The organism is Arthrobacter sp. C2, from assembly GCA_024207135.1.
GTDB lineage: Bacteria > Actinomycetota > Actinomycetes > Actinomycetales > Micrococcaceae > Paeniglutamicibacter.
This window is the reverse complement of record CP042428.1, coordinates 3,293,202-3,523,887: the sequence shown is the minus strand read 5'-3', so window position 1 is coordinate 3,523,887 and position 230,686 is coordinate 3,293,202. Positions and strand designations below refer to the sequence as shown.

Below are 230,686 nucleotides of genomic sequence, written 5' to 3'. Positions count from 1 at the left end.
CCTTGAAGCGCGGCGTCGATCTTGACGTCTTGTTCTTTCCGGCCATCGGCGAATCGTGCATCGTACTGGATGCTCCTGTACCGGGTCCTGGGCCAGTGGCGCCGGCGCTTCCAGGTGGCACTGGCTCGAACGGCGACGGGCAGCTCGGCGTTTTCATCCCGTTCCTGCTGTGGTTTCATGCGGGGAGGTCCTCGTGTCGATGGCCGGTGTTACCAGGTGCGGCGCTTTTCGTTCCCGGGCTTGCCGCAGCACCGGCGGTTCCTGCATAAAGATGCTGTTCCGGAGTTTACACATGGTGCAGGCAGCGGGTGACGACGCCCCAGATGGTGGTTTCCTCGGTGATCGCCTCGGCCCGCTCCACCGGTTGCTCGTCGCTGGACAGGACCATGGCGCCCCGGCGGGACACAAGCCGTCGGATGACCAGTTCCCCGTCCTGAACGGCGATAACCACCGACCCGTCGCGCGGGGCCACTGCGCGGTCCACGATGACCTCGTCGCCGTGGCTGATCCCGGATGATGCCATCGAGTTGCCCGAAACCCGCATGAGGAAGGTCGAGGTCCGGTCCCTGATCAGCAGGCGGTTCAAGTCGATTCCGCCGCCGTAGTAGTCCCGCGCCGGGGAAGGGAAGCCCATGGCTTCCACCGCGCCGACCGGCCCCTGGGATTCCGGCATCGGGGCGGGTGGCTGCGGCAGGTCCATACCAAACATGAGCCCCCGACTTTCATAGAACATAGATTCGATGCCAAGCCTACCAGCGGAGACCGCGGGTGCGGGGTCCGGCTACCGTTTTTCGGAGACGTTCGCTTCCCGCGGAGCCTCGCCGGCCGCGGGGGTTCTCGACGTTTCCGAAGGCGCGTTGCCGCCGGTGCGGCGCACGGCCGCGCGGAGCCACCAGGCCAGAAGCAAGGTGCCGAACAGGGCGGTCCAGGCCCATGATGGAACCACCGCCTCCAGTTGCCGTCCCAGGTTTTCGACCGCAGCAACCACACGCGGGGGCAACAGCTCGGGGACGGCCGCCATGCCGTTGGTGAAGATCATCAGCCACCCAACGGCCGCGGTGATCGCTCCCATCAGCAGCGAGGTCGTGTGCAGGCGCAACCTGCCGAGCGTCAACTGCCGTCCGCGCAGCCAGCGCACCGAGCGGTGGCCAAGCCTGCGGATCGCCATCGCGATGAGCATGATCGGCAGGACCATCCCCACCCCGTAGAGCCCCAGCAGCGCCCCGCCGCGGGCCGGGCTCGCGGAGGTCAGCGCCAGCGTGAGGATCGCGCCCAACACCGGGCCGGTGCAGAAGCCCGCCACCCCTGATACCGCGCCGAGGGCAAAGGTGCCGGCCAGCGAGCCGGCCACGGGCCGGGGCTTGCCCGGGAGGAACCGGGCGAAATCGATGCCGCCGCCAAGTGCCGTCAACACGCCCAGGGCAATGAGCACCCACCCGGCACTGCTGAGCAGGAGCCCGCGGTCCAGGACGTTGGTTCCACCCAGCCACCCCAGTCCCAGGCCGAGCGGGACCAGGGTGAGGAGCAACCCGGCCAGGAAGACGGAGCCCAGGCTCAGCAACCTGGCACGGGAGGTGGAGATGGTGGCAAAGAGCGCAGGCAGCAGCAAGGCGTTGCAGGGGCTGAAGACCCCCAGCATTCCGCCGACCAGTGCGTATCCGAGCCCGATGTCCACCGGTTTCCCCTCCGGCCCTAGCGGGCCAGTTCCTCGTCAATGGTTTGCACGAAGACTTCCAGCGGCTGGGCGCCGATCAGCGGGCGTCCGTTGACGATGAAGGTCGGGGTTCCGGTGACTCCCAGGGCGCCGGCCTCGTCGTGGTTCTTCTGCACCAGGGCCGCGGTGTCGGCGTGCGCCGCGTCCGCGGTGAACTGCTTGGCGTCGACCCCGATGCGTTCGGCCAGTGCCGCGATGCCCTTGGCGGAGTAGTCGGCATCCTTGGCGGTGGCACCCTTGGCGAAGATCGCGTCGTGGAATTCCTGGTACTTGCCCTGCTTGCCGGCCGCAACGGCCAGCTCGGCGCTTTGCCGCGAGTTTTCGCCGAAGAACATGATGTCGCGGTACTCGATGCGCAGCTGTCCCCCGGCGACATAGCTGTCCAGGATGGTCGGCAACGATTCGGAGGCCCACTTGGCGCAGTAACCGCATTGGTAGTCGGAATAGGTGACCATGACAACCGGTGCGTCGAGTTCGCCGACCGCCGTGGGGTCGTTGGCATCGCGCCGCTCCACGTTGATCCGCTGCTGGGATTCCGAGGGTGCTGGCTGGCTCGGGCCCGGGCTTTCCTGCGTCGCCGCGGCCGCCGGGGACGGGGCTGCCTCCCCGGGTGCGGCAATCTGCAGGCCAATCACGATGCCCAATCCGAGGGCCACCGGAATCGGGAGAATCCAGAACCACGGCAGTTTCGCCTTGGTTGGTGCTGCAGGGGATTCCGTCATGTCCGAGACACCGGTTCCTTCCCGGTTGGGCCCTCGTGCCCCCGTGGCGCTTCGGCGTCCCCACGGGGAGGGGAAGGCCGGTTGGCGCTGAGGCTGGGCGGGGGTGTTTTCCTCCCTTGAACGTATCGAAGTGAAGTGCAGTTGGCGAATTGGCGTCGGGGCACCGCCGCGGAGGCCGGTATATCTGCATGCGCCCCGCCGCGGCGGCTCCCCCTGCATCGAGCGGCCTTGGCCTGCTCCTACGCGTAGGGCCAGGCCACCGTCATATCCGCCGGTTCGTCGGCCCACGGCAGCACATGCCAGATTTCGTGCGGTGGTCCCACCGCGGTGGCACCGGCCTCCTCGACCCAGCTGCAGGTCTGGTCATAGGCCGCCAGGATTGCGGGGAAGGCCGTCTCGGCACCGGAGACACGGATGCTGGCGTAGCGGCCTCCGGCCAGCCGGTAGCTGCGCACCGGTGCGTCGTTGGTGCCGGGGGCGAGCCTGTCCACCGGAAGGCACACTTCCAGCGGCCCGTCGGAGTCCGGGGTGATTTCCTGGTGGAAGATGCCAAACGGGTCGCCGGTGACGGCCAGCCCTTCGGCATCGGCGAAGGCCCGCAGTTGTTCCAGGCTTTGCTTCATCCCGGTGTCAAGGCCGTCGACGAAGGTGTGCAGCATGATGGAGACCAGGTGTCGCTCTGGTTCCAACACGGTATTGACGTTATCCATGTCCTGTCCTTTGAGGTGCGCCCGCACGGCGGCGAGCAGGGTGGAAGTCGATTCGGTGTTGTTCCGGAGTGCGGATTCGTAGGCGGCAAGCTGCTCCAACGCGCCTTCAGGGTCAGCCGAGCCAAGATTCAGCAACCTCGAGATGCCCTCGAGCGGCATGGACGCCGCGCGCAACATCGCGATCATGCGGCCCCGGCTGCGTTGGTCCGGATCGTAATAGCGGTATCCGGTGAATCGGTCCACGGACACCGGCACCAAAAGCCCACGGTCGCCATAGAGCCGCAGGGCCTTGGGTGAGAGCATGGTCGCCTGGGCAAAGGCGCCGATGCCTAAGAGCTTTTCGTGGTTCATGGCTTCAGTCTTTTCCTTGGCCCTGGGTCAAGGTCAACCGCCATGGGCCATGGTTATTTGTTGGCCCGGGCAGACGAGATTTCCGCGTGGATGTGGTCCATGTGCAAGGTGGTCGCGTTCCATCCGCGCGAGGATTCCAGGTGCTTTCCCCAGCCGCCGGTCGAGTACGGTCCCCACTGGCCGTCCTCGGCAAGCCAGAGCTTGTCCCGCCAGATCAGGTAGCTGATCCGCAGCCGTTCGTGGTTTTCCACCAGGTACTCGGCGATCCGGTCCCCGGCCTTGATGCCGGCGGCCGAGGAATAGTCCTTGATCATGAAGTCCGCGGCCAGCCCCGAGCTGTGCCCGATGGATCCGGCGCGCGAGCCGCCGACGCTGCTGATGCCGGCACCGAATCGCTCCTGCACGTCCTGGATCATGGCCCGGGTCATGGGCTGCAGCGCCTTGGGCGCCCGGTATTCGACGCTGGTCAGCAGGGTGTTCTTGATCCAGCCCGTGCCCTTGGTGGTCTTGACCCGCGACCATCCGTCGGAGGTCTTCAGGTAGGCCATCTTTTCGTTTGCGGGCAGGATCCCCAGGGAGCTGAAGGAGGTCGAGGGGCCGGTTCGGACGTTTGCGGCGTAGGCGGTCCAGCGATACGAGGTGGAGTTGTTGTTCGGTTCGCTGGTGGCCAGCGACGAGCTCGGGATCCAGCCTTGGCCGGCCGGCGTATCGATATATGACCAGTTTCCTGCGGTCTTGACCAGCCGGACCTTGGTGCCGTCTGTTTGCACGGCCAGGCGGCTGGAGGACAGCGAGGCCTTCGCGTACATCGGTTGCGTGCCGTCCACCCAACGGTTGGCGCCGGCGACCGGATTGGAATCGGGTGCCTGTCCGGAGGCCTTCACCAGGTAGTGGGAGCTCACCCAGCCGGTCCGGGACCCGGCCTTCACCTCCCACCAGGCGCCACTGGCCTTGCCCGTGCGGGCGACAGCGGTGCCCTTCGCCAGCACCACCAGCGACTTGAAGTGGGTGCCGGGGTGTTGGCGCAGGTTCAGGTTCGCACTGGTCCGATGGGTTGCGGTGGGCGCGGGCGCCGGTGCGGGTGCCGTGCCACCGGACTTCACCAGGTAGTTGGAGCTCACCCACCCGGTCCGCGACCCGGCCTTCACTTCCCACCAGACGCCGCTGGCCTTTCCGGTCCTAGCGACGGCGGTGCCCTTTGCCAGGACCACCAGCGACTTGTGGTGGGTGCCGGGATTCTGCCGCAGGTTCAGGTTCGCATTGGTTCGATAGCCACTTGTGACCTGGGGCGCGGGAGCGGCAACGGTGCTCTTGGCCAGGTAGTGCGAGCTTACCCACCCGGTACGCGAACCGGCCCGCACCTCCCACCAGGCCCCGCTGGACTTGCCCGTCCGGGTCACCGCGGTGCCCTTTTTGAGCACGGCCAGCGAGTCGAAATGGGCGCCGGGGTTTTGCCGCAGGTTCAGGTTCGCGGTCGTTCGAATGATCGTGGTGGTTTGTGCACGCGGCGCCACCGGCTTCTTCGCGACAACCAGGTGCATCTGGGGCGACGTCGCGGGTGCCGGCGCTGCCATCACCGCGGGGGCCAGTGCTCCGACCGCCATCGTGGCACCGAACGTTGCAGCCGCAAGACGCAGGGATAGAAGTGGTTGTGTGCCCATGGTGCAGACTCCTTCAAAAGGGAATTGACCGTGAGGCATCAATCCCTGTGGATCGGTTCGCGCTTGGGTACACCTTATGTGGCCAGAGTTGCAATTGTCACGGTTGGGACACGAGTGAATACATGTTGGACGGTCTTTCAGGGACGATTTCCCGGGAAGACCGACCATGGAAACACACCAAGGCGCTGCGGCGCTAGGCCTGTTGCCGCAGCACGTTCTTTTGCACCTTTCCGGTGGAGGTCCGGGGCAGGTCCTGCGGGAAGTGGATGGTCTTGGGAACCTTGAAGCCCGCCAGTTGCGTGCGGGCGTGGGCCTGCAGCGCCAACGCGTCGACCTGCGAGCCGCTGGCCCGGATCACGTAGGCCACCGGGGTTTCGCCCCACTTCTCGTCCGGCACGCCGACCACGGCCACGTCAAGGACCTCCGGGTGGCTGGCGAACGCCTGCTCGACCTCGATGGTCGAGATGTTCTCCCCGCCGGAAATGATGATGTCCTTGGCGCGGTCCTTGAGCTGGATGTAGCCGTCGGGGTGCATCACGCCCAGGTCCCCGGTGTGGAACCAGCCTCCGGCGAACGCCGCGGCGGTGGCTTCCTCGTCCCGGTAGTAGCCGATCATCACGTTGTTGCCGCGCAGCACGATTTCGCCCATGGTTTCCCCGTCGGCGGGCACGTCGTTCATCTCCGCATCCACGATGCGCGCCGATTCCGCCTGGACCATGCCCACGCCCTGCCGCGAGACCCTTTCGGCCTTGGCCTCGTCGTCCAGATCGTCCCAGGCGTCCTGGTATTCGCAGATCGTGTATGGCCCGTAGACCTCGGTGAGGCCGTAGACGTGGACGACCTCGATGCCCAGCCTTTGCAGTTTCCGGATGATCGCCGGCGAGGGAGGGGCCCCGGCGGTGGTGATCCTGATGCCGCGCTCCAGCTCGTGGGCCCGGGGCGAGTCGGCGATGATCGAGCAGACCGTCGGGGCGCCGCACAGGTGGGTGACCCCGAGTTTGTCAATCGCGTCCCAGACCGGCTCCTCGCGGACCGCCCGCAGGCACAGGTGCGTGCCGCCGGCCGCGGTGACGGCCCAAGGCGTGCACCAGCCGTTGCAATGGAACATCGGCAGGGTCCACAGGTAACGGGTGTGCGCGTCGAAGCCCTGGTGGAAGGCCTCCCCCATCGAGTTCAGGTAGCTCCCGCGGTGCGAATACAGCACGCCCTTGGGCTTGCCGGTGGTCCCCGAGGTGTAGTTCAACGTAATCGGCGCCCGTTCGTCGGGGATCGCGAAGCCAAGATCCGCCCCGGCGCCGGTGGCCATGAACTCCGCGTAGGTGCCATCCACCCGGATATCTGGCCTCTCTCCGGTGAATTCGGCGTCCTGGATCTCGATGAGCGCCTCGAGGGTCGGGACCTCGGCGCGCAGCGCCGCGGCGGCGCCGAGGAGCTCCGAGTCGGCAAAGAGCAGCTTCGTGGCCGAGTGCTCCATGATGTAGCCGAGCTCGCGGGCCGCAAGCCGGGTGTTCAGGGCCACGAGCACGCCCCCGGCCAGCGGGACGGCATAGTGGGCAATCAGCATTTCGGGGATGTTCGGCGCCAGCACCGCAACCCGGTCCCCGGGCTCGATGCGCGCGGCCAGGGCCTTGGCGAATTGCTGCACCTCCGCCCCGAACTGGGCATAGGTGTAGGTTCGCGCCCCGTGCACGATGGCTTCCTTAGTCGGATACACCTCCACGGAGCGCTGCAGGAATCGCAGTGGTGTCAGCTCCGAGTGGTTGGCCAGTGGTTGCGCACCCATGTGCTCCTCATTCCGGTCGTCAGCTATGTGTCCGGCCACGGTCGCCAAGGCGACATGTGACGCGGGCTACCTTTACCCCGCACCAGACTAAGGCCTTGGAATCAAGTTTCACAATCCGGCATCGAGTTCCAATTTCCGTATTGGCACTCAGGCCCCCGCGGCAGAAGCCGTTCCGCGCTGGGATTCCTGGAACGACTGGAAATGCAGGTAGCGCAACCGCGGCACCAGTTCGTCGGCCGGCCCGTCCACCCGGATGCCGGGCACCACCAGGTTGATGGGCAGGGCTGCCACCGCCCCGGGAGCGGCACCCCACTCCCGGCGCCAGGAATCCAGCATGGCCGCCGAGGCGGCAAAGACGATGCGCCCCAGCCCGGCCCAACCATGGGCGCCGGCGCACATCGGGCAATGCTCCCCGGAGGTGTACACCGTGGACGCCGCCCGGCGCTCCGGCTCCAGGTTGCCCAGCGCCCACTGCGCAATGGCCAGCTCGGGATGCGCGGTGGAATCCCCTCCGGCCACGTGGTTGCGGCCCTCGTAAAGAACGACCCCGTCCGCATCGACGAGTATCGAGCCGAAAGGCTCGTCGCCGGCTTCCAGGCCCTCTTCGGCCAGTTCAACACAGCGGGTCAAATGGTCAATGTCCAAGCGAGTCAGTTCCATGGCCCCATCATGCGACATGGGCGTCGTTTTGCCCACAGGGGCATGCCGCGTGGGCGCGGAATGCACCAAAGCCATATTCGGCGTAGGCTCAACGGGAGGGCGAAAGGTGAATAATGAGCCAATCCGAGTACTTTGAAGAACAGCTGAGCAAGGTGGAGGACGATTCCGTCGCCGAGCTCACGGCATTATGTCGCAAGCTGCAAGACCAACAGCCCGGTTCCCGGGTTCCGCTCATCGATCCGGTGCACGATGTCGATGAGGCTCGGGTCATTTCCTTGCAAATCGCGCCGGGCCCCGGAACATCTTCGGGCTTCCTGTCCTTGCGCAACGACGATCCCACCGCGGCACGGCTTGCTGCAGTCTATGAGGCTGCCGGGCTGGAGCCGCGTTTTGGCATCCCGTGGAACGTCTTTCCCTGGGAGCTGCCCGACGGCGGCACCAAGCTGACCCCGGACCAGGTCAAGGCCGGCATCCGCCCGCTGAAGGAGCTCATGCGCATCGCGTACCGCACCTCGGCGATCGTGGCCCACGGAACCGAGGCCAAGCGCCTGGTGCAGGCCTGGATCAAGGCCGGCGGCCAGCAGGTCATCAACCAGCGCGGCATCAAGATCTATGAGGTGCGTTCCACCGCGGACCGCGCCTTCCTGGGATCGGCCGAAAAGCAGCAGGCCTGGTTCGATGAAATGGTTGCCGCCTACACCGACGCCATGGCGCGGGCCGGATTGCGGCCAGCGGGCAAGTGAAGATCCTCGTTATCGGTGCCGGGGATCTCGGCACCGAGGCGGGGCTCCGCTTCATTGCGGCCGGCCACCGGGTCACCGCGTGGCGCCGCCGCCCCGAGCTCCTGCCTGCCTCCTTCGGCACCCGCCGGGTCGACCTCGGCGATGCCGGCACCGAGTTGCCGACCATCGATGCCGACACGGACATCGTGGTTTTCACTCCCGCCGCGCCCGAGCGTAGCGAAGACGCCTACCGGCGCACCTATCTTTCGGCCGCGCGTCGCGTGTTCGACGCGCTGGCACGCGACGGCGTTGACCCGCAACGCTTCCTGCTGGTCTCCTCCACCGCGGTCTACGGCGACGCGGCCGGCGGCTGGGTCGACGAGGACACCCCGATCACCCCGCGCACCGCAACCGCGCGGATCCTGGCCGACACCGAGGCGCTGGTGTGCAAGCGCGCCTCAGCGCCCATCGTCCTGCGCCTGGCCGGCATCTACGGGCCCGGCCGCAACCACCTGATCACCCAGGTGCGCGACGGGGCAGCCCGTGTCTCGGGAAAAACCGTGTGGACCAACCGGATCCACCGCGATGATGCAGCCTCGGCCATCGTGCACCTGTGCAGCGCGGTGCCGGCACCGGATCCGCTGTACCTGGGTGTCGATCTCGAACCGGTGGACCTGGCCGAGGTGCAGCGCTTCATTGCCGCCTCGCTGGACGTGCCGGCACCCGGGCCCGGGGACGCCCCGGTGAACCGCGGAGGCGACAGGCGCCTGTCCAATGCGCGGCTGCTGGCCACGGGGTTCCGTTTCGCGTTCCCGACCTACCGCGAGGGCTATGCAAGCGTGCTGTCCGGCGAGGGTGCCAGGCACCCCTGAGGGTCACCGCCGCCCTGCCTCGGCCCAGTGTCCCGACGGCAAAGACCAGCATCATCACGATGCAGGCGCCGAGTTGCAGCCCCCGGCAGTCGGCAGCGCTCTATTTCAGCGTCTTGCACTGGGCGGCGGTCATCTCGCCGCGATCGTCACCCATTCCCGCATGGTTTCACGATTGGAGTGGCCTCCCTCCCGTGAAAAAGCCCCGGGGGCCGGCACGGAACCACTGGTCCGTGCCGGCCCCCGGGGCCTGAAAGCAAGCCGGCTTGCCCGTTGCGGGCCTAGAAGCCCTTGCGCAGCGGATCGAAGTGGCGCGCCACGGACGGCTTTTCCTTGCCGAGGATGCCGGCGGCGATCATCTTGCCGGTCAGCGGGCCAAGGGCCACGCCCCACATGCCGTGTCCGCCGCCAACGTGCACGCGCGGGGAACGGGTGGCGCCGACCAGCGGCATGCCGTCGGCGGTGCAAGGGCGTCCGCCGACCCATTCCTCCTTGCGATTCTCCCAGTTGATGCCCTTGTAGACCGGGGCCGCTGCGGCGACGATGGCCTCGATGCGCTTGGGCTCCAACGGGTGGTTGGCGTCGCGGAACTCCATGGTTCCGGCGATGCGGAAGCGGTCCCCGAGCGGGGTGCAGGCCACGCGCTGGGACGGGAAGTAGATCGGGTGGGTCGGCATGACCTCGGGCTGGACGGTGAAGGAGTAGCCGCGGCCCGCCTGGACGACGACGTTCACGCCGAACTTCTTGGTCATGTCGTTGAGCCAGGCGCCGGTGGCCATGACCACGTGGTCGGCGGTGATCGAACGCCCCTCGGAGCCGATGACGGTGACCGAGCTGCCGTTGTCCCGGATGTCGGTGACGTTGTAGGAACCCACGATGTCGCCGCCGCGGGCGATGACGGACTCGGCAAGGGACTCCATGTACTTCGGCGGGTTCAGGAAGCGCTGGTTCTTGATGGCCACGCCGGCAGCCACGGAATCGGAGAGGGTCGGCTCGATAGCGCGCAGCTCGTCTCCGGTGAGCAGGTCGAACTCGACGTTTCCCCCGGTCTTGCGGATCATGTCGAACTCGTGGAGCAGTCCGTCTCGGTCCTTGAGCGACTTGAAGCCGGTCAGGAACGGGTTGGCCGGCTTGGTCTTCTCGATCACGCCCGGGCCCGCGTTGGTGCCCTCGGCGATCTCGTCGAAGGCGTCGAGCCCGGTGGTGCCGAGCTCGGAGTAGATGCGCATGGCCTCCTGCCACTTCTTCGGAGTGCTGTGCCAGGTGAACCCGATCAGGAAGCGAAGCAGCTTGGCGTTGGCCTTGAGTGGAATGTACAGCGGCGATGCCGGGTCCATCATCATCTTCAGGCCGTTGGAGAAGATGGAGGGTTCTGCGATCGGCAGGGTGAGCGCGGGGGTCAGCCAGCCGGCATTGCCCCACGAAGCGCCGGAGGCCACGCCGCCGCGGTCAACGACCGTGACCTTGACACCTTCTTCCTGCAGGTACCAGGCGGTGGACAGGCCGACGAACCCGGCGCCGACGATGACAACATGCTCAGGCGTCGTTACGCTGGCCATGGTTCACACTCCATTCAAGATTTTTCCAACACTTGGGCTCAACTTTGGCGCGGAATGCGGCGCGAAGCAACGGGACTTCGTTTTTCATCGGTGACGCAGACCACAACACCTTCTTGCTTGCATTAAATGCGGTAAAGGCGATCATTATTCATTTTTTCTGCGTCGAGTCGTTCGGAGGACGGGTTTCTGACCCGTCATGCGGTGTCTGGCCTCCCTTCATCCTCGATCGAATCGATCACTTGCGCCAGCGCCTGGGCACCGACCGGGGCGAAGCCGTGCACATCGACCCCGACGTTGATGCCGCGGCCCGAGACCAGGAAGGCATTGTGGACGTGTCCGTGCAGCAACCAGGCCCCCTCGTCACGCAACCGGAACTGCGCATAGCGGTCACCACCATGGGAGTCCCCCGCGTACGGGAAATGGCTGAGCAACACCTTGCGCCCCGGAGCATTGTTCACCGTGGCGGGCAGCTTGACCCGTGCAAAATCCTGCACGGAGGCGAAGCCCGCATCGAGGAACTGCCGGAGGTGGCGCTGCGCTCCGATGCGCCCGGGCCAGCAGGCGTCGTGGTTGCCTGCCACCAGGTGCTTGGTGCCGTGCAGCTCGGAGACGATCTCGAGCCCGCGGGCCTTGTCACCCAGGGCCCAGTCCCCCAGCACCCAGACGATGTCCGCGGCGCCCACCACTTGGTTCCACCTCCGGATGATCTCGGCATCCATTTCGGCGGCGTCGGCAAAGGGCCTGTGGCAGGACTCGATGATGCGGGCATGTCCGAAGTGGGTATCCGAGGTAAACCAGGTGCTTCCCATTGTTTCCGCCTCTTTCCCCGCCACCCGGACGTTTCCGGCGGGTTTCAGCCCGCAGGCCCACTGCGGCCATTTTGGCTCCGTGGCGTGGGTGCCCGCCTTTAGACTATTGACATGTCTTCCGTTGCACCACTGCTCAACTCCACCACACTGATCCGTGAGCTTGTCGGCCCGCTCAGCCTGGATCGCGGGGCGGCCTACGCAAGCCAGGGCAGGGTGCTGGACGTCAACTGGGTCGAGCCCATGGGCATCGTGCGCGCTTCGGTGTTGGGCTCCGGCGGCATGGTCTACCGCACCGCTGTCCACTCCCAGGTGCGCCACGGGCTGCTCATGCCCCAGCTGGGGATCTGCACCTGCCCGGTGGGCTCGAACTGCAAGCACGCGGCGGCCGCGCTTTTCGCCTATATGTGGGACGAGACAAACTACGAGGATCCCGATCCGCGTGCCCCGTGGGAGCGCACGCTGGACTCCCTTATCGGGGACGGCGGTGACGCCGGGCAGGAAACCGAGCAGCGCACCCTGGGCATCCAGTTCGAGCTGCGTCCGAAGACCCTGCAGCGCTACCAGGCCTCGGCCATGGCGAAGATCAAGGACGGGAACATCCCGCACACCTCCAAGCTGGAGCTGCTGCTGCGCCCGGTCCAGCTCAACGACAAGGGCCGCTGGGTCTCGGGCAACCTGGCCTGGCAGCATTTCCGCTACACCCGCACCGGCGGCATCCCGACCCTGCCCTTCGACTACTCCTACGACCCGGAGCAGGTCGAGTGGTTCTGCACGCTGCTGCAGCTGAACTCCTTTGTCGCGTGGAACGGGACCCACCTGTCGGCCAGCGATTTCCTGACCCCTATGGTGTGGAACCACCTGAGCCGGGCCGCGGCGCTGGGCATCGAACTGCGCGGCCAGTCGGCAAAATCCTCGGTCCGGGTGCACGATCCGGTCGCGGTCCGCACCGACATCGCCTCCGAGGGCAAGAAGCTGCGGATCCGTCCCTCGGTCGATGTGCTGCCGCCGGGCTTCGACAGCGACTTCCTCGGCGCCGTGGCCGACCACGGGGTCTTCTGGTGGGACGCAACCGAGGGCATGAAGAACGTGGACCTGCACCTGGCGCCTTCCCGCTCCAAGCTCCCCTCATTGGTCACGGGCTTGCTGGCCACCGACAAGAAGGTCACCGTCCCGGCCAACGGGCGGGAAAGCTTTGAGCAGCAATACCTGCCCAAGCTCGCCAAGGCCTTCGAGCTCTCCTCCGTCGACCACTCCGTCGAGGTGCCGACCTCGCTTGAACCGGTCATGCTGCTGCGCGTCGAGCACTTCGCCGGCCAGCAGAACCCGGTCCGCAAGCAAAAAAAGGACGAAACCTCGGTCCCGGGCATCAACCTGCATTGGGGCTATTCCTACGGCAACCACCAGGTGCCCCTGGAACTGGTGGCGGGAACCGAACGCAACCCCAAGGCCGAGCTGGCCATGCAACGCGAAGTCGCCGCGGCGATCGCATCCTTCCCCCAGGCCTATGCCGATGCCTTCGCCAATCCGCAACGCAACGTTGCCGCCACCAGGGTCGCGCCGCGCCTGCATGGCGTCGCGGCGGCACGATTCATCACCGATGCGCTGCCGGCATTGCAGGCCGTGGAAAACCTGCGGGTGCACATCGATGGCGAACAGCCGGAGTTCGAGGAACTCACCGCCAACCCGCTGATCACCATCTCGACCGAGAACACCGAAACGAACGATTGGTTCGACCTGGGCGTCGAAGTCGCGATCGACGGCAACAAGGTCCCGTTCACCGAGCTCTTCCAGGCACTGGCGCACGGCGATGAATACCTGATGCTGCCCGACGGCAAGTACTTTGCCCTGGACCGCCCGGAATACGAGCAGCTGCGCCGGCTCATCGAGGAGGCCCGGGCACTGTCGGATGCCACAAGCGACGGCACCATCCGAATTTCCAAGCACCAGGCCTCGCTCTGGGAAGACCTCAAGGACATCGCCACCAACGTCGAGGCGTCGGCCGCGTGGAAACACTCCACCGAGGGACTGAGCAACATCCTCGAGGTCGACCACGCCCCGCTGCCGGCCGGTATCGATGCGACATTGCGCCCCTACCAGCTCGAGGGCTTCGAGTGGCTCTCCTTCCTCTACGACAACGGGCTGGGCGGGGTGCTCGCCGACGACATGGGACTGGGCAAGACGCTGCAGACCCTGGCGCTGATCCAGCACGCCAAGGACAACCACGACGAGTCGACCGGAAAGATGCCGCCGTTCCTGGTGGTGGCCCCGACCTCCGTGGTCTCCAACTGGACCGCCGAGGCGGCACGCTTCGCCCCGAACCTGCGCAGCGTCTACATGACCGAGACCGTGCGCCGCGGCGGGGTCCCCGCCCACGAGATCGCCGCGGAGGTCGACATCATGATCACCTCCTACGGCCTGTTCCGCATCGACCAGGACGAATACGCAGCCACCAGGTTCTCCGGGCTGATCCTGGACGAGGCGCAATTCGTGAAGAATCCCGCCACGCAGGCCTCCAAGCAGGCCCGCGACTTCCCGACGCCCTTCAAGCTCGCGATCACCGGCACCCCCATGGAGAACAACCTCTCCGAGCTCTGGTCGATGTTCGCCATTGCCGCCCCGGGGCTCTTCCCCGCACTCAAGCGCTTTGACGAGACCTACCGCAAGCCCATCGAGAAGGACGGCGACAACGAGGCGCTGGGACGCCTGCGTCGCCGGATCCGCCCGCTGATGCTGCGCCGCACCAAGGAACTGGTGGCCACGGACCTGCCCGAGAAGCAGGAGCAGGTCCTGGAACTCGACCTGGCGCCCAAGCACCGGGTCATCTACCAGCGCCACCTGCAGCGCGAACGCCAGAAGGTGCTGGGCATGCTCGAGGACATGGACAAGAACCGCTTCGCGGTGTTCTCCTCACTGACCAAGCTGCGCCAGCTGGCCCTGGACGCCTCGCTCATCGACGAGGAGTACGCCTCGGTGCCCAGCAGCAAGCTCGACGCGCTGCTCGAACAGCTCGAGGACCTCACCGCCGAGGGCCACAACGCCCTGGTCTTCAGCCAGTTCACCTCGTTCCTGTCCAAGGCCAGCGACCGGCTGACCGAGGCCGGGATCGAGCACGCCTACCTGGACGGCTCGACCACCAAGCGCGCCAAGGTCATCGAATCCTTCACCTCCGGCAAGGTCAAGGTGTTCCTGATTTCGCTCAAGGCCGGCGGGTTCGGCCTGAACCTCACCCAGGCCGACTACTGCTTCCTCATGGATCCATGGTGGAACCCGGCCTCGGAGAACCAGGCCGTCGACCGTGCGCACCGCATCGGGCAGAAGCGCAACGTCATGGTCTACCGGATGGTTTCCAAGAACACCATCGAGGAAAAGGTCATGGCGCTGAAGGACAAGAAGGCCAAGCTCTTCACCGCTGTCCTCGATGACGATGCGGCCTTTGCCTCGGCGATCAGCGCCGACGACGTTCGCTCGCTCTTCGCGGATTAGCACGGCGCCGGAAGGCACCACCCAAGCAGCACCCAAGATTTTCCAAGCCCAGAGGGGGACGACACCAACATGTCGAAATCGAAATCCGCCGGCAAGCCACGCAGCGGGCACCCGGGACGCAATCCAAGCGCCGGCGCCTCCAAGTTCGAGGACCAGGTCCGCACGGCCATGCGGCCCTACGCCGCGCAATTGCGGGCCTTCTTCAACCAGCGCCACACCCCGGACGACTCGGAGGCCGGCATCGAGGGCCTGGTGACCCTGCTGACGGTCCATGCCCGGCTGCGCGGGAAGGTGGCGGTGTCCGAGCTCGACCATGACGCGCTGGCCATCCAGTTCACGGACCTGCGCGAGCTTGGCGACGAGGTCGCCGTCGCGTGCGCCGCCATGCTGCGCGAGTTCATGCTCTTTTTGGCCGAAACCGGCCGTTGGAGCGGAGAGGTGGAGGAATTCAAGGCCGTCTTCGACCTGCTGTCGGCCCAGGGTGGCCAATCCCCCGTTGTGGTCCCCGAGCTTGACGAGGCCAGCGCGGACGAACGCTGGGCCAAGCTGCCGATGGTGGCCACGGCCCGGGCCTTGCTGGCCTGGGTGGGCGAAGGCCGCGAGGTGGCAGAGGACGGATTGCTGCTGCCCACCGACCTGGTTTCGGCCGCCGCGGCCGTCGGGCTCGAGGTCCGCCTGGACCCGGAATCCGAGGTTGCACGGCCGGGTTGGGCGCCCGAGACCGGATCCTCGATTGCCACATTGGCTCAGCTTCCGAAACTGGGCACCTATTGGGATGCGCTGTTGCGTGCCGGGGTGCTGAGCTTCCAAGAGGGAAGGGCACTTCCCAACCCCGTGGTGGCCGAGGCTTTGAACGCCGATTCGGGATTCAGCGCCCGCGGGGCGAAGGACCTGGTGGCCGAGGGAATCTACGCCCACATCCTGCTCAATGCCGTGGGTCCGGATGCGGACCACACCGTCACGCAGATGACCGCCGCGTTGCTGGCCAAGGCCGGATCGGCGAATCCCCCGCGCACCGAGGCAGCCTTTTCGATTCCCGCGCCCGGGGAGCTGGAGCCGGAACAGGCCCACCTGCAGCCGCTCTTCGCAAAGACCGTGCCGGCCGCCGAGGCCCTGCTGCGTGCCGCCGAGGCCGAGGGACTCGTGCGCATCGGCAAGCACATCCGCGTGCCGCGCGTGCTTCGTGCCCCGCTGGAACGTGCGCTGACCCGGGTGGCCGAAGAGGTCTTGTCCTAGGTTCCAATGCTTAACTCCGTGGGGCGGCGAAGATGCCAGGCATCTTCGCCGCCCCACGGCGTTCTTGCTTCGGGCTTGGCCGGACGTCTAGATGCTGGTGGTTGCCACGTCGATGTCGAGGCGCGGCAAGCGATCGAACCACGGGTTCTCTCCCGGGGCGCCCACGTTGACGATCAGGAACGCGTGGTTGGACGAATCCGCGTTGATGACCGAATCCACTCCGGCAGCGTCGAAGCCGCCCATCGGGCCGGCGTGCAGCCCGGCGGCGCGAACGGCCATGATGAAGTAGCCGGCCTGCATCCAAGCGTTGTTCTTGGCGATTTCGGCGCGCGAGGCGGCGTCCTGGTCGAACATGGCCTTGCGCTCGGGAGCGTGGGGGAAGAACACCGGGAACTGTTCGTGCCAGTCGGCGTCGTAGCTAAGCACCGCAAGCGCCGGGGCGGCCAGGGACTTGGCCCGGTTCCCTTCCATCATCTTGGCGACGACTGCCTCGCGGGCCTCGGCGCTCTTGACCCAGGTGATGCGCAGCGGCTGGTTGTTCATCATCGTCGGGCCCATTTTGGTGAGCTCGTAGATGGCATCGAGAGCCTCGTCGGCGACGGCTTCCTCGGAGAAGGTGTTGGCGGTGCGGGCTTCAAGGAAAAGCTTGTCTGCGGTGTCGGCATCGATCGACAGCTGGTCGTACACGGTTGCGGCGGTTTCAACGCTCATCTGGGGTGTTCTCCTTGCGGTTCTTCGGCGGTTTCCTACCAGAGAGAACCGCCACGGCCACGGGGAGCATTCCCCCGGGGCCTGTGAAGCGCGTCACCCGCCGGGCCAAATCACCGGTAAATCGGGGCAACCAAGCGCTTAAACATCAGCACGCCCGACGACGCCGATGGTGGCTTCTCTTGGGGTAGAAGCGACCGAGGAACCTACAATGCCAAATGCTCCTTGGGGGAAAGCATTTGACGCGATTCCTGTGGTGCGAACCAACTTGGGGGCTCGGTTCGCGGGGCTGGCGTCGTCTGGCGTGCTGGAAATGGGATCTGGAAACGCCACTCGCAAAACGTTCCTAGTTCCCATCAATCGGCTATTCCGCCGATGTAGTACCTACTCTATCCACTCGGGCGAGCGCTGCACATTAGACCTTTGACCATACTTGGTGAGGTAACCTCACAATTGGTCCGAGGCTTCGGAGGTGTCCTCGGGAGCCTTGAGGTCTTGGTCGATGGTGGTGGCCGGAAGTTCGGCACGCACCACCCAATCGTCGCGGACTCGCTTGGCGGAGAGGGTGCCGCCGAAGGCCGCCATCCGGTCGGACATGCCGACGATGCCGGAGCTGTGCCCGCCAATGTCGAAGCCTTGGTCCATGACGTGGCGGGGTAGCGAGTTGGCGATTTCCAGCCATACCCGGTCCCCGACCACGAGTGCCTCAATGCGGCATGCGGCATGCGGCTCCGCATGCTTGACGATATTCGTCGTGGATTCCTGCAGAACCCTATACAGCGCGGCCTGCGCGGACTGCGGCAAGCCGGCAAGCCTCGGATCGGCCATGGTCTTCGTCGGATGGCCGAGGTCAATCAGCCTCTCGGCAAACACCTCGACACCGATGAGGATCTCCAGGCTGCTGGCTGCATTTCCCGCGGAGTCAACGAGCGATCCGTCCACGCGGGTCGCTGGCCCGTCCGATCGCAGGACGTTGAGCATGACGCGGAGGTCCTGCAGCGCTTCCTTCGAGGTGTTTCCGATGACCTTGAGTGCGGCCTGGGCGACGGCGGGGTCCCCCGAAAAACCTGCGGCCTTGGCCTGCATGGAAATCACGGTGATGTCATGGGCGACGATGTCATGCAGGTCCCTGGCGATGGCCTTGCGCTCGGCCTCCACGGCTTCTTGCTGCTTGCGGCGCAGATCCTCTATGCGCTTCCTGTCCGATTCACGCTGTTCTTGGTACTTCCGTGCAAACAGTGCCACGAAGTATGCGATTGCAACCAGTGGTACGAAGATGATGATGAAACCTACGTCGTACGACCGCACGACGACGATCGAGATTGCCCACAGGAGCGTGACACACAGATAACGGAATGAAAACCTGCGTGTCTGGGTCAACGTGACCAACCCAAGTAGCAGTGGCACGACAAGAAGAGACAAAAGATACGTGCCCACCATCAGGGCCAAAACCATGGCTAGGACGGAGACAACGACGGAGAGTTGCGCTCGGACCCACATCATCCCGAGAGCTAGAGCGAAAGCAACGCTTACAACGGACTCCGTTGCACGAACTCGAAACCGTGCAGGATCAGCTTCACTGAGCAGACTTATGATGTCTGTAACCAGCAACAATGCGACAATCCCGCTGGCAATGAGAAGAATCGTCCGCCCCAAAGGGGCGGACGATGGCTTACTCGCGGCGGGTGGAAGATTCTCTTGATTCACCATCCCATTCTTGCCGAAAGCAGGGCTCATATCAGTGAGCTCGGCTTTTCAACGGAATTAGCGACACAACGCACCGAGATTACGGCACATCCAATCGTTGAATGCGTCGGTTGCACCGGCAGGCGATGCCACCGGGTATGAGATGCTTTTGGATATGGGCCCTGAGACAACGGCAGCCTGAGCAGGGATGGCGGCCGGCAGCAAGAGGGCCGCGGACATGGTTACAGCAGCGAAGATACGAGTTTTACGAGTCATGTTGCTCATTGTTGCACTTATTCCCATAAGTCAACAGGTGTTTTCCCAAAAGTTCATGTTGTTATCCATCAAAGACGCTGAATACCCAAAAGATCACTAGACTCAAGACTGTGACCGACATCCAAGTTCTTGTGGTTGATAATGAACCACTCATGCGCCAAGCCCTCAAGATCATCCTTGAAGCCGCCCCGGGATTTCAGTGGCTTGGAGAAGCGACTAACGGCATTGAAGCCGTCGACTTCTGCGTGGGCAACAATCCAGATGTAATCCTCATGGACATGCAAATGCCCCGCATGGACGGCGTTGAAGCAACCAGCATCATCACCACAAATTACCCGGGCATTGGCGTACTTGCCATCACCGCTTTTTCCTCGGAGGAATACCTGGTCCCGGCTCTTCGCGCAGGAGCCGCTGGTTACTTGGTCAAGGACGCCGAGCCCACGGAAATTCTCGCAGCCATTCAGGCAGTACAAGACGGAAGCGCGGCGATCTCCGCGTCGGTGTCGCAGGACCTTATTCGCGCAATTCGCGAGGCCCACGATGTGAAGCCCAGTAGTTCCATCGGGACGAACCCCATGGCATTGTCCGAGCGGGAGCAGGAAGTTCTCCAACTACTCGCACGGGGCAGAAACAATCCGGAGATGGCCGCAGAATTGCACATTTCCGAGGCAACCGTGAAAGCCCACCTGAGCCGGGTCATGGCAAAATTCGGTGTCCGCGACAGGGTCCAGGCCCTGATTCGGGCCGCGCAGTACGGTCTGGTCGAGCTTCATATGGACTAACCATTCGGCGAACGGCCCTGGGGTGCTCCGAGCGCTTCACCACCAACGCCTTGTGCGGTTCCGAATCCGACGCTTGAACCGTACGCAGGGGGCTTACCTTTATCTGGAAAACCTTGTAGTTTTTCCTCAGGTGAACCCCAATCCATAGATTCTCAAAGTTTCGCAAATTTGGTGGTGAATACCACCTTTCTTGTTGGTCGCCCCCTGCTACCCCTTAGGCTCGGAAAATGACAACCGAACAGACAAAGACGAGTACATCGCCGCGTGTACACCGGTGGGTCTTCTGGCCCGCGGCCATCATCACCATTGTTTTTGCCACGTTCGCCATGACCATGCCCGGTACGGCAGAGTCCTTCTTCTCATCCATCCAGACGAAAATCATCGGATACTTCAACTGGTACTACGTCCTGATAGCAACGGGCTTTGTGGTGTTCAGCCTCTGGCTGGGATTCGGGAAATTCGGCGAGATCAAGCTCGGCAAGGACGATGACGAACCGGAGTTCTCCCTCGGTTCCTGGTTCTCGCTTCTCTTTGCCGCTGGGATGGGCATCGGCCTGGTTTTCTACGGCGTCTCCGAGCCGCTGAGCCATTTTGCCTCGCCCAAACCCGGTGCTTCGGGGTCCCCGGCAGATCTTGCCCAACAGGCCCAGGCCCAAACGTTCCTGCACTGGGGCGTCCATGCGTGGTCGATCTACGTTGTCATCGGGCTGGCCTTGGCCTATGCGATCCACAGGCGAGGCCGACCCATTTCGATCCGCTGGACCCTCGAACCATTGCTGGGTCGCAAGGTCCATGGCGGCCTCGGCAACCTCATTGACGTTGTAGCCCTGGTTGGCACGATCTTCGGTGTGGCCACCTCGCTGGGCTTGGGCGTCCTGCAGATCAGTGCCGGGCTGGAAAGCGCCGGCATGTTCAAGGCCTCCCAGTTCGTCGACCTCGTCATCATTGCCGTCGTCACCTGCATGGTGCTCTTCTCCGTGCTTTCGGGCGTTGGCAAGGGCATGAAGTGGCTCTCGAACACCAACCTGATCTTGGCCGGGGTGTTCGTCGCCTTCCTGCTGATTGTTGGTCCCACGCAATTCCTTCTGCGCAACTTCGTGCAGTCGATCGGCAACTACCTGCAAAACTTCCTTGCCATGTCCTTCAACGTCAGTGCCTTCACCGGTGCCGAAGGCGAAGCCTGGCAGGGCATGTGGACCACGTTCTACTGGGGCTGGTGGATTTCCTGGGCCCCGTTCGTGGGCATCTTCATCGCCAGGATCTCCCGCGGCCGCACGGTGCGCCAGTTCGTTGGCGGAGTCATTTTGGTCCCGACGGTTGTCACCATGCTGTGGTTCGCCGTCCTGGGCGGAACCGCGATCTACGGCCAGCTGCAAGGCACCGGGAACCTCGTGGCTGAGGACCGTTCGATCGACACCGAAGGCGCCTTGTTCGCCATGCTGGACACCTTGCCGGCCGGTTCCGTGCTGACGATCGGGGCAATCATCATGATTGTCATCTTCTTCGTCACCTCTGCCGACTCGGGGGCACTGGTCATGGGCATGATCGCCACCGGCGGAGACGTGGAACCAAAGAACTGGATCCGCATCTTCTTCACACTGGCCACCTCCCTGCTGGCCGCTTCGCTGCTCCTGTCCGGAGGCCTCGAAGCGCTCAAGACCGCAGCCATCGTTATCGCGTTGCCCTTCAGCATTGTCTTGATCATGATCTGCTGGGCGACGTACCGGGCATTCTCCCGCGAAGTGAAGGTCTACGAGAAGGCCCGTCGGATGGCGTTCGTGGACCACATCGGTGACTTCTACGGGTTGGAAGTTGAAGGCCCTAACCGGGATTCGCAGCTGCTCAATCTCCAGAACCTAACGGCAAGGCTGCGCCGGGCCGTTCCCCAGGGTCGTCGAGCCGATGCCACGGTTCCGGCTCTCTCGGTTGGCGCGGCAGCTGTCCATGGCGCAGACGCACCCAAGACCGATGGCGGACAGCCCGGAGTGCAACCCAAGTCCACCGACTAACACGCACGGCAAACGAACGTGGGGTGGTGGTTCCCGTCCAAGGACGGGAACCACCACCCCACGTTCGTTTAGACCCGCATTCCTGTCGCTGCGGGAAACCGGAATCAGCCCGATTCGTCGGTGTCCTTCTGCTGCGCCGGGCCAAAGACCTTGGCCACGGGGCCCCGCGGGGTTGTCCGTGCGCCGAGCTCCGGATGGTGGAGGTCAAGGGCCGGGCGCTCGGAACGGATGCGCGGGATCGAGCTGAAGTTGTGGCGCGGCGGCGGGCAGGAGGTTGCCCATTCCAGCGACCCGCCGAAGCCCCACGGATCGTCCACGACCACTTTCTTCCCGTTCCGGTGCGTGGTCCACACGTTCCAGAAGAACGGGATCATCGAGGCTCCCAGGATGAAGGAGAACACCGAGGAGAATTGGTTCATCGTTGTGAACCCGTCTTCCGGAAGGTAATCCGCATAGCGACGCGGCATCCCCATGACGCCCAGCCAATGCTGGATCAGGAACGTTCCGTGGAAGCCCACGAACAGCATCCAGAAGTGGATCTTGCCCAATCGCTCGTTGAGCATCTTGCCGGTCCACTTCGCCCACCAGAAGTAGAAGCCCGCGAACATCGCGAACACCACGGTTCCGAAGACGACGTAGTGGAAATGGGCGACGACGAAGTAGGTGTCTGTCACATGGAAGTCCAGGCCCGGTGCCGACAGGACGATGCCGGTCAGGCCGCCGAAGAGGAAGGTCACCAGGAATCCGATGCTCCAGAGCATCGGGGTTTCGAAGGTGACAGAGCCTCGCCAGAGGGTGCCGATCCAGTTGAAGAACTTCACGCCCGTGGGCACCGCGATCAGCATGGTCATGAAGGCGAAGAACGGCAGCATGACCTGGCCGGTGGCGTACATGTGGTGGGCCCAGACGGAAATCGAAAGCGCAGCGATCGAGATGGTGGCAAAGATCAGGCCCTTGTAGCCGAAGATCGGCTTGCGGGAGAACACCGGGAAGATCTCCGTGACGATGCCAAAGAACGGCAACGCAATGATGTAGACCTCGGGGTGCCCGAAGAACCAGAATAGGTGCTGCCACAGCATCGGGCCGCCCGCTTCCGGATCATACACATGCGCACCGAACCGCCTGTCCGCACCCAGGGCGAACAGCGCCGCCGCCAGCGGCGGGAACGCCATCAGGATCATGATCGCGGTGATCAGCGTGTTCCACGTGAAAATGGGCATGCGCCACATGGTCATGCCAGGTGCACGTAGGCAGATGATCGTGGTGATGAAGTTGACCGCGCCCAGGATGGTGCCGAAGCCCGACAGCGCCAGGCCGAAGACCCAGAGGTCACCGCCGATGCCGGGGCTGAAGGTGGTGTTCGACAACGGTGCATACCCGGTCCAGCCAAACGCCGCCGCGCCCTGCGGGGCCAGGAAGCCCGAGATCGCGATGGTCGAGCCAAAGAGGAAGAACCAGAAGGCCAGCGCGTTGAGCCTGGGAAACGCGACGTCGGGCGCCCCGATCTGCAGCGGCATCATCACGTTGGCGAAACCGGCAAAAAGCGGCGTCGCGAACATCAGCAACATCAACGTGCCATGCATGGTGAACAGCTGGTTGTATTGTTCCTTGGTCTGCACGATCTGCAGGCCGGGGTCGAACAATTCGGCCCTCATCAGCATTGCCATCACGCCGGCCAGGCAGAAGAAGGTGAACGAGGCAATCAGGTACATGTACCCGATCTTCTTGTGGTCGGTGGTCGTGAGCCAGCCGACGATCATCCGCCCCTTGCTCAGCGGGACTGCCCGTGGCTGGTCGCGGGTCAGTTCATCCGTTGCGTATTCATAGGTTGCCATTTTTCATCTCACGGTTTCCCCAAACGACGCGGCAGGCACCCGACGTTCCCCGGCCGGGCATCCGATCCACGAAGTTTCTGTGGTTCGAAATGTGTGGTTCTTCCCCAGCATGCTCTTCTTTGGGCCAAGTTGCTAGGGCTGGCCGACGGCTGGCACCGGTGCCGGCAGCCACGTCCGGGGCAGGACTCAGCCGCCGAACCGAAGCCTTGTCGCGCGGTATCCCAGTCCCACGGCGAACATGACCAGTCCGCCGATGACGGCGGAGGCCGGAAGCGTGGCGACGAGCACCGCGCAGCCCGCGGTCCCGGCGACACCCAGCCACACGGGCGCCAACCGCTCGTTCTTTGGTTGCTTCGCGGCCGAGATGTTGGCGATCAGGTAGTAGACCAGGACCCCGAACGACGAGAAGCCAATGGCCGTGCCCAGGTCGAAGAACGCGATGAGCGCCAGGATCGCGGCACCGACGACGAGTTCGGCCCTCAGGGGTGTGGAAAACCGCGGGTGCACGGCTGAAAGGGCCCGAGGCAGGTCGTTCTCCCTGGCCATGGCCATGGCGGTGCGTCCGATCCCTGCCACCAGGGCCAGCAAGGCACCCAGGGAGGCCAGCGCCGCCGCAACCTGGACCAGCGGAAGCGCCCAGGAGTCCCCCACCGCGGTCGCCAGCGGCTTGGGGCTTTGGGCAATGCCGGCCGTCCCCAGGACATTGATCAGCACCAGAGCCACCGCGGCATAGAGGACCACCACGATGCCGAGCCCGATTCCGATGGCCCTCGGAATGCTCTTGGACGGGTTCCGCACTTCTTCCCCCAGGGTCGCGATGCGCGCATAACCGGCAAACGCGAAGAACAACAACCCCGCTCCCTGCAAGACGCCAAAAACCCCGTGGTCGGTACCGGCAACGTATTCCGGCGGAGCATGTCCTCCCGCCAGGATCACCATCAGGACCACGGCCAGAAGCGCCAGGACCGCGGTGACGATGATTCTGGCCGCGGCCGCCGTGCGGGTAACGCCCAGGCAGTTGACGCCCACGAGCACCGCCACAGCCACAGCGGCCACCGGTTTCACCCAGGGTCCGGGGACCGTGTAGGTGGCAAAGGTCAATGCCATGGCTGCCGCGGATGCAGTCTTGCCGACCACGAACCCCCACCCGGCAATGAAACCGGGCCACGGCCCCAGCACCTCCCGCCCATAGGCGTAGGTGCCGCCGGAAGTCGGGTAGCGTGCCGCGAGCTGCGCGCTGGAACGAGCATTGGCATAGGCAATCGCGGAGGCAAGAACGAGGGAGACCAAGAGCGCGGAGCCGGCCGCGGAGGCCGCGGGCGTGAAGGCCGAAAACAGGCCCGCCCCGATCATCGCCCCCAGCCCGATCATGACCGCGTCAAAGGTGCCCAACCGTCGCTGAAGACCTGGTACCACTTTTTCCCCATCCTGAGTTCGCATGCACAAGATCTACTACACGAAAGTTAACACCCGGTGGGCCCCAAACACCGGACCCGAGTCCCACGGCCCTGCCGGTTGGCCTAGGATCAAAACACATCGTCGGATACGGGCAGGGAGCGGGGCCTCCATGGCACAAGGATATTTTGCCGTGATTGACACGGAAACCACGGGACTTTTCCCGGGAAACCACGACCGCATTGCGGAAATTGCCGTCATCACACTCGACCGCTCGGGCACCGTCCTGGATCGGTGGGAAACGCTGGTCAACCCCGAACGGGACCTGGGCAAGCAATCGATCCACGGGATCCGTGCCAAGGACATCCTCGAGGCACCGCGCTTCGTCGACATCGCCCAGGAGCTTGACTGGCGGCTGTCCGGAACCATCGTCGTCGCGCACAACCTCGGCTTCGACGCCCGCTTCCTCGGCGCCGAATTCCAGCGCGCGGGGCTGGCCCTGCCGGACTTCTACCTGCCCCGAGGCCTGTGCACCATGCAAATGGCCCACGAATACCTGCCCGGCGCCGGGCGTTCCCTGCAGGACTGCTGCGATTCGTTCAGCATCGAGCTGCGCCATGCGCACAGCGCCGGGGACGACGCGGAGGCCACCGCCGTGCTCTTGTCCCGGTACATGGAGCTTGACCCGGACCTGGACGACTGGGACTACCTGCTGGAGCAGGCAGCGGCCACCAGCTGGAACGTAGATACTCCTCCCGCGCTGTTTGCACCCGTGCACCGCTCCACGGAGGGAACCAGGGAAACCCACTTCGTCGACCGGATCGTGGTTCGCCTGCCCGAAATCACCGGGCCCGCCCAGCACCAGGAATACCTGGCGTTGCTCGACCGCGCACTGCTTGACAGGTATCTCTCGGCCCACGAGCAATCCGCCCTGGTGGCGATGGCCGACGAGCTCGAATTGAGCAGGGCCACCGTCATCGAACTGCACCGCCAATATTTCTCCTCGATCGCCGACACCGCTTGGGCCGACGGTGTCCTCACCCACGACGAGCTGCACGACCTGGCAACCATCGCCCAGCTGCTTGGCATCCCTTCCGCACAACTCGATGCCGCCACGCTGGCCAGGCCGGCCGGCCCGCCGCAGGCCCCCTTGCCGCAGCGGACGGCATCCTCGTTCCTGGAACCCGGGGACCTCGTCGTGCTCACCGGGGACATGACCCGGCCCCGGAGCGCCATCGAGGCCGAACTGGCATCCGCCGGGTTCAAGTCGCACCCGGCGGTGACGAAAAAGGTGAAGCTGTTGGTGGCCGCCGACCCGGACAGCCTCTCGGGCAAGGCCCGCAAGGCCAGGTCATACGGCATCCCGGTCGTTGGCGAAGATTACCTGTGGAACCAGGTCCTCCACCCGGCCGGGCGCTGAGGCGGCCGAGAAAACCTTCGTTCGCAGTACTAACGGCCCCGGCTCGCTAGTATGCTCAAATCGAAAGCGGCCCTGCCGTCATCATGAGGCATTGCCACGAATCCCGACACGTGTGGAATGAAGATGTCTCACAAGGACCCGGAAACAGCCAAGAACGCCGAACCGGCGCCACGGGAATCCCGCGGGCCGGCCATCGTCAGCATCGGTGAATATCGCATACGGCGCGAGATTCCACGTGTGCTCCCGGCGTTCGAAGCTTGGTGCCGCGAGAAGAATTTTGACGTCCGCGGAGACGCGCTCAAGGCACGAATCACCGCCTTTCTCGGACACTACGCACGCCTCAACAGGGACAGCGACATCACCTTCCTGAATGTCCAGGCCTTCGCGGCAACACTGGATGAGCTGATGTTCTTCGGGAAAACCAACGATTTCCTGGACATGACCCACGTCTTTGGCGCCTACCTCGAGTTCCTGCACGCCACCGGCACCTGGGGCGGAACCCACGAGCAATTCGTGCAGCTCGACACCTACTTCAAGTGCTTCAGCTTTCCCGGCTTCGAGCCGTCCTACTCCCCGATCCCCGAGCTTCAAGCCGCCATCATCACCGTCCCCAAGCTCTCCGAGGACGAGCTCGCCGAAGCCATCGGAAGGCTGCCGGTGGCCAGGCGGGTGCTCTCGTTCCTGCAATGGCTCGGGCCAAGGCGCGAGATCACCAGCTTGAAGGTGCTCAACAAGAAGCACGTCCAAGAGGCCGCCGCGGCCCTGGACGTCGACGCCGTGCCCGTCTCCGGCGCCCTTCCGGTCGGAGGGCAACCCACGAACGGTCCGGTCTTGTTCAAGAGCGCTACAGGCGTCGGCCGGCTTGAACTTTATTGGGGCGCGCTGGTCGGTGCCGGATTGATCGAGCTCAGTGCCAGCCGGGCCTACCCGAGCCCCGAGGCAATCGGCTTCCTCGAGGATCCCTCCGCGAACCTTGTCGAGGTCGTTCGCACCGTCGCCCGGAACATGTATGGGGCGTTCTCCAAGGAGGTCAGCGACCGCTACCAGGAGATGGAAATGGGGTACCTGACCCGGTATTTCCTGTTGGAGGCGGCCGTGGAACCGATCAACACCGAGGTGCTCAAGCACCCGGTCCGCGGCCTACCCGACCTTGATCCGCGGGGAGACGCCGACATCATTGCGATTGCCTGGCGACGGCTGGAACGACTGTGCGACGAGGGGCTGGTCGAGATTGGTTCAACCCTTTCCATCCCGCCCGCCTTGCTCAAGCCCTTGGTCCTTGAACTCGCGAAGGCCTCCGAGGTTGCGGTCCGTTTCAAGGACCCGGCCGACGAGGCCCCGGCCGTCGACGGATACCCTCCGGCTTGAACCCGGCGAACCGCGGCGGAGCTAGGTCCGGATTCCCAGGTGGTTCGCCAGGATGTGTTCGGCAATGGCCATGGCCGAGGTTGCCGCCGGCGAGGGCGCGTTGCGCAGCAGCGTGACCGGCCCGACCTGGTCCACGGCAAAGTCATCAAGCAGGGAACCGTCCCTGGACCATGCCTGGGCGCGAACTCCCGCGGTGGTCTTGTGCCGCAGGTCAGAGGGCAGCAGCTCCGGGATGAAGGCCTGGGCAGCCTTGAAATACAGCGGCTTGAAGAGCGACGCGGCAATTTCCTTTCCACCCATTTTCCAGTGGGCCTTGGCCAGGGCTCCGGCCCCGGGCCACCGCAGGGATTCGACGGTGTCGCGGACCGAGATCCTGCCCCACGAATACCCCTCCCGGGCCAGTGCCGGTACGGCGTTGGGCCCCACATGCGTTTCGCCATAGACCCCGCGGGTGAAGTGGACCCCGAGGAACGGGAATGCGGGGTCCGGAACCGGGTAGATCATGCCCTTGACCAGGTCGTTGCGCTCGGGGGCCAGGGACCAGTACTCGCCGCGGAACGGCAGTATCCGTGGCGAGTCCGAGGCCCCGACCAGCTTGGCGACGACATCCGAATGCAGGCCGGCGCAGACCACCATCCGGTCGAAGACGTGGGTGGTGCCGGAGGTTGAAACGCGGCAGCTGCCGGGCGAGGATTCAACGGCCTGGACCTTTTGGTTAAGCAGCACCCTGCCGCCGGCCCGCCGCACCTGGTGGGCCATGGTTTCGGCAATCACCGCATAGTCGACGACCGCGGTATGCGGGGAATGCAACGCGGCGACCCCCGCCGCATGCGGCTCGATCTCGCGCAGCCGCGCCATGGAAACGCGAGCCAGACCGGGGACCGCGTTCAGGGCGGAGCGCCGCTGGATCTCCTCGAGCCGCGGGACCTCTTCGGCATTCAGGGCCACCACGAGTTTCCCGGCCTCGCGGTACGGAAGGGAATGCTCCTGGCAGTATTCGCGGGTCATCGCCCGCCCCTTGGCGCAGAGTTCGGCCTTGAGCGAGCCGGGTTGGTAGTACAGCCCGGCGTGCACGACCCCGGAGTTGTGGCCGGTTTGGTGCATGGCCACACGGGATTCCTTCTCCAGCACCGTCACGTCGAAGTCCCCCGTGCGGGACAGCGCCTGGGCGATGGCCAGGCCCACGATCCCGGCGCCAACGATCCCGATGCGTTCGACCATGATTTTCCGCCCTCCCTGCGCACAAATGGTGGTGTCCCCAAAAACCCCAGGGGACCTTCGCATCGTCTCACGACACCGCCGGGATGGGTATGGCTCCTCGGGGACGACGCCATCCACCCGGCTACCGGATGAGCGGGGTGTCCACGGCCTGCCCGTTGACGCTGCGCACCTTCCAGGGTCCCTCGTCGTTGTCCAGCAGCGAGACCGAGCCGTTGAGGATGCTGTCGAACGTGCATCCGGCGAGCGCGGAGAGCGTGTAGCGGATGATCGTCCCGTGGCACACCACCGCGACGTTCCTGCCCGGGAGGTCCGCGGCGATCTTCTCGATCGCCGCTCTTCCGCGGGCGACCACTGAGTCCAGGGCCTCGATGCCGCCGCCGACCTTGTTGGGCCAGAGCTTTTCCCATTCCTCGTCCGTCATGCCCTCGGCCTGGCTGTAGTCGCGCTCGATGAGTTCGTCATAGCTGCGGCCAAGTTCGATGCCCAGGCCGGCGGCGATGATTTCGGCCGTTTCACGCGCCCGGGAGAGCGGGGAGCTGACGATGGCGTCCCACGTTCCGGCGCCAAGCACCGCCACGGCGTCACGGGCCTGCTGGCGTCCGACGTCGTTGAGCGGGATGTCGCTGGAGCCCTGCAGGCGGCCTTCGGCGTTCCAGTTGGTCTGTCCATGGCGAATGAATCCAAGTTTCATGCTTTCATTCTCCCGGTTCCCGCTCTCCGCCGCCCACCTTGTGACGAAGCAGGGCAGCCGTCCCCCGGGTGCGACACGGAGGGCAGGGGCATGCACCCGCCCCTTCCGCGGATTGAGCTTCCGTGCGATCCTCTAATGGGCGAGAGGCGGGAGACATGAAGGTGCAACGGCTGGAAGCCGCACTGGCCGCATTCGAGGACCCGGCGGCCAAGGCACGCTCGCTGGTGCCCCTGTACCGGGCGTGGGCCAGCACCGAGGCCATCCCCGCACCGGTGCGCCCCGTGGTGGCCAGGTCCTGGCAGCGGCAGTCGCTGAAGAACCCTGCCGTCCGGCCGCTGGGTTCGGCGGGGATCGGGGACCGCAGGGAACGCGCGGCGGTGCTTTCCGGCCTGGTGCCGATGCTCGAGGACCGCCTGCTGCCCCTGGCGGCGGATGCCGGCAACGAGCTGGTCATCAGCGACGACGAGGGCTACGTCCTGTGGGTTGCCGGGCCCTCCCCCATCCGCCGGCGCAGCGAGGACATCGGATTCGTCGCCGGCGCGCGCTGGCGGGAAACCGACGTCGGCACCAACGGGCTGGGCGCCGCCATGGCCGAACGCACCCCGGTGCAGATCTTTGGCCCGGAGCACGCCCGCGAGGAACAGCACACCTGGGTGTGCACCAGCGCCCCGATCATCGAGGAACGCTCCGGCCAGGTGCTTGGCGCCATCACGCTCTCCGGCTCCTACCGCACCGCCCACCCGCACACCCTGGCGCTGGTCAGCGCGACGGCGCGGGAGGCCACCGGCCTGCTGGCGGCGCGGCACGAGGGCGCGCTGCACCTGCTGGCCGGCTCGGTTCCCGTCCCTTCCGGCCGGCACGTGCTGGTCGATGCGCAGGGCTGGGTGGCGCATGCGGCGGGCTTCGGGGTGGGGAACCGCCTGCGGCTTCCGGGCGGCCTGTGCGCCGGCGGGGCGTGGGTGCCCGAGCTCGGTGCGGTGGTGGCCGAAGAGGTCCCCGGGGGCTGGCTGCTGCACGGTGGCGACCGTGCGTCCGACGCCCGGCTGGAATTCTCCCCGGCCCCCGTGCCGGTGGCCGCCATCATCCAGGACGGGCAGCGGACCGAGATCCGGCTCAGCGAGCGGCACGGGCAGATCCTGGCGCTGCTGGTGGCCAACCCCGAGGGACTTGACGCCCACGCACTCATGGAACGGCTGCCCGGGACCACCACCACCGTCACGGTGCGCGCCGAGCTGTCGAGGCTGCGCGCCCGGCTCGGCGGGCTGGTCGAGTCCCGGCCCTACCGCCTGGGCCTGCCGGCGGACTTCCGCCCCTGAACCGCGGCGGGCATTGCAACCTTCTGCAACCCTCGCGGCACTGTGACCCAGCTCATAGCATCGTCTCCATCGCAACACGCTTTCGAAGGAGAAGGACATGACTGAAGTGAACGCCGGCGCCGCGGCGGAACAATGGCTCGGGGAACTGGAACGCGCCCTGGGAGCGGGCAACACCGAAGCGGCCGCGGCCCTCTTCGGCGAGGAATCCTACTGGCGGGACCTGTCCGCGCTGACCTGGAACCTGCACACCTCCGAGGGCCGCGGGGAAATCAAGGACATGCTGGACGGGGTCGGGCCCGACGCCTGGCCGCGGAACCTCGCCCTGGCCTCCGCCACCGAGGGCGACGGCGTGGTCGAGGCCTGGTACACCTTCACCAACAAGTCCATCGACGGCAAGGGGCTGTTGCGGCTGCGCGAGGGAAAATGCTGGACGCTGCTCTCCACCGCCCAGGGACTGCGCGACTTCCCGGAACCCGCGGGGGCGCTGCGCGAACGCGGGGCCGAGCACGGCAGCGAAATGTCCTCGGAGAACTGGCTGGACAAGCGCACCCGCCGCGAGGCCGAATTCGGCATCACCGAACAGCCCTACGTGCTGGTCATCGGCGGCGGGCAGGGAGGCATCGGGCTGGCGGCGCGCCTCAAGCGCCTGGGCGTCCCGGCGCTGGTCATCGACAAGCACCCGCGCCCGGGCGACCAGTGGCGCTCGCGCTACCACTCGCTGTGCCTGCACGACCCCGTCTGGTATGACCACATGCCCTACATCCCGTTCCCCGACCACTGGCCGGTGTTCACCCCCAAGGACAAGATGGGCGACTGGCTGGAGCACTACACCCGGCTGATGGAACTGGACTATTGGTCCAACACCGAGGCCACCTCCGCCACCCACGACCCGGACACCGGCAGCTGGACGGTGCAGCTGACCCGCGAGGGGAAGGCGCACACGCTCCACCCCGCGCACGTGGTCATCGCCACCGGCATGTCCGGGATCCCCAACATCCCCTCCTTCGAGGGCCGGGATGTCTTCGCCGGGGAACAGAATCATTCCTCGACCCACCTGGGCGGCGAGGCGTACCGCGGCAAGGACGTGGTGGTCATCGGCGCCAACAACTCCGCCCACGACATCTGTGCGGACCTGGTGCAGAACGGTGCCAGGCCCGTGATGGTGCAACGCTCCAGCACCCACATCGTGCGCTCCGAGTCCCTGATGAACACCGTGCTCGGCCCGCTGTACTCGGAGGAGGCGCTGGCCAACGGCATCGACCACGAGACCGCGGACCTGATCTTCGCCTCCATCCCGTACAAGGTGCTGCCCGAATTCCACCGCCCGGCCTTCGAGAAGATCCGCGCCGACGACGCGGACTTCTACCAGGGGCTCGCCGACGCCGGGTTCGACCTGGACTTCGGCGACGACGACTCCGGGTTGTTCCTCAAATACCTGCGCCGCGGCTCGGGCTACTACATCAACATCGGCGCCTCGGAGCTGGTCGCCGACGGGTCCATCGCCCTGGCACACGGCGACGTGGCGCAGCTGACCGAGGACTCGGTGGTGCTCGACGACGGCACGGTGCTCCCTGCGGACGCGGTCATCTACGCGACCGGCTACGGGTCCATGAACGGCTGGGCCGCCAAGCTCATCTCCCAGGACGTCGCCGACGCCGTGGGCAAGTGCTGGGGCCTGGGCTCTGACACCACCAAGGACCCCGGTCCGTGGCAGGGCGAGCTGCGGAACATGTGGAAGCCGACCCAGCAGGAGAACCTGTGGTTCCACGGAGGGAACCTGCACCAGTCCCGGCACTATTCCAAGTACCTGGCGCTGCAGCTCAAGGCCCGCTTCGAGGGCATCGACACCCCGGTCTACGCGCTGGCCGAAACCCACCACGCCTCCTGACGGCGGCCGCCGTGCCCCGAATTCCGGCGTATTGTCGGGGCTTCGGGGCACAATGGTGGTGTGAGTCCCGCACGCCACGATCCTGCCCAGACGCAGCTTCCCCTGGATGACGAAGCGATCGCCGCGATGGCGCCCGCCCACCCGGAGGTCGAAGACGTGGCCAGCGCCGAGGCGGTTGCCAGCGCCGTGCAGCGCGAGCTCGAGGCGCTGCGCATCGACAACAAACGGCTGCGCAAGCTGCTTGACTTGGGCGCCTCCGAGGCCCGGGCCGCCGCCCCGGACCAGGGGCAGCTTGCGCTGGCGGCGCCCGGCCCGGTGACCGCCGCCTCCCCGGAGGCCGAGAAGATCGCCTTCTATATGGACCTGTTCCGCACCCGGACCGACGTCTTTGCGCTGCGCTGGGAGAATGCCGCGGAGGGAAAGGCCGGCTGGGTGCCGGCGGTTCCCGGCGGCTGGCGCAAGTGGATGGACCGGGACAACACGAACTACACCCGGCTCACCCCCGCCGAGGTCGAGGCCCACCTCCGGGGCCGGCAGCACATCGGGCTCTACCCACTCACCGAGGCCGACAGCTGCGCCTTCGTGGCCGCCGACTTCGACGGTGCGGCCGCGATGCTCGATGCCCTGGCCTATCTCAAGGCCGCCCGCTTCCGGGGCATCCCCGCCGCACTGGAAGTCTCGCAATCCGGGCGCGGGGCCCACGTGTGGATCTTCTTCACCCACTTCGTCCCGGCCGAGGCGGCCCGGGCCCTGGCCACGTCGCTGCTGCACGAGGCCATGGGCATCCGCGGCTCGATGTCGCTGCGCAGCTACGACCGGCTCTTCCCCTCCCAGGACCGGCACACCGGCAAGGGCATGGGAAACCTGATCGCCGCCCCGCTTTCGGGGCGGCGCCGGATGCACGGCACCACGCTCTTCCTGGATCCCGCGACCCTCGAACCCTTCGGAGACCAGTGGGCCTACCTCTCGGGGCTGGGCCGGGTGAGCCCCGGGGAACTGAAGAAACTGCTGCGCTCCCTGCCGCCGCCGGCCACCGGGCGCAAGACCCGTTTGGAGGTCCCGGCCTCCTCCAAGATCTCCCCGCGCCCGGCGCCCATTGTCCAAGCGGTCATCGGTGCACGCATCACCCTGCGCTCCACCGACCTGGGCCCGGCCATGGTCACCGCACTGAAGCACGCCGCGGCCCTGCCCAACCCCGACTTCTACGAGCGCCAGCGCCAGCGCCGCTCCACCTGGGGCATCCCGCGCTTCCTGGCCAGCTACGACGAGAGCCTCGAGGGCGACCTCATCCTGCCACGCGGGCTGCTGCCGATGCTCGAGAAGCTGGTGGAAACCGCCGGCAGCCGCCTGGCGCTCACCGACGAGCGCGTGGGCGGCCAGCCCCAGGACTTCGCGTTCACCGCAACCCTGCACCCCGAGCAGGAGCGGGCCTTCAAGGCGCTGGCGAATCGCACCCACGGCGTGCTGGTGGCGGCCCCCGGCAGCGGCAAGACCGTCATGGCCTGCGCCCTGATCGCGGCCAAGTCCGTCTCCACGCTGGTGCTGGTGGACCGCAAGACGCTGGCGGACCAGTGGCGCGGGGAGATCCTGAGGTTCCTGGGCGAGAAGTCCGGGCAGATCGGCGGCGGGAAATCCAAGACCACCGGGCGGATCGACGTGGCGCTGCTGCCCACGCTGGCGCGGCGCAAGAACGTCGCCGAGCTGGCCGCCGGGTATGGGTTCGTGGTCGTCGACGAGTGCCACCACGTCCCCGCCGCCGCGTTCAGCCAGGTCATGAACCAGATCCCTGCCCGCTGCTGGCTCGGGCTCACCGCCACCCCGTACCGGCGCGACGGGCTGGAAGAGCTGATCTTCCACCAGCTCGGCAGCTTCACCCACGAGTTCACCGCACCACGCCACGGGGAATTGCCGCAAAGCGCCGCCGAGTATCCGGCCCCGGCACTGCAACTACGGCTGCACGAGACCGCCTTCGAGTACGACGGGGACATCGATCCGAGCTCGCCGGGCGGCATCACGCAAATCCACAAGATCCTCATCGAGGATCCGGCCCGCGTGGCCCAGGTCGCCGGCGACATCATCGAGGCGCACGCACAGGGCAGGCAGGTCCTGGTGCTTTCGACCTGGAAACGGCACCTGCAGCTGATTTCCGAATCGCTGCGCGCCGCTGGCCTGGATCCGGTCGAGCTCACCGGCTCGCTCAAGGCCGGGGCACGCCGCGCAGCCATGGAGCGGATCAATTCCGCGCCGGCGGACGAACCGCTGCTGGTGCTGGGCACCGGGTCGCTGATCGGCGAGGGCTTCGACTGCCCGCGCCTGGACACGCTCTTTCTGGCGGCCCCGATTTCCTTCCGCGGCAGGCTCCTGCAGTACGCCGGACGCGTCACCCGCCCGTACCCGGGCAAGGCCGATGCCGTGGTGCACGACTATGTCGATGTCCGCACCCCGGTGATCGCCAGGGCCTACGACAAGCGTTCGGCCGGGTACCGGGAGCTGGGGTTCGAGCCGGTGACGGCCGCTACCCCGCGTCCAGCTCCCTGACGGCGCCGGTGGCGGTGTCAGCCCGGAAACCACGTTCCCAGGTTTGCCCGCCGGCATGCACGGCGCAGCGCACCGTTGCGTGCCCGCGGGCCACGTCGGCATCGGTGACGGTGTAGGCGGGGGTGAAATACAGGGCCGATTCCCCGGGCCCCACCGCCGCGGCCGGGAAGGCTGCGGCCACGTCCCCGTCGAAGTTTCCCTCCAGCACCGCTTCGACGGTGTGGCCGGACGGGTTACGGAAGCGCCCGGTGAAAGCCAGGATGTCCCCGGCCCGCAACCCAGGTGCGCCGGGCCCGTAGTTCACGTCCTGGGCCTCGCGGGTGCCCAGGACCTGGTCCCCGTCCCCGTAGCCCTGCCCGATCTCCTTCCAGGTGTGCACGCCCCACTGCGCGGGCGCCGCGGAGATGGTGTGGGATTCCCCGACGCTGCGCCAGGAGGCGGGGCGTCCCGGGGTGATCGAGCGCAGCACCAGGCAGAAGTCCCCGCCGTCGTCATCGAGGTACGCCTCGGCTGCCGCGTCCAGGGCGGCAGGAGCCAGGTGCTCCGCGGCCAGCCGGGCAAAGACGATCTCGCTGTACCCGTTGTCCTCGTAGAGAACCCCGAGCGACCCGTCGGGCAGCAGCGCCGCGGTGGAGTAGGCACTGGATCCGCGGCGGATCGCAGCGACCGGGCGCCAGCTGGCGCCCTCGTCCCGGGACATGCTCAGCACGGTGTTGCGGCGCAGGTCTGCGTCCCGGTTGTTGGTGGCCAGCAGCAGCCCCGGGCCCGCTCCCGGTTCCGGAAGCCGCAGGATGCTGCCGTTGTCGCTGGGATCCGGCAGGCTTGGCACTTCCTCCAGCGGCCCGTAGCTGTGCCCGCCGTCGGTGGAGATGGCCTGCATCCGGGCGCCGCGGGCCCGGGAATTCAGCAGCACCCGCCCGCCGGGCAGCTCGACGACCTTGTTCTCGTTGGCCTCGGTGGCGGTGGCCTGCCCGAGAGTCCAGGTCTCGCCGTGGTCATCCGAGTAGGCGGAGGCGGCGCGGATGTTCCCGTGCAGCAGGATGACCATTTGCTGGACCAGGCGCCCGGCCCACGGCCCGTGTTCGAGCTGGATCCCGGCCCCGGCCGCGGCGAAGATCCCGGTGATGCCCTCGCGCTTGAGCGCCCCGGTCAGCCGCCGGTGGCTCCAGGATTCCCCGTCGTCATCCGAGAAGGACACATCCACGTGCTGCACCGCGTCCTCGGGCTCCAGGCCCTCAACGGCCTCAAAGAACCCGGCATGGGTGCCGGCGGCGTGGAAGCAGAAGATCCTCCCGGTGGCCTTGTCCACCAGCAGGCTGGGATCCCCGAAGCCCTGCAGCCCGCTGCCGGTGCGGATTTCGCGCTGGGCCTCCCAGCTCGTCCCGTTGTCGAAGCTGCGGCGCAGCAGCAGGTCGATGGTGTTGGGCAGGTCATCGAGGTTGGGGCGCCCGTCGTAGGCGGCCAGCACCGTTCCGCGCGTGGACACCGCCAGCGCGGGGATCCGGTATTGGCGGTGGCCGCCGGCGCCGCGGGCTGCCAGGACCTGGTGGGAGAACGGGGAATCGTCATGGGGCATCCCCCATCTCTACCGCCGTCCCGCCGTCCGCACCAAGTCGGCGCATGCTGCGTTACGGGGCAGAACATGAGCCGGGGCGTGGCGCGGACCTTTCCGGGTTCCGCACCACGCCCCCGGTGTCGTTGCGCCGGGCGGCGACTCAGCGCAACGGGTTGAAGTGCCGCATGATCGCCGGGGTCGACTCCCCGGTGATCGAGGCGGCGAGCATCTTGCCGGTCAGCGGGCCCAGCGCCACGCCCCACATGCCGTGGCCGCCGGCCACATGCACGCGGTTCGAGCGGGTGGCCCCGATCAGCGGCAGCCCGTCGGTGGTGCAGGGCCGGGAGCCGACCCATTCCTCCTGGCGGTCCTCCCAATTGATGCCGGTGAACAGCGGGGAGGCCGCGGCGACGATGGCCTCGATGCGCTTGGGCTCCAGCGGGTGGTCGGCATCGCGGAACTCCATGGTGCCTGCCACCCGGAACCTGTCGCCCAGCGGGGTGCAGGCCACGCGCTGGGCGGGGAAATAGATCGGGTGGGTCGGCATGACCTCGGGAACCACGGTGAAGGAGTAGCCGCGTCCGGCCTGGACCACGCGCTTGACGCCGAATTTCCGCGCGAGCTTGCCCAGCCAGGCGCCGGTGGCGATGACCACCGCATCGGCTCCCTGGGTGCGTCCGTGGACGTCGACGACCTCCACGCCGTGGGCGTGTTCGCGGATGTCGGCGACCTCGAAGTCGGTGGTGATCCGTCCGCCGCGGGCGATGACCGAGTCGGCAAGGGAGTCCATGAACTTGGGCGGGTTGATGAAGCGCTGGTGGTGGATCGCGACACCGGCCTTGACGCCGTCGCCGAGGGTGGGTTCCATGGCACGGATGTCCGCGGCGTCCAGCAGGTCGAATTCGACCTGGCCGCCGGAGGCGCGGATGCCCTCGAACTCGTGCAGCAGCCCGTCGCGGTCCTTGAGGCTCTTGAAGCCGGTCAGGAAGGGTTCGGCCGGCTTGGTGGGTTCGGAAACGCCGGTGCCCAGGGTCGTGGTTCCGCCGCCGCTTCCGGAGGCTCCGCCGCCGACGGCGGCCTGGTCCCGGCCGATCCGGGTGACGGCGTTGGCCTCGGAGATCTCGTCGAAGGCGTCCAGGCCGGTGGCGCCGATCTCGCTGAACACGGCCATGGCCTCGCGCCATTTCCCCGGGGTGCAGTGCCGGGCGAAGCCGAGCAGGAAGCGGATCAGCGAGGGCTTGGCCGAGAGCGGGATGTACAGCGGGGAGGCGGGATCGAACATGGTCTTGAGCCCGTAGGTGAGCACCGAGGGTTCGCTCAGCGGCAGCGTGAGGGCGGGGGTCAGCCAGCCGGCGTTGCCCCATGAGGACCCGGCGGCGACGCCGTCGCGGTCCACCACGGTGACGTTGACACCGCGTTCCTGGAGGTACCAGGCGGTGGCGAGTCCCACCATGCCCGCACCGATGACGACCACGTTTTCCGGCGTCTGCGTATTGCTCATTGTTCGCTCCAATCCTTGTGCACTCTCGCGTCGCTGCGGCACCTCGTGGTGCGGCGGCGGAAGTAGATGTTTGTGGGATGCAATGGGGGGAAGGCCGGGCCAGCGGGCACCGCGGTGCCGCCTGCCTTGCCCTCCCCCCACTCATTGCTGCCCGGGGATGCGTTCCGGGTTTAGACGTAGTCCTTGTACTTCTCCAGGTGGCGGACCGGGGTGGACAGGGCGTCGCGGCGGAACGGGTCGCCCAGCTCGCGGGTGCACATGACCTCGATGACGGTGGTCTTGCCGTCGACCATCTGGGCGTTCAGGGCTTCCTTGAGGGCGGCACCGACGTTCTCCAGCTTGTCCACGACGATGCCCTCGGCACCCATGGAACGGGCCATCTCGGCGAAGGACTCGCCGTTGTCCAGCTCGCCGGCGATGAAGCGGCGGTTGTAGAACTCGACCTGGTTCTTCTTCTCGGCGCCCCATTGGCGGTTGCGGAAGACGACCGCGGTGACCGGCAGGTCGTGGCGCACAGCGGTGAGGACCTCGCCCATGCTCATGGCCCAGGCGCCGTCGCCGGCGTAGGCGATGGCCGGGCGGTGCGGGGCCGCGGCCTTGGCGCCGATGATGGTCGGCAGCGCGTAGCCGCAGTTGCCGAAGGACATGGGGGCGAAGAAGCTGCGCGGCTTTTCGAAGCGCAGGTAGCTGTGGGCCACGGAGTTGATGTTGCCGATGTCGGTGGAGATCATGACGTCTTCCGGCATGGCGTTTTCCAGTTCGCGCAGCACCTGGCGCGGGTGCAGCCAGTTGCCTTCCTCGCCCTTGGCCTCCTCGATGACGTCGAGGGAGTACTCGTCCTTCTCGTGGGTCCACCCGGAGAGCTCCTGCTCCCAGGCGTCCTTCTCGGCCTTGATGTTCGCGGCGCGCTCGGCCTTGGTGGCGTCCGAGGCGAGCTCGGTGCCCTCGAGTCGCTTGACCAGTTCGATGGCCACGGCCTTGGCGTCGCCGGTGATGCCCACGGAGATCTTCTTGACCAGTCCGAGCTTGGTGTGGTCCGCGTCGATCTGGATGATCTTGGCCTCGGTGGGCCAGTAGGCCTGGCCGTACTGCGGCAGGGTGCCGAACGGGCCAAGCCGGGTGCCCAGGGCGATGACGACGTCGGCCTCGGAGATCAGCTTCATGCCGGCCTTGGAGCCCTGGTAGCCCAGCGGGCCGGCCCAGAGCGGGTGGCTGGCGGGGAAGGAGTCGTTGTGCTGGTAGCTGTTGACCACCGGTGCGCCGAGGCGCTCGGCCAGGGCCTTGGCTTCCTCGACGCCATCGGCCATGACCACGCCGCCGCCGGAAACGATGACCGGGTTCTTGGCGATCTTGAGCAGCTCGATGGCCTCGTCGAGGGACTTGGTGCCGCCGGCGCCGCGGTCCACGCGGCGCGGGGCCGGGATCTCGGTGATGGATTCGCCGTAGAAGTAGTCGCGCGGGATGTTCAGCTGGGTCGGGCCGTTTTCGCTCATCGCGCGGTCGAAGCAGCGGGCGGTGAATTCGGCCATGCGGTTCGGGTGGGTCACGTGGCCCTGGTACTTGGTGAACTCCTGGAACATCGGCAGCTGGTTGGCTTCCTGGAATCCGCCCAGGCCGATGGTGTTGGTTCCGGCTTCCGGGGTGATGATCACGACCGGGCTGTGGGCCCAGTAGGCGGCGGCGATGCCGGTGACGCAGTTGGAGATGCCCGGGCCGTTCTGGCCGATGACCACGCCGTGGCGGCCGGAGGCACGTGCATAGCCGTCGGCCATGTGGGCGGCGCCCTGTTCGTGGACGACCGGAACCAGGCGGATGCCGGCCGGGGCGAAGATGTCCATGGCGTCCATGAAGGCAGAGCCCATGATGCCGAAGATATCGGTGACGTCGTTGGACACCAGCGTCTCAACGAAGGCTTCCGACGACGTCATCTTCTGCGCGCCCTTGACGACCTCGCGGGATGTGGCCTTTTCAGTCATTACAAGTCTCCTTCGTGGATCAAGACGTCGCAATCACGCAAAGTCTCAAAAAATGATTCGAACTGCTCCCATAAACGGGATTGCTCACAAAGCTATGCGATCCAGCTCACATCCGTCAAGCCCCTATTCCATTTATTCTTCGTACTGATACGATTTAATGAAACTTCGCACAACGGATGATTGGATCGATCATGGAAAATCTCACGGAACCGGATCTCGGGCCCGCGGGTGCCGTCCAGGGCGAAACACCGGCCCTGCGCCTCTTCGCACTGCTGGAGCTGATCACCACCCGCGACCAGCTCTTCACCCTGCAATCCCTGGTGGACCAGACGGGGCTTCCCAAACCGACCCTGCACCGCATGCTGCAACAGCTCGAGGGCGCCAACCTGCTGACCCGCCAGTCCGACGGCCGGCATTACGGCACCGGTTCGCGCATGCGCCGCATGGCCGAGGACGTGCTGCTCAACGACACCCGGCACGGCACCCGGCACGCCATCCTGCGCGGACTGGTCGACGAGATCGGCGAAAGCTGCAACATCACGGCACTGTCCGGCAACGAGGTCATCTACCTGGACCGCGTCGAGACCAACGAGCCCCTGCGCGTGCACCTGGGGCCCGGCTCCCGGGTGCCGGTGCACTGCTCCGCCAGTGGAAAGCTGATCCTTTCCCAGTTCGGTCCCACGCAGCGCGAACGCGTGCTGGCCACCGGGAAGCTGCAGCGCTTCACCGCGCACACGCTCACCGACAAGGCCCAGATCGAGGCCGAACTGACCCAGATCCGGCGCAACGGCTACGCCGAGGACCGCCAGGAATTCCTGGACGGGCTGGTCTGCCTGGCCGTGCTGGTTCCCAACCCCGCCGGCCGTTCCAACCTCTGCGTCGCGGTGCAGGCACCGATGATGCGCAAGAGCTCCGCGGACCTGCTCACCTTGCTGCCGGCCCTGCGCCAGGCCGCCGAGAGCATCGCCCGCATCGAGGACCACGCGGATCTGGGCTCCCCCGAGTCCGAGCCGCTCGCGGCAGGGTGGTGACCCGGATGAACCACCAAACACCCGAGCTCGCGGCCCAGGAGCTGGTTTCGGTCCGTGAGATATTCGGCATCGACAGCGAGCTGCGCGTGCCGCGGTTCCTCGAGGCCACCGAGCACGTCCCGCCCATCGACCCGGCCTACAGGTTCAACGCCGACGTCACCCTGGCGATCCTGGCCGGGTTCACCCACAACAGCCGGGTGATGGTCCAGGGGTTGCACGGCACCGGAAAATCCACCCACATCGAGCAGGTCGCCGCCCGGCTGAACTGGCCGCTGATGCGCGTGAACCTGGATGGCCACATCAGCCGCCTGGATTTGGTCGGCAAGGACACCGTCGTGGTCCGGGACGGGGCACCGGCCACCCGGTTCCAGGAGGGAGTGGTGCCCTGGGCGATGGTCCAGCCGATGGCCCTGGTCTTCGACGAATACGATGCCGGGCGCCCCGATGTCATGTTCGTCATCCAGCGGCTGCTGGAGCGCGACGGCGGCTTCACGCTGCCGGACCAAAACCGCGTCATCCGCCCGCACCCGCATTTCCGGCTCTTCGCCACCGCCAACACCGTCGGGCTGGGCAACCTCAACGGGCTGTACCACGGGGTGCAGCGGTTGAACCACGCCCAACTGGACCGCTGGAACATCGTTGCGGCCCTGGACTACCTGCCGGTGGCCGACGAGGTGGACATCGTTGCCGCCCGCGTCCCGGACCTGGCACAGCAGCCCTCCGGAACGGACCTGATCCGCTCCATGGTGCAGGTCGCCAACCTCACCCGCGACGGCTTTGCCGCCGGGGACATCTCCACCCTGATGTCCCCGCGCACCGTGATCACCTGGGCGGAGAACATCTCCATCTTCCGCGATCCCGCGCTGGCCTTCCGGCTCTCCTTCATCAACAAGTGCGACGAGGCCGAGCGCTTCATCATCTCCGAGTACTACCAGCGCGTCATGGCCACCGAGCTCGACGAGTCCTACGCGCTCGTTCCGGCCGGGGCCTAGCGGAGGCCGGCCGCAACGCCATGGACAGCACGGGAATCGCCGAACGCCGCGCCCAGGAAATCCGCCAGCTGTGCGCCGCGTCCCTGCGCGCGCTGGGCGCCGACCGGCATCTGGAGCTGCTTGGCTCCCGGCCCTACCGCGGCACCGCGGTGCTGCCGTTCAACGCGCCGCACCTCTACCCGCCCTCCCCCGGCGCGGCGTTCGAGTCCTTCCGCGGCGCCAGCGACGGGATGGCGCTGCGCACCCTGCATTCGGACACCGCCGCGCATCTGGCCCTGCTGCCCGAGAATCCCAGCGCCCGACTGGTCTTCGAGGTGCTCGAGCAATTCCGCTGCGAATCCCTGGCCACCCTGCCCGGGGTGGTTTCCAACCTGCGGGCCCGGCACGAGGCATGGTCCAAGGAATACCTGGCCTCGGGCCTGGCCGAAACGTCGCTGGGCATGCTGCTGTACACGATCCTGCAGGTCACCCGCTCGCGGATCACCGCCGAGCCGGTCGTCGAGGAATCCGAGGACATGATCGAGGCGACCCGCGCGAACCTGTCCCCGGTGCTGGGCCCGCTGCTTCCCGCCCTGCGCCGGAACAAGCTCAGCCAGGCCGATTTCGCCCCGCCGGCGCTGGAGATTGCACGTCTTGTCGCCGACGCCGTCCAGGCCCTGGAATCCCGTGCACCTACCCGCAAGGCGCCGAAGGAGTCCAAGGCGGCGGCGTTTTCGCTGCTCGTGGACGTCGAGCGGGAGGCCGCGCTGATCGGGAGAACCGGCACCGGAACCAGCGGCACGCTGGAGGCCGCGGCCGGCGGCTACACGGTCTTCACCCGTGCCTATGACAAGGAATCGGCGGCCCGGGATCTGGTCCGGGAGGACCTGTTGCGCGGCTACCGCGAACGCATTGCCGCCCGGGTGCACACGGAGGCGGTGAACACGGCACTGCTGGCCAAGAAGCTCCAGGGGCTGCTCTGCGTCCCGGAGCGCTCCGGGCACGATTCCGGCGCGGAGGAAGGCCTGCTCGATGCTTCCCGGCTGGGCCAGTTGATTGCATCCCCCACCGAGTCCAGGCTGTTCAAGACCGAACGCTTCGAGCCGGTGGCCGCCGCAACCATCACCTTCCTGGTTGACTGCTCCGGGTCGATGAAGCAGCACGCCGAGGGGCTTGCCGCCTTCCTGGACGTGCTGGTCCGGGCGCTGGAACGCATCGAGGTGCCCTGCGAGGTCCTGGGCTACACCACCGGCGCGTGGAACGGCGGGCGGGCGTTGAAGGACTGGCGCCGCTCCGGCACCCCGGAAAATCCCGGGCGGCTCAACGAGCTCAGCCACCTGGTCTTCAAGGACGCCGCGACCCCGTGGCGCACCGGGCGCCCGGGCCTGGCGGCGATGCTCAAGTCCACGCTGTATCGCGAGGGCATCGACGGGGAAGCTGTGCGCTGGGCACTGAGCCGGCTCGAAACCCAAGGCCAGGAACGCCGGATCCTGGTGGTCATTTCCGACGGCAGCCCGGCGGACGGCGCCACGGCAAACGCCAACGACGAAAACTACCTGCAGCACGATTTGGCCGCAGTGCTTCGCGGGGCCGAGGCCGCCGGCTCCACGACCATCCTGGGCCTGGGCCTGGGGCTGGACATGAGCGAGTACTTCCGCCGCAGCACCATCCTGGATGCCGGGCGGCTCGGCGGCTCCGAGTCCGTGCGCGACCTGCTGGGCCTGCTCGAGCGCTCGCTGCGTCCCGGGCGCTGATCCGGGCTGCGCTGCAACGTGTGATTGCCTGTCCCTGCCGCACGGTGCCCCGCGGGGGCTTCACCTGACCGGGGGTACGCTGGGTTCCCCAGCACCATCGCAAGGAGAACCATGGCCGCGAAACCGCCCGCAATGTCGCCGTCCGACCTGCCGGTCGCCCAGGTGCTGGACCGGGCCACGGGGCCGCGGCGCGCCGAAGCCGAGGAACTGCTCGCGATGCTCGGCGGGATCAGCGGCGAGACGCCGGTCGTGTGGGCCGGTCGCATCATCGGCTTCGGAGAGTACGAGTACCGCTACGCGAGCGGGCACTCGGGACGCTCCCCCCTGCTCGCCTTCGCGCCGGGACCGACGAAGCACACGATCTACCTCGTCGACGACTTCTCCCAACGCTGGCCGGAGCTGCTGGACAGGCTCGGGCCGCACCGCTCGTCCAAGGCCTGCCTGTACCTCACCCGCTTGAGCGGGGTGGACCGCAGCGCGCTGCGCGAATTGCTGGAGCACTCGCTCGCCGAGACGATGTCGCCGGGGTCCTGAACACCGCACGTTCTCGAACGGCCGCGATGGTGGCACGATCGAAACAACACGGGGACGGCAGCTTGGCCCGGGACATTCGGACGTCGTTAAGGGGAACGCCATGTTGGCCGCGTCGTTCGGTACCGGAACTGTTCACGGGCCGCCGGTGCGTGGTCCTGCCATGAGCGTGGACCCATCCTCAACCGCGGGTGCATGCGTCCTCGTTGCCTTAGTTGTTCCCGTCCAAGCCGGTGTGGCCTACCCCGTCCGGCTGGCCGCTGCACATTGCCTTGGTCCGCTTCGACACCCGGGAAACCGCCAGGTTTGCAAGCGCCCGGCTCGACGGCGTGCCGCCGGCGCGATTGGGCTTTGGCGTGCACACAGGCGCGGACGCGCGGTGCGGCCACGGCGCGTCCGCGCCGGTCTCGCTGGTGGAACCGGCGTAGAACAGGATCCGCCGCGGAATGCCTGACGCCACGGCATTGAGTCGTGGCGGGGGGGCAGGATCTGCATGGCCCGCCTTCGGGCTCAGGTTCCGCAGAAGGTCCGGTAGGGGCCGAAGCCTTCCGGGGCCGCGACGGCGAACCGCTCGAGGCCGGGGCGCTCCTGGAAGGGTGCGGTCAGCGCAACCAAGAGCTGCGAGAGCGGCTCCTGGTCGCCGTCGACGGCGGCGGCGAGCGCCTCCTCGACGAGGTGGTTCCGCGGGATGTAGATGGGGTTGGTCCGGTCCATCAGGTCAGCGTCCGGTTCCAGGGCCCGCCAGCGCTCCGTCCAGGCGTCGAGCGCGGCCGGATCGGGGAACATGGAGCGCGCGAACTCTGCCTCACCCCGCGCGGCCGTGCCCAGGTTCCGGAAGAAGGACGTGTAGTCCACGCGGGTCTCCTGCAGGAGGGTGAACAATTCCCCGGTGAGTGACGTGGCCGAGTCGTCGTCCAGGCCCTCGGCCAGGCCGAGCTTGGTTTTCATTCCGGCCAGCCACGCGGCGCTGTACCGGGTGTGGAAGGCGCCCAGGGATTCCTGGGCCATGGCAACGGCGTGGTCCTGGTCCTCGTGGAAGAGCGGCAGGAGGGCCTCCGCGAGCCGGGCGAGGTTCCACTGGGCCACGAGGGGCTGGTTGCCGTAGGCATAGCGCCCGGCTTCGTCGATCGAGCTGTAGACCGTGGCCGGATCGAAAACGTCCATGAAGGCGCACGGCCCGTAGTCGATGCCCTCCCCCGAAATGGTCATGTTGTCGGTGTTCATGACCCCGTGGATGAAACCCGCCAGCATCCATTGGGCCACCAGCGACGCCTGGGCCGCGACCACCGCTTCGAACAGGGCGAGATAGGGGTTCTGCGCCTGCGCCGCCCCGGGATGGTGGCGTGTCATCGCATGGTCGGCCAGTCGGCGCAGCAGGTCCTCGTCGTCCATGGCCCGGGCATATTGGAAGCTTCCCACCCGCAAGTGGCTGCTTGCCACCCTGGTCAGCACCGCTCCGGGCAGCATGGTCTCGCGGCTCACCGGCCGTCCCGTCGCCACCACGGCCAGGGAGCGCGTGGTGGGAATGCCCAGGGCGTGCATCGCCTCGCTGATGACGTATTCACGGAGCATCGGGCCGAGGGTGGCCAGGCCGTCACCACGGCGGGCAAACGGCGTGCGCCCCGAGCCCTTGAGGTGGAGGTCCCGCAGGCGGCCCTCGGCATCGGCGATCTCGCCGAGCAGCAGCGCCCGGCCATCGCCCAGGCGCGGCGAGTAGGAGCCGAACTGGTGGCCGGCATAGCCCTGCGCCACCGGAGTGGCGCCATGGGGCAGCGCGGTGCCGATCAGCAGCCCCAGTCCTTCGGCATTGCCCAGGGACTCGGGGTCGAGGCCCAGCTCGGCGGCCAGCGGCTCGTTGAGCACGACCAATTGCGGATCCGGAGCTTGTTCCGCCTGCCAGGGAACGGCCAGTTCGGGAAACTCACGGGCAAATTGGCCGTCCAGGAAAACGGTGGATTGTGCGTCGACACTCATCTTTCAAGCGTACCTTCGATATGGTGCGGTCCGCGGGGAAAGACGGAAGCAGGCAACTGCCACGGCACCGAAGACGCCCCCTGGCCTCCGGCGCATCACCACACCGAAAAACAGGGAAGGGCTCGTCCGCCGGTGACCGTGCCGGCAGAGGAGCCCTACTGTTCTTGCGGCCCCTGCCCTACAGCTGCAGCAGCAGGACCCCCGCGTAGCCCAGGCCGGCGATCAGCGCCCAGGCGCACAGCGCCATGAGGATCGAGGCACCCTTGGAGGCGAAGAGCTGGCGGACCCGCACCGCGGAACCCAGACCGAAGAGCGCCGCGGCCAGCACGATGTCCTGCACGATCGTGGCGGCGTCCAGCAGCTCGGCCGGAACGTCGAAGATCGAGCGCACTGCAACCAGGGCCACGAACCCGATGATGAACCCGGGAATGATCGGGGGCAGCTTCAACCCCTCGTGCGCGGAGCCGGTCCCCTGGGAGCGGCGGCTGATGATGCCCGCGGCGGCAACCATCGGGGCCAGGGTCAGCACGCGGGTGAGCTTGATGACGATGGCGATGGCCAGCGCGGAGGCGCCGGCGGTCTGCGCGGTGGCCACGACCTGGCCCACGTCATGGACCGAGGCGCCGACCCACTGCCCGAAGGCCTCCGGGCCCAGCCCCAGCGGAACCATCAGCAGCGGCAGCACGGCAATGGCAAGGGTGCCGCACAGGGTCACCAGCGCCACCGGGATCACGGTGTCCTCGTCCTTGGAGCGGCGCACCGCGCTCATCGCGCCGATGGCCGAGGCACCGCAGATGGAAAAGCCCGTGGCGACCAGCAACGGCTGGTCCCCGGGCAGCTTGAACGCCTTGCCCAGCAGGTAGGTCCCGGCAAACGCCAGCAGCACGATCGCCACGACCACCACGAAGGTCAACCACCCCAGGTCCAGCACATCCACGATGCTCAGTTTCAGGCCCAGCAGCACGATGCCGACGCGCATGAGCTTCTTCCCGGCGAATCCCAGGCCCTTCTGCAGCGGGCCGGCCACCAGGGTGGACAGGCCCGGGATGTTGGCCGACAGCACGCCGAGCACCACCGCGGTGGTCATCACGGGGATGGAGGGGAACAGCAGGTGCACCGCGAAGGACAGCGGAACGGCCACGGCACAGGCGGCCAGTCCGGCCCAGTGCGCCACGACCCAGGAGCGGGTCTTGCCCGAGGGAGGGGACCCCGGGCCCTTGGACTGCACCACCGGTTCGTGTGTTTGGTTGGCCATGAGGGGAAAGCTCCTTGGAAAAGAGTCGCGCTCGTGGTGCGGCCTGCGGCCGCACCACGAACCACGCGCTGGATATGTTTACTATTGTGCCCCGTCTCGCTCCGGGCGTCAGTTTGCCGCCGAGGCACCGCTGGCGGACTGGGCCTTGAGTTTGGTACCCTCCGGCCGCGGGGCGCCGAGGACCAGGATGTCGACCTGTTCGTCGGACAGGGTCTTGTTGTGCTTGCGGCGCATCATGAAGAACGCCACGCCCAGCAGGGTCCAGACGGCCAGTGCGGACATGGACTCCTTGCCCAGCACGCCCGGCGAGCCCGGGACCAGCAGCAGGGCCATGAACACCAGCGCCGTGACCGCGCCCAGCGCGCTGAGCACCTTCTTGGAGGTCGAGCGGGTGCCTTCCAGCTCGCCCGCCCGCTCGACGGAGTTGGTCGGACGGAAGATCTTGAACGCGCACAGGCAGGTGTAGAGGTAGGCGACGGTGACTCCGACCGCGGACATGTCCACCACCCAGGTCAGTGCTGCGCGGCCGAACCAGGGGCTGACCAGGCATACGGCGCCAACAAAGATGACTCCGACGTACGGGGTCTTGTACTTGGGGTGCAGCCGGGCGAACACCTTCGGGACCATCTGGGCCCGGCCCATGCCCAACAGGATGCGGCTGGCCGAGACGTAGAAGCCGTTCAGGCCGGTGCTCACGCCCATGGTGATTCCGATGGTCAGCAGCAGCAGGCCCGAGCCGCCCAGCACCCCGGTCAACGCATCCGCGGTGCCCCACGCCGAATCCCCGGCAACCAGGGCCTCCCAGGGTGCGGCCATCGCCACCGCGGCAATCATGGCCGCGTAGAGCAAGGCGGCTGCCAGCAGGGCCAGCACAATCAACTTCATGGCCTTGGCCGGAGGAAAGTCGAACTCCTCCGCGGCCTGCGGGACGTTGTCGAATCCGATGAAGGCCCAGGGCGCAATCGCAACGATCGCAGCTATCGCGGCGATAGGATTAACATTCTCCGGGAATGCCGGAAGCGCGTTGGAAAAGACGACCTGCGGGCTGGCGATGACGGCCACCAGGATGCAGGCGACCGCGACGAGCATGATCACGCAGGCAATGAACTGGATGCGGCCCGACAGTGCGGTGCCGCGGATGTTCAGGTAGGCGAAGACCGCCAGGGCCACCATCGAGATGATGACTTCCACCAGGTAGACGTCCCATCCGGCCACGGTGTAGAGGTAGCCCTGCTGCACCACGTCTGGCATGAGCTTGCGGAAGAGCAGGGCCAGCGCCGAGGCGTTCAGCGCCACGATGCAGGTGTACCCCAGGGTCAGGAACCAGCCGCAGAAGAAGGCATGGGTGCGGCCGAAGCCGACCAGCGCGAAGGCCAGTTCGCCGCCGGAGACGGGGAACGACTTGATCAGGAACCCGTAGCTGACGGCGATGAGCACCATCAATGCGCCACCGATCAGGAAGCCGGAGACCGCCCCGAGCGGTCCACCCATGGCCAGCCAGTCGGTGGGCAGGATGAAGGCTCCCCATCCCACCGCGGAGCCCAGGGCAATGGCCCAGACCCAGTGGGCCTTGAGCGTCTTTTCCATGCGCTCGGGCTGGCCGCCGTCGAAACCTGGCGAAGCCGATGCCATGGGACTAGTCACCGTCTTATCTGTTGTGGCTTTCATTTGAACCTCGTTCTTGCACGGCGACGCTTGCGTCACCATGGATGGGGGTTTGTCGGTTCGCCCTGGCGGGCGGACCTGTCGGGGTCAAGATTTCTGGGATTGCATCATGCTGATCAGTGAAACGTTCACGATGTCCGCCACGGTTGCGCCGCGGGACAAATCGTTGATCGGTGCGGCCAGTCCCTGCAGGATCGGCCCGTAGGCCTGGGCGCCGGCGAGGCGTTGGGTGATCTTGTACCCGATGTTTCCGGCGGCCAGGTTGGGGAAGATGAAGACGTTGGCGTGCCCGGCCACCGTGGATCCCGGGGCCTTGGAGACGGCCACCGATTCGAGCAGCGCCGCATCGAATTGCAGTTCCCCGTCGATCTGCAGCGCCGGCTCGGCTTCCCGCGCCAGCGCCGTGGCAGTGCGGACCGTGGAGATGGTCTCGTGCTCGGCGGATCCGGCGGTGGAGAAGGAGAGCATCGCGACCGCCGGTTCCTGCCCGGTGAGCGTGGCGAAGGTGCGCGCGGTGGCGGTGGCGATGTGCGCCAATTGGGTGGAATCCGGGGTGGGGATCACCGCGCAGTCTCCGTAGCCCACGTAGCGTCCGTCGTTCAGCCGCATCAGGAACGAGGAGGAGACGGTGCCGCCGGCCTCGCGGGTTCCCACGACCCGAAGGGCCGCACGCAAGACCTCGGAGGTGGGCCGGGTGGCACCGGCGACGGCTGCCGCCGCCATACCCGCCGGGACCGCCGCGACGGCCAGGAACAGCGGGTCATCCATCCATCCGGCGGTCTTCTCCGGCCCGAGCCTGGCGACGATGCCGGCGAGGTGGTCGCCGGCGGCGCTGTTCCTCAGCTCGGCGATGTCCATGACGGTGGTGGCATCGGTGAGTGTGACGCCCTCGGTGAGCGCGCGGGCGTTGATGCCCTCGCGCCCGCCGACCAGGATGACCTCCAGGCCGATCTCGTTGAGCACGCCGGCGGCGGTGACGGCCCGCGCGTCGTGCCCGTCGGCCAGGATGATGCGGCCCGCAGGGCCGGCCCAGTGGCCCGCGGTGAAGCGGGCCAGCATGTTTTCGTCGACCCCCTGGGGCCGCACCGGTGCAATGGTCATCTGCCGTGCTTCCTGTTTCCGGGTTCCTAGACCGAGGCCAGTGCGGCGGGGGCCTTGAGGTAGTTGTCCACCGCGCCCATGACGTGGTCGACCTTGTTCAGCAGGTCGTCGAGCACGTCCTGGTCGGCGACCAGCGGCGGGGAGAGCACCAGCATCGTCGCGCCGCGGTTGTCCGGGCGGGTGATGAGGTTGACCTCGCGCATGGCCTGCGGCATGACCCGGGTGAGCAGCGCCTTGGACTCGTCCGCGGTCAGTTCGCGGCCCTCGCTGCGGCTGCCCATGAGCTCGATGGAGTAGAAGAATCCGGTGCCGCGGTATTCCTTGATGCCGTCGTGCGCCGAGAGGATCCGGTCCAGCCCGTTCTGGAAGTACGGTTCGAGGCTGCGCACGTTGCCCACGACGTTTTCTTCCTTCAGCGCGGTCAGGTTGGCGACGGCGGTGGCAGTGGCCACCGGGTGCCCGCCCCAGGTGGCGCCGTGGGTGAAGACCCCGGCCAGCGGGGAGGCGAGCATGGAATCGGCCAGCGGCTTGCGGATGATGACCCCGCCCAGCGGTGCGTAGCCGGAGGTCGAGCCCTTGGCGAAGGTGATCATGTCAGGGACGACGCCGTACTTGATGCTGCCGAACCACTCGCCGAGGCGGCCGAAGCCGGTGATGACCTCGTCGGCGACCAGCAGGATGCCGTGCTCGTCGCAGATGGAGCGCAGTTCCTGCCAGTAGCCCGCCGGCGGGACCAGGGCGCCGCGGGAGTTCTGCACCGGCTCGGCGAAGAGCGCGGCGATGGTGTGGGCTCCTTCGCGGGCAATGACCTCGCGGATGGCCTGCACGGAGGGCAGGTCCGCTGCGCTGCCGCCTTCCGGGACGACCTCGCCCAGGGTGTTCGGGACGTGGAAGACCCCGGGCATCAGCGTGCCGAAGGCTTCCTTGTAGGCCGGGATGCCGGTGACGGCCAGGGCGCCGAGGGTGGTGCCGTGGTAGGCCATGTCGCGGGCGATGATCTTGGTGCGCTCGGGCTGCCCCTGGCTGCGGTGGTACTGGCGGGCGAACTTGATGGCCGACTCGACGGCCTCGGAGCCGGAGTTCACGAAGAACACGACGTCCAGGTCGCCGGGGGCGAGGTCGGCGATGGCGGTGGCGGCGTCGACGGCGGCCGGGTGGGCCGAGCCCCAGTTGGTCCAGTAGGCCAGCTTGGACATCTGCTCGTACGCGGCCTTCGGGATGTCCTGGCGTCCGTGGCCGATGTTGGCGCAGAAGAGTCCGGCCAATCCGTCCAGGAACTTGTTGCCGTCTTCGTCGAAGAGGTAGCTTCCCTCGCCCCTGGTGATGATCGGCAGGTTCGGGTCGTTCCACACCTGGCCGGTGGTGAAGTGCGGGTAGAGATGCCGCTGTGCACGATTGCGGATATCTGAGTTGGTCACGAGACCCCTCCATTCAAAGTTTTCCTGACAGGACCCGAAGCAACCTCGCTGCGGTCCTCGCCACCAATGACTTGCTGTGGTGTGTATCACTCTGCCCGCTGTCTGGGTCCTTTCCCAGACCCAAATTGGCGTCCCTTTTTAGGTACCAGTTACCTACCTACAGGTAGATTCGCGGCACCCTGGACCCGATGCGGGTCAGCACCTCGTAGGGAATGGTCCCGGCGGCCGCGGCCCACGCCTCCACGTGCGGTTCCCCGGAGTCCCCGGGGCCAAAAAGCAGCGCGACATCCCCGGCCGCGACAGCGTCATCGCCCACGTCGACCACGAACTGGTCCATGCAGACCCGGCCCAGCACCCGGTAGGTGCCGCTCCCGATCAGCACCGGGCCCGCGGAGCTGGCGGCGCGGAAGACCCCATCGGCGTAGCCCAGCGGCACCACCGCCAGCGTGGTCTGCCGTGCGGTGGATTCGGTGTGCCCGTAGGAAACCCCGGCGCCGGCCGGTGCGCGCTTGGTTTGCACGACCGCCGCGCCCAGGCTCATGGCCGGGCGCAACGCCGGACCGTTCCCGCGGTCCGCCTCGGCCAGCGGGTTCACCCCGTAGACGGCCAGGCCGGGGCGGACCATGTCGAAATGCGCCTCGGGGCTTGCGAGGGTCGCGGCGGAGTTGGCTATGTGGCAGAGCTCCGGCTCCAGCCCCAGGGCGCGGGCCGTGGCGATCGCCTGCCTGAAGACCTCCAGCTGCGCGGGAAGCGATGGGTGCCCCGGCTCGTCCGCGCAGGCCAGGTGGGACCAGATGCCCAGCACCCGGATCCTGCCTTCGGCCTCGAGCTCCCGGGCCGCGGCACAGAGCCCGGGCCAGTCCTCGGGCGTGGCCCCGCCGCGCCACATCCCGGTGTCGATCTTCAGGTGGATCCGCGGCACGGCGCCGACCCGGTCGCCGGCACCCGCGATTTCCCGCAGCTGCCCCAGCGAGTATGCGGCCAGTTCGACGTCCTCGGTGATGGCCCGGCCGTAGGGCGCACCGGGTGCCGACAGCCAGGAGAAGAGCGGGGCGGTGATCCCGGCGGCGCGCACCGCAAAGGCCTCCTCGAGCACCGCGGTGCCCAGGTAGTCGGCGCCGCCCTCCAACGCCGCCCGGGCCGCGGGTACGATGCCGTGCCCGTAGCCGTCGGCCTTGAGCACGGCCAGGACCTTGGCGCCGTTGGCGACCTCGCGCAGGGCCCGCACGTTGGCGGTGATCGCGGCGGTCTCGATGTAGGCCGCGCGTTGCGGGACGAACCCGTCGGCGTTCCGGTAGGTGGATGCGGCGGCGTTTTCGAGCGTGCTGAGGTGTTCCATCGGAGGCTCCCTTGTCTCTGAGGCGAATTGCCGTGGCTGCTGGTTCCGGGCGTTGGAAAGCTCGCCCGGCGCTACTGACTACTGTTGACCACCTGCGGCGCCCGGCCCAGATCCAGATCGGGGGCGCTTCCTTGGGTCCACCGCGGTGCGGCGTGCTACCGCCCGTCCTGGGCGGCGATGACCCGGCCCAGTTCCTTGATGCCGGGGCGGATGGCCTCGAGGGAAATCGCGGCGAAGCCCAGGCGGAAGTGGTTGCGGTTGGCTTCCGGGTCGTCGAAGAACACGTCCCCGCGCTCGATCACGATCCCGGCCTCCAGGGCCGCGGCCGCCAGCGCGACGCAGTCCAGGCCTTCGGGTCCGCGGATCCAGATGCTCACCCCGCCCGGGGGCGCGGTGATCTTCCACGGCACGAACTCCTCCAGTGCCTCGACGAGCACCTGCCACTTGCGCGCCAGCTGGGTTCGGCGCCGGGAAATCGTGCGGTGGTACTGCCCGGATTCGATCAGCAGGGCCATGGCCCGCTGCGGGTGGCCCGGGATGTGGCGGATCTTGTAGCGGCGCTGGTTGCGCAGCTCGGTGACCAGCTCGGCCTCGGCCACCAGGTAGCCCATGCGCAGCCCCGGGGCCAGGAACTTGGTGAAGGAGCCCAGGTAGATGACGTGTTCGGAGTCCGGCAGCGCCTTGAGCGCCGGGGTGGGCTTGCCGCGGTAGCGGAACTCGGAGTCGTAGTCGTCCTCGATGACCAGCGCCCCGGTTTCCCGGGTGCCGTCGAGGATCTGCCGGCGCCGGGATCCCGAGAGCGTGACGTTGGTGGGGCTGTGGTGGCTGGGGGTCAGGTAGAGCAAATCCAGTTCGCCCAGGGATGCGGGCGGGAGAAGCCCGTGCTCGTCCACCTTCAGCGGGCGCAGCGTCGCCCCGGTGCGGGCAAAGGTGTGCCGCGCATCGACGTACCCGGGGTTTTCGACGCCCACCAGGGTGTTGGTGCCCATCATGGTTTGGGCCAGCAGGTCCAGGCCCTGCTGGGAGCCGGCGGTGATGAGGATGTTCTCGGGCCGGGCCAGGATGCCGCGGGCCGGAAGCACCTGCTTGCACAGGACCTCGACCAGGAACGGGTCGTCCTCGTCGACCGAGTCGCGCAGCGAGTAGAACAGGTGCGGCGGGTCCAAGGCGTCACGCAGTGCCCGGGACCAGCCCAGCCGCGGGAAGTCCCGCTCGTCGACCTGCCCGGCCACGAACGGGTAGGGGTAGCTGGACCAGTCGCGGACCTTGGTGATCTCCGGCATCCCGGCGTCCTGGCGGGGACGGATGTGCCGGGACCAGTCCACCGTCGAGCCCGCGGCGGGGGCCAGGGCGGACTCCGGGGCCACCTTGCGCAGCATCTGGGTGTTGATGAAGTAGCCGCGCCGCGAGTGGGACTCGATGATGCCCGAGGCGAGCATTTCCTGGTAGGCGGCATTCACGGTGTTGCGCGAGAGTCCCAGTTCCCGGGCCAGTTCCCGGGAGGAGGGCAGCGGCAGGTTGGGCACCAGCGAGCCGGAGAGGATCTGGTGCTCCAGGGCCTGGCGCAGCTGCCGGTAGAGCGGCTCCCCGGAATCCGAGCTGACCGCGATCGGGGCGCGGACCAGCGCGTGGCGCGGCGGGGGCAGGTGCGGGTTCGGTGGCGTCATGGGTGGTGCGGGCGCGGCCCTAGATGCGTCCCGGCCGGCCGGCCGCCGGGACCGGGACGTGGAAGCGCGGAACCACGACCATGGGCACCGGCAGCGCGCGCAGCATCTTGTTGGCGGTGGATCCCAGGAAGATCCGGCTGCGTTCGGCCAGGCGGGAGGAACCGATCATCACGATTTCCGACTCGTCCCAGTCCAGGGAGTCGATGGCCGCCTCCGTGGACTTCCCCTGCGCCACGTCGGCGGTGACGATGGTGCGGGCCCGCACCCCTTCGATGGCGCGTTCCAGCGTCGCGGCGGCATGCGCGCGGGCCCACTGCCCGGCGTCGGCGTGGCTTGACTCCCCGTCCAGTGCCACCAGGGAGATCAGCCGCAGCGGCACGTGGCGGATCGCGGCGGAATCCACGGCGACCTCCAGCACCGAGTCGGCGCCCGTGCGGGTGCCCAGGGCGCAGGTGATCCGGGTGATTTCCCGCGGCGGCAGGTACCCGGAGGGTGCCAGGGCCACGGGCACCGGGGAGGAATGCAGCAGCGCGTTGGCCACGGATCCGACGGTGAAGCGGCGGAACGGCCCGTGGCTGGCGGCGCCCACCACCACCAGGTCCGCCTTGAACGCGGAGACGGCCTCGAGCAGGCCCTCGGCCATCGAGTCGGCAAAACGGATGTGGGTGCGCGCGGCCATGCTCGAGGGGACCAGGGCCAGCGCGCGGTCCATCCACTTCTGCGCGGACTGCTGCAGGAACTGCTGGTAGACGCGTTCGCTGTGCGATCCCGCGTCCTCGGGCGCGGCCCCGCGGATGATGTGGACCAGCTCGAGTTCGGCATGCGTCGGCGCGGCCAGCGATTTGGACAGGGCCAGGGCCAGCGAGATCGCCTCGCGGCCGCGCTTGTCCGCAAGGCATCCGACGACATACTTCATTTCAGTGGCCCCTTCGGTGGGAGTTCGGCAGGCGGTGCTGCGTGCTCCCTATACCTACCAGCAATGCCCGGCGGGCGGAAAGCATGACGATTGTGTGACGCGGGGCACTACTTGTCGCCGGAGTGCTGGGCCAGGAAGGAATACACCTCGGTCTCGTCCACGCCGGGGAAGGCCCCCTGCGGCATGGCCGCCAGCAGGTGGGTCTGGGCGCGGGCGCTGGGCCAGGCCTGCCCGGCCCATTGCTTCTGGAGTTCCAGCGGCGGGCGCCGGCAGCACGATTCGTCCGGGCAGGTGGAGATGGAGCGCTCGGTGGTGTCGCGCCCGCGGAACCACTTCACGTGCACGTACGGCACCCCGATGCTCAGCGAGAACTTCCCGGTGGTTGAGCGCTCGGTCCGCGCGGTGCACCAGAACGTGCCGGCGACCGTGTCTGTGTATTGGTTGTAGGCGCTGAACTGGTCGGCCACGTCGAAGACCTCGCGGCTGGTCCAGTGACGGCAGACCGACTGGCCTTCGATGGCGCCGATGTGGTCCATCGGGAAGTTCACCCCGTCGTTCTCGTAGGCCTTGTGGATGATGCCGGATTCGTGCACCTTCTGGAAGTGCACCGTGATGCCCAGGTGCTCGGTGGCCAGGTTGGTGAAGCGGTGGGCCGCGGTCTCGTAGGACACCGCGAAGGCGTCCCGGATGTCCTCGACTGCGAGCTCGCGGGCGCTCTTGGCGCGCTGCAGGAATTCCACCGTGGCCTTTTCCGGCATCATCAAGGAGGCAGCGAAGTAGTTGGTGGCCACGCGCTGGCGCAGGAACTCGGCGTAGTCCCCCGGAGTGGCGTGGCCCAGCACGTGGTGGCCGAAGGCCTGCAGCAGCACCGAGCGGGTCGAATGCTCGGAACGCTGGGACTGGGTGAGGTAGACCCGCATGTTCTTCAGGTCGGTGACCGAGCGGGTGGAGTGCGGCAGGTCCGAGACGTTGTGCAGCGAGAAGCCCAGGTGCGAGGCGATGTCCGCGACCTCGTGGTGCGAGAGCGGTCCGGTGGCGTGGCCGATGGCCTTGAGCACCTTGGCCGCTTCCTTCTCGATCTCCGGGTAGTAGTTGTTGCGCTCGCGCATTTCCCCGCGCAGCTCGGCATTGGCGCGCCGGGCTTCCTCGGGCGTTGCGGATTGCTCGTTGAGCCGGCGTTCCAGCTCGCCCTGCAACCCGACCAGGGATTCGAGCACGTCCATGGGCAGCCGCGAGGAAATGCGCACCTTGGGCAACCCCAGCGCCTGGTAGAGCGGGCCGCGCTGGGCACGCTCGAGTTCGATCTCCAGGGCCGCCCGCTTGGTGGGCGGCTCGGCCCCGAGCAGTTCCTCGAGCCCCACGCCGAAGACCGAAGCCAGCGACTTGAGCATGCTCAGCTTGGGTTCGCGCTTCCCGTTTTCCATCAGCGAGAGCTGGCTGGGCGCCGTCCCCACGGCCGCCGAGAGATCGTCGAGGGTCATCGCCTTGGCCTTGCGCAGGTGGCGAATCCGCCGTCCCAGGGAAATGATGTCCAGTTCTTCGGCGTCTTCCGGGGACAGGATGCTCTTTTCCGGCGCTGCGGGCCGGTTCCATGTGGGGGTGCTCACATTTTCAGGGTACGCGAAGAAACGGGGATCTTCCCAGCATTTTTCCCGATCGGGAGGTGAAGTAAACGCCAAAAGGCAGGTTTCGGGCAATTCTTGTCGCGGGCCACCTGCCGGAACGGCGTTCCGCGAGCCACCCCCAATGCGTCCGGGTCCCGCGCGGTGGACGGACGGTTCCGCGCTGCCGGCGGCCGCGGATTTTTGCCTCGCGGTTCCTCCGGCCGATGCCACTCCTCTGGGATGTCGGGCCACCGTACGGACCCTGGAGGGGGTTGCGGCGGCCCTTCCGCACTGACAGCATGAAACCGGTGAGCGCACTTGCGAAATACCTCGAAGCCTACGACGGCCAGCTCCGCACGGACGCCGAGACACCCAGCGCGATCCGGGTCGACCTGCTGGGCCCCCTGCGACTGGTGACTTTCGCCGGCGGGCGTGGTTTCATCACCTACCGCGACCTGGGGGACCTGGACGGGCGCCGCATCGCGGCACTCGTTGGCCAGGCGCTGGACCACTTCCGCGCCGATCCCGATATCACCCGCGTCGAGTGGAAGAGCCGCGGCCACGACCGCGCCCCGGGGTTGCACGAGGCGTTGCTGGCGCACGGCTTCCTGCCCGACGAGCCCGAGTCGATCATGATCGGGGCCCTCGAGTGCCTGTGCACCGACGTCCCCATGCCCGCAGGGGTGGCGTTGCGGCGGATCAGCAGCGATGCCGATGTCCGCGCCATGAGCGCGATGGCCCAGGAAGCCTTCGGCGACCCCGCCGAGACCCGGCTTGCCGAAGCACTCATCTCGCGCCTGGCGCGCAACGACGGCATGGAGCTGTGGGTCGCCGAAACCGACGGGCGCATGGTTGGCGCCGGCCGGCTCGAGCCCGTGCCGAACACCGACTTCGCGGGCATCTGGGGCGGTGCCACCCTCGCGGATTACCGCGGGCGCGGCATCTACCGTGCGCTGACGGCGGCCCGGGCCCGCTCGGCACTGGCGGCGGGCAAGACGCTGGCCCACAGCGATTCGACGGAGTATTCCAGGCCCATCCTGGAACGCTCCGGCATGCTCAAGGTCTCGACAACCACGCCCTACAACTGGTCGCGCTAAGCCCGAAGACCCGCCGCCCGACTACTCCTTTTTCGACGCCCCGATGGCCCAGACCCGCGGCAGCACCGCACCGTTGACCGCATGGTCCCCGACCAGCCTGGCCTTGTAGACCCAGGGGTTGTGGTTGCCGGCCGTGCGGGCGTTGCGCCAGTGCCGGTCCAGGTTCTTGGCGGTGCTGGTGGCCGATGCCGCCAGCGCGTCAAAGGCGTGGGTCACCGCGTTGAGCACCAGCGGGGTGAGTGCCACTTGGGCCTGCGCCGAGGCAAGTTCCGCTGCATCGTTGGCTGACTCGTCCTCCTGCTCGGTGACATCCCCGGAGTGGAGCCCGACGGCGGTTTCGTAGGCACGCTGCAGGGAAGCGGCCACGCGTTCCACCGCTCCGGAAGCGACGAATGCCGCGGCAGACACCTCTCCGACGATTTGCAGCAACTGCGGATCCTGCCCCGCCACCTCGGCGGCCGCGTGGCTGAAGGTGCGCTTGCGCGCGGCAAGCTCCGCGGCGAACTCGCGTTCCACGGCGCGCGCCGTTCCGGCCAGCGCCGCGAGCAGCACCTCCTGGTAGAACGCCGTCTGGTACTTGAACCGGGTGTCGAATTCGATGAGGTTCTCGGCGGAAACGACGGCATCGGTGAACGTGGAGGTTCCGGTGCCGGTGGTGCGCTGGCCGAATCCGTCCCAGTCGTCCGCGAGCTGCACGCCGGGCTGGTGGGCGTTGATCGCCGCGATGACCCTGGTTCCGGTGTCCGTGCGCTGGGCGTAGGTGTCGATCCAGTCGGCGTAGATCGACCCGGTCGAGTAGTACTTGGTCCCGTTGACCACGAACCCGCCTTTGCCATCGGGGCTAACCTTGGTGTTCACCTCTCCCACGGTGACGGTCCCGATCTCGGTCCAGGAGTTGCCGACCAGCTCGCCGGCGGCGAAGCGCGCCAGCCAGATGTCGCGTTCCGCGCCGGGTGCGGCAACGAGCCGGTCCTCCACGAAGGCGAAGTGCGCGCGCAGCGCCTGGGTGATGTTCGGGTCCGCCGCCGCCAGTTCGGTCAGCAGCTCGAAGAGTTCGGGCAGTGTGGCCCCTGCCCCGCCGTGGGATTCGGGCACGCGCACCGCGCCGAACCCGGCAGCGGCCAACCCCGCCACCTGTTCGCGGGGAAGAGAGTGGCTGCTGTCGCGCTCCGAGGCACCGGCGGCAATCTGTTCGAAGAGCGGTGCGAAGCGTGCCGAGAGCTCTTCTAGCCGGCTGCGGTTCAGATACGTCGTGGTCATGGCTTGGCTCCTGGTCGTGTCGGCAAATCGATCGAAGTGGTTGGGATTCCGGTGTGAGGCGCGAACCTACAGGCACCTTCGGCGTTGGGGATGGAATTCGACATGAACGCCTCCCAGCGGGCACTGCACTGCCGGCCGAAGGGGAAGTTGCGCGATCTCCATCGATCCTGGCGGAAGCACTATCCACTCATTGCTGAGTGGATTTGCTGCGGCGTCGACAAGCCAGGTCTCTCGGCCGCTCTGGATGGGTACCCCTTGATTCAAGCAGCCGACATGATCCGGCGGAACCCGTCCGTCACATGCGGACCAAACACGGACTTCTGGGGTCACATGGGGCACTTCCCGCGTTCTGGGTCCTGCCCCGGCGGACATTCGCCAGGGGCAACGCGTCATCAACCGCAAGAAACCGTGATCTTTCGACACCAACGTGGAACGGGGCCAGTCATGTGCATCGGATGCGTGTCCCCAGGGAACGTGCACTTCGACGGCCAAAAGATGTTGTCGGATTTCCTGCCCCGGGCCGGGGAAGAAAACTAGAATTGAGGTACCGACAAAGGACCCGGTGATGACGATGAAAAAGATATTCCCCCGCCCGGAAAGCGTCCAGGGCAGGACATCACGGATGGGACCGGCATCCCTGCACGGTTCGGCGTCAAGCCCCGGCCTTCCGAATCTCGCCGGTGCCCAGATCCCCGGTCCTGGCACCAAGCACCTGCTTTACGGCGAGGACGGCCGGTTGTCCGACGAGGCCGCGGGCCCTTGGGAGCTCGAGGGACATTTGGGCTCCCGCGGCGGGGTTCGCCGTTTTCTGGGCCGGTTGCTCGGACGCTGAGAACGCGGCCAGGAATCCGGTCCGCTGATCCACAGCCATATTTGATCAACCCAAGCGCAGGAATCCACCTTCATGGTTTCCTGCGCTTGGTGTTTACCTCGACTCGTCACGAAGGCAACCCCTGCTTCACCCGTCTGGTTACATATAGCAAGGGAACGAGTGGGGAAGGTGGCGAACGCCTACGTGGCCAAGGAATCCGCTGTCGAGGCCGGGACGATACCCGACCCGGTGCTCAGGTCCATCGGCTTCCTGGCATTTTTTGACCGCTTCGCCACCCCGCCGATGCTCGTCGCCCTGGCCACGGTCACCGAACTCACCCTGGCCCAGGCAGTCCAGCTGGTTGCCGCCTATTCGCTGTTCTACGCGCTTGGACAACCGCTCTGGGGCTTGCTCAGCGACCGATTCGGCCGGTTGGCGGTGCTGCGGCTGGCGCTGGCCGGGGCCGCGGTCGGAGCCGTCACGAGCACCTTGTTCATGGCATACCTGCCGTTGCTCGTGGTCCGTTCAATCACCGGTTTCATGTTCGGCGCGCTCTATCCGACCCTGCTGACGCTGCTGGGCGACACCCGGAAGGGGACGGACCGCGCACGGGGACTCTCGGACCTGCAGATCTATTCCTCACTCGGGGCAACCTTGGCCACTTTGGGTGCCGGAGCCGTTGCAACCTTTGTGGATTGGCGGTTGGTCTTCGGGCTTCCCGCCCTCGGGGCCGCGGCAATACTGGTGGCGCTGGCAAGGGTGGAAGCTCCTCCGGCGGTGCGAGGCCGGTTCCGGCTGCGGCGAGCCTTCACTCCCGCCGCGGTTGGCCTCTATGCCATTGCCCTGCTGGAAGGCACAGTGTTGCTCGGCGCCCTGACCTACATCGTGCCGGCGCTGCAGCACGCCGGCGTGGGCATCGGGTTGGCCGGGCTGTTGGCCACCGGCTATGCAGTCGGCGTCATTCTCGGGGCACGCGCGATGAAGGTCCTGGTGCATCGCTTCTCCCGGACCCGGCTGATCCTTGCCGGCGGCGCGGTGTTGGCGCTGGCCTGCGGGATCTCCATGCTCTGGCCGGTCCCGGCGGTGGTCACCGTGACGGCGACTCTGATAGGCGTGGCCAACGCGGTCATGCACTCGTCCATGCAGGGCTGGGCCACGGACGTGGCACCGCAGGCCCGCGCGACGACGGTATCGCTGTTCGCCGCATCGCTGTTCCTGGGCGGCTCGCTGGGAAACTTTGCCACGGCAACACTGGCCGAGGCAGGTTCCTATGCCGCTATCTTCGGATTCGGCCTGCTGGCCAGCGTGGTGCTGACAATCGCCGCGACGATCGGCCATGCCGCATGGACCCGCCGACACGCGAATCGCACAACCCCGGGATAACCACCGCGGGGATTTCCGGGGTTTCGCCCAGTGCCCGTTACCGAGGTTCCCTGCCCGCAAGCTCCGGCGTCAGGCGCGAGGTGTCGGCGCCAGCATGAATTCGCGTGCCGCTCGGATCTGTTCCGCGGTGGGCCGGATGCCCGTGTAGAGCACGAATTGCTCCACGGCCTGCAATGTTGAAACATCGACGCCTGTCACGACCGGATTTCCCGCAGTGCGTGCCGCGCAAATCAACTGCGTTTCCGTCGGGACGGCAACCACGTCAAACACCGCCTGCGCGGTGGCCACTTGCTCCGGCGAGAACGGCATCTGGTCCGCCTCCGCGCCGCCCGCCATCCCGATAGGGGTGACATTGACCAACAATTCCGCGCTTTCGGCGGCTTCGGGCGCCCACGTGAAGCCGTAGGTCTCGGCCAGGTTCCGTCCTGCCGCCTCGTTGCGGGCCACCACCACGACGTCGCCAAACCCGGAGTGCGCCAGCGCCGCCACCACTGCCTTGGCCATCCCGCCGGAACCCCGCACCACGGTCCGCAGTGCAGGGGAAACGTTGTGGATACTCAGCAGTTCAACGACCGCCGAGTAGTCGGTGTTGTGGGCGGTGAGGATCCCGTTGTCGTTGACGATGGTGTTCACCGACTTGATGGCCGCCGCCGACGGGGCCAAGTGGTCTACGAGCGGGATCACCGCTTCCTTGTAGGGCATGGATACTGCGGCACCGCGGATGCCCAGCCCACGGACGCCGGAGATGGCCTGGGCCAGGTCGGTCGGGGCGAAAGCCTTGTAGATCCAGTTAAGTCCCAACTGGTCATAGAGGTGGTTGTGGAACAGCGTCCCGTTGTTGCTGGGCCGCGCCGCCAGCGAGATGCAAAGCGTCATGTCCTTGTTCAGTATCGGCATGCCCCGAGTCTATTCCGGCAGCCACGGCCCCAATTTTCTGGACGTCCAGAAAAACGGTCCGAGGCAACAGTCGGCCCTGAACGGGAACCTGGAGCAGCAAACTGCGAGCGCTGACAACGAACAAGACCAACTCATGTGAAGCACGAATAGCTGTCGGCCGCGCTCGATGCCGTCGTCAGGGACTTCCGGTCCGCCGCGCACCCCCTTGCCCGCCACTGGTCATTTCCCGAAGGAAAAGACCACACCTACCGCACCTGAACTTTGCGTTTTGCCTTGTTGGTCAGCCGTTGGGCAAGTCTTCACGGGCTTGACCTCATGCCGAACCCCAATGGCGGCTTTCCATTCATCGGCGTTTGGAAAGTTGGTGACGGTCGGCAATATAGCCGGCTGGTTTCCCCAAACCGGAGGTACGTCATGCCCACGTCCACCCAACCGCCCAAAAAACTCCCCACCCGGCCGCTCGGCATCATTGTAGGAACCGCTGCCGTTCTCGTTGCAGGCACACTGCTACCCTCGTCCGCCGGAGCCGCGCCAGCCCAGAGCGACTGGGACGCAAATGCCTACCGCGGCTCCGTGGACGTTGTTGAATCCAACGGCACCAGCAACCAGGAATCACTCAAAGGCGTCGTTTTCGACGATTCGAACAAGAACTCCGTTCTTGACGGCAACGAACGGGGTCTCAATGGCGTGGCCGTATCCAACGGTCGCGATATCGCCACGACGGACTCGAACGGCCGCTACGAGCTGCCCGCCTTTGAGAACATGACGGTTTTCGTCACCCAGCCGCGCGGCTACCAGGTCCCGGTCGATGAGCACAATGTCGCCCAGTTCTTCTACAACCACCTGCCCGCGGGCTCCCCGAAGCTGAAGTTCGGCGGGATCGCACCCACCGGTGCCCTGCCGGAGGCGGTGAACTTCCCGCTGGCCCATAGCAAGCTCACCCAGTCTCCCGAGCAGCACTGTGCCATCGGCGCCGATATCCAGACGTACAACGAGAAGGAGGTCGAATTCGCCCGCAACGGCGTGTTCGCGGACCTCGCCGAACGCCAGGACTACGCGGGCTGCGGTGCGCTCTTCATCGGGGACGTGGTCGGCGACGACCTCTCGGTCTTCACCCAGACCCGCGAACTGACCTCCATGCTCAATGGCCCGGCGCGGTTCCTGCCCGGCAACCATGATCTGGACTTCGATGCGCTCGACGGCGAGCACGAGTTCGACTCCTACCGCGCACAGTTCGGGCCGGAGTACTACTCCTACGACGCCGGCAAGGCCCATGTGGTGGCCCTGAGCAACATCGAATACCCGACGAAGGTGCCCGCGAAGAAGGGCGACTACACCTACGGGCTCGGCGAGCGCCAGCTCGAATGGTTGCGCGCCGACATCGCGAAGGTCCCGAAGAACAAGGTGATCCTGCTGGCCGGCCACAGCCCGCTGCTCGAGTTCTACTACAGCAACTCCCACACCACGAAGCAGCTGCAGGAGATCTACGAGATCCTTGAGGGCCGCGAGGTCGTCTCGCTGGGCGGGCACACGCACATGGCGGAAAACCTGCGCAAGGGCGACCTGATGGCCGGATGGCGCGACGAAGTGGGCGAGGCGGGCCTGCCGTTCACGCACCTGACCGTGCCCGCGGTGTCGGGCCATTGGTACGGCGGCCGGGTCCTCGATGGGGGTTACCCGACATCCGTCCAGCGCGACGGCACCCCGCCCGGCGTGCTGACCCTCGACATCAAGAACACGGAGGTCACCGAACGGTTCACTGTCCGCGGCGGCGACGGATCCGAGCAGATGTCAGTGGGCCTGAACACCCCGAAGTACCGGGCCTGGTACGCGGACAACATCTCCGTGCCGCGCGGGTCGGCTCCGGAACTGGAAAGCCCGATGGCGGTATCCCGGGCCGATCTGGCGGGCCAGGCCTGGCTGACGACCAACTTCTGGATGGGTTCGACCGGTTCCACGGTCGAGGTCGAAATCGACGGCGACGAGCCGCTGGTTGCATCGCGGACCCAGCAGCTACGTGGCGAAACCCCGCTGGTCGGCTCCGAGTACTCCGATCCCGTTGCCATTGCGGAGCAGTTCGTCCACGGCGGCGGCTTGGCAGACAGGTCGATGCACCTGTGGCGCCTGGCGCTGCCCCCGGGCCTCGCCGTCGGAGAACACACCGCCGAAGTCACAGCGACCGACGTGCACGGCCGCGAATTCAGCGAGACCCTGGCCTTCGAGGTCACCGAGTAACTCCTCGGTTCACGCGTCCAAACACGATGGCGGTGCGTCACGGCTTTGCGGCCGCGGCGCACCGCCGTCGCTTGTGCAGCTATCTTCCGGGCATCCAGCCCATGCAATAGTCGAGGTTCGCGATGACTGTGCGCACGGCGGCATCTCCGTCCCCTGCCTCGATCGCCTCGAGCAACTCCTCGTGCCCGGCGGCCAGGCAACCGTCAAAGCCGGCCTCGAGCCGCTGCACCATCTTCGTCCCGTGGAAGACGTCCCCGAAGCTTTCGTAGAGTTCGTGCAACAGCGTGTTTCCGGAGGCTTCGGCGATGCGCAGGTGGAATTCCCAGTCCGCGGACGACCATGCCTCGTAGTCCCCGGCATCCCAGCTTTCGCGCCGTTGCAGCAGCAGCGCACGCAGGACCTCGACCACCGCGGCGTCGGCCGCGCCTGCGGCAAGCCGGGCGGCCTGCGTGTCCAGGGCGAAACGCACCTGCAGCACGTCCTCGTCCGCGTGCTCGCGATAGACCCGCTGGGCGGTGCCGCTGATTTCGCTGGTGGCCCGCACGTAGGTCCCGTCCCCGCGCAGCACCTCGAACAAGCCGGCGTGGGCCAGCGCCTTGACCGCCTCGCGCAGGGTTCCGCGGGAGACACCGAATTCGGCGATGAGTTCGGGTTCGGAAGGGATTTTCGCTCCCACGGCCCAGCGGCCCGACGCGACGGCCTCGCGCAGCCGGGCAACCACCTCGTCGGCCAGTGGAAGCCTCACGCCGGGGGTGCTCATGCCCGCACCTCCACCGGGGTGCCTTGCTTCCGTCCGATTCCGCCGAGCCGGTATCCCAGGAAGAACTGCACCAGGGTGACCCCGACGAGGATGACCAGCGGAACCGTCCAGGACCCCAGGACCCCCTGCAACAAGCCGAGCCCGAACGGGCCGGCGGCGGCGACCAGGTACCCGACGGACTGGGCCAAGGTCGACAGCGCGGTGGTTTCGGCCGCACTCTCGCCGCTGCGGCTGATCATCAGCATCAACAGCGGGAAGATGCCCAGCCCCAGCCCGGTGAGCACCGCGGGGACCACGGAAAATTCGACCGGGAGCAGCAGAAGTGCGGTGAACCCGGCAGTGGCAGACCCGCAGGTCAGGACGAAGGCGGGGCGCAAGAGCCGTGGTTTCGAGGCCATCCACAGCAAGAGCAGGACCGTCGGAATGCTGACGGCCTGGACCAGCCCCAGCATGAAGCCGGCGGTGGCGGGGTCGGAGCCGCGCGAGATGAGGATGTGCGGCAACCAGCTCAGCAGGGTGTAGACCAGCAATGCCTGCACGGCGAAGACCGAGGTGAACAGCATGCCCTTGCGCGTGGCAAGCATGGGCCACGGGGAAACGTGCGGCCCCGCCGGTCCGTCTGCGCGGCTCCCCCGGATGGCCAGCGGCAGGAACACCAGCAGCGCCAGGGCGGCGGGGACCGCCCAGGCGGCCAGCCCGAGGGTCGGGGATCCCAGCCGCGCGGCAATCGGCACGCTGAAGGCCGCGGCGCTGGTCGCACCCACCGACATGGTGACGGTGTAGGTCGCGGTCATCGAAGCGGTCCGGTGCGCGTGGTGCTCGCGGATGAAGGAGGGCATGGCCACGTTGCAGATGGCCAGCCCTGACATGCCGAGCACGGTTCCGGCCAGCAGCAGCCAGGTGGATTCGAAGGCACGCACGGCCAGGCCCAGGGTGAGCAGCAGCAGGGCCACGCCGATGGCACGTTCGAGTCCGGTGCGCTTGACCAGCCAGGCGGTCCCCGCGCCGGCGAAGGCGAAACACAACACCGGGATGGTCGGCAGCAGCGAGGCCACCAGCGTGCCGTAACCCAGCAGTTCCTCAAGGTCGTGGAAGAGCGGCGCCGCGGAGGCGATCCCGGCGCGCAGGTTCAGTCCCACCAGCACCACGGCCGCCACCGCCAGGGCCCCGGAAAACCAGCGATTCCGCCTTGCGGGGGCCGTTGGCGGCACCGGGGCACCCACCGCGGCCTCCGCCGCCACCATTTCGGCGGCGACATCCTCCATGGCCTGCGGCGGGGCGGAGGGTTGGCGGGTGCTCTCTGAATTCATGTTTAAACATTAGACGTCTGATGTTTGTTGCGACGAATTTCGTGCCCTTCCCAACAATCCGGCATGACCGGCACCGGGCTCCGATAGGCTGGCGGCAGCACCCCGCGCACCACTTTGCGCTCCACCTCCGCGATTCAGAGGAGCCCGCCACGCATCCCCGTCCTTCACCGCGCACGACCCTGCCATGGGTCATCGCCGGCATAGTGGTCGTGGCCTTGAGCCTGCGTGCTCCGATCATCGCCCCCACCGCGGTGATCCCCGGCATCACCGCCGACACCGGGCTCAGCGCGATCGGGGCCGGGCTGCTGACCGGGTTGCCCGTGCTGCTGTTTGCACTCGCCACACCGCTGGCCACCCGAAGCATCCGCCGGTTCGGGCCCGAGGCCACTATCATCCTGTGCCTGGCCGGGGTGCTGGCCGGAACCGTCATCCGCTCGATCGGACCGGCACCGGTGGTCCTGGCCGGAACCGTGTTGATCGGTGCGGCCATGACCCTGGGGAACATCGCTGTCCCCGTGCTGATCCGCCGGGATGTCCCGTTCAACCGGATCTCCGCCGCCACCGGCGCCTATTCGGCCACCATGAACATCGGCTCCATGGCCACGTTGCTGGGCACCGCGCCGCTGGCGGCCCTTGTTGGCTGGCGCTGGGCGATCGCGGCGTGGGGCGTGGTGACCGCCGCTGGACTGGCCTATTGGCTGCTGCGGCAACGACGCGGGCGTTTTGCACCCACGCCCCGCGAGGCCGCGGCATCGCCGGCGCCCGCGTTGTCCGACGGGCCCGGCGCACTGGCCGCCACCGCACGCGGATCGGCCGACCGGACCCGCTTCCGGCGCGTCGTCGGGCTGCTGGTCCTGGCCTTCTGCGGCCAGTCCGCCGCCTACTACGCCACGACCGCTTGGCTGCCCCTGCTGCTGGCCGACACCCGCGGACTGGCTCCGGCCTCCTCCGGCGCAACGGCTTCCCTCTTCCAGATTGCGGCCGTCGTCGGGGCGTTCGGCGTTCCGTTGCTGGCCTCCCGCACAAAACTCTGGATCGCCACGGCCGTCATCGCCCTGTGCTGGGCCGCGCTGCCGATCGGACTCCTTGCCGCCCCCGAGCATTTCGTGCTCTGGGCCCTCATCGGCGGGGTGGCCCAGGGCGGCGGGTTCACGGCGATCTTCTCGATCATCCCCCGGGTCGCCCACAACAATGCCGACGTGGCAACCGCGTCGGCCCGCATCCAGGGCAGCGGATACCTCGCGGCCACCTGCGCCCCGCCGCTGGCCGGGTGGCTGAACGGCGCCACCGGATCCTGGACCATGCCGCTGTTCCTGGTGCTTGCCGCGACCCTGGCCTTCACCATCGGCTCGCTGTTGGCCGTGCGGCTCTCGGGGCGGCAATAAGCCCCCGCGGGGCGCACCGCATTTGTGCCGGCAGGCCCTCCCCTTCAGTCCTCCGTCGCCCGTGCCGGGCGGCGGCGCAACGGGGCAACCCACGGCTCACCGAAGATGAGTTGGGTTCGGCAATGCGCGACCTGGGGCAGGGCGAGGATCTTGTCGATGATGAGGTTCTGTAGTTCGGTGCTGTTGGCCACCGCGACGTGGAGCAGGTAATCCTCGGAACCGCTGACGTTGTACAGCGCAAGGGTCTCGGGCAGCGCGAGGGCTTTCTGGACGAAGTCGTTGGCCGTGTCGCGGGCATGCGGACGGATCTGGATGCCCAGGAACGCCTGCTCTCCCCGCCCGAGCAGGCTCGGGAGCACGTGGGCCCGGGTGGCGACGATGGTGCCATTGCGCCGCATGCGCCGGATCCGCTCCAGGGCGGTGCTCGGAGCCACACCGACCCGGGCCGCGATGTCCTTGTTCGGCATGGTCGCATCAACCTGCAGCAATTCGAGGATTGCCCAATCAACCGCATCAAGTTCGGGGATCCGATTCAATTTCCTCGTCAATTCGTCCATGGCCCGAGTCTAGCGAATCACCTGTTTACAGTGGGTTCATTGCTCGATGACAGGGAGGTGCTCATGGGCGTGGAAACCTGGATGACGTTCATTCTCGCGCTGCTGGTGGCCCTGGCCGTGCCGGGCCCCGACCTCGTTCTCGTGGTGCAGTCGGCGACCCGCGGTGTGCGGGAGGGCGCCTCGACGGCGGCGGGCGTCGTCACCGGACTGGCGCTGCACGCGGTGCTCGCCGTCGCCGGGGCGACCGCCCTGCTGGCGGCCAAGCCCGGTGCGCTGAGTCTCGTGCAGCTGCTCGGTGCCGGCGTGCTGCTGTGGATGGGGACGGCGATGCTCCGCTCCCGCCGGGCGGATGCCCGGGCCCCGTCCGCCGCGAAACCCGCAACAAGGGGCGGGTATGCCCGCGGATTCGCCACAAATGCCACGAATCCGAAGGCGCTGCTGTTCTTCGCCGCGGTCCTGCCCCAGTTCATCGGGCGCGGCGACGACGCGGATCTGCGTACACTCGTGCTGTGCGCGAGCGTTGTCATCGGCGCCGGATTGTGGTGGTCCGCGGCCATCGCCCTGGTGCGCATCTTCGGCTTCCACCGGTCGCCGACCGCGGATCGCGTCGTCACGCTGCTCGGCGGCGTGGTGTTGCTGGCCATCGGCGCGGGACTGCTCGCGACCACCATGACCGACCTGGCCGGAATCGGTTCGTGAGACTGCCAGCCACACCTCATGCCGCATCATTCGACAAGGGCGGACCGGGTCCCTCCCGGTCCCGCGAAAGGAACAAGGCCACCATGACCCGCATACTCATCGTCGGAGCCGGCGCGACGGGCGGTGCCCTCGGGGCGCGACTGCTCGACGCCGGACAAGACGTGACGTTCCTCGTCCGCGAGCGACGCGCCGCCGAGCTCCGTGAAAACGGGCTTCGCTTCCGCGCCCCGGATACCGCCACCAGGCACCGCGTGCGCGCCGTGACCGACCTGGCCGACAGTGCGCCCTTCGACCTCGTCGTGCTCGCCGTCAAGGCACCTGCATTGCCCGCGGTCATCCCCGCGCTGAAACCCGCGGTCGGGCCGGGCACCCGCCTCCTGCCGCTGCTCAACGGAATGGCCCACCTGGAGGCCTTGGAAGATGCGTTCCCGGGCCAGGTGCTCGGGGGCCTGGTGAAGATCGTGGCGACTCTCGACGAGGATTCAACCGTCGTGCAGATGACCGAACTGAGCACCCTGTCGATCGGGGACCCCCGCGGCGGCACCGTCCCGGAGCAGATCGTCCGGGCCCTCGACACGGCCGGGATCGGCCTGCAGGTCGCTGACGACATCACCGCCAGGCTCTGGGAGAAGTGGGTGTTCATCGCCGCTGCCGGCGTGATCACGTGCCTGTTCCGCGGAACCGTTGGCGACATCCTGGCCGCCGGAGGCGAAACGTCGATATTGGACGCCATCGACGAATGCGAGCAGGTCGCCGCCGCCTCCGGCCATCCGGTCAGCGGGCCGGGCCACGCCCAGTCGCTGGCGTTGCTCACCGAACCGGGTTCCGGCTTCACCTCGTCGCTCTATCGGGACCTGGAGCATGGCGATCCGCTTGAGGCCGAGCACATCCTGGGCGACCTCGCCGCCCGCGCCAGTACCCTCGGTGTCTCCGCGCCGCTGCTGGATGCGGCCCTGCTCCAGCTGCGCACGCATCACCGGGCAGCGGCCCGGGCCCATGCCTCGGCGCAGGAGGCTTCGGCATGAGCACCGGGATCTCCAGCTCCACCCTGGCCACCATCGGCAACACCCCGGTGGTGCGGCTGCAGCACCTCGTGCCACCCGGATCCGCCGAGGTGATTGTCAAGATCGAGGCCGGGAACCCGACCGGCAGCTACAAGGACCGCATGGCCCTGGCGATCATTTCGGAAGCCGAGCGGCGCGGGGACCTCAGACCGGGACAACGGGTCGTGGAATATTCCGGCGGCAGCACCGGCTCTTCCCTGGCCTACGTGTGCGCGGTCAAGGGCTACCCGTGCACCATCGTCAGCTCGGACACCTTTTCGCAGGAGAAGCTGCGCACCATGCGCGCGTTCGGCGCCGAGGTGGTGGTCGTGCCCAGCGACAACGGCCTGATCACCCCGGAACTGTTCGACCGCATGCGCGAGGTCCTGAAGCGCATCGTGATCGACGAAAACGCCTACTGGACCGACCAATTCCACAACACGGACGCCCTGGCCGGCTACGACGAGCTCGCGCTGGAGCTGCTGCGGCAGACGCGCCACGACGGGGTGGCCGTGGACGCGTTTTGCGCCGCGGTCGGCACCGCGGGCCTGTTGGCGGGGGTTTCCCGAACTCTGAAAGTGCACGCCCCGGATGCCACCATCACCGCCCTGGAACCCACGGCGTCCCCGATGCTCAGCGCCGGGCACGCCGGACCCCACCATGTTGAAGGCATTGCGACGGGCATCGTCCCGCCGTTGCTCGCCCGCGGCCTCTACGACCGGGTGCTTGCCATCGATGAGGAAGACGCCAGGAGCTTGGCACTGCCGCTCGCCCGCAGGGAGGGCATCTTCGCGGGCACGTCAAGCGCCCTGAATATCGCCGGCGCCCTCCGGCTCGCCGCGGAGCTTGGGCCAGGGCACACCGTTGCGACCGTCACCTGCGACACCGGACTGAAATACCTGGCCGGCGACCTCTTTGAACCCGGAGCCGCCCTGTAGACCCCGGGTGGAATACGATCCGCCCCCGGCGCGTTGGCCACCGTTGTGAAGAACATCGGATTTTTGTCATTCGGCCACTGGACCGACCACCCGTCCTCGGCCACGCGAAATGCGTCCGACGCGCTGCTGCAGGCCATCGACCTCGCGGTGGCGGCCGAGGAGCTCGGCGCGGACGGCGCCTACTTCCGCGTCCACCACTTCGCCGCGCAGCACGCGTCCCCGTTTCCCCTGCTCGCCGCGATCGGGGCGCGGACCAGCCGCATCGAGATCGGCACCGGGGTGATCGACATGCGCTACGAGAACCCGCTTTACATGGCGGAGGATGCCGGCGCCGCCGACCTGATCTCGGGCGGACGGCTGCAGCTGGGCATTAGCCGTGGTTCGCCCGAGCAGGTCATCGACGGGTGGCGCCACTTCGGCTTCTCCCCCGCCGACGGCGAGTCCGACGCGGACATGGGCCGGCGGCACACCGAACGCCTGCTCGAGGTGCTCACGGGCGAGGGCTTCGCGGAACCGAGCCCGAACCCGATGTTCCCCAACCCTCCAGGTCTGCTGCGCGTGGAACCGCATTCGGTGGGCCTGCGCGAACGCATCTGGTGGGGCTCCGGCTCCAATGCGACGGCCGTGTGGGCCGCGAAGCTGGGCATGAACCTGCAAAGCTCCACACTCAAGGACGACGAATCCGGCAAGCCCTTCCACGTCCAGCAGGCCGAGCAGATCGAGCTCTACCGCCAAGCGTGGAAGGAAGCCGGCCACCAGCGCGAGCCGCGGGTCTCGGTCAGCCGCAGCATCTTCGCGCTGACGGAAGAGCGGGACTGGCAGTACTTCGGACGCGACCGCCACAGTTCCGACCAGATCGGCAACATCGATGCGAAGACGCGCGCGGTCTTCGGCAAGTCCTACGCCGGGGAACCCGACGAGCTGGCCAAGAAACTGGCCCAGGACGAGGCGATTGCCGCAGCGGACACCCTGCTGCTCACGGTCCCGAACCAGCTCGGCGTCGAGTACAACGCCCACGTGATCGAAGCGATCCTCACCCACGTGGCGCCACTACTGGGCTGGCGCTGATCCCGCCGCCGGCGCGCGGGGCCGAGCCGGCATCCCCACGCGCCGGCGCATCCCCGCCCTAGCCAACAGTGCATTTGCTGATGCATAATCAGGCATGCACACGCCCATGGACGAGAACCAGGACCGGGACACGCTGCGCTACCTGCGCCTGATGCTCCTGGTCATTCCCCTGCTGCTCCTGGTGGCCATCGCCTGGTACGCCTGTTGGACCGGGCGTATCTGGGAATCCATCAGCTCCTACTATCTCGGCCCGGCCAGGAACCTGTTCGTGGCGATGATGGTGTCCACCGGCGTGCTGCTGGTGGTCTACAAGAGTCTGGCGCTAGAATCCACGGCTAGATAGACTGATTTCCTCCGAACGCGACGACACACGGGAGCAGAATGCGAGACGTCTCAGCAGGTAGAGACATAGTCAATTCCACCATCATGGAAATCGTTGGCAATAATCCCAGTGTCGAAATCCTTCAGCAACCCGCGGAGGAGCTCGCTGCGGCCGAGAAACTATCCCGCAAGGTGGTGCGAGGGGGTCGCAAAAAACGCGCAACCCTGGCAGCAATCTTCTCTGTCATCGCGCTAGTCGCATTCGCCGCGGCCTGTCTACTCGGATACTTTTGGCTGTTACAGGATGGCAAGATTGGAATCTCGGACATCATTCGCGATAGCTCGAACATCACGGTGGGCGCGCTCGTTTCTACTCTTGTCTCCGCCGCGGTCAGCTTCGTCACCGGTGCTTTCGCCTACCAGCAGAAGGACCCCAGCAATGCCGAGGCAATCAACTCCCAGCGCTTGAGGACAATCGCCACGCGATGGGATGAGCTGAAGTTCTTGGGATTTCCAAAGTCGGAGATGCGGCAGCTTCGCAAGCGGCAGTAGCCGCTCCGCTTATTTAGGGAACCATCCCGAACCAGCTCGGCGTCGAGTACAACGCCCACGTGATCGAAGCGATCCTCACCCAGGTGGCGCCCCAGCTCGGCTGGCGCTGATCCCGCCGCCAGCGCGCGGGACCGAGGCGGAACTGCCCCGCGCCGGCGCGTCCCCGCCCTAGCCAACAGGGTATTTGCTGTTGCACAATCAGGCATGCACACTCCTGTCGACGAGAACCAGGGCCGGGACACACTGCGCTACCTGCGCCTGATGCTCCTGGTCATTCCGCTGCTGCTCCTGGTGGCCATCGCCCTGTACGCCTGGTGGACCGGGGTCATCGGGGACTCCATCAGCTCCTACTACATCGGCCCGGCCAGGAACCTGTTCGTGGCGATGATGGTGACCACCGGCGTGCTGCTGGTGGTCTACAAGGGACCGCCGCTGGAGGACCAGGCGCTGAACCTCGCCGGCTTCTACGCGATGTTCGTCGCCTTCGTCCCCGCCGGGCTGGGCCAGACCCTTGGCACCCTGGACCCCGCCGCGGCACGGGAGCTCATCCAATCCATCCAGGTCTCCGTGGTTGCGGTGCTGGTCGTGGCGCTGGCATTCGGGTGGCTGGAGTGGAAGACCCGCAGCTGGTCGCCGCGCTCATTGCTGCAACGCACGGAAACACGTTGGCTGGCCGTGGCAGGCACGCTGCTGCTGGCGGGGTTCCTGGTGCTGTTGCTGTGGCGGACGATCGAAGGCAAGGACTTCGTCGGCGTCCACCTTGCCGCAGCCCTGCTTCTGCTCGCCAGCATGGGCATCGCGATCGCCAGCCACCTGGGCAGCAGCAGGCTTGGTGACACCGACACCAGCGGCGGGCGGGCTGGCCACTATGCGGGGCTGCTGGTCCTGATGGCGCTGGGCGTGGTGGCATGGGCCGTGTTGGCCGCGCTCGGGGTCAGGCAGGCGGTCTTCTTCGTCGAGTGGTACGAAATCGCACTCTTCCTGTACTTCTGGTACCTCGAGACCCGAAGGACCTGGAACCCCGTCCCCGCCCCGGAAACCGGCACGGGCCGGCACGCGGCCGCATGACGCCGGGGCCGCCCCCAAGGGAAACGGCCCCGGCGCGGACCGGAATGCTACCGCTACTTCGCGGCGGGCTCCTTCACGTCCGCCTCCAGCACCGCGCCACCGGCATTGAACGACGCCGCAAGCATGCGCTCCTGGGCGACCTTGGCCTGGTGCAAAGCCCGCAATTCGGCGTGCTTGGGCTTGGAGCGCAGGATCGCGTAGCCGATGCCCAGTGCCACGAACCAGATCGGGGTAAAGAGCAGCGCGGCCAGGGTGTCAGCCTGCGTGGTCAGTGCCCAGAGGATGAAGCCGAAGAAGGCCAGCACCACGTAGGGCATGAACGTTCCGCCGGGCATCTTGAACTTGCTGGCCACGTGCAGCTGCGGGCGGCGCTTGCGGTAGACCAGGTAGCTGATGAGGATGATCGACCAGACGAACATGAAGCACAGGGCCGAGATGGTGGTGACCAGGGTGAACGCCTCGGCCACGCCGCCCTCCGCGTAAAGCAGCGCCACGCCGGCGAGCAGGAACATGCAGGAGAACAGCAGCGCGTTGCGCGGGACCTTGGTGCGGGAGAGCTTCGCAAAGCCCCTGGGGGCGTCGCCCTCCTCGGCCAGGCCGTGGATCATGCGGGAGGTCGAGTAGATGCCGGAGTTCGCACTGGAGGTCGCGGAGGTGAGCACCACGAAGTTCACGATGCCTGCGGCGCCGGCCAGGCCGGCCAGGGCGAACATGCCCACGAACGGGGACTCCGCGGCACTGAACAGCTTCCACGGCTGGACGGCCATGAGGATGACCAGGGCACCGACGTAGAAGAAGAGGATGCGGATCGGAATGGAGTTGATCGCCTTGGGCAGGGTCTTCTCCGGGTCCTTGGTCTCGGCCGCGGTCGTACCGACCAGCTCGATGCCGACGAACGCGAACACGGCGATCTGGAAGCCGGCAACGAAGCCCATGAAGCCGGTCGGGAACATCCCGCCGTCGTTCCAGAGGTTCGCGAAGGAGGCGGTGGCCCCGTTGTTCTCGAAGCCGGTAATGACCATGACCAGGCCGACGACGATCAGCGCGCCGATGGCGACGATCTTGACCAGGGCGAACCAGAACTCGGTCTCGCCGAAGTTCTTCACGCTGGGCAGGTTGAGGGCCACGAGCAACAGGATGCAGGCCACGGCGGGGATCCACAGCGGCAGGTCCTTCCACCAGAACGCGACGTAGTGGGAGATGGCCACCACGTCCGCGATGCCGGTGACCACCCAGCAGAACCAGTAGGTCCACCCCGTGAAGAAGGCGGCCCACGGGCCCAGAATGTCCCCGGCGAAGTCGGAGAAGTTCTTGTAGTTGGTGTTGCTCAACAGCAATTCGCCCATCGCGCGCATCACGAAGAAGAGCATGAAGCCGATGATCATGTACACGAAGATGACCGAGGGCCCGGCCACCGCAATGGTCTTGCCGGATCCCATGAACAAGCCGGTGCCGATGGCACCGCCGAGCGCGATCAGTTGGATGTGGCGGTTGGAGAGCCCACGTTCGAGGTGGGGCGCGGAACTGTTCTTGCTCATGCTGTTGCCTTCCAGATTGGTGCCGGTGCTTCGGTGGCGTGCCATGGACGATTCCCTAACGGTTCTCGCCGACGGGCGCGATGCCCTGGAACAAGGACTTCGCGTTGTTCTCCGAGGCAACCATTCCCAGGCCGGTGCGCTTGCAGGAGTGCCCTGCGGTGCGGCGCTCGGCATTCCCGCGGGACCGCAGCGCGGATTCACGGGGCAGGCCGGCGGGCGCACCAAAGGGCGACCGGGCAGTGGCGTGGGTGGTTGGCGTCATTGGAGGAACTCCCGAATCGCGCGCGGACGGGTCCGCGCTGTTCTTGGATCCTCCCCAATCTGTTGACGTACCTGAGAGTTTCCATCCCGTCCGCAAGGGGATCGGGACTTGCTCCTTCGGTGAGCACGGACCAGACCGTGCTTCTTTCCAGATTCGCCTCTTCGTGGCGGTACGGGGGCCTGAGAGTTTCCTGGGGAGGAATTGCTCCTACGGCGCCCGTCCATGGCGCGGACGGGTCTCTCCCGCCACGTGTCAACGGCGATATTTTGTGATTGCAGTCATAACTTACTGCGCGGTGGCTTGTGGTGCAACTCACAAGCCTTTTGTGTCATCGCCCGCGAAACATGTCGCGGCGCCCCCGAAAAAGAGCCCACCCCGCGGCCGCGGCCGTCACATGAGCCAAAAAGCCAAGTCAGCGATCGGTGCAACAGCCACGGCCCGTTGGCCGGTCGTTTAGCTGCTGGAGCACAGGACCTGCAACGCCGCATGCAGGCCACTGCGGCACCCCCGCCGGGTCTGGTTCCGCCCGCGCAATGGTTCGGCTTCCCCCAGCGCATCCCAGAAGCCCTCCGTGGGCATGGATGAGGGAGGAAGAATGAACCAGCAGTCGGCCAGCGGATCCGCCGGACCCGGGATGCCGGCATCGGCCAGCGTGGTCGCGATCTCCCGGGAGTCCCCGACGCGTTCGGTGCCTGCCCCGTCCCCGGCCTGGCGCGGCAACCGGTACACGGCACCCGGCACGCCCAACTCGAGGATTCCGGCGACGGCGAGGAATCCGAAGCCGATGCCTGGCACCTCGACCGCCCCGGGCGGCGGATCGGCCACGGGAACCGAATCCCAGTCAACGCCGCTCATGATTCCTCCTCGATCGCCGACCAGGACCTCGCCCCGGCCCGCGCGGCCAGCCCAACCGACTCGAGACGGACACGATAGGCCAAGGACGCAGGCCGGCATTAATGCCGGAGCGGACGGCCGCGCCGGGTCACAGCGGCTGGCGCCGCACCAGGCGCGTGCCGGTCTTAACCAACATCAGGACCAGCAACAGGATCCCGACGTAGCCGTTGACGACATAGACGATGTTGACCATCTGGGAGAACGGCAGGACCAGGCCGATCACGGTGCCAACCACTGCCAGCGCAATGGTCAGGTACTTGAAGCGCGGCGTCTTGTCGGCGAAGAAGCGCGAGGAGACTGTCCACAGCAACGGCACCGCGGTCGTGTAGATGCCCGCGAGGATCATCACGGAAATCCCGGCGGCAAGCACCGGGCTCACGTCCTTGGCCAGCACGAGCATCGGGATCTCGGTCCCGCCCACTCGCACAATGTTCGCCAGCAGGCCCAGGCCAACAATGATGCAGGCCACCGAAAACGCGATCGACCCTGCCAGGGCCCCGGAGGACGCCTCCTTGCGGTTGCGTGCAGTCTTGCCAAGCGCGGTCAGGAAGGCCGCGAGCCAGAGCATACAGAAACCCACGTAGGACAGGCCGGCCATGAACCAGTTCGTGGAAGCCTGGGTCAAATCAAGACCCGAAAGCAGGGCGTTGCCCTCCGCGATCCCGCCCGGGTTGCGGAAGATTCCCAACAATCCGAGGGCAATGGCGACCACGACGATCACCGGACCGATCTTCCCGATGACATCGACCAAGGACTTCAGGCCAAACCACACGCTGATGCCCACGACCACCGCCAGTCCGATGCCGCCAACGTATCGCGACATCCCGTAGTGCTCCTCGAAGACAGCGCCGGCGCCGGCGACCATCACGGTGAAGCTCAGGAAAACGAACAGGATCGAGAAGTAGTCGAAGAAGGTCCCCAGATGCTTGCCGCAGTAGTAGTGGAAGATCCGCGACGGCCGGTCGAATTTCTTCGCCTGCCCGACCACGAAGAATTCGACGGCCACATAGGTCATCAGCACCAGGACCAGCAGACCGGTGCCGAACACGCCCCAGTATCCGTAGGAAGTGAAATACTGCAGGATCTCCTGCCCGGTGGCGAACCCGGAGCCTATGAGGAACGCGATGATCGCTCCGGCATAGGTGAGGACGCGAAGGAAGCTCGCCTTTTCGACGGTGTCAAGATGCGCCCTGGTGGGGGATTTTTGTGGCATGTGGCTGTTGTCTCCCGTGGTTCTCGCCGACGCCACCAAAGATGCGCCGCTCCCTGATATATCAATTTCCATAGAACGATATGTCTCAGATGTGACCTAGTCAACAAACGAAAGTAATATGACGGGCCTCACGCCGGTTGAGCTTGGCTTTGGGCTGGGAGGCATTGGGTCACTGAGGACACGGTGCAGTTCTTCGGCACCGATGCCGCTGGTCAGAACCGCCCAGCCACCACCGAGTGAAGCTCGAGCCAGGCACGTTCTCGGTTTTCCCGCAGCATTTCCTCCTGGCGTGGCGAGAACACCAATAGCGGGCCGAAGACCAGTCGACGGCGCGGAGCCGCATGGGCTGCCGCGGTCGTCCGAGAGGTACGTTTTCTGGCCCGATGGCGGGCACCTGCACGGTTGTCGAAGGCTGATTGGACATTGAAGGCATCGGTTGAAGTAGTCATGCATCAAGCCTGAAACGACCAGAACCGCCTGACCACCATTCGGCCATTTCCGAATCCTTACCTCGGCGCCGCCGCAAGCCTAGACTCGGTGTCATGCAGATCAGACTGTCGGCCGAGGACCTGACCCGGGTGCGTTTCACCGTCTCGCCCCTGTGGGAAACCGTCACCAGCGTGCGCGCCCTGCAGCTCGGAACCCGGTTGCACCGACCCTGGATCACGGAGGCGACCTCGCGCATCCTGGCGTCGAGGGACCCCGCGAAACTAGACCACCTGAAACTACTCACCACATTGATCCGCCCCACCGGGTTCATTGCCGATTCCCTGACGCCCACCCCGCTGCGGCAGGACACCTTCGAGGCAGGGCTCGCGGCGGTCGCCGCCGTGCCGCCGGAGCTCTGGGTTCGCGACCTCAGCTACCTGATGGCGGTCGAGCGGGACGAATCCAGGCTGGAGACGATCAGCGATTTCTGCGACGATCCGACGGCCGGAGCCACTCGTCTGGTCGACGCCCTGCGCTGGTACTGGGAGACGGCACTTGAGCCGTTCTGGCCCCGGTTGCGCTCCATGCTGCTGGCCGATCTGGACTACCGCCTGGCATTGCTGGCAGAACACGGCATCCACCAGGTCTTCGATACCCTGCACCCCAGCGTACGGGGCACCCGCGACGGACTTGAGGTCACCGCGAACTGCGACGGTACGCACCACGCCGCGCCCGGCAACGGGCTGATCCTGGTGCCCAGCGCATTCGTCTGGCCGCGCACCCTGGTCCTGGATGTCGAACCATTTGTCCCCACACTCACCTACGCCCCGCGCGGGGTTGGCCGGCTGTGGGAGAACAGCCGCCAGGTGAAGGACTCCCCCGTGGCCAAGCTGCTGGGCCACACGCGTGCGACGATCCTGGCCCAGCTCGACCTCCCGATGACCACCACCCAGTTGGCCTGCGCCCTGGAACTTGCAGCAGGAACAGTGAATGGACACTTGAAGGTGTTGGAGGCTTCGGGGCTCACCGACACCATCCGCGCCGGCCGCGAGGTCTTCTATCGGCGCGCAGGCCTGGGCGAGGACCTGCTGGCCCGGGCGTAGCAACGGGTCGCTCCCGGCTTGTCGCTCCGACTGGGTAGGGTCGGGGCATGATCGATTTCAACAACGCCTCCGTGTTCAAGCTCAGTCCGTGCGACCCCGGGGACGTGGCGGGTGAAGTCACCCCCCTCTTTGTCCAGGGCGAGGAACTGCTCGCCGCTTTCAAGGGAGCGCGCGACTACGTGGTCTTCACCAACAAGAGGCTCATCGCCGTGAACATCCAGGGGCTCACGGGCAAGAAGCGCGATTACACGTCGTTGCCGTATTCCAAGGTCCAGGCGTTTTCAGTGGAGACCGCCGGGACCTTTGACCTCGATGCCGAGCTGGATTTGTGGTTCAGTTCCCTGGGCAAGGTCCGTCTAGAATTCAAGGGCAAGGTCGACGTGCGTGCGCTCTCACAGCTCGTCGCCTCCCACGTTCTGTAGCGCAACGCGCCCTTGGTGTGGTCCGGTATTTGCGATTAACGGGAAACTCACAGGCCGAGGCCGGCATCGAATCGGTTGCGTTGTTCGTTGGAATTGAAAGAAAGAACCCACCGAACCAACCAACGGAGCCCCTTGCCCTCTTCCCGCACGGCCACAAGCCTTGTGCTTGCCGACCGACCGGAACCTCGGGACGCAGATACCCTTTCCGGTGATTCGTCGCGCCACCGAACCATCGTGCTGCTGGGGATCGACGGGGCAGGCAAGACCACCACGGCAACAACCCTGGTGGCTTCCCTCCGGAATTCCGGGGCCCGGGCCCAGCTGTTGCGAAACCCGGCCGGGCGCCGTTGGATGACCAGGGTGGCAGCCCGGTTCGGGACGGCGTTGACACCCGCTTGGGCGAATCGACTTGAATCGGTCGTCCGGTGCGTCAATGTCCTGCTTGCCCACAGCCGTGCCGCCGGATTCCACGGAACCACCGTCATGGATCGCCACGTGGCGTGCCAACTGGTCCTGCGCTCCGTCCGCGGCCTGCCCCAAGGGGTCGTCTTGCCGTGGATACTGGCCCGGCTTCCGCGCCCGGATGCGATCGTCCTGATCGACGTCCCGGCCGATGTCGCATACTCCCGGATCCTGCGGCGCGGGGAGGACAGCGAGACCATGGCGTATTTGAGCTCTTCGCGCGAGGCCTACCTGGAGATTGCGCTGGCCAGGGGCTGGCACATCGTCGACGGGTCAGGCACGCCCCAGCAGGTGGCGGCCGATGCCATGCGGGCCGTGACTCGCACCGCTTGAGGCAGTCGGCACCACGCCGCCTCTCTCGCGAACACCGGCAGGCCATCCGCCTACACCGGTGATTCACCGCTCTAACCACCGCTTACGCGTGTTGACATGGGTCGCGATGAAACTCCATTTCTCGGGCGTCTAAAAGACCCGGGCTTCTTCCGTGGATTCCCGCAGCTTCCGACCCATTTCCGGCCTTCTGGCCCAGTTCAGTGCTCGGACAGCTGCAATTTTAGATTTCGCGAAGAAACGCAAATCTTTCCATCAAAACCCTCTAGCTAGGTCTGGCAAAGTGCGGAAATGTAGTTCTTACGCAGAAGGAACGCCGGAACAACCTACCGGGATCACCAGCGAAGACGATCCCGAACCGGCACCGGCAACCAGCAAGGAGAAGGCAATGACCGAGCAGAACTCGACCGAAGACCGTATCGCAGCAATCGAACAGGATTGGGCAACCAACCCCCGCTGGAACGGCGTTACTCGTGATTACTCGGCAGCAGACGTTGTGAAGCTGCAGGGCTCGGTGCAGGAAGAGCACACCCTGGCCCGCCGCGGCTCCGAAAAGCTCTGGAAGCAGCTCACCGAGGAAGCCCCGACCGGCGGCTACACCAACGCACTGGGCGCCCTGACCGGCAACCAGGCAGTACAGCAAGTCAAAGCCGGCCTGCGAGCCATCTATCTGTCCGGATGGCAGGTGGCCGCAGACGCGAACCTTTCCGGCCACACCTACCCGGACCAGTCCCTCTACCCCGCCAACTCGGTTCCGCAGGTTGTCCGCCGCATCAACAACGCACTGCTTCGCGCCGACCAGATCGAGCATGCAGAAGGCATCAAGAGCGTTGAGGATTGGCTCGTGCCGATCGTGGCAGACGCCGAGGCCGGCTTCGGCGGCCCGCTGAACGCCTACGAACTGATGAAGTCGATGATCTCCTCCGGCGCCTCGGGCGTTCACTGGGAAGACCAGCTCGCTTCGGAAAAGAAGTGCGGCCACCTCGGCGGCAAGGTCCTCATCCCGACCCAGCAGCACGTTCGCACCCTGAACGCGGCCCGTCTGGCAGCCGACGTCGCCAACACCCCGTCGGTCGTCATTGCCCGCACCGACGCCGAGGCAGCCACCCTGATCACCTCGGACGTCGATGACCGCGACAAGGAATTCGTCACCGGCGAGCGCACCGCGGAGGGCTTCTACAAGGTGACCAACGGCATCGAGCCCTGCATCGCCCGGGCCAAGGCCTACGCACCGTACTCCGACCTCATCTGGATGGAGACCGGCACCCCGGACCTGGAACTTGCCCGCAAGTTCGCCGAGGCGGTCAAGGCAGACTTCCCGGACCAGATGCTCTCCTACAACTGCTCCCCTTCCTTCAACTGGAAGAAGCACCTGGACGATGCAACCATCGCCAAGTTCCAGCGCGAACTCGGCGCCATGGGCTTCAACTTCCAGTTCATCACCCTCGCCGGCTTCCACGCCCTGAACCACTCGATGTTCGACCTTGCCCACGGCTACGCCCGTGAAGGCATGACCGCCTACGTCGACCTGCAGGAGCGCGAGTTCGCTTCCGAGTCACGCGGCTACACCGCAACCAAGCACCAGCGCGAAGTGGGCACCGGCTACTTCGACGACATTGCAACCGTTCTGAACCCGAACGCCTCCACCCTGGCTCTGGTGGGATCCACCGAAGCCGGACAGTTCCACTAAACAAACCTCGGCGGTTGCCGCCGCGGTTCCGGTGGGCCGGCTGGAGACAGCCGGCCCACCGGGCCACACGTTTTTCCCCGATTTCCCCGGCACACCGCCACCCAAAATCTTGATTCAAGAAGGAGTCACAGCCATGAACGATCCAATCACCCTGAACGGTATTACTTTGGTCGCTGCCCCCGTCCGCCGGCAGGAACAGATCCTCACCCCCCAGGCGCTGGACTTCTTGGCCCAGCTCCACAAGGCATTCGACGGACGCCGTGCAGAACTGATGCAGACACGCCAGCTGAACCGTGCGCGGATCGCCAACGGCTCGGACCCGAGGTTCCGTCCCGAGACCAAGCACATCCGTGACGACGCAACCTGGCAGGTTGCCCCCATCGCTCCCGGCCTGGAGGACCGCCGCGTGGAAATCACCGGCCCCACCGACCGCAAGATGACCATCAACGCACTGAACTCCGGCGCCAAGGTCTGGCTGGCCGACCTTGAGGACTCCTCGACCCCCAGCTGGTCCAACGTCATCAACGGACAGCTGAACCTGCGCTCCGTGCTGGACCGCAACATCGACTTCACCTCGCCCGAGGGCAAGGAATACAAGCTGTACGGGGAGAAGCTCACCGACATGCCCACCATCGTGGTTCGCCCGCGTGGCTGGCACCTGCCGGAGAAGAACCTGCTGGTTGGCGGCAAGCCGGTCTCCGGTGCGTTGGTCGACTTCGGCCTGTACTTCTTCCACAACGCCCAGCGCCTGATCTCCCAGGGCCGCGGCCCCTACTTCTACCTGCCCAAGATCGAGAACCACCTCGAGGCACGCCTCTGGAACGACGTCTTCATCCTGGCCCAGGACCTGGTGGGCATCCCGCAGGGCACCATCCGCGCCACGGTCCTCATCGAGACCATCACCGCGGCCTTTGAGATGGAGGAAATCCTCTACGAGCTGCGCGACCACGCAGCAGGCCTGAACGCCGGTCGTTGGGACTACATCTTCTCCATCATCAAGAACTTCCGTTCCCGTGGCCCGCGCTTCGTGCTCCCGGACCGCGGCATGGTCACGATGACCGCCCCGTTCATGCGCTCCTACACCGAGCAGCTGGTCCGTGCCTGCCACCGTCGCGGTGCCCTGGCCATCGGCGGCATGGCTGCCTTCATCCCCAACCGCAAGGACGAGGCCATCAACACCGTGGCCTTCGAGAAGGTCCGTGCCGACAAGACCCGCGAAGCCAACGACGGCTTCGACGGTTCCTGGGTGGCACACCCCGACCTGGTCCCGGTGGCCCGCGAGGTCTTCGACTCGGTGCTCGGCGACCAGCCGAACCAGCGCGGGAACACCCGTGAGGACGTCACTCCCGACGACAAGGAACTGCTGAACATCGCCGGCACCGAGGGCAAGATCACCGAGGGCGGCATCCGCAACAACATCGAGGTCGGCATCCGCTACATGGAAGCCTGGCTGCGCGGCAACGGCGCCGTGGCCATCCACAACCTCATGGAGGACGCCGCCACCGCCGAGATCTCGCGTTCGCAGATCTGGCAGTGGATCCAGCAGGCAGCCATCACCGATGAGGGGGAACTGATTTCCCGCCACTGGGTCGAGGCGCTGACCGAAGAGGAGTTCGAGAAGCTCTCCCGCTTCGAAGGCGACCGTTTCGACGACGCCCGCGAGATCTTCGAGGCATGCGCCCTGCGTGAGGATTTCCCGACCTTCCTCACAGTCCAGGCGTACAACCGCTACCTGCGCGAGGCCAAGGCACTCGAACCGGCAGCCTAGATCCGCTGTGGTGGCGGGGGCAGGGGGCAAGCGCAACGACGCGAACACCCCCTGGTCCCCGCCACCAAGCAACAACTGAATACACTTCGATCGTCCCCACCGGCAGAGCTGCCCATGGCGGGGACGATCGTCATTTAACCCGGTTTTCCGCCAAAAGCTTGAATTCCAGCGTTCGACGCAACACCCGTGGTCAGCTTGCTTTTAGTAAATCACGTAGTTGCTCGCCCGGGGTATTCCAACCGAGTGTTTTGCGGGGTCGTCCGTTGAGTTGCTGAGCGACGCGTTCGAGTTCCTCCGGGCCGTGGACCGACAGGTCGGTTCCCTTGGGGAAGTACTGGCGCAGCAACCCGTTGGTGTTCTCGTTGGAGCCGCGCTGCCAGGGACTGTGCGGGTCGCAGAAGTAGACATCCATGTCGGTGGCGATGCTGAAGGCCTTGTGCTTGGCCATCTCCACGCCCTGGTCCCAGGTCAGCGATCCACGCAGGTGCGCCGGCAGGGTGCTCATGGTCTTGATCAGCCCGTCACGCACCGTTGCGGCCGTATGGTCGCCCGGCAAATGGACGAGCATGACGTAGCGGGTGGTGCGTTCCACGAGGGTGGCGATGGCCGATTGGTTGTGGGCCCCGGTGATGAGGTCGCCCTCCCAATGCCCCGGGACTGCGCGGTCTTCGACCTCTGCGGGGCGCTCGGAAATGTTGATCATCGGGTCGCGGAACCGACTGGTTCGTTCCTCGGGTTCTTGTGCTTTTTCCGGCGCGTGCGTCCTGTGCGCAGTGCGTTGTCGACCTCGCGCTTCAGCCCGCCGCGGGGCTGGTAATAGAGGGCCTGGTAGATCGTTTCGTGGCTCACGCGCATCTCGGGGTCATCGGGGAAATCCTTGATCAGGGCATGGGATATTTGTTCCGGGGACCAATACAGTTTCAGCATCGCGACGACGGCGTCGCGCAGCGGCCCCTGGGCTGCCAGCTTACTGGGCTTGGGCCGGGCCCGGGCCTTGGTGGCGGACCGCTGGGCGCCGTGGGGCTGGTATCCGAGCCTGGGGTGGGAGTTGCGCTTGATCTCTCGGCTGATGGAGCTGGGGCTTCGTCCCAGTTCCCGGGCGATGGCCCTGATCGACTTCTTGGCGCGGAGCATGTCGGCGATCAGTTCCCGCTCTTCGTGGGAGAGGTAGCGCGCATCGATGACCAGCTCAAGGTCCTCAATACTCACCGGCGCCGGCGCCGGAAGCTGCAGCGGGGCCGGTGCCGGTGCCGTGGAGGGCTCCGCATCCGCGGGCGGCTCCGGAGCCGCCAGGAGCCCTTCTCCCGGCTCCGGCACCAGGGCCAGCACCGGAGCCATGGGTGGGGCGGTAGGTGGCTCCGCAGCGAGCCGGGCCATGGTGTCGGATTCGGCAAAGGCAGTAGTCACCTGACAGTTATACGCGATGCTGGTGTCATCGTTTGCATCGGGTTGGGCATTGGCCGCGCGGGCGGCCTGGTCCCAGTCGTAGCCGGTGCGCCGGTTGATGCCCACGGCCGCGGAAGCGGCCTTCTGCGTGGCCCCCGCCTCCCGCAATCGCATGTATTCCGCCCGCCTGCCGGAGCGGTCCTGCGGGATGTTTTCCACCCCGGCGGCACGCGCCCAGCTCAGTCCCTGGGAGGTTTTGATGCCGGCGTCGCGGGCGGCAACACTGATGTTGCCCCCGCGTTCCAGGGCGTCAAGGAACGGAGCCCGCTTCGGTTCGAGCGCCAGCTGCCTGGCCGTCATTGCGGCCTTGGGCTTCCGTTCGAGCGCCGCGAGCGAGTAGGACCAGTTGAAGGCCGTCTGGGTGTTGATGCCCAGGGCCTTGGCCGCGGCGCTGACGCTGTTCAGACGGTCCAACAACACGAAGAACTCGTCCTTATGCTCCGCGGTGTAGCTCGTTCCCGGCGCCCGGCCGTCGTCTTTCGTCCACATCCGGCAGGTGGAGGGCGTGAAGCCCAGTTCCCGGGCTGCGGCCACTCCGGTTCCCAGGCGTTCCTTGGCTTCGAAGAACCGTTCCTTGTCCTGCGGCGAATACTTGCGGTACGTCCGCGGTGCCGGGGAAGAACCCGATTTTTTCCTTAAGGAAAGACCTTCATTTGATAGTGGATCCATGGACGTTGAAACTCCCGAATATCGGGGGCGTTGCAACGATCACGAGAACTCAAGAAGCGTTGGATCCGTCACGGCATGTCGGCAATGACACCACCCTCCGCATCCTCAAATGCCCGAACCCGCCGGGCACGGGGCCGATAATGGCAGGAGGCCCCGTTGCGGGACCGAAAGCAGTAAAAACCCAAAGAAGGAGCCCGGTGAGCCAGCCACACGATCCCCCAGCGAAACTCTTCACCCGGGATTTCTTGCTCGCAGGCCTCGCGAACCTCTTCATTTCCATGGTCTTCTACCTTCTGATGACCTCCATGGCGCTCTACGCCGTGGACAGGTTCCAGGCCTCCGACAGCGCAGCCGGCCTCGCCGCCAGCATCTTCGTCATCGGCTCGGTCACCGCCCGGCTCTTCGCGGGAAAGCTGCTTCAGGTCCTGGGACGAAAGCGGCTGACGGTCATCTCCCTGTGCCTCTTCGTCCTGGCCTCGGTGATGTACCTCTTCAGCGGTACGTTGTGGCTCCTACTGGTGGTGCGCTTTGTCCACGGAATGGCGTTCGGCGCGGGAAACACCGCCATTGCCACCGCGGTCCAATCCATCATCCCGTCGGCACGGCGCAGCGAGGGAACCGGGTACTTCGGCCTCTCCACCACACTGTCCACGGCCGTGGGCCCGTTCCTGGCCGTGCTCCTGGCCGCAAACGGCAACTACACCTCGGTCTTCGTGTTCTGCTCGATTTCCTCTGCGGCGGCACTGCTCATCTGCCTGTTGATCCGCATGCCGGAGCCTCGGCCGACCACCGAGAGGCACGTGTCGCATGTGCGTCGCGGAAGCTTCATCCGTTCCATCGTCAGCCCGGCGGCCCTGCCGATCTCCCTGGTGATCCTGGTCGGCGGCGTTGCCTACTCGGGCATCATTTCCTTCCTGGCCCCGTTCCTGATTTCGAGCTCGATGGCCGAGGCCGCGAGTTGGTTCTTCGTCGTTTACGCGATCACCGTGTTGGTTTCCCGGCTCTTTGCCGGGCGCATCCAGGACAGGCGGGGCGACAACGCCATCATGTATCCGCTGCTGGTCATCTTCGCCCTGGGCATGGCGGCGCTGGCCTTCGACCCCAGCAACCTGAGCGTCGTCTCGGCCGCCGCTCTGACCGGCCTCGGCTTCGGCGCGCTGATGCCCTGCGCGCAGGCCATTGCCGTGAACGCGGTGCCTCCGGCCGAGCTGGGCATTGCCACCTCCACGTTCTTCCTCATGCTGGATGCCGGGATCGGCTTCGGTCCGGTGGCACTGGGCCTGGTCATCCCCCACCTGGGATACACCGGCATGTTCGGTGCCTTGACGGTGCTTTCGGTCCTGGGCATCGGCATGTACTTCCAGGTCCACGGCCGCCACGCGCGCGGGTCCCGGGGGAATGCCGTCTAGTCACCGGCGGATGCGGAAAATCCGCCCCGGGCTGTCGCGCACGAACGCGACGACCGTCCACACCACCAACGCCAGCGCGGCCACCCACAGGATCAGCAGCCCCACCTGCAGGTAGAGGAATGCCCCGACGAAGGAGCCCAGCGTGATCATGGCCCAGAGCGCGCCGTATGGCAGCCACGCCCACTTGGGTCCGCCGACCAGTGCCGCAGCCAGATGCTGCCCCATCTTCACCAGGGCCCCGGTCATGTATGTCAATCCCACGCTGACTTCGCCGCGGCGCGTGTAGGTCGCGTTGATCGCCCCCATGGACATGGCCATCAAAACCGCTGTCCATACGGCATGGAGAGAGCCGAGCGTGGTCAGGGCGGCGGCCACCAGGAAGACCGACGACACCGAGAGCACCGCTCCGCGCCGGTGCACGGAAGGCACCTGACTGGCCAGGGTTGCCGCGGCCACGCCCAGAACGAAGCTGGCCACCAGACCGATGGCCAACGCCCATTCGAAGTAGTTTCCTTCTGCGAGTCCAGCGCTGGAACGCGTCGAGTTCCCGCTCATGAACGAGACAAAGTATCCCCCGAAGTGGATGAATGCCACGCCATCCACGAATCCGGCAATTGCGGTTAGTCCACTGGCATAGGCGATTCCCCGCCATCCCAAAGACCGCGCCACGTGTATTCTCCTCATCCGTGCCCCGGCGCAAAGCAACGCTCCAGGCTGGGACACCCTCAAAATCATGGGTCCGGCGTGCGCGCAAGATCGCTTCCGGCTCCCACCCAGTCTATTGACGAGCCCAAACCGCGCCGCCTCGACGCACTCGGGCCGCGTTTCCAGGTTTTTCACCGGTCCACGGGCACGCCGGACTGTCGGGTGATCCACGCCACCGAACCACTACCGATTCGGGTTGCCCACTTATCATTGGATAAGCCCCCTTTCCAACCGAAGGTTTATTTCCGTGCCCCAATTTGCCCAGGCGCTTGCCCGCGGCCTGAATGTCCGCCACGTCCGATTCATGGCCCTTGGCTCGGCCATCGGCACCGGATTGTTCTACGGTTCCGCATCCGCCATCCAGGCCGCCGGACCGGCGGTCCTGCTGGCCTACATGATCGGCGGTGCCGCCGTCTTCATGGTGATGCGGGCATTGGGCGAGATGGCGGTGCGGCACCCGGTCTCCGGGTCCTTCGGCCAATACGCCTCCAAGTACCTGGGCCCGTTCGCGGGGTTCATCACCGGCTGGACCTTTGCCTTCGAGATGGCGATCGTGGCCATCGCGGACGTCACCGCGTTCGGCATCTACATGGGCTTCTGGTTCCCGGATGTACCGCGCTGGATCTGGATCCTGGCCGTGGTCTTCTTCATAGCCGCGCTGAACATGATGAAGGTCAAGGTCTTTGGCGAGACGGAGTTCTGGCTCTCGCTGATCAAGGTTTCCGCCATCATCGCGATGATCGCCGGAGGCGTGCTGATCGTGCTCTTCGGCTTCGGGTTGCCCGCCGAGGCAAACCCCGGGCTCGGCACCCTGTTGGCCGCCGGAGGGTTCTTCCCCAACGGATTCTGGGGCCTGTTGGCCTCATTCTCGATCGTGATGTTTGCCTTTGGCGGCATCGAGACCATCGGCATCACGGCAGGCGAGGCCGAGAACCCCAAGTCGGTGGTCCCCAAGGCGATCAACACCGTGCCGGTGCGTATCCTGCTGTTCTACGTTTGCACCCTGGGCATCTTGATGATGATCTACCCGTGGAACCAGATCGGTTCCGAGGGCAGCCCGTTCGTGCAGATCTTCGACAACCTAGGCATCCCCGCGGCCGCGCACATCCTCAACGCCGTGGTCATCACCGCCGCGATCTCCGCGATCAACTCCGACATCTTCGGCGCCGGACGGATGATGTTCGGGCTGGCCCAACAGGGCCACGCCCCGGCTTCCTTCGCCAAGATCTCCCGCAACGGGGTGCCGTGGATGACGGTCCTGACCATGGGCATCGTGCTGCTAGCCGGAGTGGTGCTCAACGCGGTGCTGCCCGAGTCGCTGTTCCTGATCATCGCCTCGATCGCCACGTTCGCCACGGTCTTCGTGTGGGTCATGATCCTGCTCTCGCACATCTCCATGAAGCGAACCATTGCGCGGGAGAATCTCCCGGCGTCCGAGTTCCCTTCGCCCTGGTGGCCTGCGGCATCCTATGCGGCTCTTGCCTTCATGGGCTTTGTGATCGTGCTGCTGGGCGTGATCCCTGCAACCCGGGTTGCCATGGTGGTCGGCCTGGTGTGGATCGTGCTCTTGTTTGTTGCCTACAAGGTCTGGGTCCGCGGCAAGGGCCACGAACGCGCCGAGCTGGTCGACGAGACCGGTCGCGAATACGTGTCGGCCGACTCGCACTAACGGACAGGACTTCCCTGTTGCGCTGGCGGGACCCCGGACGCTCAATGAGTGGTCCCGGGGTCCTCTTGCATTTTGGCGATCCATTCCGCCAGGGGAATTCAATTCACGCACCTGCATTTCCAGCCGGGCGGCAGCCCAGCCGCCAATCTCCCGGGCCCGGGATTCCGAAGCCGGCGTCGCTTCAGGTAGGGGCAGCGGCATCCAGCGCCGATCGGTGGTTGGTGACGAATACCCCTCTGTGGCCCGAAGGTTGCAGGGAATACGCGCCCCGGCTCGTCTGTTGCCCCTGATATGACTGAGACCCGCTTGAGCGTTGACATTTATTCCGACATTGCCTGCCCCTGGTGCTTCATTGGCAAGCGCCGATTCGAGAAGGCCGTTGCGGCCCTTCCCTTTGGGAACAAGGTCGACGTGAAATGGCATGCGTTCCAATTGGATCCCTCATTGCCCGACCACTACGAAGGCAGCGAAGTGGACTACCTGGTCAAGGCCAAGGGCATGCCCGCCGAGCAGGTCGCCGGGATGCTTGAGCATGTCACCGCCCAGGCAGCCGGGGAAGGCCTGGACTACGACTTCGAGGCATTGCGTCCGGCCAACTCCTTCACCGCCTTGCGCCTGCTGGCCCTGGCCAAGGAACGCAACCTCGGCAACGAGATGAAGGAAGCCCTGCTGTCGGCCCATTTCGAGAAGGGCGTGGACACAGGCAGCAGCGCGGCGCTCCAGGGCATTGCCGATTCCGTGGGCCTCGACCCGGCGGAATCAGCCGAGGTGCTCGCCGGCGACAAGTACGCCGATTCGGTGCGGGCAGATGGTGTGCGTGCCCGCGAGCTGGGTGTCAGCGGAGTGCCGTTCTTCGTCCTGGAGGACAAGTACGGGATTTCCGGTGCCCAGCCGTCGGAGGTCTTCGAACAGGCCCTGAACCAGGTCTGGAAGGAAATCGGAGGCGAGTCCCTGCAGATGCTCGGCACACCCTCACCCGACGGTGAGGCGTGCGGTCCCGAGGGTTGCAACTAATCCCCTATTTGTCCTTCTGCTCCGTCGACGGTTCCGGTTTTTCCGGGGCCGTCGACGTCTTTGCATCGTCCTTCGGCTTCGGCGGGGTGCACCCAAGCTTCCCGGGCTTCTTGTTGACCGACTTTTCCTTGACCAGGTCCTTGTACTTGGTGCCAACAACCACGTCAACGGTCGTCCCCGGGCGCTTGGGATCGTAGACGTAGGTCAGGTCCTTGATGTTTCGCTGCACCGTCATGGCCTGGGCGTAGCCGTCGGGCCCGGAGGTCACGGCGCCCACCACCTCGACGTTGGACAGGCGCGCGTTGCCCACGTCACCGACCTTGAATCCGCGTTTCTTCAGCTTCGTTGCCGTGGCACCGGCCAGGCCGGAAACCTGCGTGGCGTTCATGACGTTGACCTTCATCTTGGCCGGGTCGACATAGTTGAACTTCGTGGTGGGGCAGGCCTCGTTCACCGCAACCGGGGCCTCGGCAACCGGCTTGGGCTCAAGCGCATCGATGATCAGCGACCGGGTGTTGACCATGTAGGCCAGTACCAGGGATGCGATCAGGACCAGCAGGATGAACGTGAGGATGATTCCGTGGCGGATGGTGCGCCGCTTCTTGATCCTGGCATCCGTGGTGAACTCGGGACTCGCCAACTGGTCTTCGGAGATGATTCGGTGGCCGTGCCAATCATTTGGATCGGTGTTGCGCGCCAAGGTCGCCCCTAGTCTTCCAGCACCAGCACGCGGGCGTGCAGGATCGAACGTTGGTGCAGGGCCGTGCGGACGGCGCGGTGCAGTCCGTCTTCCAGGTAGCGGGTGCCTTTCCACTGCACGACATGCGGGAACAGGTCCCCGAAGAACGTGGAGTCCTCGGCCAGCAACGCGGCCAGGTCCAAGGTGCTCTTGGTGGTCACCAACTCGTCAAGGCGCACCTGCATGGGCGCAACGGAAGACCAGTCCTTCGGGGTGACGTAGCCGTGTTCCGGGTATGGGCGCGAATCGCCGACAGATTTGAAGATCACTTGACCAGCTTAGGAAACTTCTAGCGACAATTGGGCCGATCCACGGTTTTTTGTGCGAGTCGCGGATTTTGTAGGCGGTTTCACAGCCGGCGTCAAGGGTCCCGACGCATGGATTCACACTACGGAACGGGACGTAACCTGCGCTGTCACAAACCAGCCGACCGGGTGCATTCTTGATTCATGAGTACAGTTCTCACCACCGTTCCGGTCCTAGACATGTCTACCGCACGTCGCGCCGATGGCAGTTTTGATGAAGGTTTCATTACGGCCCTGCGCGACGCCGCCCACCGCGTGGGCTTTTTCCAGATCACCGGCTTCGGCGCCGGCGAAGGCACGACGCAGAACTTGCTCAAGACCCTGGCTGAGTTCTTCGCCCTGCCCGTCGAGCAGAAGCTGGAACTGGACAACCGCACCTCGGCACAGTTCCGCGGCTACACCCGGCTGGGTGCCGAAATCACCCGCGGCCGTGCCGATTCGCGTGAACAAATCGATTACGGGCCCGAGCGCGAGGTCCTCGCCGAAGTGCCGGCCGATGCGCCCTACCTGAACCTGCAGGGCCCGAACCAGTGGCCTGCCGGGTTCCCGAAGCTTGAAGCCGTCGCCATGGAATGGGCAACGCTGATGAACCGCGTCGGTGCCGAGCTGCTCTCCGCACTGGCCGTCGGATTGGGCCTGCCCCAGGAATACTTCGACGAGCCCTTCGCCGAGACCCCGGCCTGGATGGGCAAGCTGGTGCATTACGTCGGTGGCGGGGTCGTCCCCGGTGCCGGAACCCAGGGCGTCGGAGCGCACGCCGACTACGGTTTCATCACCCTGTTGCTGCAGGACGCGGTTGGCGGGCTCCAGGTCCAGCCCTACGGCCAGGACGAGTGGATCGAGGTCGAGCCGATCGAGGGCGCGCTGGTGGTCAACATCGGCGAAATGCTCGAGGTCGCCACCAACGGCTACCTGATGGCCACCATCCACCGGGTCACCGCCCCACCGGCGGGGGTGGACCGCTATTCGGTCCCCTTCTTCTACTCCCCGCGCCTGGACTCGGTCATCAACACCGTGCCGCTGCCTGCAGAGCTTGCCTCCGATGCGCGCGGCGTTTCCGACGACCCGCAGAACCCGATGCTGGCTTCCTACGGCGCCAACGTCCTCAAGGGCTGGCTCCGCGCCCACCCGCAGACCGCCAAGGCGCACTACCCGGACCTGGTGAAGTAGACCTTCCGAATGCGGGCATGCAACGGGTGACTTGGCCGTCCTCATCCTGCGTGGCCTGGCCGCAAGTCCGCGGACAGGCCGGGGCGGAACCTATGCTGTACCTATGAGTGCCACGAATACGGGCCGGCAGCGCCACACGGGAGCCCGGTTGCCGTCGCTGATCTCCCGGCTTGTCACCAAGGGCGTCCCGTTTGCCGACCTTCCCTTGCAACGGAAGGCCGGCTGGTCGCAAACACCCATGCTGCTGGCGGTGGCCATTGCCTGCATCCTGGCGGCAATCACGGCCCCCAAGGAAATCTATGGGGACGGGCATTTCGTGGCCGGGGTGCTGCTGACGTTGCTCAACAGCGTGCTGGCCTGGACCGTCCCCTGGACGCGGCTCGGCCCGCAATCGTATCTCTCGATCCCCGCGCTCGGGTTGGTGGCGGCAACCCTGATGGCGATCGGCGCCTATCCCTGGCTCACCGGGGTCAGCCTGTTCATTGCCTTCCCGGTCTTCTGGTTTGCCTGGTCCGGGGTCATCCCGCGCACGACGCTGCTGCTTTCGTTCGTCGTGCCGCTGGCCGCGACCTGGCTGCAGTTGTGGCACCATCACGTTTCTTTCTCGCTGGAGACCATGGCCAAGCCGATGCTCGTCCCCCTGGCCATCCTGGCCCTGGCCACCACCACTGTCATCGCCGCACACAACGCCACACTGGCCGAACGGCAGCTGCGCGAAACCCTGGCCACCAGCAGACGGCAGACCCACCTGCTGAACGCCGTGCTCAATGCGGCAAACGTCGGCGTCGTAGTGGTGGATCGCGACGGCCACGACGTGTTCATGAACGACGTCCAGCGCTTCCAGCACCGGCATGCCACCCCGGAGGATAATCCCAACCCCAACGAGTCCCAGCTGCTGATACGCGCAGTCTCCCCCGACTACGAGCCGGCCGGAAAGCTGCTGGATCCCCATGACCGGCCGGTCATCCGTGCGATCCGCCAAGAGGAATTCACCGACGAACTATTTGCGATGGGTCCGCTCTCCAACCCCATGTACCTGTCCACCTCGGCCCGCTCGTTCTTTGGGGAAGACGGTGCCTACGACGGGGCGGTGACCATGTTCAAGAACATCACCCCGCTGATCGAGGCTTCAAAGACCCGCGACCGCTTCCTGGCCAACGTGAGCCACGAACTTCGCACCCCGCTGACCTCGATCCTGGGCTATCTCGAACTGCTCCAGGACGATGCCGGCCTGAACCACTCCCAAAAGCACTCCGTGGATGTGATCTCACGGAATTCCGAGCGGATGCTGCAGATGGTCAACGACCTGCTCGCCGCGGCAGCCGGGCACCACCAGGTCAACATTGTCGCCATGGACCTCGGAGCGGTCATCCACGCCCAGATCGAGTCCCTGTACCCGCGTGCCGAAACGGCGGGGATCGCGTTGCTCGAGGGAAACCTTTGCCACGAGGCCGTGCTGGGAGATCCGTTGCGACTGGGACAGGTGGTGGACAACCTCGTGTCCAATGCCATCAAGTACACCGACGCGGGGGGCTCCGTCACGGTTGAGATGAACTGCAACAACAAGGAGATCTCGCTCCGGGTCATCGACACCGGGCACGGGATGTCCGATATGGACCTCCAGGGCCTCTTTACCCGCTTCTTCCGCACCGACAGGGCCAGGCGCTCCGGGCTGCCTGGTGTCGGTCTTGGACTGGCAATAAGCCAGGAGCTGGTTGATGCCCATGGCGGGAAGATCACGGCCGAGAGCAAGCTGGGCGCGGGAACGACCATGACCGTCACCTTGCCGCGCAAGTCCCCGGACTCCGGCACGGGATCCTCGGTCCGCCCGCTGGGCTTTCCGTCCGTGCACCCGGATTCTCGCCGCTGAAACTGTGGCTTAAAAACAAAGTGTGAGTTCGAGGTGCACCTCTAACTCACACTTTGCCAGGTTCGTCGAGTTCCACTCACGCCCCCATGATGCGAGTGAAGAACCTTGAATTGGTATTCGGGAACTCATCACTTTCCCCGTTGCCGGCGGCGCGGGTTCCCCCGATCCTCCAGCAATCAACACTATTCCTTGACAACATCAATTTCTCGTCCAATCGCAGGCAATATTGCCGCACAGTATCCTCAAAAATCTTGGAGACTTCCTTGAGGTGGTCTTGAGCGATTTTGGGGCCCGTTCGTGAGCTTCGCGGAGCATGATGGGACCATGAGGTTCCTGCCCATTTCCCCAGACGACGCGGTGTGTACGCGAACCCTGGGAAAATTGTGCTCGGAACTGGGGCCGCAATCCGTCGACGAGTTCATTGCCCAGTTCAAGACGCTTCTGCCCCTGCGAATCACACGGTTGAACCAGGCTCATTCCTTGCACGACCGAGCAGCGGGACAGGATGCCGCGCTCTCCTTGAAGTCCGCGGCAACCATGGCCGGCGCCCATGGCCTGGCCTGGCTGGCCTTTCTCCTCCATGACGCTTTCAGGGACGACCAGCGGGACACCCAGGGCGAACTCATTGGCCGCATCGAGCGGGCAGGGAGCACGATCCTTGCGGTGTTGGGCGAACCCGGATTTGCCGAGTGCGCGCTCAAGGCATATCTAGGGTCGGCTAACGCCTAGCCACCGCGCGGTAACCAACCCCGCGCACGGTTTCAATCCAGCGCGGTTCCTGGGCGGAGTCTCCCAGCTTGCGCCGCAGATTCCCCACATGCACCTCCACGGACCGCTCATCGGAGGCCGAGACGTAGGTACCGGCATCGGAATCCTCGTTGCGCAACCGCCTCACTAAGTCGGTTTTGGTACGGATGTGGCCCTTCGCACCCAGGAGTGATTCGAGCAGCGTGAACTCCGTCGGCGTGACGACTTTTGCTTCCCCGTCAACATGGACCGAGTAGGTGGCCACGTTCATCACCAATCCGTTGAGGCTTCGTAGGTGGGCCTCGTCGGTGGCCGCCTGGTCCTGGGCCTGGGCCGCAGGTCGGTTTTCACCGGGCGTGGCGTCGTGTGCTGTGCTGTTGAGGCTGGTGCGCCGGCGCATGATTGCGTCGACCCTGGCACGCAGCTCACGAGGGCGGAACGGCTTGGTGACATACTCGTCGGCACCTGATTCCAGCCCCAGGACCGTGTCGATCTCGTCGGACCGTGCGGTGAGCATCAGGATGTGCGCGTCGGAGACGCTGCGGATCCGGCGGGCGGTTTCGAATCCGTCGATATCCGGCAAACCGATATCCAAGGTGACCAGATCGGGATGGTGGGACTCCACCATTTCCATGCCGGTAACCCCCGAGTCCGTGGAATGGACCTCAAACCCGGATTGTTGCAGGACAACCTCGAGCAGTCCACGGATGTCGGCGTCGTCTTCCACGACCACTGCGATTCGGCGTTCGGCCAACTCATTCACCTTTTCAGCTACGTTTGATTGGCGCCATCAACTTTCGCCAATGCACTGGTCGTTAGTCTAACGATTTCCCGATCAAGTGGGGCTTATAGGTCAGAAAGTGTGTCCATGAGGGGCCTGCATCCCAACGATGGCGCGGCAGAACGGGGTTTCTTATAGCCTTGGGCCATTAACCGTGAATGGTTCTGGAAATTCGAGGCACTGTGAAGTATGTGGATCTCGTCTGAAGCGCAATGGAAAGACGACGGCCGGGACCCAGCGCTGGAGGTGCATTGACTGCGGGGCCAGCAGCGTGCGCAGGCGGGCGGACCTGGCCCGCAGGGCCGAGCTGGACCGGTTCGTGGACTGGCTGATGGGCAAGGATTCCCAGGCCGAGATCGGACCCGGTGGCGGGCGGACCTTCCGCCGTTCCACGCAGTGGTGCTGGAACATCGAACCCGTGGTCGCGGTGACCGGGGAGATCCACGGGCAGGTCCAGATGGACGGCATCTACCTGGGCCGGGGCTGGTGCTGCCTGATAGCGATCGCCAACGGGCACGTCATCGGCTGGCAGTGGTGCGACACGGAAAAGTCGGCAGCCTGGCTGGCCCTGATGGAAGCGATCCCGGCCCCGCGGGCGGTGGTCATCGACGGCGGCTCGGGGCTGGCCTCGGCCCTGTCGCGGGCGTGGCCCGAGACCCGGATCCAGCGCTGCCTGGTCCATGTCCAGCGCAACGTGCGCACCTACCTGACGCTGCGGCCGCGCACCGATGCCGGGCGGGCCCTGCGCCGCATCTCGCTGGCCCTGACGCGGCTGAAGACCACGCAGGAGGCCGCCGCCTGGGTCCAGGTGCTGAACCAGTGGAACACCGAGCACGGGGACCCTACCAGCAGGGGCCGACCGGTTTCCGTCCAGCCGGGGTCCGTTCGGGCCAGGCCTGGTGGTACACCCACGACCGGCTGCGCAAGGCCTACCGGCTGATGGAACGCCTGGCCAAGAACGGTCACCTGTTCACCTACCTGCATCCGGAGCTGGCCGATATCGGCGTCGATCCGACGACCAACAGGATCGAGGGCGGGGTCAACACGCACCTGCGCGCCCTGCTGCGCAACCACCGAGGGATGCCGCCGGCCCACGCCAAGCGCGCCGTCGAATGGTGGCTCTACACCCACACCGAAAACCCCGCCGCGCCGCACACCCTCATCCGTCCCGAGCACCTGAAGCCGGCACCCAAGGCGGTGCACCGGGAAGAACGGGTCGGACCGGAAACACTGGGCACGGGATACAGCGCAGAGGAAGGGCTTTGGGCCAGAAAAGGATGGGCCGGCAGGCCCTGCTAAAACCCAAGCCAGACCGTGGAAACCCCGGGTGACACACCCGGGGCAGACACACTTTTTGTCCTATAGGCCTCAAGTGGTGCAGCTTAAACGAAATCGGCCTTGACGAGATTTCTCAAGTCAAGACCGATACCGTATCCGCGGAGGATGGGGGATTTGAACCCCCGAGGGCGTGAACCCAACACGCGTTCCAGGCGTGCGCCATAGGCCGCTAGGCGAATCCTCCAGCTTGCTCCAAAGAGCAGGTTCCAGCATAGCGGACAATTTCGGTGACAACTAATCGACGCTCGAAGCCCGTCCCCAAAAGGTTCTTGTCGCAACCGCAAGCCCTTTCCCGCACACCCCTGGATGGCCCCTGCCGCACTCCACAGCCCGGCCGGGTCCGGGAGCGGGAAAGTCCGTGCCGGGTTGAACTTGAACATGGGAAAATTTGCGGCGCACCATAGCAATCCAGGGCCCGAGGGAGGTGGCGTGCCGCCTGCCGGGTCTCGTTACTATGCCGGAATCGATGGCATCTGGAGCACCCTTGTGGAGACCTCCCTGGCGCGGAACCCCCTCATGCGGGCAGTAGCGAAGCTCACATCAACCCATTCCCCGCGCACGCCGGCACAGGGCCTGAACCAGCTGGGCGAGCTAAGCCGGATCCGCGCCATGATCGACGGGCTGGAGTCCACGTTGCTGGCAGACACCTCCGAGATGGTGCAGCGCGGCATGCCCACCCCGATGTCGGAGGAGAACCCCACGCTCTTTGACTACAAGCGGGAGGTCGAGGAACACGGCTACCCGCTCTCCCGGCTGGACCAGGACCTGAACCGGTCCTCCTTCGTGGCCGAGGCCGCCCTGGTCACCAGGACCTCGGAGCATTCCACCTTCAACAGGTTGGCCACCGCCGAAGGCCTGCGGACCGTGCACGAGGCCTCCCTCTTCGCCTTGTACAGCGGCTCCATCACCTCACGCACAGCCGCCGCGCTTGTGAAACAGACCCGCGGAATCCCACGCGCAACGGCCCAACAGATCGAGGCGAGCCTGCTTCCCACCGCCACCACAGCCTCCGACGCGGCCATGGCATTGCGCATCAAGCGCACCCGTGAGCGCATGCATCCGGAACCGGCCGCGGACCGCAGGTCGCGGGCGGAGACGGGGCGTTCGCTGGCGTGGTGGCCCGAAGAAGACGGGATGGCGGTGCTGCAGGCCTATCTGCCCGCCGAGGACGTGCTGGCCATTTACAACACCGTCTCCGTTCACGCCAACCTGCTGCTCCCGGGCGAAGCGGACCGGGCGCTGGGCCAGCTGCGTGCCGACGTGTTCAGGGATTCGCTGCTCGAGGGCTGGCCCGGGCAGCCCACGAAGAAGCCTCCGCCCTTTGTGGGGCTGACAATCCCGGCGCTGGAGCTGCTGGCCAACCCGGAACGCGGGACCGCCAACCTTGAGGGGTATGGACCCATACCGATCGGTGTCGCGGTGCGGCTGGCCGCCGCGGCGCCGTCGCTGCGGCCCATTCTCACCGACCCGTGGACCGGTTCCGTCCTGGACCTGGGCCGCAAGCGCTACAAACCCTCCAAGGCGTTGCGTGATTTCCTGCGGGTGCGCGACGAGCATTGCCGGTTTCCCGGGTGCCGGCGGGCCCCGGAGCTCTCCGAGTTCGACCACATCGACGATTGGGCAACCGGTGGCGGAACCTCGGCGCGCAATGCCCAGTTGCTGTGCAAGCGGCACCAGATCTACAAGCATGTGTTGGGCTGGCAGGCGGTATACCTGGGCAACGGGTCACTGCAATGGCGCACCCCGCACGGCCTGACGCAGCTGGAGCTGCCCGACGGGCTGCTGTACCCCCGCCCCCTGGGCCCCGAATCACCGCCGATCCAGCTGATGCTTCCCGGAACCACGATCAATGCGCAGGCCAAGCGGTTGTTGGGCTGGAACGAGTCAGAGAAGATCCCGGGGATCGGCGACGACTCCCCCGAGCCGTGAAAGCAGGAATACGTGAGCCGACCGACGCATGCGGATTTCGGGCCTGGGCCCTGTCTCGGGTAGACTATTTGACGGCCCCTCATGTGGTGTCATCCTGTTGAACTCCCCCAGGACCGGAAGGTAGCAAGGGTAGATGGGCTCTGGCAGGTGCATGAGGGGCCTTTACTATTTTCCCGCATCGAGTGTTGACCCAAGCACCTCGAATCCGGGAGTCGAAAGGGAGTAGGTCCATGGGTTCCGGACGGTTCGCTCCCAGCCCCTCGGGAGAACTGCACCTGGGCAACCTGCGCACCGCGATCCTGGCCTGGCTCTTCGCCCGCTCCACCTCACGCGGATTCCTCATGCGCGTCGAGGACCTCGACCGTGCACGTGCCGGCGCCGAGGAACTCCAGCTTGCCGACCTCGCCGCCATTGGGCTCACCTGGGACGGAGAGATCGTGAGGCAGTCCGAGCGCTCCGACCTCTATGTCGAGGCCCTTGGCTCGTTGCGGGCCCGCGGCCTGCTCTATGAGTGCTTCTGCACCCGGCGCGACATTGCCGAGGCCTCCAGCGCCCCGCACGCCGCACCCGGCACCTATCCCGGGACCTGCCGGGATCTCACCGAGGCCGAACGCGCCGCCAAGCGCGGGCTGCGGCCGGCAGCCTGGCGGCTTAGCACCGAGGCGGAAACCTTCACCGTCACCGACGTGCTGCACGGCCAATACACCGGGGTCGTGGACGACTTCGTGGTGCTGCGCAATGACGGGGTCCCGGCCTACAACTTGGCAGTGGTCGTCGACGACGTGGCCCAAGGCATCGACCAGGTGGTCCGCGGCGACGACTTGCTCTCCTCCGCCCCGCGGCAGGCCTACCTGGCCCGGCTGCTCGGCGCCGAACCTCCGGCCTACGCCCATGTTCCGCTGGCCCTGAATGCGGCCGGCAAGCGCCTGGCCAAGCGCGACGGGTCGGTGACCCTGGGCCGGCTTGCCAGCGTGGGCATCGACGCCGCGGCGGCCCGCGCAATGATCCTCGCCTCGTTGGGGCTGCCCGGCGACTCGCTGTCCGCTGCGTTGGCGGCCTTCGATCCAGCACTGCTGCCCACGCAACCGTGGGTCTTCACAACCGATCCGGGTGCGCATGCATCAGGAAAACCGATAGGGTGGCCCTCGTGAGTACAGCTCTTTACCGTCGCTACCGTCCAGACAATTTTGCGGACGTGATCGGGCAGGAACATGTCACCACGCCGCTGATGACTGCCCTGGAAAAGAACCGGGTCAACCATGCCTATCTCTTCTCGGGTCCGCGCGGCTGTGGCAAGACCACGTCCGCCCGCATCCTGGCCCGCTGCCTAAACTGCGCCCAGGGCCCAACGCCAACCCCGTGCGGCACCTGCCCCAGCTGCATCGAGCTGGCCAGCGGCGGCCCGGGTTCCCTCGACGTGATCGAAATCGACGCGGCCTCCCACGGCGGCGTCGATGACGCCCGCGACCTGCGCGAGCGCGCGACATTCGCCCCGGTGCGCGACAGGTACAAGATCTTCATCATCGACGAGGCCCACATGGTCACCTCGGCGGGCTTCAACGCCCTGCTGAAGATCGTCGAAGAGCCGCCGGAGCACATCAAGTTCATCTTTGCGACGACCGAGCCGGACAAGGTCATCGGCACCATCCGCTCGCGCACCCACCACTACCCGTTCCGGTTGGTCCCGCCAGAGCCGCTGATCAAGTACCTCGAGTACCTGTGCACCGCCGAGGGCGTCTCCGTGGCCCCCGGCGTGCTCTCGCTGGTCATCCGCGCCGGCGGCGGGTCGGTGCGCGACTCGCTGTCCGTGCTTGACCAGCTGATCGCCGGTGCCGGGCCCAACGGCCTGGACTACGAGCTGGCGGTGTCGCTGCTTGGCTACACCCACGCCACTTTGCTCGACGACGTCGTCGACGCACTTGGCGCCGGCGACGCCGCGACCGTTTTTGCCGCCGTGGACCGCGTGGTGCAGACCGGGCACGATCCGCGGCGATTCGTCGAAGACCTGCTCGAACGCTTCCGCGACCTGATCATCGTGCGCGCGGTTCCCGAGAACGCCGCCCAGATCATTCGCGGCCTGCCCGAGGACCAGCTCCACCGCATGCAGGCCCAGGCCGCGGGACTCGGCCAGGCCGAGCTCAGCCGCTGGGCCGACGTCACCAACGCGGGCCTGACCGAGATGACCGGTGCAACGTCGCCGCGCCTGCACCTCGAGCTGCTCTGCGCCCGACTGCTGCTGCCGGCCTCGGACGCCACCGAACGTGGTTTCAATGCGCGCATGGACCGGATTGAACGCCGCCTAGCCTACGCCGGCGACGATCTTCCACCGATCCCGGCCGGCGACTCCGGCCAGCCGGGCCATCCCGGTTCCACCGCCGGCTTCGAGGGCGAATCCTCGGGCCAGGGTGCGGCCGCGGTCCGCGAGGCCCTGCGTGCGGCACGGGCCCAGAAGGAAGGCGGCGCCGCCGAAGCGCCGGCAGTCCCCGCCGCCCCGGCTGCAAGCGAAGCAGCGCCAGCGGAGGTTGTGGTCCAGCCGGTCGACGAGCCCTCCCAAGCGCCGGTTTCGACCGCTCCCGCCGCCGCTGCACCCGCACCGGAAACATCGGCGGCGCCGGCCCCGTCTGCGCCCGTGGAGGAAACCCCCGTTGCGGAAGCTCCGGCCGCCGAGGAACCGGCCGGGCACTCCCCCGATTGGGGCGGAACCTGGGGGCCGGTGCCCGAGGGGCCCGCCAACCCCGTCACCGAGCCGGTTTCACCCTCCCAAGGCACTCCGGTGCACCCACCTGCCAATGTGCCGCCGTTCAGCATCCTGCCCGATCGCGCGCCGGAAACCGAGGGCGAGCCCGCGGCACCGGCACCCGAACCCGCACCGCTGCAGCAAAACCAAGCCATGGCGGATTTCACCAAGAAGGTCAAGGAAGAGCAGGCCGCCAAGGAGCGCGCCGCGGCCGAGCAGGTCATGGCAGAGCGTGCCGCCCAGGAACGGGCTGCCGCAGAACAGCGCGCCGCCGCCGAGCGAGCCGCGCAGGAACGCGAGGCCCAGGAACGTGCCGTGGCCGAGCAGCGCGCCGCGCAAAAGCAACAGGCTGCCCCGCGGCCGCAGAATGCGCAGCAATTCGCCGCGCAGCAGCAGAGCCAGCCTCAGCAGCAGGCCCCCGGGCGGCAACCCCAACAGCAGCCGGCCCCAACCCAGCAACAGCAGGGGCAGCCGCAGGGCCAGGTTCCTCCGCAGCAGCAACAGCAAAACCAGGCACCACGGCAGCAGCAGCCACCGGCCGCACAGCCGCAGCAGGGCCAAGGCCCGGCAGCGCACTCCGGCGGCGCCGGATCGGTGGAAATGTTCCGCCGTGCCTGGCCGGACATCCTGGAAGAGCTCAAGAGCAACAAGCGGTTTGTCTGGATGATGGTGGCGCCGAATGCCTCGGTCACCGGCTTTGACGGCCGCACGCTGACCGTGAGCTTCGCGCACACCGGCGCCATGACCGCATTCACCGCGCGGGCGGACAACGTTGCGATCCTGGGCCAGAGCATCCAGAAGGTGCTCGGCGTGAACATAGAGTTGGTCATCGCAGAGGGAGGCTCCGCACCCGCGGGTGGTTCTGGCCCAAAAGTTGATCGCCGGCCCGAGCCGGCGGTGACCACTGGTCCAGCTGAATCCGCACCACAGCAGCACACCGCCCCTTCCCCTTCCAGTGCGCCCGCGCCCAGCCAACCCGGCTGGGGCGCCGCACCGGCCCCTGCCGTCCAGGCCGCGCCCGCCGCACCCTCCGTGGTGTCGGCCGCACCGGCGGCACCGCGGCCGGTCGTTCAGCAACCGGCGGCACCGCAACGTGTCGTCCAGGAGCCTGTTGCCGCGCAGCCCGCAGCCGCGCAGCCCGCAGCCGCGCCTGCGGCACCCACCCAGCCCCCGGCGGCCGAGCCCCCGATCCCGGACGCCTCCTCCGAGGACCCGGGCTTCGGACCGGAACCCGCCTGGGATTCCGAACCGTGGGATGACGGCGGCGGCGATTGGGATGCTTCCTCCGTGCCGGTGCCCGACTGGGAAGGGGACCTGGGAACCCCGGTTGCCTCACCCGCCGTCGAGGACGATCCTTCAACAGCGTCCGGGACCTCGTTGCCCGCGGCCCCGCCCCCGGCCACGCCCAAGGGCTACGTGGCCCCGGCACCGTCCCTGGGTGCTGCCGACCGCCCGGTCGCCCCTCCCCCCGGCGCATCGGCCGCCACCTGGGGCATGCCGGTTCCGGCTCCCGTCCCGGCGGCGGAGGAACCCGGGGCCCCGGTGCCCGCCAACGGCGGCAAGCTCAGCCGCTACCAGCGCCTGATGAACCGCGCCGCGGGGATCACCGATTCGCACCCGACTCCCGTGCATGCCCCGATCACCACCGATCCGTCGGCCGGTGCCTGGGGCAACCCGGACGACGCCCCGGATTTCGCCCGCCCGCGGCCAACGCCGGTTGCGGAGCAGCGCCCGGCCCCGGTTGCACCGGTAGAATTGGAAGAGACGGAGTTCGTCCCCAGCGACGACGACATCGAGATCGAGGATTCCTCGTTGATCGGTGTTCCCGCCATCGAGCGCATCCTCAAGGGCATGGTCATCGAGGAACGCGATGCACAGGGCAACGTGCTCGAGCGCCCCAACCGGCCTCGATGACGGCCCGCCGGCCGGGGCCAAGCGTCGGGGCCGGTGTGTAGTGTCTGGTGCACGCAACAAAGTCGCAGCGAACAGCAAGATTAGGCAGTGTGATTCCAAGTGTACGAAGGCGCAGTCCAGGAACTGATCGACGAATTGGGAAGGCTTCCGGGCATCGGCCCCAAGTCTGCCCAGCGCATTGCCTTCCACATCCTCGAGGCGGATGCGGAGGACATGAAGCGCCTGGCGCAGGTCATCTCCGTGGTCAAGGAACGGGTGAAGTTCTGCACCGTGTGCTTCAACGTCTCGGAGTCGGAGACCTGCTCGATCTGCCGCGACGAACGACGCGGGGACGACATCATCTGCGTGGTCGAGGAGTCCAAGGACGTCATCGCCATCGAGCGCTCCCGCGCCTTCACCGGCAGGTACCACGTGCTGGGCGGGGCCATCAACCCGATCAACGGGATCGGCCCGGAGCAGTTGCACATCCGCGAGCTGATCGCGCGGCTGGGGGACGAGCGCATCACCGAGATCATCCTGGCCACCGACCCGAACCTGGAGGGCGAGGCGACGGCCACCTACCTGGTGCGCACGCTGCGCCCGCTGGGCATCAAGATCAGCCGGCTGGCCTCCGGGCTGCCGGTGGGCGGGGACCTCGAGTATGCCGACGAGGTCACCCTGGCCCGCGCCATCGAGGGGCGGCGCAACACCGCGCAGCCGGCCCCCGCCGCCCCGCTGGTGCGCACCGCCCCGCCCTCCCAGGAACCGGTCTCCGCGTCCTGACCTTCCGCACCCGTTTTTCGGGTGCCTCCTACCCGCGCAGTCGCTCCATCTTCGGATCGAAGAGCGGGTCCGCGGCAACCGTCGCGGGAATCCTGCGGCCGAAGTACTCGATCTCCACCTGGTCCCCCTCCATCATGGAGGCCGGCAGCCAGGCGTAGGCCAGCGGCGTGCGCACCGTGTAGCCGTAGGCGGCACTGGTCACGTAGCCGGCCGGGGCACCGTCCACGTACACCGGCTCCTTGCCCAGCACCATCGAGGTCCCGTCGTTGATGGTCAGGCAGCGCAGCGCCCGCGCCGAGGGCTTGTTGCGCAGCACTTCCACGGCCTGCGCCCCCACGAACCCGGTCTTGTCCTTGGCGATGGAGAAGCCCAGGCCCGATTCGAACGGGTGGTGTTCGGGGGTCATATCGGTGCCCCAGAGGCGGTAGCCCTTTTCCAGGCGCAGGGAGTTGAATGCCCCGCGCCCCGCGGCGATGATCCCGTGTTTGGCACCGGCCGCAAAGAGCACGTCCCAGAGCCGCTGCCCGGTCTCGGCGGTGGCATAGAGTTCCCAGCCGAGCTCGCCCACGTAGGACAGCCGCATCGCGGTGACCGGGATTCCCCCGATGACCACCTCCTTGCTGCGGAAGTACCTCAGCGACTCGTTGGAGAAGTCGTCCCCGCTGGCCTTGGCCATGACCTCGCGGGCCAGCGGCCCCCACAGCCCGATGCAGCAGGTGGCACCGGTGATGTCACTGACGTGCGCCCAGGCGCCCGGGTCCGCGGCCGCCTGGCGGCGCGCCTGGACGGTGAAGTAGTCCAGGTCGATGTTTGAGTTCACGCCCAGCTGGAAGCGTTCCTCCCCCAGCCGCGCGATGGTTACGTCGCTTCGGATCCCGCCGTCCGTGTTCAGCAGCAGGCAGTAGGTGACCGCTCCCGGCTTCTTGGCGATGTTGCCGGTGCTCAGGCGCTGCAGCAGCGCCAGGGCGCCGGGCCCGGTGACCTCGAGGCGCTTGAGCGGGGTCATGTCGTACATGGCCGCCGCGGTGCGGGTCCGCCAGGCCTCGGCCGCGGAGATCTCCGAGTGGAACCGGCCGGACCAGGAGTCGCGCGCCGGGGAGCGCCACTGATCGGGCAGCACCTGCAGCAGCTGCCGGTTGGCCTCGAACCAATGCGGCCGTTCCCAGCCGGCGGATTCCAGGAAGAACGCGCCGAGCTCTTCCTGGCGGGCCCGGAACGGGGCAGAGCGCAGGTCGCGGGGCGAGGTGCGGGGCTCGAGCGGGTGGCGGATGTCGTAGATCTCCACGAAGTTCTGCTGGGACGTCTCCGAGATGTAGTCCTTGGTGGTTTGCACCGGCTCGAAGCGGGTCACCTCTCCCTCGTGCAGGGAAACCGATGACTGTCCGTCGATGAGCAGCTCGGCCACGGCCCGGGCGATGCCTGCCGAATGGGTCACCCAGACGGCCTCGGCCACATAGAAGCCCCCAAGCTGCGGGGCCGCACCCACCAGCGGCCCGCCGTCGGGGGTGAAGGAGAAGATGCCGTTGAACCCGTCCTCGATCGACCGCTGGCCCAATGCGGGCAGCAGCGCCTTCGAGTCCTCCCAGGAGGGCATGAAATCTTCTGCGGTGAAGTCCAGCCGCGAGGGCATCTCGTGCTCGCTCATGTTCTCGGACGGCACCTTCGCCAGGGAGTCCAGGTCCACCGGCATCGGGTGGTGGGCGTAGGAGCCGATGCCGATCCGGTCCCCGTGCTCGCGGTAGTACAGGTCCTTGTCCTGGTGGCGCAGGATCGGCAGGGAGGCCCCGTTGGACCCCTGGTTGTGCCCGGCGAGCTCGGGCAGCGCGTCGGTGGTGACGTATTGGTGGGCCAGTGGCAGCAGCGGGACACGCATCCCGATCATGTCCCCGATGGCAGGTCCCCAGAACCCGGCGCAGGAGACCACGATGTCGGCCTCGATCACGGTGTCGTCCCCGATCCTTACCCCCGTGACCTTGCCGCCGGCCTGCTCGATCCCGGTGACGGTCGTGTCCCCCAGGAACCGCACCCCGGCCGCGGTGGACTTCTCGATGAGCAGCTGCACCGCCCGCGCCGCGGACGCCAACCCGTCGGAGGGAACCAGGAAGCCGCCGAGCACCACATCCTCGTCCAGCAGGGGGTGGAGCCGCTTGCATTCGGCCGCGTCAACCAGCCGCGATTCGAGTCCCCAGGAGGTGGCGAATCCGTGCCGGCGCGCCAGCTCCTCGAGGCGTGCGGGGGTCGTGGCGATTTCCAGCCCGCCGACCTGGTTGAAGCAGGAAACGCCGTCCTTCGTGAGGGACAGCAGCTTTTCGACGGTGTAGCCGGCGAATTCGGTCATCGACTTGGACGGGTTGGTCTGGAAGACCAGGCCGGGGGCGTGGAAGGTGGATCCGCCGGCCAGGTGCAGGGGACCCTGTTCGACCACGGTGGTGTTCGCCCAGCCGCGGACGGCCAGCTCATCGGCCAGGTTCGCGCCGACGATGCCGGCCCCGATGATCACGACGTTCGGTGCTTGGTTCATGGTGGTGCTCCTTATCCGACGAGGCTGATGCCCGGCGGGAGGTTCGGGGCCGCATCCGATTCGGCGACCGTGATAAGGCCGTCGACGACGGTGACCTCGTGGACCCGCACCGGGCGCTTGGCCGGGGGCTGGTCAGCCTCCCCGGTGCGGAGGCTGGATTTCGAGGCGTGCAGCGGGCATTCGTCTTCGCGGTTCGCGACCCAGCCTTCGGCCAGCGAGGAGTTCCGGTGCGTGAAAGTGCCGTCGATGGCGAAAAGCTCGCCCTCCTCGGTGTGGAACACGGTGATCGGGGGCGAAGTGTCACGCCGCGGTGCGTATCCACGGGCCGGTTGGGTCAGCGTGCAGGCGCCGTGCATCCTGTTTCACTCCTTGCTGGCTCTTCGGCCGGGGCATTTTCGGCGGCTGTCGGTGTTTCGCACTGAACAGCAGCATTCGCCCCGTGCGACAACAGTGGCGCAGGCCACGAGCGGAAGTCAAGGGTCGTCCCGGAGCACTGAGCCGAAGCGCCAAACCGAAGAACCCGGCCGGGCTGTCAGCGGTCCGGGTAGCCCAGCGAAGCACTGATCTCCAGCCCGGCCCGCTTGAGGCCCTCGAGCAGGCCGGGCTGCTTTTCCGGGTCGAAGCGGAAGGCCGGGCCGGAGATGCTGATGGCCCCCACGACCGCCCCGAGGTGGTTGCGCACCGGCACCGCAACCGAGTTGATGCCCATCTCGAATTCCTCGCGGGCCTGCGCAAAGCCGTCCTTCACGACCTGCAGCAACTCCTTTTCCAAGGCGGTGCGCGTGCGGATGGTTTTGGCCGTGCGCTGGGGAAGCTTGGCGGCCTTCAGGATCCGTCCGCGCTCGTCGGCCCCCAGGGCCGCCAGCAGCACCTTTCCGCTGGAGGTTGCATGCAGCGGGGTGAGGCTGCCGAGCCAGTCGTACGTCGCCAGGGTCGAGGGGCCCATGGCCTGGTCGACATTGACCGCGTATTCCTCGCGCAGGACCGCGAGGTTGACGGTTTCCTTGTACTCCTCGGCCAGCCCCTCGAGGACCGGGCGGGCTTCGCCCACCAGCGAGAGCCGTCCGGGAATGGAGCTGGCAAGCTTCAGGATGCCGAACCCCAGCTCGTATTTCCCGCGGTTGGTGTTCTGCTGCACCATGCCGCGGGCCAGCAGCGAGCTCAGCAGGCGGGAAGCGGTGGACTTGTGGATGTCGAGTTCCTCGGCGACCTCGCCCACTCCGGAGCTTCCGTCCCGGCCCAGGATCTCCAGGATCGCCAGCGCCCGGTCCACCGATTGGACGCCGCCGGGAACGGCATCGTCGCCGTCCGTTTCGGTGCCTTGCGGTTCGTCGACTGCCAATGCTTTTCCGTCCTTCGTGCCGGTTCGTCTCTTTGGTCGCTTCGCCCCAGCCTAGCGCTGGCCGGGCCGTCCGGCCCCGAGTCCGGGGCCGGGCGGCTAGGCGATCCGCGTTCCCGCGGCGAGCTTGCCCGCCGGGGTCCTGAGGCGGTTACGCCCGGCGGCCACGATGCCTCCCGCCAACAGGACCTGGATGCCAAGGCCCAGCGGCCACAACGGCGCGGGAGTCGGGGGCAACGCGGTGTTCTTGACCCCGTTCAGGCACGGGATCTGGAATTCCGGGCCCGCCTGCGAGTAGCGCACACCCTCGCTGATGGCCCCCATCGGGCCGGCCTCGGCGAACATCGACGAATCCTCCGGGGCCGGGGACCGCGGTGCTGCATCGGCGACCACCACAAACGGGTTGGCCGCCAGCAGCCAGGTGATGCGTTCGGTGGCAAAGGTTTCCTGCACGTACGTCCATGATTCGCAGGTGTAGTTGTTCTCGTCCCAGTCCCCCGAGTAATCGCCGTTCGTGTACGTCCCGGGCCAGACCTGGTTGGAGACATTGACGTCGGTCTTCACCAACTGCATGCTCAGCCCGTAGGCAATCAAGGTCCCGAGCCCGAGCAACGCCACCAGCAGGTAGGTGACCATGACGGCGAAGAGCGTGCGGTTGGTCAGCGCAGAAACCCCGACCCCGATCGCGCAAACGATGCCCAGTTCGACCGCCAGCATGCCCAGCAGCACCGGCGCTGCCGGCAGGTACACATCTCCGTAGGTCATCGCCCAGCCGATCAACGGGATCGTGACCACCAGGAACCCCAGCGACGCCACCCACGAGGCCAGCCACTTGCCCCAGAGCAATTGTCCCGGGGTGAGCAGCGTGTTTTGCAGGATCGCCAGGGTTCCGTTGGCCCGGTCCCCGGTGATCGAGTTGGCGCTCAGTGCCGGGGCGATGAGCATGCCGAAGAAGAGGACGAACGCGATGACCAACTCGAACATCACCTGCCCGGCACCGAAACCGTCTTCCCCGACGCTCAGGGCTGCAAGGCCCACGACGGCGGCGACCACCACGAACCAAATGCCCAGCATGATGTACCAGCCGCGGTTGCGGATCCGCTGCCGGATCTCCAGGCCGAAGACGGTGCGGATGCCCGCAAGGTAGCCCAGGGCCGGGGCGGCGCTTCGTGCGCGCGGGGACGTGGAGATACTCATGGCATTTCATCCTCAAGGCTCAGGTAGGTCTCTTCGAGCAGGCCGGAAGTCGGGGCGAATGCCGTGACGGGAACCCCTGCACCGGCCAGCCTGCCCAGAAGCTCCGCGGCCTGGACTTCCCCGGTGAGCTTCAGCTTGGCGCTGCCTCCGCCGTTTTCCAGGTTGCTGCGATACGCCGCCTCGAAGTTGGCTTCCGCCAAGGCGACGCGCAGCATCTCCAGGTCCAGGCTGGCGATGGTGTAGCCGCGGCTCTGCGCCCCGGCTTCGGCAAGACTCTGGCTGCGCACGGTTTTGCCCCGGGACAGGAACACCGCCGCGTCGGCGATTTCATCGAGTTCCACCAACACGTGCGAGCTGATCACCACGGTCTTCCCGCTGTCCGCGAGCTGGCGCACGAGCGTGCGCAGTTGCACGCGTGCTCCTGGGTCCAGCCCGCTGGCGGGCTCGTCAAGGAGCAGCACTGACGGGTCGTTGACCAATGCCCTCGCCAGCGAGAGCCGTTGGGCCTGCCCGCGAGAGAGGACCCGGGCCGGGGTGTCGGCCAGCTCCCCGAGGTTCACGACCTCCAGTAACTCCGCGGCGCGCACCCTGGCCTGCGCCTTGCCGATCCCGTACAGGGCGGCGACGGTGGTGAGGATTTCCCTGCTGGTCAGGGACTCCCAGAAGCCCAGCGTGTCGGGCATCCAGCCCAGGACGGCGCGCACCGCGCGGGGATCTGCCGTCGGGTCGATGCCCTGGATGCGGATGCTTCCGGCATCCGGGCGCAGCAGGGATGCCAGCATCAGCAGCAATGTCGTCTTGCCCGACCCGTTGGGTCCGATCAACGCCGTGACTATTCCCGGCGCCGCATGGAAATCAATGTTTTCCACCGCCCGCACCGCGCCGAAGGAGCGGGCCAGGCCGGTGGCCGTGATTCCCAAACCTAGATCCTGCCGTTGCCCCGGCGCTTGGCCCGGGCCCGTGACAGCTGTTTCCATGAGATCCCACCCTGCACTTGTTCCGATGGCTCCCCCGGGCCCGATCCTCCCAAGGTACGCAGTCTGACTAGGCAAGTCACGTGTTTATCCATTCCGTTACCAAATAGCGTTCTTCGGGCCCCCAATTCGCCGCACTCCTTCACGCGAGGTGACCTGCGCGATATCCAATCGAGCAAATAGACCAGCCAAACCCCGCTTTATGACCAAGAACGGTCATGCATTGGAGCTCCGGTGCATCACAATGGCTAATATGGAAGCGGTGCCGGCCACGGCTGCGCCGATTGAAGTCCACCTATTTCCCGTCCCATGGAGTGTGCTGACGCATGAGCCTGATTGTCCAAAAATTCGGCGGATCATCCGTGTCGGATGCCGAAGGCATCAAACGCGTTGCCCGTCGGATTATTGACACCAAGTCCGCCGGCCACGAAGTCGTCGTGGTGGTTTCCGCCATGGGCGACACCACCGATGAGCTGCTCGATCTTGCCGGCCAACTGACCGAAGAGGCTCCCGCCCGCGAGATGGACATGCTGCTGTCCGCCGGCGAACGCATCTCCATGGCATTGCTGGCCATGGCCATCGACGGACTGGGTGCCAAGGCCGCGTCCTTCACCGGCTCGCAGGCCGGCATGATGACCGATTCCATCCACGGCAAGGCCCGCGTGATCGAGGTTTCCCCGCAGCGCGTGCGTCGCGCCATCGACCGCGGCTACGTCGCGATCGTTGCCGGGTTCCAGGGCATGAGCAAGGAATCCAACGACATCACCACGATGGGCCGCGGCGGTTCGGACACCACTGCGGTGGCCCTGGCTGCCGCGCTCGGCGCCGACGTGTGCGAGATCTACACCGATGTCGACGGCATCTACACCGCCGACCCGCGCGTGGTTCCGGCGGCCCGCAAGATCGACACCATTTCCAGCGAGGAAATGCTCGAGATGGCCGCCTCGGGCGCCAAGATCCTGCACCTGCGCTGCGTTGAATACGCGCGCCGATTCGGGGTCCCGCTGCATGTGCGCTCCTCTTTCAGCACCAATGAGGGAACCTGGGTCCTGCCCAGCCCCGATGACCAGATCAAGATTCAAGAGGGAGAACCCTTGGAACAGCCCATCATTTCCGGTGTAGCCCACGACCGTTCCGAAGCCAAGGTCACCATTGTCGGCGTTCCCGACATCCCGGGCAAGGCCGCGCAGATCTTCCGCGTCATTGCCGGCGCCCACGCCAACATCGACATGATCGTCCAGAACATCTCCACCTCCGGCTCGGGTCGCACGGACATTTCCTTCACCCTGCCAATGGTCGATGGAAAGCATGTCCAGGAAGCCTTGCGTTCCGCGCAGGAGGAGATCGGCTTCGAAGCCATCTCCTACAACGAGAACGTCGGCAAGCTCTCGCTTATCGGTGCGGGCATGCGCTCGAACCCGGGCGTCTCCTTCACCTTCTTCGAGGCGCTGCACCAGGCCGGCGTGAACGTGGACATGATTTCCACCTCCGAAATCCGCATTTCGATTGTCACCGACGCCAACAAGCTCGACGACGCGGTACGTGCGATCCACGCCGCTTTCGATCTTGATGCCGAGGACGAAGCAACCGTCTACGGCGGTACCGGCCGCTAATTCCCGGTCGCTTTCAAACGCCACGCGGTCCGTGGCGCCGAGGCACGCGTCATCGCGTGCTCCGGCGCCACGGACCGTTTTCGTTGGCGGGCGTGCGGGGGCCCGGCATGGCGCGTGTGCGGTGCGGACCCCGGCGTCAGCAGGGGGTGCCGGGCAGCGGCGGTGCGGTGGAGGTGTAGGTCGCCCCGATCGGGGTGGTGATCTCGATGGTGTGCCGCCCACCGCTGTCCACGACGCGCTCTTCCCAGCCGGATTGTTCCTTGGTCTGGTTGCAACTTGCACACCTGCCGGCCGAATTGGCCTCGCTAGTCGGGCCGCCGCGGCTGTGTTGGACCACGTGGTCGAAATGCTTGATGGGTGCGTTGCACCAGGGGGTGCGGCAGTACCTGTCGCGGATGCTGATCAGGTCCTTGAGGGCTGTGGGGAACTGGCGGGACCTGGAGTCCATGGCCACCAGCGCCCCGGTGTCCGGGTGGGTGTAGATCCTCTTGAGGGACACCAGCCCCCGGTAGCGTTCCCTGTCCTGGGGGTCCCGCCCGGCGACCACCATCCTGGCCCAGGTGGAAGGGACGGTGCCATAGCCGATCAGGTGGGCGGGTTCGCTGGAGCCCTGAAAGAGGGTGCGGTCGTTCATGACCAGGTGGAGGACGACCTTCACGCCCTCGGCCGGCTTCCTCCCGGTGACCCGGTCCACCAGCACGTCCGCCCGGATCTGGGCCAGGGTGCGGGGGTCCCCGGCCGCCCTGATCTCCCGGGCCGCCTCGTCCAGGGCCTGGTGCACGGCCAGTCCGTCGTCGACGGGCAGCAGCCCGGCCAGCTGCATCATGCCGTCGCGGGTCGGGAACGCGGCCGCGTAGCGCCCGGCCCTAGCCTCTTCCAGTCTTCCCAGCGAATCGGAGCTGTCGTATTCGAAGGCGAACTTGCGGACCCTGTCCACCAGCGCGCGCGGGCATAGCCCCTTCAGCCCTTCCGGATTGCGCAGCAAGGCGGCATCGATTTCCTCGCGCTGCGCCGCGGGGAGGTGCTGGGTTTCCCGGTCAATAGCCCGCGCCTGGGATTCGCTGACCTTTCCGCGCAGCAGGGCGATGAGGGTGAAGGGCAGGTCGGCGATCAGGCGGTCCGCGAAACCGAGGAAGGCCCGGCCCTGGTCCGGGGATTCCCGGCGGGCCAACGCGATTTGCGACCCGACCCCGTAGGCCGGGTTGTTTCCCCGCACCCCGGCCTCGGTCCTGAGGGCCACCACGTCGGCCTCCATGAGGGTCGCCGACATGGCCTGTGCGCCGGCCGCGGCGCCCTTGATCTCCTCGACCATGCCGATCTTCTCGTGGTGTTCCCTTGCGGTGCCTCCCGAGTCCAGGGCCGCCAGGCCGTCTCGCACAAACCTCAGGAACGCCATGTCGTCCTCGTGGCTCCGTCCCGGTGCCGGCAGGGCGGAAGGTGCCGGGGGCGTTGGACCCGCCGGCGCACTGATTTCGCCTTGAGGTTCGTCTTCCGAATCCCCTTTGTGGTATTCATCGAACATATCTCCATTCTACGCCGCAAGACCGGCAAAATGAAGACCCGGAATGCGACCGTTCGGATACAAGAGTGCATGTCAGCATCGGTTTTTGGTTATCCCCAGAACCGCGCGGAGGGCTTGACAATCGGACCGGGAATGGGCATCCAAGCCGCAGAAATTGCTGCTTCCCGGCCCCGGCGCGAGACAATGGTTGAATGCTTCCCTCCACCCCGACCTGGCTGCCTCAAGAGCAGTGGCTGCCCGCGGCCGCCGCCCACCAGGCGCGCGCCAAACGCTTTGGCGAGCCGTTCACCGAGCGCCGGATGAAGCGGCAGAAGCATCCGGTCGAGGATTTCCTCTTCACCTACTACACGCAGAAGCCCGGGCAGCTCTACCGCTGGCATCCGGGACCCGGTGTGGTCCTGGCCGGGGATAAAGCCCGAGAACGAGCGGATTGGAAGTTCTACCAAGAGGCGATCCACCCGGAATCCGGCGAGCGCGGCTACACGGTGGACCTGGCGGCATTCGCCGACGCCCGCGCCGAGGCGATCCGCTTCGCCGCCATCATCCTGGCCGGCACGGCATCGCGCCCGGGGAACTTCGCCTGCTTCGGGCTGCACGAATGGGCCATGGCCTACAAGTCGGCGGACAACGGCATCCGCCACGAATACCTGCCGCTGCGGCTGGGCTCCGCGGGGACCGACGCGGTGGTGGAGGAACACAAGATCCGCTGCACACACTTCGATGCCTTCAGGTTCTACACCCCCGAGGCCGTGCCGCTCAACGAGTTGCAGCCGACCCGCGAGACCCAGCGGGACCTGGAACAGCCCGGCTGCCTGCACGCCAACATGGACCTGTACAAGTGGGCCTACAAGCTCACCCCGGCCGTTCCCACCGACCTGGTCATGGACTGCTTCGAGCTCGCCTGGGACATCCGCACCATGGACATGCAGGCCTCGCCGTACGACCTGGCGGCCTGGGGGCAGGAGCCGATCCGCATCGAAACGCCCGCGGGCAAGGCCGAGTACGTGCGCCTGCAAAAGGAGTTCGCCGACCGTGCCCAGGTCCTGCGCGGGCGGCTGCTGGCCGTTGCCCAATCGCTTCCGGTGCCACAGACTTGAGATAGGCCGGGAGCCACCGGTTCCGGCACCAGACGGGAGGGTTCGGCCATGCGGTCCAGGTCTTCCCTCTTGGCGGCGGCCCTGTTCGCCGGCGCCGCGCTGCTGCTTTCCGGGTGTGCCGGATCCACCGGCGGCGGGACCATGCCGTTCGAATCCGCCACCGGGCCGGCATCTTCCGCTTCGCCCGGCACGGGCCCTCCGACCACCGACCTGCAGGTCTCTATCCGGGCCGACGGCTCCGTGGAGAGCGCGCACTACCGCCTGCTGTGCCGGGGGTCCGGCCCGCTGCCTGAAAGCCAACATCCGGACGCGGCACGGGCCTGCGCCCTGGTGGCCAAGGAACCGAAGCTGCTCACCGGCCCCCGTCGCGGCGCCAACGTTGCGTGCACCATGCAATACGGCGGACCGGCGGTGGCCGTGGTGAACGGGACGATGGACGGGCGCGCGGTGAACCGCCGCTTCGACCTGCGCGACGGCTGCGGGATCGCCGACTGGCACGCGGCCCAGCCGCTGTTGGTGGACCAGCCCGCCCTGCAATGACCCCGGCACCGAACAGGGCTTCGCGGGCTCAGTCCTGCACGAGGTAGCGGTGCTCGGGCCGGCCCCGGCTGCCGTAGGCAAGTTCCAGGCGCAGCGATCCGGCCTGCACCAGGTTGGCCAGGTAGCGCTGCGCGGTGGCCCGGGAAATCCCCACGGCGGTGACCACGTGCATGACGGTGGCCGGCTCCCCCGCCGCGGCAACGGCCGCCAGCACCGCCTGCTCGGTGGGGGTGGCCGCGGCACCGGCCGACTCCTCGCCCGAAAGCAGCGCGCGTTGCGCCCGGTCGATGCCCTGCTGGTCCAGCGCCGCGGCGCCATCCAAGAGCCTGCGGTAGCGGGCGTAGCCGCGCAGCCGGGAGGCGAACACCTTGGGATCGAAGGGCTTGACCAGGTAGCCCAGCGCTCCGCGCCTGATGGCGGTGCGCACCGCGTCGACCTCGGTGGCCGCCGAGAGCACGAAAGCGTCCACGTCCAGGGTCGCCAGCAGGTCCAGCCCGGAACCCTGCGGCAGGTACACATCCAGCAAGAGCAGGTCCGGCTGCCCCTCGGCCACGGCGCGCGGCACCATCCGGGCGTCGTGCACCGGGGCCAGGGCGCGGAAGCCCGGGACCTCGTCAACGTAGCCGGCGTGCAGGGCGGCGACCCGGAAGTCGTCGTCGACGACCAGGACCTTGTAGTCGGTGTTCTCGCTCATCGGGCGTTCTTCCCTTCGGTTGTTCCGTTCTCGGTGGACAGCACCCCGGGCAGGCGTGCGGCAAAGACGGCCCCGGAGTGCGCATTCTCGGCGTTTCCGGGCCCGCCGGGGTCCGCGATCCAGACCTCGCCGCCGCGGGTGCGGGCCAGCCGGCGGACCAGCGGCAGCCCGACGCCCTGGCCGTGCTCGGGGGCATCGGGCAGCGCGCCGGTGCTGACCCCCTCGGCGAAGACATCGAGCCCTGGCTCGACCCCGTCCCCGGAGTCGGCGACGGCCAGGTGCAGCGTGGTCCCCTCGGAAAGCAGGTCGACCTCGACCCAGCGCGGCGCCGGGCCCTCGACCGCGGCGCGCAGTGCATTGTCGATCAGGTTCCCCAGCACCGCGGTGGCATCCTGCGCGTCGCCCAGCCGGCCGTAGAGCGCGCTGGCATCCCCCACGCGCAGCACCACACCGCGTTCGTACGCCTGGACGCCCTTGGCCCCGAGGAAGGCGCGCAGGTAGGTGTCTTCGATGGCCGCGAGGTTCTGCACCGGCTCGCGCACCGGCCCCGATTCGATGACCTCGCCGAGATACGCCCGGGCTTCGGCCACGTCCCCGTGGTGCAGCAGCCCGGAGATCGTGTGCAGCCGGTTGGCGAATTCGTGCCGCTGGGCGCGCAGGGCCGAGGCCATGGTCTCCACCGCGTCCAGCCGCGAGCCCAGGGTCTCGATGGTGGTCACGTCGCGCAGCAGCACCACCTGGCCCAGGTCCTGTCCGTCGCGGGTCACCGGGTGCACGGTGGCGACCAGTGCGGCGTGCTCGGTTTCCAGGCGCAGCGTGGCCCCGTCGCAGGAGGCGATGGCGGCAACCAGCGGCGCGGGCAGCCGCGCGTCGGTGTAGGGCAGTCCGATGATGTCGGCGGATTCGTGGCGGTGCGGCAGCCCCAGCATGATCCGTGCGGCCTTGTTGCGCACCGAGACCCGGCCGTCGGGGCCGATGCCGATGACCCCGTCGGCCACGCCGTAGAGCACCGCGTCGCGGTCCCGCAGCAGCTGCGCCATTTCGGCAGGTTCCAGCCCGAGGGTCTGGGCCTTGAGCCGGCGCACCAGCCAGCGGGTCGAGGCCGCGGAAAGCGCCAGGGCCCCCAAGCCCAGCCCGAGCACCCAGGCGCCGGCGGTGCGCAGCCGGGCGGCCAGTTCCTGGACCCCGACCCCGACACTGACCTCCCCGACGACGGTGTCGCCCTGCGGGGCGAAAACCGGCACCTTGGCGCGCACCGACTCGCCCAGGGTCCCGTGCTCGCGGGAGACCGACTCGTGCCCGGACAGCGCGGCGGGATCGGTGGAGACCTTCTGGCCCAGCAGCGAGGGGGTCGGGTGCGCCAGCCGGATCCCGCGGTCTTCGGTGACCACGACGAAGAACGCGCCGGTGCGCGTCCGCACGGCCTCGGCCGATGCCTGCACGTAGCCGGTGCGCAGCGCCGCGGCGTCGAGCGACCCGGCCTCGGCATAGCGCTTGACCTGCGCCCGGATCTCCGGGTCGGCTGCCAGCGTGCGCGCAATGGCCAGCGCCCGTTCCTGTGCCTGCTCGTTGACGCGTTCGACGGTCACCCACATGGCGCCGGCCGCGGCGGCAAGGATCATCAACCCCACCACAACGAACTGCAGGGTCATGATGCGGGCGGCGAAACCGCGCCCGGGCTTTGGCTTTTGGGGCATGGAATCCAGTCTAGGACCTCGGGTGGGCTTTATGAGCAAAAAAGGATTTAGGGGAAGAAGCGGGGTTTGTGGGCACAACCACACCGCCGTGATGCGCACCACGTAGCGTTATGTGTCACGGCGCACGGACCGGTGCCAGATTCCCTTCCGCGACGCCGACTCCCATCATTTGCGTTTACACGCACCACCCTCGAAGGAGACCCCCATGCTGGTAGCACTCGGGTTCCTGATGGTCGCCACGTTCATGGCGCTCATCATGACCAAGCGCATGACCCCGTTGCTGGCGCTGATCATCGTCCCGACCGTCTTCGGCCTGTTCGCCGGCGCCGGCCTGGGCCTCGGCGACATGGTCATGGACGCCGTGAAGTCCATGTCCGGAACCGCCGCCCTGCTGATGTTCGCCATCATGTACTTCGGCATCATGATTGACGTGGGGCTCTTCGACAAGCTGGTCGACGGCATCCTGAAGCTGGTCGGCAACGACCCGGCCAAGGTCGTCATGGGCACCGCGCTGCTCACCGGCCTGATTTCCCTGGACGGCGACGGCTCCACCACCTTCATCGTGGTCACCGCGGCGCTGCTGCCGATCTACCAGCGCCTGGGCATGAGCCCGGTCGTGCTGACCTGTGTCGCCGGTTTGACCAACGGCACGCTGAACATCGTCCCCTGGGGCGGGCCGACCGCCCGCGCCGCCGCCGCACTGCACGTGGATGCCTCCGCGGTGTTCGTCCCGATGATCCCGGCGCTGGCCGTCGGCCTGGTCGTCGTCTTCGCCTTCGCCTGGGCCATGGGCGTCACCGAGCGCAACCGGCTGCGGCGCGAAGACCCGCTGCGCTGGGGCCCGGGTTCGGTCATGACCGGCGGAACCGGCGGAACCGGCAACACCAAGACCCCTACCGGCGGCCGCGGCATCGCCCTGCTGGAAAAGGTTGCTGCACGTGGTGATGGCACGGAGGCACCCACCATGAACGGCACGGTCCTGGACCCGACCCGCGAAACCCTGCGCCCGAAACTGTTCATCTTCAACCTCTCGATGACCGTGGCGATCTTCGTGCTGCTGATCGCCGACGTGCTGCCGCTGTCCTACCTGTTCATGATCGGCACCGCCGTGGCCCTGCTGGTGAACTTCCCGCGCATCTCCGACCAGGCCAAGATGATCGCCTCGCACTCCTCCGAGGTCATCGCGGTGGTCTCCATGGTGCTTGCCGCCGCGGTGCTCACCGGCGTGCTCTCGGGCACCGGCATGGTCGATGCCATGAGCGCCTGGCTGGTCGACGTCATCCCGACCTCGATGGGCCCGTACCTGGCCATCCTCACCGGCATCATCTCGATCCCCGCCACGTTCTTCATGAGCAACGACGCGTTCTACTTCGGCATCCTGCCGGTGCTCACCGAGGCCGGCGCCCACTACGGCATCCCCGCCGTGGACATGGCCCGCGCCTCGATCACCGGCCAGCCGGTGCACATGCAGTCCCCGCTGGTACCCGCGATCCTGCTGTTGGTCTCGATGTCCCGCGTGGACCTAGGCGACCACCACAAGAAGGTCCTCTGGCGCGCACTGGTCGTGTCGTTGGTCATGCTCGCCACGGGCGTGCTCATCGGCGCCATCGGCATCGGCTAGGAAACACAGCACCACCACACGCACGCAAAAGCGGGGGCCGAAGCATCGGCCCCCGCTTTTGCGTGCCCGCACACGGGCGCCGCTTAACATTCCCGACATGCGGGTGTGAAAAGCTGGGGAAACCCGAAAAGGAAGAAGCACGCCCATGGAATTCCTGCTGTTGCTCGTAGGCCTGCTGTTCGGGACGGTGCTGGTGGTCGGGGTCGGCGAACGCATCCGCCTGCCCTACCCCATCCTGATGCTGGTCTTTTCAGCGGCCGCGGCGTTCCTGCCGTTCATCCCCGAGATCCACATCAACCCCGAGCTGATTCTTCCACTCTTCCTGCCGCCGCTGCTCTACGCCGCGGCCCAGCGCAGCTCTTGGTCGACGTTCCGGCTGCGCTGGCGCTCGCTGGTGCTGCTGGCCGTGCTGCTGGTCATCGCGACCACCGCGGCCGTGGCCGGTGTCGCCTGGCTCATGGTCCCCTCGATGGCGCTGCCCGTCGCGATCGCGCTGGGCGCCATCGTCGCCCCGCCGGATCCGGTGGCCGTCGAGTCCGTCGCCGGCAAGGTGAAGATGCGCCGCAAGCTGCTCACGGTGCTGCAGACCGAGGGCCTGTTCAACGACGCGATGGCCATCGTGATCTTCCAGGCGGCGGTCACCGCGGCGCTGAGCGGCGGGGACGTGGGCTGGGACGTGGTCCCGCGCTTCCTGGTCGGTGCGGCGGGCGCGGTGGCGTTGGGCCTGGCCATGGCCTGGGCCATCGGGGCGCTGAACCGGTTCGTGCCCAACCTGGTGGCGCGTTCGGCCTCGACGCTGGTGGCTCCGTACGCGGTGTACCTGCTGGCCGAGGAACTGCACCTTTCCGGAGTGGTCGCGGTGGTGGTCACCGCGCTCGAGCTGGGCCGCAGGGCCCGCCCCCAGGACTCGGAGGAGCGCCTGACCCGCCACGCGTTCTGGGACGTGGTGGAGCTGTTGACCACCGGCGTCGCCTTTGGCCTGGTGGGCGTGGAGATGCGTTACGTCATCGAGCACGAGGGTGCGAACCTGCTCACCTTCATTCCCGGCATCGCGGCGATCTGTTTCGCGGTCGTCGCCGTCAGGTTCCTGTGGATGTATGCGATGCTCAAGCTGGGCGGGACCGAGCGGCGCAACCGCACCCCCGGCTCGCTCAAGGAGGTCCTGGTGCTGTCCTGGTGCGGGATGCGCGGTCTGGCGACCTTGGCGCTGGCGCTCGCGCTGCCCACGACGCTGGCCAACGGGGAACCGTTGGAGGGACGCAACTTCGTGGTGGCCACGGCCGCCGCGGTGCTGGTGACCACCCTGGTGGTTCCCGGGCTGACGCTGCCGGCACTGATGCGCGCGCTGAAGCTGCCCAACGACCACGCGGCCGAGGAAAAGACCGAGCGCAAGCTTGCCCGCCGGGCCGAGAAGGTTGCGCTCGAGACCATGAAGCGTTCGCCCAGTGCCGCCGCCCTGCCGCAGAAGCGCCGCGAGGCGCTGGCCCGGCGCATGTCCTCGCTGCACACCATCCTGGCCGCGGACCTGGAGGAAGATCCGGAGAAGATGCTGCGGATCAAGCAGATCCTGGCTGCCATGGACACCGTGCAGCGCGAGGCCCTGGATGCGGCGCGTTCGGAGATGCTCAAGGCCCGCAACGAGCCGGGCAACGACCCGGAGCTCGTGGACCGGGTGCTGCGCCGGCTGGATTTGCGCACCGTCACGCTCGACCACTAGGCGCGTAAGGAATGGAACTTGGTCAAAAGCGTGGTGTTTTGCAAGATGCTGCGTGGACGAATTGTGGTCTTATGAACCCATGACACTTGAATTTCATGGGGGCTCCGTCTGGGGCGAAATCACCGAACTTGTTGCTGGCTCGACTGGTCAGATACAGGCGGCAATCGCATACGTGGGCAAAGAAGCACCCAGGCTTCTGCCTCTGAAGACAGGCGATGTCCTGATTGTGAACGCATCAGAACGGAGCCTCAGGTCGGGTGCGACCAACCCCTACGTCCTTGAAGAATTCATGGGCGCAGGGGTGGAAGTCCATAATGCCCATGCGCTTCACGCAAAAGTCATAACCACTGACACTCACACCATCGTCGGATCAGCTAACGCGTCAGAGAACTCGTCAATTCGTTGCCAAGAGGCCTTCATGGTCAGTTCGACCGTCAAGATGAGACATCAAGTGCGGGACTTCGTGGACACCCTTCTTGGAAAGCATTCTGCTCAAGTTCTTCACGAGGAACTGCCCGAATTCAAGCGGATCTTCGATTCAAACCCGGACCGACCCAAAATCACAGGCGTAACAAGCCCGCCAGAACGCAATGGGTTGTTTGGTGACAATAACGAAAAGTTCTATTTGTGCCGAGTTGAATGGGACGGCGATCTCACCAAAGACGAAGAAGAATTCGTTCTCGGCTCGACCGATGCCTATGTTGCAGTGGAGACGCTCTACATCGATTCGACGGTGCAGCTAACTGAACTAGACCCTGGCTATGAGACCGGGGACATCGTTATTTTTCACAACGGCAAGTCCTTCCGTTCTCCGGCCAAGGTCCTGGGTGAACCTATTTCCTTCATGAGAGAGTCAGGCGAACAAATCTATGGGCAGCCAATTCGACAGTTCAGCGGGATGATCACAAGACGCCGTTCAACCGTAGACAAGGTGCTTGAGAAACTATCCCTTGAGCTGAACGACGCCGAATTCCAGAACAGCAACTTTCACTTGAACGAACCTCTTCGCAACGGCTTTGTCCGACTGTGGCATCCCGAATTTGGACTGGAAACGGCCTAGTCCTCAAGGAACACCTGAACCCACCAGATGCCAGATATCGGGCAACCGCCGGCCGAAGACGCTGTGTCAGCTGCCCAATTGCATTAATGACAGCTATGGGCGCTGGTCCGAACCCACATGTCTTCACCGGTCCAAGATCAAAAAGGTTTCCTTCAGATCCAGCTATTCAGTCGGTGAAGCCGGTCAGCACGATCTTGCCTCCGGCATGCCCGCCCATGCTCTGTGTGAAGGCTGCCGCGGCTTCTTCCATCGGATAGCTGGCGACCACGTGCACGGAGAGCTTGCCTGCCTCGACCAGCGAGTCGAGCCGCGCTAGCTCGCGCCCGTCGGGGCGCACCCAGATATAGCGCCCTCCGTGTTCGCCCACGGTCCCGTCGGCGATCGAGGCGTGCTTCCCCGAGTCCTTGAGCACCGCCAGGGTGTCCTCGAGCGCGTCGCCGTGGAAGTCCGCCACGGCGTCGACACCCTCGGGAGCCAGCGCGCGCACCGCTTCGACAAGCCGGGCACCATAGGTCAGCGGCTCGGCACCCAGGGAGGCGAGCAGTCCGTGGTTCTTCTCCGAGGCGGTGGCCAGCACGCGGGCGCCGGCCGCCTTGGCGATCTGGATGGCTGCCTGGCCCACTCCCCCGGCGCCGTTGTGGATCAGCAGGGTCTGCCCGGGGACCAGCTCCAGTGCGTCGATGGTGCGCAGCGCGGTCCCGCCGGTCAGTGGTAGCGCCGCCGCCTCCTCGAAGGAGAGCTGCTTCGGCTTGTGCGCCACGGCGCCGGCGGGCAGGGTGATGTACTCGGCGAAGGAGCCGATGCCCACGGTGTCGCGCCGCCCGTAGGCGTGGACCTCGTCGCCGATGGTGAACTCGGGGGTGTCGAAGCCGACGGCGTCCACCACCCCGGACACGTCCCAGCCGGGAACCGCCGGGAAATCCACCTCCATGATGGGGTCGAGGTATCCGGCCATGACCTTCCAGTCCACCGGGTTCACCCCGGCCGCCTTGACCTTGATCCGCACCGTTCCGGGACCCACCTTCGGCAACGGAAGCTCGAGCTGCTCCAGCTTCTCCACGCCCCCGTAGCTCGCATATGCCATGGCCTTCATCGTGCGATCACCCATTGCGTCTCCTGCTTTCGCTTCTCGGCTGTATTGCTCTCCATGGACAACCGCGGCCGGACCGGAATTATTCGTGGCTCCCCGGCATGTGGGCAACGGCATCGGCATGGGAAGCCGAACTGCAACGGATCATCGACCGATCCGCAACACCAGCGCCCTGACATATACCAGTGATTCCGGGCCTTTCCGCCACCCGCCGCCTAGACTCAATTCAATCGCCCCGGATGGGGCCGCCACCGACCTCAGGAGCAATTCCCCATGATCATTGCCGTGCCCCAGGAAACCAAGAACAACGAATTGCGTGTGGCCATCACCCCGGCCGGAGTTTCGGAGTTCGTGGCGCACGGTCACCAGGTCGTTGTCCAGGCCGGTGCCGGGATCGGCTCGGGCATCGAGGACGCCCACTACCTCGAGGCCGGGGCGCGGATCGCCGCCGATGCCGAGGCCACGTGGGCGGCAGGGGACATGGTGCTCAAGGTCAAGGAACCCACGGAGCCCGAGTACTCCTTGCTGCGTGCCGACCAGGTCCTGTTCACCTACCTGCATCTGGCTGCCTCCCCGGAATGCACCGACGCAATCCTGACGGCGGGCACCACCGCAATCGCCTACGAGACCGTGCGCCGCGGCGCCGCCCTGCCGCTGCTGGCCCCGATGAGCGAGGTCGCCGGACGCCTGGCCGCACAAATCGGCGCCTTTACCCTGCAGGAGCCCTCGGGCGGATCCGGGATCCTGATGGGAGGCGTCCCCGGGACCCGGCCGGCCAAGGTCGTGGTGATCGGCGGCGGCGTCGCCGGCGAAAACGCGGCGGCTGCCTCCGCGGGGCTCGGCGCGGATGTCACGATCGTCGACGTGAACCTGACGCGCCTGAAGGAGATCGACACCGATTACCGCGGCCGGATCAAGACGCTGGCGTCCTCGAAGCTTGCGATCGCCCGTGAGGTCGCCGCGGCGGACCTGGTCATCGGCTCGGTGCTGATCCCGGGCGCCGCGGCCCCGAAGCTTGTCACCCTGGAGATGGTCGAGAAGATGCGTCCGGGCTCGGTGCTGGTGGACATCGCCATCGACCAGGGCGGCTGCTTCGAGGGCTCGCACCCCACGACCCACGCGGCCCCGACCTACAAGGTGCACGACGCCCTCTACTACTGCGTGACCAACATGCCCGGCGCCGTCCCGCAAACTTCTACCGCCGCGCTGACCAACGCCACCCTGCCCTACGCCCTGCGCATCGCGAACAAGGGCTGGAAGCAGGCCATGGCCGAGGATGCCGGCCTGGCCAACGGCCTGATGGCGCACGCCGGATCGGTGGTCTTTGGGCCGGTGGCCGAGGCCCTGGGCCGGGAGCACGTGTCAATCGAAACCGTGATGGCCGGGGCCTGACGAACACCACCGGCTTCAACTTCAACAACTGTCACTACTCGCGCCATGGTTGGAGTAGATGGTGCGAGTAGCGGTTCTCGTGGGTGATGTATCCGGGCCCCTCGCTCGCCCTAGTCCTCGCCGTCGAGGTAGTACCAGCGGCCGCCCTCGCGCACAAAGTCGCTGACCTCGTGCTGGGAATTGGACTGGTTGAGCAGGCGGTAGTGGGCTTCGAACTCGACGATTCCGTTGCTGTCGAAGGGGCCGCCGGCCTCGGTGCGGATGATGTCGAGGTCCTGCCAGACAATGGCTTCATCGAGTTCCAGCTCGGCTGGGCGGGTGTCGGGGTGCCAGGTGGCCAACAGGAATTCCGGCAGGCCCAGTGCGAAGGCGCTGAAGCGCGAGCGCATCAACGCGACAGCGGTTCCGGGCCAGGCAGGGGTGTCGGGATCGTTGAATCCCTGGTGATATCGGCCACAGCAGGATTCGTAGGATTCCCCGGAATTGCAGGGGCATCGCGAGTCTTTTTCCATTGAACCAGCTTAAGGGCAGCAGGAAGCTCGAAATACCGCCTTATCGCCCCGCCAACAAAACGTCGAAAGGCAGACACGAAATCCGTCAAGCTACCCCGTGCCGGTAGACTTAGCAGGCAAGCTCGCGGAGCGCCCCCACCCTTGGCGTGAGACGGCACGTCCGCGGGCGATTAACCACCCCTCGCGCACAGGAGAACCCGGATGCCCCGGATCGTTGTTGATGTTATGCCCAAGCCCGAAATCCTTGACCCGCAGGGCAAGGCCATCGTTGGCGCACTTCCCCGCCTCGGCTTCACCGCTTTCAGCCAGGTCCGCCAGGGCAAGCGCTTTGAACTGACCGTTGAGGGCGAGGTCACCGAGGAAATCCTGGCCCAGGCCCGCACCGCGGCCGAGACCCTGCTCTCGAACCCGGTCATCGAAGACGTTGTCAACGTCGAGGTTGTCGCAGACTAATGAGCGCAACCGAACTTCCCTTGATCGGCGACTACTCGACGCCCGTCCCCGAGCTGAACGGCGCCCGCATCGGCGTCATCACCTTCCCCGGAACCCTCGATGACCGCGACGCCGCTCGTGCCATCCGGTTGACCGGGGCCGAGGCCGTGTCCCTGTGGCACGCCGACCACGACCTGCAGAATGTCGACGCCGTCGTCATCCCGGGTGGCTTCTCCTACGGGGACTACCTGCGCGCCGGTGCCATCGCCCGCTTCGCACCGATGATGAGCAACATCATCGACGCCGCGAACTCCGATGCCAAGCTGCCCGTTCTGGGCATTTGCAACGGCTTCCAGATCCTGACCGAATCGCACCTGTTGCCGGGCTCCATGGTGAAGAACGACCACCTGAAGTTCCTCTGCCGCGACCAGGTCCTGCGCGTGGAAAACAACACCACCGCCTGGACCAACCAGTACGGCTTGGGTGAGGAAATCACCATCGTGCTGAAGAACCAGGACGGCCAGTACGTCGCCGACGAGAAGACCCTCGACGCCCTCGAGGCCGAGGGCCGCGTGGCCTTCAGCTATGTCGGATGGAACCCCAACGGGTCCCGCCGCAACATCGCGGGAATCACCAATGCCGCGGGCAACGTGGTCGGCCTCATGCCGCACCCGGAGCACGCAGTGGAGGCCGGATTCGGCCCCGACCACACCGGAACCGACGGACTTGGATTCTTCACCTCCGTCCTGACCCACCTTGTTGGAGGCCAGAAGTGAGCGCCGCAGAGCAGACCGCAGAAGCTAAGAAGTTCAACATGGACACCGTGGCCAACGCCGCGGCCACCCCTGACACCGAACTTCCGTGGGCCGAGCTTGGCCTGAAGCAGAACGAATTCGAAGAGGTCGTCAAGGTCCTGGGCCGCCGCCCGACCGCCGCCGAGCTCGCCATGTACTCGGTCATGTGGTCCGAGCACTGCTCCTACAAGTCCTCCAAGAACCACCTGCGCCAGTTCGGCGACAAGGTCACCGAGGAAATGAAGAAGGACATGCTCGTTGGCATCGGTGAAAACGCCGGCGTGACCAACCTGGGCGACGGCTGGGCCGTGACCTTCAAGATCGAGTCGCACAACTCCCCCACGATGATCGAGCCGTACCAGGGTGCCGCAACCGGCATCGGCGGCATCGTGCGCGACATCATCTCCATGGGCGCCCGCCCGGTCGCCGTGATGGACCCGTTGCGCTTCGGCGCGATCGACCACCCGGACACCGCACGCGTGATCCACGGTGCCGTCGCCGGCATCGGCGGCTACGGCAACTCGCTGGGCCTGCCGAACATCGGCGGCGAGGTCGTCTTCGACTCCGTCTACCAGGGCAACCCACTGGTCAACGCCCTCGCGGTCGGCATCATGCGCCACGAGGACATCCGCCTGGCCAACGCCTCGGGCCTGGGCAACAAGGTCGTGCTCTTCGGTGCACGCACCGGCGGCGACGGCATCGGCGGCGCCTCGATCCTCTCCTCCGAGTCCTTCGACGACACCAAGCCGTCCAAGCGCCCGGCCGTCCAGGTGGGCGACCCGTTCGCCGAGAAGGTGCTCATCGAGTGCTGCCTCGAGCTGTTCAAGGGATCCCTCGTGGAGGGCATCCAGGACCTCGGCGCCGCGGGCATCTCCTGCGCCACCTCGGAACTGGCCTCCAACGGCGACGGCGGCATGGACATCGAGCTGACCAGTGTGCTGCTGCGCGATCCCTCGCTGACCCCGGGAGAAATCCTGATGTCCGAGTCGCAGGAACGCATGATGGCCGTGGTCTCCCCGGAGAACGTGGAAGCCTTCGAGGCAGTCATGGACAAGTGGGCCGTGGAATACTCCTGGCTGGGCGAGGTGACCGACACCAACCGCCTGGTCATCAAGTGGGACGGCGAGGTCATCGTCGATGTCGACCCGCGCACCGTGGCGCACGACGGACCGCTCTACGACCGCCCGTACGCCCGCCCCCAATGGCAGGACAAGCTGCAGGCCGACACCTTCAAGGCCTCCGAGGCCGGGAAGAACCTGCCGGCCACCGGCGAGGAACTCAAGGCCGCGTTGGTTGAGCTGATGTCCAGCCCGAACATGTGCTCCAAGTCCTGGGTCACCAACCAGTACGACCGCTATGTTGGCGGCAACACCGCGCTGGCCTCCCCGGACGACGCCGGCGTGATCCGCGTTGACGAGGAAACCGGCATGGGCGTGGCCCTGGCCACCGACGCCAACGGCCGCTACACCTTCCTGGATCCGTACCACGGCGCGCAGCTGGCCCTGGCCGAGTCCTACCGCAACGTCGCCACCTCCGGCGCCGTACCGCTGGCGGTCTCCGACTGCCTGAACTTCGGCTCCCCCGAAGACCCGGATGTCATGTGGCAGCTGGCCGAGGCCATCCGCGGCCTCTCGGATGCCTGCATGGAGCTCGGCGTCCCGGTCACCGGCGGCAACGTGTCCCTGTACAACCAGACCGGCGCAACCCCGATCCACCCGACCCCGGTCGTGGCGATGCTGGGCAAGTTCGACGACGTCGCACGCCGCACCCCTTCGGGCTGGCGCGCGGATGCCGACGGACAGGCCATCTACCTGCTGGGCACCACCTTCGACGAGCTGGACGGCTCGGAATTCGCGAACATCCGCGGGCACCTCGGCGGCCTGCCGCCGAAGGTCGACCTGGCAGCGGAGAAGACCCTGGGTGCGATCCTGATCAACGCCTCGCGCGATGGCATGATCGACTCGGCGCACGACCTCTCCGAGGGCGGCCTCGGTGCTGCACTCGGCGAGATGGCCCTGCGCTACGGCGTCGGAGCCCGCGTGGCGCTGGATGACCTGTGCGAGCGTGACGGCGTGGACGCCTTCACCGCACTGTTCTCCGAGTCGCAGGCCCGCGCCGTCGTCGCGGTTCCGCGTTCCGAAGAGGTCCGCTTCAACGACATGGCCACGGCACGCCGGTTCCCGGTGGTTCGCCTCGGCGTGGTTGACGCCGCGAGCACCTCGCTGGAGGTCCAGGGCCAGTTCGACCTGGACCTGAACGAGCTGAGCGAGGCCCACGAGGCCACGCTGCCGAAATACTTCGGCTAAGCACGGCTAACACTGCGGGGCGTCGGGGATTCTTCCCGGCGCCCCGCAGTAGCTTAAGCGCCACGGGCCAGCGCCCCGTGGTTGACCGACAGAAGATTTTCGTGCACCACCCTCGGGAGACCCCCATGAAGCTTGTTCTATACATCATCTGGGCGCTGTTCATGGTTGCTGCAATGTGGGCCACGATCCACTCCGTGAAGAAAACCAGAAACCAGGAGCGGCTGATCGCCAGCTGGCCCAAGACCCAGGGCCGAGTCACCGGCAGCAGGCAGGGTTGGACCAGCGGTGTTGGAAATACCACCCGGAACATTCGCCATTGGCCAACCTACGAATTTGTGGGCCCCGAGGGCGCCTCCTACACCGGGGAATCAGAGGTTTCCTACGCCAATGCTCCCGTTCCGGGTTCGGCGCTGGAGGTGGCCTACAACCCCGCGGATCCGCACCAGTCATTCCAGGTGGATTCGCCGTCCAAGCTCCTCATGGGGTGCATCATTCCGGTCATGTTGTTGCTCGGCCTTGCCTCGTTCTGGTTCATCGGATTCCTCCCGTTGGATTGAGCAAAGGAACTTCACCATCAGTTGAGGTCCTCATCGGGCATGATCACGTTGCCCCGCGGCGACCTCGACGATGCGCTCCCCCGCGAGCTCCTGCGCCTTGGCCACGGCTGCCTCGACGCCGTCGACGAAGTGAAACGGCGCCTCGGGGTCCCAGCCCTCAGGTCTAGGCCGGTGCGTCACGACGACCACGTTATCGACCCCGCCCGGAGGCTTCCCGTCCCAGCCGTCCGTCATGTCGAAGACGTGGCGGCCGACGATTGTCGCCCCGATCTGGTCCCGGTACGGCCGGGTGTAGTCGCAGGAAACCTGCGACACCTTCACCTCGCCGCTCTCGTCCGCGACGAAGCCGTCCACCGACACCGAGCCGTACATGACCACCTTGCCCATGGGACACTCCTTGGCTTGGCTTCGGGGTGACCAATATTAACCCCGTCCATGCGCAAGGGACCAGCTCCACTGACAACAAACGGTCGGCCCCTCAGGGACAGTTCTTCCACTACCTGGAACACGCCCGTTTTCGAAGACATCACGATCGGGGAGGACCTTTGTTCCCAACTCCAAATTTACTCCAACTCCAAATTTTGATTTGGAGTAAATTTGGAGTTGGAGCACCTAAGTCCGATATCCTCAGGCTAGAATTACTCCAAATCCAAATATCTACTTTGACTTTGAGTTAGAAGGTCCTTCGTGAAGCTTCCCATGCCAGCGCCCGACGTCACACATCTACTCAACGAAACGCTCAAGAAGAACCCCAAGAAACTCAACGAATTACTTCTCACACCGGTGGACGACAGCGCTTACCTCCACTGGGACCAGCTGCGCTACAAGACGCCGCCCCCAAGACTCAACCATGAGGAATGGTGGCTTTCCCTTAAATTGCGCCGGAATCAACAACGTCGCCAAGTTGAACTTTTCAACAAGGACGGCACACGCTTTTGGTTTTCGATGACCGATCGACTGCTTCGACTCAGCGAAGAGATCGCCCGACGCGCAGGCGCCAGCATTGCCAGCCGCGACCAAATCCTTGGAGCCAAGAACCGTGAGAGCTACATAGTCCGGTCACTCGTGGAAGAAGCCGTGACTTCAAGCCAACTGGAAGGAGCCTCTACCTCGCGAAAAGTCGCTATGGACCTCCTGGATTCCGGGCGCGACCCCCAAGACAAGTCCGAGATGATGATCGTCAACAACTATGTCGCAATGCAGCACGTCAAGGATTCCTCGGAGTCACCCTTGTCACCGGACTTCGTGTTGGAACTCCATAGAATCCTGACCGAGGGGACCCTCGACGATCCAAATGATGCCGGCAGGCTTGAAACACCGGATCACCAACGAGTCTCCGTTTGGGCCAACGAAACCGAGGTTCATGCCCCGCCGCCCGCGGAAGAACTACCTCGACGGCTTGCACAATTGTGCGATTTTGCGAACGCCAGCGACGGCGAAGCGTCCTACATCCCCCCCGTGGTACGCGCAATCATCGTTCACTTCATGATGGGCTTTGACCACTACTTTGCTGACGGCAACGGCCGCAGCGCCAGGACCTTGTTCTACTGGTCTATGCTCCGGGAAGGGTATTGGTTAAGCGAGTATGTGACGATCTCGAGGATTCTCAAGAAAGCCCCCGCTAAATATGGTGCCGCTTACCTGCTCACAGAAGATGACGAGGGAGATCTCACCTACTTCATTCACTATCAGCTCGATGTTTTTGTCCGCGCTCTCAACGACCTGGATTCCTACCTGAACGCTAAGGGCAAAGAATCAGCGGCCGTGCGAGCCGCGCTTGCCGATGCAGGAGACGAGCTGAACTTCAGGCAGGCTGATCTATTGGAGAAGCTGGCGCGCCAAGAGGAAGAGTCCATCTCAGCGTTGTCGTTTGCCCACAGATATCGGGTCACCGACCAAACTGCCAGAGCAGATCTTGATGCCCTGACGAAACGTGGCTACCTAGTGAAGCACCGCAAGGGGCGAGCCTTCATTTGGAGGGCTACCGAATCCTTGGCAGCCAAGCTCGCCCCCAATTCCTAAGAACTCCAAATTTACTCCAAATCCAAATTTTGATTTGGAGTAAATTTGGAGTTCCGCGAGACCCGCCCACCTAACGGTGAGCGGGTTTTTTGCGTTGCCCGACACCCGCACTTGTGAGCCACGTCGCCTTGCCGTAGAGTTCTACATCACGAGCATGTGTTCGACTATAGAACCTATCGTTCTAATATAGAACACATGCCAGGACCAACAGACATAGACCTGCAAAGTGAGGAAAGCCCGTGCAGTTCCACCACCACGGTTACGTATCCGGTGACCCGCGTATCAGGCCCGCAGCCGGAGTCGGCATCAACCGCCCGGAGGAACTCCCCGAAGAAGTCGACGTGCTCATCGTCGGATCCGGACCCGCGGGCATGCTCACCGCCGCCCAGCTCGCCCAGTTCCCGGACATCACCACCCGCTTGGTCGAACGCCGCGGCGGACGCCTGGAGATCGGCCAGGCCGACGGCATCCAGGCCCGCAGCGTCGAGACCTTCCAGGCCTTCGGCTTCGCAGAGGCCATCACCGCCGAGGCCTACCGGATCACCGAGATGGCGTTCTGGCGCCCGGACACCGAGAACCCCAAGAACATCGTCCGCGGCGGCCGCGCCCTGGACGACACCGTGGGCATCAGCGAGTTCCCGCACCTGATCGTCAACCAGGCCCGCGTGCTCGACTACTTCGCCGAGGTCGCCCACAACTCCCCCACCCGCCTGGTGCCCGACTACGGCTGGGACTTCCAAACGCTCGAGGTCGCCGAGACCGGCAAGTACCCGGTCAAGGTCACGCTCGTGCGCAGCGCCGCACCGGATGAGGGCACCACGCGCATCGTGCACGCCAAGTACGTCGTCGGCGCCGATGGCGCCCGCTCCAAGGTCCGCTCCTCGATCGGCTGCACCCTGGCCGGCGACCAGGCCAACCACGCCTGGGGAGTCATGGACGTCGTCGCATCCACCGACTTCCCCGACATCCGCCTCAAGTGCGCCATCCAGTCCCACGACGGCGGCTCGATCCTGCACATCCCGCGCGAGGGCGGGCACCTCTTCCGCATGTACGTCGATTTGGGCGTCGTGCCCGAGGACGACAAGGGCGCGGTGCGCAAGACCACCATCGAGCAGATCATCGCCAAGGCCAACCAGATCCTGCACCCCTACACGGTCGACGTGCGCAACGTCGCCTGGAGCAGCGTCTACGAGGTCGGCCACCGCCTCACCGACCGCTTCGACGACGTGCTGCCCGAGCAGCTCGGCACCCGCAACCCGCGCGTGTTCATCACCGGGGACGCCTGCCACACGCACAGTGCCAAGGCCGGCCAGGGCATGAACGTCTCGATGCAGGACGGCTTCAACATCGGCTGGAAGCTCGCCCACGTGCTCGAGGGCCGCAGCCCCGAGTCCCTGCTGTCCACGTATTCGGCCGAACGCCAGGTCGTCGCGAAGAACCTCATCGACTTCGACAAGGAATGGTCGACGATGATGGCGAAGAAGCCCGAGGACTTCGAGAACCCCTCGGACCTCGAGGACTTCTACGTGCGCACCGCCGAGTTCCCGGCCGGGTTCATGACCGAATACGCCCCCTCCATGCTCACCGGTGCACCGACGCACCAGGAGCTGGCGGCCGGGTTCCCGCTGGGCAAGCGCTTCAAGTCGGCCATGGCCTCGCGCGTCTGCGACACCAACCCGATGCAGCTGGGCCACCACGCCACGGCCGACGGACGCTGGCGCATCTACGTCTTCGCCGATCCCGCCGCCCCCGGGGCCGATTCCCCGGTGGCATCGCTGGCCCAGTGGCTCTCCACCGCGCCGGACTCGCCGCTGGCCGCAACGCCCGCCGGACTCGACGAAGACGCCTGGTTCGATGTGAAGGTCATCTACCAGCAGAAGCACGAGGACATCGACATCAACGCAGTCCCCGCGGTCTTCAAGCCCGAGGTTGGCCCTTTCAAGCTCACCGACTACGAGAAGGTCTACGGCACGGTCCCCGGCGCGGACATCTTCGATGAGCGCGGGCTCTCGCGCGACGGCGTCATGGTGGTGGTCCGCCCGGACCAGTACGTGGCCAACGTGCTCCCGCTGGATGCCACCGACGAGCTTGCCGCATTCTTCTCGCAGATCCACGCCGGGGCGTCCAAGGTCGCGAAGGCCTGACCCGCCCCGGAACCTCCGATCCGACCGGGCCGATGGCCGGGTGCAGCTCCCGTGGCGAACACGCGGGAACTGCACCCGGCACCCGGCTGCCTCGCACCTTGAATTCCCGAATCACTCATTGCAGCAGGCCGCAAGGGAATAATCCCCCAAATGCATGTGTTTGCATGTATGCAGGCGGTTATCCCCGCTTCATCCAGGGAAAGGAATTCCACAGTGCAGAGGTTCGAAGGAAAGTCAGTCATCATCACCGGCGCCGGTTCCGGCCTGGGCCGGGCGGCCGCCATCCAGGTCGCCAAGGAAAAGGGCAAGTTGGCCCTGGTCGACCTGAACGCCGCAGGGCTGCAGGAAACCGAAAAAGAGATCCGCGCCGTTGCCCCGGACACGGAGATCCTCTCCCTGACGGCAAACGTCGCCAACGAGTCCGAGGTCCAGAACTATGTCTCCGAAACGCTCAAGCGTTTCGGCTCGATCGACGGTTTCTTCAACAATGCCGGCATCGAAGGCAAGCAGAATCCCACCGAGGACTTCGGCTCGGAGGAGTTCGGCAAGGTCGTCGGCATCAACCTCACCGGCGTCTTCTACGGGCTCAAGCACGTCCTGAAGGCCATGCGCGAGCAGGGCTCCGGTGCAGTGGTGAACACCGCATCGGTGGGCGGCATCCGTGGCGTGGGCAACCAGTCCGGCTATGCCGCGGCGAAGCATGGCGTGGTGGGCCTGACCCGCAACTCCGCCATCGAATACGGCCAGTACGGCATCCAGATCAACGCCATCGCCCCGGGGGCCATCATGACCCCCATGGTCGAGGGGTCGCTCAAGCAGATCGACCCCGAAAACTGGGAGCAGGTCGGCAAGGCGTTCGTCGAGCCCAACCCGATGAAGCGCTTCGGCAAGCCCGAGGAGGTCGGCCAGCTGGTCGCCTTCCTGCTTTCCGGCGATGCCGGCTTCATCAACGCCGCGGTCATCCCGATCGACGGCGGCCAGTCCTACAAGTACTGAGTCACCGAGAGCCCGGACGGGCGCCGGCATGATTCGGCCCCCGCAGCGAAACCGCTGCGGGGGCCGGCTGGCGTCCGGGTTCGACGGCGGCGCTAGCCGAGGTCGACGACCTCGAACTCGAGCAGCTCCGCACCGCTGGACACCGGCGCCTGGGCGGAGTGGTCGTGGCCGGCACGGTTGTCGCGCCAGTTCTCGAAGTCCCCGCGAGTGGCCCACTGCGTGTAAACGAAGTAGCGGTCCTCCCCGGCGACCGGGCGCAGCAGCTTGAATCCCTCGAATCCCGGGGAGCCGTCCACTGCGTGCTTGCGGGCCGCGAAGCGCGCCTCGAGCTCGGGCCCGGCCTCGCCGGGAACCTTCAGGGCGTTGATGACAACGATGGACATTTTTGCTCCTTCCGGGCCCGGCATCCGCGCCGGGCCGCTTGTCCTTCCAAGCTACCGCACGCCGCCGCCGCGTCCGGCCGGGCCAGGTAGCGCCCGGCGTCCCGGTCACCTGGCCTCGCGGTCCCACAACCCGTTCTCCAGGGCGAAGAGCGTGGCGGAGACGCGGTTGGCCGCACCGGTCTTGAGGTAGATGTGCTCGATGTGGTTCCGGACGGTTTTCGGGGAGATGACCAGGGCCGCGGCAATCTTCTGGTGGTCCATCCCCCGGCACAGCAGCCGCAGCACCTCGATCTCGCGGGCCGTCAGGCCGCCGGGTCCTGCCCCGGGCAACCGTCCCCCGGCGCCCGCGGCCGCTACGAGCACCGCCTCGACCGAGCGGGCCTCAAGCCTGCCGGAGTCGGCCTCGCCGCGCAGGCGCATGGCCGCCGCCCGGGCATCCAGCGCCGCCCGGTGCGGGCGCGGCTCCAGATACGTTTGGTAGGCATCGACGGCCGCAATCAGGCGTTGGCTCGGATCCAGCCCGGAGGCGGTGCGCCCCAGCGGGTAGCCCGAGCCGTCCAGCCGCTCGCGGTGAGCCCCCGCCACCTGCCCCACGCGCCGCATGCCCGGCACCCGGGCGAGGATCCGCTCGCTGAGCAGCGGGTACATGTCCAGGTGCTCGCGCTGGATCCCCGAGAGCTCCCCCGGGGCATCCCACAGGGCGTTGGACACCCCCATCCGCCCCAGGTCGTGCACCCAGCCGGCTTGGCGCAGCACCCGGGTTTCGGCGGCACCCAGCCCGTAGCTGGCCGCCGCGCCGGCGGCCAGGGCCGCCACGGCCCGGGAGTGCCCGATGGTCCACGGGGATTTCAGGTCGGCAAAATCTCCCATGGCCTCCAGCACCGCATCCAGCTCCGCCCCGGTGAGCGCGGCGTCGCGGGGCGCTGATTCCAGCACGGTGGGCCAGGGGTCCTCCTCCAGCAGCCCGTGGGCCAGTTCCGGGGCCCGGGCGCAGAACAGGTCGGCGAGGGCCGGGTCGAATTGGGTGCCGCGGCGCGCCGCGGCCATGGCCACGGCCCCGTCCAGGCCCGCGGTGCGCAGGTGGACCTCGACGGTGTCGGCCAGCTGCGCGATCCGCATTTCCAGCGGAATCTGCACCCCGGATTTCCCGGCCGGCAGTCCCCTGCCGTCCCAGCGCTCAAAGGTGTGCTCCAGGATGCCCGGAAGCTGCTCGTCCAGGCCCACGCGTGCGGCCAGCCGACCGGCCGAGGTGCAGTGCGAGGAAATCAAATCCCGCACGGACGAGCGTGCGGTGGCGATGAAACGCGCCCGGGCCCGGGCCCGTTGCCCGCCCGGCAGATCCGCGGCCGTGTGGCGCACCATCATGGAGAGCATGGGCAGCCCGGTGGCATCGATGAGGTAGTAGTCGAAGCGGAACCCGATGTCGTCACCGAAGAGCGCGGCCAGTTCGTAGGAATCGGCATGGCATCCGATCCAGGCCAGGAGGTTCGCGTAGTAGATCCGCTCGCGCACCTGGTGGTCGACGTCCAGGGCCTCGGCGATGCGCAACCCCAGCAGGGTCGCGCGCATCATGTGTTCCATGGGCTGGCCGAGCCCCAGGTCGATGGCCAGCGAGAGCGCGGCCAGCAGTTCGCTGCGGCGCGGCGCGGGTCCGGGAACCGACGACTGCGCAACGGATTCCGCCCCGGGCCCCGCGGGCCCTGAAAACGCGTCCGATCCCTGCCTGGCCACGACTCCAGTTTACGTCGCAGGCCCCATCCTGCACCCGGTTCAGGGCATTCGGCCGCCGCCCACGGCAGCGGCCGGAACCGCGGGGGCCGTGGAGGGGAACTCGAGGTCCAGGTCGGCCACGAACAGCCCGCGCTGCGGCAGCCAGAAATCCGCCAGGTGTTCCTGCGCCGCCAACGGCCGCGGCGCCCCGGCGTCCTGGCCGTCGATGACCGCCTCGGCGGCGGCCGCCGTCCACACCCGCAGCGGGCGGGCCCGGAACCGCTGGCCGTTGGGCACCAGTCCGGCCATGCCCAGCCGTCCGGCACGCAGCGCCGGTCCCATCGCCCGGCCCATGGCGCCGAGCAGCCGGTCGTTGCGCCACACAGCGGCCGGCATCATCCCGGCCATCGCACTCAGCGCGCCCGCGGCGCGGGTGCGCTCCAGCCGGATCCGCCATTCCAGCACGCCGGGCACCGCAACCTCGAGCGTGAACGGGTCGGTGAAGCGACCGCTGACGGGGCACTGGACCGCGTGGCTGAAGGCGGCACCGAAGTACCTGTTGCAGCTGAGTTCGGGCGGGGCGTCGGCATAGACGCTCCAGCGTCCATCTCCCCGGCGCAGCCACACCGCATGGTAGGCCGGACCGATGGAACTGGCGGTGAAGCGCCGGTAGGCCAGGTACCGGCCGTCGCCGAAGGGCATGCCCATCAGCGCGTACCCGGAAAAGCGTTCGGCGCTCCCCTGCGGCAGCCGCGGCCCGGCCTCCGCTTCATCGGCGCATTGGCGCGGTGTTGGTGCTTTCATGGCGAACTCCTTGTGCTCGATACCCCGAGCCTAGGAGTCCCCTGCAAACGGCGCATGGGGCGCCTGCCCCATCTGTTGCCCCGCGTCAGGCTTCCTTCCGGCGCACCATCTCGTTGATCCAGTCCGGGGCGAACGGCGAGGTGCAATTCGGCGGCGTCGGGTAGTCCTTGAGCACCTCCAGGCGCTCCCCGATCCCCAGAGCCCTGGCGCGCAGCGCGGGATGCTCGATCCCGATCGTGGCCAGCGTCTGGTTCATGGCCCACTGCAGGCGTGCGGGGGCCTCCTTCATCTGCGCCTCGATGACATCCAGCAATCCGGGCAAATCCAGGCCCTCGGGCTTCTTGGCAACCCGTTCACTGGTCAGCGCCCAGCCGGCGCTGGCGACCACCGGATCCGCGTCCGCCATCCAGGCCACGCGCAGTTCCTCGGCGTGCCTGGATTTCTTCACCACGTAGTTCACCAGCCAGTCGTGCACCTTCGGGGCTCGGGCCTCGCGCAGCATCGCATCCAGCTGCCCGGACCCGAATTCCCTGGGTTTGCAGACCAGCAGCGCCAGCAGCCGGGCTGCGGTGTCGTTTGTGGCCCACAGTTCGAGGGCCAGGTCCTGCTGGGTCTTCAGCCGCTTGGCCGCCGCCCGCAATTGGGTCAGGTTCACCCCGTGGTCGTCCCCGCGCCTCTCGTTGGCCTCGCGCACCTTCGGGTTTTCGAGCCCTGCCAGCTCCGCCATGACCCCTGCAACAGTCGTTTCTGACATCCGAACCTCCCGGTGTTTGTTCCCGGCCCCAGTCTACTGACCGGCTGCCACGGGTGGTACGGGCTTGCGCCGCGGGCCCCGGATGCCCGGTGCGGTAAAGCCGTACGGCAGAATGTTTGCATGGACAGGCGCTTGGCCTGGCGTTTTCAGGGGGGAACCACCGATGGCAGGACTGTTGCGCAGGACCCGTGGCTGGGTGCGCCCGCTGCTGGGCTTGGCCCTGCTGGGGCTCGGGACCGTCCTGGCCCTGCATTCCTCCGCGTCCATCAAGGTCTTCGTCGTCCTGGTGGCCGCGGGATTGGTTGCCGTCGCGGTGCTGCGCATCCTCGAGGCCATCGACACCGACGCGGACCAGGCCAACTCCTGCCCATGGATCACCGGCGGCAGCGGCGTCCTGCTGGCCGGCGCGGGGATCGCGGCGCTGCTTTGGCGCGGGGCCACGCTGCCGATGCTCGCGCTGTCCGTCTCCATCCTCCTGCTGGTTTCCGGGGCCGGGTCCCTGGCCTCGGCCCTGCGCAGGGGCTCCCCGGACCGCGCGTCGGCGCTGCTGGGCGGGCTGGCCGCGGTGTTTGCCGGGCTGCTGGTGCTGCTGTGGCCACGGCTCACGGTGTGGGCCTTTGGCGTGTTCTTCGGCGGCTGGCTTGTCTTCATCGGCCTGCGGCTCATCCTGGGGTACCTGGCCCGCGGCCGGTGCTCCCCCGCGCCAGGGAAGCCAGGGCGGCTGCGCGGCTTCGGGCGGATCGCGGGCTCCGCGCTTGCATTGCTGCTGGCCGTTGGCATGGTGCTGGTGACCTCCTTTGTCCATGCGGGGGATCCGAAGCTGGTCCCGGATGCGTTTTACACCCCGCCCACTCTTGTTCCCGCAGAACCGGGCAAGCTGCTGCGCGCCGAGCCCCTGCTCCGGGGCATCCCGGAAGACGCGGACGCCTGGCGCATCCTGTATACGACCACCGACCCGGACGGGTCCCCCGCCGTGGCCTCGGGTTCCGTCGTGGTCCCGAAGGACCGCGGGGCCACGGCGCTGCCGGTCATCTCCATGGCCCACGGCACCAAGGGCATCATCCCGCGCTGCGCCCCCTCGCTGTCGGCGTCGCCGTATTCGGACGGGCCGGCCGCGGCCCTGCGCGAGCTGGTGTCCCGGGGCTGGGCCGGGGTCATGAGCGACTACGTGGGCCTGGGCACCGCGGGCCCGCACCCCTACCTGGTGGGGCAGGCCGAGGGCCGCAACGTGCTCGACGCCTACCGGGCCGCCGGCCAGCTGCGGGAATTCACGCTGCGCGGGGACACGCTCATCTGGGGGCATTCGCAGGGCGGGCACGGCGCGCTGTTCAGCGCGGCCATCGCCAGGGACTATGCCCCGGAGATCGGGATCCTGGGGGTCGCGGCGCTGGCCCCGGCCAGCAACCTGGCGGCGTTGGCGCTGGGGGTCAAGGACGGGGCCGCGGGCAAGGTGGTCTCCTCCTACATTGCCGCGTCCTGGAACGATCTCTTCCCCGAGCTCGGTCTGGCTTCACTGGTCACCCCCGGGTATGCGAGGTCGGTGCAGCGGATCGGGGAACTCTGCTTCGACGGGCGCGATGCGCTTTCGGCGGTCGTCGGCGGCACCCAGCTCTTCGACGCGGTCATCCCCGAGTCCGCGCTCAAGGGCCCGCTGGGGGCAAGGCTGGAGGAGAACTCGGTGGACATGGCCATCGACTACCCGCTTTTCGTGGCCCAGGGGCTCGATGACCAGCTGGTGCTGCCCGGGATGCAGCGCGCCTGGGTTGCCGGGCGCTGCGCCGCGGGGCAGGAGCTGGAGTACCGCGAGTACGCCGGCCGGGACCACATGCCGCTGGTCGAGGATGATTCGCCGCTGATCGGCGACCTGGTGGCGTGGGCCAACGACAGGCTCGACGGCAAGAAGCCGGCCAACACCTGCCGGTAGGGCGGCGGCGTCAGTGGCCGCCGGCCAGCTCGCGGGCGGCGGCGACATACCGCCGGGTGGCCAGTCGCTGGGCGGCTTCCGCCACCGGGGCGGCCATCGTGTAGAACCGGTTGGAGTGCCTCGAGGCGGCCTTGATTTCCAGGTACACCGATCCGTCCTTCTCCAGCACCGCGGAAAAGGACTCCTCCCCCGTTTCGGGGTGCCCGGCCAGCGTCCCGTAGGCAAAGCCGGACCGGCCGGGCTCGTCGATCAGCCGCACCACGCGGCAGGGCGCCTTGATGCGTGCCGGGCGGACGCCGAAGCCCAGCTCGACGCGGCTGCCGAGCTTCACCCGCGGGGTGTCGGGCCGCGTGCGCAGGCCCGAACGCCCATGCAGGGACCAGTTGAGGATGCCTTCGGCCAGCGCGTCGAAGGCCGCCTGGCCCGAGCCGACCCGTTCGCGCAGCCGCAGGTGGCGGTAGCCCTCGGGCATCGGGTCACGCCCGGTCATCCCCGCCTCCGGGTAGCTCAGGTCGGACAGCAGCCCGAGGCGGAAGAGCCTGCGCCGGGCGGCTAGCTCGGCAGGTCCCCGCTTGGCCAGGGCCAGGCCGGCCACCCCGAGCACCGCCCTGCCGCCGAGGCGGGCCGGGAGCGGCACCGGGCCCAGCGCGGGCCGCTGCAGGCCCAAGAGCTTGCGGTGGTTTTCCGGCAGCGTGTCCACGACGGCGGCAAAGAGCAGCTTGTAGCCGGGCAGCACCGCCGGATCCAGCGGCGGGTTCTTCAGGAAGGAGACGACCTGTTCGACCCGGGGGCCTCCGGCCAGTTCGCCGCGGGATTCGTAGCCGGCGATGGCCGCCTTCAGCTCGGCATCGCTGCGCGGCGGGTTGGCCACGCCCATGAGTTCGCCGGCCTTGGCCCATTCCCGCACGTAGGCGTCGGCTCCCTGCGGGACGGGGCCGGAGAAGATCTCGTGGCTGCGCAAGAACGCGTCGGCGAAGGCGATGTGCACCCATTCGGCGAGCCCGGGGTCGTTGGCCGCGTAGTCGCGTTCCGCCCCGGTGCCGGAAACGTACCTGCCGGTGACCGGCTCGTGGCGGCGGGCCACCCACGCACAGGCGGCGTTCGCGGCCGCCGTGTCGCCGTAGGTCAGGGTGAAGATCCAGCGGATGGTCCCGGCCAGCCGGGCCAACGGGTCGGACTGGTAGTCCGAATGCTCGGCGACCCCGGCCAGTGCGCCGGGATGCAGCGCCTGGGTCAGCAGTGCCCGGATGCCCGCGGCGATCGGGCTCATGCCCCCGTGCACCACCCAGACCGCGGAGTCGTGCGGGAAGTATCCCGCATCGTCCCCGCGGTCCAGCTCGCGTTCCCAGACCGGGTCGTAGTGTTCCTGGGCGGAGAACGTCTGCTGCAGCTTGTGCCGCAGTGGCTCGAACATGGCCGGTGGCTAGCCGATCTGCAGTTCGCCCATGTCGCCCCAGGAGTCGCCCTCGACCTTGCGCGAGACGATCTTCGGGGTGGCGGCCAGGGCCGGGCGCATGGATTCCAGGCCGGCCTTGAAGTGGTCGGAGTTCACGTGGGCGCCGGCGGCATCGTCGTCGAGGAAGGCCTCGACGAGCACGAACTCGGCCGGGTTCTCGACGCTGCGGGACCAATCGAACCAGAGGTTGCCGGGTTCGGCGCGGGTGGCTTCGGTGAACGGGGTCACCAGGTCGATGAATTGCTCGGTGTATTCGGGCTTGGTCTGGAACTTTACAACGATGAAGTACATGCCCCCAGCCTACAGAATCCGCCTCAGCCCCGCTCGAGCAGGCCCTTCCAGCCCAGCTCCGCGCGGTCGGCGGCCGGCAGGGAGGCGACCACCAGGTCGTAGGAGTCCTCGACCATCGCCAGCATGGTCTCCGAATCCAAGCCCGGCACCACGGTGTTCCAGTGCTTCTTGTTCATGTGGTATCCCGGGGTGATCTGGGGGTTTGCGGCTCGCAGCTGCTCGGCCAGGGCCGGGTCGCACTTCAGGTTCAGGGTCGTTGTTCCGCCGCGGTGCATCAGCAGCCCGAACATCTTGGCCCGTGCCCCGGCCCTGCCTTTAACCTTGAAGACTGCCGCGTCCTCGCCGAAGGGAAAGTCCTCGAAGGCACCGGGAAGGGAGAGCAACATCGCACGCCAGGATTCGTATTCCACGGTGCCCATCATAAGCCCGCCGGGCATGGAAGTGGCCGGCCCTGCCACCTGGGGGTTGCGGCAAGACCGGCCGGTCTACAGGGGTTCGCGGTCGGCCCGCCCCCGGACTGGGGAGGGGCCGACCGCGAACTTCGGTTTATCCTGTGGGTTAGTTCCCTTCGCCCTTGCGGCGGCGGGTGCTTGCCACGAACGCTGCCCCGAGGAGCAGGATCAGTGCGCCGGAGCCCAGGATCCACAGCGTGGAGTCATCCGCGCCGGTTTTCGCCAGCGCCGATGCCGGCTTGCGCAGCGGAACCACAACCGCCGATGCCGGCTTGCGCGGCGGAACCACGACCACAGGTGCCGGATTCACTGGCGGGACCACGACGACCGGCGGTGCCGGCAGCAGGTGCTGCTCCTCCGGGGTCGGGTGCACGGTCTTCGACGGCGGGACATCCCCGCTGCCGGTGGCCACGTTCACCAGGACCGTATCCCAGGCCTCGTCATCGACCGTGACGGAGTAGGTCAGGGTCTTCTCCTCGCCCACCGCCAGGTCCCCGACGGTCCAGGTCAGCTTGCTGCCCTCGATGGCCGATTCGCCGCCCGAGAGCAACAGGCTTCCTTCGTTGAAGGTGGCCGCGTGCTGCCAGCCGGCCATCTCGTCGGTGATTACCGCCCCGGCGTACACGAACTGCCCGGTGTTGCGCACCGTGAGGGTGTATCCGACGGTGTCCCCTGGCCAGACAACGGTGCCGCTGGCCGGATCCGAGGTCTTCACCAGCGAGTAGCCGCGCGGGTTCTTCACCGGGGTCTCGCAAGCGCGGGACGTGGTGGTTTTGCCGTTGGCACTCAGGGTGGCCTCGTTCAGGAAGCCGCCGTCGGTGTTCGTGTCCTCGGGCCGGCAGGTGCCGGCCTCGGACCCGATGACCCCGTCCGCCAGGACCGCGACGACGTGCACCACGTAGGTGTGGGAGTCGCGTGCCTCGAGGTTGCGGTCGGTGGCCAGTTCCGTGGAGGTGTCGGTGCCGGGGTTCTCCCAGCTGCCGGCCGTATCGGTGCCTTCCAGGGTCCAGGTGGCGCCGGTGGCGGTGATCCCCGCGCCGAAGCGCAGCGTGTCGGTGAGGTTGTAGCGGGTTGCCACGTCCGAGGTGTTGTTCACCACGACCGTGTAGTGCGCATCCCAGCTGCCATCCGCGTTCTCCTCGGCCGTGACGGCCGTCTTGACGACGTTGCTGCCCGGTTCCGGGATTTCCAGGCAGGCGCTGTCCGTATCGGACTCGTTTCCTGCGGTGAGAACACCGGTGTTCAACAGGCCGTGGCCGCCCTCGCCGCATGCCCGATCCGCATCGTTGATCGCGGAGGTCAGGGACACGTTGACGATGACCGTGAAGGTGTGGACGGCTCCCGATTCCAGGACCTGGTCCGCCACCACGACGTCGTCGGTGGAGTTGCTGCCGTGCCATCCCTCGTTGACAACCACATCGGTGGAGCTGACGTAACGGTCGTTGACGGTGACGCCCTCGGCGAAGGCCGGGGTGTCGGCGAGCGTGTAGTTCGCGCCCGCACCGCCGGTGGCCGGGTTGGTGACGATGAGCTTGTAGCTCGCGTCCCAGGTGCCGTCCCAGTTTCCGTCGGCGTCCTCATGCTGGACCAGCCCAAGGGCCTGCTTGTCGAGGCTCGGGGCAACCGGTGCGGCACAGGCCTGGGCCTCGCGGTCCTGGCCGTTGGAGGTGATTCTCGCCGTGTTCAGGAACCCGGTGCCGTCCTCCCCCTCGGTGAGCTTGCAATCCCCGTCCGTGCTGCCGGTGCTTCCGGCGGCCACAGTGGCGGTGACGCTGACCTCGTACTCGTCGGTGTCGCCCGCGGCCAGGAACTTGTCGGTGGCAAGCATGGTGGCGGGATCGGTGTCGGGTGCGCTCCAGGCGCCGTCGGCGCCGTCCGGTCCGCTCCAGGTGGCCGAATCGATGGTGGCACCTGCGCCGAAGGCCAGGGTGTCATCCAGTGAGTAGATGCTCGGCGATGCCGCGTCCCCGGTCACCGTGACCGTGTAGTCCACAACCCAGCTGCCGTCGGGCTGCTGCATGGCGGAGGTGACGGTCTTGGCGATGTCCGGGTTTCCGGTGGCCGGGATCTTCACGCAGTCCTCGTCCGCACCGGTCTGGTTGCCGCTGGTGAGCGTTGCGGTGTTGAAGAAGCCGCTTCCGGCGTCCCCGCATTCCCGCTTCGTTTCCAGGCCCAGCCCGGCCAGGTCCACGGTGAAGGTCACCAGGTAGGCGTGCCGTGTGCCCGCCGCGATCGGTGCGTCATCCGCGATGGCCACCGGGACGGTGGTGCCGTTCAGGTCCATGGCCGGGGTGTCCTCGCCAAGAGAGACGACGTTCCAGCCCTCGATCTGCGTTCCTGCGGCGAATGCCGGGGAATCGAGAAGATCGTAGTGGGAATCGTGTCCGGTGGTGTTGTCCACTTCCAGCTTGTAGGAAACGTTCCATGTTCCGGTTGCCTCATCCAGCACCGGTTCCCCGGTGGCGGTCTTGGCGATCTTCGGTGTGGTCGGCTCCGCGCAGGCCGTCACCTCGGCGCTCTGCCCGTTGGCGGTGATGGTGGCCGAGTTCAGGAACCCCGTGCCGTCCTCGCCCTCGACCAGTTCGCAGTTGCCGGCCTCGGTGCCCGTGACCCCGGCCGCGACGTTGGCGGTGACCGTGACCTGGTAGGCCTCGGTGGCGCCGGCGTCGATCAGCCTGTCGGTGGCCATGACCTCGGTGTAATCCGGGGTCGCCAGGTCCCAGGCGCCCGAGTCGCCGCCCGTCGGGCCGGTCCACGAGGCGTCGGTGACGGTGATGCCGCCGCCGAAGGACAGGGTGTCATCCAGCGAGTAGCGACCCTGGACGTCGTCGTTGTTGGTGACCTCCAGCTTGTAGGTGATGCTCCAGCTGCCATCGGCGTTCTGCCGGGTGCCGGTGACGGTCTTTTCAACCGTCGGGGCCCCTACCTCAACGCAGACCTCGACCGACGTGCTGGCGTCGTCCGTTGCCACCGAGGTGGCGGTGTTGGTGTGGGTGGTGCAGGTGCCGTGAAGGGCATCCGGGTTCGGGTTCGTGAAGATCACCTGGTAGGTGAACTCCGTGGGAACACCGTCGGAGTTCCAGTCCGCGGTGCCCAGGGACACCGGGGCTTCGACGGTTCCGGCCTTGTCGTCAAAGACCTCAAGGCCGGCATTCGTGGAACCCACCTGCTCGTAGAGCACCTCGACCGAGGCCGTGGCGGTGGCGACCCCGCCCTGGGCAGTTGCCCAGGTCGCGGTGACGGTGTGCTCGCCTGCGTAGGCCCCGTTTTCCGGGGTCCCGGTGCAGGTGTAGGGAAGGGTCACGGAGTTGGCCGTGCCGTCGGCGCCGGCCGGCACCAGGACCTGGAATCCGTCGGTGTCCGGGTCGGCGTCGGTGGCATCGATGTCGCAGGTGACTCCCGCAATATCGACCCCTCCGGTGAGCGTGGCGGTGATCTCTCCCCCGGCAAACCGGTTCGGGTTGACCAGTGTGATGGTGCCCGCCACCTGGTGGTTTGAATCCTCATAACCGTCGGGTGTCGCCGCGACCGTGTAGTTGAACGTCGCCGTTGAGTCCAGGCCGATTTCGGCCCCTGTGCGGTCCACCTGCTTGTCCAGCTTCCACAGGTACTCGCGGTCGAAGGTGGCTTCGCCGGGGTCGGAAACTTCCAGTCCCGCCTTGGCACATACTTCCACGTCCGCCGTGGCCGTGTTGTCGACCTCGTCGGTTCCGGTGGTTTCCTGGAGGACTGCGGTGTTGGTGTAGGTGGTGCATTCTCCGGCCACGCCCGCCAGTTCGACCGAGTACTGGAACTCGACCGGCGACTCGGAGACGCTGGCGCTGCCCAGATCGTGTGTGGCGCCGGGTACCGTCTTGTCGTCGATAACGTCGACCGTCTCGTCGATGTCCTTGGTCCGGTCCTGGGTGAACAGGACTTCCGCCGCGAAGTCGGCGGTGCGGTCCTTGCCGTCCGTGCCGGTCCAGGTGACGGTGGCGGTGTTGGTGTGCCCCTCATAGTCGGAGTCGGCCAGCTCGGCATCGATCACGCAATCGTAGGTGATGGTGGTCTTGCCGCTGACAACTTCGCTGTCAACGACGGTGGCCGCGGGGACAACGACGTCCGTGCCGCCGCCGGCGATGGTGCAGGTTGCGCCCGGCACGGAGGTGACGTCGCTGATGTCGGCGGTCAGTGCTTCCTGCTGGTTCGGGTTGAACACGTCGATCGAGCCGGACATCGTCCAGTCCTGGTCCTTGTGCCCGTCCTTGGTGGCGGTGACCGTGTAGTTCGCGGTCGCCTTGCCGTTGCCGTCGACCGTGAACTTGCCCTGGTCGACCTGCTTGTCGATGCTCCAGTCGTAGTCGCGGGTGAATCCGGCCTTGACGGTCTTGACGACCGTCAGGCCCTTCTCGACACAGACCTCGACGGACACCGAATCGGTGTTGTCCTCGTCGCTGCCGGCCTTTTCCTTGAGCACCGCGGTGTTGGTGAAGGTGGTGCACTTGCCCGCGGTGCCTTGGAGCTCAACGGGGTAGGGGCCGAAGACGTTCTCGCCGTCCAGGGTCGCGGTGCCCAGTTTCACGGGCTCCGCATCCGGGTTGGTCAAGTCGTCGTAGACGTTGACCGAGGCGTCGGTGGCCTGATCGAGCGTGAAGTCCACGTCAATCGGATTGCTGGACGCGGTGCGGCCATCGCCCCAGGTGGCGGTCGCCGTGTTCTTGATGAAGCCGCTGTACTTGGCTTCGTCCACGCCGGCGGCAACGTCACAGGTGTAGTTGAGCGTTGCCGTCTCACCGGCAGCGATCTGCACGTCCGCACCGTCGGCGACGGAGCAGGTGATGCCCTCGATGTTCAGGGCATCGGTGACGTCGGCGGTGATCGAGCCGAAGTCGTTCGGGTTGTGCACGGTGATGGTTCCACCGAGTATCCAACCCGAGTCGGTGTGTTCGTCCTGCGTTGCGGTCACGGTGTAGTTGGCCGCGACCTTGCCGTCGCCGTCGACGTTGAAGTCGGTCTCATCGACCTGCTTCTCGATCTTCCAGTCGTAGTCGCGGTCGTAGGTGGCCGTGGCGTCCTTGGAGACATCCAGGTCCTGCTCGACACAGACCGTGACGGTCTGCTCGTCGGTTGCCAAGAGGTTCGTTTCCCCGGCTGCCACCATCGCCCGCGGCTCCCCGGCCATGGTGGTCAAGGTCGCGGTGTTGGTGTAGTCGGTGCAGGTTCCCGCAACGCCTGGGAAGGACAGGTCGTAGGCGTCAAACGCCGTGGGTCCGTCATTCCAGTGTGCGGTGCCCAGCAGGACCGGTTCCTCAACCGTTCCGGCCTTGTTGTCAAAGACCTGCACGGTTTCGTTGGTCACGGTGGCCTCGTAGGCGAACTTGACTGTGTTCTTGGCCGAAGCGGGTTCCCCGGCGGCGTCGGTCCATGTCACGAGCGCGGTGTTGGTGCCGTTGTAGCTGGCGGGTGTGCCGGCGCAGTGGTACGTCAGCTCCACGGTGCCGTCGGTGGTGCCGTCGGTGCCCGCGGGCACCAGGACCTGGAATCCGGCCTTGTCCGGATCATGATCCGTGGGGTTGGTGATGTCGCAACTCAATCCGGCGATGCCCACGGTGTCCGTGACGGTTGCGGTGATCGCACCGTCAGCGAACTGGTTGGGGTTGGTTAGCGTGATCTTGCCGTCCAGCGTGAACCCTGTGTCGATCTTTTCCTTGGGTTCGGCCGTGACCGTGTAGGCGAACGTGGCCATTCCGTCCGGGGCGATAGTCTGCTTCGACGGCTTCGCGGACTTCTCCACGTCCCAGGTGTACAGGCGGTTGAAGGATGCGGTGGCGTCCTTGGCCACCTGCAGTCCGGCCTTGGCACAGACTTCCACGTCCTGGCTGGCCTTGTTGTTTGCGTCCTTGCCGTCGGTCGCGGTTTCCTCGTTCAGCACCGCGGTGTTGGTGTAGGTGGTGCACTGCCCGGCAGTGCCTTGGAGTTCAACCGGGTACGGGGCGAACGTCTTCGGAGCGTCGGACACGCTCGCGGTGCCAAGTTCATGCTCGGCCCCGGAAACGGTCTTGTCATCGACAACGGTGACGGAATCGTCGATGCTGCCGGTCTGCGTGAAGACGATCGGCGCGCTGTTGGTCACGGTGCGGTCCATCCCGTCGACACCCTTCCAGGTGACGGTGGTGTGGTTCTTCTTGCCCGTGTAGTCGCCTGCCAAGACCTCGTCGGCAAAGGTGCAGTTGTACTGCACCGTGGCGCTTCCGTTGGCGACCACGCCCTCCGACTCGGTGGCGGCAGGAACATTCACGCCGATGCCGTTGGCCACCGCACACACGGCGCCTGGGATCTCCGGGGTGTCGGTGACAACAACGGTGAGGGCTTCCTGCTGGTTCGGGTTGAACACGGTGATCGCACCGGACATCGTCCAGTCCTGGTCCTTGTGCCCGTCCAGGAGCGCCTTGACCGTGTAGTTCGCGGTGACCTTGCCGTTCCCGTCAACGGTGAACTTGCCCTGGTCGACCTGCTTGTCGATGCTCCAGTCGTAGTCGCGGGTGAAGCCTGCCTCGACTTTCTTGACCACGGTCAGGCCGTCCTCGACGCAGACCTCGATGTCGGCGGATGATTCGTTGCCTGCGGGGTTGTCGTCGTCGCCCTCGAGAACGGCCGTGTTGGTGAAGGTGGTGCACCTGCCGGCAACGCCCTGCCAATCAACGTCGTATGCAAAGGTCTTCGGTGACTGGTCGCGGATCACCGTGCCCAGCACGCCGTCATTCTCGGCGTAGTGGTCGTCGGTCACCGTGATCTCGGTGTCCGTTTCCGTAGCCAGTGCGAAGTTCGCGTCGACCGGGCCGCTGGAGGCGCTGCGGTTCTCTCCCCAGGTGGCCGTCGCGGTGTTGGTGATCTTGCCGGTGTAATCGGCTTCGGCCACGCCGGCCGAGACATCGCAGGTGTAGTCGAGCGTTGCCGTCTTGCCGGCAGCGACCACCACGTCCTGGCCTTCAGCGACGGAGCAGGTGATGCCCTCAACATTCAAGGCATCGGTGACATCGGCGGTGATCGAACCGAACTCGTTCGGGTTGTCCACCGTGATGGTGCCCGTGAGCTTCCACTTCGAATCCGTGTAGCCGTCCTGGGTGGCGGTCACCTTGTAACCCGCGGTGGCCTTGCCGCTCCCATCGACCTTGAAGGAGGTCTCGTCGGCCTTCTTCTCGACCTTCCAATCGTAGTCGCGGTCGTAGGTGGCCATGGCGTCCTTGGTGACAACCAGGTCCTGTTCGACACAGACTGTGACGGTCTTGCTGTCGGAGTCCAGGGTTGCCTGGTTCCAGCCCTTCTCGGTCACGATCGCGGTGTTCGTGTAACCGGTGCAGGTCCCCGGGGCTCCCTCGAACTTCAGGTCGTAGGCGAAAGCCGTGGCGGTCTTCTCCTGGTTCCAGGTGGCCTCGCCCAGCAGCTCGGGGTAGTCGGTCTCATGGACCTTGTCGTCGAAGACCAGGACGGTCTTGTCGTACTCGGTGTCGAGGAGGTACTCGACCTTGGCCGTTGCCTGGGCCGATTGCGGGGTGCCGGTGGCATCCTTCCAAGACACGTCGACCGTGTTGGTTCCCGTGTACGTGGCAGGCTTGCCGCCACACTCGTAGCTCAGCACCAGCCTGCCGTCTGTGCCGTTGGTGCCGGCTGGCACCACTGTCTGGAAGCCGGGTGCGTTGAGGTCGGCGTCCGTGCCCTTGATCAGGCACGTCACGCCTTCGATGCCCACGGTGTCGGTCACCGTTGCGGTGATGGCTCCGTCGGCGAACTGGTTCGGGTTGGTCAGGGTGATCGTACCGCTCAGGGTCTCTTCGATGTCCTCAAAGCCGTTCGGGACTGCCTTGACGGTGTAGTTGAAGGTTGCCTTTCCTTCCGGGGCGATCGTCTTTTCGGTCTTGTCGACGTCCTTGGTCACGTTCCACTGGTAGACGCGGTCGAAGGAGCCGACAGCGGTCTTGGCGACCTGCAGACCTGCCTGGCCACACACGGTGGCGGTGGCTTCGTCGGAGGGGTTCTCCGAGTCGTCGCCTTCAAGCTCGATCCATGCCTTGTTGGTGAAGGTCCCGCAGGTGCCGGAATCCACCGTATGCTCCAATTCGTACGCGAACGTCTTGGTGCGCGGGGTCTTGTCCTTGACCTCGCTCCACGAGACGGTGCCGACCTCGGTGCCGTTCGCACCGGGGACCGCCTGGTCGTCAAATACCTTGACGGTCTCGTCGGTGATCGTTCCCGGCTTGAATTCGATGGCCTTGGCCGGGCTGGTGGCTTCGCCGCCGGCCCAGGCAATCTTTGCGGTATTGGTTCCGCCGGTGTAGTCGGATTCGGCGACATTGCTTGGATCACAGGTGTAGTTCACGGTCGTGGTTCCGGGAATCCAGTTCCCGTCGACCAAGGTGGCCTGCGGTACGTTGACCTGCACGCCGGTGGCGATTGGGTTCACATCGTGGGTGGCGTCGACGGTGCAGAGCAGGCCTGTCAGCGACGTGGTGTCCGAGACCGTGGTCTCGACGTCTCCGCCGAACTGGTTCGCGTTGGCCACCGTGATGGTTCCGCCCATGGACTTGGTGTCCGTGTAGCCCTCGCCGGTGACGGTGATGCCGTAGCCGACCGTCGCCTTTCCTTCGGGGCCCGCATTGACGGTGCCGTCGGTCATGGCCGTCTTGTCGATGTCCCACGTGTAGGTGCGGTCGTAGCTTGCATCCACGGTCTTCGACACGCTCAAGCCGGCCGGGAGGCAGGCCTGGATGGTCGCGTCGTCGGATGCGAGGACCTCAGTGGCGGAAACCTTGGCGATGTTCGTGAACGGTACGCACTCGCCGGCGTCTGCCGCCGGGACCGTCCAGGTCACCGTGTAGTCCTTGGACTGTGGCTTCGTGCCGTCGGCCCCATCGAGGGTCCATGCGGGGCTGAAGGTGAACTCGTCATCGGTCACCGTCACCTTTTGGTTCAATGGGCTCTGGGTCCACGAACCAGCGGTGACTTCGGCAGTGCCCTCGTCGAACTCGCCCGGGGTTGAGGCCACGGCCTTGCTCCAATCGACCCTGGCGGTGTTGGTGCCCGTGTACCTGGGCTGCGAACCGAATTCACAGCCGTAGTCGAACTCGACGGAGCTGTCCTTCGGGATGATCGTCTGGAATCCGGGCTTGGTCTGATCCAGGTCGGTCCCGGTGCCCGGGCTGGTCTGGCCGGTCACGGCACATACCGCGTCGCCGCCCACGTCCACCGAGTCGGTCAGGGTAGCGGCGACGTCCTGCCACTTGTTCGGGTTCTTCACCGTCATGGTGCCGGTCATGGCCCAGTTGCTGTCCACGTATGGCTGCGGCGTCACCGTCACCCGGTAATCGACGGTGATCTCGCCGTTCGCATTGGTGGTGTACTTCGTGTTGTCCGCGACCGGCTGGCCGTTCAGCAGCGGGGTCTTGTCGATCTTCCAGGAGTAGGCCCGGTTGAAGCTTCCTTGGACGTTCTTGGTGACTTCCAGGTTGGCACCGATGCACACCTTGACCGAAGCCGAATCGCTCCCGGTGCCGCCGTCAGATTCCTTGTAGGTTGAGGTGTTGTCGTAGGTAGTGCATTCGCCGGAGACCCCTGGCCACTTGATGGAGTAGTTGAACGTCTTCGATGATTGCGCCGCGGTGACTTGGTTGCCATCCGGAAGGGTACTCAGGTCAAAGTTGTTGTCCGTGACGGTGACCTTGTCATCGCTGACGGTGGGTTCGACACCTGCGAAGGTGAAGTCCTTGGTGGCGCTGGCTTCGCCATCCGTCCCGAAGTAGGATGCTGCGTCCCAGTTGGCCTTGACGGTGTTGGTTCCTGAGGTTGCAGCCGTGGTTCCGGTCGGCATCTCACAGGTGTAGTTGAAGTTCGTCGTGCCGTTCGGAATCGAGATCGGGCCGGTAACGGCTGTGCCGCCGGCTGTTTCGATGGCACATTCCGCGCCGGGGAGGCTGTCGCTCAGCGTCACGCCGTTGATGGCGGCGGAGTTGCTGTTCTCGACGGTGATGACACCGTCAACGACAAAGTTGCTGTCCTTCGCGGCGCTGGCCTTGACCAACACGCTGTAGTTGACGTTGACGTTTGTCGTCGGCGACTTGACGCTGGCGTCCTGGCCGGCGGCAAGGTTCTTGTCGATGGTCCAGTCGTAGTCGCGGTCGAACCTTGGCTTGGCAGTCTTGGAGACCGCAAGATCCTTGTAGGTTGTCTTGGTGTTGGTGAACGTACAAACGACTTCCACACGGTTCAGCAAGGTAAAGGACACAAGACGCTTCGTTTTGTCGACCGTTGGGGCGACGCCCGAACAGGTCAGGTCTGCGAGGTTCCAGCCGGCAGGAAGGACACCTTCCGAAATCGTGACCTCGCCCGGTGCGACGTTGTACTTTATCTGGTTCGGAAGATTCTCACCGGTGTCGGAATCTGAACTGTCATCCAGTTCGAAGTTGGCTGAAGATTCTGCTTCCTCCGAGGACAAGTTGAAATTGAAATCCGTCCCATCGGCGGGGGTGGCCTTCTTGACAACGGTCACAAAACCGACCTGCATGCCCGCCGTTTTTATTGACAGGTCTGAGGCGCCCTTAACGACGCAGTTCAGTGAGACCTTGGATACGTGGTAGGACGAACCTGAAATCGACGAGGCTCCGGTGGCCGGCCCACGGTCAAGCTCGGAAGCGATATGAGCACTGAAGTAAAGGATCCCGCTGGTCGCAGTGGCATCGAATGTCACATACACGGTATCTTCGCGGGCAGAGCCGGAACCTTCCACAACCCTGGTCCTGATGTTGTTTCCGCCATCCATGGAGAAGCGACTTGCGTAGTCAAACCCCCATCTTTCGCCATCCCTGACTTGGTACCTAAAGACAAATTCGTTCTCTCCAAGGCTCAAGTCACTCATCATGACTCTGTACTGGACGAATCCACCTTCAAAAAGCCCTTCGGCAAGGTTGCCAGTCATCCAATCGGTCACTTCCGACCTTTGCTCCATCTTGCCAAGACTTCCCGTGCCCGCATTGGGACCACAGGTACCAAGAGCCGACGGAGTGACCGGTTCTTCCGCAAGGGGTGCGGCCTTGGGGTCAGCGGTTTTCGCCAAGGGGTCGCTGGTCTTCGTTTCTGTCTTATTGGGAGCTTCGGTGGCAGGGGCCGCCGACTTCTTCGTCTCGACGGGGTTCTTTGTCACGGGAGCTTCGGACTTGGGGGCCGCCGACTCCTGCGGTTCGGCAACTTTCGCGGCCGCGGGCGGTTCGGTGCCCTCAGAAGGTGCTTCAGCGGTTTTCTCGTCCGTGGCAGCGGCCAGGGATTCTTTCTTCGACGCGTCCGATTCGAGCGTCGTTTCGCCGTCCTTCGCCGCGTCGAGCAGTTGCTGCTCCACGGCGGTGTCCGGTTTGTCGGCTGGCGCGGCCACGGCGGGATTAAATCCACCGCCGCCAAACATCATCGTCGCAACGAGCGCCGTCGTCGCACTGGCGCCAACGGTTGAACGGACGACGCCGTTCCTCCAAATCGCAGCCAAAAAAGAGCCCCTGCGCATCGCGCGATGACCCTTTGGAATCCGTGCAGCATTGTCCCCAATTTTGCCGAGCACTTTAGTTACCCCAATTACCCCAAGGGGCGCGACAACCAGGCAATAAGCACCGTTTACGGAACGGCCCCAGCCGATCCGTTAGATAAGTTCAAACCCCAAGTTCGAACTTCCCCCAGTATTTATTGGGTCCCCAGCACCCAATTTTGTGTTGCTTGTGCTGCCGACATTCTAATCACACAATGTGATCCACGTCTACTACAATCAATGGAATATCTATTTCCGGTCGAATTCAGGGGTATGAATACTCGATCTTGGGGCAGGTATTCATCACGACGTCGAGCCCGGCTGCCTTGGCACGTGCGGCTGCCGCTTCATCGACGACACCGAGTTGCAGCCAAAGCGCATCCGCTCCGACGGCGATCGCCTGGTCAACGATGTCGCCGACTTTTTGCGAATTCACGAAGCAGTCAACGACATCGATGTGCCCGGGAATGTCCGCCAACCGCTTGTATCCGGTGTTGCCCAGGACTTCCTCGCCGCTCAGGGAAACCGGGATGATTTCCATGCCCAATTGCTCCTGCAGAAAATACGAGACCCCTGGTGCGACGCGGCGCGGGTTGTTGGTCAATCCGACCACCGCCCAGCGCGCGGGGGTTTGAAGGAGCCGTCGAACCACGGCCGGGTCGTTGACATGGCGTTGGCCAACTTCGTTGCTCATAGCCCCAACGTTACCGCCACATTCTGGGTCTTGGCCCAAAGCCGATGCGTCGCCAAGGCGCCACAGGGGAACCAAAAGGGCAAGTGCCCTTCCGGCTCCCCGCATCCCTGGGACCGCCCGATGCGGTCTAGAGCGAGCGCTCCAGTGCCTGCTCGGTGTTCGCTGCCGAGTGCTCCGTGAAGGCGCCGCGGAATTTCGCCGCCGGGTGGGAATCCTCGAGGCGGGCACCGCGCCCGAAGACCTTCTCGCGCAGGGTTCCCGGGGCGTACTCGGTCTGGGCCAGGCCACGCTTGTGCAGCTCGGGCAGGATGCCGTCGATGAAGTCGGTGTAGGAGCCGGGCAGGATCTGGTTCATGATGTTGAGCCCGTCCATGCCGGCGTCTTGCCAGCGTTCGATCTCGTCCACGATCTGTTCCGGGGTGCCGGAGATCTGCTGGGCCTTGGCACGGTAGCGCGCCAGGTCGCCGATGGTGGGCTTGCCTCCGGGCACCGAGGCGATGGCCGCCTCCAGGACGCCGCGGGCCCCCTCGGTCTGGACATCGCCCAACGGGGTGTCCAGGTCCAGGCCGCCCAGGTCGATCCCGATGCCGCCGCCGATGTGGGCAACGATGGCATCGAGGTCCAGGTACTCGTCGTACTCGGCTTCCTTGCGCTTGGCTTCCTCCTCGGTGCTGCCGACCACGAAGGACAGTCCCGCAAAGACCTTCACGTCTCCCTTGGCTCGGCCGGCAGCGGCCTCGAGCTCGCGGATCTCGCCCACCTGCTTGGCCACGTACTCCGGGTGCGGGGCAAAGAGGAAGGTCGCTTCAGCGTGCTGGGCGGCGAACTGCTTGCCGCGCGCGGAGGAACCCGCCTGGAACAGGAACGGGGTGCGCTGCGGGCTTGGCAGGGCCGTGTGCGGGCCCTCGATGGAGTAGCGCTTGCCCTGGTGGTGGATCTTGTTGACCTTGGCCGGGTCGGCAAAGAGTCCCGATTCCTTGTCGGCAAGAAGCGCGTCGTCTTCCCAAGAGCCCTCCCACAATTTGTAGGTGGCCTCGACGTATTCGTCGGCCCAGTCGTACCGGTCGTCGTGGGCGGCCAGGCCCGCGGCGCCGAAGTTGCGGTGCGAGTTCTCCAGCACGCTGGTCACGATGTTCCACGCGACGCGTCCGTTGGAGATGTGGTCGAGGGTGGAGAGCTGGCGTGCGAACTGGAACGGCGAGGCCTGCACCACCGAGCTGGTCATCGCCAGGCCGATCTCGCTGGTGGTCGCGGCGAGCGCCGAGAGCAGCACCAGCGGGTCGTGCGCGGGAACCTGCATGCCCTTGCGGACCATCGAGGCCCACCCGCCCTCGTGGTTGCCGTACAGCCCCACGACGTCGGCGAAGAACATGTTGTCGAACTTCGCGTCCTCGAGCTGCTTGGCCAGGTCGGCCCACAGCTTCAGCTCGTTGAAGCGGTGCTGCTGGGCCGCCGGGTGGCGCCATTGGCCCCCGAGGATGTGGCTCGGGGTGTTCATCAGGAAGGCGCTCAGCAGCAGCCGTGGACGCGCGTCAAAGGTACCCATTTACTTGTTCTCCGATTTCGAATCCTTGGCGTCCCCGATGGAGTGCAGCCCGGTGGGAATGGTGCCGTTGATGTAGTAGTCGCCCACCGAGCGCGCCTTGAAGGCGACCGGGTTGTGGGTCGCGACGGTGCGGGCGTTGCGCCAGTGCCGGTCCAGGGACTTGCCGCGCGACACCGAGGAAGCACCGGTGACGTCGAACAGTTCGCTGGTTGCATCCAGCACCAGTTTCGGGACGCTCACGTGCGCCTGCTGCACGGCGAGCTCCGCGCGGATGAAGGCTGCGGTCGGGTCCAGGCCCAGCGAGGTGTCGACCGCGGCGTCAAGGTCGCGGGCCGCGGCGAAGACGATCGCGTCGGCCGCGTAGACGGTCGCGGCGATGCGGCCGACCTTTTCCTGGATCAGCGGGTCGTTGCGGAACAGGTCCCCGGAACCGGTGTTGAAGGTTCGGGTGCGGTTGCGCACCAGGTCGGCAGCGTCGGTGAGCGCGGCGCGGCCGATGCCTGCCAGCACGCTGAGCAGTGCGAGCTGGAAGAACGCGGGCTCGAGCGTGGAGGAAACCTTGCGCGCGATGATGTCGTCGAATTCGACCACGACGTCGTCAAAGATCGCGGTGCCGGTTCCCGTCAGGGGCTGGCCGAAGCCATCCCAGTCGTCAATTATCCTGACCTTGGCGTCGTCGGCGCGCACGATGGCGTATTGGCGGCCCTCGACGCCTTCGGTGCTGGCCATGACCACGACCCAGTCGGCGAAGATCGACCCGGTCGTGTAGTACTTTTCCCCGTTGAGCAGCCACTGGCCGTTTTCCTCGCGGAGCTTGGTGTTGGTCGTACCCAGGGCGTTGCCGCCCTTTTCGGTGGCCGCATTGCCGAAGATCTCGCCGGCAAGCACCCGCGGGAACCAACGGAGCCGGAATTCCTCGGGCTGCAGGGCAATGGTTTCAACGAAGGAGAAGTGCGAGCGCAACAGATGCCCGACGTTGGAGTCGGCCGCGGAAAGTTCCACGATCAGCCGGAAGAGGTGCTCGTGGCTGACGGGTTCCCCGCCGTACGCGGCCGGGACCCGAAGCGTGGTGAAGCCCGCTTCCTTGAGCCATTTCACGGGCTCAAAGGGCAACACGTGGTTGTTTTCGCGCTCCACGGCGCCTTCGGCGATGCGCTCAAACACCGGGGCAAAGCGCGCGCTCAGCTCCGCGTAGCGGGCTTCTTCTGTTCGTTCCTTCACGTACGTTGCACTCATTTGTCTTCCTTTGCATCCATGAGTTTCAAGAAAATGTTGTCCAAGGACTAATTCGTTGCCATCTCGCGCAGCAGCGCCCCGGGGTTCGAATCAAGCAGGAGCCTGGTGTATTCACTGGCGGGATTGTTCAGGACCTGTGCTGCCGCCCCGACCTCGACCAGCCGGCCTTGGCGCATGACTCCCACATCGTGGGAAATGCGTTCGACCACGTGCAGGTCGTGGGAAATAAAGAGGTAGGACAGGCCTTGGTTGACCTGGAGGTCCTCCAGGAGCGCCAGGATCTGCGCCTGGGTCAGGACGTCGAGCGCGGAAAGGGCCTCGTCCAGCACCAGCGTCTTGGCCCCCAGGGCCAGCGCCCGGGCAATGGCCACGCGTTGGCGCTGCCCGCCGGAGAGCTCCTTGGCACCCAATGCGGCCATGCGGCCGGGCAGGTTGACCGCGTCCAGCAGCTCGGCCACCCGGATCTTGCGTTCGGCCTTGCTGCCGACCTTGTAGTTCTCAAGCGGCTCGCTGATGATCCGGGACACCGAGTAGCGCGGGTCCAGGGCCGAATCCGGGTTTTGGTACACCAGCTGCAGGCTGCGCCAGAGTTCGCGCTTGGCGGCCCCGCGCACGTGGGTGACGTCCTGCCCGTGGATCTTCACGGTGCCTGCACTGGGTTCCAACAGCCTCATGATCATCCGCGCGGTCGTGGACTTTCCGGACCCGGACTCGCCCACCAGGGAGAAGGTCGTGCCGGGGCGCACCACGAACGAGACCTCGTCCACGGCCGCGCGTTCGGTTTTCCCGCTGCCAAAGATCTTGCCCAGGCCCGCCACCTCGATGGCCGGGACCTCGATGCCGCGGGCATCGGCGGTGGTTCGTGAATCGTCGCCCGAGGCGGTGGCCTCGGTGAGCAGCATCCGGGTGTACGGGTCTTCGGGCGCCCGCAGGATCTCACGCACCGGGCGGTCCTCGCGGATCCGGCCGTGCTGCATGACCACGATGCGGTCGGCGATGTCCGTGGCCACGGCGAGGTCGTGGGTCACGAAGATGACAGCGGTCCCGAGCTCGCGCGCCAGCTTGGTGAAGACCTCAAGGATCGTCTGCTGGACCGTGACGTCCAGTGCGGAGGTGGGCTCGTCGGCAATCAGCAGTTCGGGCTCCAGCGCGAAGGCGATGGCAATGAGCACCCGCTGCTTCAGCCCGCCCGAAAGCTCGTGCGGGTACTGGCCGATGCGCTGTTCCGGGGTGTCGATCCCAACCAGCTCCAGCAGCCGGATGACTTCGGCGCGCAGCTGCGCCTTGGAGCGCTTGGGGCCCTGCGGGTGCAGGCGGAAGACCTCGGAGATCTGGGATCCCACGGTCTTCACCGGGTCCAGGGAAGCGCCGGGATCCTGCGGGACCATGCCGATGCGCCGGCCGCGGATCGATTCCAGCTCCTTGGCCGCCATGTCGAGGAGGTTTGCGCCGGCCAGGTCGATGTTGCCGTCCAGGATCCTTGCGGATTCGGGAAGCAAGCCGATGATGGCCTTGGACAGGGTGGACTTGCCCGAACCGGATTCGCCGACCAGGGCAACGATTTCCCCGGGCTGGAGTGCGAGGTCGATGTTCTCCGCGGCGATGACTGCTTCGTCGCCGTGGCCGTAGGTGATGCTTAGCCCACGGATATCCAGCAATGCGGGTGCCGAGTCGATGGTGCTCATGCTGTTCTCCTGGCTAGAAACGGAAGATCTTGTGGAGCTGGCGGCCGATTCCCGCAAGCAGGATGACCACCGCGACGATGACCACGCCCGGAAGGGTCGTGAGCCACCAGGCCGAGGCAAGGTATTGGCGTCCCTCGGCGATGAGCAGGCCCCATTCGGGGGTCGGTGGCGGGGACCCGAACCCCAGGAAGCCGAGCCCGGAGATTGCCAGGATGGCCACCCCGAGGTCCACGGCCAGCAGGGCCAGGACCGGGCCGCAGGAATTGGGCAGGATGTGCTTGAAGACCACCGACCAGTAGGTCCCGCCGTTCATGAACGCGGCCTCCACGTAGTCGAGGCTGCGCACGCGCAGCACCTCCGAGCGGACGACGCGGGCGAAGGACGCGATGGAGGCGATGCCCACGCCGATGCCCAGGGAGATCGGGCCCGGCGCGAAGGCCGTGACGATGATCAGCGAAACCAGGAAGCCCGGAACGGCCAGCAGCACGTCGATCAGGCGCATGGTCACGGCGTCGGCGGCACGTCCCGCGGTGGCGGCCAACAGGCCCAGGCCGGTTCCCACCACGAGCCCGATGGACACGGCCAGTCCCGCGGTCAGCAGGGTCTGGCTGGTTCCATGGACCACCCGGGCAAACACGTCCCGGCCCAGGTGGTCGGTGCCGAACCAGTGTTCGGCACCGGGTGCCTGGAACTTCTGTGCGGGCACTCCGCTGATGGGGTCGAATCCGCTGAACAGCGCCGGAAACAGCGCCCAGCCCAGGACCATGGCCAGCGGTGCGCAGGTGAGCCAGAAGGCGGGGGAAAGAAGGGCGCCGGCCTTCTTCTTCGGCGCGGCAGCCGCGTCCACCTTGAGGGGTGCAACGGCCGGGACGTTGTCCTGGACCTCGGCCCGGGTCAACGGTTCGTCTAGTTTGATGCTCATGGTGTTCTCCGTTCGTTCCTAGGCCACAAGTGCGCGCGGTGCCCCGTGCGTTCCACTCTTGAGGATCCGCGGATCCAGCAGCGGGTAAAGCAGGTCGACCACCAGGTTCACCACGACGAATGCCGTGGCCGTGAGCAGCACGAGTCCCTGGACCAGGGCAACGTCCTGCGCCGTGACCGACTGCAGCACGACCTGGCCCAGGCCCGAGCGGGCGAACACCGTCTCGGTGATGACGGATCCGGCCAGCAGCGTTCCCACGGTGATCCCGCTGATGGTCATGGCCGGGGCCGCGGCGTTCTTCAGGGTGTGGCGGAAGAAGATCCACGACGGCGAGGCACCCTTGGCGCGCAGCACGTCGATGAACGGCTGGGCGTGCACGTTGTCCACGCTCTTGAGCAGCACCTGGGCGATCGGGGCGGAGACGTGGATGGCCAGCACGAGCACCGGAACGGCGATCGAGGCGAAGGACCCGTCCGGGAACAGCGACATGATTCCCAACTTGATGGACAGCACCTGCAACAGCACCAGGCCCAGCCAGAACACCGGGACCGCGGCGAAGAGCGGCGGCAGGTTGAGCACCACCCGCTTCAGCCACGTGTTGCGTGCCAATGTGGCCGCCGCGACCAGCGCCACCGCGAAGATGACCGCGGTGACGAAGGCGCTGGAGGCCAGCACCAGCGTCGAGCCGACGACGGCGCCGATGCGTTCGCCGACCGGTTGGCCCGAGGCCAGCGAGTATCCGAAGTCCCCGGTGAAGAGGCCGACCAGTTGGTTGAAGTACTGCACGATCAACGGCTGGTCGTAGCCGTACTGCGCCTTCATGGCGGCAATGGTTGCCGGGTCGGCCGCAGCATCGGCTGAAAGGAAAATCGTTACCGGGTCATTGGGAAGCAGCTGCACGGCCAGGAAGACCAAGGTGTAGGCAAGCCAAATGACGAGCAAGGCTTGTCCGATGCGTCGCGCGATGTATGCGGCCATGGTTGGCTACTTTCCGGTCTTCCAGGCGCCCTGGAAGATCGGGGCGGTGCCGGAGGTGAATTCGACGTGTGCGTCGGAGTTGCCGCCGTAGACCTGGACTTCGTCCCACAGGACGAGGGACAGGGCCTTTTCGGTGACCAGCTGGCGCTGTTCCTCGGCGACCAGTTCCTTGTGCTCCGATTCGCTGGTGGCGGCACGTTCCTTGGCGAAGAGTGCGTTGAGCTCGGTGTCGGCGTTCAGCGTCTGGGTGTTGTTGGCCGGCCCGAAGACCGGGCCCAGTCCGCCGTAGGCAAACTGGCGGGTTCCGAAGAACTCGATGTTCTTATCGATCATGGCCGTGGCCAAGAATGTGTTGTCGGCGGCGCGGTTGATGAGCTTGACGCCGATTTCGCGCCACTGCTGCTCGATCAATTCGAAGGCAGGCTTGATGACGACGGAGTTGTTCGAGCTGGTGATGGTGAGTTCCAGCTTCTTGCCGTCCTTCTCGCGGAAACCGTCGGCTCCCACGACCCAGCCTGCCTCCTCGAGCAGGGCCTCGGACTTTTCCGGGTTGTAGGCCAGGTCCGCGGACAGGTCGATGAATCCGGGTGCCGCGTGGTTCAGGACCGAGTCGGCGATGACGTAGCTGTCGGAAAGCACGGTGTCCTTGATGGACTGGCGGTCGATTCCGACCTGGAGCGCTTGGCGCACCTTGGCATCGGCGAGCTTGCCGCTGCTGATGCGCACCGCTGCCATGTTGGTTGTCAGGTCGACGCCCTGGGCCGGAAGGACCTGGTCGCCGCTGCTCTTGAGCGCCTGCTCGTCCACGGGCTGGAGTCCGCGCACCAGGTCGACCTGGCCGGTTTGCACGGCGCCGGCCCGGTGGGCGACCTCGGGCAGGTACTTCACCACGAGCTTGTCCAGGTATGCGGCGCCCTGGTTGGGGGCCGTTTCCGGCGCCCACTTGTAGTCGGCGCGCTTGGCGAAGGTGACTTCCTCGTCGGTCTTCTCGGATTCAAAGACGAACGGGCCGGATCCGACGATCTTGGCGATCGCCGACTGTCCGGCGTTGTCCAGCTTCAGCGTTGCCGGGGAAACCAGGCCCGCGGTGACCGAGGAAGTGGCCCGCAGGAAGTTGGCGTCCGCTGCCTTGAGCGTGACCTTGACCTGGTTCTTGCCCACCACTTCGGAGGACTTGTAGGAGGAGAAGTCGACGTTCGGTGCGACCTGCGCGTCCTTGATTCCCAACCCGAGCGCGTCGAGGTTTTCCTTCACGGCCTTGGCATCGAGCGGAGTTCCGTCGGAGAACGTCACGCCGTCCCGGATGGTGAAGGTGATTTCCGTCTGGTCCTTGTTTGCCTCGAAGTCGGAGGCGATCCAGCCCACGAGCTTTCCCGATTCCGTGTCGAAATAGGTCAGGCGGTCCAGCACGCTGTTGAGGACGTTGGACTTCTCGTAGAAGCGTGCGGCTTGGGTCTGCCAGTTGTTGATCGGGGTGACCTCCGCATAGACGAAGGTTCCTCCCTGGACCGGCTTGGTGCTGACCGGGCCGGCCGCGTTGCCCGTTGTCGGGGCTCCGGCCCCGCACGCGCTCAGTGCAAGGGTGGCGACGGAAAGGACCGTAAGGATCTTGACGCTGAGGCTGGCGCGAATACGTCGCTTGGCCGGTGGGTTGGTGTTGCCCATGAGTATTTCCCTCTCGGTTCACCCGAGGAACGCCGCGACATGGCTGGTCCATCGGATACCGCGTGTGGCATGACGGTATTCGGTGGACCGCGCAGAGTTTGGCTATCTCCATCGGTCCTGGCGGTAGCACCGGCTCCCCGTGACGGGAGTGGTTGCTGCGACGTCAACGAGCCAGGTCTCTCAGTCGCTCTGGATGGTGTGTGCCCGCAAGCGGCTGGTTGCCGGCTTCGAACACTTCAAGTGTGTTGCAGGATCTTCGATATGACCAAGGAGATGGACCCCGCGGTGAAACAAACCGACGCAATGGGTCGAGTTTGAGGATGAATCGCTTCACGCAGTGTCACAAGACCGATTGTGAAGCTTCGATTTTCGGCTGCTTGCGTCATCATCGCGTCATATTGATAATGACGCGCTGGACTCGGCGGCACTTCAGCGTCCGGCAAGACGCATTGCCGAGCACAACGGCCGAGTCTGGCAGTCCCCGGCGTCCCCAGGCTTTGCGTCCACGGCCACGGGGAACACCGAAGGATCCGTTCTGGCACCTCAAGGCCGCAAGATGGGCGACCCCGCCTGATCGCAAGGTTTTCCGGCGTTTGCCCAGGACTTTACGCTTAGGCCCCCCGTAATCGTAAAGTCCCATGCTTGGCCACCGCTTACGAGCAGCGGCCCAACGTATGCCAGTGCGCCCCGAACATGGTTGGATCGGTTCATGAAAAGCACGTTGTCGCAGCGCGCCAGGCATCGCAGGTTGCGCGTTCTGGGCATGCTCGCCGGCGGGGTCGCCGCCACGGCACTGACCGGCCTCCTGGGAGCCTGGGTTTATGCTCCGGCTGTTGGCTGGACAGTCGCCGCGCTGATTTACAACGCCTGGGTGTGGATCACCATTGCCCCCATGGACCATGCCCGCACCGCGACCCACGCACAGGAGGAAGACCCGGGTTTCCAGACCACGGACCTGCTGATCCTCTTCGCGGCCATCGGTTCCCTGGCCGCGGTCGTGATGGTGATGGCCGGCAGCAGGGACCTTGCTGTAGGCGCCAGATTGCCGTTGGCGCTGTTGGCACTGACCTGCACCGCGATGTCGTGGTTGATGGTCCATACGCTTTACACGCTGCACTACGCCATGATCTATTACAGCGGCACACCCGGCGGTATCGAATTCAACCAGGACGACCGCCCGCAATACACGGACGTCGCCTACATGGCATTCAGCGTGGGCATGACCTACCAGGTCTCGGACACCAGCATCACCACGCGCGAAATGCGCTCGGCAGTCTTGCGCCACAGCCTGCTGGCTTTCCTTTTTGGCACCGGCATCCTGGCCACCACCATCAACCTGGTGGTCAGCCTGGCGGCTTAAATGACGTGGGGAGACGATACACCATAGGTGCGCCACCTCCCCAACCGGCAGGGGGCAATCCCTTGCTATTGCCTACTTGACCTCGGCGTTCGAGAACCGGTAGTTTGCCGCGCGGTGCGAGTCCTGCACGCGGTCGCCCTTGCCGAAGAGCTTGTTGCGCAGCGTGCCCTCGACGTATTCGGTCGGGTAGGCGCCTCGGGCCTGCAGCTCGGGAACGATGAACTCCACGATGTCCTCGAAGGTCCCCGGGGTGATGGCGTAGGCCAGGTTGAACCCGTCCACGTCGGTGTCCTCGACCCACTCGATGAGCTTGTCGGCAACCTCGGTCGGCGAGCCGACGGTGATCGGTCCGAAGCCGCCAACGCCCACCCACTCGGCAAGCTGGCGGATCGTCCACGGCTTGCCCGAATCCCCGCTGGCCTGCTGGAACATCGCCACGGAGGACTGGATGGCATTGGACTTCACGTTGTCGCCAATGACGTCGTCCGGGCCGTAGGTCGACAGGTCGACGCCCATCCACCCGGAGATCAGTGCAAGGGCGCCGTCGATGTCGGCGTAGGACTTGTAGTCCTCGAACTTGGCTTGCGCGGCGGCGGAATCCACGTCCGTGATGATGGTCTGCATGGTGTAGATGCGCACGTCGTGGCGTCCACGGCCGGCCGCCTCGGCGGCGTCGCGGATCTTGGTGACCGTGGCCTTGAGCATGTCCTTGGTGGGGCAGGTGACGAAGACTGCCTCGGCATTTGCCGCGGCGAACTTCATGCCGCGCGAGGAGGTTCCGGCCTGGAAGATCACCGGGGTGCGCTGCGGGCTGGGCTCGGTGATGGCGATGCCCGGGACCTTGAAGTACTTGCCCTCGTGGTTGATGTCGTGGACCTTGGACGGGTCGGTGAAGACGCCGCGCTCGGCGTCGCGAACCACTGCGTCTTCTTCCCAGGAACCCTCGAGCAGCTTGTACACGACCTCGAGGTATTCGTCGGCGTGGTTGTAGCGCTCGTCGTGCTCAAGCTGGTCTGCCTGGCCCATGTTCCGGGCGGCGGAGGGCAGGTAGCCGGTCACCACGTTCCAACCGATGCGGCCCTTGGTCAGGTGGTCCAGGGTCGCCAGGCGGCGGGAGAAAGGATACGGGTGTTCGTAGGAGGTGCTGGCGGTGACGCCGAAGCCGAGGTTCTCGGTCACGGCGGCCATCGCGGAGACAAGCATGAGCGGGTCGTTGACCGGGACCTGGGCGCCGGTGCGCAGCGGCACCTCGTTCGAGCCGCCGAAGACGTCGTAGGTGCCCAGTACATCGGCGATGAAGATGCCGTCGAACTTGCCCTTTTCCAGGGTCTTGGCCAGGTCGGTCCAGTAGGACAGGTCCTTGTAGCTGGCGGACTGGTCCTTGGGGTGCTTCCACAATCCCGGGGACTGGTGTCCGACGCAGTTCATGTCGAAGGCGTTGAAGCGGATCTGGCGGGGGGCGGGCGTCGTGCTCATGTTTGTCCTTCGCGAGGTGTTGGGTGGTGGCGGATCCGGTAGTGCACGGACCAAGTCGTTGGATTGGGGGTGCTGGCGCCTTAGGGGACGCCGGTTGCCTGGGCGGCACCCACGTCGCCAATGGCGTTCAGCTGCTGGGGCGCCGTGCCGTTGACCTCGTAGTCGCCGATGATGCGCGACTTGTAGATCGCCGGGTTGTGGGTGGCCACGGTCCGGGCATTGCGCCAGTGCCGATCGAGGTTGCAGCTCGTGGCGGTTGCCGAGGCTCCCAGACCGTCAAAGAGCTTGGTCGCCGCGGAGAGCGCCAGCGGCTGCACGATGGCCTGGGCACGGTCCGCCGAGAGCTCGCAGACCGCGAACCGCTCGGCCGCGCTCAGCGACGCGTCGGCCAGGGCCACCTCGATCTCCGCGACCGCGGCCAGGACGATGGAGTCCACGGCGAACGCCGTACCGGAAATTTCCCCGACCAGCTGCAGCACCTGCGGTTCCTCGCGCACCGGAACGCCTGTTCCGGTGCTGAAGGATCGGGTGCGGGCCTGGACCGCGGAACGCACGTCGTTGAGTGCCGCGCGCGTGATCCCGGCCTGGACCGCCAGGAGCACCAACTGGAAGATCGCGGATTCAGGATCGTTGATCTGCTGCTCCTCGGGAAGGACCGAGTCCACCGGGACGTTCTCGAACGTGGTCGACCCGGTTCCGGTGAGCTGCTGGCCGAAGCCGTTCCAATCGTCAAAGATCTTGACCCCGGAGTGCTGGGTGGAGACCACGGCGATCTGCCGTCCGGCCCGGGTCGGATGAGCCGCAGCGACGGCGACCCAGTCGGCGTAGATGGTGCCGGTGCAATAGTATTTTTCGCCGTTGAGGATCCAGCGCTCGCCATTCTTGGCGATGGTTGTGTTCAGCGTGCCCAGCCGGTTTCCGCCGCGCTCGGTGTAGGCGTTGCCGACGATCTGCCCGGCGGCAATGCGCTCGACCCAGCGGTGCCGCTGGGTGACGTCTTCGAGTTGCAGCACGGATTCCACGAAGCCGATGTGCGAACGCCACAGGTGCGCGACCTGCGAATCGGCTTCGCCCAGTTCGATCAGCAGGCGGAACAAGTCCAGCAGGCTGGCCCCGAAGCCGCCCTCGGCCACCGGGATGCGAAGGGCACCGAAGCGCTCGCGGTTGAGCCAGCCGACAGGCTCGAAGGGAAGGGTCCTGTTCGCGTCGCGCTCGCTGGCCCCGGCAGCGATCTTGGCGAATACCGGGCGGAAGATCGCCGCCAGTTCATCGTAGCGCCCGTCCTTGGGGACTCCGGGGGTGAGCTTGAGCAGGTGCCTGGCAGGGGTGTTACCGGTGAACGCGTCAAGGTTGACGGCCCCGAAAATGTCCGGATCCGCTTCGACATTGTGTGCATCGTTGAAAGACTCGACAGCCATGAATTCTCTCCATCGGTTCTGGCGTGAGCACCTACCGCCCAGTTAAGGGGAGGGGTTGCTGCGGCGTCATCGAGCCAGATCTCTCGGCCGCTCTGGATGGTTGTTGGTCATATTTCTACACGTCGCCTCCGGGCGGTGACAACCCGGCTCGTCACAATTGACGGGTGCGTCACAGGGCAAACCACGATTCACCGACCGCCACGGCAAGAGCGATGTACCGGCGCGCCGGCATTCCGCCAGCCATTCGTTCGACGGAGCCGGGAGGACCGCTAGACGCTTCTGCACGGAATTCCCCAAGCGCACCCTGGCCTGCAAGTCCACGGGATCCCGGGGCAGGCGCGCCTGGCTCGACGTCTTTGACCCATACCCGGCAACCTCGATACACGACAAGTTGAATGATCGAAATACGCGCAACTGTTCGCAGATCATTCGAAACATGGTCGCAAAATTCCGTCTCATCGAACGTTCCGTCACATTACGGTGGGCTTGCTCCTGTGACGCCACATCGACTTTGATGGAGGTCATACACCCATCCCGAGCGGCCGAGAGATCTGGCTCTATGACGCCGCAGCAACCACCTCGTTGAGGCCGGTGCTACCGCCAGGTCCGATGGAGAGATCATGACTTCTGCCGCTCTGCCCGCTGCAACCACCGCCGTTGGGCCTCACAACAAACGCATCCGCGCCAAGGGAACCTGGCAGGGTTTGATGCGCACAACCGTCGAAATCCGAGATTTTTCCTTCGACATCGATGAACCAGTTGCGGTGGGCGGAACCAATAGCGCCCCGACACCTATGGAATTCATCGCCGGCGCCCTCAATGGATGCGTCAGCGTTGTTGTGGAACAGGTGGCAAAGGAGCTTCAGATCGATTTCTCGGCCTTGGAAACATACTCGATTGCCACCCAAGACACCCGGGGGTTTGCCGGAACGGCAGATGTTTCGCCGTTCTTCCATTCCTACCGACTGGAAATCCACGTTGAGACACCACTTGATGACCCAGCAACCCAGCAGGAACTCACGAACCAGGTCCACCGCCGGTGCCCGGCGATCAATCTGGTCAAGGCTGCCGGGGTGAACTTGGATATAAACTGGGTCTTTGCCACTCAGCTTGTTCCCGGCTCCGCCGAAAATGCCTGCAACATTGCACTTGGATACACTCCACGAGCCGCTACTTCCGTGGCTGCTGGAGCAAGCGCATGAGCGCGGCAGGTCTTTGGACCATTGGTCTCGCCGTGTCATATACGGCCCTGCTGATCCTCGGCGGGCGCTTTGCCCAACGTCGCAGCGCGTTGGGCAAGACGAGCGGCTTCTTTGTCGGGGGGCGCACCTTCAGCCCGTGGACGGTGGCCTTTTGCATCACTGGCTTGTTCTCGGGCTCTTCCTATATCGCCATCATGGAGCTGAGCTACCTCACCGGCATCTCCGCGCTCTGGTACGGCGTGGCCGAGACCGTGCAGATCCTTCTCATCGCGCTGCTGTTGGTCAAGCCGTTGCGGGAGAAGCTGGTCGTCACGGTGACGGGCATCATTGGTGACCGCTTTGGCCGCCTCGCCAAGGGGATCTCGGGCGTCATCACCGCTTTCACGTTCCCGATGTGGTCGGTAGCCACCACGATTGCCTTCGCCTCGGCCTTGACCGCTTTCACGGGCTTGAACCTGCATCTGGCGGTCATCGTCACGGCCCTGCTGCTGCTCGTGTTCCTGTGGTCCGGCGGCATGCGTTCGGTGGCGTTCAACCAGACCATGAACTGCATCGTCTTCGTGGGCATGCTGATCGTGGGCGCCTACGCCGTCCTTGCCAAGCCCGGAATCTCTGGACTGCGGGACTTTGCTGAGACCAACCCGCAGATGTTCGATCCCGGAAATGCGGGGATCTCCCTGATCGTCGCGTGGTTCGGCACCTTCATCGTGAACGTTCCGCTGGCCCAGGCCGCATTCCAGATGACCCTTTCATGCCGCACTCCCGAGGACGGCCAAAAGGGTCTCTACACGGCGGCGGCATTCGGCATACCCTTCATCCTCATCGGCGCACTCATCGGCACCTCGGCTGCCATCGTCATGCCCGGCGAGCGCCTCGGATTGGTGGCGATCCCGCACTACATCGAACAGGTCTTGCCGGCACCGCTGGTGGGCGTCTTCTTCCTGGGCGTCTGGGCTTGCGCCATGGGCTGGGCGGGCCCGTGCCAGTTCTCCGGGGCCACGTCCCTGGGCCGCGATGTGGGAAGCGCCATCAACCCCACGGCCACCGAAGCGCAGCTGGTTCGCTACACGCAATGGTCGCTGGTTGCACTGACCGGACTCATGATCATTTTCAGCATCCTTCGCACCGAGCAATCGGCTTGGTGGAACGTCCTGGCCTGGACGCTGCGCAACGGTGCAACCCTCGCACCGGTCTTGGCCGTTTTCTTCTGGCCGCTGGCCACCCGCGCCTCGGTCTATGCCTCCATGGTGACAGGTTTCAGCACCGGCATCATCTGGAACCAACTAGCTGGTTGGTCGCCGACGCAATTCTTCCTGGGCACCCACCCGGTGTGGGTCGGAATGATGGCCAACGTCTTCACCTTGGTTGCCGTCACGTTGCTCACGACCCGGTGGAGACTCGCTCTGGCCGAGGGCAGGCGCCGCAAGGCCTTGAGGTTCGCCGGCGCTGCTGCCCTGGCCCTGGTGGCCCTTGGTCTCTCGGCCAGCTGGCTCGCCGCCCACGGTCTGGTTGCGATGGCATTGTTCATCATTCTGTTCTTGACATCGCTTGCGATTTTCTACGGCACGGAAGATTCAACTCCACATGCCGACGCCGATATCGAGATCGATGCAACTGCCCCGGTCCAAGAACCCGCTTCGGTGGCCTAATCCCCACTTGGCGTCACCCACATCCCATGACGAGAGACCAAGCGACCTGGTTCGGCGACGCCGCGGCAACATTCGAGCGGCGAAGTGCCACTGCCAGGAGCAATGGAGAAAAACAATGACTGAAACCCTGTACCCCGCTGCCGGCACGACCGTCGAAGCAACCTGGACCGAAGACGAACGCCTCGCGTTCTGGGATGCCGCGGCACGGCGCCTGAGCTGGTCCGAGGACTGGCACACCATCCACTCGAGCACCGGTGTCGATGCCGAGGCCCGGCGCGGGCCCGAGCTTCGCTGGTTTGAGGGCGGCAAGCTCAACGCCGCCTACAACTGCGTGGACCGCCACGTGGAAGCCGGGCGCGGCGACAAGGTCGCCCTGCACTTCGAGGGCGAGCCCGGCGACAGGACCACCGTCACCTACCAGGACCTGCAGGACCGGGTGTCCCGGGCCGCGAACGCGCTGCTTTCCCTGGGCGTGGGCAAGGGCGACCGCGTGGTCATCTACCTGCCCGTTCTCGTGGAAACCGTGGTGATCACCCTGGCCTGCGCACGCGTCGGCGCGGTGCACTCGCTGGTCTTCGGCGGCTTTTCCGCCGAGGCGCTAAGATTCCGCGTCGAGGACACCGGCGCGAAGCTGCTGGTCACCACCGATGGGCAGTTCCGCCGCGGCGAGGCCGTGCCGGTCAAGGACAACGCCGATGCCGCGGTTTCCGGGGAGAACAGCATCGAACACGTGCTGGTGCTCCGGCGCACCGGGAACGAGATCGCCTGGACCGAAGGCCGGGACGTGTGGTGGCACGAGACCGTCGACACGGCGAGCACGGAGCACTCCCCCGAGGCCTTCGACGCCGAGACCCCGTTGTTCATCATGTACACCTCCGGCACCACCGGCCAGCCCAAGGGCCTGGTCCACACCACCGGGGGCTACCTGACGCAGGCCTCCTGGAGCCACGAGTTCCTCTTCGCCCATCCGGACCCCGCGCAGCGGGAAAACGATGTCCACTGGTGCACCGCGGACCTGGCCTGGGTCACCGCGCACACCTACGAGATCTACGGGCCGCTGTCCAACGGCGTCACCCAGGTCATCTACGAGGGCGTGCCCAACGCCCCGCACCCCGGACGCCACTTCGAGATCATCGCCCGCTACGGCGTGACCAGCTACTACACCGCGCCCACGCTGGTGCGCTCGCTGATGGGCTGGTTCCCCGAAGGGATCCCCGCCGACTACGACCTGTCCTCGATCCGGTTGGCCGGAACCGTGGGCGAGGCCGTGAACCCGGAGGCATGGCGCTGGCTGCGCGGCCAGGTGGGGCGCGACACCGAAGCCGGCATTCCGATGGTCGACACCTGGTGGCAGTCCGAAACCGGCTCCACGATCCTTTCCCCGCGGCAGGGGGACACCGCGTTCAAGCCGGGCTGCGGCACCCGGGCGCTGCCCGGCGTAGCCGTTGACATCGTCGACGAACAGGGAGCCGGCGTGGAACCGAATGTGCAGGGCAACATCGTGTTGACCCGGACCGGTCCGGCCATGGCCCGCACCGTCTGGGGAAACCCCGAGCGCTACTACACCTCCTACTGGGAAAAGTACGCGCAGCAGGGCTGGTTCCTGGCCGGGGACGGGGCACGCTTCGATGCGGACGGGGACATCTGGATCCTGGGCCGGACCGACGACGTCATCAACATCTCCGGGCACCGGCTTTCGACCATCGAGATCGAATCCGCGCTGGTCACCCACCCGGCGGTCGTCGAGGCCGGGGTCTGCCCGACCAGCGACGCGAAAACCGGCCACGCGGCCACCGCGTTCGTGGTGCCCTTCGACAAGTCGGTGGTGGGAACGGACCTGTCCGGCGAGGCGCTGGCCAGGCAGCAGGCCCTCACCACCGAGCTGCGCAACCACGTGGCAACGCAGATCGGTCCCATCGCCAAGCCGCGAGAGATCGTCTTCGTGCCCGACGTTCCCAAGACCCGCTCGGGCAAGATCATGCGCCGGCTGCTGACCCAGCTCTTCGAGGGCAGCACCCTGGGCGACACCACCAGCCTGCAGAACGAGCCCTGCATCGCTGAGATCAAGGAAATCTGCGAGCGCTAGGACCCCCTTGGCGCACTGCCAAGCGCGCCAAACCGCACGGCTTTCGCCCCCTTCCCGGCATCCTGGGAGGGGGCGATTCACGTGGATGCGGCAGCGACGCCCAACCCCGTAGCGCCGGGCACGCTCGACGGTTAAGCTGGTTGCTGGGCGCTCCAGCCGGTTCCGCCCGCCCGGATTGCATACCGCGATGCGGGATTCCACGAATCATTCCAGTCCGAAACCGCTCCGATCCCGGCCCTGCCGGGTTGGGCGGGAGAAGTTGAGCATGACCAAGCCTGTTGCGCTCGAGCCAGCGCCGCCCGAGGCGTCCCTGCGCATGACACCCCGGCGGACCGCCGCGGCCTGCTCCCATCCGCATGCCAACACCAGCCCCGGCCCTGGTGCCGCGGGCTACAAGCACCCCTCGGTGTCCTGCCCGGCAACAATCCTCCGCCATTCACGGGACAACCATCGACATCGCCGTGTTCGCCTTCAGGAAAGCATCTCGCCTGTGCCTCGCCACGGCATTTCGGCTCCCCCAGCCGACTCATCCCCCTAAGAAGGAAGCCATGTCTGAAACCACGAGCGGCCAGTGCCCCGTATTCGACGCCGGCCGCGCCCACCCCACCTATGCCAACACCAACACCGAGTGGTGGCCGAACAAGCTCAACCTCAAGGTCCTGGCCAAGAACACCCCGGTGTCCAACCCGCTCGCCGCGGATTTCAACTACGCCGAGGCCTTCGAGGCCCTGGACCTGGACGCCGTGAAGGCAGACCTCGCCGAGGCCATGACCAAGTCCTACGCCTAGTGGCCGGCCGACTACGGCCACTACGGGCCGCTCTTCGTCCGCATGGCCTGGCATTCCTCCGGCACCTACCGGAGCCACGACGGCCGCGGCGGCGGAGGGTCGGGCCAGCAGCGCTTCGCCCCGTTGAACTCCTGGCCGGACAACGTCAACCTGGACAAGGCCCGCCGCCTGCTCTGGCCGGTGAAGAAGAAGTACGGCCAGTCCATCTCCTGGGCCGACCTGATCATCCTGGCCGGCAACGTGGCCATGGAGACCATGGGATTTGAGACCTTCGGCTTTGCCGGCGGGCGCCCGGACGTCTGGGAAGCCGACGACGACGTGTATTGGGGCCCGGAGAAGGTATGGCTGGACAACGAGCGCTACACCGGGAACCGCGAGCTGGCGGCCCCGCTGGCAGCGGTCCAGATGGGCCTGATCTACGTGAACCCGGAGGGGCCCGACGGCCTGGCCGATCCGCTGGCCGCGGCCATCGACATCCGCGAGACCTTCCGCCGCATGGGCATGAACGACGAGGAGACCGTCGCGCTGATCGCCGGCGGCCACACCTTCGGCAAGACCCACGGCGCCGATGCCGAGTCCCACAAGGGTCCCGCCCCGGAGGCCGCACCGCTCCAGCTGCAGGGCCTGGGCTGGAAGTCCGGCCACGGCACCGGCCACGGGGACGACACCATCGGCTCCGGCCTGGAAGTCACCTGGACCTACCATCCGACCCGCTGGGACAACGAGTACTTCCACATCCTCTTCGGCTACGAGTGGGAAATGTTCTTCTCCCCCGCCGGCGCCCAGCAATGGCGCCCGAAGGACGGTGCGGGCGCCGACCTGGTCCCGATGGCCCACAACCCTTCCCTGCGCCGCGAACCGCGCATGCTCACCACCGACCTGTCCCTGCGCTTCGACCCTGCCTACGGCCCGATCTCGCGGGATTTCAAGGACAACCCGGAGAAGTTTGCCGACGCCTATGCCCGTGCCTGGTTCAAGCTGACCCACCGCGACATGGGCCCGAAGTCCCGCTACCTGGGCAAGGAGGTCCCGGCCGAGGACCTTCCCTGGCAGGACCCGCTGCCGCCCGCCCCGGAAACGACACTGGGGGATACGGAAATCGCGGCGCTGAAGGACATGGTTTCCGCCTCGGGCCTGGGCATCGGGCAGCTGGTCTCCACCGCGTGGAAGGCCGCGGCGACCTTCCGGTCCTCGGACAAGCGCGGAGGAGCCAACGGCGGGCGCATCCGCCTTCAGCCGCAGGTCTCCTGGGCCGTGAACCAGCCCGAGCAGCTCAAACCCGTCATTGCCGTGCTCGAGGGAATCGTTGACCGCTTCAACGCCACCTCGGAGATCAAGACCTCCTTCGCCGACGTGGTGGTGCTGGCGGGCAATGTGGGCATCGAGCAGGCGGCCCGGGCCGCGGGCGCCGAAATCGCCGTCCCGTTCACCCCGGGCCGCGTGGATGCCACCCAGGACCAGACCGATCCGGAACAGTTCGCGTGGCTTGAGCCGGTGGCCGACGCGTTCCGCAACTACGACTCGGGCTTGCTGAAGATGCCCAGCGAGTTCCTGCTGATCGACCGCGCGAACCTGCTGGGCCTCTCGGCCCCGGAGATGGCAGTGCTCCTCGGCGGGTTGCGCGTGCTGGGAAACAACTGGGACGGCTCGGACCTGGGTGTCTTCACCGACACCCCGGGCGTGCTGACCAACGACTTCTTCGTGAACCTCACGGAACTGGGCCTGGAATGGATACCGGACGCCGAGGAGCAGACCTACTCCACCGCCGACGGCCGCTTCAGGGGCAGCCGCGTGGACCTGGTTTTCGGCGCGGACTCCGAGCTGCGCGCCCTGGCCGAGGTGTACGCCTCGGACGACGCGAAGGATAAATTCGTGGGTGACTTCGCCGCCGCATGGGCCAAGCTCACGGACGCCGACCGCTTCGAGTTGCGGAGGTAGCAACCGGCCGAAGCACTGCAGCGGGCCGGTCTTGGGCGGCGTTGTTCGAGCTCGCGGCTAGAGCGAGATCTCCACGTAGCCCATGGCCCCGCGGCGTGTCACGGTGACCTGTCCAACCCCGGCCTCCCGCACCTCGTCGAAGAGCTCGCCGGCTGTGCGCGCCGCCGCGATGTCGCCGTGCGCCTTCAACAGGCCCAGGTAGGCGTTGGACCGCCTCGGGCCCTTGACCAGCGAGGCCAGGAACAGTTTCCCGTGGTCCTCCAGCTGCCGGCCAAGCGCACGGACGGTGGTGGCCACGTCCGGGACCAGGTGCAACAGCCCCAGTCCCAGGATCGTCTCGTAGCGCCGGTCCTGGGGCGGTTCAAGCATGTCCCGGCACTCCAGGGTGATCCGCTCGGGCAGGGTCCCGCCGGCCGCCTCGGCGATGGACTGCCGAGCCAGCTCGAGCATCGGCGCGCTCATGTCCACCAGCGTCGTTCTTCGGGCACTGGCCACGTGAAGGGCCCCGGTGGCTTGCGCCGTGCCGACGGCGACCTCCAGCAGCGGGCCGGTTCCCGAGCCGATGGCCCGGGCCGCGAAGGCGGTGTATTGGCGGGGTTCGGCACCCCAGAACACCTGGTTGTACAGCCTGGAGCCGACCATCGCGTCATAGGCACGCGCAAAGCGCGCATAGTATTCGGGGTCCCCGAAAAACGTTTGGTTCATGCACACATGGTGCGCCCGCGGGAGCGGTCTTTTCTAGTGCACGGCCTCGCGGAAATGCTCGCGCAGTTTCTGCACGTCCACGTGCACGGCTTCGCCGTTGCGCATGATGGGGCGCTTGGGGCCCTCGCTGATGGTGTCAAGGGCCAGGCGGATCAGCGTTCCGTGGGCCACCGCGATGATGTTTCGTCCCTCGTGGCGCTGGACCAGTTCGTGCAGCACGGCCAGTCCGCGGGTTGCCACCTTCTCCTCGGGTTCGGCCGACTGCAGCAGCTCATCGATCCTCTCCCGCGGCAGGTCGCGGACGACCTTGCCCTCGGCCTGCCCGTAGCTGCGTTCCTGCAGGCCCTGGAGCTTTTCGGTCAGTGCCAGGCCCAGGTTCTGCCCGATCAGTTCCGCCGTCTCGACGGCACGCCCGAGCGAGGAGGAAACCAGCACGTCCCAGGATCCGGAGCCGAGTTCCCGGCCCGCAACGTGGGCCTGTTCGCGGCCCCGGTCGTTGAGCGGAATATCCGCTTGTCCCTGCAGGCGTCCCTCGGCGTTCCAGGCGGTCTCGCCGTGCCGAACCAAAACCAATGTTGCACTCATGCCCCCAAGCCTACCGGGCGGGGTTTGCCGGCGAGTCCGGGTGCAGGATCTTCGATTTGCCTCCCTGCGTCCGCAACCTAAGCTCACATTCTTTGGCCGGTGGCGGTTTTCTTGCCACAATGGATGGCAGACCACCATCCCGAGCGGCCGAGAGATCTGGTTCAGTGACGCCGCAGCAACCTTCCACACGCCGGTGGACCAGGTGCTACCGCCAGAAACGATGGAGAGCGCGCAAGCAATCTTTGGGAATGCCGGGCCCCGGCCACGGCATCGCCCAGCATTGACCCGGGACACCACGCAAGAAAGCCCCACCCCCCAGGGCACGGCATCCACTGGCAGTGGAAGGCCTTGCCCGCACATGCAAGGAGTCAGCCACCGATCATGGCCGAACATCAATTTGGATTCCGCACGCGCGCACTGCACGCCGGCGGCACCCCGGACGCCGAGCACGGTTCCCGTGCCGTGCCGATCTACCAGACCACCTCGTTTGTCTTCAAGGACTCCGACGACGCCGCGAACCTCTTTGCGCTGCAAAAGTACGGCAACATCTACTCGCGCATCGGCAACCCGACGGTCGCCGCATTCGAGGAACGCATCGCGTCCCTCGAGGGCGGCATCGGCGCGGTGGCCACCGGCTCGGGCATGGCGGCCGAGTTCATCACCTTCGCCGCACTGGCCGGCGCCGGGGACCACATCGTGGCCTCCTCGAAGCTCTACGGCGGCACCATCACCCAGCTGGATGTGACGCTGCGCCGCTTCGGCGTCGAGACGACCTTCATCGATTCCACCGACCCGGCGGAATTCGCCGCGGCGATCCAGGAGAACACCAAGGCGATCTACACCGAGATCGTCGCCAACCCGTCGGGCGACATCGCCGACCTCAAGGGCCTGGCCGAGGTCGCCCACGCCGCGGGCCTGCCGCTGGTGGTCGATTCGACGCTGACCCCGCCGTACCTGTTGCGCCCGATCGAGCACGGCGCCGACATCGTGATCCACTCGGCCACCAAGTTCCTCGGCGGCCACGGCACCACCCTGGGCGGGGTCGTGGTGGAGGCCGGGACCTTCAACTGGGGCAACGGCAAGTTCCCCGCGATGACCGAACCGGTCGCCTCCTACGGAAACGTCTCCTGGTGGGACAACTTCGGCGAGTACGGCTTCCTGACCAAGCTGCGTTCCGAGCAGCTGCGCGACATCGGACCGGCCCTGCCTGCCCAGTCCGCGTTCCAGCTCCTGCAGGGGGTCGAGACCCTGCCCCAGCGCATGGATTCGCACCTTTCCAATGCCAAGGCCGTGGCCGAATGGCTGGACGCCGATGAGCGCATTTCCTACGTGAACTACGCCGGGCTGGAATCCCACCCGCACTTTGAGCGCGCCAAGGAGCTGCTGCCCCTGGGCGTCGGCTCGGTGTTCAGCTTCGGAGTCAGGGGCGGCCGCGCCGCCGGCACCGCCTTTATCGAGGCGTTGCAGCTGGCCAGCCACCTGGCCAACATCGGCGACGTGCGCACCCTGGTGCTGCACCCCGCCTCCACCACCCACCAGCAGCTAAGCACCGAGCAACTGGCTGCCGCCGGCGTGCCGGAGGACCTGATCCGCTTCTCGGTGGGCCTCGAGGACCTCGAGGACATCCTCTGGGACCTGGACCAGGCGCTGACCGCCTCGCAGCAGGTGGCCCAGGCCCCGGCCGGGGAAACCTACGACGGGGCTGCCTGCTCCATCGACGCCGCCCGCGCGGCCGCCGTGACGGGAGCCAAGTAATGACCGCCACCGACATCCGCACCTGGGACGGCCCGAATGCGGCCGAACGCCTGGAGATCCTGCGCAACACCAAGTCGATCGCGATCGTGGGCGCCTCCAACAAGCCCTCGCGCGCCAGCTACTTCGTGGCGACCTACCTGCTGTCCTCTTCCAAGTACAAGGTCTACTTCGTGAACCCGGTGCTCGATGAGATCCTGGGCCAGCCGGTCTACAAGTCACTGGCGGACCTGCCTGAGACCCCGGATTTGGTCGAGGTCTTCCGCAAGCACGACGATTTGCCCGGCGTGCTGGACGAGTCGATCGCCGTCGGGGCCAAGACGCTGTGGCTGCAGCTGGGCTCCTGGCACGAGGAGGTCGCGGCGAAGGCCGAGGCCAATGGCCTGGACGTGGTCATGGACCGCTGCGTGAAGATCGAGCACGCGCGCTTCCACGGCGGGTTGCGCCTGGCAGGGTTCAACACCGGCGTCATCTCCTCAAAGCGACAGCTGCTCGCCTAGCCAGGCACGCTGCGCAATGCAAAGGGTCAGGGCCCGAAACCATGTGGTTTCGGGCCCTGACCCTTTGTCGTGGGCGCGGACCCCTCGGGGGGTTGTCCGCGGTTGCCGCTACCAGTCTGTGTCGTCCTCGTCGTCGGCCTCGGAGATCCCCAGGTCCGGCTGCTGGTTCGAATCGAACTCGGCCCAGGCCTCGGCAAAGCCGAGGATGTCCTCGAGCGCTTCTTCCTCGTCGTCCTCCAGCAACTCCAGTGCCTCGGGGGTGTCGAGGATGATTCCGATCGCCGAGGCAGGGTGCTCCTCGAAGTAGTCGATCGGCGAGTAGTCGGAGTTGAACGTCAGGTTCTTGCTCTGCCCATACAGTTCAATGAAGGCACGCACCGCCTTCGGTACGCGGGCCAGATCCAGGCCGGTCAATGAGTCGTTGTAGGCCTGCGCCGTTGCCTCGGCCCATTCCTCGATGATGGCTTCATTCATTTGTGTATCGGTGTTGCCCACTGCCCTGTCCTGACTAATTGGAGTTACATCGAGCACCAATAGTAGTGGGCGGAACCCGAAGCGTACAGGCAGAAAATGTGAAATTCGTTGGGCTAACACCGGTGCATTCGCGGCTCCGATCCGCGGTCCCCCGGGACAGGCGGAAGGGAGCCCGCGCGGGCGCCGGGACGGCACCTGCACGGGCTCCCCGGGCCAGCGAATTGTTACAGCCGGCGGTTTTCAAGCACGGGCAGGAACTCGCGCACCTCGTCGATGCGGCGGCGCGTGACATCGGTCGTCACCAGGCCCTCGGCATCGTCGCCCAGGTACTCGATGGGCACCCCCATGGGATCCAGGATCGCGGAGTGTCCGATGGTATGGCTCGAGCTGGTCCCGGCGGCCGCGACCCAGACCGTATTCTCGATCGCCCGGGCCCTCAGCAGGGTCTCCCAATGCTCGATCTTGTGCTCGCCCTTGAACCAGGCGGCAGCGACAAGCAACAACTCGGCGCCCTCGTTGACCAGCCTCCGCGCGATCTCCGGGAAGCGCAGGTCGTAGCAGGTGAACACGCCGACCTTCATGCCGGCGATCTCGAAGACGGGGACTTCGGTGATGTCCCCGGCCTTGATGGACTTGGACTCCTGGTAAGAAAAGGCGTCGTAGAGGTGGATCTTGCGGTACGTGCCCAGGATCTTTCCGTCCTCCCCCAGCACCGCCAGGGTGTTGTAGGGCCGCTCGTCGCCGCTTTCCTCGTATCCTCCGGCCACGATGGCGATCTTGTTCTCGGCCGCCAAGAACGAGAGCTGCTGGACGAACCTGGTCCAGTTCCCTTCGATCGCGGCGTTCAGCGGACCCATCACCTGGGAAACGGCGAGCATGGCCTCTTCGGGGAACAGCACCAGATCGGCATCTTCGGCCTTCGCCTTGGCAACCAGTCGTTCCATGGTCTCCAAGTTGTCGGCGACCGACCCGGTGGGGGCAAATTGACCAACGCTGACCTTCATGGCGATTCCCTTCGTCGCTGAGTGCTTCCACCCAGCCTAACGACAATCACCCATCGGGTGGATCAGCGGCACCCTTTTTGCCCCGACCCGGAGTATGTGACGGGAAATGCCCGACGGCGCTGCCGCGAGGCCCCGCACCGCAGTCGATCCACCGACCCGGGGATACGGCAAGGGCGCGGCGCCGGCCGGTTCATCTGAACCCTGCCGCCACCGCGCCCTCGCGCTTGCCGTGTCTATCAGTCGTTGATCAGGTCGTGGCGGACGATGGTCTGCTCGCGATCCGGTCCGACGCCGATGGCGGAGAAACGGGTCCCGCTCATGGCCTCGAGGGCCAGCACGTACTTGCGTGCGTTCTCCGGAAGGTCCTCCAGGGTGCGGGCCGTGGTGATGTCCTCGGTCCAGCCGTCGAAGTACTCGAAGATCGGCTTGGCGTGGTGGAAATCGGTCTGCGTCATCGGCATTTCGTCGTGGCGCACCCCGTCCACGTCGTAGGCCACGCACACCGGGATCTTTTCGATGTTGGACAGCACATCGAGCTTGGTCACGAAGTAGTCGGTGAAGCCGTTCACGCGCGAGGCGTGGCGGGCCAGGACCGCGTCGTACCAGCCGCAGCGGCGCGGGCGGCCGGTGTTCACGCCGAATTCGCCGCCGGTCTTCTGCAGGTATTCGCCCATCTCGTCAAAGAGCTCGGTGGGGAACGGTCCTGCACCCACGCGGGTGGTGTAGGCCTTGATGATGCCGATCGAGCGGCTGATGCGGGTCGGGCCGATGCCCGAGCCCACCGAGGCGCCGCCGGCGGTCGGGTTCGAGGAGGTCACAAACGGGTAGGTGCCGTGGTCCACGTCCAGGAACGTGGCCTGGCCGCCCTCCATGAGGACGACCTTCCCGGCGTCCAGGGCGTTGTTCAGCTCGAGGGTCGCATCGATCACCAACGGGCGCAGGCGCTCGGCATAGGAAAGGAAGTACTCGACGATTTCCTCGACCTCGACGCTGCGGCGGTTGTAGACCTTGACCAGCAACTCGTTCTTCTGGCGCAGGGCGCCCTCGACCTTCTGGCGCAGGATGGATTCGTCGAAGACGTCCTGCACGCGGATGCCGAGGCGGCCGATCTTGTCCATGTATGCCGGACCGATGCCGCGCCCGGTGGTGCCGATGGCGCGCTTGCCCAGGAAGCGTTCGGTGACCTTGTCCATGGTCTGGTGGTACGGGGCGACCAGGTGTGCGTTGGCCGAGACCCGCAGCTTCGAGGTGTCGGCACCGCGGGCTTCGAGCCCGTCGATCTCTTCAAAGAGCGCTTCGAGGTTCACGACGCAGCCGTTGCCGATGATCGGGATGGCATTTGGCGAAAGAATGCCGGCGGGAAGGAGCTTGAGCTCATACTTTTCACCGCCAACGACGACTGTATGGCCGGCGTTGTTGCCGCCGTTTGGCTTCACAACATAGTCGACCTGGCCACCCAAAAGGTCTGTGGCCTTGCCTTTGCCTTCGTCGCCCCACTGGGCTCCGACGATCACGATTGCTGGCATGGGATCCTCCCCCTTGCTCGATTCAGCGCGGCCGGCACATGGTGCCGGGTCCCGGCGGTGCCGGGCGCAGAAATGCCCCTCGCTCTTCGATTGGCCCAAGCAGGATCAGGAAGAACAGTAAGGGGCTCTTACGTCACGAGTTTACCCGATGAAGGATCAATGGGTGGATTTATGCTTCCTTGGGCTCGTCCCCTGCCTCGATCGCCGCGGTTAATGCGGCCCGAACCAATGTTTCCCAGTGGGCCATCGAACTTTCGGGAACCGACACCCAGTCGCGGAAGGGCCGGCCCTGTCCCGAGGGGTCGAACAGGGCCGCCCCGGGGTAGGCCATGGCCGTGCGCATGGCTTCGCTTTCGCGCCCGACCTTGAACCCCATGGTGTCTGCGAGCAGGCAGGCGATCGCCTTGTTCTCGTACTTCAAGGCATCCTTGCCAAACATCTTTCCAGCAACCACTCCCTCGCCGAGCAGGGCACGGGCGAGCCGCTGAAACTCGGTCATTGCCTCTGGTGTAGGAAATTGCATACTCATGCCCCCATCAAACCTCGCCGGTGCCCCTTGCGTCGAGAGATCGGGGAAAAGACTTTTTGCGGCTGCCGCGCCGCGCGGTTCCCGGCGGTCTTGATGACGCGGCGGAGTCGGCACGTATTCAGACTTGTTTGGGCGTGCCGCCTAGACTGGGAGCCATGGCCCTGACACGTGAACAGCTCGTTGATGCCGCCGTGGGCGTGCTCTCGGAGTTTGGCTTGGCCGACCTGTCCATGCGCCGACTGGCCAGGGAACTCGATGTCCAGGTCGGGGCGTTGTACTGGCATGTGAAGTCCAAGCAGGAACTGCTGGTGGACGTTGCCGCCAAGCTGCTGGATTCGGTGCCCCGGCCCAATGTCCCAACCCCGGAATTGGCTCCGATGTCCATCGCCGCGCTGTTGCGCCAGCTGCGCAGCGCATTGATCGCGGTGCCGGATTCGGCCGAGGTCATGCAGCTGGCCCAGTCCATGCGGCCCGAATCGCTGGACCCGATGGGTTGGCTGCTGGATTTCCTGTCGATCGCAGGTGTCCCGGAGGCCGATGCGACCTTCGCCCGCCATGTGCTGGTGAACCACTTGCTGGGTTCCATTGCCTCGCACCAGGAAGCGGTGGCGCTTTCGGCCGGGACGGAACCGGGAACGGTGTCAACCGAATGGGAAGAGGCCGCGTTCGACTACGGGGTGCGGGTGATCCTGCAGGGCCTGGTCCTGGAGCACCCTCCGGTCGTTTAGCTGCCCAGGCGTCCGTTCGAGGCCTCGAGGTAGCAGGCTCCGCACAGCGACTCGTACCAAACCTCGTCTCCGTCGATGGCCACCTGGTCGCCGTCGAAGATGATCCGGGTGCCGATACGCCGGGTGTTGAACACCGCTTTCCTGCCGCAGCGGCAAATGGTCTTGAGCTCTTCGAGGCTGTGCGCGATTTCCAGTAGGCGCCGCGACCCGGGAAACGCGTGGGTGCGGAAATCCGAGCGGATCCCGTAGGCAAGCACCGGGACGTCGTCCAGGATGGCGATGCGGAACAGGTCATCGACCTGCTCCGGAGTCAGGAACTGGGCTTCGTCCACCATCAGGCACGCCACCGGCGGGGCATCCACGTGCTGGACCAGCGCGTCGGGGTCGTCCCCTGCCGCCCGCCGGGCGAACAGTTCCCGGATGTCCGCGTCCGGGGGGATCAGGAAATCCACGTCCCGGCTCATGCCCAGACGGGACACGATGCGGGAATCACCCTTGGTGTCGACCCCCGGCTTCGCCAACAGGACCCGCTGCCCGCGCTCCTCGTAATTGAATGCGGCCTGGAGCAATCCCGTGGATTTGCCGGAATTCATTGCCCCATAACGGAAATACAGCTTCGCCACATCGGTCCTTTCGAGTTGGGCATCGTGGAAGATTCTATGCGCTGAACCATTCATCCACGGACCGGCCGACCGGGCGGTGCACGCGAATGTCCCGGTGCCCGAGGATCTTGCGCTCCCCGGGCACCGGGACATCACGGCCGCGGCGGCCGCCAAAAGGCGGGCGCCGGCAAGGCCCCTACGTCACGGCGTGGCGCGTGCGGTAGGCCGGAACATCCCAGGCACGGGTCTCCAGGACGTCCCGCAGGATCTCCACGGCGTCCCAGATATCGGTGTAGGAAAGGTACAGCGGGGTGAGGCCAAAGCGCAGCACCTCGGGTTCGCGGTAGTCTCCGATGACACCGCGGTCGGTCAGCGCCTGGATGATCGCGTAGCCCTCGGGGTGGCGGAAGCTGACGTGGCTGCCGCGCTCGGCATGGATCTCGGGGGTGACCAGCTCGAGCCCAAACTCGCCGCAACGCTCGCGCACCAGGGCAATGAACAGGTCTGCCAGCGCGAGGGACTTGGCACGCACCAGCTCGATGTCGGCTTCCAGGGCCACGTCCAGCCCGCATTCGACCATGGCCATGGAGGTGATGGGCTGGGTGCCGCACAGGAAGCGGCGCACGTCGTTGGCGGCGGTGTAGCTGTCGGCCATTTCGAAGGGTGCGGCGTGGGACCACCAGCCGGTCAGCGGTTGCCAGAATCGGCCCTGGTGGCGCTCGTTGACCCAGATGAAGGCCGGGGAGCCCGGGCCGCCGTTGAGGTACTTGTAGGTGCAGCCCACGGCGTAGTCGGCGTCGGCGCCGTTGAGGTCCACCGGTACGGCTCCTGCGGCATGGGCCAGGTCCCAGATGACCAGGGCACCGGCCGCGTGCGCCGCGGCGGTGACGGCGTCCATGTCCCACATGGCCCCGGTGCGGTAGTTGACGTGGGAGAGGGCCAGCACTGCCACCGAATCGTCCAGGGCCTGCTCCAGGGTCAGGTTCTCGTCGATCAGGCGCACCTCGTAGTGCTCGTTGGTATCGGCGTTGACCGAGTTCAGGAAGTCGCTGATCCCTTCGGCAATGTAGATGTCGGTGGGGAAGTTGTCGCGTTCGGTCAGGATCACGCGTCTTGTCGGGGCGTCCTGCTGCTGGATGCGCACCGCCGAGGCCAGGGCCTTGAACAGGTTCAGGCTGGTGGTGTCGGTGACAACGGTTTCGCCGTCGTTTCCGCCGATGATCCGGGCCAGCTTGTCACCCAGCCTGCTGGGCATCTCGAACCACCCGGCGGTGTTCCAGGAACGGATCAGGCCGTGGGCCCATTCGTTGTTGATGACCTCGGCCGCACGTTCGGCGGCACCGAGCGGCATCGGGCCCAGTGAGTTTCCATCGAGGTAGATCAGCCCCTCGGGGAGGGAGAAGCGATCCTTGAACGAGGCCAACGGGTCAGTTGCATCCGCTGCTTGGAGACTTGCGCGGTCCGTTTGGGTGGGAGTGCTCATGGTGGGGTTCGATGGCCTTTCTGGAATGCGTGCCGGGGTCCCTGCCATCGCTCGGCGAACAACGACGGGCAATGCCCATCATAGAATTATTCATGGTGCACTAGATAGGGCACTGAACAAGTGCCCAAAACCTCAGGAGTTTTCCGTGCTAAATTCTGGTTCCATCAAGAACCACACCAGCTGGCAGAACGCTGTTCGCCTCGATGATGTCGACCTGCGGATCCTTCGCGAGCTCAGCGCGGACGCGCGCATCCCCAACAACCTTCTGGCCTCGCGCGCAGGGGTTGCCCCGTCCACGTGCCTGGGCCGCGTCCGGGCGTTGCAGGATGCCGGGGTGATCCGCGGGTTTCATGCAGATGTCGATCCCGCCAAGCTGGGCCTGCGCATTGCCGCAATGATATCGGTGGTGGTTCGGTCCGAGGCACGCGACGCCATGCTGGATTCGGCACGCACCCTGCGTGGGCTTCCCGAGGTCCAGGACGTGTTTGTGCTTGGCGGGACACCGGACATCCTGGTCCATGTCGTCACCGATTCCATCGAGTCCCTGCGGGATTTCGTGGCCGGGAACCTCGGTGCAAACCCCGCGTTCTCGTCGACGCAAACCAACATCGTCTTCGAGCATCTTTCCGCCGCCAACCCGAACTGACACCTGCTGGGCGAGGCCTGGCACGTCGTTACGGGGCTGCCTCCGCATAGGAACGCAACGACTTCAAGGTACCGGCCTCGGAACCTGCGATGGCGGCCAGCAGGTCCCCGACCTCGTCCCGCAATTCCTCGGCCGCGTCCACGCTGATGGTCAACCGGACGCGCGTTTGCTCGGATTCCTCGGTGAGCTCGTAGCGGTAGAGCACGCTGATGTCTCCGCCGCCGGAGGACAGGGCAATGACCCGCTCTTCGTGCAGCTCCGTGATGAGCAACTGGCGTTCGTGGGTCCCGGAGCGGTAGTCAAGCACCGCACCGGGGCTGGTGATTTGTTCCGGTTCCATGGAGTCGACGCCAGGCATCCACTTCGGGGCCGCAACCCAGTCGGTGAGTAGTTCCCACACCCGTGTCACCGAGAGGTGAATCAGCTCCTGAGTATCCAAAGCCTGAAACTGTGTCATAGCCGAATCGTGTCACGCGTCGGTCCAAAATGAAACGCTTAGTGGGCCCGGGGCTTCCTGCGCATTCGCAGCGCGAAGGCACCGAGCAGGAGCATTGCGGCACCCGCCCCGGCGTAGACCAATACATCGCTGGATCCGGTCTCGGCCAACTCGCCGGTCCGGGAACTCACGATCGGTTTGAGGACGGCCTTGACGATCGGCTTCTGGTCCAAGACCGGCTTGGTGACCGTGCCAGCGGGCTTGATCTCTGGCTTGGGGATTTCGGCGGGCTCCGTCGGTTCCGGCCTCGCTGACGGTTCGGGCGACCCCGATTCCTTCGGATCGAGGATCCCGGCATCCACCACGCCGCTCTCGATCAACCCGAAGACGATCTCCTCAAATGCTTCCTGTGCGGCGGCTTCGTTGCCGTCGAACATCCATAGCAAGTGCCCGTAGAGCGCGTCAAGATCCGTTTCACGGCCATGCTCAACGAGTTCTCCAATGATGGAATCGAGGTCCTGGAAAGCAGGCTCGTTCTCGAGCTCTTGGGCGACCTGCATGATGAAGTCCTCCCACTGGGCATCGGTCCAGTTTTCCGCGCCTTCCGGGATCTCGATTCCCTTGAGCCACCACGGCAGATCAACGACGTCACCCTCAACCTCGGTAGCATCGCCTACTTCGCTTTCGGGCCCTCCGGATCCCTCGGACTGCGTGGATGTCGGTCCGGTTGGCGTCGGCTCCACGGCAGGTGCAGTCGCGAGACCCGTAGTGCCGTCCGAATCGGTGTCGGTGACCGGACCGGTGCCCAGGGTTTCGGATACGGCAACGCCGTCGGGGGTCTCAACCGCATCGCCATCTGGCGAAACCGGTGTTTCAGACGGCTCCGAGGCCGAGTCGCTTCCCGGGGAGGCCTGCTGGGCATCGACTTGGGATTCGTCTTGGACGGCTTCGACGCCAACCGCTTCCTGGTTTTCCGCGGCAGCAACGCCAAGGTCCGGCGCGGTCGCCGGATTCGGTTCTTCGTCGGCGGTTTCAGCAACGGACACGGTGGGTTTTTGGATGCTTTCGGTCACCGCACCTTGCGTTGGTTCAGCCTCGCCCTCGAGGATCTGCGCTTGCGCGGGGGCCGAGTTGAGCAGCAACCCGGAGGCCACAGCGGTGGCGAGCAGCGCGGTGCGGAGATTCTTTGTCATTTGTGCGTTCCTGTCCCAGGGCCAATGCGGTGAAAGCAGGAATCAACACCAAGAAACCAGCGGTCAGATCCCTATTGAAGTGTGGTGCGACAACGACGTTGGAGATCAATCTATGGCACCGAACGGGTTTCCACCAGTCACGATTTGGCAACGGCTTCACAGGGACCCGGGCCGAGGGATTCTGGCTCACTAAAGTCGGTTCGTCGCCGACGAATAACCAGAAGGAATTTGCCGCATCAGGCTCGCCCGATGCTTAGTTTTCCGAATCTCTTAAAGTGCCGCCCCGAGCGCAGCGAACTTTTTTTCATTGGGCTTGGCCACGGGATGAAGGCTGTCCAATGTCTCGATCAAGCCAAGGCCCAGCTTCCTGGCCTGGATCCGGCCCACAGCGGCCTTCATGCTGGGCCAGCTCAATTCGTCGCGGAGTATAGAGACTGCCACCGAGGGACCGAGGCAAAACGGTCGTCCGCGATGCCGTCAATCATGCTGCTCGCGAAGTCCCGATCGAGCAACTCGCCGACCATGGCCGCCGATCATATACCTCCGGCGAGGTGAACCATGTCGGGTTCGGATCCGCTTCACCGTTCTCCGCAAAATACCGTGCGGCAGCAACGGCTGCCTCCCGGCGTGAAGTTTCCTCGAAGGTGCACGATCCCTTCAGCTCGCCAATAACAACGTCGGTGCTGCCCGACTCAGCACCCGGTGTTGTCAGGATGCTCCAGGAGTCTTCTTTCCTCGTACCCGGATAGTAGTAGACCACCATGTGGCCTCGGGCATCGCCGCCGCCAGTCCGGCCGCATGTGATGTTCGAAGCGATCATGAATGGGCTTGTCGATCGCACTAGTTGCACCGGATGCACCATTCCGCGGCGTAATCGCCGAAGTCCTCGGCAGCCCAAGCCCGATGGAAACGTCCAATCAGCTCAGTTCGTCTTGGGGGTATAGAGACTGCCACCGATGGACCGGGGCAAACTGGTCGTCCGCGATGCCGCTGATGATGCTGCTCGCGAAGTCCCGATCGAGCAACTCGCCGATCAGCTTGTGGGCCTCGTTCGGCCCAGGGGCCCAACCCGAAGGGCACCTTTTCAGCACCGTCCATTCCGGAACCGACGCACGAATTGGCGTGAATTCGATTTCCACCATCTGCTCGGAACCAGCGCCCACCCAGCGCGCCCTCACCCGCGGGACAGGAAGTAGCCCGGACCACGAGCTCACGTCGTCCGATTCAGGAACCAGGGCCCACAAGGAAGAGACCTCACTCTCCGCAACCCCAAACCGCCGCGCCATTCGGTCCAGCGCGACCGCATACCTGCGCGGAACCGACAAATTCTGGTCGACCGACACCGAAATGAGCCGCCCCATGGCAGGACCCGCAAGACCCTGGCCAAGAAGCGAATACACATCCAAGACCCTCGACTCGCCCAAAAGACGGCTGAACCACTCGGCCACCCATTGGCACTGCATGAGATCGGCACGCGTCGCATCGTCCGAATCGGGCCATAGGGGTTCGGCATCATCTCCATCCAACCCGCGCCACGGCCCCTGTTCCTCGCGCTTGGCACGCATGGCCCACAAGGGCCAACGCCTGCCAGCCGAGCGATCGGCTGCCTCGACAACCCTTGCCGCATCCTGCGCATCAATCAGGTTCGAGGCACCCAGCTTGCTTCCGGGTTCCCGCTTCACGCTCATGACATCTGCCGGAAACCGCGTCCGCAGACGGAACGCCGGAATGGACGCACCCCGTGGAACGGCCTCCACCTCATACACGGCCGCAGATGAACGATGCATATCCGGGATGAATATCCGGCGGACACGAAACCTTGGACTACTCACAATTAGCTCTTTCATCCCAAGAGCCTGCCCAAATGGACGGGCCGCTGGGTGTCTTGGACATAATTTGGGTAGCCGTTTACGGACTCAAGCTCCATGTTGTAGTACACGCTCGGAGCGGGACCCGACTCCCCGATATCTACGATCGTTTTTCCTTGTCTAATCTGCCCATTTATCCAAACCTTATTGAACGCTAAGTCAACCTTCTCCGTGAACGCTTCACTGGTGTGATCTTTAAAGAAATTATGAACGCGCTGCGGTGTGGCGTTGTAGTAACCATAATCGTGGGCATCCGCATATGGTATTACGCGTCCTTCCATCCAGCGCCCCATAACGATGGTGTCGGCCTGGGGGCGCGTCGTCAGAGGCGCCAGGAGTCGACCCGCTATCTTATGACCGACGCCTGCTCCTGCACCGCCCATGGCCCCACCGCCAAGTAGACCCATTCCGGTGGCGCCCAAGAACCCAGTCGCCGTATGCGGCCCCGGTCCAGTGGCATAGTTGTAAGCGTTTCCGGTCCCACCGGAAGCCGCGCCTGAGGCTATGCCTTCCCCTACGGCAGCCTTGATCCCGGTAACCCCCGCCGACCCAAGACGCCCCGCCATGGCCAGGCCGCCCAATCCTCCGGCCAACCCCATGACGGCGGTTTGGCCCCAGTTGACGTCACCCGTCGTGGCTTTTTGGATAATCACGTCGGCCCCGGCGCCAATGAGCATCATGCCCGCTGGTCCACCCACACCGGTTGCCATGAGGACCCCACCGGCCACCACCATGGCGCCACCTGCGAAATACTCCCAGTTGTCAGCACACCAGTCGCCGGCGGCGGCCAGGGCGCCATTGTTGCCGTCGCGGTACGCCTGCAGCTCCGCCTCGGTCACGGCCTGCAAGCCGAGCGGATCGATCGCATGCAACGGGTCGTTGCCGGCAAACGAATACGGGTTTCCGGCCCAGCCCGAACCCGCCACCGGATCCAGCGGATCAACCGACAGGAACCCACGCGTCAACGGGTCGTAGGTGCGGGCGCCGAACCAGTCCAGCCCGGCCACCTGCAATCCGCCGGAAGCGCCCACGGCCAACCCCGGGGGGATCCCCGGAAGCGCATCCGCTGCCATGCCCCACGGGCTGCCCGCCTGCGTCGGGTGCGCACTGCGCCACCCGGCCGAGAGCACCGTGCCGCCGACGGCTGTCACTCCGCCGGGCAGTGCCACCACGGACTGGTCGCCCACGGACATCAGGCGGGGGGCAACCTCCGCAGAGTCCCACCACACCGCGGAGCCATCAACCTCTGCCAGCTCGCCAAGGGCGTCAACCCACAATTCGCTGCGGGACGTTTCCCCGGCGGAATCCTCCGTGGCCACGGCACCCAGCCAGCCCGCGGGGGACCATTCGAAGGACCGCACCGAACCATCGGGGGCAACGGCCTCGGTCCGGCGGCCCAAGCCGTCGTAGGCATAGGTGCTGGCACCGGCGGCGTCGGTGCGGGAACGCAACTGGCCCGCAGCGTCATAGGCGAGCTCGGCGCCGAGCCCTTGAACGGATTCTGCGACCAGCCGGCCGGAAAGGTCGTAGCGCCACTCGGACACCACGCCATCCCCGCGGACCGAACGTTCCAGTTGGCACGCGGCGTCGTAAAAGAAGCGGGTCTCGGTGCCGTCGGCCAGGATCGCGGCAATGCGTCCGTCGGCGTCGCGGCGAATGAGGGTCTCGGTCACCCCGTCGACGGTGGTCGTCGTATGGCGCACCAATGCACCCTCGGCGTAGTCCCAGTTTTGGACCGCGTCGCTGGCGACAGCGCCGACCATCCGCCCGGCGGCATCCCGCTCGTAGGCAATGCGGCCGAAGACCGGATGCTTGACGACAACCACGCGCCCGGCGGCATCATGGCCGAACTCGGTGCGGGTTCCCAGCGGGTCGACCATCGCGGTGCGGTTGCCGTCCGCGTCGTATTCCCACGACGGACCGGCCCCGTTGCGCAGCCGCTGGATGAGCTGCCCTCGCCGGTTGAAGCGCAGCAACTGCTCGACCGCGGCCCCGTCTTCCCGGGTGCGGTCGGAGATCCGCACGGTCCTGGAGCGTGCATCGCGGCTGACCTGCATCAGCTGCTGCCCGTCGACACCCAGCCAGACCTGGCGGCCGGCTTCGTCGTAGTGCCATTCGGTGCGCCGCCCCTCCGGATCGCACTGCCACAGCTGGCGCCCGGCCGGGTCGAATCCCGCGGTCGTGCTCCGGCCCAGTGGATCGGTCTCGGCAACGACCTGGTCGGCTTCGTTGTAGCCTCGGCGCGTGGTGGCGCCCAGCGGATCGGTGACGGTGACCAGGCGGCCGCGCGCATCGTATTCGTAGCGGGTCACCCCGCCCAGTCCGTTGACGGCCTCGATGAGTTGGCCGGCCGCATCGTAGCGGAACTTGCGCCGACCGAAAGAGGAATCAACGGCCCGGACCATCCTCCCGGCCAGGTCGTACTCGAAACGCGAGGTGCCGCGGCCCGGGGTGTAGCGCGAGGCAACCCTGCCCACGGCGTCGTATCCCAGGCGCTCGGTTTCCCCGCCGGGGAAGACGCGGGCGACGACGCGGGAGTCGGCGTCGTATTCCAGGGTGGTGCGCGCACCGGTCGGGTCGATGCTCGCGGCCGGGCGGCCCGCGGCGTCGTACTCGAAGCCCGTGACGGCCCCGCCCGGGGAACGGTGCTCGATGACCCGGCCGGCGGCGTCGCGGCGCAGCAGGGTCAGCCCGCCCTCGGCGTCCACCAGTTCAACCGGGCGGCCGCATGCGTCGTAGGTGACCAGCTCGGTGCTGCCGTCGGGCCGCTCGGTCGCCACGGGCCGGCCGAACTCGTCGCAGCGCACGCTGCTGCGCTCGAAGGCGTCCTGCACGGTCACGGTTCCGGAGGCCGCGTCCGCGGTGATCTGCTGGCGCACGCCGGTCGGGTCCACCACCGCGGTGAGCTCGCCGTTCTTGTTGTACTCGCGGGACCAGGGGTGCCCGGCCGGGTCGGTGACCTGCGTCAGGCGCGAGAGCGCGTCGTGGGCGAAGCCCCAGCGGGCGCCGTCGGGCAGCTCGACGCCCGTGACCAGGCCGAAGTCGTCGAAGCTGCGCGTGACGGCGCGGCCCAGCGGGTCGACGGATTTGGCCAGCTGCCCGTGGGGGCCGTAATGCATTTCGGTGCGGGCACCGAGCGGGTCGGTGACAACCGCCAGGGCGCCGCCGGGTGCGTACTCGAACTTCCACAGCGCCCCGTCCGCGTCCCGGCGGGAACCCAGCCGACCGCTTGCGTCATACCGGTAGGTGGTCCGGGCGCCGCCCGGGGACACCGCCTCGGTGACCCGGCCGGCGGCATCGCGGTGCAGGGTGGCGGTGTTCCCGAACGCGTTGGTGATGGTGGACAGGTCCCCGTGCGCGTCGTGGCCGAAAGCCAGGGTTACCCCGACCGGGTCGACGACCTTCTCCAGCAGGCCCTCGCGCCAGTGCAGCTGCGTGCGCCCGCCCTCGGGATCGATGATGAGCGAGGGGTTGCGCGAGGAGTCGTCCGCGTATTCGTAGTGCACGGTGGCGCCGGATTCGGTCACCACTGTCACCGGGCGGTCGGCCTCGTCGTAGCCGTAGGTGATGTCGGCCCCGCTCGGGGTGAGCGTGCGGATCTTGCGGCCGCGCCGGTCGTAGGCGTGCACGGTCAGGGAACCGTCGCGCTCGGTGGCGGAGACCAGGTTGCCGTACCTGTCGTAGCTCATGGACTGCCGGTTGTCATCCGCGTCGATTATGCCGACTAGGCGGCCCCTGGCATCGGCGATCCAGGCATTGGAACGGGTCCCGTCCGCATCGGAGACCACGGTGAGGCGGCCGGGCAGGTAGGCGAAGCGGGTGACCCGCCCGAAGGCCGAGACCTGGGTCTGCACCCGTCCGTGCCCGTCGTAAGTGTTGACCACCTCTTCGACGCCGGCGGCGTCGGTGACCGCTTCGATCAGGCCCGCATCGTTCCAGCGGTAGCTGCGCACCCCGCCCGGTCCGGCGGCGGAGAGCAACTGCCCGTTCCCGTCGTACTCGAACTCCATGCGGCGTCCGTCGGAGGCTGCAAGCGCCGCGATCCGGTCCCCCGAGAATTCGGTGCGCACCCAGCGTCCGCGTTCGTGGGCCAGCTCGGAGATGCGTCCCTCGGCGTCCCGGCGCGCCAGCACCGCGGTGCCCGGGCCGATGTCCGAGGACAGCCAGGTCCCGGCCGTGGTGAACACCCAGCGGGCACCTGCGTTGTCGCGCACCACGAGGACCTCGGCGGATTCCGCCGCGTATTTGGCGCGTACCCCGTCGTTAAGGATTTCCCGGGCCAGCCAGGAGCTTTCCGCGTCGGCCCGGTCCCAGCCCTCGCCGAGGCGTGGGAACCACAGGTGGCGCCCGTCGGCCAGCACCATCCAGGCGCCCTCGTCCTCCAGCTCGAGGCGGGTGTCGAACACCGAGGCCCAGCCGAGGCCAAAGACCCCGGTCCGCTCGTCAAGGGAGTTGTAGGTCCGCGTGGCCGCCAGCGCCGTCGCGGCTCCCGCGAATCCGAGGTCGACCTCGGTTTCCAGGAAGTTGCCGGTGGAGGTGTTCACCGGGTCCATCGAATAGCCGGTCGTCGGAGGGGCTCCGAGGGCGAATGCCGCGTCGATGGCGATGTCCCGGCGGGTCGCCCCGACCCCTTGCGCCGCCAGCGCCGCCATCAGTGCCGAGTCGGCAAGCCGCGAGACGTTTCCTTCACCGCCGGCAGCGGCGAAGGCGTTGGCGATGGTCAGGGCCCAGGCCACGTCCTGGTCGTTGGCCTCGAGCCACTTGTCGAAGCCGTTGACGACTCCGTTGGCGTGCAGGGAGCCGTAGCTGCAGCGGGACGCGAAGTCCGCCAGGTGTCCTCGCAATGCCGCGGGCCGGCCTGCAAGTTCGGTGTTCAGGTTCGCCGAACCGGTGGCGAATGAGCGCAGGTCGCTGGGGCGGGCCGCCGATACGCCGGTGTTGGAACCACTGCCCGGTGCCGGTGTCTGCCGGATCCCGGTCACGGGGGCCGAGGCCTGGATGCTCACTTCCTGGGCCGGGGGCCCGACGGGCGGATCTTCCTCGCCGAAGAACTCATCCCACTTCCTCAGGAGAACGTTTTCTTGGCGTTCGTCGCGGCGCTGTTTCCATTCACGGGCCAGTCGGCGGCGTTCGTTTTCCTTGTGTGCTTCTTCCTTCAACGCCTTGGCGCCGGTGGCCGCCTCGCGCAAGCGTGCCGCGAGCTCCGTCGCGTCCGCGGACGCGATGCGTGCATTGTCGGCGAAGAACTGCGAGAAGTGCCCCTTGAATTCGGTTCCTGCCGTCGCCACCAGGGAGGAGCGGGATCCGGACTGCTCCTCGATGCTCAACGCGGCGAGGTTGAACGCCGAAATCAGGGCGTCTGCCGTCCCGTTGTCAAACACAACGTCATGGTCAAAGACCCCCAGATCGGCCACGTAAAAACTCCCTCATCAGCCGGCGGACCCGCAGGTCCCCGAACAACGACCCGAGGAACCTCAGCGGCCTCGGTTTACCTACAACGACGGAAAACGCCCCCGCCGCCTGGGGCGGCGCCACCTGGTGGCGGCAATGGGGGCGTTCCAGGGGCTGGCTAGTTTCCGCCGCCCGCGGTGAAGATGTTCGTCGAGATCTGGTTCAGTTGGCCTCGAAGCTGCTCAAGCTCGGTGCGTGCCTTGTCCAGCGCGGCCTTCGTCTCGGGCCACGTTGAACCGCGGAACTGGGAAGCCAGGGGGCCGTCCCACACGTTCGGGTCCGACAAGACCCGTCCTTGGGCATCCAGCTGGCTGATCTGGTCGGTGAAACCGCCGTTGATGATCGCCTGGATCTGCTGAATGGCCGTCTTGGCCTGCTCCGTTGATAGGACACGCGACATGAAATCCTCCAAGAATCTTGGTGATGTCCCCGCGCCGATGCGCTATTCGGAGACTCGAACGAAATAACACTAACAAGATGACAAGGCTCGGCCAAGTAACGCGGGGCACGCATTTCCAACATCCGCGCGAATGCGGGCAACTCGGCGCAACACGCCGTATTCACTTGTCAACGAACGGTTTTGGCTTCGGTGCGGGTTTATCAATTTGGACGATGCAACACCTATTATTCAAGAGGAATTTGAATCATGAAGGGGAGCAAGTGGCCAACACACGCCCAGCCAAGAAGAACGCAGCACGAAGAACACCCAGCCCGAAGCTCGTCCGTTCGGCGGGCGCATTCTTGGCAGTGGCCGTTGTTGCCATCACCGCTTCATGCACCAACGCACCCAACGTCGTCGGCACGCCCTCGCGCGTGCTGCAATCCGTGAACGTTGACCTTGCCTCCAACGGTTCGATCTCGGCGGTCAACGGGACCGCCATCTCGGTGGACGACACCACGGGTGAATCCTCCAGCGCGGACACTTCATATTCCCCGGGCGAGGTCGCCAGCGACTTGCCCGTCCGGGTGAGCGTGCAGTACCGCACCACGGAGAAGACCGGCACCAATCTCGAGGAGCTGGCCGGCTACACCGGACGGATCGAGATCGGGTTGACCGTGGAAAACCTGACGGTGGCCCCGCGGAACGTGACCTTTGATGTTGCGGGCCAATCCCGCACCGAACCGGCGCTCGTGGGTGCCCCGATGACCATCGCCGCCTCGACCGTGCTTGCGGGGGTCTCCCCCGGTGACATCGTGGGCGATTCCGGTTCCGGTTCGGCCGGCACCAACGGCATCATCAGCTCCTCGCCCGAGGGCGAGGCCGTCATCCAGTGGGCCACCCTCCTTGCACCTCCGGCCACGGGCGCCAGCACCACGCTGCGCCTGGTCGCCGATGTCACCGACTTCGCCGTCCCGGGCATCGATGTGGCCGTGCAGCCGGGCATGTCCACCGACCTCTCGGCCGACGGCGTGCTGGCCTCCGCGTTCGACACCAGCCCCACCTCCGAACTCGCCCTGCAGCGGCGCACCATCGAACTCATCGCCGAGGTCAACGACGTACTCAGTCGCGCCGGAGCCACCATCACGGACGTGCGCAGCAACCTCGAGAGCACCTCAAAGACCCTAGGCGTGAGCACCGCGGCGCACCTGAAGGAGAGCAGCGATTCGCTGGCCGGGACCCTTAGCGGGCTGAAGGACCAGCTCGGATCGCTTAAGACCGACCTGGATTCCACCGTCACGGGTGCCGAGACCACGACTCTGGCGCAACTCTCCCAGACCGTGAACAGCGTCGATGCCATGCTGGGAAACACCTCGGCCGGCGTACCGAAGGCAACGATCAAGGGCAACGGCTGCGCCGCAATCGTTGCACCAGCAGGCGAAGCCGCAACCGTCTACTCCAGCCTGGTGCTGATGTCCGCCCAGCTCGACGGCTACGCCCGCTCTACCGCCGGCTGCCGCGACGAGGTGGCCAACGCCCTGCAGAAGACAGTGGGCCCGGCCCAGCCGAACGCGGAGAACTGCACCGAGTCGTCCCTGACCTGCGCGTTCCACGCATCGTCGATCACCGTGACCGGCGCCCTCATCAAACTCGTGGACCAGGGCGACAAGCTGGTCGCCTCCCTGAAGCCGGAAGTCATCACCGGTGCCCGGGCCCAGCACCGGAATCTCTCGGATTCCATCGAATCTCTGTCCGCCCAAGTCCACGCGCTGGACGAGGCTTCGGCCAACGGCGAAGCCAACAAGGCCCAAACGACCCAGGACTCCATCGCAGCCCTGCGGGAAACAGTCAGGAAGGCCTACACCCCGCTCGATGCCGTGAGCAAAGAAGCCAAGGCTTTAGTCAAGGCCGAGCAGACCCGGATCGATGACATCCACGAGGAAGCACTGGCCGCAGTCAAGCTGGTCAAGGGCTGGGACAGCGAGCTGGAGAACCCTTGGATCTACAAGCCGATCGAACACAAGAATTCGCTCGACACCATGATCGACCGGAGCACCGAGATGGCGGAGCGGAACGACGAACTCGCGACCGAGCTGTGCGAATTGATCAAGACGGAGAAAGCGGAACCGACCCTCAAGACGGGAAGCGAAGAGCTCGAAGCCCTTCGTGCGTACCTGACCGATGTTCCCTGCCCCGGTGGCGAGACCGGGAAGGTGAAGTTGTCCAAACACGAACCGATGGACCAGCAGCTGTCCGACCAAGAGCAAGAGCTGTCCGACCATGCCCACGACCTCACGGTCCAGGCCAAGGAGCGGGCCGGCCAGGCCAGTGACCAGGCCACGGCGTGGACGACCTGGGTCGGCGAACAAGCCGGCATCTGGGACGAACGCGCCAAGAAGCAAAGAGCTGCGTGGGAAGACGTCGCTTTGGCAACCACGGACCGGGTCTCAGACGAAGAACTCCAGAAGGCCATCGAGACCGCCAAGTCTGGCCTCGATGCGATCGGCACGAGCATCGACTCCCTGGAAACCAACGTCAACAAGGGCGGCAGCCTCAAGAGCTCCATTGCCGACCTACACACGCGCATCGAGGAAGCCCGGGTGAGCCGCGATTTGATGGGCGGCGCTCTTCAAACCCTGCAGAAGCAGCAAGACACCCTCGAAGGAAGCATCAAAAAGGCCTTCGCGGACACACAGAACACCATGACCGATGAAGTCGCCGCGCTGATCGACAGCCAGATCCGCGTGGTCTCCGCCCAGGGCGCCGCGGGCAGCGACGCGGTCGTAAAGGCCTTCGACCGCTCGGTTGCCGGCTTGTCCGCCACCGCCGCCGACGTCGAGGCCAACGCCAAGACCACGGTAGACAAGCAGCATGCTGAACTTGCCAAGCAGGACGCCAGCCTCACAGCGGCAGTCAGCAAGCAGACCGCCGCCTCACTCGAGGGAATCGCGCGGAGCACCGGGGCCTCGACGCGGGACGTCGAGGGCGCCTCCAAGTTGTTGGCCTCCGGCCTTTCCAAGGTCATGCTCGACCTGGGCGACCGCAAGGTCAACGGGTCCGGCCTACTCGGATCGATGGCCACCAGCGCGGCGAAGGCCGACACAGCCGACTACCAGCTGGCGCTGGCCACCAAAAACGCCCAGGGCTACGCCAATGTGCGCGCCGAGGACGTCGCGGGGATCCTGCTGCGCCAGGCACAGTTCAAGGCCTCGCTCGAGGCTGTGTCGGCACTGCCGACCTTCCACCTCGAGGTGCCAGCGGGCGCCGCGACCCAGACGCTGTATTCCTTCCGCCTGGGAAGCACCAAGTGAGCCGTCTCGCAACGCGGCGCGGGCTCATTTCCGCCGGGGTTGTTGTCGTGGCAGTGGCTGCAGTCATCGCCCTGTCGGTCTTCCTGTTCCGACCGGCCGACGCCGCAATCGGCGAACCCGTTGAGTCAGGCGTCCCGGTGGCGCTGTCCGCCGCCAACCTCCCTGCCGACACCAAGATCGGCGTCGTGCTGACGCTCGGCTCCGGGACCGGCGCGGCGTGGAAGGACGCGGCCCAGGGCGCGGCGGTCGCCGCGCACCGCTTCTCCCTTTCCGGCACGACCGTCACCCTGTCCACCGCCGATGACCGGGGCACCGCCGAGGGCGCACGCAAGGCCGTGGAAAAGCTGGTTTCCGAGAACGTCGCCGGGATCGTGGTGGCCACCGACGGCCCGCAGGTGCCCGACGCGCTCTCGGCAGCGGCGGACGCCGGGGTCCCTGTGCTGCTTCCCTATGACGCGGGCAAGATCGAATCCGCCGGGCCCGCCTGGCGCACGGGCCCCACGCAGGCGCAGCTGTCCAAGGCCCTGTCCTCGGCCCTGGCTGGCGCCCGGCGCCCGCTGCTCATCGACGCCGGCGGCGGGGCCCCGGATTCCGTGGACGTCTCCGCAAGCATTTTCTTCGAGCCGGGCGCCGATCCGGAGGCGCTGGCCGCCGATGTGGCCCGGCGCACCGGGGTCGCGGAACCCGCAAAGGCCGACGGTACCCCGGGGCGCGCCCCGGTTTCCAACCCGGCCGACGCCATCCTGCTTTCGGGCAACCCGACGCAGCAGGCAACCGTGGTCCACGCCCTGCAGTCGGCAAACGTCACCGTCCCCGTGGTGCTGACGCCCGGGGCCACCAGCCCCGCGTTCTCCTTCGGCCTCGCCCAGGCCGGCGGCACCGCCTCGGGCAGGCTGTCCACCGTGGGCACCGACTCCGGCGACGCGGCGGCCCTGCGACCCGACGACTCCGGACGGGCCATGTCCGGGTTCCTCGCCGGCCTGCGGGTCCTGGCCCAGGATAAGGAAGCGAAGAACCTCACTGGGGACCTGGGCTTCGCCGAGGTCGCCGGGGCCGCGGACTCGCGCAGCCACGACGCCGTGGTGTCCCTGGTCCGTGCGGTCTCCGCCGCCGGCAGCAATAATCCGGCCAACGTCGCCCAGGCCCTCGGCACCCTCGCGCTCGGCTCTGCGGACGGGATCGCCGGAGGCGCACTGGATTTCACCCGTCCCGACGCTCTGGACGGGGAAGCAACGGTGCTGCACCTCTCGGACCAGGACCTGGGCCTGCGCCCGCAGGGTTCTTCCGGCCGCGTACCCGCCTCCTGGTTTGCGCGCCCGGCCATAGACTGAGCCCTTAGGTTCCCCCGACGAAAGGAGCGCCCGGTGCGCGTGCTGATCCGGACCGATGGCCAGCGGCTCGACCGGGAGCTGGGCAGCTTCGCTCCCGCCACGACGCTCGCGCAGCTGCTGGTGTCTGCCGGCGCCGCCGCCCCGGCCCCCGGCTCCACGCTGTACGTGGATGCCGCCGCGGTGCCCGCCGACACCCCGCTTGCCGAGTTGCTGCTGCTGGAGGGCAGCACCATCTCCCTGGCCCCGGCCCCCCGCCCGGAGCCGCTGCGCGGCTGGAGCGCCACCGTCTCCGGCGGCCTGGACGCCGGGACCATCGTCCCGCTGCCGGCCCACCGCCCGCTGGTCATCGGCCGCTCCCCGCAGGCGGATCTAGTGCTGGGAACCGAAAGCGCCTCCTGGCACCACGCCAGCGTGCAGTTCGAGGGCGACGGCGTACGCGTGCGGGACGCCGGCTCGACCAACGGCACGCTGCTCGCCGGGCAACCGGTGGACCAGGACGGAGTGCTGCTCACTGCGCCCGCCACCCTGCTCATGGGCGGCACGACGGTGCTGCTGCGCCCGGCCCTCGTCGAAAGCCCGGCCCCAGAACCCGGGTCGCTGCACAACCTCACCCCCGCCGCCACCGCGCCCTTCAACCGGCCCCCGCGTCCCGGCACCCCGCCGGAACCCGACCCGCTGTCCGCGCCGGTGCGCAAGGACGTCCCGCCGGCCTCCAAGTTCAGCTACATCACGGTACTGGCCCCGCTGCTGCTGGCCGGGGCCATGGTCCTGATGCTCGGGGACGCCCGCTTCGCGATGTTCGCCGCGCTGAGCCCGGTCATGGCCGTGGGCATGTTCTTCGAGCAGAAGCACCGCCGGAAAAGGAACCTCAAGGAAGAGGACGAAAGGTTCGCCGCGGCCTTGGCCGACTTCGCCGCCGAGGTCGCCGACGCGGCCGCCGACCAGGGAACCCGCCGGCACACACGGATCCCGGACCCGGCCACGGTGCTGCGCATCGCCGCGATGCCCACCACCGGGCTGTGGCAGCGGCGGTCCGGCTCCGCGGGCTTCCTGGCGCTGAACGCCGGGACCGGGGACGTGCCCTGGGCACCGAAGCTTGACGACCGCTCGGCCCCGGTGCCCGACAAGCTGGTCCGCGGAGCCCTGGACACCAGCCGGATCCCCGCAGCACCTCTGCTGGTGGACCTCACCGACGCCGGGGTCGTGGGCATCGTCGGGGACCGCGCCGGCGCCCTGGCCCTGGCCCGCTCGCTGCTCATCCAGGCCGCGGTGCACGCCGGGCCCGCAGACCTGTCCGTCGCGGTGCTCTGCGACCGCGGACGCCACGAGGACTGGGCCTGGGCCTCCTGGCTGCCGCACACCCGCCGGCCCGGCAGCTCCGAGCGCTGGCTCTCGGACGACCGCAAGCGCAGCGCCGCCCTGCTGCGCGAACTGCGCGAATCCCTGGACGAACGCCCCGGCGGCACCACGCTGCTGGTGCTCGATTCCGAGGTGCTCACCGAGGGCCGCGATGCCCCTGCGCGCGAGCTTTTGGGTCACGGCCGCTCCATCCCGGGCCTGGGCGGGCGCGGCCCGGCGCAGGGACCGCGAGTCTCGGGCATCGTGATTGCCGCCTCCGAGCAGCAGCTGCCCGCCGCCTGCACCACCGTCATCACCGTCGGGGCCGACGCTGCGGCATCCGTGCACGACCTCGGCGAGCTCACTGTCGTTCCCGACGTGGTGCTCGCCGGCCTCGGCCTCGACGCGGCCGAGCGCTGCGCCATGGACCTGGCCCGCTTCGACGACCCGGAGCTGGTGGTGCCCGGGGCGGCGCTGCCCTCCCTGGTGCGCCTGCCCGAGCTGCCGGGCATGCCCTCCCCCGATGCCGCGTCGATCCGCGCGGCGTGGGCCAAGGCCACGGGCTTCTCCGCCCCCATCGGCACCTCCGAATCCGGGACGATGTCCCTTGACCTGGTCAAGGACGGGCCGCACGGGCTGGTCGGCGGCACCACCGGATCGGGCAAGAGCGAATTCCTGCGCTCCCTGGTCGCCGGGCTCGCGGCCCGCAACGACGCCACCCGGCTGAACTTCATCCTCATCGACTTCAAGGGTGGCGCCGCGTTTGCCGCCTGCGAGGCGCTGCCGCACACCATCGGCACCATCTCCAACCTCGACGAGCAACTGGCCGACCGGGCCCTGCGCTCCCTCGAGGCGGAGATGGCCCGCCGCCAGCGGATCTTTGCCGCGGCCGGGGAGGACATCGACAACCTCGATGCCTATCTGGCCACCAACCCGGACGAGCCCATGCCGCGGCTGCTGCTGGTGGTCGACGAGTTCGCGATGCTCGCCAAGGATTTCCCCGAGGTACTCTCCTCGCTGGTCTCCGTCGCCGCGGTCGGGCGAACCCTGGGCGTGCACATGGTCCTGGCGACCCAGCGCCCCGCCGGGGTGGTCAACGACGACATCCTGGCCAACACCAACCTGCGGGTGGCGCTGCGCGTCCAGAGCCGCGACGATTCCTCCAACGTCATCGGCGTCCCGGCGGCCGCGGGCATCACCCGCGCGCAGACCGGGCGGGCCTACATCAAGCTGGGGCAGGACGAGATCACCGGGGTGCAGACCGCGCTGGTCACCGGGCGCGCGTCGCGGGCCGATTCCACCGAGCTGGTGCTCAGCGACATCGGGCACTTCGGGCATCCGGCCCCCGTGAGGGCCCCGGCCCCGGGCACCGAATCCGGGGCCAGCGACCTGGACGAGCTCATCGCGGCCATCAACCAGGCCCACGAGGACGCGGGATTCGGGGTTCCGCGGCCCGTGTGGCCCGTGGCGCTGGGAGAACGCGTCGACCTGGCCGGCTTCGACCCCGCGGACGCCGAGGCGGAAGCCGCGCCGGAAGCCGCGCCGGGGCGTCTGGCATCCACGATTCCGGTGGTCGGCGCGGTGCGCGGGCGCACCATCGAGGTCGCGCTGAAGGACGAGCCGGAGGCCCAGCGCCAGTCTCCGGCCGGCTGGGACCTGGCCCGCGGCAACCTGCTGTTGCTGGGCATCGCCGGATCGGGCACCAGCACCACGCTGGCCTCCCTGGCCCTGGCCGCCGCGGCCGCCACCGACCCGCGGGAGCTTGACCTGCTGGTGCTTGACACCGGGTCCCGTGCCCTGGCCCCGCTGGCCGGCCTGCCGCACACCTCCGCCTACGTGGGCACCGGCCCCGGCTCCCGGGAACAGCAGGCCCGCTTCCTGCGCCACCTGCGCACCGAGTTGCTCCGCCGCCGCGCGGATCCCGGCGCGCGCCGCGAAACCCTGGTGCTCATCGACGGGCTGGCCACGCTGCGCGACGAATTCGCCGACTACGACGGGCAGGGCCTGCTCGACGCGCTGAACCGGGCCTACGCCGACGGCCCGGCGCTGGGCCTGCACTTCGCCGTGTCCACCACCCGCGCCAAGGCGGTGCCCTCGGCCATCGACGAGGTCACCGTCCAGAAGTGGCTCTACCGGCTGGCGGACCCCTACGACTACTCGGCCCTGGGCGTGCGCGGGTCCAACATCCCTGCCGCGGTCCCCGGCCGCTGCGTGGATGCCGGATCGTTGCGCCAGATGCACGTGGCCACCCCCGGCAGCGGACTGGCCGCCGCCGTGGAGCGGGTGGCGGAGCGCTGGGCGGATGCGGAGCCGAAGCCCGCGGCAATCGGCAGGCTGCCCGAGCAGCTCACCGTTGCCGAACTCGGCGCCCCGGCGTCGCTGGACGGGGAGCCGTGGCGCTTCCCGGTCGGGTTGCGCGAGGAGGACCTGGCCCCCGGCGTGCTGGAGGTCTACGAGGGCGAGCATGTGCTCATCGCCGGGCCCGCGCGTTCGGGCAAGTCCACGCTGCTGCTGGCCCTGGCCGAGTCGATCCGCGCCTCGGCCGCCGCCAGCGGGCAGCCGGTTGCGGTCTGGGGCGCCTGCGACAGGCGTTCCCCGCTGGCCACCGCCGACCTGGACAAGGTGGCGGTGGGCGCGGAGGACCTGCCGGCGCTGCTGGCCTCGATCCGGCTCGAGCGCGGGCCGGTGGTGCTGTTGGTCGACGACGCGGAGCGCTTCGAGGACTCCGATGCGGCGCTGGCGAACCTGCTGGCCTCCTCGGCGCGGGTCTGCGTGATCGCCGCGGGCCGCTCCGCGGACCTGCGGGGCCTGTATTCGCACTGGACCAAGACGCTGCGCAAGTCCCGCTGCGGGGTGCTGCTGGTTCCCGACGTCGACTACGACGGCGAGCTGCTCGGGGTGACCCTGCCGCGCCGCGCACCGGTGGCGGTGACCCCGGGCCGCGGCTACCTCTGCGTCGGCGGGGCCCCGGCCTTCATCCAGGCCATGGGCCCGGGCGCCGCTCCCGGCGCCTGAGCCGTTCCGGGGCCCGGATCAGTCGCGGGTGGTGATGGAAAACGGTTCGCTGGCCAGGTCGGTGAAGTTCCCGACCCCGGCCCGCAGGATGCAACTCGGGGAGACCGTCAGCGCGGTGACCACCAGCCCGTCGGCGGAAACCGCCAGGGAACCGGAGCAGCCGTCGGAGAAGCGCACCCCGTCCTCTCCCCCGGCGACAGCGGCGAGCATCGCCGAGGCCTTGCCCGTGGACGGCGAGGTGTACAGCGGGTTCAGCAGGTCCTCGCCCCCGGGCCACACCGGCACCAGGGTGACCGGCAGTGCCGTTTGGCTCACGGTGCGCGCCGGGGTGCTGACCAGGATGTCCCGCAGGCGCTGCACCGGGTAGGCGGACCCTGCCGCCGCGGGATCCGAGACGGCCGCGTTGGTGGCCGCGGCGGCGTCCTTGAGCCACTGGTCCAGGGCGTCCTCGCCGGATAGTTCCACGGGAATCGTTGCGCGCAGCTGGACACTGCCCTTGGCCGGGACGCCGACCTCGGCCAGGCTCCAGCCGCAGGGTGCGTCGATGCCCGTCAGGCTCGGCTGGTTGCGGGTCGCCCCGGACTTTTGCCAGCGCACCGGCGGGCAGGAAGCTGCGGCGGAGGCACCCGGGAGCACCTCGAGGAAGGGCCCGGACAGCGGCGCCTTCTGTGCCGTGTAGGTGATTTCCAGCGAGACCTCGCGGGCCTGCGCGTCGTAGCGGGCGCTGCGGCCGATCGACAGCCCGGACGACAGCGGGGCATCCTGCAGGCTCGCGGCGGAATCGGCAGCCGGGGCCGCGTCCGGGGCCTTCGGGTTGGCCAGCGCCACGGCGCCGACGGTGATCCCGACGGCCGCCACGAGCCCGCCGGCGATCCATATGACGGCCTTGCCGCCCAGCCACGCCGGGCGCCGGCGCCCGGTGCGTGCCGGGGCGGGCGCCGCAGCGGCGCCGGGCAGTTCCCCGGGCCGGGACAGGGAGCGGACCACGGTGTGCCCGGCGGCCGGTCCCAGCTCCGGCGGCGCGGAGGCGGGCAGGCCGGTGCCGGGTGCCGTTGCGGGTTCGAGTTGGATTCCCGCCCCGCGCAGCACCGTCGCCGGGCGCGCCAGGGGCTCGAATTCCCCGGGTGCCTCGGCCATCGGCAACGGCGGCAGGGCGGCGAGGCGGGCGGCGAGCCGGCGCAGCAATGCGGCGGCCTCGGGCGCGCCGGGCCGTTGGCGCGGGTCCTTGCCCAGCAGCGCCTCGAGCGCCTCCCACAACGGCTCGGGCACCTCAAGGCGCGGCGGCATCGTGGTCACGTGGCGGTAGGCGACGGTGAAGTCGGTGCCGGTCCCGGCGAACGGGGTCCGCCCGGCCAGCAGCTCGTAGAGCATGATGCCGGTGGCGTAGAGGTCCGCGGCGGGGCCCACCTCGCCGGAGCTGAGCAGTTCGGGCGGCATGTAGGCGGGGGTGCCGACCAGGCCGGTGGTGTGCCTGGCCCGCTCGTGCATGACCGCGGCGATGCCGAAGTCCGAGACGCGCACCGCGTTGGCGAGCCCCGGGGTCCAGGGTTCGGCCAGCAGCACGTTGTCGGGCTTGATGTCCCGGTGCGCGGTGTTTCGGGTGTGCGCGTACGCGAGCGCGTCGAGCACCTCGGCGCAGAGCAGCAGGGCGTCCGCGGCGGGCAGCGTGCGCTGTTCCTGGAGCAGGTCGCGCAGCGAGCCGCCGGGCACCAGGTCCATGAGGATGGCCAGCTTGTCGCCCTCGACCACCAGGTCCCTGACCTTGACGATGTTCGGGTGCACCAGCCCCAGCAGCACCGAGCGTTCCTTCACGAAGCGTTCCACCAGGGCAGGGTCGTGCGCGTGTTCCGGGCGCAGCACCTTGGCCGCGAGGTCGGGCCCGCCCGAGGGCGCGCCGACCCGCCACACCTCGCCGACGGCGCCGGAACCGAGGGGCTCGACGAAGCGGTAGGAGGCGCCGAGCGCGTCACCGGGCTGCACGTTTGCCATGTTTCGTTGCTTGCTCCTTGGTTAAGCAGCAATTGTTCGTGCCTGACCACAAAGGTCGGCACGAACAATTGCTGCCCGGGCCCGCACAAGGGGGCCGGCTGGACTACTCGGCTTCGAGCGCGGCCACGGCCAGCGGATCGGAGTCGTTGAGGAAGCGGCCGATGCGGTCGACTTCCTCGGCCTCGCCAATGGCCGCGGCGGCACGCTGCAGCGCGTAGAGCGCACGCAGGAACCCGCGGTTGGGCTCGTGCGCCCACGGCACCGGGCCCTGGCCACGCCAGCCGGCCTTGCGCAGGGCGTCCAGTCCGCGGTGGTAGCCCACGCGGGCGTAGGCGTAGGACTCCACGACGTGGCCCTCGGCATGCGCTTCGTTGGCCAACAGCGCCCAGCCGGTCGAGGATGACGGGAAGGCCGCGGCGATGTCCACGGCTTCGTCTCCGGCTTCCAGCCGCGCGTTGACCTCGGTTTCCTCCGGCAACAGCGTTGCGGGGATGCCCAGCAGGTTTGCTCCAAGATCGGCCATGGTTACTTCAGCGCCTTTCCGGCGGAGCCAAGCTGCTGTGCGGCCTCCACGATGCGGGCGGCCATGGACTCTTCGGCCTTGGCACCCCAGACGCGTGGATCGTAGGCCTTCTTGTTGCCGACCTCGCCGTCGACCTTCAGCACGCCGTCGTAGTTGGAGAACATGTGTCCAGCGACCGGACGGGTGAAGGCGTACTGGGTGTCGGTGTCGATGTTCATCTTGATGACGCCGTAGGAGACGGCGTCTGAAATTTCCTTGGCCGAGGAGCCGGAACCGCCGTGGAAGACCAGGTCGAACGGGTTGGCCTTGCCGATCTTGGCGCCGACCTTTTCCTGGATGTCCTTGAGCAGCTCGGGGCGCAGCTTGACGTTGCCCGGCTTGTAGATGCCGTGCACGTTGCCAAAGGTCAGCGCGGTGATGTAGCGGCCCTGCTCGCCGGAGCCCAGTGCGGCAACGGTGGCCAGGGCGTCCTCGACGGTGGAGTAGAGCTTGTCGTTGATGGCGTTTTCCACGCCGTCTTCCTCGCCGCCGACGGCGCCGATCTCGACCTCGAGGATCTGCTTGGCGGCTGCGGTGCGCGGCAGCAGTTCCGCGGCGATGCGCAGGTTCTCTTCAAGGGTCTCGGCGGAGCCGTCCCACATGTGGGAGTTGAAGAACGGGTTGCGTCCGGCGGCGACCTCGGCCTCGGAGGCGGCCAGCAGCGGCAGCACGAAGTCATCGAGCTTGTCGGCCGGGCAGTGGTCGGTGTGCAGGGCGATGTTCACTCCGTAGCCCTTGGCCACTTCGCGGGCAAAGGCGGCGAAGGCCAGCGAGCCGGTGACCATGTTCTTCACCGAGGAACCGGACCAGTAGGCTGCACCGCCGGTGGACACCTGGATGATTCCGTCGGATTCGGCCTCGGCGAAGCCGCGGATGGCGGCGTTCAGGGTCTGCGACGACGTCACGTTGACTGCGGGGAAGGCGTAGCCGCCGGCCTTCGCAGAATCAATCATGGCGTTGTACTGTTCCGGGGTTGCGATGGGCATACTGACTCCTATGTAGATAAGGAATGTGTGGGGAGTAGACCTCGTTGGCTACCTCCATCCTAGCTACTTGTGTGCTGGATCGCTGACGGGATGACGCACCGGCCCCGGAGGGTGACATGCCAAGGGCGCCGGTTCACGGCGCCCTTGGCATGCGATTCACTTGTCGGCGGCCGCTTCACCTCCCGTGTCGGCGGGTGCGTCGGCTGTGCTTTCGGCGGCAGGCTTGGCCACGGGCTTCGGGGCCTTTGGCTTGACGGCTTCGGCCTTTGCCGGGGCCGGTGCGGCAGCCTTCTTCACCGGGGCAACCGGTGCCTTGGGTGCCACGGGCTTCGGCTTGGCCACGGGTGCGGCCTTGATGGCTTCAACCGGGGCCTTCGGCGCGGCGACCGGCTTGGGAGCCGGTGCTGCGGCCTTTTTGACCGGAGCCGGTGCTGCAACCTTCTTGGCCGGAGCTGGAGCTTCGGCCTTCTGGGGCGCCGGAGCGGAGACCGTCTTGGCCTCGGGTTCCTCGGCAGGCTTCACCGGCAGCTGTTCGACGGCGGGTGCCTTCTGAACCGCAGGGGCTACCTGGTCGGATTCCTTCTTGGCCGGTTCGATTTCGGCGGAATCCGGGGTGGTCCCGTCGTCCTTGGGAGTGGACGTCTTCGGCTCGGATTCCAGCTGAGGCGCTGCGTCGTCGGCCTTCGGTGCAGTTGCCCCGTCCGTTGGTCCGGTCGAGGGTTCATCGGTCTCGGTTTCCGGAAGCGGGATCTCCAGCGTCGGAACCTCGTTGACCTCGGGCAGCGGGTTGGTCGTTTCCGGTGCCGGCGTTGTCGGTGCCGGCGTTGTCGGTGCCGGCGTTGTCGGTGCCGGCGTTGTCGGTGCCGGTGTCGGCTTCGGCTTCGGCTTCGGCTGAGGTGCCGGAGTTTGGGTGGTCGGCGAAGGCTTGGTTTCGGGCTTCGGCTTCACCTGAGGCGCCGGAGCCTGGGTAGTCGGTGCAGGCTTGGTGTCAGGCCTCGGCTTCACCTGCGGCGCAGGCTTCGGCTTTGCTTCCGGCTTGTGTGTTGCAGGTGGCTCGGCCTTCGGTGCAACGGCCGGTGCCCGGTGCCTGGCTGGCGCCGGGCTTGGGTTGTGCGCGTGAGGTGCCGAGGCCCAACGTGTCGGGAAGTCCGCCGCACCGCCCTCCGATGAGCGGGGAGCCCCGGTGTTGCGGATCGGTTCGGCCGCGATGGTGGTGCGGCGCGAATCGATCATGGGATTGGGCTGGCCCGAGATCGGAGGCAGGAAGTTCCGTGGATCGTTCCAGCGCCCGTTGATGATGACCTCGAAGTGCACATGGCAACCCGTGGAGTTCCCCGTGGTGCCGCTCAACGCGATGAGCTGGCCCTGCTTGACGACGTCGCCCACCTTGGCAACGAGCCGGGAATTGTGGCTATAGCCGGTGCGCACGGAGGACCCGTGGTCGATAGTCACGCGCATGCCGGAATGCCCTGCCCACGCCGACTGGATCACCACGCCGTCGGCGGATGCATACACCGGCGACCCGCAGGGAACGGCGTAGTCCTGTCCGATGTGGATCTGCGTCCCAGGTCCGGTCGGATTATGCCGAAACCCGAACGGACTGGTGATATGCCGCGACGCCACCGGGTGCATGAGCTGGATGTTACCTGGAAGCGCCCCAAGCACTCCCACGTTCTGGCCAACGAGGATGCCGGCGGCATTGGCCTGCGTTGCAGCCCCCAGGCCGGACCCGGAGTGCGCCTGGAAAGCAGGCATGGCATCGGCCGGTTCCCCGTCGCTTCCAATCCCCGCGGCGGAGCTGGTGATGCCCAGCGCCTGCCACGCGATCGCGTCCACGCCGCTGAGCAATGAGACCCTGACCGGCTGCACGTAGGCCGCGGCTTCGTAGTTCGGTGCTTGTACCGGTTGTGGTGCGATTTGGTTCGCGGACAGGCCCAAGCCGGGCGCCCCCGACATCGCCACGGCAAGCCCCAAGGCTGAAATTTGTGGGATCTTATTCGTTGAACGGCCGGCTCTGCCCGGCACGGGACCCCTATTGACCTGATGTTTTTTCATCGGTAACAACCCCCTGTTGAGTCACCATGAAGTTTTTGCGCAGCCAAATGAGGGAGGTGGTCTGGCCGAGACCAGCGAGTTGTCCGTGTCACCCCAAGTAACTGAACACTTAGGCATCACCGTAACGCACGCGTGGCCAGGAATAAAGGGTTCAATCCGCAAGATCCCCAATTGATTTCACCGTGCCCGGCTTTCACGTCCTGGCAGGGTTGTGGAAAACGCGCCGACACGGGGCCTTGAGAGGCTCATTCCCATTCACGCGCGTTGCCATAGCTGGCCCACCATTCCCTGCCCAGACCGAAGCTACTGCCCACCGGACCCCTCCACGAGTTGGCGAGAACGCAAGGTCAAAGACGACTTGCGTGCCGGCATTGTCATCGGCGGTGCCTGCGTTTAAGACCCGTGCCTAGTCTTGCTGAAGCCGCCCTAAGTCGACGTCCGGCTGGCACCGGTGCTTTCCCATTTTCCGAAGAGCTCCTCGCTTGAGACCATATTGCCCAGCCTGACTCCGTCAAAGGCCGCGTGCCAAGGTTCCAGTCCCAAATGCGCTTTCATCGCTCGTTCAAGAATGATTGGTGCGGATGTTTTCCTCAAGGAAATGTTCTCCGCCTCAAATTCGGAAGCTACGCGGCTCCGTTTACCGTTGAAATCCTCAACTTTAATGTTGCCAAGGTCGCTGGCCCCGGTTTTGTACGCCGGCAGGTATCTCCTGCTGTCAACGTCGCGGTTTTCCAGGATCTGCCAGCGTCCGGGACGGAAGAGAGCGTCGAGTGTCAATCCGCCGAAGAGCGGCTTGGCCTGAAGGGCATCTGAAATCCTTGAACCAACTTCATCCTCCGGCGCCACGAAGTCAAAGAGCACGACGTAGTGGGAGGCCAAGTAGGAAGACACGACTTGGCCTACCGCAGCAGTTCCGTCACCGAGGGCGATGCTAAAAACGTCCCCGTCATTGGGAATACTGACCTTTTCCGCCTTTACCAAGGGTTTCTTCCGGCTTCCGCATGCTTCTTACCATTCATTTGATGTCCTTTATTTGAAATCAAACCATCTGGATTGCCCTTGTTCGCCGGTCCGCCCAAATCTCTGACCCACTACTCCGCAACTCGGTCCAACTCAATAGCCCGTTCTGCGCGCTGCAGTACGGCAAACCCAAACGCTGCATCCGGGAATTCTCTCGCATGTTCCCGTAACCGCAAAGATTACCGCAAGTCATTCTTCGCCTGCCCGACGCATGCCTCTTCATCACCTATTGGTCTACGGGGTGGCTGGCCGTTCTTGGCTGCGGGACCGCCGAGGGCCACTGCCCCGGTATCGCCGACCAAGAGGGCGGTCCCGTTGCCTCCCTTCGGGCAAGGGTGGATCGGCCAGGTCCGCAGACACTCCATGGCCACGTCCTTCCCGCTCCAAGGGAAGTATCGGTCGCCGGCGTCATCATCTTGGGCTGTTGCGTTGCAAACCCACGTGATTTTTGCCCTGGACAAGGCGAAGGATTGTTCTTGCCACGGCCTTCACACGCGATGTGGAGCGGCTACGAGGATTCCGCCGTGGTTGCAGACGACGACAGCGTCACAGCTGTTCCGTCGCCGGCACTGCCCGAGCCATTTGAAAATTCCGCGCTCGGAGTCCCGAATCCCGAATCGGACGACGTGCTTGCCGACTCGGTCGGTTCATTGGTCGAAGACGGGGTCGGCCTGGCTGACTGGGATCCCGCAGACGCACTGGACGGCGCGCCGGTCGGTTCGCCAGAGGGTGGATCAGTAGGTGTCGCGCTGGTCGGGGATGGATTGGGCGGAGGCGTAGGTTCTTCGCTGGGCTCCGGCGTCGGGGTTGGTGACGGGCTCGCGTCTGGTGTTGGCTTGGCCGAAGGTTCCGGCGATGTTTCCGGCATTGGCGTTGGCGTGGGGGTCTTTCCGGGTTTGGTTGCTTCGCCTGGCTTGGTCTCCTCGCTTGGCTTTGGCGGCGCAGTTTCCTTCTCGGGGGCTTTGGTCGAGGGTGCGGGCTTGGTAGGCTCCGGCATCGATACGTCGATGTCGTGCCCGTTCTCGCTTTCGCTCCGAGGTTCCCCGGTGTTTCGGATGGGTTCGGCCGCGATGGTGGTCCTGCGGGAATCGACCATCGGGTTGGGCTGGCCGGGAATCGGCGGCAGGAAGTTGCGCGGATCGTTCCAGCGTCCGTTGATGATGACTTCGAAGTGCACATGGCACCCGGTCGAGTTTCCGGTGGTCCCGCTCAGGGCGATCAGTTGGCCTTGCTTGACCACGTCGCCGACCTTGGCCACGAGTGTCGAGTTGTGGCTGTAGCCGGTGCGCACCGAAGATCCGTGGTCGATGGTCACGCGCATGCCCGAGTGTCCAGCCCAGGCCGACTGGATGACGGTTCCGTCCGCGCTGGCATACACCGGCGACCCGCAGGCAATGGCATAGTCCTGGCCGATGTGGATCTGGGTGCCGGCCCCGGTCGGGTTGTTCCGCCAACCGTAGGGGCTGGTGATGTGTCGGGACGAGACCGGGTGGATCAACTGGATCCCCGCGGGAAGCACACCGAGCGGGCTCACGTTTTGACCCACGAGTTGGGCCGACGCCCCGGAGGGGCCCAGCAGGGCCCCAGGGTCGGAGGCGTCTGCGACCTTGACGCCGGCAGCGGCGCTGGTGATGTTTTCCGATTCCCAGCGGATCGCGTCGACTCCGCCGAAGAGCCCGACCTCGACGGGGTGGTTGAAGGATGCAGCCTCCACCTGAAGGGCGGTGGCTGCCACTGGCATGGCGTAGATCTGGCGTCCGTCGAGGGTGGGGGAAACCGAAAGGGCAAGTGTCGCAAGAACCGCGATCCCCAGGGCCGCGGGCTTGGAGGTTTTCGGCTTGGTGCGCAGTTCGCGCCGCACGGGCAGCGGAAGCGGGTGGTTGACTTGGTGCTTTTTCACCAGCGGATGGCTCCGTTCACCTGCTTGAGACCTTGGCCGTTGCCGGCGCTGACCATTGGTCGTTCCCCGGCGACCGGGGCCTGTTGTTGCATTGCCCCCGTTGCAGGAGATTGATCGTCCAAGGCCCACGCTAACGCACCCGGGGCGGCGAGTGAAGGGATATTCGCTAAACGTTTGGCTTTCTAGACAAGCGACTACCCGAAGTTAGACCGACTGGTCGAAAACGTGCCGGCGGATCCACGCGTGCATGGCGATCCCGGCGGCCGAGGCGGCATTGATGGAGCGGGTGGAGCCAAACTGCTCAATGGAAAGGGTCGCTTCGGCGCTTTGGTGGACTTCCTCGCTCAGGCCCGGCCCTTCCTGGCCGAAGACCAGCACGCAATTGCGCGGCAGCTCGTAGGTTTCCAGCTTCCGTGAATCCGGGAAGATGTCGATCCCGATGATCGCCAGCCCCTCCCCCTTGGCCCAGTCGACGAAGTCCTCGACGGTGGGGTGGTGGCGCACGTGCTGGTAGCGGTCGGTGACCATCGCCCCGCGCTTGTTCCAGCGCCGGCGCCCGATGATATGCACTTCCTTGGCCAGGAAGGCGTTGGCGGTGCGCACGACCGTGCCGATGTTCATGTCGTGTTGCCAGTTCTCGATGGCGATGTGGAAGTCGTGGCGGCGCTCGTCCAGGTCCGCGACGATCGCCTCCATGGACCAGTAGCGGTACTTGTCCGCCACGTTGCGCCGGTCCCCGGTTTCCAGCAGCTCGGTATCGAAGTGGTCACCGGAAGGCAGCTCGCCCTCCCACGGGCCAACGCCCACCTCGGGACGCTCCTCGTGGACCGGATCGTACTCGGTGGGCTCTGGTGCGGGGGTTTCAAGGGCGGAAGTCACGTCTTAAGGGTAGTCGCCAATCCCCGCACGCCGGATTCCAGGTGCTGGACAGCACACCCGGAGCGCCGCGCCCGCGCCCGGCCGGTTGATGGCAAACTGGCCTAAGGCACTTTTGGTCCGCCGGGAATCCCCGGCCCGGCATGCAAGGAGGATCCATGCCCATCATTGACAATGCGATTTACGTTTCGGGCAAGCGCGTGATCCATCCGCCGGATCTCAGCTCCACGTTCGAGTCCATGAAGGAGTGCGGCGGCATGGCCTGGCTCGGGCTCTACCGTCCCGACATGGCCGAAATGCAGGAGGTCGCCGCGGAGCTCGGCCTGCACGAGTTGGCGGTGGAAGACACCCTCTCCGGCCACCAGCGCCCCAAGCTGGAGCACTACGGCGACCACCTCTTCGTGGTCTTGCGCCCGGCCCGTTACATCGACGAGTCCGAAAAGGTCGAGTTCGGGGAATTGCACGTCTATGTCGGGGTCGACTTCGTGGTCACCGTCCGCCATGCAGAATCGCCCAAGCTGGCCCAGGTGCGCCAGCGGCTCGAGGACGAGCCGGGGCTGCTGGGCATCGGCCCGGCAGCGGTCCTCTACGCGGTCCTTGACCAGGTCGTTGACGAATACGAGCCGGTGTTTGCCGGACTGAGCAACGACATCGACGAGATCGAGGACCAGCTTTTCTCCGGGACTTCCCACGTCTCGCGGCGGATCTACGAACTGTCCCGGGAAGTCATCGAATTCCAGCGCGCACTGGCACCGCTGGACGACGTGCTGGCCCGCTTGCGCAGGGACTTCAGGCTCAGCGACATCTCCGAGGAAGACGCCCTGGAACTTGACCGCAAGCTCATCGACGTCCAGGACCACGCGATCCGGCTCACCGAGCGCATCACCTCCTTCCGGGCCCTGCTGACCAACGCCCTGTCGCTGTCCTCGACCCTGGCCTCGCAGCGGGCCACCGAGGCCGGCCTGGCCCAGAACGAACAGATGAAGAAGATTTCCTCATGGGCAGCGATCATTTTCGCCCCGAGCCTGGTTACCGGAATCTACGGCATGAACTTCAAGCACATGCCGGAACTGGAATTCAGCTTTGGCTATCCGGCGGCGATCGGGCTCATGCTGGCACTGGCCGTGAGCCTCTTTGCCATTTTCAAGAAGAACAATTGGTTATAGTCTCCGCAATCCCCGCCCACGGCCGCGGAACCTGAAAGACTGGTTCACAGCAGGTTGTCTCTTGAAAGGAACACCCACTCGTGCCAACGCATGAACCACGCAACGTCCACGACATTGAATGCTGGCTCACGGACATGGACGGGGTGCTGGTCCACGAGAACCAGGCCATCGACGGCGCCGCCGACATGATCGACCATTGGGTCTCCACCGGCAAGCGCTTCCTGGTGCTGACCAACAACTCCATCTACACCCCGCGCGACCTGCGCGCCCGGCTGCTGTCCTCCGGGCTCGATGTCCCCGAGGCCAACATCTGGACCTCGGCCATGGCCACCGCGGAGTTCCTGCGCCGCCAGCGCCCGGGCGGACGCGCCTTCGTGATCGGCGAGGCCGGGCTGACCACCGCATTGCACGAGGCAGGGTTCATCCTCACCGACCAGGAACCCGAATACGTGGTGCTGGGCGAAACCCGCACCTACTCCTTCGAGGCCATCACCAAGGCCATCCGCCTGATCGCCGCCGGCGCCCGCTTCATCACCACCAACCCGGATGCCACCGGCCCCTCCCCGGAGGGCCTGCTTCCGGCCACCGGGTCCGTGGCGGCACTGATCACCCAGGCCACAGGCCGCGACCCCTACGTGGTCGGCAAGCCGAACCCGATGATGTTCCGCTCGGCACTGAACCGGATCGACGCGCATTCGGAGACCACCGCAATGATCGGGGACCGCATGGACACCGACATCATTGCCGGGATGGAGGCCGGTTTGCTGACCATCCTGGTGCACACCGGGATCACCAAGCCCGGCGATGTGGCGTCCTTCCCGTTCCGCCCGGACCTGGAGCACGATTCGGTGGCAGAGATCCTGTCCGAGCTTCGCGAGGGACGCGCCGCCCACCACGCGGGTCCGGCCTCGGGACCGCACGAGCACTAGGCGGCTGCTCGAACCAAGGTGGCAGTGCCCCGCAACGGGCACTGCCGCTCGTCATTAAGGATCGGGTCCTTCTAGAGCATTTCCAGCTGGTCCGCCACGACTCGGCCGTCATGGATGACGGTGCGGTCGACGCCGCGGTCCATGACGGCGCTGGTCACGGTCTCCCCCGCAAGCAACACGATGTCCGCACGGTCCCCGACCGCAAGTCCCGGACGGTCGCCGGTTGAGCGCAACCGAGACAGGCTCCGGTCCATGATGCCCGCCCCGCCCCAGGTGGCAATGGCCGCCGCGTGTTCGATCAATTCGTCCTGCCGCAACCCGTGGGTGAAGGCGAGCTGCCAGGTGCGCGAGAGCAGGTCGCAGTCCCCGTAGGGGCTCCAGTAGTCGCGCTGCCCGTCCTCGCCGAGGCCCACCCGGATGCCGGCCTCGGTCATGGCCGCGAGGTTGAATTGCTTGCCCGAGGTGGCCGGGGCAACCGTGGCCCAGGAGATGTCCAGGGCGCCCATCTGCTCGATGACGCGTGCGGTGGCCGCCTCCGAGACGTTCCCCAGTTCGTAGGCGTGCGAGAGCGTCACCTTGCCTTCCATCCCCAGGGCGCGGGTGCGTTCCATGACCAGCTCGGTGCTGAAGTGCGCCAGGTGCCCGGGCTCGTGCAGGTGGATGTCGATGTCCACCTGGTATTTCTCTGCCAGCCCGAACACGATGTCCAGGTGCCGGACCGGGTCCCGGTCCAGCTGGCACGGGTCGATGCCGCCCATGACCGTGGCGCCGAGTTTCAGGGATTCCTCCAGATAGGCAACCGTGCCGGGTTCGCGCAGCAGCCCGGCCTGCGGGAATGCCATGATCTGCACGTCGGCACGGTCCGCAAATTTTTCCTTGGCCGCGAGCACCGCCTCGAATTTCTCCAGCTTGCAGTCGACATCGATCTGCGCGTAGCTGCGCACCCGCGTGGTGCCGTGCGCGATCATGCGCTGCAGCGTTTCGGCGACCCGCTCGGGCAGCGGAACCTCGGCCTTGCGCCAATGGCGACGGTCGTTGAGCATCATGCCCCAGACCCCCGGTGCCCCGGTGTGTTCGCGGAAGGGCAGCCCGATCCGCGTCGAGTCCAGGTGCACATGGACATCGGAGAACGCGGGAAGTGCCAGCCGCCCGCGGCCATCGATGCCGCCGGCCACCGGGAAGCGCGGGTTGTGCGGGGAAACGGAGCCGATCAGTCCGTCGGTGATTTCAAGGTCCACCGCGTCCCGGCCCCATGGCCTCACGTTGCTGATGAGCACTGTGTGTTTCCCCTTTGCTGGTTGCCTGCCGCATTCCTTCGGCCTCACGGTTCCCAACTCTGCCACGCGGGATTCGCCGGTCAAGGCATTTGGGGTGGCTTTGCCTGGTCTTCTTCCCCGTGGCTGCCGGCGGTCGCAATGTGGGTCATCGATTTCCAGACCAGCAGCAGGATGAGGAACGAGCCGAAGAACCCGAACCAGAACGGCGCCCGGTAGCTGAACGCCTGGCCCAGCACGCCGCCGAGCAGAGAACCGGCCGCGATGCCGCCGATGCTGCCGAGCATGTAGACCGAGTTGATCCGGCCGCGCAGCCGATCGGGCACCGCCCGCTGGCGCACCGTGGAGGAGACCGAGCCCCAGACCAGGGCGTGGATGCCGAAGAGAAACAGGATGGCCATCGCCAGCCATGCCTGGCGGGTGAGCACCAGGGCCAGGTGCGTGGCGGTTTCCAGGACCAGTCCGGTGCGCAGCAAGGTCGCGTAGCTGAACCTGCGTTCCAGCCACGGGAAGAGCAGGGAACCCATGATGCCGCCCACGGCGCTGGCGCTCATCAACAGGCCGTAGCCGATGTCCCCGAGCGCCAGCTGGTCCGTCGCATAGAGCACCAGCATCGCGAACGTGGCCCCGAAGGTGACGTTGAAGCAGGTGATCAGGATCGCCAGGGTGCGCACGGCAAAATGCCTGCGCATCCAGCCGAGTCCCTCCCTGACCTCCAGCAGCATCGAGGTGCCCGGCGCCCTGGAGCTTCCTGGCGCCGGCAGCGGGACGGCCACCTTGGAATAGAGCACCACGGCCAGGGCCAGCAGCGCGGCAAATCCCGCGTAGGGAAGCGAGTGGGATACCGCGAAGAGCATGGCTCCCAGCGGTGGTCCGGCCAGTTGGTTGGTCACGGTGATGGTGCCAAAGAGCCGCGAATTGGCCAGCCCAAGCTGCGCGCTGGGCACCAGCGTGGGGATCAGCGAGGTGGAGGCGTTGTCCGCAAAGGCCTCCGCGGTGCCCAGGAGAAACAGGCACCCGTAGAGCACCGGCAGGCCCAGCGCCCCGGAGAAGATGATGGCGGCCAAGCCGAAGATCACCAGCATCCGCAGGAGGTTGACCAGGATCATCAGCTTGCGCCGGTCCACCCGGTCCACCACGGCGCCGGCGAGCAGCCCGAAGAGCACCCAGGGGATCTGCTGGGCGAAGGGTGCCAGGGCCACGGCCAACGGGTCGCGGGTGATGGTGGTGACCAGCAGCGGTCCAGCGGCCAGCAGCATGCCGTCGCCGAGGTTGCTGGTCGCCGCACCGGCCCACAGCCAGCGGAACGGGACCGGCAGCGCGGAAGGTGGTTGCTTGGTGGTCACGGGCTCCAGCGTACGCGGGAGCCTCCGGTCCCGGGCCGCCGGGCTGGCTCCGCTTAAACAGCCAGGGGCACGGCGCCGGGTGATATTCCCCCTGGCGCCGCGCCCCTGGCTCATCGCCGGGCGGAGGCTCAGGCCTGCGCGTCCAGCCAGGCGGCGGCTTCCTGCGCCAACTGTGCGGGCGTCGCGGCGATGTCGAGCACCACACCGGCTTCGTCGCTTTCCAGCGGCTCAAGCGTCGCCAGCTGGGATTCGAGCAGGCCCACCGGCATGAAGTGCCCGGGGCGGGCGCGCATGCGCTCGGTGAGCAGTTCGACGGATCCGTGCAGGTGGATGAACACCGTGCCCGGCGCCTCGGAGCGGATCAGGTCCCGGTACGAGCGCTTCAGCGCCGAACACGCGATGACCTTGGACCCGGGCTCGGCCGAGCCGAGGCGTTGGCCCACCTCACGCAGCCACGGTTCGCGGTCCGCGTCATCCAGCGGATGCCCGGCGGCCATCTTCTCGATGTTCGAGGCCGGGTGCAGGGAGTCCCCGTCGAGGAACCCCGCCCCCAGCTCGGCGCCCAAAAGCTCGCCCACGGTGGACTTGCCGCAGCCGGAGACACCCATGACGATGACCCGGTGCAGCGCGGTTGCCGCGCCGCTGGCGGCGGTGTCGGTGGCGGCTTCCATGGTTTGCGCGCTCACCAGTCGTGGACGGTGCCGTCGATGAGACGGTTGTAGGGCAGGTAGGCCTGCTGGTACGGGTAGGACAGCGCGGCTTCCTCGTTGAACTCGACGCCCAGGCCCGGCTTGTTGCCCGGGTGCAGGTAGCCGTCCTCGAAGGTCATCGACTGCTCGAAGACCGTGTTGGTGGCGTCCGAGTGCTGCATGTACTCCTGGATGCCGTAGTTGTGGATGGCCAGGCCCACGTGCAGCTGGGCGGCGAAGCCCACCGGGGAGATGTCGGTCGGGCCGTGGAAGCCGGACTTGACCTGGTACTGGGCGGCGTAGTCCATGACCTTCTTCAGCGGCGAGATGCCGCCGAAGTGGGTGGAGGCGGCACGCACGTAGTCGATGAGCTGTTCCTTGATCAGCGACTGGAAGTCGTAGATCGTGTTGAAGACCTCGCCGATGGCGATCGGGGTGGTGGTGTGCTGGCGGACCAGGCGCAGCGCCTCCTGGTTTTCGCCCGGGGTGCAGTCCTCGAGCCAGAACAGGTCGTAGGGCTCCAGCGCCTTGCCCAGCTTGGCCGCCTGGATCGGGGTCATGCGGTGGTGGCCGTCGTGCAGCAGCGGGATCTCGGGGCCGAATTCGTTGCGCACCGCCTCGAAGACGGTGGGCAGGTGGCGCAGGTAGGCGCGGGTGTCCCAGTCCTCTTCCACCGGGTAGGCGCCGCGGCCGGCCGGCTCGTAGTCGTAGCGTTCGCCCGAGGACTGGGTCTGGGCGGCCACGCCGTAGACGGCCTTGATGCCCGGGACGGCGGTCTGCACGCGGATGGACTTGTAGCCCAGTTCCAGGTGCTCACGGATCGAGTCGAAGAGCTGCTCGGTGTCGGTGCCCGAGGCATGGCCGTAGGCGCGCAGGCCGTTGCGCGAGGCGCCGCCCAGCAGCTGGTAGACCGGCATGTTCGCGGCCTTGCCCTTGATGTCCCACAGGGCCATGTCCACCGCGGCGATCGCGGCCATGGTGATCGGCCCGCGGCGCCAGTAGGAGGAACGGTAAAGGAACTGCCAGGTGTCCTCGATGCGGTGCGCATCCTTGCCGATGAGCAGCTGCGCGACGTGGTCCTTGAGGTAGGAGGCCACCGCGAGCTCGCGGCCGTTCACGGTCGCGTCGCCGATGCCGACCAGGCCGGATTCGGTGGTGACCTTCAGGGTCACGAAGTTGCGTGACGGGCTGGTCACAAATACTTCTGCCTTGATGATTTTCATGGCAATCCTTTCAGATTCCCGATGCGTCGGTGCACCGGGTGTGGCGGGGAGAAAAGTCAGTTGGTGAAGTGCCCGCGCAGGGCATGGATCGAGGCCACCAGGGAGGGGTCGGTGCCGAGCCCGGCCTCGATGACGCCCAGCAGTGCGGCGGTCTGTTGCGCAGAGCCGGAACGGATGGCCGGATCGGCCAGGATCACTTCCAGCGCAGTTGCGTTCGCATCCTGCACCGGGGTTCCGGCGGCATGTTGCGCCGCCAGCTGGTCACACCAGGCGGCCAACAGGCGCAAGGCAGCGGTGCCGTGGCGCCCGGCAGCCTGCTCGGCGCGGAACACCGGCAAGGCGCGGGCGGCAAGCTTGAGCGATCCGTCTCCGGCGATCTGGGCCAGGAAGTGGGCAATGCGCGGGTTCTCGAAGCGTTCGCGCAACGCCTTGCGGTATTCAGGGACCTCAAGTTCCGGCCCGGTGAGGTGCGCGGCGGCGGCATCCCAGAATTCCTCGACCCAACCGGAAACGGCCGGGTCGGCCAGGGCCTGCGCGACGGTTGCGTGTCCGCGCAGCTGCCCGGCAAAGGACATCAGCGTGTGGGCACCGTTGAGCAGCCACAGCTTGCGGCGTTCAAAGGACTCCAGGTCCGTCACGAACTGGGCGCCGGCTTTTTCCCAGGCTGGGCGGCCGGCCGGGAAATCCCCGGAAAGCACCCATGAGGTGAAAGGCTCGGTGACCACCGGGGAGACATCAACGAAACCGGTTTCGGCGGCCACGGTGTCGCGGTCGGCGTCGGTGGTCCGCGGGGTGATGCGGTCGATGGAGGTGTCCACGAATGAGACGTTCGCATCGATCCAGCGCGCCAGCATCGGGTCCACCGCCTGCGCGAAGCCCAGGATGCCGGCCCGTGCCACCGCGCCGTTGCCCGGCAGGTTGTCGCAGGACACGACGGCCAGCGGCCAGCCGTCGCCGGAACGGCGGGCAGCCAGGCCGACCACCAGGCGTGCCGCGGCGGTGCCCAGGGCCAGGGCCTCGAACTCGGCGGCGGTCTTGGCGAAGACCCCGGCGTCGTAGCATTCCCGCAGGACCCCCAGGTCCGCAAGGACCTGGTCGTCGTCGAGGTTCAACGTCGGTTCCGTGGCCCCGGGGGCCATCTTGTAGCCGGCTTCGGTGATGGTCAGGGTGACGATCGCGGTGGATGGGCTGGCCAGCAGGGTGGACAGCGCCGCCATGTCGTTGCCGTCACGGGCCTCCACGATGGAATCGATGACCTCGAAGCTGTCGCCCTCGGCCTCGCGCCGGATCAGCGTGAACAGCCCGTCCTGCGCGGCGAGCTCCTCGGCGGCGGTGGCGCTGCGTCCGGTGAAGGCGGCGATCCCCCAGCCGTCGTTCGCCTTGGCGGTGTACCAGGCCTGGTGGGCGCGGTGGAAGGCGCCCAGGCCGATGTGCACGATGCGGACCTCGGCCTTGGGCGCCGGGTGGGTCGTGCGGTTCAGTTCGCGGGTGGCCACGGATCCGGCGCTCACAGCTTGAACGCCCGGCGCGGTGCGGCGTCGACGACGTCAACGATGATTTCGTGGGCGCGTTCCTCGGTGATCCGGTGCTCGGCGACCAGCCGGGCCAGGAAGGATGCCTCCACGCGGCGCGAGGCGTCGTGCCGCGCCGGGATGGAACAGAAGGCGCGGGTGTCGTCGATGAAGCCCGAGGAACGGGAGAAGCCAGCGGTCTCGGTGACCGCGGAGCGGAAGCGCATCATCGCATCCGGCGCATCCAGGAACCACCAGGGGGCGCCGATGAACACCGACGGGTAGAACCCGGCCAGCGGCGCGATCTCGCGGGAGAACACGGTCTCGTCGATGGTGAACGGGATGAAGTGGAAGCCCGGCGCGGTGCCGAAGTCGTTGAGCAGCGGCTGCAGGCCGGTGGCGAAGTCCACGGCGAAGGGGATGTCGTGGCCGGTGTCCGGGCCGAAGGCCTTCAGCGTGGCTGCGTGGGTGTTGCGGTGCACGCCCGGGTGCATCGTCATGACCAGTCCGTCTTCCACGGCCATGGCGGCCTGCTGGTACATCATGTGCGCCTCGAAGGCGAAGGCCTCAGCGGTGGAGGCGGTGCCGGCCATGCCCTTGGCAAAGAGCGCGGCGGCTTCGTCGCGGTCCAGCTTCAGCGTGGCGGCCGAGTGCGAACCGTGGTCCGAGGACACCGCTCCGTGCTCGACGAAGTAGGCGCGGCGGTTGGCCATCGCGGCCAGGTAGCCGTCGTAGCCGGTGGCACCCTGGCCGGCGGCCTGGATCAGCGCGTCGGCCTTGGCGGCGAAGTCGGCGCCCCAGAACTTGATGTACGCGTCGGGGCGGAAGGTCGGCAGCACACGGGAGGCGAAGGAGGAATCCGTTGCCAGGGTGCGGTGCGCGGCCAGGTCATCGAGCGGGTCGTCGGTGGTGGCCATGACCTCGATGTTGAAGGAGTCCATCAGCGCGCGCGGGCGGAAGCCCGGCTCGTCGATCTTCGCCTGCAGCGCATTGAACGTCGCCTCGGCGGTCTCCTCGCGGATGTCAAGGTCGTCGATGCCGAAGACGTCGACGAATTCCTGGCGCAGCCAGTACCCCGAGGCGGTCCCGTCGAAGGCCTTCCAGTTGGCGCAGAAGGTGCGCCAGGCATCCAGGGCGCCGACCTCGGAGGTGCCGCCGACGCGCAGCGCCTCGAGCGGAACGCCGTTGGCGTGCAGCAGGCGGGTCACGTAGTGGTCCGGGCTCAGCAGCAGGGCGGTGGGGTCCGGGAACGGGGTGTCGTTGGCGATCATTGCCGCGTCCACGTGGCCGTGGGGCGAAATGATGGGCAGGTTTTCCACGTCCTTGTGGAGCGACCGGGCTATCTCGCGGACACCGGGGTCTGCGGGCAGAAGCCGATCGGGGTGGTTCGCAATCGAGGAAGGCATGTATTGATGGTCGGCTTGGCAGCACCACGACGGCAACAAGTTGCCATGAGTTGCACCACTCGCCCGGGGCCCGCCGGCCTTCTAGCCTCGGGGGCGTGCGGTGGACCCGCGCAGGACCAGCCGCGTCGGCAGCACCACCGCTTGTTCGTGCGCCGAGACGGCGCCGCGCGAGATCGCCAACAGGCTGCGCACCGCGGTGGCGCCCAGGGCATGCAGCGGGGCTGCAACGCTGGAAAGCCCCGGGACGATCAACGAGGCGCCCGAGGAATTGTCAAAACCGATGATGGAGAAATCCTCCGGGATGCCAAAACCGTTGGCCTGCAGCCTGCGCATCAGCCCGAGCGCCAGCTGGTCGTTGTAGGCGAGCACCGCGGAGGCCTTGCCCGTGGCAACCTTGTCGGCCACCTGCGCCCCGCCGTCCATGGTGGGCGCGGTGGATTCGATCTTCGTGATCCGCACGTCGAGTTCCTGGCCCGCCTGTTTCACTGCCCGCCAGCGCATCGAATCCGCCCACGATGCCTCGGGTCCGGCCAGGTAGGAAACCTCCCGGTGCCCCAACTGGGCGAAATGCTCGATGGCCCGGCGCACCCCGCGCACGTTGTCGGTGATCACGCTTGCCACGCCCTTGACCCCGCGGTTCATCACCACCGTGGGCTTCTGCTTGGCCATGGCCCGGATGGCCGCGTCGGACATCCGCGAGCTGCTGAGCACGATCCCGTCCACAATGTCGATGGACCGTTCGATGGCCTCGCGCTCGATGACCCCGGATTCCCGGGTGTGGGCCAGGAGCATGGTGTAGCCGTTCAACGCCGCTTCCTCCTCGGCACCGCGGATCATCTCGAAGTAGACCGGATTGGAAATATCGGCCACCACCAAGGCAATGGTCCCGCGCCTGCTGCGGCCCTGGGCCATGGGGCGGCGCACGCTCACCGACTGGTAGCCGATCTCGTCGGCAACCTTGCGGATGCGTTCGGCGGTGGCAAAACTGACCCTGCCCGGTCGGGCAAAGGCCCGCGAAACAGTGGATGCGGAAACCCCCACGATGCGTGCCACATCGTAGATCGTTGCCGGTCGGGGTTCTTCAGGTTGGGGACTCACCTTTCCATCTTTGCGCGCCGAAGCGATTGTTGGTAGCTCGTGGCAACTAGTGGCAACAATTGGCTCGCGGCGCGCTGTGGCGTACATCATCAATGCAACCGTCAACGTGGCCGGGAGGCACCCTCACAGGTGCCGCATGTAACAGGCGAGCGGCAAAGATGCCGCCCACCGGCCGGAAAGTAGCCTTTAGAGATGAAACTTCGCGTCATTCGCGTCGTTGCCCTTGCCGCAGCCGCCGCACTTGGTCTAAGTGCGTGCACCGCCGGCATCTCGGGCACCGCCGAAGAGGGAAAGACCATGGTTCTTTCCCTCAACCAATCAGAGTCACACCCCTCCTACATTGCCCTGACCGGCTTCGGCGAACGCCTGAAGCAGGCCACGGACGGCCGGTGGGACATCAAGGTCTACCCCAACGAGACCCTCGGCGCGCAGCAGGAAGTCATCCAGCTGGTCTCCGACGGCTCGGTCGACATGGCCATCGCCTCGGGCACCCAGCTGGAAAACCTGAACCCCGGCTTCGCAACACTGAACCTGCCCACCGTGTTCACCAGCATCGAGCACCAGATTTCGGTGCTGCGGAATCCCGCAATCGTCGGCGAACTCTTCTCCTCGCTCGAGGAGTCCAAGAACCTCACGGTGCTTGGCGGTCTCACTCAGGGCGACCGCAACCTCTACACCGCCGAAGGCCCCATCACGAAGCCGGCCGACTTGGCCGGCATGAAGATCCGGGTCCAGGAATCGGACATCCACATTGCGATGGTCAACGCCATGGGCGCCTCCGCAACCCCGATGTCCTATGGCGAGGTCTACACCGCGATGCAGTCGGGCGTGCTTGACGGCGCCGAAAACAACGAGGTTTCCTACGTCACCCAGAAGCACAACGAGGTGGCCAAGCATGTGGCCCGCACCCGCCACCTGGTGGGCCTCGACTACATGCTCATCAACTCCGAGCTCATGGAGAAGTTGAACCCGGAGGACCGCAAGATCCTGGAATCCGAATGGCAAAAGACCGTCGACGAGCATGTGGTGCTGTGGCAATCCGACACGCAGGCAGCCATCGACAAGGCCACGGCTTCGGGCTCGAAGTTCAACGACGTCGACGAGGAAGCATTCCGCAAGGCTCTGGCCCCCGTGGTCGAGGGTGCTCTGAAGGGCGAAAAGGCCCACAAGCTCTACGACAACATCAAGGAGGCCGGAAAGTGAACGCCGTCAAAACCGTCCTCGATGTCACGCTGAAGTGGCTGTGCGTGGTCCTTTTCAGCGCCCTGGTGCTGGTGGTCTGCTGGCAGGTCTTCAGCCGCCAGGTCATGCACGCCCCGGCCACGTGGACCACATCCCTGGCCCAGTACCTCTTTGTCTGGCTGGCACTCTTTGGTTCCGCCTACGTCTTCTCGGACCGCGGGCACATTGCCGTGGACTTCCTGGTCCGTGCGCTGAAAATCAACGAGAAGCGCACCACCGAGGTTTTCGTCCAGGTCATCATCCTGCTCTTCGCCGCGTTCGTGCTGGTCTACGGCGGCATCCGCGGCGTCGACCTGACCTGGAGCCAAAAGATTTCCGGGCTTCCGCTGAACATCGGCGCCATGTACCTGGCCCTGCCCATCTCCGGGATCATGACCGCGTTCTACGCGGTCTACCACCTGGTTGAGGCGCTGCACGGACGCGGCCTGCCCAACGACGACGAAGACGAAGAAATCCGGGAGGCGATCTAGGTATGGATGCAGCACTTGTAGCAGGCATAGTCCTGGTCGTTGGCATCGCGGTGCTCTTGCTGGCACGCGTGCCGATCGCCGTGGCCGTGGGCGTCTCCGCCTTCCTGGCCGTGGCGGCAGTCATCGGCGTGGAAAAGGCCTCCTTCGTCTCCGCGCAGCGGATGTTCACCGGCATCAACTCGTTCACCCTGCTGGCCATCCCCTTCTTCATCCTGGCCGGCGTGCTGATGAACAACGGCGGCATCGCCGGACGCCTCATCGACGCAGCCAAGGTCCTGGTCGGCCGCACCCCCGGCTCCCTGGCCCAGACCAACGTGGTGGCCAATGCACTGTTCGGTTCGGTCTCCGGCGCCGCAGTTGCCTCGGCCGCGGCGGTCGGCGGGGTCATCGGCCCGCGCCAGCGCAAGGAAGGCTACGACAGGAACTTCTCGGCAGCCGTCAACATCGCCTCGGCCCCCTCGGGCATGCTGATCCCGCCGTCGAACACCCTGATCGTGTACTCGCTGGTCTCCAGCACCTCGATTGCGACGCTCTTCGTCGCCGGCTACATCCCGGGCATCCTCTGGGCCCTGGCCTGCATGCTGGTTGTCTGGCTCTATGTGCGCAAGCGCCCGGAACTGAAGAACCACGTCAAGGTCTCCCTGCCCACGGCGTTGCTGACCATCTGGCGTGCGGTCCCCTCGATCCTGATGATCGTCATCGTCATCGGCGGCATCCTGGCCGGCGTCTTCACCCCGACCGAGTCCGCGGCGATCGCCGTGGTGTACTGCCTGATCCTGGGCTTCATCTACAAGGCCATCAAGGTCGGCGACCTGCCGCGCATCCTCATCGATGCCACGCTGACCACCGCGATCGTCATGCTGCTGGTCGGCGTGTCCACGATCATGGCCTGGGTCATGGCCTTCTCCGGCATCCCGGGAGCCATCTCCTCCGGGCTGCTCGGCCTGACCGATTCCCCGACCATGATCCTGATCCTGATCATGGTGATCCTGCTGATCGTCGGCACGTTCATGGACCCGACCCCGGCGATCCTGATCTTCGTGCCGATCTTCCTGCCGATCGTGACCACCTTCGGCGTGGATCCGATCCACTTCGGCATCATGGTCACCTTCAACCTGTGCCTGGGCACGATCACCCCGCCGGTGGGCAACGTGCTCTTCGTCGGAGCCAGGGTGGCCGGGCTGCGTGCCGAGCCCGTCATCAGGGCCCTGGTGCCGTTCTTCCTGGCACTGGTCGCGATGCTCTTCGTGGTCACCTTCATCCCGCAGCTGTCCTTGTGGCTGCCGGACCTGCTGGGGCTGCTGGCCCCGTAGCGGCGGGCGCCTAAAACACCTGCTGCCCGATGCGGCACCGGAACCTGTCAGTGGTTCCGGTGCCGCATCTCTGCGTTAAGTTCCCCTTCGGGCTTCGAAAAGCCCCTTGTCGCGAAGGCAATTCATGGCAACCGCGTGCATTGATCGGGTGACCTGCGACACAGTGGGAGATGCATCCGATGGCGGGGCCCGAGCCGCCCACCATCACCCCCGCACCTGACTCAATGGAGAGCACACCATGACCCGAAAGTTTCCGCCATCGCCAAGACGGCGACGCACGGCAGCGGCACTGGCCCTGCCCCTGATACTCACCCTGGGCGCGACGTCGGCGAGCGCCTTGCCGCCGCAGGACAACGCCGGCAAGAACGCCCCCGCAGCCGTGAACAACAATGAAGGCAACCACGGCAAGCCGCCGACGCTCGGTGTCCGCGTCAAGGACACCATCACGGTCAAGGGCCGCACCTTCAAGGACCTCAACGCCAACGGCAAGCTCGACCCCTACGAGGACTGGAGGTTGCCCGCCGGAGAGCGCGCGGAGAACCTGGTGTCGCTGATGACGCTGGAGGAGAAGTCCGGCCTGATGCTGATCGACACCCTCAACGCCGCCTGCGACCCCGACACGAAGAAGCGCGGCGCCCTCGACCCGGCGGCAACCGGCTACATCAACGACCAGAAGATGCACCGCTTCATCTTCCGCAACACCGTCACCAGCGAGGACCAGGCCGTCTGCGGGGCCACCGGCGACGGATTCCAGGCCAGCACGTCCCTGACGCCGCAGGAAGCGGCCACCTACATGAATTCCGTCCAGGAGCTCGGCGAGGCCACCCGCCTGGGCATCCCGATGCTCTACAAGTCCAATGCCCGCAACCACATCGACCCGGACGCACGCGCCGGCATCAACGAATCCGCCGGGGCCTTCACCGCCTTCCCGAAGGAGGCGGGGATCGCCGCCGCGGCCCTGGGCGAGGAAGCCGCGCGCACCGGGCAGGCGCCCACCACCGGCGACATGTCGGTCGTCGAGAACTTCGCCAACGTCATGGGAGATGAATGGGAGTCGATCGGGCTGCGCGGGATGTACGGCTACATGGCTGACCTGTCCACCGAGCCGCGCTGGTACCGCGCCCACGAGACGTTCACCGAGGACGCGGATTTGAACTCCAACATCATGACCACGCTCGTTGAATCCTTGCAGGGCCCGCTCGATGCGGAGGGCTCCTCGCTCAGCCCGGAAACCGCCGTGGCGCTGACCATGAAGCACTTCCCCGGCGGCGGGCCGCAGGAGCTGGGCCTTGATGCCCACTACTCCTTCGGCAAGACCCAGGTCTACCCGGGCGGCGCCTTCGGCGAGCACCTCAAGCCCTTCGAAGCCGCCATCAAGGCCGGTGTCTCCTCGATCATGCCGTACTACGGCGCCCCGGTGGAGGTTACCCACGACGGCGTCACCTATGATTCGACCGGCATGGCCTTCTCCAAGCAGATCGTCAACGACCTTTTGCGCGACAAGCTCGGGTTCGCCGGATACGTAAACTCGGACACCGGCATCATCAACGACCGGGCCTGGGGCCTGGAGGACAAGTCGGTTCCCGAGCGCGTCGCAGCGGCCATCAACGGCGGTACCGACACCCTCTCGGGTTTCCACGACGTCAAGACCATCACCGACCTTGTCGATTCCGGCCTGTTGACGGAGGAGCGCGTCACGCTCGCCGCCGTGCGGCTGACCGAACCGATGTTCAGCATGGGCCTGTTCGAGAACCCGTACGTCGACACGACCGCCGCCGGCAACACTGTCGGCAGCGCCGCGAACCGCGAGGTTGGCCTTGACCTGCAGCGCAAGTCCGCAGTCCTGCTGCAGAACAAGGAAACCGCCGACGGATCCAAGGTCCTGCCGTTGAAGCCCGCCTCCGACGTCTACGTCCTGGGAGACATTTCCGCGGCGAAGGTCGCCGAATACGGCTACAACGTCACCGACGGCAACACCAAGGACGCGGCCGACCGGCCCAGCGCCAAGGACAGCGACGTCGCCCTGCTCAACATTACGGTGAACAACGCCAACACCGGTTCCTACACCAGCAACGACCCGGAATCCGGCATGAACCCCGAGCACACCAACACCTCCGTGCTGGAGGGCGTTGAAGGGCTCGACGGCCAAAGCCCCTACGGCGCGGCGGACGCCTGCGTCACCCAGGGCGCACCGACGTGCACCGATGACGGCCTGCGCTTCGGCGGCTCGCTGCCCTGGGAGTCGAGCATCCTGGACTTCACGTCCATGGCAGAGTCCGAGTCGTGGAAGATCACCCCGTCGCTGGACACCATCAAGCAGGTCATGGCCGAGGTCGAGGACCCCTCCGCGGTGGTCCTGCACGTGTACTTCCGCCAGCCGTTCGTCATGGACGAGGCCAGCGGACTGCGCGACGCCGGCGCGATCGTGGCGGGCTTCGGCATGAGCGACACCGCGCTGCTCGACATCCTCTCGGGCAAGGTCGCACCCCAGGGCAGGATGCCTTTCGCCCTGGCGGGCACCGCCGAGGCGATCGAAGAGCAGTTCAGCGACCTGCCCGGTTACAAGGAGACCGCCGACGGGGAGCTCTACCCGTTCGGCTTCGGCCTGGG

Annotated in this window: 172 protein-coding genes, 1 tRNA gene, 1 other RNA gene, 4 pseudogenes and 6 riboswitches (2 of these 184 only partly in view); of the genes and pseudogenes, 78 read left to right on the top strand and 100 right to left on the bottom strand. The window is 66.5% G+C overall.

What is annotated here, in order from left to right; translation table 11 throughout:
• The 8 genes from FPY90_RS16190 to FPY90_RS16155 form a co-directional block, all read right to left on the bottom strand.
• A protein-coding gene (locus tag FPY90_RS16190) for a hypothetical protein (RefSeq protein WP_498682143.1) crosses the window boundary here: on the bottom strand, nt 1-179 show its 5' portion. The gene continues 109 nt to the left of window position 1, outside the view; only the first 179 of its 288 coding nucleotides appear in the window; it begins with the start codon at nt 177-179; its stop codon lies beyond the left edge, outside the window.
• A gap of 107 nt (nt 180-286) precedes the next feature.
• Complete coding sequence (locus FPY90_RS16185; RefSeq protein WP_373458083.1) at nt 287-673, bottom strand: LexA family protein; 387 nt, start codon at nt 671-673, stop codon at nt 287-289.
• Nucleotides 674-781: 108 nt separating this feature from the next.
• Complete coding sequence (locus FPY90_RS16180) at nt 782-1,675, bottom strand: cytochrome c biogenesis CcdA family protein (RefSeq protein WP_498682142.1); 894 nt, start codon at nt 1,673-1,675, stop codon at nt 782-784.
• Between the two features lie 17 nt (nt 1,676-1,692).
• Nucleotides 1,693-2,436, bottom strand: a complete 744-nt coding sequence (locus FPY90_RS16175; protein ID WP_071214768.1) for a DsbA family protein — start codon at nt 2,434-2,436, stop codon at nt 1,693-1,695.
• A gap of 239 nt (nt 2,437-2,675) precedes the next feature.
• Nucleotides 2,676-3,497: a MerR family transcriptional regulator gene (locus FPY90_RS16170; RefSeq protein ID WP_498682140.1), complete on the bottom strand. Its 822-nt coding sequence runs from the start codon at nt 3,495-3,497 to the stop codon at nt 2,676-2,678.
• 53 nt (nt 3,498-3,550) lie between these two features.
• Nucleotides 3,551-5,158 (bottom strand): SH3 domain-containing protein, encoded by a 1,608-nt coding sequence (locus FPY90_RS16165; protein ID WP_498682139.1) that lies wholly within the window; start codon nt 5,156-5,158, stop codon nt 3,551-3,553.
• 193 nt (nt 5,159-5,351) lie between these two features.
• The gene (locus FPY90_RS16160; protein ID WP_498682137.1) at nt 5,352-6,941 is read right to left on the bottom strand and encodes a long-chain-fatty-acid--CoA ligase; all 1,590 of its coding nucleotides are present in this window, start codon (nt 6,939-6,941) and stop codon (nt 5,352-5,354) included.
• Between the two features lie 147 nt (nt 6,942-7,088).
• Entirely contained in the window at nt 7,089-7,601 is a 513-nt protein-coding gene (locus FPY90_RS16155) for a nucleoside deaminase (RefSeq protein WP_071214764.1), read from the bottom strand.
• 113 nt (nt 7,602-7,714) lie between these two features.
• On the opposite strand from FPY90_RS16155, the gene FPY90_RS16150 reads away from it, so the two are divergent.
• Together FPY90_RS16150 and FPY90_RS16145 are read left to right on the top strand one after the other, a co-directional pair.
• Nucleotides 7,715-8,344: a uracil-DNA glycosylase family protein gene (locus FPY90_RS16150; protein WP_307584002.1), complete on the top strand. Its 630-nt coding sequence runs from the start codon at nt 7,715-7,717 to the stop codon at nt 8,342-8,344.
• Nucleotides 8,341-9,195 carry an NAD-dependent epimerase/dehydratase family protein gene (locus FPY90_RS16145; protein WP_498682134.1) on the top strand — a complete coding sequence of 285 codons (855 nt, stop codon included), beginning with the start codon at nt 8,341-8,343 and terminating at the stop codon, nt 9,193-9,195. The genes FPY90_RS16150 and FPY90_RS16145 overlap by 4 nt, the downstream gene beginning before the upstream one ends.
• A gap of 278 nt (nt 9,196-9,473) precedes the next feature.
• Here FPY90_RS16145 and FPY90_RS16140 read toward each other — a convergent pair whose 3' ends face one another.
• Genes FPY90_RS16140 through FPY90_RS16130 form a run of 3 tightly spaced genes read right to left on the bottom strand, consistent with a single transcriptional unit; the run spans nt 9,474 to nt 11,560 of the window.
• The gene (locus FPY90_RS16140) at nt 9,474-10,751 is read right to left on the bottom strand and encodes an NAD(P)/FAD-dependent oxidoreductase (RefSeq protein WP_498682133.1); all 1,278 of its coding nucleotides are present in this window, start codon (nt 10,749-10,751) and stop codon (nt 9,474-9,476) included.
• A complete protein-coding gene (locus FPY90_RS16135) occupies nt 10,729-10,896 on the bottom strand; it encodes a hypothetical protein (protein WP_498682132.1) in 168 nt (55 codons plus the stop codon). Before FPY90_RS16135 ends, FPY90_RS16140 begins: the two co-directional genes overlap by 23 nt.
• Nucleotides 10,897-10,945: 49 nt before the next feature.
• Nucleotides 10,946-11,560, bottom strand: a complete 615-nt coding sequence (locus tag FPY90_RS16130; RefSeq protein ID WP_498682130.1) for a metallophosphoesterase family protein — start codon at nt 11,558-11,560, stop codon at nt 10,946-10,948.
• Between the two features lie 111 nt (nt 11,561-11,671).
• Here FPY90_RS16130 and FPY90_RS16125 point away from each other — a divergent pair, with 111 nt between their 5' ends.
• Both FPY90_RS16125 and FPY90_RS16120 read left to right on the top strand, forming a co-directional pair.
• A complete protein-coding gene (locus FPY90_RS16125) occupies nt 11,672-15,043 on the top strand; it encodes a DEAD/DEAH box helicase (protein WP_498682128.1) in 3,372 nt (1,123 codons plus the stop codon).
• Between the two features lie 69 nt (nt 15,044-15,112).
• Entirely contained in the window at nt 15,113-16,279 is a 1,167-nt protein-coding gene (locus FPY90_RS16120) for a hypothetical protein (protein WP_498682126.1), read from the top strand.
• A gap of 87 nt (nt 16,280-16,366) precedes the next feature.
• Here the strand turns inward: FPY90_RS16120 and FPY90_RS16115 are convergent, their stop codons facing one another.
• The gene (locus FPY90_RS16115) at nt 16,367-16,990 is read right to left on the bottom strand and encodes a malonic semialdehyde reductase (RefSeq protein WP_071214757.1); all 624 of its coding nucleotides are present in this window, start codon (nt 16,988-16,990) and stop codon (nt 16,367-16,369) included.
• A 444-nt stretch (nt 16,991-17,434) separates the two neighbouring features.
• Nucleotides 17,435-18,694 (bottom strand): sensor histidine kinase, encoded by a 1,260-nt coding sequence (locus tag FPY90_RS16110; RefSeq protein ID WP_498682122.1) that lies wholly within the window; start codon nt 18,692-18,694, stop codon nt 17,435-17,437.
• Nucleotides 18,695-19,059: 365 nt separating this feature from the next.
• On the opposite strand from FPY90_RS16110, the gene FPY90_RS16105 reads away from it, so the two are divergent.
• Entirely contained in the window at nt 19,060-19,731 is a 672-nt protein-coding gene (locus tag FPY90_RS16105; RefSeq protein ID WP_498682121.1) for a response regulator, read from the top strand.
• Between the two features lie 227 nt (nt 19,732-19,958).
• The gene (locus FPY90_RS16100; RefSeq protein ID WP_498682118.1) at nt 19,959-21,740 is read left to right on the top strand and encodes a BCCT family transporter; all 1,782 of its coding nucleotides are present in this window, start codon (nt 19,959-19,961) and stop codon (nt 21,738-21,740) included.
• Nucleotides 21,741-21,844: 104 nt separating this feature from the next.
• Here FPY90_RS16100 and ctaD read toward each other — a convergent pair whose 3' ends face one another.
• Entirely contained in the window at nt 21,845-23,575 is a 1,731-nt protein-coding gene (ctaD, locus tag FPY90_RS16095) for an aa3-type cytochrome oxidase subunit I (protein ID WP_498682117.1), read from the bottom strand.
• Between the two features lie 186 nt (nt 23,576-23,761).
• Nucleotides 23,762-25,015 (bottom strand): APC family permease, encoded by a 1,254-nt coding sequence (locus FPY90_RS16090; protein ID WP_498682116.1) that lies wholly within the window; start codon nt 25,013-25,015, stop codon nt 23,762-23,764.
• Between the two features lie 148 nt (nt 25,016-25,163).
• On the opposite strand from FPY90_RS16090, the gene FPY90_RS16085 reads away from it, so the two are divergent.
• Nucleotides 25,164-26,390, top strand: coding sequence for an exonuclease domain-containing protein (locus FPY90_RS16085; protein ID WP_498682114.1), 1,227 nt, complete (start codon nt 25,164-25,166; stop codon nt 26,388-26,390).
• A gap of 117 nt (nt 26,391-26,507) precedes the next feature.
• Entirely contained in the window at nt 26,508-27,758 is a 1,251-nt protein-coding gene (locus tag FPY90_RS16080) for a hypothetical protein (RefSeq protein ID WP_498682113.1), read from the top strand.
• Nucleotides 27,759-27,779: 21 nt separating this feature from the next.
• Here the strand turns inward: FPY90_RS16080 and lhgO are convergent, their stop codons facing one another.
• Both lhgO and FPY90_RS16070 read right to left on the bottom strand, forming a co-directional pair.
• Complete coding sequence (gene lhgO / locus FPY90_RS16075) at nt 27,780-28,979, bottom strand: L-2-hydroxyglutarate dehydrogenase (RefSeq protein ID WP_307580104.1); 1,200 nt, start codon at nt 28,977-28,979, stop codon at nt 27,780-27,782.
• A 121-nt stretch (nt 28,980-29,100) separates the two neighbouring features.
• Nucleotides 29,101-29,670 (bottom strand): histidine phosphatase family protein, encoded by a 570-nt coding sequence (locus FPY90_RS16070; RefSeq protein WP_071214749.1) that lies wholly within the window; start codon nt 29,668-29,670, stop codon nt 29,101-29,103.
• Nucleotides 29,671-29,825: 155 nt separating this feature from the next.
• Here FPY90_RS16070 and FPY90_RS16065 point away from each other — a divergent pair, with 155 nt between their 5' ends.
• From FPY90_RS16065 to FPY90_RS16055, 3 genes are all read left to right on the top strand, one after another.
• Nucleotides 29,826-30,986 carry a helix-turn-helix domain-containing protein gene (locus FPY90_RS16065; RefSeq protein WP_071214748.1) on the top strand — a complete coding sequence of 387 codons (1,161 nt, stop codon included), beginning with the start codon at nt 29,826-29,828 and terminating at the stop codon, nt 30,984-30,986.
• A gap of 97 nt (nt 30,987-31,083) precedes the next feature.
• Nucleotides 31,084-32,874 (top strand): flavin-containing monooxygenase, encoded by a 1,791-nt coding sequence (locus FPY90_RS16060; RefSeq protein ID WP_498682109.1) that lies wholly within the window; start codon nt 31,084-31,086, stop codon nt 32,872-32,874.
• 60 nt (nt 32,875-32,934) lie between these two features.
• Entirely contained in the window at nt 32,935-35,412 is a 2,478-nt protein-coding gene (locus FPY90_RS16055) for a TOTE conflict system archaeo-eukaryotic primase domain-containing protein (protein ID WP_498682107.1), read from the top strand.
• Here FPY90_RS16055 and FPY90_RS16050 read toward each other — a convergent pair.
• The 3 genes from FPY90_RS16050 to xsc form a co-directional block, all read right to left on the bottom strand.
• Complete coding sequence (locus FPY90_RS16050) at nt 35,390-36,988, bottom strand: sialidase family protein (protein ID WP_498682105.1); 1,599 nt, start codon at nt 36,986-36,988, stop codon at nt 35,390-35,392. The genes FPY90_RS16055 and FPY90_RS16050 overlap by 23 nt on opposite strands.
• Nucleotides 36,989-37,127: 139 nt before the next feature.
• Entirely contained in the window at nt 37,128-38,468 is a 1,341-nt protein-coding gene (locus FPY90_RS16045) for an NAD(P)/FAD-dependent oxidoreductase (protein ID WP_498682104.1), read from the bottom strand.
• 170 nt (nt 38,469-38,638) lie between these two features.
• On the bottom strand, nt 38,639-40,444 hold the full coding sequence (gene xsc / locus FPY90_RS16040) for a sulfoacetaldehyde acetyltransferase (protein WP_498682101.1): 1,806 nt from the start codon (nt 40,442-40,444) through the stop codon (nt 38,639-38,641).
• Nucleotides 40,445-40,635: 191 nt separating this feature from the next.
• Here xsc and FPY90_RS16035 point away from each other — a divergent pair, with 191 nt between their 5' ends.
• The 4 genes from FPY90_RS16035 to FPY90_RS16020 all read left to right on the top strand — a co-directional run bounded on the left by FPY90_RS16035 (nt 40,636) and on the right by FPY90_RS16020 (nt 44,734).
• Nucleotides 40,636-41,475, top strand: coding sequence for an IclR family transcriptional regulator (locus tag FPY90_RS16035; RefSeq protein WP_498682100.1), 840 nt, complete (start codon nt 40,636-40,638; stop codon nt 41,473-41,475).
• Nucleotides 41,476-41,480: 5 nt separating this feature from the next.
• On the top strand, nt 41,481-42,467 hold the full coding sequence (locus FPY90_RS16030) for an AAA family ATPase (protein WP_498682097.1): 987 nt from the start codon (nt 41,481-41,483) through the stop codon (nt 42,465-42,467).
• A 20-nt stretch (nt 42,468-42,487) separates the two neighbouring features.
• A complete protein-coding gene (locus tag FPY90_RS16025; RefSeq protein WP_498682095.1) occupies nt 42,488-44,200 on the top strand; it encodes a cobaltochelatase CobT-related protein in 1,713 nt (570 codons plus the stop codon).
• Nucleotides 44,201-44,311: 111 nt separating this feature from the next.
• Entirely contained in the window at nt 44,312-44,734 is a 423-nt protein-coding gene (locus FPY90_RS16020; RefSeq protein WP_498682094.1) for a DUF1801 domain-containing protein, read from the top strand.
• Nucleotides 44,735-45,241: 507 nt separating this feature from the next.
• Here FPY90_RS16020 and FPY90_RS16015 read toward each other — a convergent pair.
• From FPY90_RS16015 to FPY90_RS15975, 9 genes are all read right to left on the bottom strand, one after another.
• The gene (locus tag FPY90_RS16015; RefSeq protein ID WP_498682093.1) at nt 45,242-46,705 is read right to left on the bottom strand and encodes a protein adenylyltransferase SelO; all 1,464 of its coding nucleotides are present in this window, start codon (nt 46,703-46,705) and stop codon (nt 45,242-45,244) included.
• A 178-nt stretch (nt 46,706-46,883) separates the two neighbouring features.
• Nucleotides 46,884-47,960, bottom strand: coding sequence for a YeiH family protein (locus tag FPY90_RS16010; RefSeq protein ID WP_498682092.1), 1,077 nt, complete (start codon nt 47,958-47,960; stop codon nt 46,884-46,886).
• Between the two features lie 108 nt (nt 47,961-48,068).
• Complete coding sequence (locus tag FPY90_RS16005) at nt 48,069-49,628, bottom strand: APC family permease (RefSeq protein WP_083411204.1); 1,560 nt, start codon at nt 49,626-49,628, stop codon at nt 48,069-48,071.
• Between the two features lie 84 nt (nt 49,629-49,712).
• A complete protein-coding gene (locus FPY90_RS16000) occupies nt 49,713-50,726 on the bottom strand; it encodes a phosphotransacetylase (protein ID WP_498682089.1) in 1,014 nt (337 codons plus the stop codon).
• Between the two features lie 26 nt (nt 50,727-50,752).
• A complete protein-coding gene (locus tag FPY90_RS15995; protein ID WP_498682087.1) occupies nt 50,753-52,144 on the bottom strand; it encodes an aspartate aminotransferase family protein in 1,392 nt (463 codons plus the stop codon).
• Nucleotides 52,145-52,301: 157 nt separating this feature from the next.
• The gene (gene alr / locus FPY90_RS15990; RefSeq protein WP_498682085.1) at nt 52,302-53,483 is read right to left on the bottom strand and encodes an alanine racemase; all 1,182 of its coding nucleotides are present in this window, start codon (nt 53,481-53,483) and stop codon (nt 52,302-52,304) included.
• Between the two features lie 155 nt (nt 53,484-53,638).
• Entirely contained in the window at nt 53,639-55,150 is a 1,512-nt protein-coding gene (pdxR, locus tag FPY90_RS15985; RefSeq protein WP_498682082.1) for a MocR-like pyridoxine biosynthesis transcription factor PdxR, read from the bottom strand.
• A 19-nt stretch (nt 55,151-55,169) separates the two neighbouring features.
• Nucleotides 55,170-56,066 carry a universal stress protein gene (locus tag FPY90_RS15980; RefSeq protein WP_498682079.1) on the bottom strand — a complete coding sequence of 299 codons (897 nt, stop codon included), beginning with the start codon at nt 56,064-56,066 and terminating at the stop codon, nt 55,170-55,172.
• Between the two features lie 107 nt (nt 56,067-56,173).
• Nucleotides 56,174-57,673, bottom strand: coding sequence for a helix-turn-helix transcriptional regulator (locus FPY90_RS15975; protein ID WP_307580146.1), 1,500 nt, complete (start codon nt 57,671-57,673; stop codon nt 56,174-56,176).
• Nucleotides 57,674-57,969: 296 nt separating this feature from the next.
• Between FPY90_RS15975 and FPY90_RS15970 the strand changes: the two genes are divergently transcribed.
• Nucleotides 57,970-58,767, top strand: coding sequence for a GNAT family N-acetyltransferase (locus tag FPY90_RS15970; RefSeq protein WP_498682077.1), 798 nt, complete (start codon nt 57,970-57,972; stop codon nt 58,765-58,767).
• 21 nt (nt 58,768-58,788) lie between these two features.
• On the opposite strand, the gene FPY90_RS15965 is transcribed toward FPY90_RS15970, so the two are convergent.
• Nucleotides 58,789-60,027 carry an acyl-CoA dehydrogenase family protein gene (locus FPY90_RS15965; RefSeq protein ID WP_498682076.1) on the bottom strand — a complete coding sequence of 413 codons (1,239 nt, stop codon included), beginning with the start codon at nt 60,025-60,027 and terminating at the stop codon, nt 58,789-58,791.
• Between the two features lie 155 nt (nt 60,028-60,182).
• Nucleotides 60,183-60,278: riboswitch (SAM riboswitch) on the bottom strand.
• A 320-nt stretch (nt 60,279-60,598) separates the two neighbouring features.
• Here FPY90_RS15965 and FPY90_RS15960 point away from each other — a divergent pair.
• Complete coding sequence (locus FPY90_RS15960; protein WP_498682075.1) at nt 60,599-60,859, top strand: hypothetical protein; 261 nt, start codon at nt 60,599-60,601, stop codon at nt 60,857-60,859.
• Nucleotides 60,860-61,018: 159 nt separating this feature from the next.
• Entirely contained in the window at nt 61,019-62,221 is a 1,203-nt protein-coding gene (locus FPY90_RS15955) for an MFS transporter (protein ID WP_498682074.1), read from the top strand.
• Between the two features lie 69 nt (nt 62,222-62,290).
• On the opposite strand, the gene FPY90_RS15950 is transcribed toward FPY90_RS15955, so the two are convergent.
• Nucleotides 62,291-63,118 carry a shikimate 5-dehydrogenase gene (locus FPY90_RS15950; RefSeq protein WP_498682072.1) on the bottom strand — a complete coding sequence of 276 codons (828 nt, stop codon included), beginning with the start codon at nt 63,116-63,118 and terminating at the stop codon, nt 62,291-62,293.
• A 573-nt stretch (nt 63,119-63,691) separates the two neighbouring features.
• Between FPY90_RS15950 and FPY90_RS15945 the strand changes: the two genes are divergently transcribed.
• Nucleotides 63,692-65,353, top strand: coding sequence for a calcineurin-like phosphoesterase C-terminal domain-containing protein (locus tag FPY90_RS15945; protein ID WP_498682070.1), 1,662 nt, complete (start codon nt 63,692-63,694; stop codon nt 65,351-65,353).
• A 79-nt stretch (nt 65,354-65,432) separates the two neighbouring features.
• Here the strand turns inward: FPY90_RS15945 and FPY90_RS15940 are convergent, their stop codons facing one another.
• Together FPY90_RS15940 and FPY90_RS15935 are read right to left on the bottom strand one after the other, a co-directional pair.
• Nucleotides 65,433-66,113: a FadR/GntR family transcriptional regulator gene (locus FPY90_RS15940; protein ID WP_071214730.1), complete on the bottom strand. Its 681-nt coding sequence runs from the start codon at nt 66,111-66,113 to the stop codon at nt 65,433-65,435.
• A complete protein-coding gene (locus tag FPY90_RS15935; RefSeq protein ID WP_498682068.1) occupies nt 66,110-67,423 on the bottom strand; it encodes an MFS transporter in 1,314 nt (437 codons plus the stop codon). The genes FPY90_RS15940 and FPY90_RS15935 overlap by 4 nt, the downstream gene beginning before the upstream one ends.
• A gap of 209 nt (nt 67,424-67,632) precedes the next feature.
• Between FPY90_RS15935 and FPY90_RS15930 the strand changes: the two genes are divergently transcribed.
• Nucleotides 67,633-68,808, top strand: a complete 1,176-nt coding sequence (locus tag FPY90_RS15930; RefSeq protein ID WP_498682066.1) for an MFS transporter — start codon at nt 67,633-67,635, stop codon at nt 68,806-68,808.
• A 44-nt stretch (nt 68,809-68,852) separates the two neighbouring features.
• Here FPY90_RS15930 and FPY90_RS15925 read toward each other — a convergent pair whose 3' ends face one another.
• Entirely contained in the window at nt 68,853-69,365 is a 513-nt protein-coding gene (locus FPY90_RS15925; RefSeq protein ID WP_498682065.1) for an Lrp/AsnC family transcriptional regulator, read from the bottom strand.
• A gap of 39 nt (nt 69,366-69,404) precedes the next feature.
• On the opposite strand from FPY90_RS15925, the gene FPY90_RS15920 reads away from it, so the two are divergent.
• The 7 genes from FPY90_RS15920 (at nt 69,405) to FPY90_RS15890 (ending at nt 75,054) form a co-directional block, all read left to right on the top strand.
• Nucleotides 69,405-70,064 carry a LysE family translocator gene (locus FPY90_RS15920; protein ID WP_498682064.1) on the top strand — a complete coding sequence of 220 codons (660 nt, stop codon included), beginning with the start codon at nt 69,405-69,407 and terminating at the stop codon, nt 70,062-70,064.
• Nucleotides 70,065-70,147: 83 nt separating this feature from the next.
• The gene (locus tag FPY90_RS15915) at nt 70,148-71,089 is read left to right on the top strand and encodes a ketopantoate reductase family protein (RefSeq protein ID WP_498682062.1); all 942 of its coding nucleotides are present in this window, start codon (nt 70,148-70,150) and stop codon (nt 71,087-71,089) included.
• On the top strand, nt 71,086-72,045 hold the full coding sequence (locus FPY90_RS15910; protein WP_498682061.1) for a PLP-dependent cysteine synthase family protein: 960 nt from the start codon (nt 71,086-71,088) through the stop codon (nt 72,043-72,045). The genes FPY90_RS15915 and FPY90_RS15910 overlap by 4 nt, the downstream gene beginning before the upstream one ends.
• Before the next feature lie 45 nt (nt 72,046-72,090).
• Nucleotides 72,091-73,113: an LLM class flavin-dependent oxidoreductase gene (locus FPY90_RS15905; RefSeq protein ID WP_498682059.1), complete on the top strand. Its 1,023-nt coding sequence runs from the start codon at nt 72,091-72,093 to the stop codon at nt 73,111-73,113.
• 106 nt (nt 73,114-73,219) lie between these two features.
• The gene (locus FPY90_RS15900) at nt 73,220-73,456 is read left to right on the top strand and encodes a hypothetical protein (RefSeq protein WP_498682057.1); all 237 of its coding nucleotides are present in this window, start codon (nt 73,220-73,222) and stop codon (nt 73,454-73,456) included.
• Between the two features lie 83 nt (nt 73,457-73,539).
• Nucleotides 73,540-73,986 carry a hypothetical protein gene (locus FPY90_RS15895; protein WP_498682055.1) on the top strand — a complete coding sequence of 149 codons (447 nt, stop codon included), beginning with the start codon at nt 73,540-73,542 and terminating at the stop codon, nt 73,984-73,986.
• Nucleotides 73,987-74,190: 204 nt separating this feature from the next.
• Nucleotides 74,191-75,054: a hypothetical protein gene (locus FPY90_RS15890; RefSeq protein ID WP_498682053.1), complete on the top strand. Its 864-nt coding sequence runs from the start codon at nt 74,191-74,193 to the stop codon at nt 75,052-75,054.
• Between the two features lie 53 nt (nt 75,055-75,107).
• Here FPY90_RS15890 and cycA read toward each other — a convergent pair whose 3' ends face one another.
• The 5 genes from cycA to FPY90_RS15865 form a co-directional block, all read right to left on the bottom strand.
• Nucleotides 75,108-76,592: a D-serine/D-alanine/glycine transporter gene (gene cycA, locus FPY90_RS15885; protein WP_083411232.1), complete on the bottom strand. Its 1,485-nt coding sequence runs from the start codon at nt 76,590-76,592 to the stop codon at nt 75,108-75,110.
• A gap of 55 nt (nt 76,593-76,647) precedes the next feature.
• A complete protein-coding gene (locus FPY90_RS15880) occupies nt 76,648-76,854 on the bottom strand; it encodes a hypothetical protein (RefSeq protein WP_498682050.1) in 207 nt (68 codons plus the stop codon).
• Nucleotides 76,855-77,011: 157 nt separating this feature from the next.
• Nucleotides 77,012-77,109, bottom strand: a riboswitch (glycine riboswitch).
• Nucleotides 77,110-77,307: 198 nt separating this feature from the next.
• Nucleotides 77,308-77,709, bottom strand: a complete 402-nt coding sequence (locus FPY90_RS15875; protein WP_498682048.1) for a hypothetical protein — start codon at nt 77,707-77,709, stop codon at nt 77,308-77,310.
• A gap of 127 nt (nt 77,710-77,836) precedes the next feature.
• Nucleotides 77,837-78,961: a YkvI family membrane protein gene (locus tag FPY90_RS15870; protein ID WP_071214724.1), complete on the bottom strand. Its 1,125-nt coding sequence runs from the start codon at nt 78,959-78,961 to the stop codon at nt 77,837-77,839.
• Between the two features lie 212 nt (nt 78,962-79,173).
• Nucleotides 79,174-79,410 carry a hypothetical protein gene (locus tag FPY90_RS15865; RefSeq protein WP_498682045.1) on the bottom strand — a complete coding sequence of 79 codons (237 nt, stop codon included), beginning with the start codon at nt 79,408-79,410 and terminating at the stop codon, nt 79,174-79,176.
• 93 nt (nt 79,411-79,503) lie between these two features.
• Here FPY90_RS15865 and FPY90_RS15860 point away from each other — a divergent pair, with 93 nt between their 5' ends.
• From FPY90_RS15860 to aceB, 5 genes are all read left to right on the top strand, one after another.
• Nucleotides 79,504-80,493 carry an ArsR/SmtB family transcription factor gene (locus FPY90_RS15860; protein ID WP_498682043.1) on the top strand — a complete coding sequence of 330 codons (990 nt, stop codon included), beginning with the start codon at nt 79,504-79,506 and terminating at the stop codon, nt 80,491-80,493.
• Between the two features lie 47 nt (nt 80,494-80,540).
• Entirely contained in the window at nt 80,541-80,915 is a 375-nt protein-coding gene (locus tag FPY90_RS15855) for a PH domain-containing protein (protein WP_498682041.1), read from the top strand.
• A 162-nt stretch (nt 80,916-81,077) separates the two neighbouring features.
• Complete coding sequence (locus tag FPY90_RS15850; RefSeq protein ID WP_498682039.1) at nt 81,078-81,710, top strand: dTMP kinase; 633 nt, start codon at nt 81,078-81,080, stop codon at nt 81,708-81,710.
• A 385-nt stretch (nt 81,711-82,095) separates the two neighbouring features.
• Nucleotides 82,096-83,397 carry an isocitrate lyase gene (gene aceA / locus FPY90_RS15845; protein WP_498682038.1) on the top strand — a complete coding sequence of 434 codons (1,302 nt, stop codon included), beginning with the start codon at nt 82,096-82,098 and terminating at the stop codon, nt 83,395-83,397.
• Nucleotides 83,398-83,530: 133 nt separating this feature from the next.
• Nucleotides 83,531-85,165: a malate synthase A gene (gene aceB / locus FPY90_RS15840; RefSeq protein ID WP_498682036.1), complete on the top strand. Its 1,635-nt coding sequence runs from the start codon at nt 83,531-83,533 to the stop codon at nt 85,163-85,165.
• Between the two features lie 190 nt (nt 85,166-85,355).
• Here the strand turns inward: aceB and FPY90_RS15835 are convergent.
• Nucleotides 85,356-86,299, bottom strand: a pseudogene (locus tag FPY90_RS15835) (IS30 family transposase).
• Nucleotides 86,300-87,477: 1,178 nt separating this feature from the next.
• Here FPY90_RS15835 and FPY90_RS15830 point away from each other — a divergent pair.
• Entirely contained in the window at nt 87,478-88,689 is a 1,212-nt protein-coding gene (locus tag FPY90_RS15830; RefSeq protein ID WP_498682035.1) for an MFS transporter, read from the top strand.
• Here the strand turns inward: FPY90_RS15830 and FPY90_RS15825 are convergent, their stop codons facing one another.
• Complete coding sequence (locus FPY90_RS15825; RefSeq protein WP_498682033.1) at nt 88,690-89,358, bottom strand: YoaK family protein; 669 nt, start codon at nt 89,356-89,358, stop codon at nt 88,690-88,692. It abuts the gene before it with no gap.
• Between the two features lie 340 nt (nt 89,359-89,698).
• Between FPY90_RS15825 and FPY90_RS15820 the strand changes: the two genes are divergently transcribed.
• Nucleotides 89,699-91,063 carry an amino acid permease gene (locus tag FPY90_RS15820; RefSeq protein WP_498685606.1) on the top strand — a complete coding sequence of 455 codons (1,365 nt, stop codon included), beginning with the start codon at nt 89,699-89,701 and terminating at the stop codon, nt 91,061-91,063.
• A gap of 306 nt (nt 91,064-91,369) precedes the next feature.
• On the top strand, nt 91,370-92,077 hold the full coding sequence (locus FPY90_RS15815) for a DsbA family oxidoreductase (RefSeq protein WP_498682031.1): 708 nt from the start codon (nt 91,370-91,372) through the stop codon (nt 92,075-92,077).
• A 4-nt stretch (nt 92,078-92,081) separates the two neighbouring features.
• Here FPY90_RS15815 and FPY90_RS15810 read toward each other — a convergent pair whose 3' ends face one another.
• Together FPY90_RS15810 and FPY90_RS15805 are read right to left on the bottom strand one after the other, a co-directional pair.
• A complete protein-coding gene (locus FPY90_RS15810) occupies nt 92,082-92,777 on the bottom strand; it encodes a LytR C-terminal domain-containing protein (RefSeq protein ID WP_498682030.1) in 696 nt (231 codons plus the stop codon).
• Between the two features lie 8 nt (nt 92,778-92,785).
• A complete protein-coding gene (locus tag FPY90_RS15805) occupies nt 92,786-93,085 on the bottom strand; it encodes a type II toxin-antitoxin system VapB family antitoxin (RefSeq protein ID WP_071214717.1) in 300 nt (99 codons plus the stop codon).
• A gap of 180 nt (nt 93,086-93,265) precedes the next feature.
• Here FPY90_RS15805 and FPY90_RS15800 point away from each other — a divergent pair, with 180 nt between their 5' ends.
• The 3 genes from FPY90_RS15800 to FPY90_RS15790 all read left to right on the top strand — a co-directional run bounded on the left by FPY90_RS15800 (nt 93,266) and on the right by FPY90_RS15790 (nt 96,890).
• Nucleotides 93,266-94,291 (top strand): isopenicillin N synthase family dioxygenase, encoded by a 1,026-nt coding sequence (locus FPY90_RS15800; RefSeq protein WP_498682029.1) that lies wholly within the window; start codon nt 93,266-93,268, stop codon nt 94,289-94,291.
• 103 nt (nt 94,292-94,394) lie between these two features.
• A complete protein-coding gene (locus FPY90_RS15795; RefSeq protein WP_498682028.1) occupies nt 94,395-96,161 on the top strand; it encodes a sensor histidine kinase in 1,767 nt (588 codons plus the stop codon).
• Nucleotides 96,162-96,485: 324 nt separating this feature from the next.
• On the top strand, nt 96,486-96,890 hold the full coding sequence (locus tag FPY90_RS15790) for an Hpt domain-containing protein (protein ID WP_071214714.1): 405 nt from the start codon (nt 96,486-96,488) through the stop codon (nt 96,888-96,890).
• Here the strand turns inward: FPY90_RS15790 and FPY90_RS15785 are convergent.
• The gene (locus tag FPY90_RS15785; RefSeq protein ID WP_175475456.1) at nt 96,880-97,662 is read right to left on the bottom strand and encodes a response regulator transcription factor; all 783 of its coding nucleotides are present in this window, start codon (nt 97,660-97,662) and stop codon (nt 96,880-96,882) included. The two genes, FPY90_RS15790 and FPY90_RS15785, sit on opposite strands and share 11 nt — an antisense overlap.
• Nucleotides 97,663-97,798: 136 nt before the next feature.
• On the opposite strand from FPY90_RS15785, the pseudogene FPY90_RS15780 reads away from it, so the two are divergent.
• Nucleotides 97,799-98,988 (top strand): annotated as a pseudogene (locus FPY90_RS15780) (IS1249 family transposase).
• 138 nt (nt 98,989-99,126) lie between these two features.
• On the opposite strand, the gene FPY90_RS15775 reads toward FPY90_RS15780, so the two are convergent.
• Nucleotides 99,127-99,211, bottom strand: a tRNA-Ser gene (locus tag FPY90_RS15775).
• Between the two features lie 332 nt (nt 99,212-99,543).
• Here FPY90_RS15775 and FPY90_RS15770 point away from each other — a divergent pair.
• From FPY90_RS15770 to recR, 5 genes are all read left to right on the top strand, one after another.
• Nucleotides 99,544-100,956 (top strand): HNH endonuclease signature motif containing protein, encoded by a 1,413-nt coding sequence (locus FPY90_RS15770; protein ID WP_498682025.1) that lies wholly within the window; start codon nt 99,544-99,546, stop codon nt 100,954-100,956.
• 70 nt (nt 100,957-101,026) lie between these two features.
• Nucleotides 101,027-101,123, top strand: an RNA gene (ffs, locus tag FPY90_RS15765) — signal recognition particle sRNA small type.
• 63 nt (nt 101,124-101,186) lie between these two features.
• Entirely contained in the window at nt 101,187-102,107 is a 921-nt protein-coding gene (gene gluQRS, locus FPY90_RS15760) for a tRNA glutamyl-Q(34) synthetase GluQRS (RefSeq protein ID WP_498682023.1), read from the top strand.
• A complete protein-coding gene (locus FPY90_RS15755) occupies nt 102,104-105,607 on the top strand; it encodes a DNA polymerase III subunit gamma and tau (protein WP_498682021.1) in 3,504 nt (1,167 codons plus the stop codon). The genes gluQRS and FPY90_RS15755 overlap by 4 nt, the downstream gene beginning before the upstream one ends.
• Before the next feature lie 99 nt (nt 105,608-105,706).
• Nucleotides 105,707-106,369 (top strand): recombination mediator RecR, encoded by a 663-nt coding sequence (gene recR, locus FPY90_RS15750; protein WP_071214710.1) that lies wholly within the window; start codon nt 105,707-105,709, stop codon nt 106,367-106,369.
• Nucleotides 106,370-106,397: 28 nt separating this feature from the next.
• Here recR and FPY90_RS15745 read toward each other — a convergent pair whose 3' ends face one another.
• The 5 genes from FPY90_RS15745 to FPY90_RS15725 form a co-directional block, all read right to left on the bottom strand.
• The gene (locus tag FPY90_RS15745; protein WP_498682018.1) at nt 106,398-108,890 is read right to left on the bottom strand and encodes a GcvT family protein; all 2,493 of its coding nucleotides are present in this window, start codon (nt 108,888-108,890) and stop codon (nt 106,398-106,400) included.
• An 11-nt stretch (nt 108,891-108,901) separates the two neighbouring features.
• The gene (locus tag FPY90_RS15740) at nt 108,902-109,246 is read right to left on the bottom strand and encodes a Rieske 2Fe-2S domain-containing protein (protein ID WP_498682017.1); all 345 of its coding nucleotides are present in this window, start codon (nt 109,244-109,246) and stop codon (nt 108,902-108,904) included.
• Between the two features lie 176 nt (nt 109,247-109,422).
• A complete protein-coding gene (locus tag FPY90_RS15735) occupies nt 109,423-110,232 on the bottom strand; it encodes an IclR family transcriptional regulator (protein ID WP_498682014.1) in 810 nt (269 codons plus the stop codon).
• Between the two features lie 96 nt (nt 110,233-110,328).
• The gene (locus FPY90_RS15730; RefSeq protein ID WP_498682011.1) at nt 110,329-111,426 is read right to left on the bottom strand and encodes an ABC transporter permease; all 1,098 of its coding nucleotides are present in this window, start codon (nt 111,424-111,426) and stop codon (nt 110,329-110,331) included.
• Entirely contained in the window at nt 111,423-112,403 is a 981-nt protein-coding gene (locus FPY90_RS15725) for an ABC transporter ATP-binding protein (protein ID WP_498682009.1), read from the bottom strand. Before FPY90_RS15725 ends, FPY90_RS15730 begins: the two co-directional genes overlap by 4 nt.
• A 323-nt stretch (nt 112,404-112,726) precedes the next feature.
• Here FPY90_RS15725 and FPY90_RS15720 point away from each other — a divergent pair, with 323 nt between their 5' ends.
• On the top strand, nt 112,727-114,013 hold the full coding sequence (locus FPY90_RS15720) for an aspartate kinase (RefSeq protein ID WP_071214704.1): 1,287 nt from the start codon (nt 112,727-112,729) through the stop codon (nt 114,011-114,013).
• A gap of 136 nt (nt 114,014-114,149) precedes the next feature.
• On the opposite strand, the gene FPY90_RS15715 is transcribed toward FPY90_RS15720, so the two are convergent.
• Nucleotides 114,150-115,409 carry an HNH endonuclease gene (locus FPY90_RS15715; RefSeq protein WP_498682006.1) on the bottom strand — a complete coding sequence of 420 codons (1,260 nt, stop codon included), beginning with the start codon at nt 115,407-115,409 and terminating at the stop codon, nt 114,150-114,152.
• Between the two features lie 317 nt (nt 115,410-115,726).
• Between FPY90_RS15715 and FPY90_RS15710 the strand changes: the two genes are divergently transcribed.
• Together FPY90_RS15710 and FPY90_RS15705 are read left to right on the top strand one after the other, a co-directional pair.
• Nucleotides 115,727-116,632, top strand: a complete 906-nt coding sequence (locus FPY90_RS15710; RefSeq protein ID WP_498682004.1) for a 3-methyladenine DNA glycosylase — start codon at nt 115,727-115,729, stop codon at nt 116,630-116,632.
• A gap of 48 nt (nt 116,633-116,680) precedes the next feature.
• Nucleotides 116,681-117,172: a hypothetical protein gene (locus FPY90_RS15705; RefSeq protein WP_498682002.1), complete on the top strand. Its 492-nt coding sequence runs from the start codon at nt 116,681-116,683 to the stop codon at nt 117,170-117,172.
• Between the two features lie 28 nt (nt 117,173-117,200).
• On the opposite strand, the gene FPY90_RS15700 is transcribed toward FPY90_RS15705, so the two are convergent.
• Nucleotides 117,201-117,866 (bottom strand): response regulator, encoded by a 666-nt coding sequence (locus FPY90_RS15700; protein WP_498681999.1) that lies wholly within the window; start codon nt 117,864-117,866, stop codon nt 117,201-117,203.
• Nucleotides 117,863-119,563, bottom strand: coding sequence for a sensor histidine kinase (locus FPY90_RS15695; protein ID WP_498681998.1), 1,701 nt, complete (start codon nt 119,561-119,563; stop codon nt 117,863-117,865). The genes FPY90_RS15700 and FPY90_RS15695 overlap by 4 nt, the downstream gene beginning before the upstream one ends.
• Before the next feature lie 205 nt (nt 119,564-119,768).
• Here FPY90_RS15695 and FPY90_RS15690 point away from each other — a divergent pair, with 205 nt between their 5' ends.
• The 3 genes from FPY90_RS15690 (at nt 119,769) to FPY90_RS15680 (ending at nt 123,961) form a co-directional block, all read left to right on the top strand.
• Entirely contained in the window at nt 119,769-121,184 is a 1,416-nt protein-coding gene (locus FPY90_RS15690; RefSeq protein WP_498681996.1) for a CitMHS family transporter, read from the top strand.
• A 145-nt stretch (nt 121,185-121,329) separates the two neighbouring features.
• Nucleotides 121,330-122,901 carry a Na+/H+ antiporter gene (locus tag FPY90_RS15685; RefSeq protein ID WP_498681993.1) on the top strand — a complete coding sequence of 524 codons (1,572 nt, stop codon included), beginning with the start codon at nt 121,330-121,332 and terminating at the stop codon, nt 122,899-122,901.
• A gap of 79 nt (nt 122,902-122,980) precedes the next feature.
• Entirely contained in the window at nt 122,981-123,961 is a 981-nt protein-coding gene (locus FPY90_RS15680; RefSeq protein WP_498681990.1) for a phospholipase D-like domain-containing protein, read from the top strand.
• 166 nt (nt 123,962-124,127) lie between these two features.
• Here FPY90_RS15680 and FPY90_RS15675 read toward each other — a convergent pair whose 3' ends face one another.
• Nucleotides 124,128-125,069 carry an NADP-dependent oxidoreductase gene (locus tag FPY90_RS15675; RefSeq protein ID WP_498681987.1) on the bottom strand — a complete coding sequence of 314 codons (942 nt, stop codon included), beginning with the start codon at nt 125,067-125,069 and terminating at the stop codon, nt 124,128-124,130.
• A gap of 255 nt (nt 125,070-125,324) precedes the next feature.
• On the opposite strand from FPY90_RS15675, the gene ald reads away from it, so the two are divergent.
• Nucleotides 125,325-126,443, top strand: a complete 1,119-nt coding sequence (gene ald, locus FPY90_RS15670; RefSeq protein WP_498681984.1) for an alanine dehydrogenase — start codon at nt 125,325-125,327, stop codon at nt 126,441-126,443.
• A gap of 110 nt (nt 126,444-126,553) precedes the next feature.
• On the opposite strand, the gene FPY90_RS15665 is transcribed toward ald, so the two are convergent.
• Nucleotides 126,554-126,955 (bottom strand): YchJ family protein, encoded by a 402-nt coding sequence (locus FPY90_RS15665; protein ID WP_498681982.1) that lies wholly within the window; start codon nt 126,953-126,955, stop codon nt 126,554-126,556.
• Nucleotides 126,956-127,156: 201 nt separating this feature from the next.
• On the opposite strand from FPY90_RS15665, the gene purS reads away from it, so the two are divergent.
• The 4 genes from purS (at nt 127,157) to FPY90_RS15645 (ending at nt 131,044) form a co-directional block, all read left to right on the top strand.
• Nucleotides 127,157-127,408, top strand: a complete 252-nt coding sequence (gene purS / locus FPY90_RS15660; RefSeq protein WP_071214694.1) for a phosphoribosylformylglycinamidine synthase subunit PurS — start codon at nt 127,157-127,159, stop codon at nt 127,406-127,408.
• Nucleotides 127,408-128,163 carry a phosphoribosylformylglycinamidine synthase subunit PurQ gene (purQ, locus tag FPY90_RS15655; RefSeq protein ID WP_498681980.1) on the top strand — a complete coding sequence of 252 codons (756 nt, stop codon included), beginning with the start codon at nt 127,408-127,410 and terminating at the stop codon, nt 128,161-128,163. The genes purS and purQ overlap by 1 nt, the downstream gene beginning before the upstream one ends.
• Nucleotides 128,164-128,201: 38 nt before the next feature.
• The gene (purL, locus tag FPY90_RS15650) at nt 128,202-130,487 is read left to right on the top strand and encodes a phosphoribosylformylglycinamidine synthase subunit PurL (RefSeq protein WP_071214889.1); all 2,286 of its coding nucleotides are present in this window, start codon (nt 128,202-128,204) and stop codon (nt 130,485-130,487) included.
• A 125-nt stretch (nt 130,488-130,612) separates the two neighbouring features.
• A complete protein-coding gene (locus FPY90_RS15645) occupies nt 130,613-131,044 on the top strand; it encodes a DUF3592 domain-containing protein (protein WP_498681978.1) in 432 nt (143 codons plus the stop codon).
• Between the two features lie 51 nt (nt 131,045-131,095).
• On the opposite strand, the pseudogene FPY90_RS15640 reads toward FPY90_RS15645, so the two are convergent.
• Nucleotides 131,096-131,431 (bottom strand): annotated as a pseudogene (locus tag FPY90_RS15640) (dihydrofolate reductase family protein); the annotation flags it as partial.
• 300 nt (nt 131,432-131,731) lie between these two features.
• On the opposite strand from FPY90_RS15640, the gene FPY90_RS15635 reads away from it, so the two are divergent.
• From FPY90_RS15635 to FPY90_RS15625, 3 genes are all read left to right on the top strand, one after another.
• Nucleotides 131,732-133,066, top strand: coding sequence for a Fic family protein (locus tag FPY90_RS15635; protein WP_498681976.1), 1,335 nt, complete (start codon nt 131,732-131,734; stop codon nt 133,064-133,066).
• A gap of 239 nt (nt 133,067-133,305) precedes the next feature.
• A complete protein-coding gene (locus tag FPY90_RS15630; RefSeq protein ID WP_498681974.1) occupies nt 133,306-135,210 on the top strand; it encodes an FAD-binding monooxygenase in 1,905 nt (634 codons plus the stop codon).
• Between the two features lie 213 nt (nt 135,211-135,423).
• Nucleotides 135,424-136,206, top strand: coding sequence for an SDR family oxidoreductase (locus tag FPY90_RS15625; protein WP_071214691.1), 783 nt, complete (start codon nt 135,424-135,426; stop codon nt 136,204-136,206).
• Between the two features lie 92 nt (nt 136,207-136,298).
• Here FPY90_RS15625 and FPY90_RS15620 read toward each other — a convergent pair whose 3' ends face one another.
• The 4 genes from FPY90_RS15620 to FPY90_RS15605 all read right to left on the bottom strand — a co-directional run bounded on the left by FPY90_RS15620 (nt 136,299) and on the right by FPY90_RS15605 (nt 139,857).
• Nucleotides 136,299-136,589, bottom strand: a complete 291-nt coding sequence (locus FPY90_RS15620) for an antibiotic biosynthesis monooxygenase family protein (RefSeq protein ID WP_071214690.1) — start codon at nt 136,587-136,589, stop codon at nt 136,299-136,301.
• A 105-nt stretch (nt 136,590-136,694) separates the two neighbouring features.
• On the bottom strand, nt 136,695-138,320 hold the full coding sequence (locus tag FPY90_RS15615) for an HD domain-containing phosphohydrolase (RefSeq protein ID WP_498681971.1): 1,626 nt from the start codon (nt 138,318-138,320) through the stop codon (nt 136,695-136,697).
• Nucleotides 138,321-138,359: 39 nt separating this feature from the next.
• Nucleotides 138,360-139,103 carry a hypothetical protein gene (locus FPY90_RS15610; RefSeq protein ID WP_498681970.1) on the bottom strand — a complete coding sequence of 248 codons (744 nt, stop codon included), beginning with the start codon at nt 139,101-139,103 and terminating at the stop codon, nt 138,360-138,362.
• Nucleotides 139,104-139,188: 85 nt separating this feature from the next.
• The gene (locus FPY90_RS15605; protein WP_498681967.1) at nt 139,189-139,857 is read right to left on the bottom strand and encodes a DNA alkylation repair protein; all 669 of its coding nucleotides are present in this window, start codon (nt 139,855-139,857) and stop codon (nt 139,189-139,191) included.
• Between the two features lie 163 nt (nt 139,858-140,020).
• Between FPY90_RS15605 and FPY90_RS15600 the strand changes: the two genes are divergently transcribed.
• Nucleotides 140,021-141,781 (top strand): lipase family protein, encoded by a 1,761-nt coding sequence (locus tag FPY90_RS15600; protein WP_498681965.1) that lies wholly within the window; start codon nt 140,021-140,023, stop codon nt 141,779-141,781.
• A 10-nt stretch (nt 141,782-141,791) separates the two neighbouring features.
• On the opposite strand, the gene FPY90_RS15595 is transcribed toward FPY90_RS15600, so the two are convergent.
• The 4 genes from FPY90_RS15595 to FPY90_RS15580 form a co-directional block, all read right to left on the bottom strand.
• Nucleotides 141,792-143,195 carry a DUF1990 family protein gene (locus tag FPY90_RS15595; RefSeq protein WP_498681964.1) on the bottom strand — a complete coding sequence of 468 codons (1,404 nt, stop codon included), beginning with the start codon at nt 143,193-143,195 and terminating at the stop codon, nt 141,792-141,794.
• A 9-nt stretch (nt 143,196-143,204) separates the two neighbouring features.
• Entirely contained in the window at nt 143,205-143,528 is a 324-nt protein-coding gene (locus FPY90_RS15590; RefSeq protein ID WP_498681962.1) for a putative quinol monooxygenase, read from the bottom strand.
• Between the two features lie 23 nt (nt 143,529-143,551).
• Nucleotides 143,552-143,947 carry an MmcQ/YjbR family DNA-binding protein gene (locus FPY90_RS15585; RefSeq protein WP_498685604.1) on the bottom strand — a complete coding sequence of 132 codons (396 nt, stop codon included), beginning with the start codon at nt 143,945-143,947 and terminating at the stop codon, nt 143,552-143,554.
• Between the two features lie 139 nt (nt 143,948-144,086).
• The gene (locus FPY90_RS15580) at nt 144,087-154,517 is read right to left on the bottom strand and encodes a DUF7927 domain-containing protein (protein ID WP_498681961.1); all 10,431 of its coding nucleotides are present in this window, start codon (nt 154,515-154,517) and stop codon (nt 144,087-144,089) included.
• Between the two features lie 526 nt (nt 154,518-155,043).
• Here FPY90_RS15580 and FPY90_RS15575 point away from each other — a divergent pair.
• The gene (locus FPY90_RS15575; protein ID WP_498681960.1) at nt 155,044-155,514 is read left to right on the top strand and encodes a hypothetical protein; all 471 of its coding nucleotides are present in this window, start codon (nt 155,044-155,046) and stop codon (nt 155,512-155,514) included.
• Between the two features lie 273 nt (nt 155,515-155,787).
• Here FPY90_RS15575 and FPY90_RS15570 read toward each other — a convergent pair whose 3' ends face one another.
• The 7 genes from FPY90_RS15570 to FPY90_RS15540 form a co-directional block, all read right to left on the bottom strand.
• Complete coding sequence (locus tag FPY90_RS15570) at nt 155,788-156,216, bottom strand: CoA-binding protein (RefSeq protein ID WP_498681958.1); 429 nt, start codon at nt 156,214-156,216, stop codon at nt 155,788-155,790.
• Between the two features lie 127 nt (nt 156,217-156,343).
• Complete coding sequence (locus FPY90_RS15565; RefSeq protein ID WP_071214681.1) at nt 156,344-157,762, bottom strand: NtaA/DmoA family FMN-dependent monooxygenase; 1,419 nt, start codon at nt 157,760-157,762, stop codon at nt 156,344-156,346.
• Nucleotides 157,763-158,998 carry an acyl-CoA dehydrogenase family protein gene (locus FPY90_RS15560; protein ID WP_071214680.1) on the bottom strand — a complete coding sequence of 412 codons (1,236 nt, stop codon included), beginning with the start codon at nt 158,996-158,998 and terminating at the stop codon, nt 157,763-157,765.
• A 47-nt stretch (nt 158,999-159,045) separates the two neighbouring features.
• Nucleotides 159,046-160,683, bottom strand: coding sequence for a dipeptide ABC transporter ATP-binding protein (locus tag FPY90_RS15555; RefSeq protein WP_498681955.1), 1,638 nt, complete (start codon nt 160,681-160,683; stop codon nt 159,046-159,048).
• 13 nt (nt 160,684-160,696) lie between these two features.
• Nucleotides 160,697-161,605, bottom strand: a complete 909-nt coding sequence (locus FPY90_RS15550) for an ABC transporter permease (RefSeq protein ID WP_498681953.1) — start codon at nt 161,603-161,605, stop codon at nt 160,697-160,699.
• An 18-nt stretch (nt 161,606-161,623) separates the two neighbouring features.
• Nucleotides 161,624-162,583 carry an ABC transporter permease gene (locus tag FPY90_RS15545; RefSeq protein WP_498681951.1) on the bottom strand — a complete coding sequence of 320 codons (960 nt, stop codon included), beginning with the start codon at nt 162,581-162,583 and terminating at the stop codon, nt 161,624-161,626.
• 6 nt (nt 162,584-162,589) lie between these two features.
• The gene (locus FPY90_RS15540; protein ID WP_498681949.1) at nt 162,590-164,248 is read right to left on the bottom strand and encodes an ABC transporter substrate-binding protein; all 1,659 of its coding nucleotides are present in this window, start codon (nt 164,246-164,248) and stop codon (nt 162,590-162,592) included.
• 105 nt (nt 164,249-164,353) lie between these two features.
• A riboswitch (SAM riboswitch) is annotated at nt 164,354-164,448 on the bottom strand.
• A 509-nt stretch (nt 164,449-164,957) separates the two neighbouring features.
• Here FPY90_RS15540 and FPY90_RS15535 point away from each other — a divergent pair.
• Nucleotides 164,958-165,608 (top strand): DUF1345 domain-containing protein, encoded by a 651-nt coding sequence (locus tag FPY90_RS15535; RefSeq protein WP_498681947.1) that lies wholly within the window; start codon nt 164,958-164,960, stop codon nt 165,606-165,608.
• A 72-nt stretch (nt 165,609-165,680) separates the two neighbouring features.
• On the opposite strand, the gene FPY90_RS15530 is transcribed toward FPY90_RS15535, so the two are convergent.
• A complete protein-coding gene (locus FPY90_RS15530; RefSeq protein WP_071214675.1) occupies nt 165,681-167,084 on the bottom strand; it encodes an LLM class flavin-dependent oxidoreductase in 1,404 nt (467 codons plus the stop codon).
• Between the two features lie 80 nt (nt 167,085-167,164).
• The gene (locus tag FPY90_RS15525) at nt 167,165-168,502 is read right to left on the bottom strand and encodes an acyl-CoA dehydrogenase family protein (protein ID WP_071214674.1); all 1,338 of its coding nucleotides are present in this window, start codon (nt 168,500-168,502) and stop codon (nt 167,165-167,167) included.
• A gap of 6 nt (nt 168,503-168,508) precedes the next feature.
• Nucleotides 168,509-168,605: riboswitch (SAM riboswitch) on the bottom strand.
• A 423-nt stretch (nt 168,606-169,028) separates the two neighbouring features.
• Nucleotides 169,029-169,118, top strand: a riboswitch (SAM riboswitch).
• Between the two features lie 4 nt (nt 169,119-169,122).
• Between FPY90_RS15525 and FPY90_RS15520 the strand changes: the two genes are divergently transcribed.
• The 4 genes and pseudogenes from FPY90_RS15520 (at nt 169,123) to katG (ending at nt 176,165) form a co-directional block, all read left to right on the top strand.
• The gene (locus FPY90_RS15520) at nt 169,123-169,704 is read left to right on the top strand and encodes an OsmC family protein (RefSeq protein WP_498681944.1); all 582 of its coding nucleotides are present in this window, start codon (nt 169,123-169,125) and stop codon (nt 169,702-169,704) included.
• A complete protein-coding gene (locus FPY90_RS15515) occupies nt 169,701-171,353 on the top strand; it encodes a sodium:solute symporter family protein (protein WP_498681942.1) in 1,653 nt (550 codons plus the stop codon). The genes FPY90_RS15520 and FPY90_RS15515 overlap by 4 nt, the downstream gene beginning before the upstream one ends.
• Nucleotides 171,354-171,468: 115 nt before the next feature.
• Nucleotides 171,469-173,439, top strand: a complete 1,971-nt coding sequence (gene acs, locus FPY90_RS15510; protein WP_498681940.1) for an acetate--CoA ligase — start codon at nt 171,469-171,471, stop codon at nt 173,437-173,439.
• Nucleotides 173,440-173,987: 548 nt separating this feature from the next.
• A pseudogene (katG, locus tag FPY90_RS15505) lies at nt 173,988-176,165 on the top strand (catalase/peroxidase HPI).
• A gap of 57 nt (nt 176,166-176,222) precedes the next feature.
• Here katG and FPY90_RS15500 read toward each other — a convergent pair.
• Nucleotides 176,223-176,870, bottom strand: coding sequence for a class I SAM-dependent methyltransferase (locus tag FPY90_RS15500; RefSeq protein WP_071214669.1), 648 nt, complete (start codon nt 176,868-176,870; stop codon nt 176,223-176,225).
• Nucleotides 176,871-176,903: 33 nt separating this feature from the next.
• Complete coding sequence (locus FPY90_RS15495) at nt 176,904-177,455, bottom strand: histidine phosphatase family protein (protein ID WP_498681937.1); 552 nt, start codon at nt 177,453-177,455, stop codon at nt 176,904-176,906.
• Between the two features lie 131 nt (nt 177,456-177,586).
• Nucleotides 177,587-177,682: riboswitch (SAM riboswitch) on the top strand.
• 154 nt (nt 177,683-177,836) lie between these two features.
• Between FPY90_RS15495 and FPY90_RS15490 the strand changes: the two genes are divergently transcribed.
• Together FPY90_RS15490 and FPY90_RS15485 are read left to right on the top strand one after the other, a co-directional pair.
• Complete coding sequence (locus tag FPY90_RS15490; RefSeq protein ID WP_498681936.1) at nt 177,837-179,210, top strand: O-acetylhomoserine aminocarboxypropyltransferase/cysteine synthase family protein; 1,374 nt, start codon at nt 177,837-177,839, stop codon at nt 179,208-179,210.
• Nucleotides 179,210-179,707: a CoA-binding protein gene (locus FPY90_RS15485; RefSeq protein ID WP_071214666.1), complete on the top strand. Its 498-nt coding sequence runs from the start codon at nt 179,210-179,212 to the stop codon at nt 179,705-179,707. Before FPY90_RS15490 ends, FPY90_RS15485 begins: the two co-directional genes overlap by 1 nt.
• 108 nt (nt 179,708-179,815) lie before the next feature.
• Here FPY90_RS15485 and FPY90_RS15480 read toward each other — a convergent pair whose 3' ends face one another.
• The 4 genes from FPY90_RS15480 to FPY90_RS15465 all read right to left on the bottom strand — a co-directional run bounded on the left by FPY90_RS15480 (nt 179,816) and on the right by FPY90_RS15465 (nt 183,210).
• Entirely contained in the window at nt 179,816-180,202 is a 387-nt protein-coding gene (locus tag FPY90_RS15480) for a hypothetical protein (RefSeq protein WP_498681935.1), read from the bottom strand.
• A gap of 203 nt (nt 180,203-180,405) precedes the next feature.
• Nucleotides 180,406-181,185 carry a carbon-nitrogen hydrolase family protein gene (locus FPY90_RS15475; protein WP_498681933.1) on the bottom strand — a complete coding sequence of 260 codons (780 nt, stop codon included), beginning with the start codon at nt 181,183-181,185 and terminating at the stop codon, nt 180,406-180,408.
• Nucleotides 181,186-181,421: 236 nt separating this feature from the next.
• Nucleotides 181,422-182,711 (bottom strand): adenylosuccinate synthase, encoded by a 1,290-nt coding sequence (locus FPY90_RS15470; protein WP_071214659.1) that lies wholly within the window; start codon nt 182,709-182,711, stop codon nt 181,422-181,424.
• A gap of 169 nt (nt 182,712-182,880) precedes the next feature.
• A complete protein-coding gene (locus FPY90_RS15465) occupies nt 182,881-183,210 on the bottom strand; it encodes a hypothetical protein (protein ID WP_498681931.1) in 330 nt (109 codons plus the stop codon).
• A gap of 185 nt (nt 183,211-183,395) precedes the next feature.
• Here FPY90_RS15465 and FPY90_RS15460 point away from each other — a divergent pair, with 185 nt between their 5' ends.
• A complete protein-coding gene (locus FPY90_RS15460; protein ID WP_498681928.1) occupies nt 183,396-183,968 on the top strand; it encodes a TetR family transcriptional regulator in 573 nt (190 codons plus the stop codon).
• Here FPY90_RS15460 and FPY90_RS15455 read toward each other — a convergent pair.
• Complete coding sequence (locus FPY90_RS15455; RefSeq protein WP_498681927.1) at nt 183,965-184,591, bottom strand: thymidine kinase; 627 nt, start codon at nt 184,589-184,591, stop codon at nt 183,965-183,967. The genes FPY90_RS15460 and FPY90_RS15455 overlap by 4 nt on opposite strands.
• Before the next feature lie 175 nt (nt 184,592-184,766).
• Entirely contained in the window at nt 184,767-186,053 is a 1,287-nt protein-coding gene (gene kynU / locus FPY90_RS15450) for a kynureninase (protein WP_071214655.1), read from the bottom strand.
• Between the two features lie 145 nt (nt 186,054-186,198).
• Here kynU and FPY90_RS15445 point away from each other — a divergent pair, with 145 nt between their 5' ends.
• Nucleotides 186,199-186,699 carry an Lrp/AsnC family transcriptional regulator gene (locus FPY90_RS15445; RefSeq protein WP_071214654.1) on the top strand — a complete coding sequence of 167 codons (501 nt, stop codon included), beginning with the start codon at nt 186,199-186,201 and terminating at the stop codon, nt 186,697-186,699.
• Between the two features lie 28 nt (nt 186,700-186,727).
• Here FPY90_RS15445 and FPY90_RS15440 read toward each other — a convergent pair whose 3' ends face one another.
• The 5 genes from FPY90_RS15440 to FPY90_RS15420 all read right to left on the bottom strand — a co-directional run bounded on the left by FPY90_RS15440 (nt 186,728) and on the right by FPY90_RS15420 (nt 196,047).
• Entirely contained in the window at nt 186,728-187,156 is a 429-nt protein-coding gene (locus FPY90_RS15440; RefSeq protein ID WP_083411192.1) for an SRPBCC family protein, read from the bottom strand.
• A 38-nt stretch (nt 187,157-187,194) separates the two neighbouring features.
• The gene (locus FPY90_RS15435; RefSeq protein WP_498681924.1) at nt 187,195-188,328 is read right to left on the bottom strand and encodes an LPXTG cell wall anchor domain-containing protein; all 1,134 of its coding nucleotides are present in this window, start codon (nt 188,326-188,328) and stop codon (nt 187,195-187,197) included.
• A 917-nt stretch (nt 188,329-189,245) separates the two neighbouring features.
• Entirely contained in the window at nt 189,246-190,175 is a 930-nt protein-coding gene (locus tag FPY90_RS15430) for a hypothetical protein (RefSeq protein WP_498681922.1), read from the bottom strand.
• Nucleotides 190,172-195,577, bottom strand: coding sequence for a DUF6531 domain-containing protein (locus FPY90_RS15425; RefSeq protein ID WP_498681921.1), 5,406 nt, complete (start codon nt 195,575-195,577; stop codon nt 190,172-190,174). Before FPY90_RS15425 ends, FPY90_RS15430 begins: the two co-directional genes overlap by 4 nt.
• Before the next feature lie 188 nt (nt 195,578-195,765).
• Nucleotides 195,766-196,047, bottom strand: a complete 282-nt coding sequence (locus FPY90_RS15420) for a pyrophosphorylase (protein ID WP_071214649.1) — start codon at nt 196,045-196,047, stop codon at nt 195,766-195,768.
• A 260-nt stretch (nt 196,048-196,307) separates the two neighbouring features.
• Between FPY90_RS15420 and FPY90_RS15415 the strand changes: the two genes are divergently transcribed.
• From FPY90_RS15415 to FPY90_RS15405, 3 genes are read left to right on the top strand one after another with little or no spacing between them, the layout of a single operon-like run.
• Nucleotides 196,308-199,337, top strand: coding sequence for a hypothetical protein (locus FPY90_RS15415; RefSeq protein ID WP_498681918.1), 3,030 nt, complete (start codon nt 196,308-196,310; stop codon nt 199,335-199,337).
• Nucleotides 199,334-200,668 (top strand): type 1 periplasmic-binding domain-containing protein, encoded by a 1,335-nt coding sequence (locus tag FPY90_RS15410; protein ID WP_498681917.1) that lies wholly within the window; start codon nt 199,334-199,336, stop codon nt 200,666-200,668. The genes FPY90_RS15415 and FPY90_RS15410 overlap by 4 nt, the downstream gene beginning before the upstream one ends.
• Before the next feature lie 33 nt (nt 200,669-200,701).
• Entirely contained in the window at nt 200,702-205,021 is a 4,320-nt protein-coding gene (locus tag FPY90_RS15405; protein ID WP_498681915.1) for a type VII secretion EssC family protein, read from the top strand.
• An 18-nt stretch (nt 205,022-205,039) separates the two neighbouring features.
• Here FPY90_RS15405 and FPY90_RS15400 read toward each other — a convergent pair whose 3' ends face one another.
• The 7 genes from FPY90_RS15400 to FPY90_RS15370 all read right to left on the bottom strand — a co-directional run bounded on the left by FPY90_RS15400 (nt 205,040) and on the right by FPY90_RS15370 (nt 214,412).
• Nucleotides 205,040-207,010, bottom strand: a complete 1,971-nt coding sequence (locus tag FPY90_RS15400) for a serine/threonine-protein kinase (protein ID WP_498681913.1) — start codon at nt 207,008-207,010, stop codon at nt 205,040-205,042.
• A gap of 103 nt (nt 207,011-207,113) precedes the next feature.
• A complete protein-coding gene (locus FPY90_RS15395; protein ID WP_498681911.1) occupies nt 207,114-207,533 on the bottom strand; it encodes a DUF3151 domain-containing protein in 420 nt (139 codons plus the stop codon).
• 2 nt (nt 207,534-207,535) lie between these two features.
• On the bottom strand, nt 207,536-208,558 hold the full coding sequence (fbaA, locus tag FPY90_RS15390; RefSeq protein ID WP_071214643.1) for a class II fructose-bisphosphate aldolase: 1,023 nt from the start codon (nt 208,556-208,558) through the stop codon (nt 207,536-207,538).
• 156 nt (nt 208,559-208,714) lie between these two features.
• Nucleotides 208,715-210,532: a M23 family metallopeptidase gene (locus FPY90_RS15385; RefSeq protein ID WP_498681909.1), complete on the bottom strand. Its 1,818-nt coding sequence runs from the start codon at nt 210,530-210,532 to the stop codon at nt 208,715-208,717.
• 507 nt (nt 210,533-211,039) lie between these two features.
• Nucleotides 211,040-211,594, bottom strand: a complete 555-nt coding sequence (locus tag FPY90_RS15380; protein WP_498681908.1) for a hypothetical protein — start codon at nt 211,592-211,594, stop codon at nt 211,040-211,042.
• A 547-nt stretch (nt 211,595-212,141) separates the two neighbouring features.
• The gene (locus FPY90_RS15375) at nt 212,142-213,533 is read right to left on the bottom strand and encodes a M23 family metallopeptidase (protein WP_498681906.1); all 1,392 of its coding nucleotides are present in this window, start codon (nt 213,531-213,533) and stop codon (nt 212,142-212,144) included.
• Nucleotides 213,534-213,737: 204 nt separating this feature from the next.
• Nucleotides 213,738-214,412 carry a TrmH family RNA methyltransferase gene (locus FPY90_RS15370; RefSeq protein ID WP_498681905.1) on the bottom strand — a complete coding sequence of 225 codons (675 nt, stop codon included), beginning with the start codon at nt 214,410-214,412 and terminating at the stop codon, nt 213,738-213,740.
• A gap of 155 nt (nt 214,413-214,567) precedes the next feature.
• Between FPY90_RS15370 and corA the strand changes: the two genes are divergently transcribed.
• Both corA and FPY90_RS15360 read left to right on the top strand, forming a co-directional pair.
• Entirely contained in the window at nt 214,568-215,575 is a 1,008-nt protein-coding gene (gene corA / locus FPY90_RS15365) for a magnesium/cobalt transporter CorA (protein ID WP_071214638.1), read from the top strand.
• Nucleotides 215,576-215,709: 134 nt separating this feature from the next.
• Nucleotides 215,710-216,504 (top strand): HAD-IIA family hydrolase, encoded by a 795-nt coding sequence (locus tag FPY90_RS15360; RefSeq protein WP_071214884.1) that lies wholly within the window; start codon nt 215,710-215,712, stop codon nt 216,502-216,504.
• A gap of 71 nt (nt 216,505-216,575) precedes the next feature.
• Here FPY90_RS15360 and FPY90_RS15355 read toward each other — a convergent pair whose 3' ends face one another.
• The 7 genes from FPY90_RS15355 to FPY90_RS15325 form a co-directional block, all read right to left on the bottom strand.
• On the bottom strand, nt 216,576-217,781 hold the full coding sequence (locus FPY90_RS15355) for an amidohydrolase family protein (protein ID WP_498681903.1): 1,206 nt from the start codon (nt 217,779-217,781) through the stop codon (nt 216,576-216,578).
• An 80-nt stretch (nt 217,782-217,861) separates the two neighbouring features.
• Nucleotides 217,862-219,124, bottom strand: a complete 1,263-nt coding sequence (locus tag FPY90_RS15350; RefSeq protein ID WP_498681901.1) for an MFS transporter — start codon at nt 219,122-219,124, stop codon at nt 217,862-217,864.
• 128 nt (nt 219,125-219,252) lie between these two features.
• Nucleotides 219,253-219,810 (bottom strand): gluconokinase, encoded by a 558-nt coding sequence (locus FPY90_RS15345; protein ID WP_498681897.1) that lies wholly within the window; start codon nt 219,808-219,810, stop codon nt 219,253-219,255.
• On the bottom strand, nt 219,807-221,036 hold the full coding sequence (manD, locus tag FPY90_RS15340; RefSeq protein ID WP_071214636.1) for a D-mannonate dehydratase ManD: 1,230 nt from the start codon (nt 221,034-221,036) through the stop codon (nt 219,807-219,809). The genes FPY90_RS15345 and manD overlap by 4 nt, the downstream gene beginning before the upstream one ends.
• A gap of 56 nt (nt 221,037-221,092) precedes the next feature.
• Nucleotides 221,093-222,547, bottom strand: a complete 1,455-nt coding sequence (locus FPY90_RS15335; protein ID WP_286135339.1) for a mannitol dehydrogenase family protein — start codon at nt 222,545-222,547, stop codon at nt 221,093-221,095.
• Complete coding sequence (gene uxaC / locus FPY90_RS15330; protein WP_071214634.1) at nt 222,544-223,953, bottom strand: glucuronate isomerase; 1,410 nt, start codon at nt 223,951-223,953, stop codon at nt 222,544-222,546. The genes FPY90_RS15335 and uxaC overlap by 4 nt, the downstream gene beginning before the upstream one ends.
• 81 nt (nt 223,954-224,034) lie before the next feature.
• Nucleotides 224,035-225,051: a LacI family DNA-binding transcriptional regulator gene (locus FPY90_RS15325; protein WP_071214633.1), complete on the bottom strand. Its 1,017-nt coding sequence runs from the start codon at nt 225,049-225,051 to the stop codon at nt 224,035-224,037.
• Nucleotides 225,052-225,243: 192 nt separating this feature from the next.
• Here FPY90_RS15325 and FPY90_RS15320 point away from each other — a divergent pair, with 192 nt between their 5' ends.
• The 4 genes from FPY90_RS15320 to FPY90_RS15305 all read left to right on the top strand — a co-directional run.
• Nucleotides 225,244-226,254 (top strand): TRAP transporter substrate-binding protein, encoded by a 1,011-nt coding sequence (locus FPY90_RS15320; protein ID WP_498681893.1) that lies wholly within the window; start codon nt 225,244-225,246, stop codon nt 226,252-226,254.
• Nucleotides 226,251-226,763, top strand: coding sequence for a TRAP transporter small permease (locus FPY90_RS15315; protein WP_071214631.1), 513 nt, complete (start codon nt 226,251-226,253; stop codon nt 226,761-226,763). Before FPY90_RS15320 ends, FPY90_RS15315 begins: the two co-directional genes overlap by 4 nt.
• Nucleotides 226,764-226,765: 2 nt before the next feature.
• Complete coding sequence (locus tag FPY90_RS15310) at nt 226,766-228,076, top strand: TRAP transporter large permease (protein ID WP_071214630.1); 1,311 nt, start codon at nt 226,766-226,768, stop codon at nt 228,074-228,076.
• A gap of 238 nt (nt 228,077-228,314) precedes the next feature.
• On the top strand, nt 228,315-230,686 hold the 5' portion of the coding sequence (locus FPY90_RS15305; protein ID WP_071214629.1) for a glycoside hydrolase family 3 protein. It continues 7 nt past the right edge of the window; the window shows 2,372 of its 2,379 coding nt (coding positions 1-2,372); its start codon is at nt 228,315-228,317; its stop codon lies beyond the right edge, outside the window.

What these genes read in the sequence shown, in the direction of transcription:
- FPY90_RS15880 (WP_498682050.1), bottom strand. Translation starts at nt 76,854, where the DNA reads ATGACGCCAACCACCCACGCCACTGCCCGGTCGCCCTTTGGTGCGCCC.
- FPY90_RS15540 (WP_498681949.1), bottom strand. Translation starts at nt 164,248, where the DNA reads ATGGGCAACACCAACCCACCGGCCAAGCGACGTATTCGCGCCAGCCTC.
- FPY90_RS15645 (WP_498681978.1), top strand. Translation starts at nt 130,613, where the DNA reads ATGAAGCTTGTTCTATACATCATCTGGGCGCTGTTCATGGTTGCTGCA.
- corA (WP_071214638.1), top strand. Translation starts at nt 214,568, where the DNA reads ATGCCCATCATTGACAATGCGATTTACGTTTCGGGCAAGCGCGTGATC.
- kynU (WP_071214655.1), bottom strand. Translation starts at nt 186,053, where the DNA reads ATGAGCACTCCCACCCAAACGGACCGCGCAAGTCTCCAAGCAGCGGAT.
- FPY90_RS16000 (WP_498682089.1), bottom strand. Translation starts at nt 50,726, where the DNA reads ATGACCATTGCACCGGTGCGGCCCCAGGGGGTCGACGAAAACATGCTG.
- FPY90_RS15980 (WP_498682079.1), bottom strand. Translation starts at nt 56,066, where the DNA reads ATGAAGTATGTCGTCGGATGCCTTGCGGACAAGCGCGGCCGCGAGGCG.
- FPY90_RS16015 (WP_498682093.1), bottom strand. Translation starts at nt 46,705, where the DNA reads ATGAGTGTCGACGCACAATCCACCGTTTTCCTGGACGGCCAATTTGCC.
- FPY90_RS15530 (WP_071214675.1), bottom strand. Translation starts at nt 167,084, where the DNA reads ATGAGCACGACGCCCGCCCCCCGCCAGATCCGCTTCAACGCCTTCGAC.
- FPY90_RS15395 (WP_498681911.1), bottom strand. Translation starts at nt 207,533, where the DNA reads ATGGCCGATCTTGGAGCAAACCTGCTGGGCATCCCCGCAACGCTGTTG.
- FPY90_RS15555 (WP_498681955.1), bottom strand. Translation starts at nt 160,683, where the DNA reads ATGAGCACCATCGACTCGGCACCCGCATTGCTGGATATCCGTGGGCTA.
- FPY90_RS16060 (WP_498682109.1), top strand. Translation starts at nt 31,084, where the DNA reads ATGACTGAAGTGAACGCCGGCGCCGCGGCGGAACAATGGCTCGGGGAA.
- FPY90_RS15915 (WP_498682062.1), top strand. Translation starts at nt 70,148, where the DNA reads ATGACCCGCATACTCATCGTCGGAGCCGGCGCGACGGGCGGTGCCCTC.
- FPY90_RS15475 (WP_498681933.1), bottom strand. Translation starts at nt 181,185, where the DNA reads ATGAAGGTCAGCGTTGGTCAATTTGCCCCCACCGGGTCGGTCGCCGAC.
- FPY90_RS15820 (WP_498685606.1), top strand. Translation starts at nt 89,699, where the DNA reads ATGGCCCTTGGCTCGGCCATCGGCACCGGATTGTTCTACGGTTCCGCA.
- FPY90_RS15560 (WP_071214680.1), bottom strand. Translation starts at nt 158,998, where the DNA reads ATGAGTGCAACGTACGTGAAGGAACGAACAGAAGAAGCCCGCTACGCG.
- FPY90_RS15470 (WP_071214659.1), bottom strand. Translation starts at nt 182,711, where the DNA reads ATGCCAGCAATCGTGATCGTCGGAGCCCAGTGGGGCGACGAAGGCAAA.
- pdxR (WP_498682082.1), bottom strand. Translation starts at nt 55,150, where the DNA reads ATGACGCCACCGAACCCGCACCTGCCCCCGCCGCGCCACGCGCTGGTC.
- FPY90_RS15740 (WP_498682017.1), bottom strand. Translation starts at nt 109,246, where the DNA reads ATGCACGGCGCCTGCACGCTGACCCAACCGGCCCGTGGATACGCACCG.
- FPY90_RS15465 (WP_498681931.1), bottom strand. Translation starts at nt 183,210, where the DNA reads ATGACCGAGTTTCAGCGGCTCGCCCGTGCCCTGCTCGGCGAGGGAGTG.
- FPY90_RS16050 (WP_498682105.1), bottom strand. Translation starts at nt 36,988, where the DNA reads ATGCCCCATGACGATTCCCCGTTCTCCCACCAGGTCCTGGCAGCCCGC.
- FPY90_RS15485 (WP_071214666.1), top strand. Translation starts at nt 179,210, where the DNA reads ATGACCGCCACCGACATCCGCACCTGGGACGGCCCGAATGCGGCCGAA.
- xsc (WP_498682101.1), bottom strand. Translation starts at nt 40,444, where the DNA reads ATGACTGAAAAGGCCACATCCCGCGAGGTCGTCAAGGGCGCGCAGAAG.
- FPY90_RS16130 (WP_498682130.1), bottom strand. Translation starts at nt 11,560, where the DNA reads ATGGGAAGCACCTGGTTTACCTCGGATACCCACTTCGGACATGCCCGC.
- FPY90_RS16005 (WP_083411204.1), bottom strand. Translation starts at nt 49,628, where the DNA reads ATGAAAGCCACAACAGATAAGACGGTGACTAGTCCCATGGCATCGGCT.
- FPY90_RS15665 (WP_498681982.1), bottom strand. Translation starts at nt 126,955, where the DNA reads ATGGAAAAAGACTCGCGATGCCCCTGCAATTCCGGGGAATCCTACGAA.
- manD (WP_071214636.1), bottom strand. Translation starts at nt 221,036, where the DNA reads ATGAAAATCATCAAGGCAGAAGTATTTGTGACCAGCCCGTCACGCAAC.
- FPY90_RS16065 (WP_071214748.1), top strand. Translation starts at nt 29,826, where the DNA reads ATGAAGGTGCAACGGCTGGAAGCCGCACTGGCCGCATTCGAGGACCCG.
- FPY90_RS16155 (WP_071214764.1), bottom strand. Translation starts at nt 7,601, where the DNA reads ATGGAACTGACTCGCTTGGACATTGACCATTTGACCCGCTGTGTTGAA.
- FPY90_RS15620 (WP_071214690.1), bottom strand. Translation starts at nt 136,589, where the DNA reads ATGTCCATCGTTGTCATCAACGCCCTGAAGGTTCCCGGCGAGGCCGGG.
- FPY90_RS16170 (WP_498682140.1), bottom strand. Translation starts at nt 3,497, where the DNA reads ATGAACCACGAAAAGCTCTTAGGCATCGGCGCCTTTGCCCAGGCGACC.
- aceB (WP_498682036.1), top strand. Translation starts at nt 83,531, where the DNA reads ATGAACGATCCAATCACCCTGAACGGTATTACTTTGGTCGCTGCCCCC.
- FPY90_RS16135 (WP_498682132.1), bottom strand. Translation starts at nt 10,896, where the DNA reads ATGATCGCCTTTACCGCATTTAATGCAAGCAAGAAGGTGTTGTGGTCT.
- ald (WP_498681984.1), top strand. Translation starts at nt 125,325, where the DNA reads ATGATCATTGCCGTGCCCCAGGAAACCAAGAACAACGAATTGCGTGTG.
- aceA (WP_498682038.1), top strand. Translation starts at nt 82,096, where the DNA reads ATGACCGAGCAGAACTCGACCGAAGACCGTATCGCAGCAATCGAACAG.
- FPY90_RS15675 (WP_498681987.1), bottom strand. Translation starts at nt 125,069, where the DNA reads ATGGGTGATCGCACGATGAAGGCCATGGCATATGCGAGCTACGGGGGC.
- FPY90_RS15940 (WP_071214730.1), bottom strand. Translation starts at nt 66,113, where the DNA reads ATGAGCACCCCCGGCGTGAGGCTTCCACTGGCCGACGAGGTGGTTGCC.
- FPY90_RS15705 (WP_498682002.1), top strand. Translation starts at nt 116,681, where the DNA reads ATGCGGTCCAGGTCTTCCCTCTTGGCGGCGGCCCTGTTCGCCGGCGCC.
- FPY90_RS15550 (WP_498681953.1), bottom strand. Translation starts at nt 161,605, where the DNA reads ATGAGCATCAAACTAGACGAACCGTTGACCCGGGCCGAGGTCCAGGAC.
- FPY90_RS16080 (WP_498682113.1), top strand. Translation starts at nt 26,508, where the DNA reads ATGAAGATGTCTCACAAGGACCCGGAAACAGCCAAGAACGCCGAACCG.
- FPY90_RS16090 (WP_498682116.1), bottom strand. Translation starts at nt 25,015, where the DNA reads ATGCGAACTCAGGATGGGGAAAAAGTGGTACCAGGTCTTCAGCGACGG.
- FPY90_RS15700 (WP_498681999.1), bottom strand. Translation starts at nt 117,866, where the DNA reads ATGAGCGAGAACACCGACTACAAGGTCCTGGTCGTCGACGACGACTTC.
- FPY90_RS15595 (WP_498681964.1), bottom strand. Translation starts at nt 143,195, where the DNA reads ATGTTCGAGCCACTGCGGCACAAGCTGCAGCAGACGTTCTCCGCCCAG.
- FPY90_RS16150 (WP_307584002.1), top strand. Translation starts at nt 7,715, where the DNA reads ATGAGCCAATCCGAGTACTTTGAAGAACAGCTGAGCAAGGTGGAGGAC.
- purQ (WP_498681980.1), top strand. Translation starts at nt 127,408, where the DNA reads ATGAGCGCAACCGAACTTCCCTTGATCGGCGACTACTCGACGCCCGTC.
- FPY90_RS15680 (WP_498681990.1), top strand. Translation starts at nt 122,981, where the DNA reads ATGACACTTGAATTTCATGGGGGCTCCGTCTGGGGCGAAATCACCGAA.
- FPY90_RS15565 (WP_071214681.1), bottom strand. Translation starts at nt 157,762, where the DNA reads ATGGGTACCTTTGACGCGCGTCCACGGCTGCTGCTGAGCGCCTTCCTG.
- FPY90_RS15435 (WP_498681924.1), bottom strand. Translation starts at nt 188,328, where the DNA reads ATGACAAAGAATCTCCGCACCGCGCTGCTCGCCACCGCTGTGGCCTCC.
- FPY90_RS15490 (WP_498681936.1), top strand. Translation starts at nt 177,837, where the DNA reads ATGGCCGAACATCAATTTGGATTCCGCACGCGCGCACTGCACGCCGGC.
- FPY90_RS15515 (WP_498681942.1), top strand. Translation starts at nt 169,701, where the DNA reads ATGAGCGCGGCAGGTCTTTGGACCATTGGTCTCGCCGTGTCATATACG.
- FPY90_RS15430 (WP_498681922.1), bottom strand. Translation starts at nt 190,175, where the DNA reads ATGAAAGAGCTAATTGTGAGTAGTCCAAGGTTTCGTGTCCGCCGGATA.
- FPY90_RS15440 (WP_083411192.1), bottom strand. Translation starts at nt 187,156, where the DNA reads ATGACACAGTTTCAGGCTTTGGATACTCAGGAGCTGATTCACCTCTCG.
- FPY90_RS15890 (WP_498682053.1), top strand. Translation starts at nt 74,191, where the DNA reads ATGCACACTCCTGTCGACGAGAACCAGGGCCGGGACACACTGCGCTAC.
- FPY90_RS15965 (WP_498682076.1), bottom strand. Translation starts at nt 60,027, where the DNA reads ATGACCACGACGTATCTGAACCGCAGCCGGCTAGAAGAGCTCTCGGCA.
- FPY90_RS15580 (WP_498681961.1), bottom strand. Translation starts at nt 154,517, where the DNA reads ATGCAGGTCGGTTTTGTGACCGTTGTCAAGAAGGCCACCCCCGCCGAT.
- FPY90_RS15960 (WP_498682075.1), top strand. Translation starts at nt 60,599, where the DNA reads ATGAAAAAGATATTCCCCCGCCCGGAAAGCGTCCAGGGCAGGACATCA.
- FPY90_RS15360 (WP_071214884.1), top strand. Translation starts at nt 215,710, where the DNA reads ATGGACGGGGTGCTGGTCCACGAGAACCAGGCCATCGACGGCGCCGCC.
- FPY90_RS16010 (WP_498682092.1), bottom strand. Translation starts at nt 47,960, where the DNA reads ATGGCCAACCAAACACACGAACCGGTGGTGCAGTCCAAGGGCCCGGGG.
- FPY90_RS15585 (WP_498685604.1), bottom strand. Translation starts at nt 143,947, where the DNA reads ATGGGCACCGTGGAATACGAATCCTGGCGTGCGATGTTGCTCTCCCTT.
- FPY90_RS15875 (WP_498682048.1), bottom strand. Translation starts at nt 77,709, where the DNA reads ATGAGCGGCGTTGACTGGGATTCGGTTCCCGTGGCCGATCCGCCGCCC.
- FPY90_RS15720 (WP_071214704.1), top strand. Translation starts at nt 112,727, where the DNA reads ATGAGCCTGATTGTCCAAAAATTCGGCGGATCATCCGTGTCGGATGCC.
- FPY90_RS15570 (WP_498681958.1), bottom strand. Translation starts at nt 156,216, where the DNA reads ATGAGCAACGAAGTTGGCCAACGCCATGTCAACGACCCGGCCGTGGTT.
- FPY90_RS16100 (WP_498682118.1), top strand. Translation starts at nt 19,959, where the DNA reads ATGACAACCGAACAGACAAAGACGAGTACATCGCCGCGTGTACACCGG.
- FPY90_RS15865 (WP_498682045.1), bottom strand. Translation starts at nt 79,410, where the DNA reads ATGACTACTTCAACCGATGCCTTCAATGTCCAATCAGCCTTCGACAAC.
- FPY90_RS15525 (WP_071214674.1), bottom strand. Translation starts at nt 168,502, where the DNA reads ATGGCTGTCGAGTCTTTCAACGATGCACACAATGTCGAAGCGGATCCG.
- FPY90_RS15320 (WP_498681893.1), top strand. Translation starts at nt 225,244, where the DNA reads ATGAAACTTCGCGTCATTCGCGTCGTTGCCCTTGCCGCAGCCGCCGCA.
- purS (WP_071214694.1), top strand. Translation starts at nt 127,157, where the DNA reads ATGCCCCGGATCGTTGTTGATGTTATGCCCAAGCCCGAAATCCTTGAC.
- FPY90_RS15310 (WP_071214630.1), top strand. Translation starts at nt 226,766, where the DNA reads ATGGATGCAGCACTTGTAGCAGGCATAGTCCTGGTCGTTGGCATCGCG.
- FPY90_RS15770 (WP_498682025.1), top strand. Translation starts at nt 99,544, where the DNA reads ATGCGGGCAGTAGCGAAGCTCACATCAACCCATTCCCCGCGCACGCCG.
- alr (WP_498682085.1), bottom strand. Translation starts at nt 53,483, where the DNA reads ATGGAACACCTCAGCACGCTCGAAAACGCCGCCGCATCCACCTACCGG.
- FPY90_RS16140 (WP_498682133.1), bottom strand. Translation starts at nt 10,751, where the DNA reads ATGGCCAGCGTAACGACGCCTGAGCATGTTGTCATCGTCGGCGCCGGG.
- FPY90_RS15605 (WP_498681967.1), bottom strand. Translation starts at nt 139,857, where the DNA reads ATGTCAGAAACGACTGTTGCAGGGGTCATGGCGGAGCTGGCAGGGCTC.
- FPY90_RS15600 (WP_498681965.1), top strand. Translation starts at nt 140,021, where the DNA reads ATGGCAGGACTGTTGCGCAGGACCCGTGGCTGGGTGCGCCCGCTGCTG.
- FPY90_RS15730 (WP_498682011.1), bottom strand. Translation starts at nt 111,426, where the DNA reads ATGAGTATCTCCACGTCCCCGCGCGCACGAAGCGCCGCCCCGGCCCTG.
- FPY90_RS15870 (WP_071214724.1), bottom strand. Translation starts at nt 78,961, where the DNA reads ATGCCACAAAAATCCCCCACCAGGGCGCATCTTGACACCGTCGAAAAG.
- FPY90_RS15860 (WP_498682043.1), top strand. Translation starts at nt 79,504, where the DNA reads ATGCAGATCAGACTGTCGGCCGAGGACCTGACCCGGGTGCGTTTCACC.
- purL (WP_071214889.1), top strand. Translation starts at nt 128,202, where the DNA reads ATGGACACCGTGGCCAACGCCGCGGCCACCCCTGACACCGAACTTCCG.
- FPY90_RS15910 (WP_498682061.1), top strand. Translation starts at nt 71,086, where the DNA reads ATGAGCACCGGGATCTCCAGCTCCACCCTGGCCACCATCGGCAACACC.
- FPY90_RS15545 (WP_498681951.1), bottom strand. Translation starts at nt 162,583, where the DNA reads ATGGCCGCATACATCGCGCGACGCATCGGACAAGCCTTGCTCGTCATT.
- FPY90_RS15610 (WP_498681970.1), bottom strand. Translation starts at nt 139,103, where the DNA reads ATGAAAGCACCAACACCGCGCCAATGCGCCGATGAAGCGGAGGCCGGG.
- FPY90_RS15725 (WP_498682009.1), bottom strand. Translation starts at nt 112,403, where the DNA reads ATGGAAACAGCTGTCACGGGCCCGGGCCAAGCGCCGGGGCAACGGCAG.
- FPY90_RS16165 (WP_498682139.1), bottom strand. Translation starts at nt 5,158, where the DNA reads ATGGGCACACAACCACTTCTATCCCTGCGTCTTGCGGCTGCAACGTTC.
- FPY90_RS16120 (WP_498682126.1), top strand. Translation starts at nt 15,113, where the DNA reads ATGTCGAAATCGAAATCCGCCGGCAAGCCACGCAGCGGGCACCCGGGA.
- gluQRS (WP_498682023.1), top strand. Translation starts at nt 101,187, where the DNA reads ATGGGTTCCGGACGGTTCGCTCCCAGCCCCTCGGGAGAACTGCACCTG.
- FPY90_RS16020 (WP_498682094.1), top strand. Translation starts at nt 44,312, where the DNA reads ATGGCCGCGAAACCGCCCGCAATGTCGCCGTCCGACCTGCCGGTCGCC.
- FPY90_RS16025 (WP_498682095.1), top strand. Translation starts at nt 42,488, where the DNA reads ATGGACAGCACGGGAATCGCCGAACGCCGCGCCCAGGAAATCCGCCAG.
- FPY90_RS15795 (WP_498682028.1), top strand. Translation starts at nt 94,395, where the DNA reads ATGAGTGCCACGAATACGGGCCGGCAGCGCCACACGGGAGCCCGGTTG.
- FPY90_RS15970 (WP_498682077.1), top strand. Translation starts at nt 57,970, where the DNA reads ATGAAACCGGTGAGCGCACTTGCGAAATACCTCGAAGCCTACGACGGC.
- FPY90_RS15685 (WP_498681993.1), top strand. Translation starts at nt 121,330, where the DNA reads ATGGAATTCCTGCTGTTGCTCGTAGGCCTGCTGTTCGGGACGGTGCTG.
- FPY90_RS15710 (WP_498682004.1), top strand. Translation starts at nt 115,727, where the DNA reads ATGCTTCCCTCCACCCCGACCTGGCTGCCTCAAGAGCAGTGGCTGCCC.
- FPY90_RS16125 (WP_498682128.1), top strand. Translation starts at nt 11,672, where the DNA reads ATGTCTTCCGTTGCACCACTGCTCAACTCCACCACACTGATCCGTGAG.
- FPY90_RS16030 (WP_498682097.1), top strand. Translation starts at nt 41,481, where the DNA reads ATGAACCACCAAACACCCGAGCTCGCGGCCCAGGAGCTGGTTTCGGTC.
- acs (WP_498681940.1), top strand. Translation starts at nt 171,469, where the DNA reads ATGACTGAAACCCTGTACCCCGCTGCCGGCACGACCGTCGAAGCAACC.
- cycA (WP_083411232.1), bottom strand. Translation starts at nt 76,592, where the DNA reads ATGAGCAAGAACAGTTCCGCGCCCCACCTCGAACGTGGGCTCTCCAAC.
- FPY90_RS15495 (WP_498681937.1), bottom strand. Translation starts at nt 177,455, where the DNA reads ATGAGTGCAACATTGGTTTTGGTTCGGCACGGCGAGACCGCCTGGAAC.
- FPY90_RS16175 (WP_071214768.1), bottom strand. Translation starts at nt 2,436, where the DNA reads ATGACGGAATCCCCTGCAGCACCAACCAAGGCGAAACTGCCGTGGTTC.
- FPY90_RS15715 (WP_498682006.1), bottom strand. Translation starts at nt 115,409, where the DNA reads ATGGCGTTCCTGAGGTTTGTGCGAGACGGCCTGGCGGCCCTGGACTCG.
- FPY90_RS15590 (WP_498681962.1), bottom strand. Translation starts at nt 143,528, where the DNA reads ATGTACTTCATCGTTGTAAAGTTCCAGACCAAGCCCGAATACACCGAG.
- FPY90_RS15900 (WP_498682057.1), top strand. Translation starts at nt 73,220, where the DNA reads ATGGACGAGAACCAGGACCGGGACACGCTGCGCTACCTGCGCCTGATG.
- FPY90_RS15800 (WP_498682029.1), top strand. Translation starts at nt 93,266, where the DNA reads ATGAGTACAGTTCTCACCACCGTTCCGGTCCTAGACATGTCTACCGCA.
- FPY90_RS15935 (WP_498682068.1), bottom strand. Translation starts at nt 67,423, where the DNA reads ATGAATTCAGAGAGCACCCGCCAACCCTCCGCCCCGCCGCAGGCCATG.
- FPY90_RS16035 (WP_498682100.1), top strand. Translation starts at nt 40,636, where the DNA reads ATGGAAAATCTCACGGAACCGGATCTCGGGCCCGCGGGTGCCGTCCAG.
- FPY90_RS15925 (WP_498682065.1), bottom strand. Translation starts at nt 69,365, where the DNA reads ATGGACGAATTGACGAGGAAATTGAATCGGATCCCCGAACTTGATGCG.
- FPY90_RS15895 (WP_498682055.1), top strand. Translation starts at nt 73,540, where the DNA reads ATGGAAATCGTTGGCAATAATCCCAGTGTCGAAATCCTTCAGCAACCC.
- FPY90_RS16045 (WP_498682104.1), bottom strand. Translation starts at nt 38,468, where the DNA reads ATGAGCAATACGCAGACGCCGGAAAACGTGGTCGTCATCGGTGCGGGC.
- FPY90_RS15400 (WP_498681913.1), bottom strand. Translation starts at nt 207,010, where the DNA reads ATGGCAAACGTGCAGCCCGGTGACGCGCTCGGCGCCTCCTACCGCTTC.
- FPY90_RS15690 (WP_498681996.1), top strand. Translation starts at nt 119,769, where the DNA reads ATGCTGGTAGCACTCGGGTTCCTGATGGTCGCCACGTTCATGGCGCTC.
- FPY90_RS15520 (WP_498681944.1), top strand. Translation starts at nt 169,123, where the DNA reads ATGACTTCTGCCGCTCTGCCCGCTGCAACCACCGCCGTTGGGCCTCAC.
- fbaA (WP_071214643.1), bottom strand. Translation starts at nt 208,558, where the DNA reads ATGCCCATCGCAACCCCGGAACAGTACAACGCCATGATTGATTCTGCG.
- FPY90_RS15695 (WP_498681998.1), bottom strand. Translation starts at nt 119,563, where the DNA reads ATGCCCCAAAAGCCAAAGCCCGGGCGCGGTTTCGCCGCCCGCATCATG.
- FPY90_RS16185 (WP_373458083.1), bottom strand. Translation starts at nt 673, where the DNA reads ATGCCGGAATCCCAGGGGCCGGTCGGCGCGGTGGAAGCCATGGGCTTC.
- FPY90_RS15855 (WP_498682041.1), top strand. Translation starts at nt 80,541, where the DNA reads ATGATCGATTTCAACAACGCCTCCGTGTTCAAGCTCAGTCCGTGCGAC.
- FPY90_RS15950 (WP_498682072.1), bottom strand. Translation starts at nt 63,118, where the DNA reads ATGCCGATACTGAACAAGGACATGACGCTTTGCATCTCGCTGGCGGCG.
- FPY90_RS15500 (WP_071214669.1), bottom strand. Translation starts at nt 176,870, where the DNA reads ATGAACCAAACGTTTTTCGGGGACCCCGAATACTATGCGCGCTTTGCG.
- FPY90_RS16115 (WP_071214757.1), bottom strand. Translation starts at nt 16,990, where the DNA reads ATGAGCGTTGAAACCGCCGCAACCGTGTACGACCAGCTGTCGATCGAT.
- FPY90_RS15790 (WP_071214714.1), top strand. Translation starts at nt 96,486, where the DNA reads ATGAGGTTCCTGCCCATTTCCCCAGACGACGCGGTGTGTACGCGAACC.
- FPY90_RS15535 (WP_498681947.1), top strand. Translation starts at nt 164,958, where the DNA reads ATGAAAAGCACGTTGTCGCAGCGCGCCAGGCATCGCAGGTTGCGCGTT.
- ctaD (WP_498682117.1), bottom strand. Translation starts at nt 23,575, where the DNA reads ATGGCAACCTATGAATACGCAACGGATGAACTGACCCGCGACCAGCCA.
- FPY90_RS16160 (WP_498682137.1), bottom strand. Translation starts at nt 6,941, where the DNA reads ATGGGTGCGCAACCACTGGCCAACCACTCGGAGCTGACACCACTGCGA.
- FPY90_RS15420 (WP_071214649.1), bottom strand. Translation starts at nt 196,047, where the DNA reads ATGTCGCGTGTCCTATCAACGGAGCAGGCCAAGACGGCCATTCAGCAG.
- FPY90_RS16070 (WP_071214749.1), bottom strand. Translation starts at nt 29,670, where the DNA reads ATGAAACTTGGATTCATTCGCCATGGACAGACCAACTGGAACGCCGAA.
- FPY90_RS15460 (WP_498681928.1), top strand. Translation starts at nt 183,396, where the DNA reads ATGGCCCTGACACGTGAACAGCTCGTTGATGCCGCCGTGGGCGTGCTC.
- lhgO (WP_307580104.1), bottom strand. Translation starts at nt 28,979, where the DNA reads ATGGTCGAACGCATCGGGATCGTTGGCGCCGGGATCGTGGGCCTGGCC.
- uxaC (WP_071214634.1), bottom strand. Translation starts at nt 223,953, where the DNA reads ATGCCTTCCTCGATTGCGAACCACCCCGATCGGCTTCTGCCCGCAGAC.
- FPY90_RS15745 (WP_498682018.1), bottom strand. Translation starts at nt 108,890, where the DNA reads ATGAACCAAGCACCGAACGTCGTGATCATCGGGGCCGGCATCGTCGGC.